Annotated in this window: 158 protein-coding genes and 3 tRNA genes (1 of these 161 only partly in view); 91 read left to right on the forward strand and 70 right to left on the reverse strand. The window is 65.2% G+C overall.

Features of this window, described 5'->3' with window-relative positions:
• Both N3C64_RS09220 and N3C64_RS09225 read left to right on the forward strand, forming a co-directional pair.
• Positions 1-1,006, forward strand: the 3' end of a protein-coding gene (locus N3C64_RS09220; protein ID WP_218631026.1) for an ATP-binding protein. Its footprint begins 1,700 nt before the window's first position; 1,006 of the gene's 2,706 nt are visible here — the last part of the coding sequence; its start codon lies off the left edge, out of view; it ends in the stop codon at positions 1,004-1,006.
• A gap of 70 nt (positions 1,007-1,076) precedes the next feature.
• A complete protein-coding gene (locus N3C64_RS09225; protein ID WP_260014049.1) occupies positions 1,077-2,111 on the forward strand; it encodes a FliM/FliN family flagellar motor switch protein in 1,035 nt (344 codons plus the stop codon).
• Here N3C64_RS09225 and N3C64_RS09230 read toward each other — a convergent pair.
• Both N3C64_RS09230 and N3C64_RS09235 read right to left on the reverse strand, forming a co-directional pair.
• Complete coding sequence (locus tag N3C64_RS09230; protein WP_218631028.1) at positions 2,108-2,548, reverse strand: DUF6691 family protein; 441 nt, start codon at positions 2,546-2,548, stop codon at positions 2,108-2,110. The two genes, N3C64_RS09225 and N3C64_RS09230, sit on opposite strands and share 4 nt — an antisense overlap.
• Complete coding sequence (locus N3C64_RS09235) at positions 2,548-2,973, reverse strand: YeeE/YedE family protein (protein ID WP_260014050.1); 426 nt, start codon at positions 2,971-2,973, stop codon at positions 2,548-2,550. Before N3C64_RS09235 ends, N3C64_RS09230 begins: the two co-directional genes overlap by 1 nt.
• Positions 2,974-3,094: 121 nt before the next feature.
• Between N3C64_RS09235 and N3C64_RS09240 the strand changes: the two genes are divergently transcribed.
• Positions 3,095-3,418 (forward strand): TraR/DksA family transcriptional regulator, encoded by a 324-nt coding sequence (locus tag N3C64_RS09240; protein WP_218631030.1) that lies wholly within the window; start codon positions 3,095-3,097, stop codon positions 3,416-3,418.
• 89 nt (positions 3,419-3,507) lie between these two features.
• Positions 3,508-5,487 carry an enoyl-CoA hydratase-related protein gene (locus tag N3C64_RS09245; protein ID WP_260014051.1) on the forward strand — a complete coding sequence of 660 codons (1,980 nt, stop codon included), beginning with the start codon at positions 3,508-3,510 and terminating at the stop codon, positions 5,485-5,487.
• 8 nt (positions 5,488-5,495) lie between these two features.
• Here the strand turns inward: N3C64_RS09245 and N3C64_RS09250 are convergent, their stop codons facing one another.
• Entirely contained in the window at positions 5,496-5,708 is a 213-nt protein-coding gene (locus N3C64_RS09250) for a hypothetical protein (protein ID WP_218631032.1), read from the reverse strand.
• A 149-nt stretch (positions 5,709-5,857) separates the two neighbouring features.
• On the opposite strand from N3C64_RS09250, the gene N3C64_RS09255 reads away from it, so the two are divergent.
• Positions 5,858-6,109, forward strand: a complete 252-nt coding sequence (locus N3C64_RS09255) for a DUF2312 domain-containing protein (RefSeq protein ID WP_218631033.1) — start codon at positions 5,858-5,860, stop codon at positions 6,107-6,109.
• A gap of 3 nt (positions 6,110-6,112) precedes the next feature.
• Here N3C64_RS09255 and N3C64_RS09260 read toward each other — a convergent pair whose 3' ends face one another.
• Positions 6,113-6,988, reverse strand: a complete 876-nt coding sequence (locus N3C64_RS09260) for a hypothetical protein (RefSeq protein ID WP_260014052.1) — start codon at positions 6,986-6,988, stop codon at positions 6,113-6,115.
• Positions 6,989-7,095: 107 nt separating this feature from the next.
• Here N3C64_RS09260 and N3C64_RS09265 point away from each other — a divergent pair, with 107 nt between their 5' ends.
• A complete protein-coding gene (locus tag N3C64_RS09265) occupies positions 7,096-8,754 on the forward strand; it encodes an ABC transporter permease (protein ID WP_260014204.1) in 1,659 nt (552 codons plus the stop codon).
• 50 nt (positions 8,755-8,804) lie between these two features.
• Positions 8,805-8,880 (forward strand) — tRNA-Thr (locus tag N3C64_RS09270).
• Between the two features lie 21 nt (positions 8,881-8,901).
• Here the strand turns inward: N3C64_RS09270 and N3C64_RS09275 are convergent.
• From N3C64_RS09275 to N3C64_RS09310, 8 genes are all read right to left on the reverse strand, one after another.
• The gene (locus tag N3C64_RS09275) at positions 8,902-10,119 is read right to left on the reverse strand and encodes an efflux RND transporter periplasmic adaptor subunit (protein ID WP_260014053.1); all 1,218 of its coding nucleotides are present in this window, start codon (positions 10,117-10,119) and stop codon (positions 8,902-8,904) included.
• An 11-nt stretch (positions 10,120-10,130) separates the two neighbouring features.
• On the reverse strand, positions 10,131-12,500 hold the full coding sequence (locus tag N3C64_RS09280) for an ABC transporter permease (protein ID WP_260014054.1): 2,370 nt from the start codon (positions 12,498-12,500) through the stop codon (positions 10,131-10,133).
• Entirely contained in the window at positions 12,494-13,201 is a 708-nt protein-coding gene (locus N3C64_RS09285; protein WP_260014056.1) for an ABC transporter ATP-binding protein, read from the reverse strand. The genes N3C64_RS09280 and N3C64_RS09285 overlap by 7 nt, the downstream gene beginning before the upstream one ends.
• Before the next feature lie 94 nt (positions 13,202-13,295).
• A complete protein-coding gene (locus tag N3C64_RS09290; RefSeq protein WP_260014058.1) occupies positions 13,296-14,237 on the reverse strand; it encodes an ABC transporter permease in 942 nt (313 codons plus the stop codon).
• Positions 14,230-15,237, reverse strand: coding sequence for an ABC transporter permease (locus N3C64_RS09295; protein ID WP_218631518.1), 1,008 nt, complete (start codon positions 15,235-15,237; stop codon positions 14,230-14,232). The genes N3C64_RS09290 and N3C64_RS09295 overlap by 8 nt, the downstream gene beginning before the upstream one ends.
• Before the next feature lie 117 nt (positions 15,238-15,354).
• Entirely contained in the window at positions 15,355-17,058 is a 1,704-nt protein-coding gene (locus N3C64_RS09300) for a peptide ABC transporter substrate-binding protein (protein WP_218631517.1), read from the reverse strand.
• Positions 17,059-17,098: 40 nt separating this feature from the next.
• A complete protein-coding gene (locus N3C64_RS09305) occupies positions 17,099-18,097 on the reverse strand; it encodes an ABC transporter ATP-binding protein (protein ID WP_260014060.1) in 999 nt (332 codons plus the stop codon).
• The gene (locus N3C64_RS09310) at positions 18,090-19,109 is read right to left on the reverse strand and encodes an ABC transporter ATP-binding protein (RefSeq protein ID WP_260014062.1); all 1,020 of its coding nucleotides are present in this window, start codon (positions 19,107-19,109) and stop codon (positions 18,090-18,092) included. The genes N3C64_RS09305 and N3C64_RS09310 overlap by 8 nt, the downstream gene beginning before the upstream one ends.
• 224 nt (positions 19,110-19,333) lie before the next feature.
• Between N3C64_RS09310 and argE the strand changes: the two genes are divergently transcribed.
• Positions 19,334-20,488, forward strand: coding sequence for an acetylornithine deacetylase (argE, locus tag N3C64_RS09315; protein ID WP_260014064.1), 1,155 nt, complete (start codon positions 19,334-19,336; stop codon positions 20,486-20,488).
• 293 nt (positions 20,489-20,781) lie between these two features.
• Positions 20,782-21,948, forward strand: coding sequence for a M20 aminoacylase family protein (locus N3C64_RS09320; RefSeq protein WP_260014065.1), 1,167 nt, complete (start codon positions 20,782-20,784; stop codon positions 21,946-21,948).
• Between the two features lie 87 nt (positions 21,949-22,035).
• On the opposite strand, the gene N3C64_RS09325 is transcribed toward N3C64_RS09320, so the two are convergent.
• Complete coding sequence (locus N3C64_RS09325; protein WP_218631512.1) at positions 22,036-22,443, reverse strand: universal stress protein; 408 nt, start codon at positions 22,441-22,443, stop codon at positions 22,036-22,038.
• A 63-nt stretch (positions 22,444-22,506) separates the two neighbouring features.
• Entirely contained in the window at positions 22,507-23,514 is a 1,008-nt protein-coding gene (gene moaA, locus N3C64_RS09330; RefSeq protein WP_260014066.1) for a GTP 3',8-cyclase MoaA, read from the reverse strand.
• A 101-nt stretch (positions 23,515-23,615) separates the two neighbouring features.
• Here moaA and N3C64_RS09335 point away from each other — a divergent pair, with 101 nt between their 5' ends.
• The 6 genes from N3C64_RS09335 to N3C64_RS09360 all read left to right on the forward strand — a co-directional run bounded on the left by N3C64_RS09335 (position 23,616) and on the right by N3C64_RS09360 (position 29,954).
• Complete coding sequence (locus tag N3C64_RS09335; protein ID WP_260014067.1) at positions 23,616-24,083, forward strand: D-galactarate dehydratase; 468 nt, start codon at positions 23,616-23,618, stop codon at positions 24,081-24,083.
• 3 nt (positions 24,084-24,086) lie between these two features.
• Entirely contained in the window at positions 24,087-24,527 is a 441-nt protein-coding gene (locus tag N3C64_RS09340; protein ID WP_236021295.1) for a methyltransferase family protein, read from the forward strand.
• 295 nt (positions 24,528-24,822) lie between these two features.
• Positions 24,823-26,397, forward strand: coding sequence for a Re/Si-specific NAD(P)(+) transhydrogenase subunit alpha (locus N3C64_RS09345; RefSeq protein ID WP_218631509.1), 1,575 nt, complete (start codon positions 24,823-24,825; stop codon positions 26,395-26,397).
• A gap of 15 nt (positions 26,398-26,412) precedes the next feature.
• Positions 26,413-27,876, forward strand: coding sequence for an NAD(P)(+) transhydrogenase (Re/Si-specific) subunit beta (locus N3C64_RS09350; protein ID WP_218631508.1), 1,464 nt, complete (start codon positions 26,413-26,415; stop codon positions 27,874-27,876).
• A 188-nt stretch (positions 27,877-28,064) separates the two neighbouring features.
• The gene (locus N3C64_RS09355; RefSeq protein WP_260014068.1) at positions 28,065-29,354 is read left to right on the forward strand and encodes a DUF3422 family protein; all 1,290 of its coding nucleotides are present in this window, start codon (positions 28,065-28,067) and stop codon (positions 29,352-29,354) included.
• A gap of 54 nt (positions 29,355-29,408) precedes the next feature.
• A complete protein-coding gene (locus tag N3C64_RS09360; protein WP_260014070.1) occupies positions 29,409-29,954 on the forward strand; it encodes a DUF924 family protein in 546 nt (181 codons plus the stop codon).
• A gap of 46 nt (positions 29,955-30,000) precedes the next feature.
• On the opposite strand, the gene N3C64_RS09365 is transcribed toward N3C64_RS09360, so the two are convergent.
• On the reverse strand, positions 30,001-30,597 hold the full coding sequence (locus N3C64_RS09365) for a DJ-1/PfpI family protein (protein WP_260014071.1): 597 nt from the start codon (positions 30,595-30,597) through the stop codon (positions 30,001-30,003).
• Positions 30,598-30,940: 343 nt separating this feature from the next.
• Positions 30,941-31,017, reverse strand: a tRNA-Ile gene (locus N3C64_RS09370).
• 136 nt (positions 31,018-31,153) lie between these two features.
• Between N3C64_RS09370 and purM the strand changes: the two genes are divergently transcribed.
• From purM to rnd, 3 genes are all read left to right on the forward strand, one after another.
• Complete coding sequence (gene purM, locus N3C64_RS09375) at positions 31,154-32,200, forward strand: phosphoribosylformylglycinamidine cyclo-ligase (protein ID WP_260014072.1); 1,047 nt, start codon at positions 31,154-31,156, stop codon at positions 32,198-32,200.
• Positions 32,197-32,784: a phosphoribosylglycinamide formyltransferase gene (purN, locus tag N3C64_RS09380; RefSeq protein ID WP_260014073.1), complete on the forward strand. Its 588-nt coding sequence runs from the start codon at positions 32,197-32,199 to the stop codon at positions 32,782-32,784. Before purM ends, purN begins: the two co-directional genes overlap by 4 nt.
• Positions 32,785-32,898: 114 nt before the next feature.
• On the forward strand, positions 32,899-34,056 hold the full coding sequence (gene rnd, locus N3C64_RS09385; RefSeq protein ID WP_260014074.1) for a ribonuclease D: 1,158 nt from the start codon (positions 32,899-32,901) through the stop codon (positions 34,054-34,056).
• Positions 34,057-34,058: 2 nt separating this feature from the next.
• Here rnd and N3C64_RS09390 read toward each other — a convergent pair whose 3' ends face one another.
• The gene (locus N3C64_RS09390) at positions 34,059-34,541 is read right to left on the reverse strand and encodes a hypothetical protein (protein ID WP_260014075.1); all 483 of its coding nucleotides are present in this window, start codon (positions 34,539-34,541) and stop codon (positions 34,059-34,061) included.
• A gap of 116 nt (positions 34,542-34,657) precedes the next feature.
• On the opposite strand from N3C64_RS09390, the gene N3C64_RS09395 reads away from it, so the two are divergent.
• The gene (locus N3C64_RS09395; RefSeq protein ID WP_260014076.1) at positions 34,658-35,086 is read left to right on the forward strand and encodes a SufE family protein; all 429 of its coding nucleotides are present in this window, start codon (positions 34,658-34,660) and stop codon (positions 35,084-35,086) included.
• An 18-nt stretch (positions 35,087-35,104) separates the two neighbouring features.
• On the opposite strand, the gene N3C64_RS09400 is transcribed toward N3C64_RS09395, so the two are convergent.
• Positions 35,105-35,455: a RidA family protein gene (locus N3C64_RS09400; protein WP_260014077.1), complete on the reverse strand. Its 351-nt coding sequence runs from the start codon at positions 35,453-35,455 to the stop codon at positions 35,105-35,107.
• A 129-nt stretch (positions 35,456-35,584) separates the two neighbouring features.
• Here N3C64_RS09400 and N3C64_RS09405 point away from each other — a divergent pair, with 129 nt between their 5' ends.
• Complete coding sequence (locus N3C64_RS09405) at positions 35,585-36,634, forward strand: PQQ-dependent sugar dehydrogenase (RefSeq protein WP_260014078.1); 1,050 nt, start codon at positions 35,585-35,587, stop codon at positions 36,632-36,634.
• A 13-nt stretch (positions 36,635-36,647) separates the two neighbouring features.
• On the opposite strand, the gene N3C64_RS09410 is transcribed toward N3C64_RS09405, so the two are convergent.
• The 3 genes from N3C64_RS09410 to N3C64_RS09420 all read right to left on the reverse strand — a co-directional run bounded on the left by N3C64_RS09410 (position 36,648) and on the right by N3C64_RS09420 (position 39,918).
• Positions 36,648-36,721: transfer RNA gene (locus N3C64_RS09410), tRNA-Gly, on the reverse strand.
• 57 nt (positions 36,722-36,778) lie between these two features.
• Positions 36,779-38,806, reverse strand: coding sequence for an ASKHA domain-containing protein (locus N3C64_RS09415; RefSeq protein WP_260014079.1), 2,028 nt, complete (start codon positions 38,804-38,806; stop codon positions 36,779-36,781).
• A gap of 269 nt (positions 38,807-39,075) precedes the next feature.
• The gene (locus N3C64_RS09420; protein WP_218630763.1) at positions 39,076-39,918 is read right to left on the reverse strand and encodes an AAA family ATPase; all 843 of its coding nucleotides are present in this window, start codon (positions 39,916-39,918) and stop codon (positions 39,076-39,078) included.
• A 208-nt stretch (positions 39,919-40,126) separates the two neighbouring features.
• Between N3C64_RS09420 and dksA the strand changes: the two genes are divergently transcribed.
• Together dksA and N3C64_RS09430 are read left to right on the forward strand one after the other, a co-directional pair.
• The gene (gene dksA / locus N3C64_RS09425; protein ID WP_218630762.1) at positions 40,127-40,549 is read left to right on the forward strand and encodes an RNA polymerase-binding protein DksA; all 423 of its coding nucleotides are present in this window, start codon (positions 40,127-40,129) and stop codon (positions 40,547-40,549) included.
• 81 nt (positions 40,550-40,630) lie between these two features.
• Positions 40,631-41,806 carry an FAD-dependent monooxygenase gene (locus N3C64_RS09430; protein ID WP_260014083.1) on the forward strand — a complete coding sequence of 392 codons (1,176 nt, stop codon included), beginning with the start codon at positions 40,631-40,633 and terminating at the stop codon, positions 41,804-41,806.
• A 3-nt stretch (positions 41,807-41,809) separates the two neighbouring features.
• On the opposite strand, the gene xth is transcribed toward N3C64_RS09430, so the two are convergent.
• Both xth and N3C64_RS09440 read right to left on the reverse strand, forming a co-directional pair.
• The gene (gene xth / locus N3C64_RS09435) at positions 41,810-42,589 is read right to left on the reverse strand and encodes an exodeoxyribonuclease III (RefSeq protein ID WP_218630760.1); all 780 of its coding nucleotides are present in this window, start codon (positions 42,587-42,589) and stop codon (positions 41,810-41,812) included.
• Positions 42,590-42,640: 51 nt separating this feature from the next.
• Positions 42,641-42,970, reverse strand: a complete 330-nt coding sequence (locus tag N3C64_RS09440) for a HesB/IscA family protein (protein ID WP_260014086.1) — start codon at positions 42,968-42,970, stop codon at positions 42,641-42,643.
• A gap of 71 nt (positions 42,971-43,041) precedes the next feature.
• Here N3C64_RS09440 and N3C64_RS09445 point away from each other — a divergent pair, with 71 nt between their 5' ends.
• Complete coding sequence (locus N3C64_RS09445; protein ID WP_260014205.1) at positions 43,042-44,202, forward strand: deoxyguanosinetriphosphate triphosphohydrolase; 1,161 nt, start codon at positions 43,042-43,044, stop codon at positions 44,200-44,202.
• Positions 44,203-44,215: 13 nt separating this feature from the next.
• Here N3C64_RS09445 and N3C64_RS09450 read toward each other — a convergent pair whose 3' ends face one another.
• Together N3C64_RS09450 and N3C64_RS09455 are read right to left on the reverse strand one after the other, a co-directional pair.
• Positions 44,216-44,839: a DUF6778 family protein gene (locus N3C64_RS09450; protein ID WP_218630758.1), complete on the reverse strand. Its 624-nt coding sequence runs from the start codon at positions 44,837-44,839 to the stop codon at positions 44,216-44,218.
• 110 nt (positions 44,840-44,949) lie between these two features.
• The gene (locus N3C64_RS09455) at positions 44,950-46,545 is read right to left on the reverse strand and encodes a peptide chain release factor 3 (RefSeq protein WP_260014088.1); all 1,596 of its coding nucleotides are present in this window, start codon (positions 46,543-46,545) and stop codon (positions 44,950-44,952) included.
• Positions 46,546-46,685: 140 nt separating this feature from the next.
• Between N3C64_RS09455 and N3C64_RS09460 the strand changes: the two genes are divergently transcribed.
• Positions 46,686-47,465: an SDR family oxidoreductase gene (locus N3C64_RS09460; RefSeq protein ID WP_260014089.1), complete on the forward strand. Its 780-nt coding sequence runs from the start codon at positions 46,686-46,688 to the stop codon at positions 47,463-47,465.
• A 165-nt stretch (positions 47,466-47,630) separates the two neighbouring features.
• Positions 47,631-48,656, forward strand: coding sequence for an ABC transporter ATP-binding protein (locus N3C64_RS09465; RefSeq protein WP_260014206.1), 1,026 nt, complete (start codon positions 47,631-47,633; stop codon positions 48,654-48,656).
• 45 nt (positions 48,657-48,701) lie between these two features.
• Here N3C64_RS09465 and phaZ read toward each other — a convergent pair whose 3' ends face one another.
• Entirely contained in the window at positions 48,702-49,976 is a 1,275-nt protein-coding gene (gene phaZ / locus N3C64_RS09470; protein WP_260014090.1) for a polyhydroxyalkanoate depolymerase, read from the reverse strand.
• A gap of 102 nt (positions 49,977-50,078) precedes the next feature.
• Here phaZ and phaC point away from each other — a divergent pair, with 102 nt between their 5' ends.
• The 3 genes from phaC to phaR all read left to right on the forward strand — a co-directional run bounded on the left by phaC (position 50,079) and on the right by phaR (position 53,172).
• Complete coding sequence (gene phaC / locus N3C64_RS09475; RefSeq protein ID WP_260014091.1) at positions 50,079-51,872, forward strand: class I poly(R)-hydroxyalkanoic acid synthase; 1,794 nt, start codon at positions 50,079-50,081, stop codon at positions 51,870-51,872.
• A 148-nt stretch (positions 51,873-52,020) separates the two neighbouring features.
• Positions 52,021-52,470, forward strand: a complete 450-nt coding sequence (locus N3C64_RS09480) for a phasin family protein (RefSeq protein WP_218630753.1) — start codon at positions 52,021-52,023, stop codon at positions 52,468-52,470.
• A 138-nt stretch (positions 52,471-52,608) separates the two neighbouring features.
• Entirely contained in the window at positions 52,609-53,172 is a 564-nt protein-coding gene (gene phaR, locus N3C64_RS09485; RefSeq protein WP_218630752.1) for a polyhydroxyalkanoate synthesis repressor PhaR, read from the forward strand.
• Between the two features lie 90 nt (positions 53,173-53,262).
• Here phaR and pyrG read toward each other — a convergent pair whose 3' ends face one another.
• Together pyrG and secG are read right to left on the reverse strand one after the other, a co-directional pair.
• Complete coding sequence (pyrG, locus tag N3C64_RS09490; protein WP_260014092.1) at positions 53,263-54,906, reverse strand: CTP synthase; 1,644 nt, start codon at positions 54,904-54,906, stop codon at positions 53,263-53,265.
• 150 nt (positions 54,907-55,056) lie between these two features.
• The gene (secG, locus tag N3C64_RS09495) at positions 55,057-55,407 is read right to left on the reverse strand and encodes a preprotein translocase subunit SecG (protein WP_260014093.1); all 351 of its coding nucleotides are present in this window, start codon (positions 55,405-55,407) and stop codon (positions 55,057-55,059) included.
• Between the two features lie 208 nt (positions 55,408-55,615).
• Here secG and N3C64_RS09500 point away from each other — a divergent pair, with 208 nt between their 5' ends.
• Both N3C64_RS09500 and N3C64_RS09505 read left to right on the forward strand, forming a co-directional pair.
• The gene (locus N3C64_RS09500) at positions 55,616-56,908 is read left to right on the forward strand and encodes an adenylosuccinate synthase (RefSeq protein ID WP_260014094.1); all 1,293 of its coding nucleotides are present in this window, start codon (positions 55,616-55,618) and stop codon (positions 56,906-56,908) included.
• A gap of 4 nt (positions 56,909-56,912) precedes the next feature.
• The gene (locus N3C64_RS09505) at positions 56,913-57,146 is read left to right on the forward strand and encodes a DUF2842 domain-containing protein (RefSeq protein ID WP_260014095.1); all 234 of its coding nucleotides are present in this window, start codon (positions 56,913-56,915) and stop codon (positions 57,144-57,146) included.
• A 44-nt stretch (positions 57,147-57,190) separates the two neighbouring features.
• Here the strand turns inward: N3C64_RS09505 and N3C64_RS09510 are convergent, their stop codons facing one another.
• Positions 57,191-59,191, reverse strand: coding sequence for a hypothetical protein (locus N3C64_RS09510; RefSeq protein WP_260014096.1), 2,001 nt, complete (start codon positions 59,189-59,191; stop codon positions 57,191-57,193).
• Positions 59,192-59,332: 141 nt separating this feature from the next.
• Between N3C64_RS09510 and N3C64_RS09515 the strand changes: the two genes are divergently transcribed.
• The gene (locus tag N3C64_RS09515) at positions 59,333-59,989 is read left to right on the forward strand and encodes a thiamine diphosphokinase (RefSeq protein WP_260014097.1); all 657 of its coding nucleotides are present in this window, start codon (positions 59,333-59,335) and stop codon (positions 59,987-59,989) included.
• Here the strand turns inward: N3C64_RS09515 and N3C64_RS09520 are convergent.
• The 9 genes from N3C64_RS09520 to rpiA all read right to left on the reverse strand — a co-directional run bounded on the left by N3C64_RS09520 (position 59,916) and on the right by rpiA (position 68,676).
• Positions 59,916-60,869 carry a DMT family transporter gene (locus tag N3C64_RS09520; RefSeq protein ID WP_260014098.1) on the reverse strand — a complete coding sequence of 318 codons (954 nt, stop codon included), beginning with the start codon at positions 60,867-60,869 and terminating at the stop codon, positions 59,916-59,918. The genes N3C64_RS09515 and N3C64_RS09520 overlap by 74 nt on opposite strands.
• 130 nt (positions 60,870-60,999) lie before the next feature.
• Complete coding sequence (gene purU / locus N3C64_RS09525) at positions 61,000-61,884, reverse strand: formyltetrahydrofolate deformylase (protein ID WP_218630744.1); 885 nt, start codon at positions 61,882-61,884, stop codon at positions 61,000-61,002.
• 206 nt (positions 61,885-62,090) lie between these two features.
• The gene (locus N3C64_RS09530; protein ID WP_218630743.1) at positions 62,091-62,414 is read right to left on the reverse strand and encodes a 2Fe-2S iron-sulfur cluster-binding protein; all 324 of its coding nucleotides are present in this window, start codon (positions 62,412-62,414) and stop codon (positions 62,091-62,093) included.
• A gap of 176 nt (positions 62,415-62,590) precedes the next feature.
• Positions 62,591-64,066, reverse strand: a complete 1,476-nt coding sequence (locus tag N3C64_RS09535) for a DegQ family serine endoprotease (RefSeq protein ID WP_218630742.1) — start codon at positions 64,064-64,066, stop codon at positions 62,591-62,593.
• 134 nt (positions 64,067-64,200) lie between these two features.
• A complete protein-coding gene (locus N3C64_RS09540; RefSeq protein ID WP_218630741.1) occupies positions 64,201-64,395 on the reverse strand; it encodes a DUF2065 domain-containing protein in 195 nt (64 codons plus the stop codon).
• The gene (gene hflC, locus N3C64_RS09545) at positions 64,392-65,285 is read right to left on the reverse strand and encodes a protease modulator HflC (protein WP_218630740.1); all 894 of its coding nucleotides are present in this window, start codon (positions 65,283-65,285) and stop codon (positions 64,392-64,394) included. Before hflC ends, N3C64_RS09540 begins: the two co-directional genes overlap by 4 nt.
• Positions 65,285-66,415, reverse strand: a complete 1,131-nt coding sequence (hflK, locus tag N3C64_RS09550; protein WP_260014099.1) for an FtsH protease activity modulator HflK — start codon at positions 66,413-66,415, stop codon at positions 65,285-65,287. Before hflK ends, hflC begins: the two co-directional genes overlap by 1 nt.
• A 56-nt stretch (positions 66,416-66,471) precedes the next feature.
• Positions 66,472-67,827: a glutathione-disulfide reductase gene (gor, locus tag N3C64_RS09555; RefSeq protein WP_260014100.1), complete on the reverse strand. Its 1,356-nt coding sequence runs from the start codon at positions 67,825-67,827 to the stop codon at positions 66,472-66,474.
• 63 nt (positions 67,828-67,890) lie between these two features.
• Positions 67,891-68,676, reverse strand: a complete 786-nt coding sequence (rpiA, locus tag N3C64_RS09560; RefSeq protein ID WP_260014101.1) for a ribose-5-phosphate isomerase RpiA — start codon at positions 68,674-68,676, stop codon at positions 67,891-67,893.
• A 174-nt stretch (positions 68,677-68,850) separates the two neighbouring features.
• On the opposite strand from rpiA, the gene N3C64_RS09565 reads away from it, so the two are divergent.
• On the forward strand, positions 68,851-70,230 hold the full coding sequence (locus N3C64_RS09565; RefSeq protein WP_260014102.1) for an L-serine ammonia-lyase: 1,380 nt from the start codon (positions 68,851-68,853) through the stop codon (positions 70,228-70,230).
• 208 nt (positions 70,231-70,438) lie between these two features.
• On the opposite strand, the gene purD is transcribed toward N3C64_RS09565, so the two are convergent.
• Positions 70,439-71,701, reverse strand: a complete 1,263-nt coding sequence (gene purD / locus N3C64_RS09570) for a phosphoribosylamine--glycine ligase (RefSeq protein WP_260014103.1) — start codon at positions 71,699-71,701, stop codon at positions 70,439-70,441.
• A gap of 68 nt (positions 71,702-71,769) precedes the next feature.
• Between purD and xseA the strand changes: the two genes are divergently transcribed.
• Positions 71,770-73,293, forward strand: coding sequence for an exodeoxyribonuclease VII large subunit (gene xseA / locus N3C64_RS09575; RefSeq protein ID WP_260014104.1), 1,524 nt, complete (start codon positions 71,770-71,772; stop codon positions 73,291-73,293).
• Here the strand turns inward: xseA and N3C64_RS09580 are convergent, their stop codons facing one another.
• The gene (locus tag N3C64_RS09580) at positions 73,294-73,704 is read right to left on the reverse strand and encodes a hypothetical protein (RefSeq protein WP_260014105.1); all 411 of its coding nucleotides are present in this window, start codon (positions 73,702-73,704) and stop codon (positions 73,294-73,296) included.
• A 58-nt stretch (positions 73,705-73,762) separates the two neighbouring features.
• Positions 73,763-74,914, reverse strand: coding sequence for an alkane 1-monooxygenase (locus N3C64_RS09585; RefSeq protein WP_260014106.1), 1,152 nt, complete (start codon positions 74,912-74,914; stop codon positions 73,763-73,765).
• 94 nt (positions 74,915-75,008) lie between these two features.
• Here N3C64_RS09585 and N3C64_RS09590 point away from each other — a divergent pair, with 94 nt between their 5' ends.
• The 7 genes from N3C64_RS09590 (at position 75,009) to N3C64_RS09620 (ending at position 83,363) form a co-directional block, all read left to right on the forward strand.
• Positions 75,009-75,626 (forward strand): lysoplasmalogenase family protein, encoded by a 618-nt coding sequence (locus tag N3C64_RS09590; protein WP_260014107.1) that lies wholly within the window; start codon positions 75,009-75,011, stop codon positions 75,624-75,626.
• A gap of 65 nt (positions 75,627-75,691) precedes the next feature.
• Positions 75,692-76,753 carry a signal recognition particle-docking protein FtsY gene (gene ftsY / locus N3C64_RS09595; protein WP_260014108.1) on the forward strand — a complete coding sequence of 354 codons (1,062 nt, stop codon included), beginning with the start codon at positions 75,692-75,694 and terminating at the stop codon, positions 76,751-76,753.
• Between the two features lie 30 nt (positions 76,754-76,783).
• The gene (locus tag N3C64_RS09600) at positions 76,784-77,683 is read left to right on the forward strand and encodes an EamA family transporter (protein ID WP_218630730.1); all 900 of its coding nucleotides are present in this window, start codon (positions 76,784-76,786) and stop codon (positions 77,681-77,683) included.
• A gap of 2 nt (positions 77,684-77,685) precedes the next feature.
• Positions 77,686-78,303, forward strand: coding sequence for an inner membrane-spanning protein YciB (locus N3C64_RS09605; RefSeq protein ID WP_218630729.1), 618 nt, complete (start codon positions 77,686-77,688; stop codon positions 78,301-78,303).
• A 124-nt stretch (positions 78,304-78,427) separates the two neighbouring features.
• Positions 78,428-79,606 carry an aminotransferase class V-fold PLP-dependent enzyme gene (locus N3C64_RS09610; protein ID WP_260014109.1) on the forward strand — a complete coding sequence of 393 codons (1,179 nt, stop codon included), beginning with the start codon at positions 78,428-78,430 and terminating at the stop codon, positions 79,604-79,606.
• Positions 79,607-79,711: 105 nt separating this feature from the next.
• Entirely contained in the window at positions 79,712-80,806 is a 1,095-nt protein-coding gene (folE2, locus tag N3C64_RS09615; protein WP_260014110.1) for a GTP cyclohydrolase FolE2, read from the forward strand.
• Between the two features lie 124 nt (positions 80,807-80,930).
• Complete coding sequence (locus tag N3C64_RS09620) at positions 80,931-83,363, forward strand: ATP-dependent helicase (protein ID WP_260014111.1); 2,433 nt, start codon at positions 80,931-80,933, stop codon at positions 83,361-83,363.
• A 16-nt stretch (positions 83,364-83,379) separates the two neighbouring features.
• Here N3C64_RS09620 and N3C64_RS09625 read toward each other — a convergent pair whose 3' ends face one another.
• Both N3C64_RS09625 and N3C64_RS09630 read right to left on the reverse strand, forming a co-directional pair.
• Positions 83,380-84,177, reverse strand: a complete 798-nt coding sequence (locus N3C64_RS09625; RefSeq protein WP_260014113.1) for a 23S rRNA (adenine(2030)-N(6))-methyltransferase RlmJ — start codon at positions 84,175-84,177, stop codon at positions 83,380-83,382.
• Positions 84,178-84,696: 519 nt separating this feature from the next.
• Positions 84,697-84,900 carry a DUF1127 domain-containing protein gene (locus N3C64_RS09630; protein ID WP_218630724.1) on the reverse strand — a complete coding sequence of 68 codons (204 nt, stop codon included), beginning with the start codon at positions 84,898-84,900 and terminating at the stop codon, positions 84,697-84,699.
• A 260-nt stretch (positions 84,901-85,160) separates the two neighbouring features.
• Here N3C64_RS09630 and N3C64_RS09635 point away from each other — a divergent pair, with 260 nt between their 5' ends.
• From N3C64_RS09635 to murD, 9 genes are all read left to right on the forward strand, one after another.
• Positions 85,161-86,225 carry an Mrp/NBP35 family ATP-binding protein gene (locus N3C64_RS09635; protein ID WP_218630723.1) on the forward strand — a complete coding sequence of 355 codons (1,065 nt, stop codon included), beginning with the start codon at positions 85,161-85,163 and terminating at the stop codon, positions 86,223-86,225.
• Between the two features lie 636 nt (positions 86,226-86,861).
• Positions 86,862-87,365: a division/cell wall cluster transcriptional repressor MraZ gene (gene mraZ / locus N3C64_RS09640; protein ID WP_375546107.1), complete on the forward strand. Its 504-nt coding sequence runs from the start codon at positions 86,862-86,864 to the stop codon at positions 87,363-87,365.
• A complete protein-coding gene (rsmH, locus tag N3C64_RS09645) occupies positions 87,365-88,384 on the forward strand; it encodes a 16S rRNA (cytosine(1402)-N(4))-methyltransferase RsmH (protein ID WP_260014117.1) in 1,020 nt (339 codons plus the stop codon). Before mraZ ends, rsmH begins: the two co-directional genes overlap by 1 nt.
• Positions 88,381-88,737 (forward strand): cell division protein FtsL, encoded by a 357-nt coding sequence (gene ftsL, locus N3C64_RS09650; protein WP_218630720.1) that lies wholly within the window; start codon positions 88,381-88,383, stop codon positions 88,735-88,737. The genes rsmH and ftsL overlap by 4 nt, the downstream gene beginning before the upstream one ends.
• On the forward strand, positions 88,734-90,518 hold the full coding sequence (locus tag N3C64_RS09655) for a peptidoglycan D,D-transpeptidase FtsI family protein (RefSeq protein WP_260014118.1): 1,785 nt from the start codon (positions 88,734-88,736) through the stop codon (positions 90,516-90,518). Before ftsL ends, N3C64_RS09655 begins: the two co-directional genes overlap by 4 nt.
• A 101-nt stretch (positions 90,519-90,619) precedes the next feature.
• Complete coding sequence (locus N3C64_RS09660) at positions 90,620-92,104, forward strand: UDP-N-acetylmuramoyl-L-alanyl-D-glutamate--2,6-diaminopimelate ligase (protein ID WP_260014119.1); 1,485 nt, start codon at positions 90,620-90,622, stop codon at positions 92,102-92,104.
• Position 92,105: 1 nt separating this feature from the next.
• Positions 92,106-93,557, forward strand: coding sequence for a UDP-N-acetylmuramoyl-tripeptide--D-alanyl-D-alanine ligase (locus N3C64_RS09665; protein WP_260014120.1), 1,452 nt, complete (start codon positions 92,106-92,108; stop codon positions 93,555-93,557).
• On the forward strand, positions 93,557-94,639 hold the full coding sequence (gene mraY / locus N3C64_RS09670; RefSeq protein WP_260014121.1) for a phospho-N-acetylmuramoyl-pentapeptide-transferase: 1,083 nt from the start codon (positions 93,557-93,559) through the stop codon (positions 94,637-94,639). The genes N3C64_RS09665 and mraY overlap by 1 nt, the downstream gene beginning before the upstream one ends.
• Positions 94,640-94,718: 79 nt before the next feature.
• The gene (gene murD, locus N3C64_RS09675) at positions 94,719-96,119 is read left to right on the forward strand and encodes a UDP-N-acetylmuramoyl-L-alanine--D-glutamate ligase (RefSeq protein WP_260014122.1); all 1,401 of its coding nucleotides are present in this window, start codon (positions 94,719-94,721) and stop codon (positions 96,117-96,119) included.
• 2 nt (positions 96,120-96,121) lie between these two features.
• Here murD and chrA read toward each other — a convergent pair whose 3' ends face one another.
• Positions 96,122-97,240, reverse strand: coding sequence for a chromate efflux transporter (chrA, locus tag N3C64_RS09680; RefSeq protein WP_260014123.1), 1,119 nt, complete (start codon positions 97,238-97,240; stop codon positions 96,122-96,124).
• Entirely contained in the window at positions 97,237-98,166 is a 930-nt protein-coding gene (locus N3C64_RS09685) for an L-lactate dehydrogenase (protein WP_260014124.1), read from the reverse strand. Before N3C64_RS09685 ends, chrA begins: the two co-directional genes overlap by 4 nt.
• A gap of 224 nt (positions 98,167-98,390) precedes the next feature.
• Between N3C64_RS09685 and N3C64_RS09690 the strand changes: the two genes are divergently transcribed.
• The 13 genes from N3C64_RS09690 (at position 98,391) to recN (ending at position 113,370) form a co-directional block, all read left to right on the forward strand.
• Positions 98,391-99,557, forward strand: a complete 1,167-nt coding sequence (locus tag N3C64_RS09690; RefSeq protein WP_260014126.1) for a peptidoglycan glycosyltransferase FtsW — start codon at positions 98,391-98,393, stop codon at positions 99,555-99,557.
• Between the two features lie 9 nt (positions 99,558-99,566).
• Entirely contained in the window at positions 99,567-100,670 is a 1,104-nt protein-coding gene (locus N3C64_RS09695; RefSeq protein WP_260014128.1) for a UDP-N-acetylglucosamine--N-acetylmuramyl-(pentapeptide) pyrophosphoryl-undecaprenol N-acetylglucosamine transferase, read from the forward strand.
• Positions 100,667-102,091 carry a UDP-N-acetylmuramate--L-alanine ligase gene (murC, locus tag N3C64_RS09700; protein WP_260014129.1) on the forward strand — a complete coding sequence of 475 codons (1,425 nt, stop codon included), beginning with the start codon at positions 100,667-100,669 and terminating at the stop codon, positions 102,089-102,091. Before N3C64_RS09695 ends, murC begins: the two co-directional genes overlap by 4 nt.
• 1 nt (position 102,092) lies before the next feature.
• Positions 102,093-103,280 carry an APC family permease gene (locus N3C64_RS09705; protein WP_260014130.1) on the forward strand — a complete coding sequence of 396 codons (1,188 nt, stop codon included), beginning with the start codon at positions 102,093-102,095 and terminating at the stop codon, positions 103,278-103,280.
• Positions 103,277-103,531, forward strand: a complete 255-nt coding sequence (locus N3C64_RS09710) for a DUF2484 family protein (protein ID WP_218630709.1) — start codon at positions 103,277-103,279, stop codon at positions 103,529-103,531. The genes N3C64_RS09705 and N3C64_RS09710 overlap by 4 nt, the downstream gene beginning before the upstream one ends.
• Positions 103,532-103,578: 47 nt before the next feature.
• Positions 103,579-104,499 carry a UDP-N-acetylmuramate dehydrogenase gene (gene murB / locus N3C64_RS09715; RefSeq protein ID WP_375546108.1) on the forward strand — a complete coding sequence of 307 codons (921 nt, stop codon included), beginning with the start codon at positions 103,579-103,581 and terminating at the stop codon, positions 104,497-104,499.
• A 63-nt stretch (positions 104,500-104,562) separates the two neighbouring features.
• A complete protein-coding gene (locus tag N3C64_RS09720) occupies positions 104,563-105,486 on the forward strand; it encodes a D-alanine--D-alanine ligase (protein WP_218630708.1) in 924 nt (307 codons plus the stop codon).
• Positions 105,474-106,406 carry a cell division protein FtsQ/DivIB gene (locus tag N3C64_RS09725; protein ID WP_260014131.1) on the forward strand — a complete coding sequence of 311 codons (933 nt, stop codon included), beginning with the start codon at positions 105,474-105,476 and terminating at the stop codon, positions 106,404-106,406. The genes N3C64_RS09720 and N3C64_RS09725 overlap by 13 nt, the downstream gene beginning before the upstream one ends.
• Positions 106,403-107,737 (forward strand): cell division protein FtsA, encoded by a 1,335-nt coding sequence (gene ftsA, locus N3C64_RS09730; protein ID WP_260014132.1) that lies wholly within the window; start codon positions 106,403-106,405, stop codon positions 107,735-107,737. The genes N3C64_RS09725 and ftsA overlap by 4 nt, the downstream gene beginning before the upstream one ends.
• A gap of 211 nt (positions 107,738-107,948) precedes the next feature.
• On the forward strand, positions 107,949-109,541 hold the full coding sequence (gene ftsZ / locus N3C64_RS09735; protein WP_260014133.1) for a cell division protein FtsZ: 1,593 nt from the start codon (positions 107,949-107,951) through the stop codon (positions 109,539-109,541).
• 236 nt (positions 109,542-109,777) lie between these two features.
• Complete coding sequence (gene lpxC, locus N3C64_RS09740) at positions 109,778-110,695, forward strand: UDP-3-O-acyl-N-acetylglucosamine deacetylase (protein ID WP_260014134.1); 918 nt, start codon at positions 109,778-109,780, stop codon at positions 110,693-110,695.
• 153 nt (positions 110,696-110,848) lie between these two features.
• Positions 110,849-111,694 carry an outer membrane protein assembly factor BamD gene (locus tag N3C64_RS09745; protein WP_218630703.1) on the forward strand — a complete coding sequence of 282 codons (846 nt, stop codon included), beginning with the start codon at positions 110,849-110,851 and terminating at the stop codon, positions 111,692-111,694.
• Between the two features lie 26 nt (positions 111,695-111,720).
• Positions 111,721-113,370, forward strand: coding sequence for a DNA repair protein RecN (recN, locus tag N3C64_RS09750; RefSeq protein ID WP_260014135.1), 1,650 nt, complete (start codon positions 111,721-111,723; stop codon positions 113,368-113,370).
• Here recN and N3C64_RS09755 read toward each other — a convergent pair whose 3' ends face one another.
• Both N3C64_RS09755 and N3C64_RS09760 read right to left on the reverse strand, forming a co-directional pair.
• On the reverse strand, positions 113,371-113,760 hold the full coding sequence (locus tag N3C64_RS09755; protein ID WP_218630701.1) for an SgcJ/EcaC family oxidoreductase: 390 nt from the start codon (positions 113,758-113,760) through the stop codon (positions 113,371-113,373). It lies immediately after the preceding gene.
• Positions 113,757-115,151, reverse strand: coding sequence for an FAD-binding oxidoreductase (locus N3C64_RS09760; protein ID WP_260014137.1), 1,395 nt, complete (start codon positions 115,149-115,151; stop codon positions 113,757-113,759). Before N3C64_RS09760 ends, N3C64_RS09755 begins: the two co-directional genes overlap by 4 nt.
• A 204-nt stretch (positions 115,152-115,355) precedes the next feature.
• On the opposite strand from N3C64_RS09760, the gene N3C64_RS09765 reads away from it, so the two are divergent.
• Positions 115,356-116,744, forward strand: coding sequence for a bifunctional enoyl-CoA hydratase/phosphate acetyltransferase (locus N3C64_RS09765; protein WP_260014139.1), 1,389 nt, complete (start codon positions 115,356-115,358; stop codon positions 116,742-116,744).
• Positions 116,741-117,910, forward strand: coding sequence for an acetate/propionate family kinase (locus N3C64_RS09770; RefSeq protein WP_260014140.1), 1,170 nt, complete (start codon positions 116,741-116,743; stop codon positions 117,908-117,910). Before N3C64_RS09765 ends, N3C64_RS09770 begins: the two co-directional genes overlap by 4 nt.
• Here the strand turns inward: N3C64_RS09770 and N3C64_RS09775 are convergent, their stop codons facing one another.
• The 4 genes from N3C64_RS09775 to N3C64_RS09790 form a co-directional block, all read right to left on the reverse strand.
• Positions 117,911-119,716 carry an aminopeptidase P family protein gene (locus tag N3C64_RS09775; RefSeq protein ID WP_260014141.1) on the reverse strand — a complete coding sequence of 602 codons (1,806 nt, stop codon included), beginning with the start codon at positions 119,714-119,716 and terminating at the stop codon, positions 117,911-117,913. It lies immediately after the preceding gene.
• The gene (gene cobT, locus N3C64_RS09780) at positions 119,716-121,590 is read right to left on the reverse strand and encodes a cobaltochelatase subunit CobT (RefSeq protein WP_260014142.1); all 1,875 of its coding nucleotides are present in this window, start codon (positions 121,588-121,590) and stop codon (positions 119,716-119,718) included. The genes N3C64_RS09775 and cobT overlap by 1 nt, the downstream gene beginning before the upstream one ends.
• A gap of 192 nt (positions 121,591-121,782) precedes the next feature.
• Positions 121,783-122,757, reverse strand: coding sequence for a cobaltochelatase subunit CobS (gene cobS, locus N3C64_RS09785; protein WP_218630695.1), 975 nt, complete (start codon positions 122,755-122,757; stop codon positions 121,783-121,785).
• Positions 122,758-122,897: 140 nt separating this feature from the next.
• Positions 122,898-123,542, reverse strand: a complete 645-nt coding sequence (locus N3C64_RS09790; RefSeq protein ID WP_260014143.1) for an outer membrane protein — start codon at positions 123,540-123,542, stop codon at positions 122,898-122,900.
• A 197-nt stretch (positions 123,543-123,739) separates the two neighbouring features.
• Between N3C64_RS09790 and N3C64_RS09795 the strand changes: the two genes are divergently transcribed.
• Positions 123,740-124,717, forward strand: a complete 978-nt coding sequence (locus tag N3C64_RS09795) for a DUF808 domain-containing protein (protein ID WP_260014144.1) — start codon at positions 123,740-123,742, stop codon at positions 124,715-124,717.
• 24 nt (positions 124,718-124,741) lie between these two features.
• On the opposite strand, the gene N3C64_RS09800 is transcribed toward N3C64_RS09795, so the two are convergent.
• Positions 124,742-125,365 (reverse strand): DnaJ domain-containing protein, encoded by a 624-nt coding sequence (locus N3C64_RS09800; RefSeq protein ID WP_218630692.1) that lies wholly within the window; start codon positions 125,363-125,365, stop codon positions 124,742-124,744.
• Between the two features lie 111 nt (positions 125,366-125,476).
• On the opposite strand from N3C64_RS09800, the gene N3C64_RS09805 reads away from it, so the two are divergent.
• On the forward strand, positions 125,477-125,746 hold the full coding sequence (locus tag N3C64_RS09805) for a BolA family protein (protein WP_218630691.1): 270 nt from the start codon (positions 125,477-125,479) through the stop codon (positions 125,744-125,746).
• Here N3C64_RS09805 and N3C64_RS09810 read toward each other — a convergent pair.
• The 8 genes from N3C64_RS09810 to N3C64_RS09845 all read right to left on the reverse strand — a co-directional run bounded on the left by N3C64_RS09810 (position 125,743) and on the right by N3C64_RS09845 (position 135,410).
• Positions 125,743-126,105 (reverse strand): DUF4177 domain-containing protein, encoded by a 363-nt coding sequence (locus tag N3C64_RS09810; RefSeq protein WP_218630690.1) that lies wholly within the window; start codon positions 126,103-126,105, stop codon positions 125,743-125,745. The two genes, N3C64_RS09805 and N3C64_RS09810, sit on opposite strands and share 4 nt — an antisense overlap.
• Positions 126,106-126,185: 80 nt before the next feature.
• The gene (locus tag N3C64_RS09815) at positions 126,186-129,302 is read right to left on the reverse strand and encodes an efflux RND transporter permease subunit (protein WP_260014145.1); all 3,117 of its coding nucleotides are present in this window, start codon (positions 129,300-129,302) and stop codon (positions 126,186-126,188) included.
• Positions 129,299-130,612 (reverse strand): efflux RND transporter periplasmic adaptor subunit, encoded by a 1,314-nt coding sequence (locus N3C64_RS09820; protein WP_260014147.1) that lies wholly within the window; start codon positions 130,610-130,612, stop codon positions 129,299-129,301. Before N3C64_RS09820 ends, N3C64_RS09815 begins: the two co-directional genes overlap by 4 nt.
• Positions 130,613-130,747: 135 nt before the next feature.
• The gene (locus N3C64_RS09825) at positions 130,748-131,851 is read right to left on the reverse strand and encodes a TRAP transporter substrate-binding protein (RefSeq protein WP_218630687.1); all 1,104 of its coding nucleotides are present in this window, start codon (positions 131,849-131,851) and stop codon (positions 130,748-130,750) included.
• 234 nt (positions 131,852-132,085) lie between these two features.
• Entirely contained in the window at positions 132,086-133,180 is a 1,095-nt protein-coding gene (locus N3C64_RS09830) for a TRAP transporter substrate-binding protein (protein WP_218630686.1), read from the reverse strand.
• Between the two features lie 217 nt (positions 133,181-133,397).
• A complete protein-coding gene (locus tag N3C64_RS09835) occupies positions 133,398-134,225 on the reverse strand; it encodes an arginyltransferase (protein WP_218630685.1) in 828 nt (275 codons plus the stop codon).
• 154 nt (positions 134,226-134,379) lie between these two features.
• Positions 134,380-134,832 (reverse strand): DUF2852 domain-containing protein, encoded by a 453-nt coding sequence (locus tag N3C64_RS09840; protein ID WP_260014150.1) that lies wholly within the window; start codon positions 134,830-134,832, stop codon positions 134,380-134,382.
• Positions 134,833-134,921: 89 nt separating this feature from the next.
• The gene (locus N3C64_RS09845; RefSeq protein WP_260014152.1) at positions 134,922-135,410 is read right to left on the reverse strand and encodes a YbaK/EbsC family protein; all 489 of its coding nucleotides are present in this window, start codon (positions 135,408-135,410) and stop codon (positions 134,922-134,924) included.
• A gap of 94 nt (positions 135,411-135,504) precedes the next feature.
• Between N3C64_RS09845 and N3C64_RS09850 the strand changes: the two genes are divergently transcribed.
• Both N3C64_RS09850 and N3C64_RS09855 read left to right on the forward strand, forming a co-directional pair.
• Positions 135,505-138,276: a [protein-PII] uridylyltransferase family protein gene (locus N3C64_RS09850; RefSeq protein ID WP_260014154.1), complete on the forward strand. Its 2,772-nt coding sequence runs from the start codon at positions 135,505-135,507 to the stop codon at positions 138,274-138,276.
• A 19-nt stretch (positions 138,277-138,295) separates the two neighbouring features.
• Complete coding sequence (locus tag N3C64_RS09855) at positions 138,296-138,565, forward strand: hypothetical protein (RefSeq protein WP_218630681.1); 270 nt, start codon at positions 138,296-138,298, stop codon at positions 138,563-138,565.
• Here N3C64_RS09855 and eda read toward each other — a convergent pair.
• The gene (gene eda, locus N3C64_RS09860) at positions 138,562-139,203 is read right to left on the reverse strand and encodes a bifunctional 4-hydroxy-2-oxoglutarate aldolase/2-dehydro-3-deoxy-phosphogluconate aldolase (protein ID WP_260014156.1); all 642 of its coding nucleotides are present in this window, start codon (positions 139,201-139,203) and stop codon (positions 138,562-138,564) included. The genes N3C64_RS09855 and eda overlap by 4 nt on opposite strands.
• A gap of 24 nt (positions 139,204-139,227) precedes the next feature.
• Positions 139,228-141,048, reverse strand: coding sequence for a phosphogluconate dehydratase (gene edd, locus N3C64_RS09865; RefSeq protein ID WP_260014158.1), 1,821 nt, complete (start codon positions 141,046-141,048; stop codon positions 139,228-139,230).
• Positions 141,049-141,298: 250 nt separating this feature from the next.
• Here edd and N3C64_RS09870 point away from each other — a divergent pair, with 250 nt between their 5' ends.
• The 7 genes from N3C64_RS09870 (at position 141,299) to pgi (ending at position 148,055) form a co-directional block, all read left to right on the forward strand.
• Entirely contained in the window at positions 141,299-141,877 is a 579-nt protein-coding gene (locus N3C64_RS09870) for a DUF6778 family protein (RefSeq protein WP_260014160.1), read from the forward strand.
• A 71-nt stretch (positions 141,878-141,948) separates the two neighbouring features.
• Positions 141,949-143,154 carry an RSP_2647 family RNA methyltransferase gene (locus tag N3C64_RS09875; protein WP_260014162.1) on the forward strand — a complete coding sequence of 402 codons (1,206 nt, stop codon included), beginning with the start codon at positions 141,949-141,951 and terminating at the stop codon, positions 143,152-143,154.
• Entirely contained in the window at positions 143,154-143,693 is a 540-nt protein-coding gene (locus tag N3C64_RS09880; RefSeq protein WP_260014163.1) for an RSP_2648 family PIN domain-containing protein, read from the forward strand. Before N3C64_RS09875 ends, N3C64_RS09880 begins: the two co-directional genes overlap by 1 nt.
• A gap of 2 nt (positions 143,694-143,695) precedes the next feature.
• The gene (locus N3C64_RS09885) at positions 143,696-144,193 is read left to right on the forward strand and encodes a DUF2478 domain-containing protein (RefSeq protein ID WP_218630675.1); all 498 of its coding nucleotides are present in this window, start codon (positions 143,696-143,698) and stop codon (positions 144,191-144,193) included.
• Positions 144,194-144,302: 109 nt separating this feature from the next.
• The gene (zwf, locus tag N3C64_RS09890) at positions 144,303-145,778 is read left to right on the forward strand and encodes a glucose-6-phosphate dehydrogenase (protein ID WP_218630674.1); all 1,476 of its coding nucleotides are present in this window, start codon (positions 144,303-144,305) and stop codon (positions 145,776-145,778) included.
• Entirely contained in the window at positions 145,775-146,446 is a 672-nt protein-coding gene (gene pgl, locus N3C64_RS09895; RefSeq protein ID WP_260014166.1) for a 6-phosphogluconolactonase, read from the forward strand. The genes zwf and pgl overlap by 4 nt, the downstream gene beginning before the upstream one ends.
• A 1-nt stretch (position 146,447) precedes the next feature.
• Positions 146,448-148,055 (forward strand): glucose-6-phosphate isomerase, encoded by a 1,608-nt coding sequence (pgi, locus tag N3C64_RS09900; RefSeq protein WP_260014169.1) that lies wholly within the window; start codon positions 146,448-146,450, stop codon positions 148,053-148,055.
• 2 nt (positions 148,056-148,057) lie between these two features.
• Here pgi and N3C64_RS09905 read toward each other — a convergent pair whose 3' ends face one another.
• On the reverse strand, positions 148,058-149,290 hold the full coding sequence (locus tag N3C64_RS09905; RefSeq protein ID WP_260014171.1) for an MFS transporter: 1,233 nt from the start codon (positions 149,288-149,290) through the stop codon (positions 148,058-148,060).
• A 65-nt stretch (positions 149,291-149,355) separates the two neighbouring features.
• Between N3C64_RS09905 and N3C64_RS09910 the strand changes: the two genes are divergently transcribed.
• From N3C64_RS09910 to N3C64_RS09920, 3 genes are all read left to right on the forward strand, one after another.
• The gene (locus tag N3C64_RS09910) at positions 149,356-149,988 is read left to right on the forward strand and encodes a DNA-3-methyladenine glycosylase family protein (RefSeq protein ID WP_260014172.1); all 633 of its coding nucleotides are present in this window, start codon (positions 149,356-149,358) and stop codon (positions 149,986-149,988) included.
• On the forward strand, positions 149,985-150,647 hold the full coding sequence (locus N3C64_RS09915; protein ID WP_260014173.1) for an alpha/beta hydrolase: 663 nt from the start codon (positions 149,985-149,987) through the stop codon (positions 150,645-150,647). The genes N3C64_RS09910 and N3C64_RS09915 overlap by 4 nt, the downstream gene beginning before the upstream one ends.
• Positions 150,648-150,865: 218 nt before the next feature.
• Complete coding sequence (locus N3C64_RS09920; protein ID WP_375546109.1) at positions 150,866-151,465, forward strand: HNH endonuclease; 600 nt, start codon at positions 150,866-150,868, stop codon at positions 151,463-151,465.
• A 12-nt stretch (positions 151,466-151,477) separates the two neighbouring features.
• Here the strand turns inward: N3C64_RS09920 and N3C64_RS09925 are convergent, their stop codons facing one another.
• The 3 genes from N3C64_RS09925 to N3C64_RS09935 all read right to left on the reverse strand — a co-directional run bounded on the left by N3C64_RS09925 (position 151,478) and on the right by N3C64_RS09935 (position 153,054).
• Positions 151,478-152,107, reverse strand: coding sequence for a DUF1638 domain-containing protein (locus tag N3C64_RS09925; protein ID WP_260014174.1), 630 nt, complete (start codon positions 152,105-152,107; stop codon positions 151,478-151,480).
• Positions 152,104-152,268: a hypothetical protein gene (locus N3C64_RS09930; protein ID WP_218630667.1), complete on the reverse strand. Its 165-nt coding sequence runs from the start codon at positions 152,266-152,268 to the stop codon at positions 152,104-152,106. Before N3C64_RS09930 ends, N3C64_RS09925 begins: the two co-directional genes overlap by 4 nt.
• Before the next feature lie 90 nt (positions 152,269-152,358).
• On the reverse strand, positions 152,359-153,054 hold the full coding sequence (locus N3C64_RS09935; protein ID WP_218630666.1) for a cobalamin B12-binding domain-containing protein: 696 nt from the start codon (positions 153,052-153,054) through the stop codon (positions 152,359-152,361).
• 169 nt (positions 153,055-153,223) lie between these two features.
• On the opposite strand from N3C64_RS09935, the gene N3C64_RS09940 reads away from it, so the two are divergent.
• On the forward strand, positions 153,224-154,321 hold the full coding sequence (locus N3C64_RS09940; RefSeq protein WP_260014175.1) for a PA0069 family radical SAM protein: 1,098 nt from the start codon (positions 153,224-153,226) through the stop codon (positions 154,319-154,321).
• Positions 154,322-154,413: 92 nt separating this feature from the next.
• On the opposite strand, the gene bmt is transcribed toward N3C64_RS09940, so the two are convergent.
• The gene (bmt, locus tag N3C64_RS09945) at positions 154,414-155,427 is read right to left on the reverse strand and encodes a betaine--homocysteine S-methyltransferase (RefSeq protein WP_260014176.1); all 1,014 of its coding nucleotides are present in this window, start codon (positions 155,425-155,427) and stop codon (positions 154,414-154,416) included.
• A 191-nt stretch (positions 155,428-155,618) separates the two neighbouring features.
• Complete coding sequence (locus N3C64_RS09950; RefSeq protein ID WP_218630663.1) at positions 155,619-155,921, reverse strand: DUF1476 domain-containing protein; 303 nt, start codon at positions 155,919-155,921, stop codon at positions 155,619-155,621.
• A gap of 225 nt (positions 155,922-156,146) precedes the next feature.
• Here N3C64_RS09950 and purC point away from each other — a divergent pair, with 225 nt between their 5' ends.
• The 6 genes from purC to N3C64_RS09980 all read left to right on the forward strand — a co-directional run bounded on the left by purC (position 156,147) and on the right by N3C64_RS09980 (position 164,397).
• Complete coding sequence (gene purC, locus N3C64_RS09955; RefSeq protein ID WP_218630662.1) at positions 156,147-156,908, forward strand: phosphoribosylaminoimidazolesuccinocarboxamide synthase; 762 nt, start codon at positions 156,147-156,149, stop codon at positions 156,906-156,908.
• A 13-nt stretch (positions 156,909-156,921) separates the two neighbouring features.
• Positions 156,922-157,161, forward strand: coding sequence for a phosphoribosylformylglycinamidine synthase subunit PurS (gene purS / locus N3C64_RS09960; RefSeq protein ID WP_260014178.1), 240 nt, complete (start codon positions 156,922-156,924; stop codon positions 157,159-157,161).
• Positions 157,162-157,232: 71 nt separating this feature from the next.
• Positions 157,233-157,901, forward strand: a complete 669-nt coding sequence (gene purQ, locus N3C64_RS09965) for a phosphoribosylformylglycinamidine synthase subunit PurQ (RefSeq protein ID WP_260014179.1) — start codon at positions 157,233-157,235, stop codon at positions 157,899-157,901.
• 45 nt (positions 157,902-157,946) lie between these two features.
• Complete coding sequence (locus tag N3C64_RS09970; RefSeq protein WP_375546110.1) at positions 157,947-159,749, forward strand: sensor histidine kinase; 1,803 nt, start codon at positions 157,947-157,949, stop codon at positions 159,747-159,749.
• A gap of 3 nt (positions 159,750-159,752) precedes the next feature.
• Complete coding sequence (locus tag N3C64_RS09975) at positions 159,753-161,078, forward strand: sigma-54-dependent transcriptional regulator (protein WP_218630658.1); 1,326 nt, start codon at positions 159,753-159,755, stop codon at positions 161,076-161,078.
• A gap of 568 nt (positions 161,079-161,646) precedes the next feature.
• Positions 161,647-164,397, forward strand: coding sequence for a ribonuclease E/G (locus N3C64_RS09980; protein ID WP_260014182.1), 2,751 nt, complete (start codon positions 161,647-161,649; stop codon positions 164,395-164,397).
• Between the two features lie 52 nt (positions 164,398-164,449).
• Here N3C64_RS09980 and N3C64_RS09985 read toward each other — a convergent pair whose 3' ends face one another.
• Positions 164,450-164,674, reverse strand: a complete 225-nt coding sequence (locus N3C64_RS09985) for a sulfurtransferase TusA family protein (RefSeq protein ID WP_260014185.1) — start codon at positions 164,672-164,674, stop codon at positions 164,450-164,452.
• Between the two features lie 91 nt (positions 164,675-164,765).
• Between N3C64_RS09985 and N3C64_RS09990 the strand changes: the two genes are divergently transcribed.
• The gene (locus tag N3C64_RS09990; protein ID WP_260014187.1) at positions 164,766-165,509 is read left to right on the forward strand and encodes a cytochrome c biogenesis CcdA family protein; all 744 of its coding nucleotides are present in this window, start codon (positions 164,766-164,768) and stop codon (positions 165,507-165,509) included.
• Positions 165,510-165,645: 136 nt separating this feature from the next.
• Here the strand turns inward: N3C64_RS09990 and N3C64_RS09995 are convergent, their stop codons facing one another.
• Positions 165,646-166,434, reverse strand: a complete 789-nt coding sequence (locus N3C64_RS09995) for an enoyl-CoA hydratase (RefSeq protein WP_260014189.1) — start codon at positions 166,432-166,434, stop codon at positions 165,646-165,648.
• A 54-nt stretch (positions 166,435-166,488) separates the two neighbouring features.
• On the opposite strand from N3C64_RS09995, the gene N3C64_RS10000 reads away from it, so the two are divergent.
• The 5 genes from N3C64_RS10000 to pssA all read left to right on the forward strand — a co-directional run bounded on the left by N3C64_RS10000 (position 166,489) and on the right by pssA (position 169,618).
• Entirely contained in the window at positions 166,489-166,941 is a 453-nt protein-coding gene (locus tag N3C64_RS10000) for a PaaI family thioesterase (RefSeq protein ID WP_260014191.1), read from the forward strand.
• A gap of 140 nt (positions 166,942-167,081) precedes the next feature.
• On the forward strand, positions 167,082-167,543 hold the full coding sequence (gene rplM, locus N3C64_RS10005) for a 50S ribosomal protein L13 (RefSeq protein ID WP_233677493.1): 462 nt from the start codon (positions 167,082-167,084) through the stop codon (positions 167,541-167,543).
• Positions 167,544-167,545: 2 nt separating this feature from the next.
• Positions 167,546-168,034 carry a 30S ribosomal protein S9 gene (gene rpsI / locus N3C64_RS10010; RefSeq protein ID WP_218630652.1) on the forward strand — a complete coding sequence of 163 codons (489 nt, stop codon included), beginning with the start codon at positions 167,546-167,548 and terminating at the stop codon, positions 168,032-168,034.
• A gap of 62 nt (positions 168,035-168,096) precedes the next feature.
• Positions 168,097-168,876 carry a phosphatidylserine decarboxylase gene (locus N3C64_RS10015; protein ID WP_260014209.1) on the forward strand — a complete coding sequence of 260 codons (780 nt, stop codon included), beginning with the start codon at positions 168,097-168,099 and terminating at the stop codon, positions 168,874-168,876.
• Between the two features lie 10 nt (positions 168,877-168,886).
• Positions 168,887-169,618 (forward strand): CDP-diacylglycerol--serine O-phosphatidyltransferase, encoded by a 732-nt coding sequence (gene pssA / locus N3C64_RS10020; RefSeq protein WP_218631595.1) that lies wholly within the window; start codon positions 168,887-168,889, stop codon positions 169,616-169,618.
• Positions 169,619-170,108: the final 490 nt, after the last annotated feature.

Consider the following 170,108-nt stretch of genomic DNA (forward strand, 5'->3'; position numbering starts at 1 on the left):
GTTCTTCCAGGCGCAGGCGGCGGGGCAGGGCAAAGAGGGCTTCCTGCCCGACCCGACGCCCGATTTCCTCGCGCGGCTTGAGCGGCAACTGGCCGGTTCGGTCGGCGCGGCCACGGCCCATGCGATGATCTCGCAGTTGACCGGGGGCAGTTCGGTCTCGGTGCAGGATCTGATCGCGGTGGCTGGCGAGGCGGCCGAGATCAAGGAATACTCGGCCCAGCTTGAGGCGAAATCCGAGGAGCTGGCCCGCACCGCCCGCGCGCTGCGAGATGCCAACGAAAAGCTGACCTCTCTGTCGGTGCAGAAGGATGCCTTCCTGGGCCAGATCAGCCACGAGCTACGCACGCCGATGACCTCGATCCGGGCGTTCTCCGAGATTCTGATGGAGCCCGATCTGCCCGACGCCATGCGCTCACAATATGCCGAGATCATCCATGAAGAGGCCCGCCGCCTGACGCGCCTGCTCGACGATCTGCTGGATCTGAGCGTGCTGGAAAACCGCAAGGTGCAGTTGAATGTGGGCGTGGCCAACCTGCATGACCTGCTCAACCGCGCGGTGCAGTCGGCCTCGAACACCCGGCCCGAGCGTTCGTTCCGGGTCGAGCGCGATTTCCCGTCCGAGCATATGCCGGTCTTCACCGATACCGACCGTCTGGTGCAGGTCTTCATCAACCTGATCTCGAACTCGCGCAAGTATTGCGACAATGAGCGCGCCGTGCTGCGCATCGAGGTGAAGAAGCGCGGCCAGAAGGTTCAGATCGACTTTATCGACAATGGCTCGGGCATCCCCAAGGCGAGCCAGGCGCTGATCTTCGAGAAATTCTCGCGGCTGACGGATACGAGCCGCGCGGGCGGGGCGGGTCTTGGCCTCGCGATCTGCCGCGAGATCATGGCCAATCTGGGCGGCAAGATCGACTACGTGCCGGGTCAGGGGGGGGCTGCCTTCCGCGTGACCTTGCCGTTGCGACGCCGCGAGATGGAAGAGGCGGCGAAGGCCTCGGCCTGAGATTTCAACGCTTTGTAAAGACTGATCTGCGAATCCTTGCGGCTAGCGCCATGGGGATTGGGCGGTTCGAATGACCGAAGATCAGCAGCACTCAGTCATGCGCCGGAAGGCGTCCTCGGGGCAGCCTTCGGTTGTCACGGCGCCCGCAACGGCAGCGCGGGCGATCCCGCTGGCGCTTGCGCGCACGGCCGAGGGGATGGGACTGCCGCTGCGCGTGGCGCAGTTGCGTGAAAGCCGGATGGTGCTGGCCGAACTGCCCGAGGCGCTTGAGGAATTCTCGCTTCTGGCGGTGATCGAGGGGCCGAAGGAGGGGTTGGGGCTGGTGGCCCTGCCGCCCGCCACGCTTTCCGCGCTGATAGAGTTCCAGACATTGGGCGTTCTGGCGCGCAGCGCGCCCGCCCCGCGCAAACCCACGCGGATCGACGCGGCGATGGCGGCGGAGTTTATTGATGGTGCCCTGACGCGGATCGAGGCCGAGCTGAGCGCGACCGATGAGGCGATCTGGGCGGGTGGGTTTCGCTATGCCTCCTGCCTCGACGGGCCGCGCCCGCTGGGGTTGTTGCTGGAAGACACCTCCTATCGCGTCTGGCAGGCCGATCTGGTCTTCGGGGCCGAGGGTGAGCGGGCGGGAGGCTTCCTCTGGGCCGTTCCCGCCGAGGGGCGCGGGCAGCGCCCCGCCGCGATGGCACAAGCCGTGCCGAACCCTGCGCGGACCGATGAGGATACCGACTGGATGCGCCGGATGGAGGCCACGCTGATGGGCACAAGCGCCGTGCTCGACGCGGTGCTTGATCGGGTGACGGTGCCGCTTGCAGCGGTGTTGCACTTCGCGCCGGGTACGCTGCTCCCGATCGCAGCGGACAGTCTTGAGCGGTTGCAACTTGAGGGGCACGGGCGGCGCGCCCTGGGCCGTGCGCGGCTGGGTCAGCTGCGCGGCTTTCGCGCGGTGCGTCTGGTTGATGAGGGCGCGCAGCCCGGACCGGCCCGCGCCGCACCGAGTGAATTCGATGCGGGCACTAGCCCCGTCACCGCGCGGGCCGAACCGCCAGCAGCGGTTCGGCTTGATGTGGCCGAACCTCTGCCGCGCCGCGTGGCGGGGGCTTAGACGTCGTTCTCGGCATCCAGCTGGTCAAGGCCCCGGCGCGCCAGCGGCGCCACGGCCATGCCTGCGCACATTGCCAGGACGAAAAGCGCGACCTGCCAGCCGCCAAACCCAAGCGCGCCGATCGCCGGGCCAGGGCAAAGCCCCACCAGCCCCCAGCCCGCACCGAACATCAGCGACCCCAGCACGAGGTTGCGATCGACCAACTTCGGGAAATCCTGCGGCATCGGCAGATCGAGCAGCGAGCGTTCGCGCCGCGCGGCGATGCGCCAGACCACGATCATCGGCAGCACCGCGCCGCCCATCACGAAGGCCAGCGTCGGGTCCCAGTTGCCGAACACATCAAGCCAGCCCTGAACCTTGGTCGTATCGACCATACCCGCGACCAGCAGGCCCGCGCCGAAGAGGCCCCCGGCAAGAAAGGCGAAAAGGTTGCGCATCAGATCACCTCCAGCACATGGCGGGCCAGAACCAGCATCAGCCCGCCGCCGAGCAGGTAGAACACCGTCGCCACGAAGCCGCGCAGCGAAAAGCGCGACATGCCGCACACCCCATGCCCCGAGGTGCAGCCATTCGCGAGCCGCGTGCCTATGCCCACCAGCAACCCCGCCACGATCAGCAGCACCGGGTTTGAGGTGACATGGGTATCGACGACCGCGTAAAGCGGCACCAGCAACGGCGGGATCGCGATCAGGCCGGCCAGAAAACTCAGCCGCTCGGCCGTACTGTTGCGCCCCGAGCGGTCGATCAACCCGCCCAGGATGCCGCTGGCCCCCAGAACCCGTCCGTTTGCCAGAAGATACAGCGCCGCCGCCGCGCCGATCATGAGGCCGCCCACGGCGCCCCAGAACCAGTCCTGATGCATATCGTCCCCCGTTCGCCGGTGCCACACGCACCGCCCGGCGCGCCCTGCCACAAGGGTTTGACCTGCGTCAATGCCCATGTGCTGCGTCGGGCGTTAGATGGGGCAAGAACAGGAGGACGCCATGAAATCCGTGGAAACCCGCAAGGCCGAACTTGAGGCGCGCAAGGCGCAACTGACCGAACGGATGGGGCAGATCGCCTCGGAGTTCGAGACGCACGAGTCCAAGGACTGGGAAGAGATGGCGACCGAGCGCGAGGGCGATGAGGTTCTGGAGGATCTCGGGCAGGCAGCGCGCACCGAACTGCGCATGATCGAGGCGGCGCTGGAGCGCATCGAAGAGGGCGAGTACGGCTATTGCACGGTCTGCGGCGAGCAGATCTCGGAAGAGCGGCTGGACGTCCTGCCCGCCACGCCCTTCTGCCGCAATCACGCCGCCGGGCGCTGATCCGTCCAAACCCCTGAAATCGGGCAGTTTGCAATTGCCACGGGCCGGATAGGCCGTAAACTTGCGCTGTCTTGAGCAGGCGGGGGAACATGACACGGCGGGTCAAGCTGCAACGGCGCGAGCGGAGCGTTCTGCTGACGCTTCCGGGTGAGGATGGGCGCGGGCAGGGCTTTGACGCCGATCTGCGGCAAAGCCTTGGTGGCGCGCTCGATCTGATCCTGTCGGAAACCGGCGATACGCCCGTGCTGATCCGCGCCGAGGCGGGCGGCTGGCCGGTGGCGGCCGATCCGGCCACCGATTACGCCGAGGATGAAGCGCCCGCGCTGTCGCATCTGGCGGGGCTGATCGCCGATGCGGGCCGCCCGGTTGTGGTGGCCCTGTCGGGGCGCATCAGCGGTGGAGCGTTGGCGCTGGCGCAGGCCGCCAGCCTGCGCATCGCGCATGATCAGGCCGTCTTCGCGTCGCCGGAATATACCCTGGGGCTGTTTCCCTCCGGAGGTGGGCTTGTGCGGCTTGCGCAGCGCGCTGGCGCGGCCTCGGCGCTGGCCTTCGTGACATCGCGGCGAGACTGGAGCGCGCAGGAGGCGATGCAGATCGGCCTGTGCGAGGCGTTGGTCTCGGATGAGGCGGTCGAGGAGGTCGCGCTCGATTTCGCGCAGGCGGTCGGCGGGCGCGGCCCCGGAGCGATTCAGCCCAAGTCTGCGGCGTCTGAGCCTGAAAAATATCTCGAAGATCTGGCCACGGCGCGGCGTGGGTTGACGGGTGGTGCACTGGCCCCCGCCGCGCAACGCGCCGCAGAGGTGGCCGAGGCCGCGCTGCTCTTGCCGATGGATGAGGCGCTGGATTACGAGGCCGTGGCCTATACCGATCTGGCAGAGGGCGAGGTTTCAACTGCCCTGCGCCATGTCGCCCGGATCACCCATCGCGCGGCGCGCCTCGCGGCGCTGCCCGAGGGGCAGCAGGATCTGACCATTGCCAGGGTCGCCCTCTGGAACCAGCCGTCCGAACGTGCCGCCGGGTTGATCGCGGCGGGCTACGAGGTGGTTCTGGGCGAAAGCGACCCGACCGGGTTGGAGCCCGCCTTCACCGCCATCGCCGAGGCGCAGGAGCGCGCTGTTCAAGCCGGGCGTCTCGATCCCGCGCAACGCGAGGCCGACTGGGACCGGCTGAGCGCGGCGCTGGAATGCGCGGCGCTGGCGGGGGCCGATCTGGTCGTGGCCACCCCGCGCGATGGCGAGTTGCCGCAGATCCGCGCTGGTCTGAAGCCGGGGGCGGTTCTGGTGCTCGATGGCGCCTCCGGGCCGCGAGATCTGGCGCTGAGCGACAGCGGTACGGTGCTGGAACTGACCGCAGGCGCACAGGCCGGGCAATGGCTTGGCGCGGCGGGGCGCGTTTTGCAAGATGCGGGGGCGCTGGTGATCCATGCCGGCCCGGGGCTAGGTGTCTGGCTGGAGGCCGCGCTCTTCGCCGCGGCCGAGCGTTGCGTGATGGCCGGGGCCGCGCCCGAGGCGGTTGACCGTGCGATGGCCGACTTCGGTTTCGCGGATGGACCCTTCGTGCTGGCCGATCGCATCGGTATTCCGGCGGTTATGGAATGGATGGGGCATGCGGGCCACCCGCCGGGGGTGTTCTTCACTTTCCTCGATCTTGAGGGGCAGACCGGCCGCGCCGCCGGGCGCGGCGTCTATCGCTACGAAGATGGGGCTACGCCTGCCGTGCCCTCTGACCAACCTGCGATCCTTGCGGCTTTGCGCGCCGAGGCGGGCGTAGGGGCTACAACACTGCCCGAGCGCGAGATCGTCGCGCGGATCTGTGCCGAATTGGCGGGGGAGGGCGCGATGGCGCTGCAATGGGGCCGTGCCCATCGCGCGGGGGATATCGACCTTGCGGCGATTGCGCTTGGCTTTCCCGCGCATCGCGGCGGGCCGATGTTCCAGGCGGACCGCGCGGGCCTTCTGGCGACCCGCAAGCGGTTGCGCGCGCTGGCGCAAGAGGGTGCGCCCGCGCCGGTCACGCTATGGGATGTGCTGATCCGCAACGGGCGTTGGTTCAGCGAACTCGATGCCTGAGTGTCGCCTCAGAGCATGATCCCCAGAACGACCATCATCAGGCCGATCACCGAGACGAACAGCGCGCCGAGATTGAGGCCGACGATGCGTTGCAGGCTTTTGCGCAGCGCCTCATCGCCAAGGCCGGCACGTTTGGCGCGCGAAACCGAGACGATGCACCAGACGATGCCCGCCAGCCCCACCAGCGATACAGCCGCCCCTGCCCAGATCAGATAGTCCATCGCGTCCTCCGTATTTTGCGCGGGCCTAGCGCGGCGCGGCCCGCGAGGCAAGGGATTTGCGCCGGGAACCGCCTTGGCCGCTCCGGGGTGCTTGAAGCGCGGGGCGCGGCGGGCTAGTCAGGGCCAACCCTTTCGAGCAGGAGCCCAACATGCCCAACGATGCCGCCTACAACGTCGCCGCAGACGAGCTGCGCCAGTTCATCGAACAGTTCGAAAGCCTAGAGGCCGAGAAGAAAGACATCGCCGAGCAGCAAAAGGACATCATGTCCGAGGCCAAGGCCCGCGGTTACGATACCAAGGTGATGAAAAAGATCATCGCCATGCGCAAGCGTGACAAGAACGACCTGGCCGAGGAAGAGGCGATCCTTGACATCTACAAGGCCGCGCTCGGCATGGGCTGAGCCTCAGGACGCGATGAAGCGCACGCCGGGCATGGCCGCGATTTCGGCGATATCGGCGTCGTAATCGGCGGTCATCGCGGCAATCAGGCCCGCGTCCCAGCCGGGGAGGGAGATGTCGATCTCCAGCGTCTCGGGTCGCGCAAACTTTTCCAGGAAGGCCGTGACGACCTTGCGGCGTTGCGTCGCCGAGCGGGGCGGGTGGCTGCGCAGATAGACATGCAAGCGTTCCAACCCCTCGGGCTCGATGATCTGCTCCAGAAGCGCTTCGTCGCCGGAAAGCCGCGCGCCTTCGTTCAGGCCGGTCAGGCTGCGCAGGATCTCGGGCCAGATCAGCGGCATGTCCTCATTGCACCACAATACGAGCGGGCGCCCCTCGGCGGCCTCGACCATGCGGCGCACCACCGGAGCCCACCGCAATGATCGGGGATCCTGCCCGGCGATCAGCTCCTCATAGCTGCTCTTGCGTTGCCGCGCCACGAGCGCGGGCATCAGCACGGCTGGGTTGATCAGCGCCAAGTGGAATTCGGTTTGCGCCTCTGGGAAGAGGTTCGCCAGTGGGCCAAGCTTGTCCGGCACCATCTGGTAAAAGCCGCGCTTTGTCACAACGCGGTCGGGCAGGCAGGTGAAGAACTCATGGCTGAAGACCAGCCGTTTGGGGGGGCTGTCATGGCCCGCTGCCGTCAGGATCTCCTGCTGCAGGGCGCTGTCGGCGGGCGCGCCCTTGAGCGTGTAGAGCGCATCGCGCAGCTTCATGCGGTAGCGCGCCGGCTCGGGAACCGATACCCCGGCCTCTTTCAGCCGCCCGCGATCTGGGCCAAGCGCCCGGATCAGGCCGTCTTCATCCGTGCAATGGGCTCCGAGGTGAAAGACGACTTGCATACTGTTTTCCCAACGTAATCGGGGAAAGATTACCGGTGCTTTTCTGGACAGGCAAACCGGTTTCGGTATAAGCCGGGAGCATGGTAACCGATCAGAAAACTCAGGTAATGACGGCAGGTTCGGGCACGGGGTTGCGCACCTCCGGCTCGGGTATCTGGTCGGTGGGGGCGGCGCTGATTGCAGCGGTGGTGCTGGCGCCGCTTGTGGCGGTGGTCTGGCTGGCGCTGAACCCGACCGAAAACATCTGGCCGCACCTGATTTCCACCACATTGCCGCGCTATTTCGGCAATACCGCCTATTTGGCGGCGGGCGTTGCCGTACTGACTGCGGCGATCGGTGCGGGATCGGCCTGGCTGATCTCGATGTATCGCTTTCCGTTTTCCGGGTGGCTGGAATGGCTGCTGCTGCTGCCGCTGGCGATTCCGGCCTATGTGACGGCCTATGCGCTGGTCGATTTCCTCGACTATTCGGGGCCGGTGCAAGGCGCGCTGCGAGAGGCCTTCGGCTGGACCTCGGCGCGAGACTATTGGTTCCCCGAGGTGCGCGCGCGTTGGGCGGCAGTGCTGGTGCTGGCGGCCTCGCTTTACCCCTACGTCTATCTGCTGGCGCGCTCAGCCTTCCGCGAGCAGTCGGGCGGCAGTTACGAGGTCGCGCGTGCCCTGGGCGCCGGGCCGGTGGGGCTTTTCCTGCGCGTGGGGCTGCCACTGGCGCGGCCTGCCATCGCGGCGGGCGCGGCGATTGCGATGATGGAGACGGTCGCCGATTTCGGCGTGGTGGATTATTTCGGCGTGCAGACCCTGACGACCGGGATCTTCACGACTTGGCTAGAAGCGGGCAACGCGGGCGGTGCGGCACAGATCGCGGGCGTGGTGCTGACGGTGATCATGGTGCTTCTGGCGTTGGAAAAGCGCAGCCGGCGCCATTCGCGTTATTACCAGTCGGCGCGCCAGCCTAGGCCGATCAATCGCACAGAGCTGCACGGGGCGACGGGCTGGGTGGCAACCGGGCTCTGCCTTGCGCCTTTCACCATGGGGTTCGTGCTGCCGGTCTCGGTGATTTCGGCCTATGCCTGGTCCAACCCCGAGGCCTGGTTCGGCCCGGGCCTGAGCCGCGCGCTGGTGCATACGCTGGTCACCGGTGGGGCGGCGGCGGTGCTGACCGTGCTGGCCGCGCTCTTCATGGTCTATGGCGTTCGCATGACCGGGCGGCGGCTGCCGCGCACCCTGCTGCCGCTGACGGCGGTCGGCTATGCGGCGCCGGGCGCGGTGCTGGCTGTGGGCATCCTGATCCCGCTGGCTGCGATCGACCACCGGCTGGCCGATGCGATTCTCGCACTGACCGGCACCGACCCGGGGCTTTTGCTGACCGGTTCGGCTTTCGCGATCATCCTGGCTTATGTGGTGCGCTTTTTCGCGCTGGCGCAGTCGGCGGCCGATAGCGCGTTTGGGCGCATCTCGCCCTCGCTGCCGATGGCGGCGCGCTCGCTCGGGCGCACGGCGGGCGGTGCGCTGCGCGAGGTCTATATGCCGCTGATCCGCGGCTCGGTCGCCTCGGCTGTGCTGATGGTCTTCGTCGAAAGCGTCAAGGAACTGCCCGCGACGATGCTCTTGCGGCCCTTCAACTATGAGACGCTGGCAACCCGCGTGCATGAAAAAGCCAGCCTTGAGAATCTGGGCGATGCCGCCCCGGCGGCGCTTCTGGTGATGCTGGTCGGGCTGATCGCAACGATGGTTCTCGCGCGCGCCAACCTTACCCGGCGACGTTAGGCGCAAGCGATCTTGCACGGGCCGCGCGTGGACTGTATGGCAGGAGCGAGGCCGGCGTAGCTCAGTTGGTAGAGCGGCGATCTTGTAAGTCGAGGGTCGGGGGTTCGAGTCCCTTCGCCGGCACCATTCCCCAATTATTCATGAAAATCAGGTATCCGGCGTCGCGCGCGGCGTGATCCTTGTGCCGTCGGCGATGCGGCTGCCCGGATAGGCAACGACGCTTTGCCCCGCCTGAAGGCCCGAGAGCACCTCGACCGCGTCGGCGTTCGCCTGGCCGACCTCGACCGGGGTCAACACCGCCCGATCATTCTCGATGGCAAACACCGCCCAGCCACCGCCCTGCCTGAACAGCGCCGACTGCGGCACGCGCAGCAGATCCTCTGCCGACCACACAACGATGCGGATATAAGTGCGGAAACCGTCGCCCAGACCCAAGCGCTGCTCGGGCGGGGTCAGGATGTCGAGCTTGAGCCGCACGCGTTGCTCTTCGATGCCAAGGGCCGAAACCTCGGTGAAGGCGGCCGGGTCGATGCGGCGCACGACGGCCTCAAGCACCTCGGAGCCGCCCCAACGTTCGACATGCGCGAGCGCGCCTTCCGCGACGCGCACGGCGTCGGAGGACAGCAGGTCCACCTCGATCTCCAGATCCCCCAGATCGCCGATGGTCAGCAGCGTCTCGCCTGCCTGCACAAGGCGTGCCGAGCGGTCTTCGATCGTCAGGATCGTGCCGCTGGTGGGCGCTGTGATCTGCACGCAGCAGGTCAGGGCGGCGGTGCCGATGCCAGGATCTGAGGGGGCGAGCAACTGGGCCTGTGCCTTGGCCAGCGTCGCACGGTTCAGATCGAGCGCCGAGCGCGCCGCATTCAGCGCCGCATCGGCGCTGCGCCGGACCTGCTCGGCGGCTTCAAGCGAACGTGGCGGGACGATCCCGCGCGCGGCCAGCTCGCTGTTGCGGGCGTATTCGGTCTGGGCATAGGCAAGGTCGGCCTCGGCGCGGGCGATATTGGCCTCGGCCAGACGGACCGATGCCTGCGCCTCGGTCACGGCGGCCTCGGCCTGCGCGCGGGCGCGGGCGTCAAGGAAAGCGGGCTCGCCCGGACGGATTTCGGCGACGACCGTCTCGCCACGTTCGACCCTGTCGCCGACCTCGACCGGGCTGCGGGTGGTGGTGCCGGTGATTGGCGCGGTGACCAGATAGGGGTTGCGCACCTGCGTTTTGCCCTCGGCCTCGACGGTGACCTCTAGGGGGCCGCGCGTGACCTGTACGATATCCACCGGCTCCGGAGAGGGGCTGAGCGCCCAGACCGTCACGGCGGCGAGCGCCGCGAGCGAGAGGCCGGTGAGGATCCATTTGGTACGAGTCATGGCATGTCCTTTCAGTCGCGCGCCTTGAGCGCCTGAACGATGTCGATCCGGTCGAGCCTGCGCCGCACGACCAGCGCCGCGGCAAGGGCGGTGGCCAGCACGATCAGACTGGCATAAGCGAATGTCTGGCGGTTGACCACCAGCGGCAGGGCGACGACATCGGTTGAGAAGCCCTGCACCACAAGGGCGGCAAAGCCGTAGCCGCCCGCCCAACCGACCGGCAGGCCGATCAGCGTTAGCAGCATCAATTCGCCCACCAGAACCCAGGCAACCTCACCCCGGCTGAAACCCAGAACCCGCAGCGAGGCAAGCTCATGCACGCGTTCCGACAGACGAATGCGCGCAGCGTTATAGACAACGCCAAGCGTGATCAGCATCCCAAGCGCCGAGTAGATGACGGTCGAGATGCTCAGGTTTTCCTCGATAGTGGCGGTGAACTGGCTGCGGGTGCGGGTCCAGTCTGCGATGCCGGCGATGGCGGGGGTCGATTTCACAGCGGCGTTCAGCGCGTCCATCTGCGTGGCGTCCACTTGCAGGTTGATCTGGTTGACCTGCGGCGTCTGGCGCATCAGGCGAAACAGCGCGGGCGCCGCGATATGTGCATCCTGCCCAAGTGTCTGGCGAATGGTGGCGGTGAGCGGCACGGCCCATGTCTCGCGCGGCGGGGCCAATGCCTCGACCGTCACCATATCGCCGGGGGCAACGCCGAGCTTGCCCGCAAGCCCCTCGGGCAGCACAAGACCGTGGTCGGGCAGTTGCACCTGGCGGCCCTTGTCATCGATCAGCCGCGAAAGCTCCGAATGTTCGGGGTGCGCAGTCAGCGAGCTCAGCTCTTCGCGGTTGGCGTTGCGCAGGCGGACGGGCAGCACGAAGGCCCCCTCGGCGCGGATCACACCGGGCAGGGCGCGGGCGTCATCCAGCGCGCTCTCGTTGCGTGCCGAGGCGAGGATCAGCGTTACGTTCTGGCGGTTCGCGCGGGTGAAGATCTCGTCCACCATCAGGTCAATCGCGTCATAGGTGAAGAAGGAGGCGATCAGCACCGAGACCGAGGCGGCCACGCCAAAGACGGTAACAGCGGCGCGTCCCGGCCAGCGGGTGATCGCGCGCAGGATCATCATCGTGGTCTGTTGCAGATGCGCCCAAGCGCCAAGCCCGTCGATCAGGCCGCGCCGGTAGACCGGCGGGGCAGGGGGGCTCATGGCCACAGCGGGCGGCAGGCGGACCGAGGCCCAGACCGCGCGCCCGGCCCCGCTGAGCGTGGTCAAAAGCGCCAGCAGCGCCGAAAGCACGAAAGGCCAGGCGGAGGGCGCGTAGATCAGCCAGGGCAGGCGGAAGAAATCGGCATACATCCGCGTCATGGCCGCGCCCAGATACCAGCCAGCGCCCCAGCCGACCACCGTGCCGATCAGCGCGATCCCGGCGGCGAGCTTGAGATAATGCGTCGCGATCGCGCCGGTCGTGTAGCCCACGGCCTTCAGTAGGCCGATTTGCGCGCGCTCCAGCGCGATCAGGCGGCTGAGCACCATGTTCACAAGGAAGGCCGAGACGGTCAGGAAGATCGGCGGCAGGATCAGCGCCATCGCGCCCAGTTGCTCCAACTCGGATTGCAGGAAGGCGTGGCTGATCTGGTCCGAGCGGTCATGCGCCCCGGTCCCGCCATAGGGCGCGAGCAGCCGGTCGAGCGCGCTGATCACCGCAGGCGCCACCGCGTCGCGCGCCAGTTGCAGCGCCAGCGAGTTGAAGGCGCCGTTCATGTCGGTGGCCGCCGCCGCCGCATCCTGCCCGATCCAGAGCACGCCGAAGCGCGCATCGTCGGGCATCATCGAACCCGGGCCGATGGTGTAGATATATTCGGGAGAGAGTACATGGCCGGTCACGGTCAGGCTGCGGCGCTGCCCCTCGATCACCGCCGAGAGCCTGTCGCCCGGCATCAAGCCGCGCGCCTCGGCGAAAGGTGCGTAAAGCGCGACCTCGTCGGGGTGTAAGGGATCGGGCATACGCCCTGCGCGCAGAAGCGGCGCGTTCAGCACCGGGTCGCGCCCCGAGACCGGCAGCGAGCGCACATCGGCCGAGACCGGCTCGGATACGCCCGGTAGGTCGATCACGGCAGAGGTGCGGATGCTCGGCGACAACCGCGCGACGCCGGGAATGGCGGCGATCTCGGGCAAAAGCGTTTCGGGCACGCGCGTCGCGTCGGCGAAGATCTCGGCAAAACGCTGGCGCTCGTAATAGGCTGCGCGCGAGGCCTCGAGCGAGGCGCGCGTGCCCGAGCCGAGCACCAGCACCATCACACCGCAGGCCAGCACCCCACCAATGGCCAGCACCTGCGCCCAGAGGCGCAGAAGGTCGCGCAGCGCCTTGCGGTCGAGCGCGCTTACCATGTGATGTCCTTCGGATCGAGGCGGGTGGCGTTGATCTCCTCGCGTGCGATCTGGCCGTCGGCGATGTGGATGACGCGATGTGCGATGGCCTGAATTCCGGCGTTATGGGTGATCAGCGCAGTCGCGGTGCCAAGATCGCGGTTCACCTCGCACAGGGCCTCAAGCACGCTGACGCCGGTGGCGCTGTCGAGCGCGCCGGTCGGCTCGTCGCAGAGCAGAAGTTCGGGGCGCTTGGCGATGGCGCGGGCAATGGCGACGCGCTGCTGCTCGCCCCCCGACAACTCGGCCGGGAAGTGATCGAGCCGGTGGCCAAGGCCCACGCGCTCCAGCGCCTCTTCGGGGCGCATCGGGTCTTCGGAGATCTCGGTCACCAGCCCCACGTTCTCGCGCGCGGTCAGGGCGGGCATCAAGTTGTAGAACTGGAAGACAAAGCCCACATGCTCGCGCCGGAAGCGGGTCAGCTCGCGGTCGGTTGCGCGGGTCAGTTCCGTGTCGCGGAAGAAGACGCGCCCCGAGGTGGGCAGGTCAAGTGCGCCGAGGATATTCAGCAGGGTCGATTTTCCCGACCCCGAGGCGCCGAGCAGCACGACCATCTCGCCCTCCGAGAGCTCCATGGTGACGCCACGCAGCGCCTGAACCTCGACCGCGCCAGTGCGGTAGATGCGGGTGATGTCTTCGGTACGCAGGACGGGTGTGCTCATGGCCGAAGGCTACCGCGCCGTGAATGACGTTTCCATGATTTCGCGCAAAGAAAAAGGCCCGGAACCTGCGCTCCGGGCCAAGGGGCAGGGCCGCTTAGCGCCCCCGGATGCGCGGGTCGAGCGCATCGCGCAACCCGTCGCCGATATAGTTGACCGACAGCACCGTCAGCGAGATCGCAACGCCGGGCAGGATCACGCGCGAGGGGTAAAGCTGCATCTGATCGACAGCGTCGAACAGCAGGCGTCCCCAGGTCGGGAAGTCCGGCGGGAAGCCGAGGCCCAGGAACGAGAGCGCGGATTCGGTGATGATCGCGCTGGCGATACCAAGCGTGGCCGAGACCATGATCGGCGAAAGCACGTTCGGCAGCACGTGCCGCGTGATCATGCGCCGCGAGGGCGTACCGATCGAACGCGCGGCCAGAACGAACTCGCGCTCTTTCAACCCCAGCACCTCGCCGCGCACGATCCGCGCGGTCTGCATCCACGAGGTCGCACCGATAGCAGATACGATCAGCAGGAAGATCCCGCTCTCGGGGCCGAAGCTTTTCGACAGCGGATCGCGGAACAGCGTCACCATCAGCAGGAGCAGCGGCAAGAGCGGCAGGGCAAGGAACAGGTCGGTCAGCCGCATCAGCGGCCCTTCGAGGCGCCGGAAATAACCCGCGAGAACGCCGATCGTGGTTCCCAGAAGGATCGAGAGCGCCATGGCCGTCATGCCGACCGAGATCGACACTTTCCCGCCCGCCATCATCCGCGAAAGGATATCGCGGCCCAATTGGTCGGTGCCGAAGGGATGCTCCATCGAGAAGCCCTGGTTGCGCGCGCGCAGGTCCACATAGGTCGGCTCGATCGTCCAGAGGATCGGGCCGATCAGGATCGTCGCCAGGATCAGCACGAAGATCGTCAGCCCGATGAGTGCGCCCTTGTGGGTCTTGAACTGATCCCAGACGTCCCACCACTGGCTGCGCGGCGGGCGGTAGGACAGGCTCGCTCCCGTTGTCTGGGCGGCCGCAGGTGCCTTGTCGGTCTCAGTCATAGCGAATTCTCGGGTCGAGGATGCCGTAAAGCAGGTCGGCAACCAGGTTGAAGAGCACGATCAGGATCGCGAAGATGAAGGTCAGCGTCATGACCATCGGCATGTCATTGGCGTGGATCGACAGGATCAACTGCTGGCCAAGGCCGTTAACCTTGAAGACCTGCTCGGTGATGATCGCGCCGCCGAAGATCGTGGGCACGCCAAGCGCGATCACGGTGACGACGGGGATGAGCGAATTGCGCAGGACGTGGATCAGTACGACGACCTTCTCGGTCAGGCCCTTGGCGCGCGCGGTGCGGACATAGTCCTGCCCGAGGTTGTCGAGCATCGAGGCCCGCATGAAGCGCGAGATCTGGGCCGCGTTATAAAGCGCAAGCACCGTCACCGGCATCACCATCTGACGGATCTGCGCCTTGAAGCTGGCCCAGTCGGTCACCTGCAAGGTCGTGTCATAGACCGAGGGGAACCACTGCAGCTTGACGGCGAAGACGATGATCAGCACGACGCCGGTGAAGAAGGTGGGCACCGAAAAACCGATCATCGAGATGAACGTGCCGATATTGTCGAACCAGGAATACTGCCGGTAGGCCGAGATGATGCCGATCGGCAGGGCGATCAGCACGCCCACGACATAGGCAAGGCCCACGACGATCAGGGTTTGGGGCAGGCGCTCGGCGATGATCTGCATGACCGGCTGGCGCGACTGGAACGAGATGACGCGCTGCATCCCCTCGCCATAGGACGTGCCAAAGAGCGCGTCCCACAGGTGCACCGGCTCGACCCAGAAGAACTGCTTGAGCCAGAGCAGGTAGCGCACATACCAAGGCGAGTTGAGGCCAAGCGCCTCGCGCATCCGGGCCTTGACCTCGGGGGGAACCGTCAGCGGCACTTCGCCGAGAGGGTCGCCGGGGGCGGCCTCAAGCAAAAGGAAGATCACCAGAGAGATGATCAGAAGCGTCGGGATGGCTATCAAAAGCCGTCTCAGGGTGAATGTGAACATCGGCGCCTCGGGGCATGTCTCTTGTTCGGAGGGTGTGGGCGGGGGCGCGACCGCCGTAAGCGGTCGCGCCCCCGCCCCGGGTCCGACCGCCAGCGGCGGTCGGACCCTAGGTTCAGATCATTTCATCCGGTACCAGTCGGAGGCGTTCCACAGTTCCGAGTCCCAGGTATTCAGGACCACGCCGCCAAGGGTGTTCGAATGGGCCGAGACGCGGCCGCGGTCGACCAGCGGCACGACGACCATGCTGTCTTTGGTCAGCATGTCGTTGAGCTTCTTGGCCAGTTCGGCGCGCTTCTCGATGTCGCCGGTCTTGCCAAGTTCGACGATGAGCGCGTCATACTCTTCCGAGCAGAAGCGGTTGATGTTCTCACCCTGCCACTGGTTCTCGGGCTTGGGCGCCTTCTCGCAGGTGTACTGCGCGAGGTAGGGTTCCGGATCGGTGCCGTCGAAGTTGTTGGCGTACATCTCGACGTCGGCGTAGAACTTCTGGAAGGTGTCGGGCGAGCCCGCGTCACCGCCGAAATAGACCGAGCCGTCGATGTTCTTCAGCTCGACTTCGACACCGATGTCGTTCCACCACTGCTTGATGATCGACTGGAAGTCCTGACGCACGGCGTTGGTCGAGGTCTGGTAGAGAACGCTCAGCTTCTTGCCGTCCTTGTCGCGGATGCCGTCGCCGTCGCTGTCGGTCCAGCCGGCTTCATCCAGCAGCGCCTTGGCGCCATCGACGTCCTGCGTGAGGCAGCCGGTGTTGTCCGAAGCGAACATCGCCGGGGCGGGCACCAGGTTACAGGTCGGGCGGCCAGCCTGGCCGTAGCCGATCTCGACCAGGATCTCGCGGTCGATGGCTTTCGACAGGGCGGTGCGCACACGGATATCCGACAGGAACGGATGCGGATGCTTGGCCGTCGAACGCTCACCCTCGGCCAGTTCCGGCGACGGGTCGGTCATGTTCATCTCGATCCGCTCGACGAGCGTGCCGAAGCCGACGACCAGCTTGCCCTTGCCCGCGGCCTCCATGCCGGCCAGCACGTCGGGCGCAAGTTGCAGGTTCCAGGCGTAGTCGAATTCGCCGGTTTCCAGAACCGAACGGCCCGCTGCGGCCGCGTCGCCGCCGCCCTTGAGGGTCAGGTTCGAGAACGCGGGCTTGGCCGGGTCGCGATAGTTCGGGTTGGCCACCATCTGGATCACGTCGTTCGTCTTGAACTCGGTGACCTGGAACGGGCCGGTGCCGATCGGCATGAAGTTCTGATCGGTGCAGGACGATGCCGCCGCGCCGAGGCAGTTGGCGAACTGCGCCTTTTGCAAGATCGGCGAGGTTGCGCCGGTGAAGGCGGTGAACGGGTTGGGGCGCGGTTCCTTGTAGGTGATCTTCACCGTCAGGTCGTCAACCGCCTCGACCATCTCGATGCCCTCGTAGCGGGCTTCCTGGGCGCAGCCGCCCTCGGGATGGGTGCAGTATTCGTAGGTGAAGACCGCATCAGCGGCGGTCAGGGGCGTGCCGTCCGACCACAGGATGCCCGGCGTGATGTGCCAGGTGATCGTCTTGAGGTCTTCCGAGATGCCGCCGTTCTCAAGGCTCGGGACTTCGGTCACCAGGCGCGGGATCACCACGCCCGTTTCGTTGAAGCCCGCGAAGGGCTCGAGCACGAGCGACGATGCCTCGACGTCCTTGGTGCCCGACGACAGATAGGGGTTCAGCGTCGAGGGCGCCTGCCAGTAGATCACATTGACCTGGCCGTCGCTGCCGCGCTCGGCGAAGGCAGCCGGCGCGAGGGCCAGCGTTGCCGCCGCGCCCATCAGGATTGTCTTGAGTTTCATACAAACCTCTCCTTGTTGGATCGAATTTCAATGCCGCCGTTCAGTCGGCGGTCTCTTGGTAAAGGTGGCAGGCCACATAGCGGCCGGGCTGGACCTCGTGGAAGGTCGGCTCGATCTGGCGGCAGATATCCATCACCTTCGGGCAACGCGTGCAGAAGTTGCAGCCCTTGGGCGGGTTGGCGGGCGAGGGGACATCGCCCTTCAGGATGATGCGGCGGCGGCTCTTCTCGGCCTCGGGGTCGGGTTCGGGAACCGCGGACAAAAGCGCCTGGGTATAGGGGTGCAGCGGCTCAAGGTAGAGCGGGTCGCGCGGCGCAAGCTCGATGATCTGGCCCAGATACATAACCGCCACGCGGTCGGCGATGTGGCGCACCATCGACAGGTCGTGGCTGATGAACAGGTAGGTCAGGCCAAGCCGGTCCTGCAATTCCTCAAGCAGGTTTACCACCTGCGCCTGGATCGACACGTCGAGCGCGGCAATCGGCTCGTCGCAGACGATGAACTTGGGGTTCAGCGCGAGCGCGCGGGCAATCCCGATGCGCTGGCGCTGGCCGCCCGAGAATTCATGCGGATAGCGGTTGGCAAAGTCGCGGTTCAGCCCGACCTGGTCCATCAGCTCATAGATCCGGGCCAGCTTGTCCTTCTTCGACAGGCTCGTGTGCTCGTCCAGCGGCTCGCCGATAATGGCAGCGACGGTCATGCGCGGGTTGAGGCTCGCCTGCGGGTCCTGAAAGACCATCTGCATCTTGGGGCGCATCTCGCGCAGGGTGTTCGCGTCGGCGGCCAGCACGTCCTTGCTGTCGATGCGCACGGCCCCGGCGGTGGGTTCGTAAAGCCGCAAGATGGCGCGGCCGCAGGTGGACTTGCCGCAGCCCGACTCGCCCACAAGGCCAAGGGTCTCGCCCTCGTAGATCGTGAACGAGACGTTATCGACCGCCTTCACATCGCCCACATGCTTGCGAAAGACGCCTGCGGTGATGGGGAAATACATCTTGAGGCCCGAGACCTCGATTAATGCTTTGCCGGTTGCATCAAGCATGGGCGGCCTCTTGCGTGCGGGGGGTGTCGGCGTCGAAATCCCAGAAGCAGGCCGCGTCATGGCCTGGGCCGACGGGGTGGCGCGCGGGGTTCTCGGACGCGCAGCGATCGAAGGCCTGGGCGCAGCGGTCGCGGAAGGGGCAGGCAGAGGGGGCACCGCGCAGGATCGGCGGCTGCCCCTCGATCACCGAAAGCTTCGCGGTGCGCTCGCCGCGCACGCTCGGCACGGTCTTGAGCAGCGCGCGGGTATAGGGGTGGCGCGGATTGTGGAAGACCTCGGACACCGGACCCTGCTCGACCACCTGGCCGCCATACATCACCATGATTCGGTCGGCGATACCCGCGATCACGCCAAGGTCATGGGTGATCCAGACAATGGCCATGCCCAGCTTCTGGCGCAGCTCTTTGACCAGTTCGAGGATCTGCGCCTGAATGGTCACGTCGAGCGCGGTCGTGGGTTCGTCCGCGATCAGAACCTTCGGGTCGCAGGCCAGCGCGATGGCGATCATCACCCGCTGGCGCATCCCGCCCGAGAACTGGTGCGGGAAGTCGCGCAGCCGCCGCTCGGCGTCGGGGATGCCCACGAGTTCGAGCAGTTCTTTCGCGCGAACCTGCGCCTGCGCCTTGGTCATGCCCATGTGCTTTATCAACGGCTCGCGCAGCTGGTAGCCCACGGTGAAGACCGGGTTAAGCGAGGTCATCGGGTCCTGGAAGATGAAGCCGATGCCGGGTCCACGCACTTCGCGCAACTCGGCCACCGAACAATTCAGCAGATCCTTGCCGTCGAAAATCACCGTGCCGTCGCGCACCTCGGCGGGCGGGGATGGCAGCAGGCCGATCAGCGACATCATCGTCACGGACTTGCCCGAACCGGACTCGCCCACAACGCCCAGAAGCTCTCCGGGACGCAGATCGAAAGAAACGGAATTAACGGCGTGGACTTCGCCACCACGGGTCCTGAAAATCGTTTTCAGGCCCGAAACCTCGAGCACAGGCAGCGCCCCATCGGGCATATGTGACCCCCAAGTCAGTTGTATTCGCAGTATTTTTACTGTCGCGTTCTGTCCCGCAGGCTTCGCCCGAGCGAGATTATTTGACCGAGTGTTAGAGATTTTGATCATATGCGCAAGCACGATTCTGGATGCCGTGACTGGAGCGTCTTTCAGGGGGGCGTTTCGTGGGGTGGGGTTGACGCCTCACCGGATGCGGGCGCAGCCTGCGCACAAAGGAGAAACCTATGACTGATATGGTCACTGCCCGCAGCCTTCTTGACCGCCTCGTAGCCTTCCGATCGGTCAGCCGCGACAGCAATCTTGAGTTGATCGACTGGGTCGCCGAATGGCTGGAAGGGCAGGGAATCACCGTCACCAAGGTCCCTGACCCCGCACAGCCCGCCAAGGCGAGTCTGTTCGCTCAGGTCGGGCCGGATGTGGCCGGGGGCGTGGTGCTGTCGGGCCATACCGATGTGGTCCCGGTCGAGGGGCAGGACTGGGCCTCGGACCCCTGGGCGGTATTCGAGCGCGACGGGCGGCTTTACGGGCGCGGCGTGTGCGACATGAAGGGGTTCGACGCGCTGGCTTTGGCCGCAATGGCGGCAGCAGCGCGGCGGCCGCTCAAACGACCTTTGCAGATCGCACTCAGCCATGACGAGGAACTGGGCTGCATCGGCTGCATCCCGATGATCGAGGCCATGGCGGGCCTGCCGCGCGCCTCGGCGGTGGTGGTGGGCGAACCCACGATGATGAAGGCGGTGACCGGGCACAAGGGCGGGCTGGCCTTCTGGGTCGAGGTCCATGGGCACGAGGTTCACAGCTCGCTCATGCACACCGGCGTCAGCGCGATTCTTGAAGGTGCCAAGATCCTGATGTGGGTGAACGAGATGAACGCGAAGGGGCAGGCCGCCGCAAAGGCTTCGCCCTTCGTGCCGCCCTGGACTACGGTCCATACTGGCGAGATCCGCGGCGGAACGGCGCATAATATCACCGCGGGCCTGTGCGAATTTGGCGTCGATTTCCGCGTCTTGCCCGGCGAAGACCCCGAGGACTGGCGTCGCGCCTTCCTTGCCAAGGTGGCCGAGGTTGAGGCGGGCATGAAGGCCGTTCACCCCAATGCCCGGATCGAGGTCAATGAGCGTTTCGCGCTGCCCGGCCTTGCCCCCGAGGTGGACGGCGTGGCCGAGGGCCTCGTGCGCGCGCTCACCGGCGACAATGGCAGCCAGGTGGTCAGCTATGGCACCGAGGCCGGGCAGTTCCAGGTTCGCGGCTGGTCCGCGGTGGTCTGCGGCCCTGGTGACATCGAGCAGGCCCACAAAGCCGACGAATGGCTCGCACTGTCGCAATTCGAGGCCGGCTGGGCCTTCATGGAAGACCTGATCGAAAGGCTCTGCGCGTAAGCGTTGTGATCCAGGGGGCGGCCCGTCGCCTCTCGAACAAGGAGGGATGGATCGCCCGTTTGATAACGCGCTCGGATGCGCGCGCAGAGCTCAGGGCTGCGGTGACGATGGGCAACGAAAGCCCGATCCCCGGCTTCCGGGCAGCCTCCGGCCTCTCAAGCCACGGCTGGCGCGGCGTCGGTGGCGACAAATTTACCGGCGGGTCAAAAAGTGATCTCGAACCCGCCTTCTGACCCTTGCGGCCCGCAGGGCTTTGTAACAGGCTGTCGGCGCCAACAACCAGGGAGCCCCTCATGCCCGTCAAGAACCGTTTCGCCGAGCTTCTGCCCGAGATCACCGCCTGGCGACGAGATTTCCACGAGAACCCCGAGATCCTGTTCGAGGTGCACCGCACCGCAGGCAAGGTGGCCGAACTGCTGCGCGGCTTTGGCTGTGATGAGGTTGTCGAAGGCATCGGCCGCACCGGCGTTGTGGGCGTGATCAAGGGTAAGACCGACACCAAGGGCCGCGTCATCGGCCTGCGCGCCGATATGGACGCGCTGCCCATTCACGAGGCGACCGGCCTCGACTACGCCTCGAAGACGCCCGGCAAGATGCATGCCTGCGGTCATGACGGGCATACCGCGATGCTGCTCGGCGCCGCGAAATACCTTGCCGAGACGCGCAATTTCGACGGCTCCGCAGTGGTGATCTTCCAGCCTGCCGAAGAGGGCGGCGGCGGCGGGCGCGAGATGGTCGATGACGGTATGATGGACCGCTTCGGCATTCAGGAAGTCTACGGCATGCACAACTGGCCCGGCCTGCCGGTCGGCAGCTTCGCCATCCGCGAAGGCGCGCTTATGGCCGCCGCCGATCAGTTCGAGATCGTCGTCACCGGTAAGGGCGGCCACGCTGCCAAACCGCACGACTCGATCGACACCACGCTGGTTGCTTCGCATATCGTTGTGGCACTGCAATCCATCGCCTCGCGCAACGTCGATCCGCTCAAGCAGGTAGTGGTGTCGGTCTGCACCTTCCGCACCGAATCCGAGGCGCATAACGTCATCCCGCAGACCGTGCTCCTCAAGGGCACCGTGCGCACGATGGATCCCGCTGTCCAAGATTACGTCGAACGCCGCATCAGCGAGATCGCCGAGGGCACGGCGACAGCCTTCGGCGCGAGCGCCGCAGTGAAATACATGCGCGGCTATCCGGTCACGATCAACGCCCCCGAAAACACCGGCTACGCGATCGAGGTCGCGCAGAAGGTCTCGGGCAAGGTCGATGCCAATGTCGCGCCGCAAATGGGGGCCGAGGATTTCAGCTTCATGCTCAACGCCCGCCCCGGCGCCTATATCTTCCTGGGCAATGGCGACACGGCGATGGTGCACCACCCCGCCTACAACTTCGATGACAACGCGATTCCTTTCGGCTCCAGCTGGTATGCCGGCATGGTCGAGGAGCGGATGCCCGCCGCCTGACATCCCCTTCAATGTGGGTGAAATATCCTCGGGGGGTGAATTCGACGCAGTCGAAGAGGGGGGCAGACAGCCCCCCTTTCTTATTCTTTACCGCAGCACCATGACCGAGCAGGGCGCGTGGCGTACAACGCGCGCGGCGGTCGAGCCGATCAGGTAATCGCCCAGTCCCGGACGATGCGAGGCGATGATGATGCAATCCGCCCCGATCTCCTCGGCCAGATCGAGGATCTCGTTCGCCGCATGGCCATCGCGGATCACGCCCGCGCCATTCTCGAACTCGTTCGCCAGTTGATCGAGCGAGCCCTGCAGCGTGCGCTTGAGATCTGCTGCATAGCCCTCGGGCATGTAGGAAATCGCAAAGCCCGGAACGTCGGCCATGATATGGACCAGCGTCACACGCGCACCCGGCGCTGCAAGCGCCCGGGCGATGTTGAGCGCGGCATCTGGGTTGTGGTCGTCGTCGAAGGCGACAGGGACGATGATATTGGAATACATCGAAGGCTCCTTTTCCGTTTGTCTCTTTGTGCCCCGGATCGGTTGCCTGCGCCTTGACCCAGATCAGCCTCCGGTATGGCTCATGTGGCGGCTCATCTGGCCTGCGACACCGGTGCGCGAATAGTCGAAGTCATGCCCGCGCGGCTTGCGCGCGATGGCGGCGCGGATCGCCTCGATCAGGGCCGTATCATCGGCACTGGCGCGCAGCGGCGCGCGCAGATCGGCGACATCCTCCTGCCCGAGGCACATGAACAGCTCGCCCGTGCAGGTCACCCGCACCCGGTTGCAGCTTTCGCAGAAATTATGCGTGAGCGGCGTGATGAAGCCGATGCGCTGCCCGGTCTCTTGCAGGCGCACGTAGCGTGCCGGGCCGCCGGTGGTCTCTTCGGTTTCCAGCAGGGTGAACCGCTCGGCCATCGCCTTGCGCATATCCGACAGCGGCCAGTACTGATCGAGGCGCAATTCCTCGCCCATATCGCCCATCGGCATGACCTCGATGAAGGTGAGGTCATGGCCCTCGTCCTCGCACCAGGCGATCAGGTCAAAGAGTTCATCCTCGTTGAAGCCCTTGAGCGCGACGGTGTTGATCTTGACGCGCAGCCCCGCGCGCTTGGCGGCGGCGATGCCCTCCAGCACCTGGTCAAGCCGCCCCCATCGGGTGATGGCCGCGAATTTCTTGGGCTTGAGCGTGTCGAGCGAGACATTGATGCGCCGCATCCCAAGCGCTGCCAGATCGTCGGCAAAGCGCGCGAGCTGCGAGCCGTTGGTGGTCAGCGTCAACTCGTCCAGTGCGCCGCTGTCGAGATGGCGCGAGATGCGGCGGAAGAAGGTCAGGATATCGCGGCGCACCAGAGGCTCGCCCCCGGTTATGCGCAGCTTCTTCACCCCCAACCCGACAAAGGCCGAGCAGAGCCGGTCAAGCTCCTCAAGGCTCAGAAGCTCCTTCTTGGGCAGGAACTGCATGTGTTCGGCCATGCAATAGGTGCAGCGAAAATCGCAGCGGTCGGTCACAGACACCCGGAGGTAGGTGATCGGGCGGGCAAAGGGGTCGATGAGCGGTGCATGTTCCATAGCCGGAACCTAGGCCGGGCGATGTGCGGCGGCAAGGGGGCTGGGCGTTGCCATGGCGCGGGGTAGCGCTTAGGCTGAGCGCGACATCCGAAGGAGGCATCATGGTTCGCAACGGGTTATTCGTGCTGATGATCGCGCTCGCGGGCTGCGGTCGCCTCGGCTTTGGCAACGACACGCCCGAAGCAATGCCGCCGACGATCGCGCCTACCGACGATATTGCGGTATCGGCCCTGCCGGTGCCGGCGGGCGCGACTGCAGAGGTGCTCGACACCACCAGCGCAGCCGAGCGCGCACAGGCTGCGCAGGTGACAGGGCAGGGGGTGCGGCTTGGCGTCACGGTGGCGAGCCTTGGCGATCCGACACAGCCGGGGTTCTGGCTGAAAACCCCACTGGTCAGTGCCCCCGCAAAGGGACGTGTCGAGATGACGGCCACCGGGGCCTCGGCGCAGGTCGATCTGATCCCGACTGGCGGGGCCGAGGGCTCGGGCTCGCAGATGTCGCTGCCGACGCTGCGGCTGCTGGGGGTGGACCTGACCGGCCTGCCCGAAGTCGTTGTCTATCGCTACTGAACCATGCTGCGCGAAATCGACATTCCGCCCCTTTGGCTAGCCATCTTCGCCGCGCTTGGCTGGCTTGTGGCCCGCGCGGTGCCGCTGGCGCTGCCCTATGGCGCGGCGGCAGGCTGGGGCTTGATTGCGCTTGGTGGCGCGCTGGTGCTGACCGCCGCAGGGCAGATGGTACTGCGCCACACGACCTTCATTCCCAGGCGCGATCCCTCGGCGCTGGTGACGGGTGGCGTCTTTGCCCTGTCGCGCAATCCGATCTACCTGGGCGATGCGCTGGTGCTGGCGGGCTTCTTGCTGATTAACGACGGTTTTCTGGCGCTGCCGTTGGTGGCGGCCTTCATGCTTTTGATCACCCGGCGCTACATTCTGGGCGAAGAAGCCCGGATTCTGGCCACTTTTGGCGATGAATACGCCGCCTATTGCCGCCATACTCGTCGCTGGATCTGATCGCGAGACGCTGCAAAGCGGCACATTTTCTGCATCTGCGAAAAAGTGCTGTAGTGTTGCTGTTTTTCACACCCCGCAATGGGGTGGGTAACGACTTGAAATATTTCGATAAAGTTCAGTATACCACGGCACTCCGTGGTATACAATAAAGCCTGCCCCAACATGCGACGTTTTTACAAGGATTTCGGCAATCAAGCCGCTTGTGAAACTTTATTGCGCGATGTTAAGCAGTTCTTCGCCACATGAATTACCCTCGGACGGATCCGTCCGGGCGGCGTAAGAAGGGGGAGACAAGGTGAAGATCGGCGCTCCGAAGGAGATATTTGAGGGCGAGTCGCGCGTCGCGATGACACCCGATTCCGCGCTGCAGCTGCAAAAGCTCGGCCATGAGTGTTTTGTCGAGGCTGGCGCAGGCCATGCCGCGGGCTTCGAGGACTCGGCCTATACCAAGGCCGGCGTCACCGTTGTTCCGACGGTCGAGGAGCTGTTCAAGGCGGTCGATTTCGTCGTCAAGGTGCGCCCGCCGGAAATGGAAGAGCTTGGCCGCCTGAGCAAGGGCCAGACGCTGATCTCGTTCTTCTACCCGGCCCAGAACAAAGAGCTTCTGGAAGCCGCCGAGAAGACCGGCGCGAATGTCATCGCGATGGACATGGTGCCGCGGATCTCGCGCGCGCAGAAGATGGACGCGCTGTCGTCGATGGCCAATATCGCGGGCTACCGCGCTGTGATCGAGGCCGGTAACAACTTCGGCCGCTTCTTCACCGGTCAGGTCACCGCCGCAGGCAAGGTTCCGCCGGCCAAGGTGCTGATCGTCGGTGCGGGCGTCGCGGGTCTTGCCGCCATCGGCACCTCGACCGCGCTTGGCGCCATCACCTACGCGTTCGACGTGCGCCCCGAAGTGGCCGAGCAGATCGAATCGATGGGCGCCGAGTTCGTCTATCTCGATTTCGAAGAGCAGACCCAGGACGGTGCCGCGACCGGCGGTTATGCCGCGCCCTCGAGCCCCGAGTTCCGTGAAGCTCAGCTCAAGAAGTTCCGCGAACTCGCGCCCGACATGGACATCGTCGTCACCACGGCGCTGATCCCGGGCCGTGACGCGCCGATCCTCTGGACCAAGGACATGGTCGAGCTGATGAAGCGCGGCTCGGTCGTTGTGGACCTTGCCGCCGAGCGTGGCGGCAACTGCGAACTGACCGTCAAGGACGAGAAGGTCGTGTCGGAGAACGGCGTGACCATCGTCGGCTACACCGACTTCCCGTCGCGCATGGCCTCGCAGGCCTCGCAGCTTTACTCGACCAACATTCGTCACATGATGACCGACCTGACGCCCGGCAAGGACGGCGTGGTCAACCACAACATGGAAGACGATGTGATCCGCGGCGCGACCGTGGCATATGAGGGCGCCATCACCTTCCCGCCGCCGCCGCCCAAGATCGCGGCCATCGCGGCGCAAAAGCCCAAGGAAAAGGCCAAGGAACTGACGCCCGCCGAGATCAAGGCGCGCGACCACGCCGCCTTCAAGAAGCAGACGCGCGACCAGATCCTGATGCTGGGCATCGGCGGCGCGCTCCTGCTGGGCGTCGGTCTTGTTGCCCCGGCCTCGTTCATGTCGCACTTCGTCGTCTTCGTGCTGTCGTGCTTCGTGGGCTTCCAGGTGATCTGGAACGTGTCCCACTCGCTGCACACGCCGCTGATGGCGGTCACCAACGCGATCTCGTCGATCATCATCCTGGGCGCGCTGATGCAGATCGGCTCGGGCAACTTCCTGGTGATCGTGCTGGCCGCGCTGTCGGTCTTCATGGCGGGCATCAACATCTTCGGCGGCTTCATGGTCACGCGGCGCATGCTGGCCATGTTCCAGAAGTCGTAAAGGGGAGAGGGTAATATGGAATTCGGTTTCACCACTGCCGCATATGTCGTCGCGGCTGTGCTTTTCATCCTCTCGCTCGGTGGTCTGTCCGGTCAGGAAAGCGCCAAGCGCGCGGTCTGGTATGGCATCGTGGGCATGGCGCTGGCCGTGGCCGCGACGCTGGTCGGACCCGGTCAGGGACTATGGATCATTTCGCTGCTGATGATCATCGGCGGCGGCATCATCGGCTGGATCGTCGCCAAGAAGGTCCAGATGACCGAGATGCCGCAGCTTGTCGCCGCGATGCACTCGCTCGTCGGTCTGGCGGCGGTGTTCGTGGGCTACAACACGCACATCACGCTGGGTCAGGTCTGGGACATCATCGCTGAGCATCATGCGACCGGCATCATGCCCGCTGCCTATGAGGAGCTGTCGGGCTTTGCCAAGATCGTGGCGCACAAGTCGGCGGCCGAGGTGGCTATCCTCAAGGTCGAGACGTTCCTGGGCGTGTTCATCGGTGCTGTGACCTTCACCGGCTCGGTCATCGCGTTCGGCAAGCTTGCCGGCAAGATCACCTCGCAGGCGGTCAAGCTGCCCGGGGGGCATCTGCTGAACGCGCTGGCTGCGGCGGGTTCGCTTGCGCTGCTGGTGATCTATGTCAACGGCGCTGGCGCCTGGGCGTTGATCGCCATGACGCTGCTGGCGTTCTTTATCGGCTATCACCTGATCATGGGCATCGGCGGCGCCGATATGCCGGTCGTGGTGTCGATGCTGAACTCCTACTCGGGCTGGGCCGCAGCGGCCATCGGCTTCTCGCTCGGCAATGACCTGCTGATCGTGACCGGTGCGCTGGTGGGTTCGTCGGGTGCGATCCTGTCCTACATCATGTGTAAGGCGATGAACCGCTCGTTCGTGTCGGTGATCCTGGGCGGCTTCGGCGGCACCTCGGGTCCGGCGATGGAAGTCGAGGGCGAGCAGATCGCGATCGATGCAACTGGCGTGGCCGATGCGCTGAACGAGGCCGACAGCATCGTGATCGTTCCGGGCTACGGTATGGCTGTGGCGCAGGCGCAGATCGCCGTGTCGGAACTGACCTCGATGCTGCGCGGGCGCGGCAAGAACGTGCGCTTCGCAATCCACCCGGTTGCGGGCCGTCTGCCGGGCCACATGAACGTGCTGCTGGCCGAGGCCAAGGTGCCCTACGACATCGTTCTGGAGATGGACGAGATCAACGACGACTTCCCGGAAACGGATGTGGTTATCGTGATCGGCTCGAACGACATCGTGAACCCCGCCGCGCAGGACGATCCGAACTCGCCCATCGCCGGGATGCCGGTGCTGGAGGTTTGGAAAGCCAAGCAGGTCTTCGTGTCGAAGCGTGGCCAGGGCACGGGCTACTCGGGCATCGAGAACCCGCTGTTCTACAAGGAGAACACGCGCATGTTCTACGGCGACGCCAAGAAGTCCCTCGAAGAGCTGCTGCACCTGATCCGCGTCTGATCAACCTGATCAAGACCTTGAAAGCCCCGCCTCTCCGGCGGGGCTTTTCGTTTTGGACGGATCGGCTGCGCTGTGCATAGCGTTGATTGTGCACCGTGGTATGCAGATAAATATCTGTTATCGCAGCATATTTTTTGTTTACTCAACCTGAATTCCGGCTAGAGAGAAATCTCGAAGGAGATGCGCCCATGGTTTCAGTCGAAGATCACCCGCTGCGCTATGCGCTTGTGAACGAGTTGCACGCCCGCCCGTTTCCGCGGATCCCGGTGCCTTCGCAGGTTGTCTATCTGGCGATCAAGGAGCCGATGGACGCTGCCAATCGCGACCGGGCGGACGACCTGACGCATCTCAACGAGCTGCTGCGCCGCTCGGGGGCCGCGCCCGCGCCAGCGGGGGTGACACATCACAGCGCCAGCGTTGGACGCCATCAGGTGCGGTGGGAAAGCCATACTGAATTCACGACCTTCCTGGCCCATGCGCCCGGCCTCTCGGCGCGCCCGTTCGACCCGGCCGAGGCCGAGATATTTCCCGCCGACTGGCTGAATGCCGCCCCCGGCAAGCGCATCGCGGCAGTGTCGATCCGTATCCTGCCGCTGCCCGAGGACCCGGCGCAGATCAACATCGATCTCGATGACTGGTTCGTACCCGAAAGCCTCGCCTGCGCCTGGGTGCTGGAAGGGGCGGCGATTGTTGCGGGGGATTTCCGGATCGACCCGGCGGGTCAGATGCGCTTTGCGATCTTCGTTGCTCCGGGCACCGGGGCGGGGCGGGTTGGCCGTATCGTGCAGCGCCTGTGCGAGATCGAGACTTACCGCGCCATGTCGATGCTTGGCCTGCGCCGGGCACGGGCCCTGTCGGCGCGGCTCAACGCGCTCGACCCCGAGCTGACCGAACTGGTCGCCGGCATGTCCAGAGAGGATTGCCCGGCTGAGGAAACGCTGAACACGCTGATCTCGGTCTCGTCCGAGCTTGAGGCGCTGGCGGTCACCCACAGCTTCCGCTTCAGCGCGACGGGCGCCTATGAGGCGCTCGTGAAGGAGCGCGTCGATGTGCTGCGCGAGACGCGCTACGAGGGGCGGCAGAAGTTCTCGGAATTCATGATGCGCCGCTACGACCCGGCGATGCGGACCACGAAATCGGCCGAGGTGCGCCTGCGCGCCATGGTCGAGCGCGCCGCGCGCGCGGGCGAGTTGCTGCGTACTCGGGTGGATGTGGAGCGGCAGGCGCAGAACCAGAAGCTTCTGGAAAGCATGGATCGCCGCGCCGATCTGCAACTGCGCCTCCAGCACACGGTCGAGGGGCTCTCGGTCGTGGCGATCAGCTACTATGCGATCAGCATCGCGGGCTATCTGGTCTACCCGATCGCGAAGCAGGTCAGCGTCTCGAAAGAGGTCTTGCTGGGCGTGCTGACCCCGATCGTGATCCTTGGGGTCTGGCTGATGGTGCGCCGCATCCGCAATAGTTTTGGCGGGCACTGAGGGCTTGCCCGCCGGGCCGCATGGGCTAGTTCAGAGCGGATAGGGGGGGGCGACATGACACCTGAAAAACCCGAGAGCGTGCTGGAATTCTGGTTCGCCGAGGACGTCCGGCCGAAGTGGTATGCCAAGGACGCAGCCTTTGATCGACGCATCGTCGAACGTTTCGGCGCGACCTATGAGGCCGCGCATCGCGGCGAGTTGGACGACTGGATCGAGGAGGAGTGCGGTGCGCTTGCGCTGATAATCGTGCTCGATCAGTTCCCGCGCAACATGTTCCGCGGCTCCTCCCGCTCTTTCGAGAGCAACGAGATTGCGCTGGAGCATGCCCGCACGGCCCTCGCGCGGGGATACGGCCAAGGGATGACCGCGGCCGAGCGGCAGTTCTTCTACCTGCCCTTCATGCACAGTGAGGCTCTGGCCGATCAGGAACTGTCCGTGGCGCTGTACCGCGCGATGGGCGAGGCCGAGTCACTGAAATACGCCATCCTGCACCGCGATATTGTCGCGCGTTTTTGCCGCTTTCCGCATCGCAATGCGGTGCTAGGGCGTTCAACCACGGATGAGGAAGCGGAGTTTCTCAAGACTCACTCAGGGTTCTGAAAAGCATCCAACATCAGCGGTTGATCGGGGTTTCGGGCCCCGATGATCACGGCTGTTGGACGCGGTGTGTTCGTGCGAACGGATCATGGGTGGGATCGCGTTGCCAAATATACTCGCAGCCCTGAGCGACTTCCTCGGCTTTGTCCTGCCCGATCAGTTCTGCGATCACCCCCAACGCCATGTCCATGCCCGCCGAGACACCGGAGGAGGTGTTGTACTTGCCGTCGCAGACCCATCGCGCTTCCGCCTGCCAATCAACCTCGGGACGTTTCTCGACAACCCAATCGAACAGCGCCTTGTTCGTTGTTGCCCTGCGGCCGTCCAGAAGCCCGGTAAGGGCCAACAAAGCGCTGCCGGTACAGACCGTAAGCACACGCTCCGCGTTGTGTGCCGCTTCCTTCAGCCAAGGCAGCAGCGGGTCGGTATCCACCGGAATGGTCCTGCCCCAGCCTCCGGGCACCAACAGGATGTCGAAGGCCGTGCCCTCGTCCATTGCCCTGTCCGCCACGGTAGCGACACCCATATTGCTTCTGACCGGGCCTGCGGTTGGGCCGACCAAGGTCAGTTCGAACTCATTGGCGAGCCAGCCGAACATTTCGACGGGGCCAAAGAGATCCAGAAGTTCAAAGTTCGGATAGACCATTACCCCAAGACTGCGCATCGAAGGCCTCTGGTTTGAGGAGTCCGCTCTAGTTCGCTCGATGATCCTACGCACTGCCTGATTCCGGCAAGTGCGACTGTGCTGGAACGAACGCTGAGCCATGCTTGCGAGGATGCCGGATGCAATTCAACCGTCAGGACGCGGAAGCATCGGGAGGCGCGCGCAAGCTGACGGGCTTTGCCGGAGCTGAAAGCAATGCTCGGCCGTTGGCCTAAGGCGGTGGCCATCGGGCCGCAGTCTGCGAAGATCTGCCGTGGCGTATCGCCGACGGATCGTGACACGCGGATTGGTGCTGGCCGATGCTCGATGATCGGACGCGATCCAGTGGTAGGCCCGGCAGGACTTGAACCCGCAACCAAGGCGTTATGAGCGCCCTGCTCTAACCAATTGAGCTACAGGCCCCCAATGGTCGCCCTCCGCTTATCCGGGGGCGCAGGGCGCGTCAAGAATATCGGCCGCCAACGCGCCTTTCCGTTGCCCCCGCGCGGCCTTTGCGCTAAGGCGCGGGCCAAAGGTTCCACTGGCGGAGATGCGGGCGATGACCACGGGGAAAAACGGGCTGACCTATGCCGATGCGGGCGTCGATATCGATGCGGGCAATGCTCTGGTCGAGCGGATCAAACCGGCGGCGAAGCGCACCACGCGCCCCGGCACCATGTCGGGTCTGGGTGGCTTCGGCGCGCTGTTCGATCTGAAGGGCGCGGGCTATAACGATCCGATCCTTGTCGCCGCCACCGACGGCGTGGGCACCAAGCTGCGCATCGCCATCGACACCGGCAACGTGGACACCATCGGCATCGACCTTGTGGCGATGTGCGTCAATGACCTTGTGTGCCAGGGCGCCGAGCCGCTCTTTTTCCTCGACTACTTCGCCACCGGCAAGCTGGAGCTTGACCAGGCCACCCGCATCATCGAGGGCATCGCCGAGGGCTGCGCCCAGTCGGGTTGCGCGCTGATCGGCGGCGAGACCGCCGAGATGCCGGGCATGTATGCCAAGGATGATTTCGACCTCGCGGGCTTTGCCGTAGGCGCGATGGAGCGCGGCGCCGACCTTCCGGCCGGTGTCGAGAAGGGCGATGTGCTGCTCGGCCTCGGCTCGAACGGTGTGCATTCGAACGGCTACAGCTTCGTGCGCAAGGTGGTCGAACTCTCGGGCCTTGGCTGGGAGGCGGACTGCCCCTTCGCGGAAGGCTCGCTTGGCGCGGCGCTGCTGGCGCCGACCCGGCTTTACGTCAAGCAGGCGCTTGCCGCGGTGCGTGCGGGTGGCGTTCATGCGCTGGCCCATATCACCGGCGGCGGCCTGACCGAGAACCTGCCGCGCGTCCTGCCCGAAGGGCTTGGCGCGACGATCGACCTTTCCTCGTGGGAACTGCCGCCCGTCTTCCGCTGGCTGGCCGAGACCGCCGGCATGGCCGAGGGTGAACTGCTCAAGACCTTCAACTGCGGCATCGGCATGATCGTCGTGGTCGCCGCCGACCGCGCCGAGGCGCTGGCTGAACTGCTGCGCGCGCAGGGCGAGACCGTGACCCGCATCGGCACCGTCACCGAGGGCGCCGGCGTCGCCTATGAGGGCAAGCTTCTGTGAAGCGTGTCGCGATCCTGATTTCCGGGGGCGGGTCCAACATGGTCCGCCTCGTCGAGGATATGCAGGCCCAGGGCTATGCGAGCCCGGTTCTGGTGGCCTCGAACGATGCGGCGGCTGCGGGGCTGGAGAAGGCCGCGCGGATGGGCGTGCCCACGGCCGCCATCGACCACCGTCCCTTCGGCAAGGATCGCGCGGCCTTCGAGGCCGAACTGCTCAAACCCATCATGGCCGCTGAACCGGATGTGCTCTGCCTTGCGGGCTTCATGCGCGTGCTCACGCCGGGCTTTGTCGCGCAGTTCGCGGGTCGGATGCTGAACATCCACCCCTCGCTTCTGCCCAAGTATCCCGGCCTGCACACGCATCAGCGCGCGCTGGATGCTGGTGATGCCGAGGCGGGTTGCACCGTGCATGAGGTCACGCCCGTGCTGGACGATGGCCCGATCCTCGGGCAGGCCCGCGTGCCGGTCAAACCGGGCGACACAGCCGACACGCTGGCCGCGCGGGTACTGGTGATGGAGCACCGTCTTTACCCCGCCGTCCTGCGCCGCTACGTCGCCGGAGATCGCGCGCCGGTTCTGCTCTAGGCTGCGCATCGGGCGTTTTCCGGCGAAATCGCGCCGCGCGCACTTTTCTTTCGCGTCTCAACCTCCTAAAGGGGAAGTGACGGCGGGATGACCCCGCGACCAGAGAAGCGCGCGATGCCCACAATTACCACGACCGAAGCCCTTGCCGCATTCTGCGCGAAGGCGAAGACCCAGCCCTACGTTACCGTCGACACCGAGTTCCTGCGGGAGCGGACCTACTGGTCCAAGCTCTGCCTCGTGCAGATGGCGCTGCCCGGCAAGGAGGGCGAAGCGGTCCTCGTCGATCCGCTGGCCGACGGTATCTCGCTTGAGCCGCTCTATGACCTGTTCCGGCATCAGGGCACGGTCAAGGTGTTCCACGCCGCGCGGCAGGATCTGGAGATATTCTTCACCGAGGCCCAGGTCTTCCCGCTGCCGCTGTTCGACACGCAGGTCGCGGCCATGGTCTGCGGCTTTGGCGAGCAGGTCGGCTATGAGACGCTGGTCAAGAAGATCGCGCGCCAGCAGCTCGACAAGACCTCGCGCTTTACCGACTGGTCGCGCCGCCCGCTGACCGAGGCGCAGCTGAAATACGCGCTGGCCGATGTGACCCATCTGCGGGTGATCTACGAGTTCCTCTCGAAAGAGCTGAAGAAATCAGGCCGCGAGCAATGGGTCGAAGAAGAGGAAGCCATCCTTCTTAACCCCGAGACTTATATCACACGCCCGGAAGAGGCCTGGCAGCGGGTCAAGACCCGCACCACCTCGGGCCGGTTCCTCGCCATCGTGCGCGAGTTGGCGCGCTTCCGCGAGGGCTATGCGCAGAACAAGAACATCCCGCGCTCGCGTATCTTCAAGGATGACGCGCTGCTGGAGTTGGCCTCGACCAAGCCCACCTCGATGGATGAACTGGCCAAGTCGCGCCTGCTCCTGCGCGAGGCACGCCGGGGCGACATTGCCGAGGGCATCCTTCAGGCGGTGAAAGAGGGGCTAGAGGTTCGCCCCGAGGACATGCCCTGCGTGCCCGAGGAAAGCAGCCAGTTGCAGGTGAACACCGCGCTGGCCGACCTGTTGCGCGTGCTGCTCAAGGCGAAGTCCGAGGAAACCGGCGTTGCTGCCAAGCTGATCGCGAGCGCCTCGGATCTGGACCGGATCGCTGCGGGCAAACGCGACGTGCCCGCGCTGAACGGCTGGCGCAATGAGGTCTTCGGTCAGGATGCCCTGCGTCTCGCGCATGGCGAGATCGCGCTGACGGCCTCGGGCGGGGCCGTGCGGATCGTTCTCGCGGACTGAGCTTAGCGGCTGACCGAGCGCGCGTTGTTCGCGCCGGTCACCACGATCTTCGAGACATCGCGCAGGCGGGCGTTCGAGATGAAGGCCGCCACGGTCACTTCGCGCGACTCGGGCGTCAGGACACGTCTGGAGGCGTCGGAATAGGGGTCCGGTTCGGCCACGACGAAGGAGTAGCTCATCACCCCATCGACAGCGTAGCCATCGTTATCCGCAATCAGTTCAGCGTCCCACCAGCCCTGCGTCGGCGTCAGGCCCGCCGCTGAAACGATGGCGCCGCCCTGCGTGGGCTTCACCTCAAGCCGGGTCACCTGGTCGATCATCTTGCGGTAGTCGCCAAGGCTGACGGCGTAGCCGCCCTCGGGTTCCAGCGTCGCGACTTCCTCATCGCCGCCGAACCAGTTGAACGGGTTGTAGCGGCTTTCGCCAAAGCCGCAGCCGGCAACGACAGTAACGATGGCAAGCGAGGCAAGAAGGGGCTGTCGCATGGGAACTCCGGACTGGTTTGCTCTTGGGTAGCCCATTGCGTGGCTTTTGAAAAGCCGCCACTGGACCCATGCGCGCACTCGCGCTAGGCAGGGGCGACGCTAAAGAGGAGAGGCACATGGCCACCGAAAGCTTCGAGGAAATCGCCGAGACCTTTGAGTTTCTCGATGACTGGGAAGACCGCTACCGGCATGTGATCGAACTGGGCAAGGCGATGGCGCCGATGGACGATGCCGTGAAGGTGCCTGCCACCAAGGTCGAGGGCTGCGCAAGTCAGGTCTGGCTGCTGCCGCGGATCGAAGGCACCGGCCCCGCCGCGCGCTTCGATTTCCAGGGCGAGTCGGATGCGCTGATCGTGCGCGGCCTGATCGCGGTGCTGCACGCGCTTTATTCCGGGCTGAGCGTGGTCGAGGTCTCCAACGTCGATGCCAAGGCTGAACTGGGCCGTCTGGGCCTCAATGAGCATCTCAGCCAGCAGCGCTCGAATGGCGTTGCCGCGATGGTCGAGCGTATCCGGCGCCTTGCGGCCGAGGCGGCGGCAGCCTAGGCCCCGCCGCCCCGCAGATCACGCCTGAGCGGCGGTGATGATGATCTCGACGCGGTAGTCGGGCGTCGCAAGGCGGGCCTCGCCGGTTGCGCGGGCGGGGCAATGGCCCGCCGGAACCCAGGCATCCCAGACGGCGTTCATCTCGGCGAAATCGGCGATATCGGTCAGCCAGATCTGTGCGCTCAGGATGCGGGTCTTGTCCGAACCCGCTTCGGCCAGCAGCTGGTCGATGCTGGCGAGAATCGCCTTGGTCTGGGCAGTCACGCTTTCACCCGGTGCGCCGACCTGACCGGCGAGCCAGATAAGCCCGTTGTAGACGACGGCCTCGCTCATGCGCGCGCCACATTCGATACGTTTGATCTCGGCCATTGGCCCCTCCGTGATTGATTGCCAAGGTGATAGCGGCAGGGTCTCGCCGGGGCCAGTGGCTTTCCGCGTGAGCGCACTACCTTTGACCGGAAAAGGGGTTTCGAAGTGTTTGGACGATTTCTTGCGGCATTGATTTTTCTGACCGTCCCGGCTTGGGCAGAGAACATGGGAGAGCGATCGGCAAGTCGCGATCTGCCCTTCCGGCTGGAGCGCGTGGCCACGCTCGATCTGCCGTGGGCCATCGCGCCGCTGCCCGATGGCCGCCTGCTGGTGACCACCAAACCGGGGGAGATCTGGCTGTTCGATGGTGAAGATGGCGTTTCGCTGGAAAATGTCCCAGAAGTGCAGTTTTCTGGCCAGAATGGGCTGTTGGACATCGCCGTTGCGCCTGATTTTGCGCAGTCTGGCGCAGTCAATTTCACCTATGTCTCGCCACAGAACGCGCTTGTTCTGGCCCGTGCGCGACTTGGAGATGGCGCGTTGGAGGGGATCGAGACCCTTTGGCATCAGACGCCGGGCGGGCGTGGACAGCCCGGCGGGATCATCGCCTTCGGCCCCGACGGGATGCTTTATCTGAGCGTAGGCGACCGGATGCAGCCCGATACGGCGCAAGAACCCGACAACCCGCGCGGCAAGATCCTGCGCCTGACGCCCGGCGGGGAACCCGCGCCCGGCAATCCGTTTTCGGGCAGTCCGACCCGCGCGGCGACCTGGACCGACGGGCATCGCAACCCCTACGGCCTAGCCTTCGCGCTGGACGGTCGGCTCTGGTCGCATGAGATGGGGCCGCGCGGCGGCGATGAGCTGAACCTGATTGCGCCCGGTTTGAATTACGGCTGGCCGGAGGTCTCGAACGGCGATAATTACACGGGCTGGCCGATCCCCGACCACGATACCCGCCCCGAATTCGCCGCGCCGTCTCTGTGGTGGACGCCCGTGATCGCGCCTGCGGGGCTGGCCTTCTACGTGGGCGACGATTTCCCCGATTGGCGCGGCCATATGCTGATTGGCGCGCTACGCGGGCAGGGGCTTGTGCTAGTGGCGGGCGATGGCTCGGACCAATTGGCGCGGTGGGATCTGCGGATGCGCGTGCGCGATGTCGCCGTGGATCGCGCGGGGCACGTCTGGCTCATCGAAGACTCGGGCTCTGGTGGGCTGTATCGCCTGGTGCCGAGATGATCTGTAGGGAAGTTGGAGCGGGTAGCGGGAATCGAACCCGCGCGTTCAGCTTGGGAAGCTGACAGGCTACCATTACATCATACCCGCCTGTGCGGCGCAGAGGTAAGCGAAGCGCGCCCGGTCGTCAAGCGGGCGCGCGCAGATTCAGCCGCGTCTGCGGCGGCGCCCGCCACCGCCATCGCCACTGCCGCCGCTGTTGAAACTGACCTCGGGCAGGGTCAACACCTTGGCGAGTTCAGGGAAGGGGTCGCTGGCATGGGGCATGGCGTTGGCGGCCACGAAATGCTCTTGGAAGCGCGGCTCGATCGCGGTTTCGATCTTGTCGATACGCTTGACCTGCGCCTCAATCGCGCGGCGTGCGCTGCGGGCGCAAAGCGCCATGCGCGCGCCGGTGCCTGCGGCATTGCCCGCCGAGATGACGTGATCCAGCACGACATCGGGGATCATCCCCAGCACCATCGCGTGCTTAGGCGAGATATGGGCCCCGAAGGCGCCTGCCAGCACGACGCGGTCGACCTTGTCTACTCCCATCTCGTCCATCAGCAGCCGTGCGCCCGCGTAAAGCGCTGATTTCGCTAGCTGAATCGCGCGTATATCACCCTGCGTGACGGTGATGCGCGGGCCGTCCGGGCTGCCGTCATGGATTACATACTCATGCGTCCTGCCGGTCGAGACGCAGCGCGCCGTGCCGGTCTGATCGGCCGAGCCGATCAACCCCGAGGGATCGACGATCCCTGCCATGCGCATCTCGGCCACGGCCTCGATGATGCCCGATCCGCAGATCCCCGTAATGGTCGGCGTGCCAAACTCGGGCGCATCCGACCAATGATCATTGCCGATGATGCGGAAGCGCGGCTCTTTCGTCACCGGGTCGATCTCGATCCGCTCGATCGCGCCGGGCGCCGCGCGCTGCCCCGAGGAGATCTGCGCCCCCTCGAAGGCGGGGCCGGTGGGCGACGAGCAGGCAAGCACGCGGGTGCGGTTGCCCAGAAGGATCTCGGCATTGGTGCCGACATCGACGATCAGGGACAGGTCGTCGCGCGTCTCGGGCGCCTCGGAAAGCGCAACGGCCGCGGCATCCGCGCCGACATGGCCCGCGATCAGCGGCAGGATATAGGCGCGCGCGGCGGGCGCCAGATCACCCAGCCCGATCTCGGCTGCGGCCAGGTTCTGCGCCTCGCCGGTGGCCAGCGCGAAGGGTGCCTGGCCCAACTCGACCGGGTCGATGCCGAGCAGAAGGTGATGCATGACCGGGTTGCACACGACGCTCACCTCGACCACGGCGCCCGCGTCAACGCCGGCCTCAGCGACCAGCGCGGCGGCCAACTGGCCAAGCGCATCGCGCACGGCGCGCGTCATTTCGACGTCGCCGCCCGGGTTCATCATGGCATAGGAAACCCGGCTCATCAGGTCTTCGCCAAAGCGGATTTGCGGGTTCATCAGGCCCGAAGACGCAAGTACCCGCCCATCGGCAAGGCTGACCAGATGCCCCGCGATGGTGGTCGATCCAAGGTCGATCGCCAGTCCGTAAAGCGGTGCGTCGCGCAAGCCCGGCCAAAGGGCGACGATCCGCGGAAGGGCTCCGGTGCCGTCGTCATTCACCGCGACGGTCACCTTCCACTCGCCCCTGCGCAGCACAGGCTGCAGAACGCGCATCACCTGAAGATCGGCCGTCAAACCCTTGATCCCCCATTGCGTCTCCAGCGCATCGGCGAGGCGCTGGAAGTCGCCCGAGGGCTCGTGCATGTTCGGTTCAGCCACCTCGACGTAATAGGCATGTGTCGCCGGATCCATGTCCATCGCGCGCTCTGAGGCAGACTTGCGGATGACCTGGCGGTGAACTTGCGACTCCGGCGGAACGTCCAGAACGACATCGCCCTGAATGCAGGCCTGACACCCGAGCCGTCGCCCGGGCTTGAGGCCGCGGACGCGGTCGTAACGCTCTTCGACGGCGTTGATCTGTGTCAGCGCATCGGGGCCGACATGAACGCCATGCTTGGGAAACTCGCCGTAGCCGGGGGAAACCTGGCATTTCGAGCAGATCCCGCGCCCGCCGCAAACGGAATCGAGATCGACGCCAAGCTGTCGCGCGGCCTGCAGGACGCTTGTGCCCTTGGCCACGCGCCCGCGCTTACCCGAGGGCGTGAAGATTACCAATGCGTCGTCGGTCATGCGCGTCTCCTGTTCCTGTGGCTGTTCTAGGCCGAAGCGAGCGCGGGGCAAAGCCCATGTGCGACGGGGCGCAATGCGAAATCGTCACCTTCGGTGGGATGGCGCGGCAGGGGGCGCCGCCCCCTCGGCCCGGATGGGCCTCACCCCCGGGATATTTCGACCACATTGAAAAGCGGCCCCGCAGTTCCTTCAATGTGGCTGAAGTATCCTCGGGGGGTGAATTGGGCGTAGCCCAAGAGGGGGGCAGACAGCCCCCCCTGCTTCGCGTCTCAGCGGCCCTGGCGCCGCGCCATGAACGCGAGGCGCTCAAAGAGGTGAACGTCTTGTTCGTTCTTGAGCAGCGCGCCATGCAGTTTGGGCAGCAGGCTCGCACCTTCGCGCTTGAGATCTTCGGGGGCGAGGTCTTCGGCGAGCAGGAGTTTGAGCCAGTCGAGCACCTCGGAGGTCGAGGGTTTCTTCTTCAGTCCCGGCGTTTCACGGATCTCGTAGAACTGGGTCAGCGCCTCGGCCAGAAGCGATTCCTTGATGCGCGGGAAATGCACCTCGACGATCTGCTTCATGACCGCAGGGTCGGGGAAGCGGATGTAGTGGAAGAAGCAGCGCCGCAGGAAGGCGTCGGGCAGTTCTTTTTCGTTGTTCGAGGTGATTATGACCACGGGGCGGTGCACGGCGCGCACCGTTTCGCCGGTTTCGTAGACGTGGAACTCCATCTTGTCGAGTTCTTGCAGCAGGTCGTTCGGGAACTCGATATCGGCCTTGTCGATCTCGTCGATCAGCAGCACGACCTTGGCATCGGCCTCGAAGGCCTGCCAGAGCTTGCCCTTGCGGATGTAGTTCTTCACGTCATTGACGCGCGCGTCGCCCAATTGGCTGTCGCGCAGGCGCGAAACGGCATCGTATTCGTAAAGCCCCTGCTGGGCCTTGGTGGTGGATTTGATGTTCCACTCGACCATCGGCAGTCCGAGGCTTTGCGCCACCTGGCGGGCGAGTTCCGTCTTGCCGGTGCCCGGCTCACCCTTGACCAGCAGCGGGCGCTCGAGCGCGACGGCGGCGTTGACCGCGACGGTCAGATCGGGCGGGGCGACGTAGGTCTCGGTAGACTGGAAACGCAAGGATTCTCTCCGGAATTGTGGCGCGCCAGAGGTTAGCCGCGCCCCAATATGGCCGCAACCCAATGCTAGGAAAGATAGGGTCACCTTGACGCGGTGCGAAAAGGAGGGCGTGACATCCCTTTCCGCTTGGGGTAAGTGAGCGCCCGAGGAGGCCCGCATGGCAGGATACGCAAATTCTACTTCGACGGGTACGACAGAGAGGGCAGAGATGAAGGCCGAAAACTTTCTTCCCGACGACTATCGCCCCGCCGAGGACGAGCCGTTCATGAACGACCGTCAGCTCGAGTATTTCCGGCGCAAGCTGGTCGCCTGGAGAACCGAGCTGCTGGAGCAATCGGCGGAAACGCTTGAAGGTCTCGCCGAATCGGCACGCAGCGTTCCCGATATCGCTGACCGCGCCTCGGAAGAGACCGACCGCGCGCTGGAGCTGCGTACCCGCGATCGTCAGCGCAAGCTGGTGTCCAAGATCGAGGCCGCGCTGCGCCGCATCGACAATGGCGAATATGGTTACTGCGAAGTGACCGGCGAGCCGATCTCGCTGCGTCGACTGGATGCGCGCCCGATCGCCACGATGACGCTGGAAGCGCAGGAGCGCCATGAGCGCCGCGAGCGGGTTCACCGCGACGACTGATCTGCGCGGCTGTTGATTTCGCTCAAAGACCATTCCCACCGGCGCCTCCAAGGTGCCGGTGATTTCGTTTCGGGAGGGACCATGCTGATCGGACGCAAGATCACCGTTTTGGGGGCCGGGGTCGCGGGGCTGACGGTCGCGCGGGCGCTGGCGCTGCGTGGCGCCGAGGTGACGGTACTGGAGCAGGCCGATGCGATCCGCGAAGTGGGCGCGGGGCTCCAGATCTCGCCCAATGGCGCGCGGGTGTTACGGGCGCTTGGGCTGGGCGAGGCGCTCACCGAGGCAGGGCCACGGGCGCAGGCGGTCGAACTGATCGACGGAGAGACCTCGTCGCGCGTGGCGCGGCTCGATCTGGCGCGGCTGCGCGGCGGGGACGAATATCGTTTCCTGCACCGCGCCCGGCTGATCGAGCTTTTGGCCGAGGGCGCGCGCGAGGCGGGCGTCCATATCCGGCTGCTGCAAAGGATCGAGAGCGTCGAGTTGGGCGATCATCCGCCCCGTTTGTTCACCGCGCAGGGCGGCGAGATGGAGGCCGACCTGCTGATTGGCGCAGATGGTCTGCATTCCAAGGTGCGTCAGGCGCTTAACGGTCAGGTGGCGCCCTTCTTCACCCATCAGGTGGCGTGGCGCGGGGTGATCCCCTGCGCGGACAGCGAGCCCAAGATCGCCCAGGTCTTCATGGGGGCGGGCAAGCATGTCGTCAGCTATCCGCTTGGAAACGGGCTGCGCAATGTCGTCGCGATCGAAGAGCGTGACCGCTGGGTCGAGGAAAGCTGGAACCTGCGCGACGATGCGATGACGTTGCGCGCCGCCTTCGAGGATTTCTGCCCCCCCGTCCAGAAATGGCTGACCCAGATGGAGGAGCCTTGGCTCTGGGGTCTGTTCCGCCACCCGGTGGCCGAGCGTTGGCATGGGCACGGTGCGGCGATCCTGGGCGATGCGGCGCATCCCACCTTGCCATTCCTCGCGCAGGGGGCGGTCATGGCGATCGAGGACGCCTGGGTGCTGGCGGAAAGCCTCGCCTCGCACGAAACGCCTGACGCGGCGCTGGCGGCCTATCAGGCGCAACGTCGGCCGCGTTGCACGGCGATTGTCGAGGCGGCCAACAGGAACTCGCGCAACTATCACCTCTCGGGTGTGACGCGGGCGGTGGCGCATCTGGGGCTGCGTGCAGCCTCCGCGATTGCGCCGGCGCGGCTGATCGGGCGGTTCGACTGGGTCTATGGCCACGATGTGACGGCGGGCGCCGGGGGCTGAGCCTCAGGCGTCGAGATCAATCCAGACCGGCACATGATCCGAGGGCTTGTCGCGGCCGCGAATGTCCTTGTCGATCCCGGTTTCGCGCAGCAGGTCTGCGGCCTGCGGGCTGAGCAGCAGATGGTCGATGCGGATGCCGTTGTTTCGCTGCCAGGCGCCCGCCTGATAATCCCAGAACGAATAATGCCCCGGCCCCTGCACCTCGGCGCGGAAGGCGTCGGTGAAGCCGAGGTTCAGGATGCGCCGGAAGGCCGCGCGGCTTTCGGGCAGGGCGAGGGCGTCCTCGCGCCAGGCTTCGGGCTTGGCGGCGTCGTCGTCCTGCGGGATGATATTGTAATCGCCCGCCATCACGACGGCCTCTTCGGTGACTAGCAGATCGCGGGCGCGGGCGCGCATCCGCTCCATCCAGCCCAGCTTGTAGTCATACTTCGGCCCCGGCGCGGGGTTGCCGTTGGGCAGGTAAAGCCCGCAGATCCGCACGGCGCGCTTGCCTACGACGGTGGCCTCGATCCAGCGCGCCTGCTCGTCGCTGTTGTCGCCTGGCAGGCCGCGCGTCACGTCTTCAAGCGGCAGGCGCGACAGGATCGCCACGCCGTTGAAGCTTTTCTGCCCATGCGTCTCAATCTGGTAGCCGAGTCCGTCGAACAGTTCATGCGGGAAGGTCTCGTCGGTCGATTTGATTTCTTGCAGCACGACGACATCGGGCTCGGCCTCGCGCAGCCAAGCGGGCAGGGCCTCGGCGCGGGCCTTGATGCCATTGATGTTATATGTCGCGATCTTCATGCGGCCCCCTCGGTTTCCACCTTGATAGGGGGAGGGGGCGCGGATGCCAAGTTACATCGAGAAGGAAATCCCGCAGCCGCAGGAGGCGGAGGCATTCGGGTTTTGCACCACAAAGCGTGCGCCGATCAGCTCATCGGTGAAATCGACCGTCGCGTTTTCCAGAAACGGCAGCGAAACCGGGTCGATCAGTACCCGCTGGCCCGCGCCCTCGATGACGATGTCATCCGCCGCGGCGTTCTCTTCCAGCTTCAGCTCATATTGGAAACCAGAACAGCCGCCGCCTTCGACGGCCACGCGCAGCGCGCGCGGTGCGGAGGCACTGGCGTTGATCTCGGCAAGGCGCGCGAAGGCGCGATCGGTGACTTTCGGCGGCAGAAGCATCGTGAGGCCTGTATTTATGGGTCACTCTCGATATAGGGTGGGGCAAATGCGCCGACAAGACGAGGATGCCCTTGCTGCAACCCTATGCCTGCCTGCCCGACGCCAGTCGCGGTCGACTTTTCCCCGAAAGTATTTCCACTTTTCGCACGCCTTTTCAACGAGATCGCGACCGGATCATCCATTCCTCGGCCTTCCGGCGGCTCAAGCACAAGACGCAGGTTTTTGTCGAGCATGAGGGCGATTACTACCGCACCCGCCTGACCCACACGATCGAGGTGGCGCAGGTGGCGCGCACCATCGCCTCGGCGCTTGGGCTGAATACCGACCTGGCCGAGGCCGTGGCGCTGGCGCATGACCTGGGCCACCCGCCCTTCGGCCATACCGGCGAAGACGCACTGGCCCTGCTGATGGAGCCCTATGGCGGGTTCGACCACAACGCTCAGGCGCTGCGCATCGTCACCAAGCTGGAACGTCACTATGCGGGCTTCGACGGGCTGAACCTGACCTGGGAGACGCTCGAAGGCATCGCCAAGCACAATGGCCCGGTCGAGCCGCCTTGGAACTACGCGCTGGCCGAGGTCAATGCGCTGTGGGATCTGGAACTGGGCACCAATGCCTCAGCCGAGGCGCAGGTGGCCGCCGTGGCCGACGATTGCGCCTATAATCACCACGACCTGCATGACGGTCTGCGCGCGGGGCTGTTCACCGAGGATGACCTGTGCGAGTTGCCGATCATCGGTGAGTGTTTCGAGCAGGTGGACCGGATGCATCCCGGCATCGACCCGATGCGCAGGCGGCACGAGGCGCTGCGCCGCGTCTTTGGGGTGATGGTCGAGGATGTGATCGCCGTGGCGCAGAACCGCCTGACCGGCCTCTGCCCGCAGACGGTCGATGATATCCGCGCGATGGAGGGGCCGATCATCCGCTTCTCAAAGCCGGTCTATCAGAACCTCAAGGCGATCAAGCTGTTTCTGTTCCAGCGCATGTATCGCGCGCCTTCGGTGGTGGTCGAGCGTCAGCGGGTGACCAAGATGGTCAATGCGCTGTTCCCGCTGTTCCTTGAGCAGCCCGATCTGCTGCCGCAGGACTGGCAGGCCGACGTCGCGACGGCCAAGGCCAAGGGGAACGAAGGCAAGACCGAGCTTGCCCGCGTGGTTCTGGATTATGTGGCCGGTATGACCGACCGCTTCGCCATCCAGGAATACCACCGTCTGGTGGACCCCGAGGCCTGAGGCAGCGGCGGCGTCAGCCGCCAAGCCGCCGGAAGGTCGTGCGGTTGTCGGGCCCGACACCAAGCCAGCCGGCGACGGTCGCCGCGATCTGCGCGACATTGGTCGAGCGTTGCGTGATGCCCGCGGCCTCCTCGGCCAGCGCGGCATCACCCGTGCGGGCGGGGGCGTTTGCGAGGATCTGTTGGGTGGGCACAAGTTCGGCACCGCTTGCCGCATCCAGAATGCGCGCGGTGAAAACGATGTCATAGACACCGGTTCCCTGCGGGGCGTTGTAGCGCGATTTCATGTTGAGCGCGTGGAACTTCTGCACGGTCACCTCAATGGTGACGGGCGTCGAGCCGCGCAGACCCGAGGCCCCCGCGCGGACGCCCTCCTCATAAATCCGGGCAACCTGTGCACGGCGATCGCCCGCGGGCTCCTCGACCCAAACGATATCCGCCTTGGGGACATAGCTCGTCTCGCTCTCGCTGACCGTCAGCGACTGCGGCACGATCACCGAAACGCCTGCCAGCTTATAGCTGTCGGCGGCGCCTTCGAGCGGCGTATACGCGGTTTCCCACGATCTGCTGCAACCCGCAGCCATCAAAAGGCTGCCGCAAAGGATGAAAAGCGAGGCGCGTCGGGTCGTAAAGGGCATGTCACTGGTCCGCTGGTTACATCAAGCCGCGGAGGTTCTACCCAATTTTTAACCAAAAAGTAACCCAAGTCGCGGGAATTGGTTAACCCTTACGTGGGGGCACGCAAGCCTCAGATCATCATCTCCTTCGTCGCGCTCAGCGTGACGCCGGGATAGTCGCGCACCACGCGGTCGATGTCCCATTGCAGGCGCGTCAGGAAGACGATGTCGCCGTCATGGTCGGTCGAGATGTGTTGCTTGTTGGCGTTGGCGAGCTTTTCAACCGTGTCCTTGGGGCCAAGCACCCACCGGGCCGAGGTGAATTGCGAGGATTCGAACCGCACAGGGATGCCGTATTCGATCTCGATCCGGCTGGCCAGAACGTCGAATTGCAGTGCACCCACGACGCCGACGATGAAGCCCGAACCGATCGAGGGCTTGAAGACTTTGGCCGCGCCTTCCTCGGCAAATTGCATCAGCGCCTTTTCAAGGTGCTTGCCCTTCATCGGGTCGGTCGCGCGCACCGATTGCAGCAATTCGGGCGCGAAGCTCGGGATGCCGGTAAAGCGCAGCTTCTCGCCCTCGGTCAGCGCGTCGCCGATGCGCAGCTGGCCGTGGTTCGGAATGCCGATGATGTCGCCCGCCCAGGCCTCCTCGGCCAGCTCGCGGTCGGCGGCCAGGAACAGCACCGGGTTCGACACCGCCATCGGCTTGCCCGAGCGGACATGCAGCAGTTTCATCCCGCGCTCGAAATGCCCCGAGGCGAGGCGCACGAAGGCCACGCGGTCGCGGTGCTTGGGGTCCATGTTGGCCTGCACCTTGAAGACGAAGCCGGTGACCTTGGTTTCCTCCGGGGCCACGCCGCGCTCGGCGCTCTTCTGGATCTGCGGTTCGGGGCCGTATTCGCCGATCCCGTCCATCAGTTCCTTCACGCCGAACGAGTTGATGGCCGAGCCGAACCAGATCGGCGTCATGTGGCCCTCAAGGAAACTCTGGCGGTCAAAGGCGGGCAGCAACTCGCGCGCCATTTCCAGCTCCTCGCGCAGCTTCTCTAGCTGCGTGGGGGGAACGTATTCGGCCAGCTTGGGATCGTCGAGGCCACTGATCTTGATCGACTCCGCCACCCGGTTGCGGTCGGCGCGGTCCATCAGTTCCAGCCGGTCGTGCAGAATATCGTAGCAGCCCAGGAAGTCGCGCCCCATGCCGATCGGCCAGCTGGCCGGCGCCACGTCGATGGCCAGGTTCTCCTGAATCTCGTCGATGATCTCGAAAGTGTCGCGGCTTTCGCGGTCCATCTTGTTACAGAAGGTCAGGATCGGCAGGTCGCGCAGGCGGCAAACCTCGAACAGCTTGCGGGTCTGGCTTTCGACGCCCTTGGCGCCGTCGATCACCATGATCGCCGCGTCTACCGCCGTCAGCGTGCGGTAGGTATCTTCCGAGAAGTCCGAGTGGCCGGGTGTGTCAACCAGGTTGAAGCGATACTGGCGGAAATCGAAGCTCATGGCCGACGCCGAGACCGAGATCCCGCGATCCTGTTCAAGCTTCATGAAGTCCGAGCGGGTCCGCCGTGCCTCGCCCTTGGCGCGCACCTGACCGGCCATCTGAATGGCGCCTCCGAAAAGCAGGAACTTTTCGGTCAGCGTGGTCTTGCCGGCGTCGGGGTGCGAGATGATCGCAAAGGTCCGGCGGCGGGCGATTTCGGGCGGGAGATCGGGTCGGTTGCTCATGGCGCGCTCATACCGCGCGCGGCGGCTTGGGGCAATGGGAGGAAGCGCGCCCGCGCCCCACTTTTGCGGGGGATCGGGGCAAAGGGCGCTTGCCACGGCGCGCCACTCCGCTAGGTCTGGGAAAAACGCAGGAGGAAATGATGGATCTGGGGATCAGGGGCAAGAAGGCAATCGTCTGCGCGGGCTCGAAGGGGCTCGGGCGCGGCTGTGCCGAGGCGCTGGCCGAGGCGGGCGTCGATCTGGTGTTGAACGCGCGCGGCGCCGAGGCACTGGCCGAAACCGCCAATGAGATCGAGGCGCGCTATGGCGTGACGGTCATCCCCGTGGCGGCGGACATCACCACGCCCGAGGGGCGTGCGGCGGTGCTGGATGCGGCGGGTGAGGTGGACATTCTGGTCAATAACGCGGGCGGTCCGCCGCCCGGCCTCTGGAGCGACTGGTCGCGTGACGATTTCATCAAGGCGCTCGATGGCAACATGCTCAGCCCCATCGCCATGATGCAGGCGGTAATGCCGGGGATGATGGCGCGCGGTTGGGGCAGGGTGGTCAACATCACCTCGGCGGCGGTGCGTGCGCCGATCCCGCAGCTTGGCCTGTCGAACGCGGCCCGCGCCGGGTTGACCGGCTTTGTTGCCGGAACCGCGCGGCAGGTGGCCCATGCGGGGGTGACCATCAACAACATGCTGCCGGGCATCCATGCCACCGACCGGGCCGACGCGCTTGATGGTGCGGTGGTGCGCGCTGAGGGGATCTCGCTTGACGAGGCGCGGACGCGCCGCGCGGCGGGTATCCCTGCGCGCCGCTACGGCACGGCGTCCGAGTTCGGGGCGACGTGCGCCTTCCTGTGCTCGCAGCACGCGGGGTTCATCGTGGGGCAGAATATCCTTGTCGATGGCGGTGCGGCAAATCAGACCATGTGACGGTCGGGCCGGGCGCTTGCGCCACCCGGCCCGCCCTGCTATCCCGCATATGCCTGAGAGAATTGATCGGAAAGCCCGGTGAACCTGACCACCAAGATCGACAAACCCGTTGCCGAGGCCCCGCGGCTTGAGGTGCAAAACCTCGTGCGGCGCTTCGATGGGCAGATGGTGGTGGACGATGTGTCCTTTTCGATCCCGGCGGGGCAGGTGACCTGCCTGCTCGGCCCCTCGGGCTGCGGCAAGTCCACGACGCTGCGCATCATCGCGGGCGTCGATATGCAGGACGCGGGCCGGATCTACGTGGATGGCAACCTCGTCTGCGACACGGTCTTCCGCGTCCCGCCCGAGCGCCGCGCCATCGGGTTGATGTTTCAGGACTTCGCGCTGTTTCCGCATCTGTCGGTGGCCGATAATGTGGCCTTCGGTCTGAAGGGCAGCAAGGACGAGAAGCGCGCGCGGGTGAGCGAATTACTCGACCGGGTGCGGTTGCTCAGGCATATCGACAGCTTTCCGCATTCGCTGTCCGGGGGCGAGCAGCAGCGTGTCGCGCTGGCGCGTGCTCTTGCGCCGCGCCCGCGCATTCTGCTGATGGACGAGCCCTTCTCGGGGCTCGATGAGCGTCTGCGCGACGGCATCCGCGACGAGACGCTGGCGCTTCTGAAGGAAGAGGGCACCGCTGTTCTGTTGGTCACCCATGAGCCGCATGAGGCGATGCGCATGGCCGACCAGATCTTGCTGATGCGCGGCGGCAAGATCGTGCAGCGCGGCGCGCCCTATAACCTTTACAACGCGCCCGTGGATCGCGCGGCGGCGGCGTTCTTTTCAGACATCAACGTGCTCAAGGGCCGGGTGCAGGGTGCGCTGACCGCGACGCCCTTCGGTGATTTCCTGACGCCGGGCCACCCGGACGGGACCGAGATCGACATCGTGATCCGCCCGCAGCACCTCAAGATCGACTTCGACCGGGCGGGGCGCGGCCCGAACCCGACCGTGCAGGATGGCACGCCCGCGCGCGGCGTGGTTGAGCGGGCACGCTTCATGGGCCGCGAGAGCCTGGTGGAGTTTCGCATGGATTTCGACGGCTCGATCCTGCGCGCCACCGTGCCCAACGTGTTCCTGCCCAAGGCGGGCACTCCGATGTGGCTGATGATCCGCCGCGACCGATGTTTCGTCTTCGGTGCGAAGGCATGAAAAAAGGCGCCCCGCGGGGCGCCTTTCGCATTCTTTGGTCCGGGATCACACAGCGCGGATCGGCGTGACCTTCTTGCCCTTCGGGCCGTTGTCGGCGTTCTGGTCGATGAACTCCAGCACCAGCGGGCGGATGTTGTTGCGCCAGCTCGAACCGGCGAAGATGCCGTAGTGACCGGCGCCGGGCTCAAGGTGCTGGGCCTTCTTGCTCTCGGGCAGGCCGGTGCACAGGCGCAGCGCGGCGACGCACTGGCCGGGCGCCGAGATGTCGTCATTCGAGCCTTCGACGGTCTTCACGGCCACATCGGTGATCTTGCCGATATCGACGCGCTTGCCGTTCACGGTGAACTTGTTCTGGGCGATCTCGAGGCCCTTGAAGATGCGCTCGACCGTCGAGAGGTAGAATTCGGCGGTCATGTCCATCACGGCGAGGTATTCATCGTAGAACACGTTGTGGTGGTCGCGCTCCGAGCCTTCACCCTTGGCTTCGGCAACGATCTTCTCTTTGAAGGCACCGACGTGCTTGTCCATGTTCATCGAGATGAACGAGGCAAGCTGCATCAGGCCCGGATAGACCATGCGGCCGGCGCCCTTGTATTTGAAGCCCACGCGCTGGATCACCATATGCTCAAGCTGGCCCATGGTCACGCGTGCGCCGAAGTCGGTGACTTCGGTGGCAGCGGCGTCGGGGTCGATCGGACCGCCGATCAGGGTCAGCGTGCGCGGCTGCGCGGCCGGATCTTCCTCGGCCAGGTACGCGGTCGCGGCAAGGGTCAGCGGGGCGGGCTGGCACACGGCAATGATGTTGATGTCAGGGCCGAGGTATTTCATGAAATCGACAAGATAGAGCGTGTAGTCTTCGATATCGAACTTGCCTTCGGATACCGGGATATCACGCGCGTTATGCCAGTCGGTCACATAGACATCTGCATCGGGGAGCAGAGACGCGACGGTCGAGCGCAGAAGGGTCGCGTAGTGACCCGACATCGGCGCCACCATCAGGATGCGGCGCTTCATCGGTGCGCGGCCCTGAACGGCGAAGTGAATCAGCGAACCGAAGGGCTTGTCGATAAGCGTTTCAACCGAAACGACATGGTCGCGGCCATCGGCGCCCGCGATCGAGCGGATGCCCCAGTCGGGCTTGATCACCATGCGCGCGAAGCTGCGTTCGGTGACGCGGCCCCAGGCAGAGAGCAGTTTGAACATCGGGTGCGGGGCGAGACCCCAAACCGGGTAGGACGCCATCGCGCGGGCAGATGCGCCCATCCATTCGTTGGTATTCCTGATGGTCTCCATCAGGTCGTAACGCATCATGCCTTTCATTCACTCTCCTCGGCCCGCAGGCTCTCCCCGAAAACGCTGCTTTACCCTCCCGTAATAGCAACGCTATGCTGTTACCAAAAAGGATAGGGAGGGAATAGCATTATGGCAACAAAAGAGGAAACTCAAAATGCTGCATCGCAGCAATTTCAGGAGAACCTCGTCAAGATCGAGGCTTTGACGCAACGCCTCATCGAAGCCTTGTCGCGCAAGCGCACACCTAATCCCGCCCTTGAAGGGCCCGGAATGGACTTCTACCTCACCACCGGGGCCGCTTTTATCAAAGAATTGTCCGATAATCCGGCAAAAATGCTGGAAGCCCAGGTTTCCTACTGGGGTCAGGCGATGAAACATTATGTCGAAGCCTCCCATGCGCTGACGCAGGGCGGCCTCAAGGCGCCTGCCGATCCGGGCCCCTCCGACCGTCGTTTTGCCAACCCGCTGTGGGACACCCACCCCTATTTCAACTTCATCAAGAAGCAATATCTGATCTCGTCGCAGGCAATGGAGGATGCGGTCAGCCGAATCGAAGGGCTCGACCCGGTCGATCGCAGGCGGCTTGACTACTTCACGCGGCAGATCATCGACATGATGTCGCCGACGAACTTCCTGGCCACCAACCCCGATGCGCTGGAACGTGCCGTTGCCACCGAAGGGGCCAGCCTCGTCAAAGGGCTGGAGAACCTCGTGCGCGACATCGAGGACAATCAGGGCGAGCTTGTCGTTACCCTCTCGGACAAGAATGCCTTCACGGTTGGGCAGAACATCGGGACCGCCGAAGGTTCGGTCGTCTATCGCAACCGGATGATGGAGCTGATCCAGTACAAGCCCACCACCGAGACGGTGCACAAGACGCCTCTGATCATCTTCCCGCCGTGGATCAACAAGTTCTACATCCTCGATCTCAAGCCGGTGAATTCGCTCATCCGCTGGGTGATCGATCAGGGCTTTACGTTGTTCGTGGTCAGTTGGAAGAACCCCGACCCGAGCTATGCAGACGTCGGCATGGATACCTATATCGAGGAAGGCTATCTGACGGCGATCGACCATGTGAAGCAGATCACGGGCGAGAAGAAGGTCAACACTGTTGGCTACTGCATCGCGGGCACGACGCTGAGCCTGACGCTCGCGCTGATGGAAAAGCGCAAGGACAAGTCGATCAACTCGGCCACCTTCTTCACCACTCTGACCGACTTCTCGGACCAGGGCGAATTTGCCGTATACCTGCAAGACGATTTCGTGGACGGGATCGAGTCGCAATGCGTGGCCGACGGGATTCTGTCGAGCCATTTCATGACGCGCACCTTCAGCTTCCTGCGCGCGAACGACCTGATCTACCAACCCGCGATCCGCAGCTACATGATGGGCGAGTCGCCGCCCGCCTTCGACCTGCTGTTCTGGAACGGGGACTCGACCAACCTGCCGGGCAGAATGGCGGTCGAATACCTGCGCGGCCTGTGCCAGGGCGACAATTTCACCAGGGACGGCTTCCCGGTGCTGGGCGAGACGCTGCATGTCTCGGACGTCAAGGTGCCCCTTTGCGCCGTGGCTTGCGAGACGGACCATATCGCGCCCTGGATCGCCTCGTTCAACGGGGTGGCGCAGATGGGTTCGTCGGACAAGACCTTCATCCTGTCCGAGTCGGGGCACATCGCGGGGATCGTGAATCCGCCGTCGAAAAAGAAATACGGCCACTATACTTCTGAAGCGCCGGTGCATAATCCGAACGAGTGGAAAGGGCAGGCTGCCTACCATGAAGGCAGCTGGTGGCCGCGATGGGGCGAGTGGCTTGCCTCGCGCTCGGGGCGGATGATCGCGGCGCGTGAGCCGGGCGATGAAAATCACCCCGTTCTCGGACCCGCGCCGGGTACCTATGTATCCGAGGCCGTGACGGGCTGAACGGCCCGATTTTCTTCATCCAGAAAAATTTCTGCACCGCAGCATTTTCACTTGAATTGCTGCGGTGCAGCATTTATATATGCTCCGTAAGCGAATGGGCCCTCGCCTGCGTACCCCTCTCCCGGGCCCCTGAAAATGGAGCACACCAATGGCCAAGACCCAAGACTTCACCAAGATCGTTCAAGACATGATGTCGTCGATCCCGGTTGACACCTCGAAGTACCAGGAAGCCCTGAAATCGCAGGCTGCCCTGGGCGAAAAAATGACCAAGGTTGCCCTGGACGCTGCCGAGAAATCGACCGAGATCTCGTCGAAGTGGGCCAAGGACACCATCGCCAAGGTCGGCACCCTCGCCAAGACCAAAGAAGAGCCGGCCGAATACGCCAAAGCCGTGAGCGACTTCGCTTCGGCCGCTGCTGAAATGGCTGCTGAAAACCTCGCCGCCTTCGCCGAAGTCGCGAAGAAGGTTCAGATGGAAACCGTCGAGCTGATGCTGGCCGCTGGCAAGGATCTGCAGGAAGACGCGACCGCCGCGGTGAAGAAAGCCACCGAGGAAGTGACCGCTGCCGCCAAGAAAGCGACCTCGACCGCTAAGTAATTCTGCCGCGAACCGGCTCCTTCCTCCCAGCCGGACACGGTATCCTAAGGGCGGGCTTCGGCCTGCCCTTTTCTTTTGTTGCTTTTGGCGGTGCAGCGCTTAATCATTGCTGCGCTGCCAATAACAAGGGAGGACCCGATGTCTGACGAAGCGAAGCCGTTGCTGATCAAGCGCTATGCCAGCCGTCGCCTGTATAATACCGAGACCAGCGACTACGTAACGCTTGAAGATATCGCGAGCTTCATCCGAGAAGGCCGCGAGGTTCAGATCATCGATCTCAAGAGCGGCGATGACCTGACCCGCCAATATCTGCTTCAAATCATTGCCGAGCATGAAAGCCGTGGCGAGAATGTGCTGCCGGTGGACGTGCTGACCGATTTGGTGCGCAGCTACACCACTTCGGCGCAGTCGGTGGTGCCGCAGTTCCTGGCCGCATCCTTCGAGATGCTGCGCGAGGGGCAGTCGCAACTGATGGAGCAGTTCTCCTCTTTCCCGAACCCGATGGCGAACATGCCGGGCTTCGACGCGCTGCAGCGTCAGCAGCAGGCCTTCCTGAAATCGATGATGGCGGGCTGGGGAAGTGCGGGCTCGTCGGGGCCGGAAATGGAATCGGGGGAGGGAACTCCCGCCAAGGATCGCGACGAGTTGAACGCGATCAAGAAGCAGCTTGCGGATCTGCAGTCGAAACTCTCGAAGCTCTGAGTTCCCGGGCGGGCAGGGGCAACCCTGCCACGCGCCCCAAGGGGCAAATGAAAAGGGCGGCCTTGCGGGCCGCCCTTTTGGTATTCTGCCTCACACGAGGCGGCTTTGCTCTTTCGCCGCTTTCACGAAGCCCGCGAACAGCGGGTGGGGCGCGAAGGGTTTCGACTTCAGCTCAGGGTGGAACTGGACGCCGATGAACCACGGATGGCCCTTGTGCTCGACAATCTCGGGCAGGCGGCCATCGGGCGACATGCCCGAGAAGACCAGCCCGCAGGTCTCAAGCTTGTCGCGGTATTTCACGTCCACCTCGTAGCGGTGGCGGTGACGCTCCTCGATATTGGCAGCGCCGTAAACCTCGGCCACTTTCGAGCCGTCCTTGAGCACCGCGTCATAGGCACCAAGGCGCATCGTGCCGCCCTTGTCGTCGGAGACCTTGCGCTCGACCCGGTGGTTGCCCTGCACCCATTCCTTGAGGTGATAGACGACCGGGGTAAAGCGCTTCTTGCCAGCCTCGTGGTCGAATTCCTCGGAGCCTGCATCGCTTACGCCCGCAAGGTTGCGCGCGGCTTCGATCACGGCCATCTGCATGCCCAGACAGATGCCCAGGTAGGGGATGCCCTTTTCGCGCGCATATTGCGCGGCGCGGATCTTGCCCTCGGTGCCGCGCTCGCCAAAGCCGCCGGGCACGAGGATGGCGTTGAACCGCTCCAGATGCGGGGCAGGGTCTTCGCGCTCAAAGATCTCGGCGTCGATCCACTCGGCTTTCACGCGGACACGGTTGGCCATGCCGCCATGGGTCAACGCCTCGGCGATCGACTTGTAGGCGTCTTCAAGCTGCACGTACTTGCCGACGATGGCCACGCGGACCTCGCCCTCGGCGTTGCTCAGGCGGTCCATCACGTCTTCCCAACGGGTCATGTCGGGCTTGGGCGCGGGCGAGATGCCGAAAGCATCCAGCACGGCCTGGTCGAGGCCCACGCGGTGATAGGCCAGCGGGGCCTCGTAGATCGACTTGAGGTCATAGGCCGGGATCACGGCGTCCGGGCGCACGTTACAGAACAGCGCGATCTTGGCGCGTTCCTTGTCCGGGATCGGGTGCTCCGAGCGGCAGACCAGAACGTCGGGCTGAAGGCCGATCGAACGCAGCTCCTTGACCGAGTGCTGGGTGGGCTTGGTCTTCAACTCGCCCGAGGCCGCGAGGTAGGGCAGCAGGGTCAGGTGCATGAAGATGCACTGGCCGCGCGGGCGGTCTTGTGCGAACTGTCGGATGGCTTCGAAGAAGGGCAGGCCCTCGATGTCGCCGACCGTGCCGCCGATCTCGCAGAGCATGAAATCGACCTCGTCATCTCCGACCGCGATGAAATCCTTGATCTCGTTGGTGACGTGCGGGATGACCTGGATGGTCTTGCCGAGGTATTCGCCGCGGCGCTCCTTCTCCAGAACGTTCGAGTAGATCCGGCCCGACGAGACCGAGTCGGTCTTGCGGCAGGCCACGCCCGTGAAGCGCTCGTAATGGCCAAGGTCGAGGTCGGTTTCCGCGCCGTCGTCGGTCACGAAGACCTCGCCATGCTCGAAGGGCGACATCGTGCCCGGATCGACGTTCAGATAGGGGTCGAGTTTGCGCAGGCGGACCGAGAAGCCGCGTGCCTGCAAAAGTGCGCCAAGTGCTGCCGAGGCAAGCCCTTTGCCAAGCGACGACACCACACCGCCGGTGATGAAGACATATCTTGCCATGGAAACCCCCGTGAGCAGCAAAAATCTGGAATCTTCCCGATCCCAAAAGGATCAAGATCACGGGATTTAATGCTTACACGATTCGCGGCACGCCCGCAACCGGACCGCAAGCAGTTGAGTAGGCTGGGGCAAAATGCCCTATTTCTGGGGTCAGTTCGCCGGAGGCGGCGTGACCGGCGCATCCGTTGCCGCAGGCGGCAGATCCACGTTCGGCAGCGCGGGTGCAGGCGCCTCGATCGGGGCCACGGAGCGATCGACGACCGAGCCCTCATCGGCCTTGCGCGCGGCGATGATGGTCAGCGTCACCGAGGTGATCAGGAAGCCCGTTGCCAGAATCCAGGTCAGTTTCGACAGCGCGTTAGCCGCCTGACGGCCCGACATGACGCCGCCACCGCCACCGCCGCCCATGCCAAGGCCGCCCCCTTCGGAGCGCTGCAGGAGCACCACACCGATCATCAGAAGCGCGAGGATCAGGTGAACGGAGAGGATGACGTTTTCCATGCGGTCACGGACCTTCTTTCTGCCGACGCGCTTACTTAGGCGTATACGTCAGCGCTGGCAAGGCCCTTTGGCCGGTGCCGTGGCGATCGGCGCGCGCCCTGCGCGGGATAAGCTGCAAAAGATGTGGTGCAGGCCCGAAAAACAGGTTCCATGCGACCGCCCGCCCCGCTATATGGTGCACGGTTTTGCAACCCTCGAGGAGAGAGACATGGCCAATGTCGTGGTGGTCGGCGCCCAATGGGGCGACGAAGGCAAGGGCAAGATCGTTGACTGGCTCAGCGAACGCGCCGATGTGATCGCGCGCTTTCAGGGCGGGCACAATGCGGGCCACACGCTGGTCATCGACGGGCAGGTGTACAAGCTGAATGCGCTGCCCTCGGGCGTGGTGCGCGGCGGCAAGCTCAGCGTCATCGGCAACGGCGTCGTGCTGGACCCTTGGCACCTGATCAAGGAGATCGCCTCGATCCGCGAGCAGGGCGTGGACATCAGCCCCGAGACGCTGATGATCGCCGAGAACACCCCCCTCATCATGCCGTTCCACGGTGAACTGGACCGCGCCCGCGAGGCGCAGGCCTCGGTTGCCAAGATCGGCACCACCGGTCGCGGTATCGGCCCGTGCTATGAAGACAAGGTTGGCCGCCGTGTGATCCGCGTCGCCGACCTCGCCGATCCGGCCACGCTGGAACTGCGCGTCGATCGTGCTCTGGTGCACCACAACGCGCTGCGCCTTGGTCTGGGGCTGGAGCCGGTGGACAAGGTCGCGCTGCTTGAAAAGCTTAACGAAATCGCCCCCGAGATCCTGCAATACGCAGCCCCCGTCTGGAAGGTGCTCAACGAGAAGCGCCGCGCCGGCAAGCGCATCCTCTTCGAGGGCGCGCAGGGCTCGCTGCTGGACATCGACTTTGGCACCTATCCCTTCGTGACCTCGTCGAACGTCATCGCCGGTCAGGCGGCGACGGGCGTAGGCCTTGGCCCGAACGCCATCGACTTCGTTCTGGGCATCGTGAAGGCCTATACCACTCGCGTGGGCGAAGGCCCGTTCCCCTCTGAACTGCATGACGAGAACGGCGAGCGCCTTGGCACCCGTGGCCGTGAATTCGGCACCGTCACCGGGCGCAAGCGCCGCTGCGGCTGGTTCGACGCGGCGCTGGTGCGGCAGACCTGCGCCATCTCGGGGATAAACGGCATCGCGCTGACCAAGCTCGACGTGCTCGACGGGTTCGAGACGATCAGGATCTGCACCGGCTACGAGCTGGATGGCGAGGTTCTCGACTACCTGCCGACCGCCTCGGACCAGCAGGCGCGCTGCAAGCCGATCTACGAAGAGGTCGAGGGCTGGAGCCAGTCGACCGAGGGTGCGCGCTCGTGGAACGACCTGCCGGGCGCTGCGGTGAAATACGTCCGCCGCATCGAAGAGCTGATCCAGTGCCCTGTTGCGCTGCTCTCGACCAGCCCCGAGCGCGACGACACGATCCTCGTTACCGACCCCTTCGAGGACTGAGCCGGTGGCCCTGTCCTACAAGGCGCGTCGGCGCCTCTCGATCCTGGTCCTCGTGGTGGGGCTGCCGCTGTATATCGTGGTGGCGGTCACGCTGACGGGCTGGCTGAACGAGAGGTTCGGGCGCCTGCCGATCTGGGCCGAGTTGCTCGTTTATATCGGGCTGGGGTTTTTGTGGATGCTGCCGCTCAAACCGGTCTTCTCCGGGGTAGGGCGCGAAGATCCCGACGCCAAAAAGTAAAAGGAGGGGCCCTTGCCCCTCCTTTTCATTTCGTTACCCGGTGATCAGGCGCTCTTGCTCTCGTCGTAATAGCGCGAGGCCTTGGCGATGGCATATTGCCCGCGGCGGACTTTCTCGATCTTACCCTGACGCAGCAGCGCGCCAAAGCCACGCAGGCGTTCCTCGCGCGAGGTTTCCGCGCCTTCGCTGACCGAGGCAACCTTGCGCATCACCTGCGGCGGCGAGAAATGCGGGCGGCCTTCGACCTGTGCGGTATAGGCGGCGGCGGCTTCGAGCAGTTCGGTCAGCCCCTGGGCACCGCGCGCCTCGGCGAATTCGGCAAAGCTCGCCGCTTCGCTCGGAGCCATCGGCGGCAGGTCTGCCTCGGCGAACTCGACCAGTTCATCCTCGGGCGAGATCGTGGCGACGAGGCGGCTGGGGATGCGGCGCGGGCGCACCACAGGGGCGGTGGGCGGCACGGTCTCGCTGTCGCGGTCGATGCGCTGCGCCGAGACGAGCACCAGCGGCGCGGGGCGCGGTTCGCTCACTGCCGGGCGCGGCGTCGAGGGTTCCGCCTGCGAGGGGCGGCGCGGGCGCACGGCTTCGCTCAGATCGGCGCGATAGGGGCCGGTCTGGTCGTCGGCCTTCGGTGCACTTTTGGCACGACGGTCGGCGACGGTCGCGGCGACGGCGGCCTTGAGATGGGCGATCGCCGAGAAACGGCGGCGATTCTCGCGGCCGGCCAGTTGCTCGTCGGCCTTCTCCATCAGGCGCGAGACATCCGCATCATGTTCGGCCGAGATCGCGGCATGGTCGAGGCCGCGCGGCGCCTCGGCGACGGGCAGTTCGGGCTCATGGGCCTGCTCTGCCGGTGCTTCGACTTCGGCGATCTCTTCGGCGGGCGCGACCTCGATGATTTCTTCGACGGGTTCTGCTGCGGCGAGGTCTTCACCGGGTTCGATCTCGGCAACCGCTTCGGCGACGTGATCAACCGCAACCTCATCCTCGATGAGTTCGAAGGGCACCGGCTCGATCTCCGGTTCGGGAAGCGGTTCGATCATCTCGGCCTCAGCCTCGACCGCCTCGCTCTGGCTGCGCAGCGCGCGCAACTCGGCCAGCAGATCCTGCTCATCCTCGGCGTCAGCCTCAACTGCCGGTGCCTCTTCGGCCAGAACGCTGTGCATCGGCTCGACCGGTGCTTCCAGCACGAGCGGAACTTCCGCTTCCGCCACATCCAGTGCAACCGGGGTCGGTTCGACTTCTACAACAGCCGATTCGGCTTGCAGCATCGCGGTGAGTTCCGAGACCGGCGTGATCTCCTCAAGTTCTTCCTCGATCTGGGCCGTCGGTTCGGGCGCGACGGGCGCGGTCAATTCAGCCGCCGTTTGGGCCAGAACCGCTGCACGCGCGGCACGGCGCGCGGCGCGACGCCGGGCGGCGGCGTCGGGGTCTGCGGCGAAGACGGGCGCCGGGGCAGGCTCTTCCTCGGCCTCAACCTCCGTCGCGGCATTGATCTCTTCGGCCTCGATCGGGCCTGAAATATCAAGCTGGTAGCCGAAGTCCTCGCTCTCCGCGAAGCTGGTTTCCGCTGCGGGTTCGGGCACGACATCGGCCTCTTCCGCGAAGGCGTCCGGCTGAACGGCTGCCGTGCGCGCAGACGCCACGGCGGCGCGGATACGCTGGAGTTTCGCGGCCACCGAATCCTCGGCCACGGCGGGCTGCGGGGGCGGGGTAGGCTGGGCGACAGGCTGGGGTGCCGGAGCTGCTGCGGCAGGCGCGGGTTGTGCCACGGGCTCGGGCGCGGCCTCTTCGATTTGCGGGCGCAGCACGACGCCATTGGCCTGAACCTTGGCTTCCACGCGGCGCTGAATCTCGCGCTCGGCGATGCGGTGAAGCATCTCGGCATCGGGCTGTGGCGGTTCCGCGCCAAAATAGCGGTCATCCGCAGCCAGATCGCGGAAATACTCGGCGATGGCCTTCATGGTGCTGAAAGGCTCGTCAAAGCCCTCCAGCGTGCAGGAGAAGGTCCCGTAGGACACGGTGAGGATCTTACTCGCACCAACCATGGAACTCTCGCTTTCTTCTAAACCGACGTTCGGCCACGATCAGGGTGAACTGGTTCTTTAGCGTGAACGAAAAAAGGCAAACTCGGGGAATTTTTCCGGTCTCGATTGTAATTCCGTGCCTTAATCGGCATCAATCATGCCATGACGGTCAAATTTGTCCACATTTCTGGCGGAGTTACGTTGCTCGGCGGAGGCGCCGTCGCAGCCGAGGATCTGCAATCCGCGCTCACAATTGCGCCCAGATTGATCGCGGCCGACGGCGGCGGGGATCGCGCGCTGGAACTGGGCACGGTGCCCGAGGCAGTGATTGGCGATATGGACAGCCTGAGCGCGGCGGCGCGTGCGCGCCTCGCGGGTCGTATTCATGAGATCGCCGAGCAGGACAGCACCGATTTCGGCAAATGCCTGACCCATGTGCGCGCCGAGTTCTACCTGGCGCTTGGCTTTACCGGGCTGCGGCTGGACCACACCCTTGCCACGCTGAACGAGGTCGCGCAGCGCGCGGGTCAGCGCATTCTGTTGATCGGCGAGGAAGACGTGATCTTTCGCGCGCCCGAGGCGCTGGCGATCGATCTGCCGATCGGCGCGCGATTCTCGATCTTTCCCTTTGGCCGGGTCGAAGGACGCTCGGAAGGGCTGCGCTGGCCGATTGACGGGCTGGAACTGACCCCCGATGGTCGTGTCGGCACCTCGAATGAGGTCGCAGGCGCGGTGCGGCTGTGGCTTAGGGGCCCGGCACTGATCCTGCTGCCGAAGCCGCATTTGCCAGCCGCACTTTCCGCGCTTGGGCTGCGGTGACGCGCTCGCGGTGGATGATGTAGAGGCCCGAGCCGGTGATGATCGCGACGCCGATCCAGGTCAGCAGGTTCGGGAAATCGTCAAAGAAGACATATCCGAACAGCGTGGCCGTCAGCATCTCGAAGTAATGCAGCGGGGCCAGCGTCGAGGAGGGGGCCAGTTTCAGCGCATAGGTCATCGACATGTGGCTGATCGTGGCGGCAAGGCCGACGCAGAAAACCCAAAGCCAGAAGATACCCTGGGGCAGGGCGAAGGCGACCTCTTTGAGGTCCGCCGCGGTGCCAAGCGCCAGCAGCGGCAGGCACAGGACGGCCGCAACCAGTGCGGTGTGCAACTGCATGGTCACCGGGTGCATGTGCCGCGACAGCGCGCGGGTCAGAAGCATGTAGAGCGCAAAGCTGACCGCTGTCCCAAGCGGGAACAGTGCCACCGGGCCGAAGGTGATGAACGAGGGCTGGATGACGAAGAGCGCGCCGATGAAGCCCACGACTGAGGCCCCCAGTCGGCGCGGTCCGACCTCTTCGCCCATGACGAAGCGCCCGATCAGCAGGATAACGAAGGGCTCGACAAAGGCGATGGCCAGCGCATCGGCGATCGGCATGACCTGCACCGCGGCAACAAAGCAATAGGTCGCGAGGATCGAAACCGCCGCCCGCGCAACCAGCAACCGCGCTGCTGCGGCAGTGACGCGCCAGCGCAGCCCCATCGCCAGAACGATGGGCGCCATCAGCGCGGCTTGCACCACGAAACGCCCAAGCGTGACCGTGCCCACCGGGACCGATTGCGCAGCCAGTTTCGAGGCCACGTCGATCAGGGGCGCTATCACGCAAAAACCCAGCATCAGGGCGATGCCGGGAAAGATTCGGTCATGTTCGCTCATATGCCCGAGCTATCTTGCGTCCGTGATGCCGTCCATCCTGAAAACGACGGCTTCGCGCGTCGTTTTGCCAAGGCCCGAAGAAAGCCGCGCAAAATGAAAAGGCCCGCGCCGGGCGCGGGCCTGTGATGGCTTAGCCCATCCGTTCCGACGCGTAGGAGCCCGGAGAGGCCGGGAAGACCACCGTCTTGTTGCCGTTGATGAACGAGCGGTGATGGATATGGGCGTGGATCGCGCGGCTGAGCACCTGCGCCTCGACATCGCGCCCAAGCGAGACATAGTCGTCAGGCGATTGCGCATGGGTGATACGCACCGTGTCCTGCTCGATGATCGGGCCTTCGTCGAGGTCGGCGGTCACGTAATGGGCCGTCGCGCCGATCAGCTTCACGCCGCGCTCATAGGCCTGCTTGTAGGGGTTCGCGCCCTTGAAGGACGGCAGGAACGAATGGTGGATGTTGATGATCCGGCCCGACATCTTCTCGCACAGCTGGTCCGACAGGATCTGCATGTAGCGCGCGAGCACGACCAGCTCGGCGCCGGTGTCCTCGACCACCGACATCAGCTGCGCCTCGGCCACCGGCTTGTTTTCCTTGGTCACCTTGATGTGGTGGAAGGGGATGTCATGGTTCACCACCACCTTCTGATAGGTCAGGTGGTTCGAGATCACGCCGACGATGTCGATCGGCAGCGCGCCGATGCGCCAGCGGTAGAGCAGGTCATTCAGGCAGTGGCCGAAGTTCGATACCATCAAGAGCACCTTCATCTTGGTGCCGGCGTCATGGATCGCCCATTCCATCGCGAACGCGTCGGCGACGGCGGCAAAGCCCTCGCGTAGGGTATCGATCCCGGCACCCTTCTCTGAGGCGAAGTGCACGCGCATGAAGAACCGGCCCGTCAGCGCGTCGTCAAACTGGTGCGAGTCGGTCAGGTTGCAGCCGCTGTCCGCGAGGTAATTCGCGATTGCCGCGACGATGCCGCGCGTCGAGGGGCATTGCACCGTAAGAACGTAAGAGCTCATTTGCGTTTCCTTCATCTCGCCGGATTGGCGGGGGTGTGAGGCGCACAATCGGGCCGAAGGCCGCGGCACGCCAGCCGGGAAGCGACGCGGCAATCGCGAAAATCGACCTGAGGCGCGTCGCAAATGCGTCTCCGGTTTCCGATAGTGGAGGGCAGGCAGCAATAAGGGCCGGGAATGATCCCGGCCCTTGAAGACTGAGCGCAGTCTCAGATCTGCTTTTCGGGGATATGGACGACCAGGCCGTCAAGCTCAGGCGTGACCTTGATCTGGCAGGTCAGGCGTGAGCGCGCGGGATCGGGATTCCAAGCGAAGTCGAGCATGTCCTCTTCCATCGAGTCCTTCGCGGGCAGGCGGTCGGCCCAGGCCGCATCGACATAGACATGGCAGGTCGAGCAGGCGCAGGCGCCGCCGCAATCGGCGTCGATGCCGGGCACGCCGTTGTCGCGTGCGCCTTCCATGACGGTTGCGCCGGGTTTGACCTCGACCTCGTGGCGGGTGCCGTTGTGTTCAAGATAGATAATCTTCGCCATGTCTCGTTCCGTCTCTTGGCCCAAGGGCCGCCCTGATCTGTTGGCCCCGATTTAGGGCATCAACCGCGCAATGACCAGAGTAACGCGGCCAAACGGGCAATCCGTCGCAAGGATTTCCCTGCGGGTAAAAGAAAAGGCGCCCGGTGGGGCGCCTTTCATGTCTGTGTTCTGCGTGATCACTCGATCGGCAGCGCCATGAAGCGCGGCTCGCCAGCGCGACGGATCAACAGCAGGACGGACTTGCGCCCGGCGTCCTTCGCTTCTTCGATCCGGGCCTCCAACTCGGCGATATCCGTAACCGGCTGCTGGCCTGCTTCGATGATCAGATCGCCCGTGCGCAGGCCCTTCTCGAAGGCCGCGCTGTCTTCGGCGATCTCCTTGATCACAAGGCCGGTGGTGCCCGAGGGCAGGCCCATCTCGGTGGTCAACTCGGCGGTGAGGGGGGTGACCGTCATGCCAAGCAGGCTTTTCTCGGCCTCTTGCGGCTTGGTGACGGCAGCCGGGACGGCCTCGCCCTCGGCCAGTTCACGACGGCCAAGCGTGACCAGCAGCGTTTCGCTCTTGCCGCCGCGCAGGACGGTCACGCGCACGGCCTGACCCACCGGCGCATCGGCGACGCGACGCACCAGATCGCGGGTCGACTTGACCTCGCCGCCATCGAAGGAGGTGATGATGTCACCCGCCAGAATGCCCGCCTCTTGCGCGGGGCCCTCGGGCACTTCCGAGACCAGCGCGCCTTCGGCCTTGGCAAGGCCCATCGCCTCGGCCATGTCGGCGGTCACGTCCTGGATCTTGACGCCGAGCCAGCCGCGACGGGTCTCGCCGAACTCCCGCAACTGGCCGACAACCTTGTTGACCACATTCGCCGCCATCGAGAAGCCGATCCCGATCGAGCCACCGTTGGGCGACAGGATGGCGGTGTTCACGCCGATCACCTGACCGTCCATGTTGAACAGCGGACCGCCCGAGTTGCCGCGGTTGATCGCCGCGTCGGTCTGGATGTAGTCGTCGTAGGTGCCCGACAACTCGCGGTTGCGCGCCGAGACGATACCTGCCGACACCGAGAAGCCTTGGCCGAGCGGGTTGCCCACGGCCATCACCCAATCGCCCACGCGCATCCGGTCCGAGTCGCCAAAGGTGACGAAGGGGAGCGGCTTTTCGCTCTCGACCTTGAGCAGCGCGATGTCGGTCTTGGGATCGGTGCCGATCAGCTTGGCATCCATCGTCTCGCCCGAGAAGAACTCGACCTGGATCTCGTCGGCGTTTTCGATGACGTGGTTGTTGGTGACGATATAGCCGTCTTCCGAAATCACGAAGCCCGAGCCGAGTGCGTTCGAGCGCCGCGGGCCCTGCTGGCGGTTCTGCGGCATGTTCGGGAAGCCGAACTCACGAAACAACTCGTCGAAGGGCGAGCCTTCGGGGAACTGGGGGCCATCGACAGGCGCGGAGACCACGGTCGAGGTGGTGATGTTGACGACCGAGGGGCTGACCTTTTCCGCGAGATCCGCAAAGCTTTCGGGTGCGGCGCGCGCATGGGCCGGTGCGATCGGCGCGAGCGCCAGCGCAATGGCCAGCATCGCCGCGCCGAGGGCGCCGGTAAGGCCGCCACGCGTCGGAACGGGGAAGGTCAGGGAAAGGGCTTGTGTCGTCATGCTTGGCTCCCGCTTGAATTATTGGCCGGGCAGAGGGGACCCAGCGATACCATTGATAAATACCTTAGCCCGGAAGGGCGCAAATGAAACACCGTCGCAAAGCCTCAATTCAATGTGAGGCGCAGTTGAACACATCACCCGAAGACGCGCACCCCCCATAGCACGGTCACCCCCACCGCCAGCGCGGCAAGGCCAAGTGCGCGGCGCCTTTCGGGGCCGATGGCGGCGAGGAAGGCCAGCGCCTCCTCGATACGCGAAGGGGCCAGCGCAAGCGCCAGCCCCTCGATCACCAGAACAAGGCCGAGGCCCATGATCAGCGTTTCGATCATTGCGTGGCGGCCTTGCCCTCGCCAATCGACTGCAGGAACCTGTCATAGTCGAAATAGACGCTGTCAGGTTGCGTCACGAGCGAAGATGAACCCGGCTTCATGCTGACAGTGTAGAACTGCAGCGCTCGGGTGAAGGCGAAGAAATGCGGGTCCTTGCTGTAGGCGTCAGCATAGATGCCGTTCGCCTCGGCGTCGGCTTCACCGCGAATGATCTCGGCCTGCTTGCGGGCTTCCGAGGTCACTTCGACCACGGTGCGGTCGGCGGTTGCGCGGACACGCTGCGCAGCTTCGCCGCCGCGGGCACGCTCGTCCGCGGCCTCGCGTTCACGCTCGGCGCGCATCCGGTCATAGGTCGCGGAGAGGTTCTGCTCGGGCAGGTCGGTGCGGGTCAGACGCACGTCGATCACGTCGATGCCCAGCGCCGCCGCCTCGCGCCGTGCCAGATCGCGGATCCGATTCATCAGCGGCGTACGGTCATCCGACAGAACGGCAGTCGAAGGCACCGAACCCAGAACCTCGCGGATGGCGTTGTTCAGAATGCCGTCGAGGCGGCTTTTCGCGACGGTCTGACCACCCACGCCCACGGCTTCGCGGAACTTGACCAGATCGACGATACGCCAGCGCGCGAAAGCATCGACCACCAGGCGGCGATCGTCGAGCGGCGTAACCTCAAGCGGGCGGGTCGGCAGGCTCAGGATGCGGTCGTCATAGGTCACGACCTCCTGGATCAGCGGCACCTTGAAGCCGAGACCCGGAGTGGTCTTGATCTGCTTTACCTGACCGAATTGCAGCACCAGCGCCCGTTCGCGTTCGTCCACGACGAACATCGACGAAAGCGCGATTGCGGCGATAACGGCCACGGCGGGGATCAGCAGCGGAGCTTTAGCCATCAGTTCGTCCCTCCCGTAGCAGGTTTGCGCAGCTGGTCGAGCGGCAGATAGGGCACCACACCAGACCCACCGGCGGGTTGGTCGATGACTACCTTGTCAACCGATCCCAGCAGCTTTTCCATGGCTTCCATGAACATCCGGCGTTGAGTCACGTCAGGGGCCTTCACATATTCATTATAGACCGAGATGAAGCGCGCGGCCTCACCTTGGGCGGTGTTGACCACATTGGCGCGATAGGCCTCGGCCTCTTCCTTGAGCTGCGCGGCCGCACCGCGGGCGCCCGCGGTCACCTTGTTGGCGTAGGCGTCGGCCTCTTTCTCAAGACGGTCGCGCTCCTGCTGGGCGGCCTGCACTTCGCGGAAGCTGTCGATCACCTCGCGCGGCGGGTCGGCGCGGTTGAAGTTGACACGCACGATGTTGATGCCCGCGTCGTAGGTTTCCAGCGTCGCCTGCACGGCCTGGCGCAGGTCGGCCGCAATCGCACCGCGATCGCGGTTGAGGATCGGCGCCAGTTCCGAGCGCGCGATGATGTCGCGCAACGCGGATTCAGACACCGCGCGGATCGTGTCTTCGGGATCGGCGAGGTTGAAGAGATACTTGGCCGGGTCCGAGATGTTCCAGACCACCTGGAACTCGATATCCACGATGTTCTGATCGCCCGTCAGCATCAGCCCTGTGTCCAGTTCGCTGCCGCGCCCGGTGCCGATATCGACCGTCTGTTCGCGCGTCACGGGAACGATCTCTGCCGTCACGACCGGCCAGGGCGCAAAGTTCAGGCCGGGGCTGCCGGTGGACTTGTACTGGCCGAACATCAGCTCGACCGAGCGTTCTTCGGGCTTGACGGTATAGAACGAGGCATAGGCCCATACGCCCGCCGCGGCCAGGATCGCGATGCCGAGCGTCGAGCCGGTGAAGGCCGGACCAGAAGACCTGCCGCCTCCGGTGGGACGACCGCCCCCCGAGCCACCACGACCGCCCATGAGCACCTTGAGTTGCTCCGAGCCCTTCTTCATGAACTCTTCGATCTCGGGGATCGGGTTGCCCTCATTCGGTCGGCGCTGACCGGGGCGCTGGTCTTCACGACCGTCGTCGTCTCCGCCACCTGTTCCCCAGGGACCTCCGTTACTCATGCCATCCTCACCTTCTTGTCAGTTCCTAAGCCACTTGGGCATGTTCGTGCGCGGGTTCAAGCCGTGCGCACGGGTTTTCGCATCGTCACCAGTTCTTCGGCCATTGTCGGGTGCACCGCACAGGTCGCATCGAACTGTGCCTTGGTTGCCCCCATCTTCATGGCAATGCCCGCCATCTGGATCATCTCTCCCGCCTCGGGGGCGACGATATGGCACCCCAGAACGCGTTGCGATTGCTTGCAGACCACCAGCTTCATCAGCACCCGCGCGTCCGATCCGGCGAACATCGAGCGCATCGGCCGGAAGGCCGAGACATAGACCTCAACCGGGCCTTGCTTGCGGGCGTCTTCTTCGCTCAGGCCACAGGTGCCGAATTCGGGCCGGGTAAAGACCGCCGAGGCGATCAGCTCATGGTCGGCCTTGCGGGGATTGGCGCCAAAGACGGTATCGGCAAAGGCGTGGCCCTCGCGGATCGCGACCGGGGTCAGTTGGATGCGGTCAGTCACATCGCCCACGGCGTAGATCGAGGGCACATTCGTCTGCGACCAGGCGTCAACGGCTACGGCGCCATTCTCGGCCAGTTTCACGCCTGCCTCCTCAAGGCCCAGCCCGTCGGTGTTCGGCACTCGTCCCGTGGCGTAAAGCACCGCGTCAAAGGTGTCGTCGCGCAGGTCCGAGCCGTGGATATGCAGACCCTGATCGGTTTTCTCGATCTTCGAGATGACGATGCCGGTGTGAATCTCGATCCCCTGCGCCTGCATCTGCGCCACGATCAGATCGCGGCATTCGGTGTCGAAGCCGCGCAGCAGCGGCGAGCGGTTGAACTGCGTGACCTGCACGCCAAGCCCCGCCATGATGCAGGCGAACTCGCAGGCGATATAGCCGCCGCCGACGATCAGAAGGCGCTTGGGCAGCGCGTCAAGTTTGAAGATCTCATTCGAGGTGATCACATGCTCGCGACCCTCGAACTCGGGCACGAAGGGGCGCCCGCCCGTCGCCACCAGGATATGCTTGGTGGTGACGGTGCTGCCATCCGCGAGGCGGACCTCATGCGGCCCCGCGACGGTGGCGCGCTGGTCATAGACCGTCACGCCCGCACCCTGCTGGCCTGCGCGGTAGATCCGCTCCAACCGGTCAAGCTCCGCGTCGAGCTTGCCTCGGAACGCCGTCCAGTCGAAGCTGCCGATCTGCGAGTCCCAGCCGTAAGCGCGTGCCTCCTTGATCATGGCAGGTCCCTGCGAGGCGAAGACCATCAGCTTTTTGGGCACGCAGCCGCGGATCACGCAGGTGCCGCCCATGCGGTATTCCTCGGCCAGCGCGACCTTGGCGCCATGCTCGTTTGCGGCGATGCGCGCGGCGCGCACACCCCCCGAACCGCCGCCGATCACGAAGAGGTCGTAGTCGAAAGTCATGTCTCTTCCCGTTCCGGTTTGCTCGGGGCTGATCTAGGTCGCGCCGGCCGCGCGACCAGCGCCTCAGTCCAGATCGCTGAAGATGTTCGATTCTTCGGCGAAGTCGATGCGGTCATGCGACACGCTGCCATCATTGATGTCGCGCAACTCCACCGTGCCATCCGCGCCGCCGATGATGACCTTGTCGCAGATGTCGATGAACAGGCCATTCTCGACCACGCCGGGGATCTGGTTCAGCACAAGGCTAAGCTGGCGCGGGTTGCCGATGCGCTTGAGGTGGCAGTCGACGATGTAATTGCCCTCATCGGTCAGGAAGGGCTGGGTGCCGTTCAGGCGCAGCGCGGTCTGGCGGCCCATGACGTCCATGCTCGAAAGCATTTCCTCGACCAACCCGCGGGTGGTCTGCCAGCCGAAGGGCACGACCTCGACGGGCAGCGGGAAGGCGCCAAGCTGCGCCACTTCCTTCGCGGCGTCGGTGATCACGATCATCTGGTCCGAGGCGGTGGCGACGATCTTTTCTTGCAAGAGCGCCCCGCCGCCGCCCTTGATCAGGTTCAGTTCCGGATCGAACTCATCCGCGCCGTCGATGGTCAGGTCGAGCCACTTTGCCTCGTCGAGGGTGACGACCTTAATGCCCATCTGGCGGGCCAGTTCGGCAGTGCGGGTCGAAGTGGGCACGCCCACGATGCTCAGCCCCTCTTCGCGCACCATCTCGCCCAAGCAGCGCACCATCCAGGCAGCGGTCGAGCCAGTGCCAAGGCCCACCTTCATCCCGTCCTCGACGAAGTCGACGGCACGGCGGGCGGCGGCGAATTTCGCCTTGTCGATGGGGGAGAGTTCGGCGGGCATGGGCGTCTCCTGCAATTGGTCCGTCTCGCTTATAGGCAATCGCGCCCGCGCGTGCGAGGGTGAATCTCGTGTACAGGCGGTGGGCAGGGTTGTGCGCGTTTTCAGTGCGGAAGGTCGTTTTTGCACCCGCACCCGCGCCGTTTCATGCCAAGCTGTGCGCGACAGGGAGCCAACATGTTTCTGAGCGTTTTCGACATATTCAAGGTGGGCGTCGGCCCGTCTTCCTCGCATACCATGGGCCCAATGGTGGCCGGCGGGCGGTTTCTCGATCGCCTGCGCGCCTCGCCGTTCCATGCGCATGGATTGCGCGCGCGGCTTTACGGCTCACTTGCGTTTACCGGCAAGGGGCATGCAACGGATCGCGCCACGATCCTGGGGCTGGCGGGTTTTCTGCCCGAAAGCTACGATCACACGGCCGCCGAGGCCGCGCTTGCGGCAAACCGTGCGACGGGAACGATCCATCCGCCGGGACTAGCTGTGCTGGCGTTCAACCCCGAGCGGGATCTGATCTTCGATTTCGGCCCGGCCCTGCCGGGACATGCCAATGGCATGGTCATCGAAGCGCTCGACGCACAGGGCGACGTGCTCATGCAAGAGACCTACTACTCAATCGGTGGTGGCTTCGTGCTGACCGCGGCCGAGCACGGGGCCGTCGACGACAAGGCACTGTCCGAGCCGTCCCCCGTGCCCTTCCCCTTCCGCACCGCCGTTGAGATGCTACAGATGGCCCATGCCTCGGGTCTGACCATCGCCCAGATGAAGTGCCGAAACGAGCGCCGCTATCGCTCGGACGGTGAGATCGACGCAGGGCTGGCGCGGATCTGGCAGGTGATGAACGATTGTATCTCGCGCGGGCTGGCGGGCGAGGGGGTTTTGCCCGGAGGGTTGCACGTGCGCCGCCGCGCCAAGGGGATTCTGGAGAGCCTTCAGGCCGAGCGTGGCATGAACCTCGCGCCGCCGCACACAATCAACGACTGGATCTCGACCTATGCGATGGCGGTGAACGAGGAAAACGCCGCCGGAGGGCAGGTCGTGACCGCGCCGACGAATGGCGCGGCCGGTGTGGTTCCTGCCGTAATCCGGTATTGGCTTGACCATGTGCCGGGGGCATCCGGTGCGCGGGTGGGGGAGTTCCTGCTGACCGCCGCCGCGATCGGCGGGATCATCAAGACGAACGCCTCGATCTCGGGGGCGGAATGCGGCTGCCAGGCCGAGGTCGGCTCGGCGGCGGCGATGGCGGCAGCGGGGCTCGCAGCGGTGCTCGGGGGCACGCCCGAGCAGATCGAGAACGCTGCCGAGATCGCGCTGGAGCACCATCTCGGGATGACCTGCGATCCGGTGAAGGGGCTTGTGCAGGTGCCCTGCATCGAGCGCAACGGGTTGGGCGCGATCAAGGCGATCTCGGCCGCATCCCTGGCGTTGCGCGGGGATGGGTCGCATTTTGTACCGCTTGACGCGGCGATCGAGACCATGCGCCAGACCGGCCGCGACATGCATGAGCATTACAAGGAAACGAGCCTTGGCGGACTGGCGGTCAACGTGCCGAACTGCTGAGGAGAGTGCGCCCTCCTCGGGCGGGAAAGCCCGCCGCTCGTCAGGCGCCTCAGGGGCGCGGCCCCTCTGGCCTACGGCCATTCACCCCGGGATATTTGGGCCACATTGAAGGGAAACGCACATGCGCTTCAATGTGGTTGCAATATCCTCGGGGGGGTGAATTTGCTGTAAGCAAAGAGGGGGGCAGACAGCCCCACTTTCTTGATCGTCAGAGGGCGCGCCAGCCGATGTCCTTGCGGCAGAAGCCTTCGGGCCAGTCGATCTGCTCGACCATCGCATAGGCCTTTTGTTGGGCTTCGCGCACGGTTGTACCGCGTGCGGTGACGTTGAGCACACGCCCGCCCGTGGCGACCAGTTGGCCGTTTTGTAGAGCGGTGCCGGCGTGGAAGACCATGTTGGAGCTGTCTTCGGGCAGGGCATCAAGCCCGTTGATCGGCGTGCCTTTTTGGTAACCGCCGGGATAGCCCTTGGCGGCCATCACTACCGTCAGCGCGTGATCATCGGCCCATTGGGCCTGAACGTCCGGCAGTCGCCCTTCGGCGCAGGCCAAAAGCAGGTCGAGCGCCTGCGCGCCGAGGCGGAGCATCAGCACCTGGCACTCGGGGTCGCCGAAGCGCACGTTGTATTCGACAAGGCGCGCGTGGCCATTCTTGATCATCAGGCCCGCGTAGAGCACGCCCTGGAACGGAGTGCCGCGACGGGCCATCTCCGCCACCGTAGGCTTGACGATCTGATCCAGCACCTGCGCCTGAATCGCGTCGGTCAGAACCGGCGCGGGCGAGTAGGCGCCCATCCCGCCCGTGTTCGGCCCGGTGTCGCCATCGCCCACGCGCTTGTGGTCTTGCGCGGTGCCGACGGGCAGCACGTTCTCGCCATCCGAGAGGATGAAGAACGAGGCTTCCTCGCCCTCCATGAATTCCTCGATCACCACCTCGGCGCCAGCCGCGCCGAAGGCACCGCCGAAGATCTCCTCAAGACCGGTCAGCGCCTCTTCGAGGGTCATCGCGACGATGACGCCCTTACCGGCGGCGAGGCCATCGGCCTTGACCACGATCGGCGCGCCCTGCGCGAGAACATAGGCCTTGGCTTCTTCGAGATCGTCGAAGCGCGCGTAGCCTGCGGTCGGTGCCTTGCAGGCGTCGCAGATCTCTTTGGTGAAGGCCTTAGAGGACTCGAGTTTCGCCGCCGCAGCCGAGGGGCCGAAGGTCAGGATACCCGCGCCACGCAGCGCGTCGGCCACACCGGCGGCCAGCGGGGCCTCGGGGCCGACGACGACGAAGTCGATGGCGTTTTCCTCGACGCAGGCCAGCACGGAGGCGCTGTCGCAGGGGTCGATCGAGGCCAGTTCGGCGATCGCGCCGATCCCGGCATTGCCCGGAGCCACGATCAGCCGGTCGCATTTCGGGTTCTGCTTGATCGCCCAGGCCAGCGCATGTTCACGCCCACCGCTACCCAGCAACAGAATATTCATCGCTCAACCCCCTTGGCCATCCTTGCTGCGCCTTCTAAGGTCTGGACCCAAATCAGGCAAGGCGCGCAATGGATCTGTTGGACGAAACCCCCGGCTCGAACGCCCATGACTATTCCGTCTCGGAAATCTCGGGGGCGGTGAAGCGCGTGATTGAGGGCGAGTTCGGCCGCGTTCGCGTGCGCGGCGAGGTGGGGCGGGTCTCGCGCCCGTCCTCGGGGCATCTCTATTTCGACCTCAAGGACGACCGCGCGGTGATCGCGGCGGTCAGCTGGAAGGGGCAGGTCGCGCGGATGCAGGTGCGCCCCGAAGAGGGGATGGAGGTCATCGCCACCGGCAAGCTGACCACCTTTCCGGGCCAGTCGAAATACCAGTTGATCGTCGATGATGTCGAACCCGCCGGGGCGGGCGCGCTGATGGCCATGCTAGAGGCGCGGCGCAAGGCGCTGGCGGCCGAGGGGCTGTTTGACGCAGCGCGCAAGCGCTCGCTGCCCTATCTGCCCGAGGTAATCGGCGTGGTGACCTCGCCCTCGGGCGCGGTGATCCGCGATATTCTACACCGGTTGCGTGACCGCTTCCCGCGGCGGGTCCTGATCTGGCCGGTGGCGGTGCAGGGGCAGGCCTGCGCGCCCGAGGTGACGGCGGCGATCCGGGGCTTCAACGCCCTGCCCGAGGGCGGGCCAATCCCGCGCCCCGATCTGCTCATTGTCGCGCGTGGCGGCGGCTCGATCGAGGACCTCTGGGGGTTCAACGAAGAATCCGTCGTGCGCGCCGCCGCAGAAAGCCGCATTCCGCTGATCTCGGCCGTCGGGCATGAGACGGACACGACGCTGATCGACTTTGCCTCGGATCGCCGGGCGCCGACGCCCACGGCGGCGGCCGAGATGGCCGTGCCGGTGCGCTCCGAACTCGCCGCGCGTCTGGCCGAGGCCGAGGCTCGTATGGCGCGGGCAACGCGCGGGCGGCTTGATCAGCGCGGCCAGCGGCTGTCCGATCTGTCGCGCGCCCTTGGCCGCCCGGATACGCTGCTGCAACCGGCGCGGCAGCGGTTCGATTTGATGAGCGACCGCCTAAGCCCTGCGCTGCGCATGGTCACCACGCGCAAGCGCGCGCTTTTCGCGCCGCTTGAGGCGCGCATCGCCCCGCATGTGCTGCGCCGCTTCATGGCCGAGGAGGCGCGGCGGCTTGCCGGTCTGGCCGGACGTCTTGCCCCGGCGCTGGCGCGCACCCGCGCCGATGCCGAGCGCCAGAACCGCCTGGGCCGTGCGCAGCTCGACAGTTTGGGTGAGCGCCTGCAGCGCGCGCCGCATGTCCGCTTCGAGGCGTTGGCCGAGCGGCTTGAACGGCTTGACCGGATGCGCCAGACGCTTGGCTACCGCGAAACGTTGCGGCGCGGCTATGCGGTCGTGCGTGCGGGCGAGGATGTGGTGACCAGCAAGGCTGCCGCAGCCGGGCACGCGGTGCTTGAGATCGAGTTCCATGATGGCCGTCTGCCGGTTGTCACGGGAACAGATGCGCCGCCGACCCCGCAGCCCGCGCCCAAACCCACGCGCGCCAAAAAGCCCGAGCCGCCCAAGCAGGGCAGTCTGTTCTGATCAGACCCCGACGTTCAGGCCGGGGCAGGACAGGGGTTTGTCGCTTTCTTGCAGCGAAATCAGCGGCTCGCTTTCTGGGCTACCCTGAAAACGGGCCATCAGCCCCTCGGGGCGGTCGTAGAACGTCCAGCACTGAAGGCCGTTCCGGTCGCGGTAATCGAAGCAGATGAACTCACCCGCCTGAAACCAGCGGCCTTCCTTGCACTCGCTCTCGGTGAAGGCCCAGATCACGCGCTGGCCGGGCAGGTATTGCTCGACCCCATAGGGCTCGCCGCCCGAGAAATAGGTGATCGTCTTGCCCACGGTGCGCGCGTCGAACCCCGCCGCGTCAAGCGGTTTGCCGTCTGCCGCGAAGGCCAATCCCGGTGCAAGCGCAATCGCGAGGGCGGTCATCAGGTGGGGCAGGGCCATGAAACACTCCGGTCAGAATGGCCGCAGAGTGGCACGAACGGCCCAGTAGTGAAAGCCACTATGAAGTGAGCGGCGTGCGAGCGGCCTCGTGGTGCTTGCGCAGGGTGCGGACCTTGCGATCCATCGTGCGCCGCCACAGCGTCGGGATCAGCGCCAGAGTCGCCATCACCGGCAGCGAGTAGGGCAGCATGGGGCGCGCCTTGTCGCGGGTATCGCCAAGGCGCAGCGCGGGATAGGCGCGCGCCGGGTGGGCGTGGTGGTCCGAGTGGCGCGGCGCATTCAGCATCCAGAGCGCGGAGACCGGCTGGCGGGCATCCCAGCTGTGGCGGATGTCGACGGGCTCATAATGCACCTCGTCGATGCGGGCGCGTTCCAGCCCATAGTGCTGAACATAGTCCGACAGCAGCAGTTGAAGCTGCGCGTAGAGGCAGAGCGCCAGATAGGCCAGCACTCCGGCCAGCCCGAAGGTCAGCCCCGCGATCAGCACGAACCACAACCCTCCAAGCACGTAGCCGACGTAGGGGTTGATCATCCGCCGTGCCCCGTCCTGTTGCGTGGCAGAGGCGATGCGGGTGCGCTCCATCTCATACCCGGCGATGAACGAGCCGCCCCAGGCGCGCGTGAAGAAGGACCAGAACCCCTCGCCCAATGCAGCGGTGTTGGGGTCGTCGGGCGTAGCGACGAAGCGGTGATGCACCAGCCGATGCGCCGAGGTGTGATGCCCGAAGAGCAGCGAGATATAGACCCATTTGCCCAGTTGGAACAGGCGTGCGTTGGCGCGGTGGATCAGCTCATGCGCGTTTGAGTTCGACACCTGCCCGAAGAAGAGCCCGAAAGCCCAGAAGAGGCCCGCACGCGCCCCCCAGCCAAGGCCGGTTGCTCCCGACACTGCCGCCACCGCGACCCCAAGCAGCACGAAATGCGCGCAGCCAAGCGCGATCGAAAGCTTGTCTGCGGCGGGGAACTCGGTCCCTTCCGGCGCATCAGGGGAGGCGCGGACGATGATCTCGTCGAGCGCGAAGATCAGCACGGTCATGTAGATCAGCGCGGCCCAAACGAAGGCGCCGCCCAGAAACGCGCCCAGAAGAAGCAGGGGGATTGGTGCGAGGGTAACCAGTGCGAACAGGTCCACGCCCGGCGTCGCGCGCCCCAGACGGGCAAGGGAGGACAGCGGGCCGGGGGATCGGGTCGGGTCGGTTTGGGTCGTCATTACTCATACTCGCTTGCGTCGGAGCCTTGCCGGTTGTCTGGACTGCCGATGGGTCAGCCTTGATCGCGCGGCGATTTTCTGGCGCTGTGGCGCCATGATGGAGCAGCTTCTTGTCAGTTTTGCGGCGCTTCTGGCGGTTTGGCAGTTCTTGGCATTTGCCACGGCACCATCCTCCCTGCGCAAGAGTGTGGTCAAGACCGGATCGGTCGCGGCGCTGGCTTTGGCCGCGCCGTTGCTGGGCGCGCCATGGACCGTCGCGCTTGGGCTGGCACTTGGTGCGGTCGGCGACTGGTTCCTTTCGCGCGACGGTGAGCGGGCGTTCTTGCTGGGCATGGCGGCTTTCGCGGCGGGACACGCCAGCTATGTCGCGGCCTTCATCGCGATGGGCGCGGGGGTGCCCGGCTGGCCTGTGATCGTGGCGCTGGTTCTGCTTGGCGCATCGACCGAGCTTTGGCTTGCGCCCCGCACCGGCGCGCTGCGCTGGCCCGTGCGGGGCTATGTCCTGGTCATCCTGGCGATGAGCCTTGCGGCCCTCGGGATGGAGGGGCGCGGGATGCTGCGCGCGGGTGCGGTGCTCTTTGTCGCCTCGGACCTCGTGCTGGCCGTTCAGATCTTCGTGCTGGCGGATGGGCCGCTGCGCCGCGCCTGCCAGCGGCTGCTTTGGGTGCTTTACTGGTGCGGGCAGGCCCTGATCCTGTGGGGCGCTGTCTGAGCTTCGCCCTTCCATCGGGCGCCCGGATTGATTAGGTGAGAAGAAACCACCCGAAGGGCTGCCTGATGTCGTTTTTCCAAAAACTGAAGTCGCGCCTGACGCGCTCCTCCTCGAAGCTCGAAGAGGGGCTTGAGGCCATCGTCGCCGAGGCGCCCGAGCCCGCAGCCCCCGAGGCGCCAGCGCCCGCGGCTCCTGCTCCTGCGGCGCCGCAGCCCGCGCCGGTGCCTGCCGAGACGCGCAAACCCGGCTTCTTCGGGCGGCTTCTTGGCAAGGGCGAGGATGCCGCCGCCCCGCGTCGGGTGCTGGACGACGAGATGCTCGAAAGCCTTGAAGAGCTGCTGATCGCCTCGGACATGGGGGTCGAGACGGCGCTGCGGGTCAGCGCGAATATCGCCGAAGGGCGCATGGGCAAGAAACTGTCGGTTCCCGAAATCAAGGCCCTTCTGGCCGACGAAATCGCCCGGATCATGGAGCCGGTGGCCCGCCCGCTGCCGATCTACCCCAAGCGCCCGCAGGTTGTGCTGGTGGTGGGCGTGAACGGCTCGGGCAAGACCACGACGATCGGCAAGCTCGCCTCGCAGTTTCGCGCGGCGGGCAAGCAGGTGGTGATCGCTGCGGGCGACACCTTCCGCGCCGCAGCGGTCGAGCAGCTCAAGGTCTGGGGCGATCGCGCGGGGGTGCCGGTGCTGACCGCTCCCGAGGGCTCGGACCCGGCATCGCTGGCCTTCGATGCGCTGACCAAGGCGCAGGAAGACGGCGCCGATCTGCTGATGATCGACACCGCCGGGCGGCTGCAAAACCGCGCCGATCTGATGGAAGAGTTGGCCAAGATCATCCGTGTTATCCGCAAGATAGATGAGACCGCGCCGCATAACACGCTTCTGGTGCTGGATGCGACGACTGGTCAGAACGCCCTGAGCCAAGTCGAGATCTTCTCGAAGATTGCCGATGTCTCGGGGCTGGTGATGACCAAGCTCGACGGCACCGCGAAGGGCGGCGTGCTGGTTGCGCTGGCCGACAAGTTCGGGCTACCGATCCATGCCATCGGGGTGGGCGAGCAGATCGACGATCTGGCTCCGTTCGACCCCGAAGACTTCGCCCGCGCGCTTGTTGGTGCGAATGAATAAAGAGCGGGTGCCGAAAGGGGCCGCTTGGCGATGAGTGAATGGCTTACTTCACTTGAAGGCACACCAGCCGGGCATCAGGCCGCGCTGGTGCTGGCGCTTATGGCCGCGCTGCTACATGCGCTGTTCGGCGCGCTGCAAAAGGGTCGGCATGACCCATGGCTCAGCCGCGCGGTGATCGACGCCTGCTATGGTCTGATCGCCGCACCCTTCGCGTTATTCGTTGTGCCCTGGCCCGAGCCGCATATGTGGCCGATCTTCGCGGGCGTCTTCGTGATCCATGCGGGCTACAAGCTGGCGCAGGCGATGACCTATAGCCGCGGCGCCTATACGGTCGTCTATCCGGTCGTGCGCGGCACCGGCCCGCTCTTCGCCGTCATCGGGGCCGGGTTCCTGTTCGATGAGCATTTCAACGCAGGCCAGTGGGTCGGCGTCGGCGTGCTGGTCGCCGGCATCTACGGCCTTGCGCTCTACAACCTGCGCACCATCACCCTGAACCGCGAGACGATGATCCCCGCGCTTGGCTTTGCGGTGCTGACCGGCGGGTTCGTGGCGCTTTATACCACATACGACGCGTACGGCATCCGCGCGACGGCCGATCCGTTCACCTTCCTTGCGTGGTTTTTCTTCATCGACGGCTGGTTCATGCCGCTCCTGACGCTGCGGCGCTGGCGCAACGTGCCCTCTTCGGAATTCGTGCCGCTTCTGAAAAGGGGTGTCATCGGGGCCTTCGTGGCCTATTTCTCCTTTGGCGCGATCATGATGGCCACGCGGCTCGACAATGTCGGGCAGGCCGCCGTGCTGCGCGAGACCTCGACCGTGTTCGCCGCGCTGATCGGCTGGCTGGTGTTGGGGGAAAAGGTGGGGCCGCGCCGCACTGCGCTGATGGCGCTGATCGCGGTGGGCGCCGTAATCGTTGAAGTGGCGGGGTAAGAATGGCCGGACGCAAGATCAATCCCTGGGTGAAGGCCGGGCTCGAGTTCGGGCCGCTGGTCGTGTTCTTCGTGGCCTTCTCGCGCCTCAAGGATACCGATGTCACCATCGGGGGCACGGCCTATTCGGGCTTTGTGGTGGCCACGGCGCTGTTCGTTCCGCTGCTGGTGGCGACCACGCTCGCGCTGTGGCGGCTTACGGGGCGGCTGGCGCCGATGCAGATCGCGACGCTGGTGCTGGTCGTGGTCTTCGGCGGGCTGTCGGTCTGGCTCAATGACCCCAAGTTCTTCAAGATGAAGCCCACGCTGATCTATCTGTTGTTCGCGGTGCTGCTGAGTGTGGGGCTGATGCGCGGCAAGCCCTGGCTGCAACTGGTGATGGATGACGCACTACCCATGCAGCACGAAGGCTGGATCATCCTGACCAAGCGCCTGATCGCGCTGTTCTTTGGCCTTGCTGTGGCCAATGAGGCGATCTGGCGCACGATGTCGGACCAGACCTGGGTCAATTTCAAGACCTTCGGCCTGACGATCATCATGTTCGCCTTCTTCATGGGCCAAAGCCGCCTGTTCGCGCGCTACGGCTATGAAAAGCCGGGCGAGGATGGCGGCGACGCCTGAGACGCGCCCCTGCATTCAGCCCCTTGAATACAAGGCCGAAACCCGTGTGAGGCATGGCGTGGCAGGTTGACGCAGGCGCGGCGCGGCGTTAGGGCAGGGAACCTTGCAACGAAAGGCCCGTTCCATGTCGAAGGATTGGAAAACCCGCACGAAACTCGTCCATGAAGGCATCCGCCGCAGCCAGTATGGCGAGATGGCCGAGGCGCTGTTTCTGACGCAGGGGTTCGTCTATCCGTCGGCCGAGGCCGCCGAGGCGCGCTTCCTGTCCTCGGGCGATGACGAATTCATCTACGCCCGCTACGGCAACCCGACCACCCGCATGTTCGAAGACCGCATCGCCGCGATCGAGGGCACCGAGGACGCCTTCGCCTGCGCCAGCGGCATGGCCGCGATCAACGGCGCGCTGACCTGTCTGGTCAAGGCGGGCGATCACATCGTGGCCGCGCGGCAGATGTTCGGCTCGTGCCTGCATGTGCTCAAGGTGCTGCAAGGCTTTGGTGTGGGCGTGACGCTGGTTGACGGCACCAAGCTGGACGAGTGGCGCGCTGCGATGACCCCGGCGACCAAGGTCTGCTTCTTCGAGAGCGTCTCGAACCCCGGACTTGAGGTCATCGACATCAAGGGCGTGTCCGAGATTGCCCATGCCAATGGCGCGGTCGTGGTGGTGGATAACGTCTTTTCCTCGCCGATCTTCTCGAATGCGGTCGAACTCGGCGCCGATATCATCGCCTATTCGACGACCAAGCATATCGACGGCGGCGGGCGCGCGCTTGGCGGCGTTGTCTGCGGCACGAAGGAGTATATCCGCGGCCCGCTGGAGACCTATGTCAAGCACACCGGCGGCGCGATGAGCCCGTTCCACGCCTGGATCATGCTCTCGGGGATGCAGACGCTCGATTTGCGCGTGCGCGCGCAGGCGACGAATGCGGCGATGGTGGCCTCGGCAGCGGCGGGGCATGAAAAGCTTGCCCGCGCGATCTATCCGGGGCTGGTCGACCACCCGCAGCATACGCTTGCGATGGAGCAGATGGGTTCGGGCGGGACGATGGTCTGCGTCGATCTCAAGGGCGGCAAGGCGGCGGCGTTCCGCTTCCTCAATGCGCTGAAGGTCATTTCGATCTCGAACAACCTCGGCGATGCCAAGTCGATCGCGACCCATCCGGCCACGACGACGCACAAAAACCTGTCCGAGGAAGAGCGCGCGCTGATCAACATCACGCCGGGAATGGTTCGGATCTCGATGGGAATCGAGGATGGGTCGGACCTGGTGGCCGATGTATTGCAGGCATTGGACGCAGCCTGATCTTTTTGTGTCGCCCGGGCGCAACTTGTTTTGGACTTTTTTCGTATCACCCCCATATGCAAAAGTGCCCGGGGGTCGTCCGGGACAAGTCCGCAAGGTGACCCAATGAACATTCAGGACCGCATCGCGATGCCGGATACGGAAGAGGCCAAGGCCGCTCTGGAGGTTCTGCGCGCTTGGGCAGGGCAGGCGAGCGAGACCGAGATCGCACAGCTCGACCCGGCCATTGCCCGGCTGCTGCCCGAACGTGCCGTGGGCAATTACCCGGATCTGAGCCGGACATACGATCCTGATTTCAAGGTCGATGCCGCCTACAAGGCGGGCCTGCCCGATCTGCAAAACGGCCCGGCCTCGCTGATCGTCGGCGCCAAGACGCGGATCGAGCATGTCGGCATTTCGAACTTCCGCCTGCCGATCCGCTACCGGCTGCGCGAGGGCGGCGAGATCACGCTGGAGACCTCGGTCACCGGCACGGTGAGTCTTGAGGCCGAGAAGAAGGGCATCAATATGAGCCGCATTATGCGCTCATTCTATGCCCATTCGGAAACCGCGTTTTCGAGCGGGGTGATGTCGCAGGCGGTCGATGACTACAAAGATCACCTGGAGAGCTTCGACGCGCGGCTGCAGATGCGCTTTTCCTACCCGACGCGGGTGGAAAGCCTGCGCTCGGGCCTCTCGGGCTGGCAGTATTACGACTTTGCGCTGGAGCAGATCGACCGCGCGGGAACGCGCAAGCGGATCATCCATCTCGACTACGTCTATTCCTCGACCTGCCCCTGTTCGCTGGAACTGGCCGAGCACGCCCGGCGGGTGCGCGCTCAGCTGGCGACACCGCATTCGCAGCGATCGGTCGCGCGGATCTCAGTGGTGGCAGAGCCCGGGCAGCGGCTGTGGTTCGAGGATCTGATCGATATCGCCCGTGTCGCAGTGCCGACCGAGACCCAGGTCATGGTTAAGCGCGAGGATGAACAGGCCTTTGCCGAGCTGAACGCCGCCAACCCGATCTTTGTCGAGGATGCGGTGCGCGCCTTTGCGGCCGGTCTTCTGGCCGATCCGCGCGTGGGCGATTTCCGCGTGGTCGCCAGCCATCAGGAAAGCCTGCATAGCCATGACGCCGTGGCGCTACTGACCGAAGGCGAGACCTTCGCGGCAGAAAGCCTCGATCCGCGGTTGTTTGCCTCGCTTGTGCATGGCGGCTGAGGGAGGGGGCGCTGCCCCCTCGGGCCTGCGGCCCTCACCCCCGAGGTATTTTTGCCAAGAAGAAGATGCGAACATTGCATGAACTTCTCTTGGCCTTCGGCGCAGAGGCGGCTAGATTGGCGCCATGAGCGGATTTGACGAAGATGATGCATTCGAGGGGGCGTTGAGCCTGTCGCAACGTGCCATGGGCGCGATGCGGGGGGCTGCGGGCTATATTTACGAGTTGAACCCCGCACAACGCGCGGCGGTCGAGACGCTGGATGGGCCTGTTCTGATGCTCGCGGGGGCGGGCACGGGCAAGACCAAGGCACTGACCGCGCGGATCGCGCATCTGATCGATACGGGGCGAGCGAGGCCGAACGAGATCTTGGCCGTGACCTTCACCAACAAGGCTGCGCGCGAGATGAAGGAGCGTGTGAGCCGTCTGTTGGGGGGCGGAATCGATGGCGTGCCGTGGCTTGGCACCTTCCACTCGGTTTGCGTCAAGCTCTTGCGGCGCCATGCCGAGTTGGTGGGGCTGAAGCCGAACTTTACCATTCTCGATACGGACGATCAGATCCGGCTGCTCAAGCAGTTGATCGTCGCCGCGAATATGGATGAGAAGCGCTGGCCGGCGCGGCAATTGGCCGGGATCATCGACGGTTGGAAGAACCGCGCGCTGACGCCTGACCGGGTGAAGGGTGCCGAGACGGCGGCGTTCAACAATCGCGGGTCCGAGCTTTACGCGGCCTATCAGGAGCGGTTACGCACGCTCAACGCCGTCGATTTCGGCGATCTGCTGCTGCACATGGTCTCGATCTTCCAGACGCATGACGATGTGCTCAAACAGTATCAGCGCTGGTTCAGATATATCCTGGTGGACGAGTATCAGGACACGAACGTCGCGCAGTATCTGTGGTTGCGGCTCTTGGCGCAGGGGCATCGCAACATCTGCTGCGTGGGCGATGACGACCAGTCGATCTATGGCTGGCGTGGCGCCGAGGTGGGCAACATCCTGCGGTTCGAAAAGGACTTTCCTGGCGCGGCGGTGATCCGGCTTGAGCAGAATTATCGCTCGACCGAGCATATCCTGGCGGCGGCCTCGCGGCTGATCGCGACCAATGAGGGGCGGCTTGGCAAGGAGCTTTGGACCGAGGCGAAGGGCGGCGAGAAGGTGCGCCTGATCGGTCTTTGGGACGGCGAGGAAGAGGCGCGCTGGATCGGCGAGGAGATTGAGGCGTTGCGGCGCGGCACACGCGCAATGGGGCCGGTTTCCTATGACAAGCAGGCCATCCTTGTGCGTGCCTCGCATCAGATGCGGGCTTTCGAGGATCGCTTTCTAACGATCGGTCTGCCGTATCGGGTCATCGGCGGGCCGCGCTTTTACGAGCGGCTCGAGATTCGCGATGCGATGGCCTATTTCCGGCTGGCGGTCAGCCCCGATGACGATCTGGCGTTTGAGCGCGTCGTGAACACGCCTAAGCGCGGACTTGGCGACAAGGCGCAGAACACGATCCAGCGGGCCGCACGCGAAAACGGGCTAAGCCTGTTCGACGGGGCGCGGCTGGTGCTGCAATCTGGCGGTCTGAGCGGCAAGGCCGCCGGGCAGTTGCGGCTGTTTGTCGAGAATATCGCGCGCTGGCATGAGGCGGTGCGCGGGGCTTCCCCCGCTACGGCCACGAGCCCCGCAGAGGACGACGATGCGCTGATCGAGCTGGAGGCAGACGCGGTGCCGCCCGCCAACGATCACTCGCATATCCGGCTGGTCGAGCAGATCCTCGAAGACAGCGGCTATGTCGAGATGTGGGTGAACGACAAGACACCCGAGGCGCCGGGGCGGCTTGAGAACCTCAAGGAACTCGTCAAGGCCTTGGAGCAGTTCGAAAATCTCCAAGGGTTCCTGGAGCATGTCGCGCTGATCATGGACAATGACCGCGACGAGGGGGACCAGAAGGTCACCATCATGACGCTGCACGCGGCGAAGGGGCTGGAGTTTCCGATCGTCTTCCTGCCGGGGTGGGAGGACGGGTTGTTTCCCAGTCAGCGCTCGATGGATGAAGCGCCGCAGAAGGGGCTCGAGGAGGAGCGCCGACTGGCCTATGTCGGCATCACCCGCGCCGAGGAGTTGTGCACGATTTCCTTCGCCGGAAACCGCCGTGTCTATGGCCAGTGGCAAAGCCAGTTGCCGTCGCGCTTCATCGATGAATTGCCAGCCGCGCATGTCGAGGTGCTTCCCTCGGGCATGGTAGGGGGCGGCTTCGGCGCGGCCAGCGCCTATGGTCGCGGCGGGATCGAGGAGCGGGCGAGCCGCGCCGATGTCTATGCCTCGCCGGGTTGGCAGCGGATGCAGTCGCGTGGGGTCAGTTCACAGCCGCAGCGGCGCGGCGCGATGATCATCGACGCCGAGACGGTCGCCTTTGAAATCGGCGAGCGCGTGTTCCACAAGAAGTTCGGCTATGGCGAGGTTCTCGGCTCCGAGGGCGACAAGATCGCCGTGGCCTTCGACAAGGCCGACACCAAGAAGCTGCTGGCCTCCTTTGTCGTGCCCGCCGACGAGGCCGACGACGTGCCGTTCTGAGCTTGCCGGAGCGCGCTCAGAGCTTCACGAAGAGGCGGCCGAGCCTTTGCGCTTCGTCCTCCAGCCCCCAGGGCGGGTTCAGCACGAACATGCCCGAACCGATCATGCCATGGCCTTCACGCGCGGGCGGAAAGCGGACCTCGGAGATGAGCGCCTCGGGGTGGCTGGCGCGCAGGCCGCGCACCATGGCGCGCTGCGCGTCACTGGCGGTAACGGTTGGGGCGAGGATCGGATACCAGAGCGCGATGACGCCGACGTTCCATTTGCGCGCGACCTGGCCGATCAGCTTGGGGATCGCCTCGTAGTCGGATTTCACCTCCCACGAGGGGTCGATCAGCATGACGCCGCGGCGCGGGGTAGGCGGGGCCAGCGCCAGTGCCATTTGCAGCCCGTCCTTCTGATGAAAGACGCCGCCATGGGGCTCCATCGCCGCGCGCAGGGCCGCGAATTCCTGCGGGTGTAGCTCGCATAGCTGGATCGAATCGATCGGGCGCAGCAGGGTTGCCGCAAGCAGGGGCGAGCCCGGATAGGAGCGCGCACCATGCGCGGCGCGTACCGCCGCGAGGGCGCGGGCATAGGGATGATCGGGGGCAAACCAGCTCAGACGCGCGATCCGCTCGATGCCCTGCGCGGCTTCGCCGGTCTTGACGGCCTCGGCCGCGTCCAGCGCGTAGAGCCCGCGGCCCGAATGGGTCTCGAGGTAGCTCAGCGGTTTGTCCTTGCGCGTCATGTAATCAAGTATCGCCGCCATCAGCGCGTGCTTGTGGACGTCGGCCAGATTTCCGGCGTGGTAGCTGTGTTGGTAGGAAAGCATGGCACCCCCTTTGCCCCCCTGATGCCCCGCGCGCCCCCGACAGGCAAGCCGCAAAAGAAAACGGCGGGCCCAGGGAGGAGGAGGGGCCCGCCGTCTACCTTCCGATCGGCCCAGGGAGGAGGAGGGGCCGTCGGTATCCTGGCGCATCCCTCAGGGAGGAGGAAGAGGGCGGCGCCGCAGCCGGATCCAGGGAGGAGGAAGGACCCGGTATTCTTGTGGCAGCGCCCCAGGGAGGAGGAGGGGCGCCGCCCAAGCGATCGGCCCAGGGAGGAGGAAGGGCCTTTCGCGTCTCTGCCCCGAAGGGCGTGTTTCTTGCCGCTGAGTAAGTGCGGCGGCCCCAGGGAGGAGGAGGGGGCCGCCGCCTTCTCTACAAAGGCCCAGGGAGGAGGAGGGGCCTTCGCATCGGCGTCCGGCATGACCATCTGGTCTGAGGCCGGTATTTCAGGCGACACCCGAGGGAGGAGGTGGGTGCCGCCAAGTTCCGAGGCCCAGGGAGGAGGAGGGGCCTCTGGAAACGTGTTACTTGCCGTAGGCCGCTTCCATGGCGATGCGGGTGATCATCGAGCGATGAATGCCCAGATCGTCGAGTTCGCGGCTCGAAAGCCCTTTCAACTCACGCAGGGTCTGACGATAGACCTTGCGGCGGGCCAGAGCCTCCGAGAACCCAGAGAACAGGCGTGCCACGCCCGTTTCCATGATCCGAATGTCCTGTGCCAGTGCCATTTTCTGCTAACCTTCTTGATGTCGTGTCGCGGTCCAGTGCCGCTGTTGGGATGAAGATGGCGCTAATGCTGCACCTGCACAATGGTTGGCGAGAGCATTTCTGCCATGCAGAAAATGCATGACCTTTATTGCTCAATTTTCCGGCCGATCTTCACTTCACCCTGCGTCATATTGCGCATTTTGTTTGCATTAATTGCCGTCCCCTCTTGCGGCGCGCGGCAAAAGCGCCACAGTCGCCGCGAAATCGACAGGAGAAAACTATGTCCCTGAGCAAGGAATCGGTCCTCAAAGCGCTTCGAGGCGTGGAAATGCCCTCTGGTAGCGATCCGGTGTCGCGTGATCTTGTGCGCGCGCTTGCGGTGCAGGGGGGAATCGTCCGCTTCGTCCTTGAGGGTGCCTCGGAGGCCGAGTTGTCGGCGGCGAAGCCCGCGATCGAGGCCGCCGTACGCGCGCTCGACGGGGTCGAGAGCCTGACAGTCGTGGTTCCCTCTGGCCCCGCGAAGGGGATGGGGGCAGGCCCCAAGATTGGCCAGCACCCGACGCCGCAGGCCGGTCCTCAGGCGGTTGAGGGGGTGCGCCATATCATCGCCGTCGGGTCCGGCAAGGGCGGCGTCGGCAAATCGACTGTCTCGTCGAACCTCGCGGTGGCGCTTGCGCGCGCGGGCAAGCGCGTGGGGCTTCTGGATGCGGACATCTATGGGCCAAGCCAGCCGCGGATGATGGGGGTGAACAAGCGCCCGGCCTCGCCCGATGGCAAGACGATCCTGCCGCTTTTGGCGCACGGCGTTGTGGTGATGTCGATTGGCCTGATGCTGAAAGAGGATGAGGCGGTGATCTGGCGCGGCCCGATGCTGATGGGCGCGTTGCAGCAGATGCTGGGGCAGGTGGCCTGGGATCACTACGGCCCGCTCGACGTGCTGATCATCGACCTGCCGCCGGGGACGGGCGACATCCAGCTGACGCTGTGCCAGAAGACGCGGCTTGACGGGGCTCTTGTCGTTTCTACCCCGCAGGACGTGGCGCTGCTGGATGCCAAGAAGGCGCTCGACATGTTCCGCCGCCTCGGCACGCCGGTCATTGGGCTGATCGAGAACATGTCGACCTATGTCTGCCCCAATTGCGGCCACGAGGCGCATCTGTTCGGCCATGGCGGCGTTGGCGCCGAAGCCGAGCGTCTTGGCCTGCCCTACCTGGGCGAGTTGCCGCTTGACCTCGATGTGCGCCTCGCGGGGGATGCCGGGCAGCCGGTTGCGACGGGCGAGGGTGCGGCATCTGATGCCTATGCCGGGATCGCGCGCAAGCTGATCGAGGCCGGCGCGGTCTGAGCCGCTCGCGCTAGTAATGACGAGGGGCGCCTTTCCGGCGCCCTTTTTCATTCTGGTCGCCCTATGGCATGGGAATTCATGGAATCTGGGCGCCAAGGGCGCGCGATCACGCCGAATCACTCCCCCGTGATCGTGGTTGAAGGCCCGCTTCGGGCCTTATTTTGCTGAGCGGAGTGGCGTTGCAGAGATATTTCTGGGATTTCGTGGGCGACAAAGTGCCTTTCGACCCCTTGTCTAGATGTAGCGGAGGCGGTGTTGATCTTCTCCTATATGAAGGAAAACCTTGCTGGCTGTGGGCTACAAGCTGTTGATCTTCTGTTATCTGTAATGGCAGATATTCTGTCCGGTGGCGAAAATTCCTGTTGCTTCCCATGATTTCCCATGGCATCCCTTATTCATCGGAGGCGAGGTTAAGAGGCAACAAGACCTCACGGCGAAAAGACCGGGTTTCATACAGGCACCCGCTTCACGAACCAAGGATCCGGCGCGCGAGCGAGCAGACATCCCCCCAGGTGGCGCGCGCAGTCGGACATACCCAGAGATGGGACGAGGGCGGCGGATCGGGCAGTGGCAGCAGCCCGATCCGCCGTTTTCTTATTCGGCACCAAGGGGGAACGGGACAGGAGAGCGCCAGCTTTGGCACGGCGGTTCAGAGGTTCGGAAACTTTCAAGGTGGACGCGAAGGGTCGCGTTTCCATCCCGGCCTCATTCCGTCGCGTGATCGAGGCGGGCGACCCCGACTGGCAGCCCGGCGCACGCCCCCAGATCGTCATTGTTTACGGCGGGGCCGAGCGCAAGTTCCTCGAAGTCTTCACCATGGAAGCGATCTATGAGATCGACGAGCAGATCGACGCGATGCAGCGCGGCTCGGTCGCGCGCGCCGAGATCGAAGAGTTGATGTACGCCCAGTCCCACCAGACCGATATCGACGGCGATGGTCGCCTCGTGCTGCCGCAGAAGCTGCGCGAGAAGATCGGCCTGAAGGCAGAGGCGTTCTTTGCCTCGGCGGGTACCTCGTTCAAGATCTGGGATCCCGAGGCCTATGAGGCAGAGCAGAACGCATTGGCCTCCGAGCGCGCAACGGAGCGGCCCGAAAGATATGACCCGCTGGTCAACCTGCCAAAGATCGGGGGCGCCTGATGTCCGACGCCGACCGACCCCATATTCCAGTTCTTCTGCGGCCGCTCCTCAAAGCGGTCGCGCCTGTCTCTGGGCTATGGCTTGACGGCACCTTCGGCGCGGGCGGCTATACGCGCGGCCTGCTGGAGGCCGGGGCGGAGCGCGTCATCGGCGTGGACCGCGATCCTTCGGTCTTCGACATGGTGGAAAGCTGGCGCGCGCCATATGGCGAGCGGCTGATCCTTGTGGAGGGAACGTTCTCGGAGCTTGACGAATATGCCGAGGATATCTCGGAAGGGCAGGGGCTTGATGGCGTTGTGCTCGATCTGGGCGTGTCCTCGATGCAGCTTGATCAGGCCGAGCGCGGCTTTTCCTTCATGCAGGACGGCCCCCTCGACATGCGCATGTCGGCCGAAGGTACCACGGCCGCGGATCTGGTGAACACCGCCTCGGAAGAGGAACTGGCCGATATTCTCTATCACTACGGCGAAGAACGGGCCTCGCGGCGGATCGCGCGGGCGATTGGCGAGGCGCGCAAGGTCAAGCCGTTCGAAACCACGCGTGAACTGGTCGCGGTGATTGAGCGGTGCCTGCCGCGTCCCAAGCCCGGCCAGAGCCATCCCGCGACGCGCTCGTTCCAGGCGATCCGCATCGCGGTGAACGATGAATTCGGCCAGCTGATTGAGGGGCTGGAGGCCGCCGAACGCGCGCTCAAGCCCGGCGGGATGCTCGCGGTGGTAACCTTCCATTCGCTCGAAGACCGGGTGGTGAAGCGCTTCTTCCTCGCGCGCTCGGGCCGCGCGGCGCAGGGGTCGCGCTATGCGCCGATCCAGGCCGCCGAGAGCCCCGCCTTCGAACTGGTCACCCGCAAATCCGTCGGCCCCGATGATGAGGAACTGGCCGACAACCCGCGCGCCCGCTCGGCCAAGCTGCGGGTTGGGCGGCGCACCGATGCTCCGGCAGGGCAGGCTGATCGTGCCTCGCTCGGGCTGCCCGCTCCCGTCCTTCGCCCCCAAGGTTCCAAAGGAAGATCCAGATGAGGAACTTTATTTACCTTGCCACCGCGCTGAGCGTCATGGGCCTGGCCTTCTGGGCCTACCGGGTGAATTACGAAACTCAGGATCTGCAAGGCGAGTTGCGCGCCCTGAACCGCGAGATTGCCTCGCTGCACGAGGGGCTGAGCGTTCTGCGCGCCGAATGGGCCTATCTGAACCGCCCCGATCGGCTGCGTGAGCTGGTCGATCTGAACTTCGAGCGTCTGCAACTGCTGCCGCTCTCGCCCGAGCAATTCGGGTCCGTCGCGCAGGTCGCCTATCCGCTGCCGCCCGAAGAGCCGGTCTCCGAGCCGATTGACGTCATCGCAAGCACCCAGGCGCTGGAGGCTGCCGAATGATCCGCACGCCCCTGCGTCCCCTGGCCCGTATCCTCGACGCCCGCGCGAAGGGCGAGAACCCCGACGCGATCGAGCGTGAGAATATCCGCCTGCGCGGTGAGGCCACGCGCGACAAGGCGCGGCTGCGCGCCGAGGGCCGCCTGCTGATGATGGGCGTGATGTTCCTGTGCGCCTTCCTGACGGTTGGCGTGCGCATGGGCGTGCTGGCCAACACCAAGCCGCAGGAACCGCAACTGTCGGACAGCGGCGCGCCGATTCTGGCGCAGCGCGCGGATATTACCGACCGGGCCGGGCGCCTGTTGGCCACCAACCTCGTCACCCACGCGCTTTACGCGCAGCCGCCGCTGCTGGTCGATCCGGAGCGTTCGGCCGAGAAGCTGGTAGAGATTTTCCCCGATCTCGACCGCGAGCGACTGGTGCGCGACTTTACCGGCGCGCGCAAGTTCGTCTGGATCAAAAAGAAAATCTCGCCCGAGCAGATGCAGGCGGTACATGATATCGGCGACCCGGGGTTGCTGTTCGGCCCGCGCGAGATGCGCCTTTTCCCCAACGGTGCGGTAGCCTCGCATATTCTGGGCGGCGCACGCTTCGGCGCGGAGGGCGTGAACTCCGCCGAGATCGTCGGTGTCGCGGGGGTCGAGAAGGCATTCGATCTCTGGCTGCGCAACCCGGAGAACAACGGCGCGCCGCTTCAGTTGACCATCGATCTTACGCTCCAGTCCGCGGTTGAGGAAATCCTCGATGGCGGTATGAAGCTGATGAATGCCAAGGGCGCGACCGCGATTTTGATGGAGGTCAAGACCGGCGAGATTCTGGCGATGGCCAGCCTGCCCGACTTCGACCCCAACGACCGTCCCGCACCGTTGGCCAAGGGCGATGCCTCGGACAGTCCGCTGTTCAACCGCGCGGTTCAGGGCGTCTATGAGCTTGGCTCGACCTTCAAGATCTTTGCTGTCGCGCAGGCGATGGAACTGGGCCTTGTGAGCCCGGAAACCAAGGTTCCGACCAAGACCCCGCTGGTCTATGGTCGCCACCGCATTCGCGACTTCCACAACTACGGGGCCGAGAACTCGGTGACCGACGTGATCGTGAAATCCTCGAACGTCGGCACGGCGCGGATCGTGCAGATGATCGGCGGCGAGCGTCAGCGCGAATTCCTTGAGCGTTTGGGCTTCCTCGAACCGACCTCGGTCGAGTTGATCGAGGCGCCGACGGGCCGCCCCATCGTGCCGCAGAAATGGCCCGAGATCACGGCGATGACCATCGGCTATGGGCACGGGCTCTCGGCTTCTCCGCTGCATCTGGCCGCAGCCTATGCCACGATTGCGAATGGCGGCCTGCGGGTGAGGCCGACGCTGATCCGCGGCGCGGCACGCACGCCGGGCGAGCGGGTGATGAGCGCCGATGTCGCGCAGAAATCGCTGGCGATGATGCGGGCGGTGGTGACGCGCGGGACGGCCTCGTTCGGCGATGTGAAGGGTTATCAGGTCGCGGGCAAGACCGGCACCGCGGACAAGGCCAAACCCACTGGCGGCTATTACAAGGATAAGGTGATTGCCACTTTCGCCTCAGTCTTCCCCGTTACCGATCCGAAATATGTGCTGGTGCTGACGCTTGATGAGCCTTCGGAAAACGCAGGCTCCGAGCCGCGCCGCACCGCGGGTTGGACCGCCGTTCCGGTCGCCGCCGAGGTCATCCGGCGCGTGGCGCCCCTGCTGGGACTGCGCCCGCAGGAAGGCCCGACCGAGCTTGCCGGCATCCAGCTTGTGAAAAAGGACTGAGCGCGCAGCCGGCGGCCGTTTCCCGCTGCTGCGGTCGGGTTGCGTTGACGTGCGAGGCCGCGCCACGATAAATGGCGGGAGCGATAACGGGGGCACAAGATATGGGTAACGGGGCAAAGCCGCTTAGCGAACTGGGGCTGACCGTGCTGCATGGCGCGGATGTCGCCGTGACGGGGCTGTCGGTCGATAGCCGCCTGACCAGGGAAGGCCATCTGTTCGCCGCGCTGCCTGGCACCAAAGTCCACGGCGCAAGCTTCGTGCCAGTCGCGCTTGAGCGGGGCGCTATTGCCATTCTGTCCGACCGCGAAGGCGCCGAGATCGCGCGCGAGGCTGTCAGCGGCCGCGATGTCGCGCTGGTGGTCGTCGAGGATCCGCGTCAGGCGCTGGCCTTCGCCTCGGCGCTCTTCTTTGGGGCGCAACCCGCGACGGTCGTTGGGGTGACCGGCACCAATGGCAAGACCAGCGTCGCGACCTTCACGCGCCAGATCTGGGCGCTTCTGGATTTCGAGGCCGCCAATATCGGCACGACCGGCGTCGAGGGCGCCTTCACCGCGCCAAGCGCCCATACCACGCCCGAGCCGATCACCCTGCACCGGCTGCTTTCGCAGATGGAGGCCGCCGGTGTGACCCATGCCGCGATGGAGGCCAGCTCGCACGGGTTGGCGCAAAAGCGGCTGGACGGGGTGCGGCTCTCGGCGGCGGCGTTCACGAATTTCACGCAGGACCACCTCGATTACCACGCCACGTTTGACGAGTATTTCGCCGCCAAGGCGGGGCTGTTCACCCGCGTGCTGCCCGAGGATGGCGTCGCGGTGATCAACACCGACGATCCCAAGGGCGAGGAATTGGTGAAGTATGCGCGCGTACGCGGCCAGCGCGTGATCCGCATTGGTCATGATGAACGCTGCGAGATGCGCCTGCTCGGCCAGCGCTACGACGCGACCGGGCAGGATTTGCGTTTTTCGTGGGAGGGGACGGTGCATCTGGCGCGTCTGCCGCTGATCGGCGGTTTCCAGGCGATGAACGTCCTGACCGCCGCGGCGCTCGCCATCGGCTGCGGGGCCGAGGCCAGCGCGGTCTTCGGCACCCTGCCCAGGTTGCAGACCGTGCGCGGGCGGATGCAGCTTGCCGCGACGCGCGACAATGGCGCTGCAGTCTTTGTCGACTACGCCCACACGCCGGATGCCGTCGAGACCGCGATCAAGGCGCTTCGCCCGCATGTGATGGGTAATCTGGTGGCCATCGTCGGTGCGGGGGGCGACCGGGATCGCACCAAGCGCCCGCTGATGGGGCGCGCCGCCGCGCTGAACGCCGATAAGGTTCTGGTGACAGACGACAATCCGCGCACCGAAGACCCAGCCCTGATCCGCGCTGCAGTGATGGAGGGCGCAGGTGCCGAGGCGGTTGAGGTCGGCGACCGCGCCGAGGCGATCCTGCGTGGGGTGGATATGCTCGGGCCGGGCGATGCGCTGCTGATTTGCGGCAAGGGCCATGAAACCGGGCAGATCATCGGCACCGATATCTACCCCTTTGACGATGCCGAGCAGGCAAGCGTGGCCGTGGCCGCGTTGGATGGAAAGATCTGAGATGGCTGTATTGTGGACCTCTGCCGACGCCGCGCTTGCCACCGGAGGGCGCGCCACGCGGGCCTTTGCCGCCACGGGTATCTCAATCGACACGCGCTCGATCCGCCCGGGCGATCTGTTCGTGGCGCTCAAGGATGTGCGCGACGGGCATGATTTCGTTGCCGATGCGCTTGCGAAAGGCGCGGCCGCCGCGCTGGTTTCGCGCATCCCCGAGGGCTGCTCAGAGGCCGATCCGCTGCTGATCGTTCCCGATGTTCTGGGCGCGCTGGAAGATCTGGGCCGCGCAGCGCGCGCCAGAACCCGCGCGCGCGTGCTGGCGGTGACCGGCTCGGTCGGCAAGACCTCGACCAAAGAGATGCTGCGCGCGGTTCTGACCTCGCAGGGCAAGGTCCATGCGGCCGAGGCCAGTTTCAACAACCACTGGGGTGTTCCGATCACGCTCGCGCGCATGCCGCAGGATGCCGATTTCGCGGTGATCGAGATCGGTATGAACCATCCGGGCGAGATCGCGCCGCTGGCGCGTCTGGCCCGACCCCACGCGGCCCTGATCACGACAGTCGCCCCCGCGCATCTCGAGGCCTTCGACAGCGTCGAGGGCATTGCGCGCGAAAAGGCCGCGATCTTTGAAGGGTTGGAGCCGGACGGAGTGGCGGTCATCCCGACCGGCCTTGGCGTGACACCGATCCTGCGCGTCGCCGCCGAGACGCGTGCCGCGCGCACCATCACCTTCGGCCCCGAGGAAGGCTCGGACTACCGCCTGATCTCCGCGCAGATCGCCGGTGACGCGACGATCGTGCGCGCCGAGGCGGCGGGTCAGCAGATGCTGTTCAAGGTGATGACGCCGGGCAAGCATTTCGCGGCGAATGCCTTGGGTGTAATCGCGCTGGCCGAGGCGGTCGGCGCCGATCAGGCCGTCCTGACCTGCGATATCGGCCTGTGGGAGCCTCCCGCCGGGCGCGGCGCACGCGAGCGCGTTTATATGGATATCGTGGACGAGACGCAGAGCTTCGATCTCTTCGATGACGCGTTCAACGCGAACCCCGCCTCGATGGCGGCGGGGCTTGAGGTGCTCGCCGGTGCGCAGCCGCGCGATGGGGTGGGGCGCGTCGCCCGTGGTCGCCGTGTGGCGGTTCTGGGCGATATGCTCGAACTTGGTCCGGACGAGGCCGCCCTGCATGCCGAGATTGCGGCTCTGGCTGCGATGAACTCGGTCGATATGGTGCATCTGGCCGGTCCGCGTATGCGCGCACTCTACGAGGCGCTGCCCCGCGCCAAGCGTGGCGAATGGCACGAGAGCGCCAAAGACCTGGCCGCGCGGGCCGCGCATCTGGTCGATGCGGGCGACGTCATACTTGTGAAGGGCTCCAAGGGCTCGAAGGTCAGTCTGGTGGTTGACGCGCTCAGGAAACTGGGTCAACCCGGCGCCGCCGAAGCACATAAAGGGAAAGAGTAATGCTGTATTGGTTGGCCAACCTGTCGGACGGGGGCGATGTGTTCAACCTGTTCCGCTACATTACCTTCCGCGCGGGGGCAGCGTTTTTCACCGCGCTGATTTTCGGTTTTCTCTTTGGCAGGCCGCTGATCGACATCCTGCGCCGCAAGCAGGGCAAGGGCCAGCCGATCCGCTCGGACGGGCCGCAGACCCATTTCGCCAAGGCCGGAACGCCGACCATGGGGGGGCTCCTGATCCTGTCGGCGATGCTGTTCTCGACGCTCCTCTGGGCACGGCTCGACAATGGCTACATCTGGATCACGCTCGGGGTGACCTATGGCTATGCGCTGATCGGCTTTGCCGACGATTACGCCAAGGTGACCAAGCAAAACGTCAAGGGCGTGAGTTCGCGCACCCGGATGCTGCTTGGCCTCGCGCTGGCGGCGGTGGCGGCGGTCGCGGCCGCCTGGCTGCATCCGGCGGATCTGTCGAACCGCCTCGCGCTGCCGATCTTCAAGGATGTGCTGATCAACCTAAGCTATTTCTTCATCCCCTTCGGCATGCTGGTCATCGTGGGCGCGGCCAACGCGGTCAACCTGACCGATGGGCTCGACGGCCTCGCGATCATGCCCGCGATGATCGCGGCAGGCACGCTTGGCGCCATCGCCTATGTCGTTGGCCGGGTCGATTTCACCAATTACCTCGGCGTTCACTTCGTCCCCGGTACGGGTGAGCTTCTGGTCTTCACCGCCGCGCTCATCGGCGGGGGCTTGGGCTTTTTGTGGTATAACGCCCCGCCGGCCGCGGTCTTCATGGGCGACACGGGCTCACTCGCGCTTGGCGGCGCGCTTGGCGCTATCGCCGTCTGCACCAAGCACGAACTTGTCCTCGCCATCGTCGGCGGCCTCTTCGTGGTCGAGGCGCTCAGCGTCATCATTCAGGTCGCCTATTTCAAACGCACAGGTAAACGCGTCTTCCTGATGGCGCCGATCCACCACCACTTTGAGAAGAAAGGCTGGGCCGAGCCGCAAATCGTGATCCGCTTCTGGATCATCTCGCTCATCCTCGCGCTGATCGGCCTCGCGACGCTCAAGATCCGCTGAGGGGCCTTCCCCTTTCGGCTTTGCTCAAATATCCCGGGGGTGCGGGGGCAGCGCCCCCGCGCGCAGTTCAGGGGGCATCATGATACCGGTTCAGGGCTACGAGGGTCACAAGGTCGCCGTTTTGGGGCTGGGTCGATCCGGTCTTGCCACGGCTGCTGCGCTGCAAGCCGGTGGGGCAACCCCGCTTCTGTGGGATGACAGCCCGGAATCGCGCGCCCGCGCCGAGGCCGCTGGCTGGACCTGCCACGATCTGAATCGCGCCGACGCCTGGGAAGGCGTTTCTGCGCTGATCGTCTCGCCCGGCATTCCGCATCTTTACCCCGCGCCCAACAAGCTGATCGCCCGCGCCATGGCCGAGGGCATCCCGGTCGATAACGACATCGGCCTTTTCTTCCGCTCTTGGTCCACGCGCGACTGGGACAATTTCGACACTGCCCCGCGCACGGTCTGCGTGACCGGCTCGAACGGGAAATCGACGACGACGGCGCTGATCCATCACATTCTCGACCATGCCGGACGCCCGACGCAGATGGCGGGCAATATCGGGCGCGGCGTGCTCGACATCGACCCGGCTGAGGATGGCGAGGTCGTGGTGCTCGAGCTTTCCAGCTACCAGACCGATCTGGCCCGCGCGCTCACGCCCGACATTGCGGTCTTCACCAATCTCTCGCCCGATCACCTCGACCGCCACGGCGGCATGGGGGGCTATTTCGCGGCCAAGCGGCGGCTCTTCGCCGAGGGCGGGCCGGACCGCGCCATCATCGGCGTGGATGAACCCGAAGGCGTCTATCTTGCCAACCAGATCGCCGTCGCGCGTGAGGATGACCGGGTGATCCGCATTTCGGCCGCGCGCAAGCTGGGCGATCTCGGCTGGTCGGTCTTTGCCCGCAAGGGGTTCCTCAGCGAATGGCGCAAGGGGCGGCAGGTGGCCTCGATCGACCTGCGCGAGGTGCGCGGCCTGCCTGGCGCGCATAATCACCAGAACGCCTGTGCGGCCTATGCCGCTTGCCGCGCGCTCGGCCTTGCGCCGCGCCAGATCGAGGAGGCATTCCACAGCTTCGGCGGTCTGCCGCACCGCTCGCAGACCATCGCCGAGAAGGCCGGTGTGCGTTTTGTGAACGACTCCAAGGCCACCAATGTCGATAGCGCCGCCAAGGCGTTGCAGGCCTTCCGGAACATCCGCTGGATTGCGGGCGGGCTTGGGAAAGAGGGCGGGGTGGCCAGCCTGCGCCCATATCTCGGCGCCGTGAAGAAAGCCTATTTCATCGGCCATTCCGGCCGCGATTTCGCGCTGGAACTGGGCGAGATCCCGCATGAGATCTGCGAGACGATGGAGCGCGCCATTGCCCGCGCCGCCGAAGAGGCCGAGGGTGGCGATACCGTGCTTCTGGCACCCGCTGCGGCCAGTTTTGACCAGTATCCGAATTTCGAGAAACGCGGCGAGCATTTCACCCAGCTTGTGCAGGCGCTGCCGGGCTAAGGCTACAGCAGCGCCGCGCCCAATCCCGTGCCCAGGATGACCAGCCCCACTGGCGGCACGCGCGGCGCGAAGGCCAGCGCCAGAAGGCCTGCGGAAATGGCGATATGTCTGCCGCTGACCAGCCCGGCGGGCAGCAATTGCGCAAACCAGGTCGCGGCCAGGATGCCCACGACGGCGGCGTTGGCGGCGCTGACGGCGCCGCGCGCGGCACTGCGCGCGCAGATGCGTGACCACAGGGGCAGCGCCAGAGCGTAAAGGGCAAAGCCCGGGGCGAAAATGGCCGCCGTTGCTATCAGGGCGCCAAGCGCACCCTTCTCGAGCGCGCCAAGATAGCTTGCGAAGGTAAAGAGCGGTCCGGGCATCGCCTGGGCAAGGCCGTATCCGGCAAGGAAGCTCTCTGCGTCGATCCGGGCGCCTAGCGCCTCACGCAAGAGTGGCAAGACCACATGGCCGCCTCCGAAGACCAGCGCGCCTGAACTCAGATAGGCATGGGCTAGCGGCGCGAGGGCGAGGCAGGCACACATCACCAGCAAGATCATGGCAAGCGGGCGGGCCTGTGTCTCATACATCGGCGGCACGGGGGAGGCGATAGGTCGTGCGAACCAGGGCGACAGGGCGCCGAACAGGGACGCAAGCGCGATGACCCCGATCTGGAGCGCTGCAACGGGCCAGATCAGCAGCGCCACGCAGGCCAACCCGGCCAGAGCTCGCCTCGGGAGATCCGGGCAAAGCGCGCGGGACATCGCCCAGATGGCCTGTGCCACCACTGCCAGAGCGACCAGCTTGAGGCCCGCAAGCGCCCCGGCCATAGCACCTTCGGGCGCCAGTTGTACCGCCCAAAGCCCGGCTGCCGCCATCAGCATTGCCGAGGGCAGGGTAAAGCCCAGAAAGGCAGCCAGCGCCCCGCCCGGCCCGGCGCGATGCCAGCCGATCGCGAAACCTAGCTGCGAGGATGCGGGGCCGGGCAGGAATTGGGCCAGCGCCAGCCGCTCGGCAAAGGCTGCATCGTCAAGCCAGCGGCGGCGCGTTACGAACTCGGTGCGGAAATAGCCGATATGGGCGGTAGGGCCGCCGAAGCTGCTCAGGCCAAGCTTCAGGAAGGCCCAGAAAACCTCGATCACCGCAAACCTGCGCCCGTTTCCTTGAGCAATTCGGCCGAGGCACGCAGTGCTGCCGCCTCACCCTCGGCCAGTTCCGGCATCAAGGTGGTCAGAATACCCGCGCGCCCCACGATGCGCGGCAGGCTGAGGGCGACGTCCTGCACGCCTTCAACCTCTGGCGTGACGATTGAGACCGACAGGACGGTGCGCTGATCATCGCGGATCGCCTGCACGATGCGCGCAAGGCCGGCGCCGATACCATACCAGGTCGCGCCCTTGCCCTTGATGATGCGATAGGCCGCGCGGCGCACGCCCGCGTCGATGCGCTCGCGGATCTCGCCGGTGATCGGCGCGCCGACCTGCACCGCGAAGCGCGCGATGGGCTCCGAGCCCGCACGGGCGGCGGACCAGGCCAGAACCTCGGAATCGCCATGTTCACCAAGTACATAGGCGTGGACGGATTGCGGCGCGATGCCCAGATGAGTGCCCAGAAGGCTGCGAAAGCGCGCCGTGTCGAGGATGGTGCCCGAGCCTATGACTCGCTCGCGCGGCAGGCCCGAGGCGCGCAGGGCGACCTCGGTCATGATATCGACCGGGTTCGAGGCGATCAGCAGGATCGCGTCGGGGGCATTGCGACGGACCTGCGCGATGACTTCGGAGAACACCTCTGCATTGCGTGACAACAGGCTGAGGCGGCTTTCCCCGGGTTTTTGTGCGACACCTGCGGCGAGGATCACCACGCCCGCGCCCTCAAGCTCCTCGTAGCCGCCTGCGCGCACGACACAGGCATGGGCAAAGGGCACCGCATGGGCAATATCCTCGGCCTGCGCGATGGCCAGCTTCTCGTTGTGATCGATCAGCACGATCTCGCTCGCGCCGCCGCGCAGCGCCAGCGCATAGCCCGCGGCCGATCCGACCATGCCCGCTCCGACGATCCCGACCTTCATCGCACCCCTCCGGTTTGCGCCACCATGCCATGCGCCTACCGGGCCGAAAACCCTCAATTCATGTAGTCAGGCCAGTCACTTCACCTTTGCGCGAGTGCCGCGTGGAGGCGGGCGAAACCCTGCCGTTCGGCCCATGTTCCCCTATGCAGCGCTAGCACTTTGGGCTAAGCTTTCAGGCAGACCCGGAAAACGGGCAGTTCAGAGGCAGCGACGGCGGTTTAGCCATGACAGAGATGGTGTTTGGCACCGTGCCCGTAAGGGCAGGTGAGCCTGTTCTCCCCCGATGGTGGCGGACGATCGACAAGTGGTCGCTCTCGGCCATTCTGGTGCTTTTCGGCATCGGAATGCTCTTGGGGTTGGCGGCCTCTGTGCCGCTGGCGGACAAGAACGGGCTGGAGCCCTTCTACTACGTCAAGCGACAGGCCTTCTTCGGCATCGTCGCGCTTGGTGTCGCGGGCCTGATCTCGATGATGAGCCCGACACAGGTGCGCCGGTTGGGTGTTCTGGGCTTCGCCGGCGCCTTCGTGGCGATCTTGCTGCTGCCGGTTTTCGGGACGGATTTCGGCAAGGGTGCCGTGCGCTGGTTCTCGTTCGGATTCGCCTCGGTGCAGCCGTCCGAGTTCCTCAAGCCCGCCTTTGTCATCATCGCCGCCTGGTTCATGGCGGCGGCGCATGAGGTGGGCGGCCCCCCGGGGCGGTTCTATTCGTTCATCCTGACTGCGATTATCGTTGTCGCGCTGGCGCTGCAACCCGACTTCGGACAGGCCTCGCTGATCCTGTTTTCCTGGATGGTGATGTATTTCGTGGGCGGCGCGCCGATCACGTTGCTGACCGCCATCGGCGGGCTGACGGCAGCGGGTGGCGTTCTGGCCTATAACACCTCCGAGCATTTCGCCCGCCGGATCAACGGCTTCCTCTCGACCGAGATCGACCCGCGCACCCAGATCGGCTACGCGACCAACGCGATCCAGGAGGGAGGCTTTTTCGGCGTGGGCGTGGGCGAGGGCACGGTGAAATGGTCGCTGCCAGATGCGCATACGGATTTCATCATCGCGGTCGCCGCCGAGGAATACGGCCTTGTTCTGGTGCTGTGCATCATCGCGCTTTACGCAACGGTGGTGGCGCGCTCGCTCATGCGCCTGATGAAAGAGCGCGACCCCTTTACCCGGCTCGCCGGGGCCGGGCTGGCCTGCGCCTTCGGTGTGCAGGCGCTGATCAACATGGGTGTCGCGGTGCGCCTGCTGCCCGCAAAAGGCATGACGCTGCCCTTCGTCAGCTACGGCGGCTCGTCCGTGATCGCCTCGGGGATCGCGGTGGGGATGCTGCTCGCGCTGACCCGGACCCGGCCGCAGGGCGAGATTTCCGACATCCTGGCCCGCCGCAAACACTGAGAGGTCGTCATGACCAGCCGCAACTCCAAGCTTCTTCTGATCGCCGCCGGCGGCACGGGGGGGCATATGTTCCCCGCGCAGGCCTTGGCCGAGGCGATGGTGCGCAAGGGCTGGCGGGTCAAGCTGTCCACCGATGCGCGGGGCGCGCGCTATGCCGGGGGCTTCCCGCATGTGGTGCAGATCGAGCAGGTCGCCTCGGCGACCTTCGCGCGTGGCGGGGCGCTGGCCAAACTCGGCGTGCCGTTTCGCATCGCGGGCGGGGTTGCCGCTGCCGTGAAGGCGGGGCTGCGCGACCGGCCGAGCGTTGTGATCGGTTTCGGTGGATACCCGACGATCCCGGCGCTGTCGTCGGCGCAATTGCTGCGCATCCCCTCGGCCATTCATGAACAAAACGGCGTCATGGGGCGCGTGAACAAGGTCTTTGCCAAGAAGGTGCGTGCCTTTGCCTGCGGCACCTGGCCCACCGATCTGCCCGCCGGGGTCGAGGGCATTCACACCGGCAACCCGGTGCGCGCTTCGGTGCTGGAGCGCGCAGGCGCGCCCTATATTCCGCCGGGCGATTATCCGATGTCGGTGCTGGTGATCGGTGGCTCTCAGGGCGCGCGCATCCTGTCGGATGTGGTTCCCGTCGCGCTGGCAAACCTGCCCGAGGCGCTACGCACCCGGTTGCGGATCGCCCACCAGGCCCGCGAAGAGGATATGGAGCGCGTCATCGCCGCCTATGCCGAGGCCGGTATCGACGCCGAGGTGCAGCCCTTCTTCAACGACGTGCCGCGTCGCCTGTCGGAATGTCAGCTGGTGATCTCGCGCTCGGGGGCCTCGTCGGTCGCCGATATCTCGGTCATCGGGCGGCCCTCGATCCTGATCCCATTCGCTGCTGCAACCGGCGATCACCAGACCGCCAATGCCCGCGGGCTGGTCGAGGCGGGTGCCGCGATCATGATCCCCGAGAGCAAGCTGGAAGCCGCCGCGCTGGCCGAACAGGTCGCCCTTGTTCTGGACAATCCCGGGGGGGCGGTGCAAATGGCCCACGCTGCCTTGCGCTACGGTATTCCCGATGCCACCGGGCGGCTGGTTGAAATTGTCGAACATCTTGCAGGAAATCCGTCATGAGCGCTGCCGCCACCAAGCTTCCCGGAGACATTGGGCCGATCCACTTCGTCGGCATCGGCGGCATCGGTATGTCTGGCATCGCTGAGGTGCTGATGACGCAGGGCTTTCGGGTTCAGGGCTCGGACGCCAAGGCCTCGAAGATCACCGATCGGCTGGTCGAGCTTGGCGCGACATTCTTTGAGGGTCAGCGCGCCGAGAATATTGGTGAGGCGGCTGTTGTCGTGATCTCCTCGGCGATCAAGCCGGGCAACCCCGAGCTGGAAGAGGCCCGCCGCCGTGGGCTGCCGGTGGTGCGCCGCGCCGAGATGCTGGCCGAACTGATGCGCCTGCGCTCGAACATCGCGGTGGCTGGCACGCATGGCAAGACGACCACCACGACGATGGTGGCGACGTTGCTCGACAAGGGCGGCTTTGACCCGACTGTGATCAATGGCGGCATCATCCATGCCTATGGCTCGAACGCGCGCGCCGGTGCGGGCGAATGGATGGTGGTTGAGGCCGATGAAAGCGACGGCTCGTTCAATCGTCTGCCCGCGACCGTCGCTATCGTGACCAATATCGACCCCGAGCACATGGAGCACTGGGGCACGATCGAGAACCTGCGCAAGGGGTTCTACGATTTCGTCTCGAACATCCCGTTCTACGGTCTGGCCGTGTGTTGCACTGACCACCCCGAGGTGCAGGCGCTGGTCGGCAAGGTCAATGACCGCCGCGTGGTGACCTTCGGCTTCAACGCGCAGGCGGATGTCCGTGCGGTGAACCTGACCTTCCAGAAGGGCATCGCGCATTTCGACATCCTGCTTCAGGGCGAGGGCGAAGGCTCGAAAATCGAGGGCTGCACCCTGCCCATGCCGGGGGACCACAACGTCTCGAACGCGCTGGCCGCCGTGGCCGTGGCGCGTCACCTCGGCATGAAGAAGGAAGAGGTCCGCGAGGCGCTGGCCAACTTTGGTGGCGTCAATCGGCGCTTCACCAAGGTGGGTGAGGTTCTGGGCGGCGTGAGCATCATCGACGATTACGGCCATCACCCGGTCGAGATCGCGGCCGTGTTGCGTGCCGCGCGTCAGGCCGTGTCGGGCACGCCCGATGCGCGCGTGATCGCCGTGCACCAGCCGCATCGCTACTCGCGTCTGCACAACCTCTTTGACGACTTCTGCGCCTGTTTTAACGAGGCCGACGTCGTCGCCATCGCCGAGGTCTATGCCGCGGGCGAAGAACCCATCCCGGGCGCCTCGCGCGACGATCTGGTGGCGGGCTTGATCCGCCACGGCCACCGCCATGCCCGCGCAATCCTGTCCGAGGAAGACCTGTCGCGGCTGGTGAAGGAACAGGCCCGGCCGGGCGATATCGTCGTGTGCCTTGGCGCAGGGACCATTTCTACCTGGGCGAATGGTTTGCCCGCGCGGCTAGGAACCAGTTGACATGGCCACGCCTGCCCTCAAGCGGCGTCTCGGCCCCGGCCTGATGACCGCCTATGGGGTGGGCGTCATGGTCGGAGCGGGCGTCTACGTTCTGGTCGGCGCCGTCGCGGCGCAGGCCGGGATCTGGGCGCCGCTGGCCTTCCTGATCGCGGGCGTAGTGGCCGCACCCTCGGCGCTGTCCTATGCCGAGCTCTCGGTGCGTCTGCCCGAAGCTGCCGGTGAGGTCGCCTATGTGGCAGAAGGCCTGAGCAGCCATGCGCTGGCCGTTCTGGTGGGACTGGCCATCGTGCTCGCAGGTGTCATTTCCGCGGCTGCCGTCCTGCGGGGCGGGGCGGGCTATCTGGCGCTGCTTGTGCCGTTGGAGCCCGCGCCGATCATCCTCGGGCTTGGCATTGCGCTGACTGCGCTGGCGGTTGTCGGGGTGCTTGAGTCCATTGCCTTTGCCGCCATCCTGACGCTGATCGAGGTCGTGGGCCTTGCGCTGGTGATCTGGGCGGGGTTTTCTGCGCCCGCCGTCCCCGAGATGGCCGCGCTGCCGCCGGTGAACTGGTCGGGTGTGGCGGGGGCCGCTGCACTGGCCTTCTTCGCCTTCATCGGCTTTGAGGACATGGTCAACATGGCTGAGGAAGTGCGCGACCCGAACCGCACCCTGCCGCGCTCGATCCTTGCCGCGCTGGCGATCACGACGGCGCTTTATCTGCTGGTCAGTTATGCCGCCGTGCGCGCCGTGCCGGTTGAAACCCTTGCGGGGTCCGAGCGTCCGCTGGCGCTGGTCTGGGAAAGCGCGGGCAATTCGGCGCAGCTGCTTGCGGCGATCGCGGTAGCGGCGGCGCTGAACGGCGTGCTGGCGCAGATCGTCATGGCGGCGCGAGTTCTCTTCGGGCTGGGGCGGCGCGAGCCGGGGCTTGCCATCTTCAACAAGGCGCATCCGCGCTTTGGCACGCCGGTTCTGGGGACGGTGCTTGCGGGCGCGCTGATGCTGACCGCCGCGCTGATGCTGCCGGTATCGGCGCTGGCGCAGGCAACCTCGATGGTGCTGCTGGGGGTCTTCATCCTTGTGAACCTGTCGCTTGTCTTCCTCAAACGCCGCAGCGCCGAGGCGTCGTTCCGCGTTCCGATGATCGTGCCGCTGTTCGGCGCGGCGGCCTCGGCGGCCGCGTTGTTCGCCGCACTTGGGGGTGTCGCATGACCCATTCGCTGACTGCCGCCTGTGTCTGGGCGCTGATTGCTACCCTGATCGCGGTCGGCCCGAACCGCTGGCACTGGCCGGCGGCCTGGGTGCTGATCGCCACTGGGGTGCCGTTGCTGGGCTGGGTGACCTATGAGAATGGGCCGGTCTGGGGCATCCTTGTGCTGGCAGGCGGCCTGTCGGTCCTGCGCTGGCCGGTGAAATACCTGCTGCGCTCGCTACGCTCGGATCGCGGGGCGCATTCGGAATAGCGCCGCGCCTCTTGTCGAGCGCCCCCGTCGCGGGGTAGAGCGTGGCCATGGAAAACATGGCCTATACCCCGCGCGGCACCCTGACGCCGAACCGCTCGCTTGCCGATCTGACCTGGCTTCGGGTCGGTGGCCCGGCGGACTGGTTCTTCCAGCCTGCGGATGCCGAGGATCTGGCGGCCTTTCTGGCGGCCCTTCCGGCAGAGGTTCCGGTGTTTCCGATGGGGGTTGGTTCCAACCTGATCGTGCGCGACGGGGGTATTCGGGCGGTCGTTATCCGGCTTGGGCGCGGCTTCAATGCGATTGAGATCTCGGGCGATACCGTCACCGCCGGGGCCGCCGCGCTGGATGCCCATGTCGCGCGCAAAGCCGCCGAGGCGGGGCTTGATCTGACCTTCCTGCGCACCATTCCCGGCTCGATCGGCGGTGCGGTACGGATGAATGCAGGCTGCTATGGCTCCTATGTCGCCGATTGTCTGGTCAGCGCAGAGGTTGTTCTGCGCACCGGCCAGCGCCTCACGCTGACGGCCACGGATCTGCGCTTTGCCTATCGCTCAAGCGTTCTGCCCGAGGGGGCTGTTCTGGTCTCGGCGACCTTCCGGGCCGCGCAAGGTGCCCCCGATGCGCTTGCCGCGCGGATGAAGGATCAGCTTGCCAAGCGCGACGCCAGCCAGCCGACCAAGGAACGTTCGGCCGGTTCGACCTTCCGCAATCCCTCGGGCGCGTCCTCGACCGGGCGGGCGGACGATGTGCATGATCTCAAGGCCTGGAAGGTGATCGACATCGCTGGCATGCGTGGCGCCCGGATCGGCGGTGCGCAGATGAGCGAGATGCACTCGAATTTCATGATCAACGCAGGCGGCGCCACGGCACAAGATCTTGAGTCCCTTGGCGAAGAGGTCCGCAAAAAGGTTTTGCAGACCCAGGGAATTTCGCTAGAGTGGGAAATCATGCGCGTGGGCGAATATTGATCAGCCCGGCGCGCGACTGACAACGAACAACATTCCACGGGGACAACCCCGGGAGAGGCGAAATTGGCGGGTGTGTCGAGCAGGGCAACCCACCGTGTAGCGGTTTTGAAGGGTGGTCTTTCCGCAGAGCGGGAAGTGTCGCTCTCCTCGGGGCGTGAATGTGCCGAGGCGCTGCGGGTGGCGGGTTTCGATGTGATCGAGATCGACGCGGGGGCGGATCTGCCCGCGCGCCTGAGTGATGCGAAACCCGATTGTGTTTTCAATGCGTTGCATGGCCGTTGGGGCGAGGATGGCTGCGTTCAGGGCCTGCTTGAATGGCTGCGGATCCCCTATACTCATTCTGGCGTCATGGCCTCGGCCATCGCGATGGACAAGAGCCGCTCGAAAGACGTTTACCGCGCTGCAGGCCTGCCGGTCGTCGAAAGCGTTCTGGCGACCAAATCCGAGGTGATGGCGCGTCACGTTCTGCCGGTGCCTTATGTGGTCAAGCCGAACAACGAAGGCTCGTCGGTCGGCGTCTATCTGGTCACCGATGGCGCAAACAGCCCGCCGCAGTTGGCCGACACCATGCCAGATGTTGTGATGGTCGAAACCTATGCGCCGGGGCGCGAGATGACCTGTTCGGTCTTGGGCGACCGCGCGCTTTGTGTGACCGAGATCATCACAACGGGCTGGTATGACTACGCCGCCAAATACAATGTCGGCGGATCGCGCCACGTCTGCCCCGCAAACATCCCCGCCGAAATCACCGAGGCCTGCCGCGACTATGCGCTACGCGCACACAAGGCGCTTGGCTGCCGGGGCCTTAGCCGCACTGATTTCCGTTGGGACGACACGCGCGGCCTTGCGGGGCTGGTTCTGCTGGAAACCAACACCCAGCCCGGCATGACGCCGACCTCGCTTTCGCCCGAACAGGCGGCCGCTGAAGGGCTGTCTTTCGCCGATCTCTGCGCCTGGCTGGTGGAGGATGCCTCATGCGACCGCTGAGCGCCGAACCCCGCTATCTGCACCGCGATCAGCCGCGCGCGGCGGCCCCGCGCGCCATGCGCCGCGATCCCGCGCCCTCGCGTCTGGCCTATCGGCTGGAGCGTCTGTGGCTGACCCCCTTGGTGCGTGCGTTCACCCGGGTCGGCGTGCCGGTCTTCGCGGTGACGCTCGGGCTTGGCATCTGGCTTGGCGATGAGGGCCGACGCGCCGATCTGATGCAGGATTATCAGGACATCAAGACGGCGGTGCAGAACCGCCCGGAATTCATGGTCTCGCTGATGAAGATCGAGGGCGCATCGCCCGAGGTCGACACCGCGATCCGCGCGATGCTGCCCGTGCCGCTTCCCGCCTCGTCCTTCGCAATCGATCTGGATAATTACCGCGATACGATCGCCAAGCTTGATGCGGTGCGCGACGTGTCGATCGTCGTGCGCTCCGGCGGGTTGCTTGCGGTGCGCGTGACCGAGCGTGAACCCGCGATCCTGTGGCGCACCGTCACCGGCATCGAGATGCTTGACGAGACCGGCCACCGCGTTGCGACCCTTCTGGACCGCGCCGCGCGCTCTGACCTGCCCTTGGTCGCGGGGCTGGGTGCCGATGCCGCCGTGCCCGAGGCGCTTGAGATCCTTGAGGCCGCGCAGCCGATCCTGCCGCGCACCCGCGGCCTTGTGCGGATGGGCGAGCGCCGTTGGGATCTGGTGCTTGACCATGATCAGCGCATCCTTCTGCCCGAGACAGAACCCGCCCGCGCGGTCGAGCGCCTGCTCGCGCTCGACGCCGCCGAGGATCTGCTGGCCCGCGATTTCTCCCAGCTCGACCTGCGCAACCGCGAACGCCCGACCCTGCGCCTGAGCGCAAGCGCGATGGACACGTTCAAGACGCTGGCCGGGCAGACGATCCAAGTGAAGGCAACGCCATGACCGATCTTTACCAGTCCCAACGTGCGATGCGGAACATGCGCAAGGCTGCGATGCAGCGCGGCGTTGTGGCGCTTTTGGATATTGGGACGTCGAAGATCGCGTGCCTCGTGTTGCGCTTCGACGGGGCGGATACGCTGCGCGACGCCGAGGGGATCGGCTCGCTTGCCGGTCAGTCCGGGTTCCGGGTGATCGGTGCGGCCACGACCCGCTCTCGCGGGGTGCGCTTTGGCGAAATCGACGCCATGGCCGAGACCGAGCGGGCGATCCGCACCGCGGTTCAGGCCGCGCAAAAGATGGCCAATACGCGGGTCGATCACGTCATTGCCTGCTTTGCCGGTGCGGAGCCGCGCTCTTACGGGCTGGCGGGCGATGTCGAGGTTCTGGGCGGTCAGGTGGATGAGCAGGATGTGGCGCGCGTGCTGGCGTCCTGCGATTTGCCGCCGATCGGGCAGGGGCGCGAAGTGCTGCACGCCCATCCGGTGAACTTCGCGCTGGATCATCGCTCGGGCCTGGGCGATCCGCGCGGCCATGTCGGGCAGCGCCTGGCGGTGGACATGCATCTGCTGACGGTCGATGAATCGGTCATTCAGAACCTGATCTACTGCATCCGCCGCTGCGATCTGGAACTCGCCGGGGTGGCAAGCTCGGCCTATGTGTCGGGGCTGTCCTCGCTGGTCGAGGATGAGCTGGAACTGGGCTCGGCCTGTATCGACATGGGCGGCGGAGCGACCGGCGTGTCGATCTTCATGAAAAAGCACATGATCTTTGCCGATGCCGTGCGCCTTGGCGGCGATCACGTGACGCGCGACATCGCGGCAGGGCTGCAAGTTCCGATGGCCGTGGCCGAGCGGATCAAGACCTTCCACGGCGGCGTTGTCGCGACCGGCATGGATGACCGCGAGATGATCGAGCTGTCGGGCAGCTCGGGCGATTGGGAGAAGGATCGCCGCCAGGTCAGCCGCGCCGAGCTGATCGGGATCATGCGCCCGCGGGTCGAGGAGATCCTAGAAGACGTGCGCGCCCTGCTGGATGCGGCGGGCTTTGACCATCTGCCCTCGCAGCAGATCGTGCTGACGGGCGGCGCAAGCCAGATCCCGGGTCTTGACGGGCTGGCGGCGCGGATCCTTGGCCATAACGTGCGCCTCGGGCGACCGCTGCGTGTGCAGGGTCTGCCGCAGGCGGCGACGGGGTCGAGCTTTTCCTCGGTAGTCGGGCTGGCGTTGTTTGCGGCCCATCCGCAGGACGAATGGTGGGATTTCGAAACCCCCGCCGAGAGGCTTGGCGCTCGCTCGCTGCGCCGGGCATTCCGTTGGTTCCGCGAGAACTGGTGAGAGCTAGGGCAGGGGTCTGTCCGATTCGCTTCCACCAGATTCTGACGCATGCGCGAAATACCGCTGAAAGCGGCAAGGTGCTCTCCATATTTTGTGGGGAGAGCGTGTTTTTTAAGTGACGTTCCCCGGATTCGAAGCTAAAATCGGTCTAATTTTGGGGGCAATTGGCCGCGGCGGCGCGGCTCATCACATAAAAACAGGCGGAAATCCCATGACCTTGAATTTGATGATGGCGGATCACGAAGAGCTGAAGCCGCGGATCACCGTTTTCGGCGTCGGCGGCGCCGGGGGCAACGCAGTCAACAACATGATCGAAAAGGCCCTCGAAGGGGTCGAGTTCGTCGTGGCCAATACCGATGCGCAGGCACTGCAGCAGTCGCGTTCCTCGGCCCGCGTCCAGATGGGCGTGAAGGTTACCGAGGGTCTGGGAGCCGGTGCGCGCCCGAGCGTCGGCGCGGCCGCCGCCGAGGAATCCATCGAGCAGATCGTCGATCATCTGGCCGGCGCGCATATGTGCTTCATCACCGCTGGCATGGGCGGCGGCACCGGCACCGGGGCTGCCCCGATCATTGCGCAGGCTGCGCGTGAGCTGGGCGTGCTGACCGTCGGCGTCGTGACCAAGCCCTTCCAGTTCGAAGGCACCAAGCGGATGCGTCAGGCTGAGGCCGGTATCGAGGCGCTGCAAAAGGTCGTCGATACGCTGATCATCATCCCGAACCAGAACCTGTTCCGTTTGGCGAATGAGCGCACGACCTTCACCGAGGCCTTCGCCATGGCCGACGACGTTCTCTACCAAGGCGTCAAGGGCGTGACCGACCTGATGGTCCGTCCGGGCCTGATCAACCTCGACTTCGCTGACGTGCGCGCGGTGATGGACGAGATGGGCAAGGCCATGATGGGCACCGGCGAAGCCGCAGGCGACGACCGCGCCGTGCAGGCCGCCGAGAAGGCAATCGCCAACCCGCTGCTCGACGAGATCTCGCTCAAGGGCGCCAAGGGTGTGCTGATCAACATCACCGGCGGCTACGACCTGACCCTGTTCGAACTGGACGAGGCTGCGAACCGGATCCGCGAAGAGGTGGACCCGGAGGCCAACATCATCGTCGGCTCGACGCTGGACCCCGAGATGGAAGGCGCGATGCGCGTTTCGGTCGTGGCGACGGGTATCGACGCCGCGCCTGCGACGATCGAAATTCCGGTGCCGCGCCGTTCGCTGGCCGAGCCGCTGAAGCCCGCCGAACCCGAGGTTGCTCCGGTTGCCGCCGCTCCGGCGCCGCAGCCCGCTCCGCAGCCCGTTGCCGCCAGCCAACCCGTTGCTCCGTCGCCGCAGCCGGTCGAGCGCAACCTGTTCGACGCGGCCCCCGCGCCGCAGCAGCCGGAAGCCGCCGACCATCTGCCGCCCCCGGCCTATCAGCCGCGCCCGGCCGCGCCGCGCGATCTGCATGTCGAGGAAGATGCGGCTGCGTTCGTGGCGCCCCGTCCGCGCGCGCCCGGAACGCCCTCGCCCGAAGCGATGGCGCGCCTCCAGGCTGCCGTGAGCAAGGTGCCTCAGCAGCAAGCCGCGCAGCGCCCGTCGATGTCGGCCAGCCGTCCGGCAGCGCCGCAGCCCCAGCCCCAGGCCGAGAAGCCGCGCTTCGGCATCAACTCGCTGATCAACCGCATGACCGGCCATGCCGCGCAGCCGGGGCAGGAAATGCCGCAGCGTCAAGCGGTGCAGCCGCAGCAGGCCGCCTATGAGGATGAGGGCGACGGTGAGCAGGATCGGATCGAGATTCCGGCCTTCCTGCGTCGTCAGGCGAATTAATCGCTTCACAAACTTTCCTGAGAAGGCCGGGGAGACCCGGCCTTTTTCATTGTGAATTCATTAACTTACGCCGCATTCGGCGGGGTTTTGCCGCAGCTGCATTCATTTGTTTCAGTTTGTTGCAAAGAGTGAGTTGTGATGCGCGTCAGGGTTTCTTAACTGATGCTGCGGACCCGGGTCTGGCGGAAACAAATGCATTCCGTCCCGGGAACAACGTGTAACGAAAGGGCAAGATCGTGCAGACGACACTCGGTTCCTCGGTGACCTTCGACGGCGTGGGCCTGCACTCCGGTGCCCCCGTGCGGATGGTCCTGCGGCCTGCGCCCGCCGGGCACGGGATTGTCTTCCGCCGCACCGATATTGCCGATGCCGACCCGCGCGTTGCGGCGCTCTGGGATCGCGTGACGCCCTCCAAGCTTTGCACCCTGATCGAGAATGACGATGGTGTTTCGATCTCGACGATCGAGCACGTCATGGCCGCGCTGACCGGCGTCGGTGTGCATAACGCTCTGATCGAGATCGACGGCCCCGAGGTTCCGATTCTTGATGGCTCCTCTGCCCCCTTCGTCGAGGCGATCCGTAAGGTCGGCCTGCGCAATCTTGGCGGCAATCTGCGCGCGATCCGCGTGCTGAAGCCGGTCGAAGTGCGCGAGGGCGAGGCCGTCGCGCGGCTGGAGCCCGCCTCAGCACTGGAGATCGACTTCGCCATCGACTTCGCCGATGCCGCGATTGGCAAGCAGGCCAAGCGCCTGAACATGGCCAATGGCGCCTTCGTGCGCGAACTGATGGACAGCCGCACCTTCTGCCGTCAGGCGGATGTGGATTACATGCGCGCCAACGGGCTGGCCCTGGGCGGCACTTATGAGAACGCCGTCGTCGTCGATGGCGACAAGGTGCTCAGCCCCGGCGGTCTGCGCCACTCGGATGAGGCCGTGCGCCACAAGATGCTCGATGCGCTCGGCGATCTGTCGCTGGCGGGGGCACCGATTCTGGGCCGCTACACCGGCGTGCGCGCGGGTCATGCGATGACCAACCGCCTGCTGCGTGCGCTTTTCGCCGATCCGCAGGCGTGGTGCTGGGAAGATTGCAGCCAGCAGCAAGCCTATGGTCTGCCCGGCGCTGGCGTGTGCCGCCCGGCGCTTGCTGCCTGCTGAAACGGATCGCCGCAGTTCGCCCAAGGGTGCGAAAGGCGTTTTGCGCCCGGAATTTTTCTGTGCTAGGACGGGCGAAGCAGTCGCCTCTCTGAGGGGGCGGATCGGACGATGCACCGGGCGGGACGGCTTCGGGCGAAACGGATAGGGCAGGGCATGACGCGCGGCGGAACTGCGGCACTTCGGGTCGGAAGTCTAATGCTGGTGATGGCTCTCGCAGCCTGTTCGGGCGATGGCGGCAAGCCTCCGCTCGAGAGCTTCACGGCCGAGGAAATCTACAAGCGCGGCGAGTATGAGCTGGAAGTGGGCAATCCGCGTCGGCCCGATCTGCCGCTGTACTACTTCTCCGAGGTCGAGCGGCTTTACCCCTATTCCGAATGGGCCAAGCGCGCGCTGATCATGGAAGCCTATACCCAGCACCGCGCCAAGGATTACGAAGCTGCGCGCGGTTCCGCGCAGCGGTTCATTGACACCTATCCGGGCGACGAAGACGCGGCGTATGCGAAATACCTGCTGGCACTGTCCTATTACGACCAGATTGACGAGGTTGGCCGCGATCAGGGCCTGACCTTCCAGGCGCTGCAAGCGTTGCGCGACGTGATCGAGCAATACCCCGAGAGCGACTATGCGCGCTCGGCCATGCTCAAGTTCGACCTCGCCTTCGACCATCTCGCCGCGAAAGAGATGGAGATCGGGCGCTATTACCTCAAGCAGCGGCACTACACCGCCGCGATCAACCGCTTCCGCGTGGTGGTCGAGGAATTCCAGACCACGACTCACACGCCCGAGGCGCTGATGCGTCTGACCGAAGCCTATCTCGGGCTTGGTCTGACGGACGAGGCGCAGACGGCGGCGGCGATCCTTGGGCACAACTTCCAGTCGTCGCCGTTCTACGGCGATGCCTATGTGCTGCTTCAGAACCGTGGGCTTTCGCCCAAGGCCAAGGGCGACAGCTGGTTGGCGTCGATCTATCGGCAGGTGATCAAGGGCGAATGGCTCTGACGCCGCTGGTGGCCTGAGGGGTTGCTATGCTGCGCACGCTCGACATTCGGGACATGCTCATCATCGAGCGGCTTGAGCTGGACTTCCGCTCCGGCCTCAATGTGCTCACGGGTGAAACCGGGGCGGGCAAGTCGATCCTGCTCGATGCTCTTGGATTCGTTCTGGGATGGCGCGGGCGGGCCGAGCTGGTGCGCAAGGGCGCCGAACAGGGCGAGGTGACGGCGGTGTTCGACCTGCCGCAGGCGCATCCCGCGCGGCAGGTTCTGCAAGAGGCCGGGATCCCTGCGGGCGACGAGTTGATCTTGCGGCGCGTCAATGCCGCCGACGGGCGCAAGACCGCCTGGATCAATGACCGGCGTGCCTCGGGCGAGGTCTTGCGGGCGGTCTCGGCGACCTTGGTCGAGTTGCATGGTCAGCAGGATGATGGCGGGCTTTTGAATGCGCGCGGTCACCGGGCACTGCTGGATGCGTTCGCAGGCCACGATGAACTTCTGGCCGCCGTGCGGGCTGCATGGGCGGCACGCGGGGCCACTGCACGCAAGCTGGCCGCTGCGCAGGCAGTCTTGGCCGCGATCAAGGGTGAAGAAGAGTTCCTGCGCCATGCCGTGAGTGAGTTGGACACGCTTGATCCGCAACCGGGCGAAGAGGCCGCACTGGATGCGCAACGCCGCCTGATGCAGGGAGCCGAAAAGATCCGTCAGGATGTGGCGCGGGCCTTGCAGGCGCTTGGCCCCGAGGGGGCCGAGGGCGCGATGCGCGATGCCGATCGCTGGTTGCAGGGCGCGGCGGACCGGGCAGAGGGGCGGCTCGATGCGCCGCTCGGCGCGCTTGATCGGGCCCTGATCGAATTGGGAGAGGCCGCACAGGGCGTCGAGACTGCGCTGGATGCGCTATCCTTTGACCCGCGCGCACTGGAAGCCTGCGAGGAGCGCCTGTTCGCGATCCGGGCATTGGCGCGCAAGCATGGTGTGCTGCCCGACGATCTGGGCGGTTTCGCCGAGGAATTGCGCGCCCGCCTTGCCGCGTTGGATGCAGGCGAGGGCGATATCGCGCGGCTTGAGGCCGATATGGCCGCAGCCGAGAAAGCCTATGCGCAGGCTGCCGCGCGGCTGTCCGAGGCGCGTCAGGCTTCGGCCGGGCGTCTCGACGCCGCGATGGCGGCGGAGCTTGCGCCGCTCAAGCTCGAACGCGCCGTGTTCGAAACCCAGATCACACCGGGCGAGGCGGGCCCCGAGGGCAGCGATACGGTGGCCTTTACCGTCGCGACCAACCCCGGCGCGCCCGCCGGGCCGCTGAACAAGATCGCCTCGGGCGGCGAGTTGTCGCGCTTCCTGCTGGCGCTCAAGGTCGTGCTGGCGCGGGGCGCCGATGCGGTGACGCTGATCTTCGATGAGATCGACCGGGGCGTGGGCGGGGCGACCGCCGATGCCGTCGGGCGGCGTCTTGCACGGCTGTCGGAAACCGCGCAGGTGCTGGTCGTGACCCACTCGCCGCAGGTCGCGGCCCGGGGCAATCACCATTTCCGGGTGCAGAAATCGGTCTCGGATGGCATGACCACTTCGGAAGTGGTGGCGCTGGCGGCCGATCAGCGCCGCGACGAGATCGCGCGTATGATCGCGGGCGCCGAAGTGACCGACGCCGCCCGCGCCGCAGCCGAGGCCCTGCTGGCGGGCTGATCAGCCCTCGGGTACGAACTGGGCGGCGACGACCTGCCAGCCCTCGGATCCGATACCCAGTGTTGCGCAGAGGATCGCGCCGATCCGGCCCGCGTCCGATCCGTCCTCGTGCACGATCCCGGTCAGAACGAAGCGCTGAATCAGCACGACCGCCTCCGAGCCAATGGTGCGCATCTTGGTCTTGCCGGTGACAAGGCGCGCGCGCGAAAAGGCCCCGGCAAGTTCGCTGGCCAAAAGTTCGGCGATCTGGCGGCGGCCCTCGGCGGTTCCGCCCGTCAGGCTGAGAAAATCGGCATCCTCGGAAAACAGCGCGGCAATGGCGCGGGCGTCACGCGCGCCCCATGCGGCGGCGAAAAAGCGCGGAAGATCGGCGGGGGTGGCTAGGCTCATTTCGCGCTCTCCGGCAGCGGCAGATCGGGCACGACCTTGCCCGGATTGAGAATGTTCAGCGGATCGAGCGCGGCCTTGATGGCGCCCATCACCTGCCAGCCCTCGCCATGTTCGGCGGTCATCAGGCCGCGCTTGCCAAGGCCTACGCCATGTTCGCCGGTGATCGTGCCACCCATGGCCAGCGAGCGCTCGGCAAGCTTCTGCGCGACGCGCTTGGCGCGGGCCAGCTCGTCCGCGTTCTCACGGTCGAGCAGCAAGATTGCATGGAAATTGCCGTCACCGACATGACCGAGGATCGGGCCGATCAGGCTCTCGGCCTCGATATCGGCGCGCGCGGCCGCCACAGCTTCGGCCAGGCGCGAGATCGGCACGCAGACGTCGGTCACCAACCCCATGCAGCCGGGGCGCGAGGCGAGGCAGGCGGTATAGGCGCCGTGGCGCATCTTCCACAGGCGGTTGCGATCCTCGGTCGAGGTCGCCCATTGGAAATCTGCGCCGCCCATTTCGGCCACAACCTCGCCGAAGCGCTTGCTGTCTTCGGCCACGCCATCGTGCGAGCCGTGGAACTCGATCAGCAGATGCGGCTTTTCGGGCATCGCGGTGCCGTTCATCTTGTTGAAGACGCGGGCGATTTCCTCGTCCACGAACTCGATCCGGGCCATCGGAATACCCATCTGGATCGTCATCTGCACGGTTTCCACTGCGGTCTCAAGCGTGTCGAAGGCGCAAACCGCCGAGGAGATCGCCTCGGGTTGGCCATGCAGGCGCAGGGTCAGTTCGGTGATGATGCCAAGCGTACCTTCCGACCCTAGCATCAGCGCGGTCAGATCGTAGCCCGCCGCCGATTTCGCCGCGCGCGAGCCGGTGCGGATGATCCGCCCGTCGGCCAGCACGACCTCAAGCGCCGCGACATTGTCGCGCATCGAGCCATAGCGCACTGTCGTTGTGCCAGAGGCTCGCGTTCCCGCCATGCCGCCAAGCGAGGCATTCGCCCCCGGGTCGACCGAGAAGAACAGGCCCGTCGCGCGCAGCTCGGTGTTCAACTCTTCGCGGGTCAGGCCCGGCTGCACGACCGCGAGCATGTCCTCGGGGCTGACCTCAAGCACCCGGTTCATCCGGCTCATGTTGAGGCAGATCCCGCCATGGGTGGTCAGCGCGTGCCCCTCAAGCGAGGTGCCCGCACCCCAGGCCACGATCGGCACGCCGAATGTCGCGCAGATGCTGACGATGGCGCTGATTTCCTCGGTGGTTTCCGGCCAGGCCACGGCATCGGGCAGCGTCGGGCCGAAGTAGGTCTCGGACCGGCTGTGCAGATCGCGCTCGGCCTGGGTGCGGCTGAGACGGGTTCCGAGCAGGGTTTCGATTTCGGCAATCGCGGCTTCGAGCGGCATCGGCTTCTCCTGTGTTGCCCGACTCTTAGGCAGTTGCACCTCCGGGGGGAAGGGGGCACGATCTTCTATGCCGCGATGCGGAAAAATTTCGCCGACGCAGAAAACTTGTCCATGATCAATGTGGAATTGAACTCGGTCGTTTATTTAAGTTTCACGGAGCGGGGCTAGAAAACCCCGAGCCGGAAGGAACGCATGGAGAATGGAATGATCTTCGAAAGCCGGATGTGGGATGAGCTGGAACCGGGCATGAGCGCAGAATTGCGCCGCCTTCTTACGGCCGATGACTTCTACGTCTTCGCCGCCGCATCGGGGAATCATAACCCGGTTCACCTTGCCGCGCAGGATGGCGATGGTGACGGGGTGAAAGAAGCCGTGGCGCCGGGGATTTTCGTCGCCTCGCTGATTACCAGCGTCCTGGGAAACCTGCTGCCGGGGCCCGGCACGCTGTACCGCTCGCAAAACCTGACCTTCCACGCGCGCGCACATGCGGGCGAGGAACTGGTGGCGCGCGTTACCGTTGTCAGCAAGTCCGCCGATGGCTGTGTGACGCTGGCCACTGAGGCGCGCCGCGTTGGCGACGATGCGCTGATCGTCGATGGCGAGGCCTGCGTGCAAGCCCCCGCGCGGCGGGTACGCTATGAAGAGCTGGACGTGCCCGGGCTGATCGTGCAGCGCCACCGCCATTTCGAGGCTCTTCTGGAGAAGGCCGAGGCGCTGCCCGCGCTGCAAACCGCCGTTGTCTGCCCCGAGGCCGACCACGCGCTGGAAGGTGCGCTGATCGCGGCCGAACATGCGATCATCACGCCGCTTCTGATCGGCGACCCCGACAAGATCGCAAAGGCTGCGAAAGAGGTGGGCAAGTCGCTTGATGCCTATCAGATCCTGCCCGCGCTGACGCATCGCGAAGCGGCGCGCATGGCCGTCGATCTGGTCAATGAGGGCCGGGCCGAGGCGATCATGAAGGGGCATCTTCATACCGACGATCTGCTCAAGCCGATGCTTGACAAGGTGAGGGGGTTGCGGATCGGGCGGCGCTTCACCCATATCTTCGTGATGGACGTGCCCGGTGTGCCGCATCCGCTGCTGGTGACCGATGCCGCGATCAACATCGCGCCTGATCTGGCGACCAAGGTGGACATCGTGCAAAACGCGATCGACCTCGCCATTTCGATCGGGATCGAAGTGCCGAAGGTCGGTGTTCTGAGCGCGGTCGAGACGGTGAACCCCGCGATCCCCTCGTCCATCGACGCGGCGCTGCTGTCGAAGATGGCTGAGCGCGGGCAGATCAAGGGTGGCATCGTCGATGGGCCGCTAGCGATGGACAACGCCGTGGATATCGGCGCCGCGCGCACCAAGGGGCTGCGCGGCGAGGTGCCCGGCCATGCCGAGGTGCTGGTGGTTCCGGGCATCGACGCGGGCAACATGCTGGCCAAGCAACTGGCCTATATCAGCCATGCCGAAGGTGCTGGTCTGGTTTTGGGCGCCAAGGTTCCGGTGATCCTGAACTCGCGTTCTGATAGCTCGATGGCGCGTCTGGCCTCGGCCGCGGTCGCGGCGATCAACTACCACTACCTGAAGGGCACGATGCGATGAGCCGCGCGATCCTGACGCTGAACTCGGGCAGTTCTTCGCTCAAGCTGGGGCTGTTCACCGAGGATTTGCAGACCCTTGCTATAGGTCATGTAGACCGGATCGGGCGGCGCGAGGCGGCTATGAAGATCGCCGATGCCGAGGGCCGAGCGCTTCCGGTGCCCGAACATGCGCCGAACGATTTCGCTACCAATGCGCAGGCGCTGAAAACCGCGCTTGAGGTGTTCGAGGCGGATTTTCCGGGCCTTGAGGTGATCGCCGTGGGCCACCGCATCGTGCATGGCGGGATCGAGCACGCCGCGCCGGAGCTGGTGACCGAGGCGCTTATGCAAGACCTTGCGCGCCTTGCGCCTTTCGCGCCGCTGCACCAGCCGCACAACCTTGCGGGCGTGCGCGCTGCGATTGAGGCCTTCCCCGGCACGCCGCAGATCGTGTGCTACGACACTGCTTTCCATCGTGGGCACCCGTTTGTAGCCGATACCTACGCCCTGCCGCGCGCTTATTACGAGGAAGGCGTGCGCCGCTACGGCTTCCATGGGCTTAGCTACGACTACATCCATGGCGAGCTTGCGCGCACCGAGCCCGAGTTGCACGCAGGTCGGGTGGTCGTCGCGCATCTCGGCTCGGGTGCGTCGATGTGCGCGCTGATGGATGGCAGGTCGGTGGCCTCAACGCTTGGCTTCTCGGCGCTCGACGGTCTGCCGATGGGCACCCGCTCGGGCGAGTTGGACCCCGGCGTGGTGCTCTACCTGATGGACCAAAAGGGCATGGGCGCGCAGGAAATCTCGGATCTGCTGTACAAGCAGTCCGGCCTTCTGGGCATGTCGGGTGTGTCGAATGACATGCGCACGCTTGAGGGTTCGGACGACCCGCATGCGAAGGAGGCGATCGATTATTTCTGCTTCCGCATCAAGCGCGAGCTTGGCGCGATGGCCGCAGCGCTTGGTGGGCTTGATGGGGTCGTCTTCTGCGGCGGGATCGGCGAGAATTCGTCGGCGACCCGTGCGCGGGTCTGCGCGGGGATGGAGTGGCTGGGGATCGAGATCGACCCCGAGGCCAACGCCGCCCATGCGCGCACGATCTCGACCGGCAAGGTGCGGGTCATGGTCATCCCGACGAATGAGGAGATCGTGATCGCCCGCGCCGCCAAGGCGGTTTTGGCCCAGTAACTAGAGCGGCGCGCAGGCGGCCCGGAGCCAATCGCGCGCCGCCTCTGACACATGCGGGCCGACACGGCGCCAGACCTCGGCATGATAGGCGTCGAGCCAGTCGCGCTCGGCGCCGCTGAGCAGGCCAAGGTCAATCAGCCGCCGGTCAATCGGCACCCAAGTCAGGGTGCGCATGGCCAGCATGGCGCGCGCGTCGCCGCCGGGCAGGGCGGGGGCATCCTCGACCAGCACGAGGTTCTCGATGCGGATGCCGAAGGCGCCCTCGCGGTAGTAGCCCGGTTCGTTCGACAGGATCATGCCGGGGGCCAGCGGCACATCGGAGATGCGCGAGATCCGCGCCGGGCCTTCATGCACACAAAGCGCCGCACCGACGCCATGGCCGGTGCCATGGTCGTAATCCTGCCCAGCCATCCACAAAGGGGCGCGCGCGAGGGGATCGAGGTCGCGCCCCGCCAGCCCCTTGGGCCAGCGCGCGCGGGAAATCGCGATCATCCCTTGCAATACGCGGGTGAAGGGCGCGCGGGCATCCTCGGGCACGGGGCCGACAGCGACGGTTCGGGTGATATCGGTGGTGCCGTCGGCATATTGTCCACCCGAATCGACCAGCAGAATTTCACCCGGTATCACCGGGCGGTTGGTCGCCTCGGTCACGCGGTAATGGTTGATCACGCCATTCGGACCCGCGCCGCAGATCGTGTCAAAGCTGATGTCGATCAGCTGGTTCGTGGCGCGCCGGAAGCCCTCAAGGGCGGTGACGACGTCAATCTCGGTCAACCCGCCCTGCGGCGCGGTTTCGTCAAGCCAGCACAGGAACTCGACCATGGCGCAGGCATCGCGGTGATGGGCTGCCTCCATCCCGGCGATCTCGGCGGGGTTCTTGTAGGCCTTGGGCAGCAGGCAGGGGTCTTCGGCCCAGACGATCTGATGCCCGGCTGCCTCCAACTCGCGCCCGATCTGGACAGGGGCCGAGGCGGGATCGACCTGCACCGGGCCGATCAGGCTGCGCAGGCCGGGAGCAAAGGCCTCGACCGGGCGCAGGGTTACCTCGGCGCCCAGATGGGCGCGCAGCTCGGGCGAGAATTTGGCGAGGTCGGCGAACAGCGTCAGGTGGGCATTGTCGTGCAGGACGGCAAAGCACTGCACCAACGGATTGCGCGGAAGATCCGCACCGCGAATGTTGAGAAGCCAGCAGATCGAATCCGGCAACGTCAGCACGGCCGCCGCGACACCGCGTTGGCGCAGCCCACGCGCGATGCGCGCGCGCTTGGCGGCACTGTCTTCGCCCGCTAGGGACATCGGATGGATGCGCGCCGGGGCCGAGGGCGGCGCGGGCCGGTCCGCCCAGATCGCGTCGATCAGGTTCTCGCAGTCCGTCAGCTCGATGCCGGAACCCTCTAAGGCCTTCTCAACCTCGGCAATCTCACGCCGGGTGTGCAGCCAGGGGTCGAAGCCCACGCGCCCGCCCTGCGGCAGGGCCTCGCGCAGCCAGGGGCCGGGTTTGGTCTCGGGCCAGTTCACGGGTGTAAAGGCGGACAGATCCACCTCGGCGCGCACCTGAACGCGGTAGCGGCCATCGACAAACACGCCGGCGCGGTCATTCAGGGCGATGCAAAAGCCCGCCGAGCCGGTAAAGCCCGTCAGCCAGGCCAGGCGCGCATCACGCTCGGCAACATACTCGCCCTGATGGGCATCGGCGCGCGGCACGAAAAAGCCATCCAGCCCCGCGCGCTGCATCTGGACGCGCAAGGCAGCCAGTCGGGGCGGGCCGTTCTCGGGGGCGGATTTCGAGGTGAAATCCTGAAACATCACATGGCCTTCCGCATGCCCAGAACGCGCGCCCGCGCCCGCGGGTCGCTGTCGAAGAGGCTTGCAAGCTGCTCGGTCATGGCGCCTGCCAGTTGCTCGACATCGGTAATTGTGACAGCGCGCTGGTAGTAGCGCGTCACGTCATGGCCGATGCCGATGGCGATCAGTTCGACTGCGCGGCGCTTTTCGACCATGGCGATCACGTCACGCAGGTGCTTCTCAAGGTAGATCGCCGGGTTGACCGATAGGGTCGAGTCGTCCACCGGCGCGCCGTCCGAGATCACCATGAGGATCTTGCGCGCCTCGGGGCGGGCCAGCATCCGCTTGTGCGCCCATTCCAGTGCCTCGCCGTCGATGTTTTCCTTCAGCAGGCCCTCTTTCATCATCAGGCCCAGGTTCGAGCGCACCCGCCGCCACGGTGCGTCGGCGCCCTTGTAGATAATGTGGCGCAGGTCGTTCAGGCGTCCGGGTTGCTGCGGGCGCCCTTCGGCCAGCCATTTCTCGCGCGATTGGCCGCCTTTCCAGGCGCGGGTGGTGAAGCCCAGGATCTCGACCTTGACCGAGCAGCGTTCGAGCGTGCGCGCCAGAACATCCGCGCAGATCGCGGCGATGGAGATCGGTCGGCCCCGCATCGAGCCCGAGTTATCAAGCAACAGCGTCACAACCGTGTCGCGGAACTCGGTGTCCTTCTCGATCTTGAACGAAAGCGGTGTCGTCGGGTTGGCCACCACGCGGGCCAGCCGCCCGGCGTCCAGCATTCCCTCTTCGCGGTCGAATTCCCAGCTGCGGTTCTGCTGCGCCTGAAGGCGACGCTGAAGCTTGTTGGCCAGACGCGAAACGGCGCCCTTCAGCGGCTCAAGCTGCTGGTCAAGATAGGCGCGCAGGCGCTCCAGTTCGACCGGCTCGGCCAGATCCTCGGCGCGGATTTCCTCGTCGAATTCGGGGGAGAAGACCTTGTAGTTCGGATCGGCCAGCGAGGCGGGCGGGGGCGAGGGCGGCTCGGGCGGGGCATCCGCCTGCGGCATGTCCACCTCTTCGCCCATCTCCTGATCGGCCGTGTCGTCCATGCTGACCGAGGTCTGCGACTGGTCTTGCTGTTCTTCCTGGCTACGCTCGGGCGAGGCTTCGCTGTCGTCGCTCTCGTCCTGATCGCGGCTTTCCTGATCGCCGGAATCGGGATCGTTCTCGGCCTCTTCGGACTCCGACTCGTCGTCCATCTCCTCGTCGGGGTCGTCGCCAAGCTGATCGGCAAAGCCCAGATCGGCAATCACCTTGCGCGCCATACGCGCGAAGGCCGCCTGATCGGACAGAACATGGTTCACCGCCTCAAGATCGTCGCCCGCCGATTGCTCGATGAACGGGCGCCACAGATCAAGCACATTCGCCGCGCCCGGTGGCAGCTTGCGGCCCGTCGCCAACTCGCGCACGAAATAGCCTGCCGCGACGGCGAGCGGTGCATCGGACTGGCTGCGGATCTGAGCATAGCCCTTGCGCTCGGCCTCCCAGGCGATCTTGGCGTCGATATTCGAGAGCGTGCCGGGCATCTCGCGTGCGCCAAGCGCCTCGCAGCGCGCGCCCTCCATCGCCTCGTAGAGCGCGCGGGCCATTTCGCCCGAGGGCTGGTAGCGCGCACCGACGCCCGCATCGTGATGGCGTTTGCGCAGTGCGAGCGCATCCCCCGTTCCGCGCGCCAGCAGGATCTCGTCGCGGGTCATGCGGCGGCTGACCTGCGGCAGACGCATCGTGTCCCCCGCCACGCCGGAGGGATCCACGGTATAGGTGACCGTCAGGTCGGGTGCGTCGGCGAGCGTCTTGGTCGCCTCGGCGAGCGCCTTCTTGAACGGATCGGCGGGGTTGTCGATGGGTTTGCTCATGTCTCTTTATGCGAAGTTTGCCGGCGGCGGGAAAGGGGCAAGACGGCTGGGCGAAGCGAGGGTAGGCGATCGGGGCGGTGGGGCGAAACTACCCCCGCCCCGAAATGCCGCTTTATCCTTTACGCCGTGGCATGAGCTGAGATCGAAGCTGACTGCGTGCCGAGCGGCTTTCGGCACGCGATCATCGGGCGCTTAGCGGGCGGTCAGGTTCGCGGCGCTTTCCGGCAGTTCCTCGTCGAACAGGCGCTGATAGAACTCGGCCACGGTGGCGCGCTCCAACTCGTCGCACTTGTTGAGGAAGGTCAGGCGGAAGGCGTAGCCCACGTTGCGGAAGATCTCGGCGTTTTGCGCCCAGGCGATCACCGTGCGGGGCGACATGACGGTGGAAAGATCGCCGTTCATGAAGGCCGTGCGCGTCAGGTCGGCCACATGCACCATCTGGTTGATCTGCTTGCGGCCCTTCTCGGTGTTGTAATGCGGGCATTTCGACAGAACGATCGCGGCCTCGGCGTCATGGCTGAGGTAGTTCAGCGTCGCGACCAGCGACCAGCGGTCCATCTGGCCCTGGTTGATCTGCTGGGTGCCGTGGTAAAGGCCCGTGGTGTCGCCAAGGCCGACCGTGTTGGCGGTGGCAAAGAGGCGGAAATAGGGGTTCGGCGTGATGACCTCGTTCTGGTCGAGCAGCGTCAGCTTGCCGTCGGCCTCCAGCACGCGCTGGATCACGAACATCACGTCGGCGCGGCCTGCGTCATATTCGTCGAAGACGATGGCGGTCGGGTTGCGTAGCGCCCAGGGCAGGATGCCTTCGTGGAACACGGTGACCTGCTTGCCATCCACCAGTTTGATCGCATCCTTGCCGATCAGGTCGATCCGGCTGACGTGGCTGTCGAGGTTGACGCGCACGCAGGGCCAGTTGAGGCGGGAAGCGACCTGCTCGATATGGGTCGATTTGCCGGTGCCGTGATAGCCCTGGATCATGACGCGACGGTTGTAGGCAAAGCCCGCGAGGATCGCCATCGTGGTGTCGGGATCGAACTTGTAGGTCGGGTCGAGGTCCGGCACGCGGGCGGTCCGCTCGGCGAATCCACGCACCTTCATGTCGCTGTCGATGCCGAAAACCTCGCGAACGTCGATGTCTTCGGTGGGTTTGGCGTTCTGGTCGAGCATGTGGAGCGTCCTTTCTGCGGTCGACTGGATTTGTGGACCATCGGACAGGGGCGCGCAAGGGGGCGGATTGTGTCGGGAACAAGGGAAAAGTGATCAAGGGCGGCCCGCCGGGCCGCCCTCGTGTGTCCCGAGGCGTGGGGTCAGAACTTCATCAGATAGCCGACCGTCAAAGTGGTCAGCTTGGGCTTAGACTGGATGTCGTAGCCTTCGTAGCTGGTGTTCTTTTCGTTGTAGCTGACATGCGCCACTTCGGCGCGCAGCATGCCTGCACCGATCGAATAATCCACGCCGATCGCGAGCCGCGGACCGGTATGGGTGACCTTGTTGCGATCGGTCACGGGTCCGTCGGGCACTTGAACTTCGGTCAGTTCAGTGCGTGCTGCCGACACCCCGAGCGAGCCATAGAACAGGCCCATTCCGGAGACCACGCCGACGCGCCCCGAGAGGTAGGCGGTGGTGCCGATCTTGGTTCCGTTCTTGTAGCCGCTGTAGAACCCGTCGTCGCCTTCGGCATTGGCATAGCCCAGCCCGCCCTCGACGCCGTAGACGGTGCTTCCGTTTTGCCAGTTATAGCCGACGAGGCCCGCGATCCCCATTCCGTCAAGGTCGTGGCTGTCATCGCCCCACTCGTAAGTCGGTGCGATGCCGAAGTGTGCGTCGGTCTTGCCGTCGGAATAGGTCAGCCCCATCCCCGCATACGAACCAGAAAAATCCTGCGCCGATGCTCCTGCCGCTGCCAGTGCGCTCAAAACCGCGGCACCTGCCAGTATCTTGAAGGTGCTCATATTGAAATCTCCCTGACGTTCCTCTTTCTTGGTGACGCAGGGTCAACACCATAGTCGCCGCGTCAAAACAGCCGAGGTTGACAACGCGGTGGGCGATCACGATTTGGTGCGGAAGGGAATGGGCACGGCGCGTTGGGGCGCGTTGCGTCTCTCAAGGCTACTGGCTAGGATCCGCGCCAACAACAAGGGGCAGGAATATGAGCGGACTTCTCGCGCTACTCGACGACGTGGCGGGGATCGCCAAGATAGCGGCGGCCTCGGTCGATGACGTGGCGGGGCAGGCGGCCAAGGCGGGTGCCAAGGCTGCGGGCGCGGTGATCGACGACGCCGCCGTCACGCCGAAATATGTCCACGGCTTTGCTCCCGCGCGCGAATTGCCGATCGTGGGCAAGATTGCGCTTGGCTCGATCCGCAACAAGCTGCTGATCCTGCTGCCTGCGGCGCTGCTGTTGTCGGCCTTCGCGCCCTGGCTGATCACGCCGCTTCTGATGCTTGGCGGGGCCTATCTGTGCTTTGAGGGCGCGGAGAAGGTCTGGCACCTGTTTTTCCCGCACGATCCCTATGCCGATGGCCATGTCGAGGGCGGCGGCGATCCGCAGCATCTTGAGGCCGAGAAGATCGCGGGCGCGGTCAAGACCGACTTCATCCTCTCGGCCGAGATCATGACGATCGCGCTGGCCGCCCTGCCGCCCGAACAGCCGGTGTGGATGGAGGCCATGGCGCTTGCGCTTGTCGGCATCGGCATCACGGTTGTGGTCTACGGCGGTGTCGCGCTGATCGTGAAGGCGGACGACGTCGGCCTGTGGCTGGCGCGGGTGGGGCGGCTGTCGGTTACGCGGGCGCTCGGGCGCGGGATCGTCTCGTTCATGCCGCTGTTCATGAAGGCGCTGATGGTCGTCGGCACGGCGGCGATGATCTGGGTTGGCGGCTCGATCGTGCTGCATGGTCTGGCCGAGACGCTCTGGCACGCGCCCTACGACTGGATTCACCACCAGGCCGAGGTCGTGGCCCATGCGTTGCCGCAAAGCCTGTCGGGCTTCATGGGCTGGGCAACCACGGCGTTCCTTGACGGTATCTTCGGGCTGGCGTTCGGGCTGCTTCTGATCCCGCTGGTCGCCAAGGTCATCGACCCGGTGATCATGTCGTTCAGCGGAAAGGGCAAGGCGGGGCACTGACGCCCCGCTCAACACCCAAGCGCGTCACTTGAAGTTGCGCGAGTCCTTGATCTGATCCCAAGCCCAGACCACCTCTTGCAGCATCTCTTCATGCGAGCGGTCGCCGCCGTTCATGTCGGGGTGCAGAACCTTGATCAGCGCCTTGTAGCTCTTGCGAATGTCGGCCTTGGTCATGCTGTCCTTGGCCTCGAGAATATCGAGCGCGCGGCGCTCGGTCGGGGGCAGCTTGCGGCTAAGGGTGCGGCCGGGGTTCTGCGTCGCATTGGCGCCCAGAAGCTCGTGCGGGTCGGCAATCCCGTGGCGCGACCAGCCGAGCTTTTCGTCATTGGCGCGATTGAAGGGCTTGGTCGGGCGCTCCCACACGGTCGCGTTGTCGAGGAAAGCCTGAAACTCCTCTTCCGACTGTCCCTGGAAGTAGTTCCAGTTCAGGTTGTACTCGCGCACGTGATCCTTGCAGAACCAGAAGTAGTCATCGAGCACCTTCGGGCTCTTGGGGGCGCGATACTGGCCGGCCTCGGTGCAGCCCTCCTTGTCGCAGACCCGCGTCGAGGTCTCGAAGGCGCCGGACATGCCACGCTTGCCCTTCGTGCGGCGTTTCTTGTCCGCAGCCGCCGAAATGTTGAAGCCGAAGGGGTCGCTCTTGCTCATGCGGGCCTCTTGTGAATCAGTCTTGGTTGGGTCGGTGCGCCACTTGACGCCCTGAACGACTCGGGCCACGCAGGATAGAGCAATTGGCGCAAGAAGAAAGGGGGCCGGAAGATGGCTGGCGGAAAAACTCTGGTTGCGGACGAGATCCGCGCGCGATTGGCTGTTCTGACGCCCGAACGGCTGGAAGTGATCGATGAAAGCGCGCTGCATGCCGATCATTCCGAGGACGCGCGGCGGGGCGAAAGCCATTTCCGCATCCGTCTGCGGGCCTCGGCGCTGGAAGGTCTGTCGCGCGTGGCGCGCCATCGCGCGGTGCATGACGCGCTTGGCGCTGAACTGATCGGGCGTATTCACGCCCTGGCGATCGAATTCGAGGCTTAGGCCTCGTCTTCGGCCGGACCGACGCGGGGCGCGCGCCCCTCGGGCGACAGCGCCGAGAGCATCTTCTTGAAAGGCGTCTGCGCGGTCTCGTTGGTCAGCTTGAGCGGCTCGGGGCGGGCCCCCGCCGCGAAGGGGCGACGAAACACCAGAAGGTTGTGAAACACCGTGTGCTTCGAGGTCAGCCCGCTGCGTTCTTCGGCGGGCAGGGTCTCGGCGCGCCAGTATTCCCATCCCTCGCGTGCGAGATCGTTCATCATATGCGTCAGCGTATGGGCAAAGCGATCGATGCCGGTTTTCACGCCACGCTCTTTTTCGCCGCGGATCGGAGCCGGGACGACCTTGTATTCATAGCTCTGCATCGAAACACCTCACTTTGCGGGCTTCATACCCGAAGACCCGCCCCGGTCAACTAACGAGAGGGTGAGGGGCGGGCTTTCGCTCAGGCCTGTTGCAGCACGGGGTCTTCCTCGGGTTCGTGTCTGAACAGGCCCATGTCATGCAGGATTGCTACCATCGCCGGGGTGACCAGCAGCGCGAGCAGCGTCGCCGATGTCAGACCGAAGGCGAGGCTGGCCACGATCGGACGCAACAGTTGCGCCTGCGTGCTCGTTTCAAAGAGCAGCGGACCAAGGCCGACCACCGTGGTCAGCGAGGTCAGGAAGATCGCCCGGAAACGGTCGCGCACCGCGCTGACGGCGCTGTCCTCCAGCGTGTCGCCCTTGGCCAGACGCTCCTTGATGAAGGCGATCAGCAGGATCGAGTTGTTCACCACGACCCCGGCCAGCGTCGCCATGCCCACAAGGCTGGGCAGCGAAAGCGGCAGGCCAAGCAGGAGATGGCCCCACATGACGCCGATCACCGACAACGGAATGGCCGCGAGCACCACGACGGGTTGCAAGAAGCTGCGGAACTGGAAAGCGAGGATCAGGAAGACCCCGATCACGCCGATCCCGAGATTGCGCCCGAGCGACGAGCCGGTCGTCGCGGCATCCTCGGCCTCGCCCAGAAAGCTGACGTGGACATCGGGGCGCTTTTCGGCCAGCGTCGGCAGGTAGTCGGACTTGAGCGCGCTGATCAGCTCGCGAGAATTGGCGACGGCGGTGTTGATTGAGCCCTGCACGGCGACCGACCGCTGGCCGTCGACCCGGTTGATCGAGGCATAGCCGCGATCCATGCGTACATCCGCCACCGCCGAAAGCGGCACGGCCGTGCCGTCCGACGCACGCACCCGCAGATCGAGGATATCGGCCAGGCTACGGCGCGCCTCTTCATTCAGGCGCACGACGACTTCGAGCCCGCCAAGCCGGTCCTGAAACTCAAAGGCCGTGTCGCCGCGAAACGCCGCGCGCAGCTCGCTCGCGATCGATTGTGCCGAAACGCCAAGCGCACTGGCAGCGGCCGGGCGGGGGGTGACGATGAACTCGCGCTTGCCCGGTTGCAGATCGAAGGTCACATCGCGCACACCTTCAAAACCGCGGAAAAACTGGCGCATCTCCTTGGCCGTGGCGGCGAGGGCATCGAGGTCTTCGCCCTGCAGACGGATGTCGATGGGCTTGCCGCCCGCGCCGCGTTCCTTATCGGTAAAGCGGAGTGCTGCCATGTCTGGCAGCGGGCCGGTGGCCTTTTTCCACTGGTCAAGGATCGCGCCCACCTCGGTCACCCGAACACCCGCAGGCAGTAGCCGCGCGCTGACGATCGCCATATGCGGCCCGGTCTCGGGGGTGTCGGCGTTGGCGCTGTAGGTGACGGTGAAGCTTTGCACCAGCGCCTGACCCTCGGGCTGTTCGGGGGAGAGTTCGGCGTTGAGCTCCTCGAGCCCCGCGACAACCTTGGCCACGCGCGCCTCGGTCCGCTCGAAGGGAGAGCCCTGCGCCAGCAGCAGCCGCGCCTCGACCGTGTCGCTTTCCAGCGACGGGAAACTTTGGAACTTGATCAACCCGCCCGCTAATGGCGCGATCGAGAACAGCACCAGAAAGATCGCAAGCCCAAGCGTCAGGTAGCGATTGCGCAGGCTGAGCGCGGCAAGCGGCACCACGACCCCATCGCGCAACCTTGCAAAGGCGTTGTTCACAGCGGTGCTGACGCGCCCGGCCTTAAGATCGTGGCGCAGCGCGTGGTGCATGTGATGCGGCAGGACAAGGAAAGCCTCGACCAGACTGACGATCAGGGTCAGCAAGAGAACGATCGGGATGTATTTCAAGACGCCCCCGATGGAGCCCTGCAGGAAGCCAAGTGGCCCCACGATCATTGCCGTGGTCAGGAACGAGGCCGCAACCCCCGGCGCAACCTGAAGCGCGCCGTTCACTGCAGCGGTCAGCCCGGCCTCGCCGCTCTGCCTGCGCCGCACGATGTTCTCCGAGATGACGATGCTGTCATCCATCAGCAGGCCGATGGCGACCAAAAGCGCCACCATGGTCATCATGTTGATCGAATAGCCCAGATACTGCATCGCGAAGATCGTGCCCAGGAACGACACCGGCAGGCCCATCGCCACCCAGAACGACATCCGGAAGCCGAAGAACAGCCACATCGAGGCCAGCACGAGAAGCAGGCCCTGCACCCCGTTGACGGCGATGATGCGCAGACGGTCGGTGATGTTCGACGTCGAGTCCTGCGAGATCGCAAGCGTGATATTGCCCGGCGCTTCGGCCTGTGCCGCAGCCACCTGCCGGTCAAGCGCCGCCTTCACGCGCAGCGCGTCCTGCGCATCGGTCTTGCTGACGCTGACGATGGCGGCGGGGCGGTTGTTGTAAAGCGCGGCCTGCGCCGGGTCGGCGAAGCCCTCGCTGATCGTGGCGATATCGCCCAGCAACAGCTGCGCGCCGCTTGCGGTTCCCGCGACCGGGATGCGCGCCAGTTCCAGCACCGTGCGTTTCTCGCCCAGAAAGCGCAGGCTGGCATCGCCGTTCGAACCCTCAACCGTGCCCGCCGGCATGTCGAGGCTGTCGCGTCCGATCAGCGTGACGATATCAGAGGCCGAAAGCCCGAAACGCTCGACCGCCGAGGGATCCAGCTCGACGCTGATCTCGCGTTCGGAAAAGCCCGAGACGCTAACCTGGGTGATCGCAGGATCGGTGCGCAGACGTTCGGCCAGCGCGTCAGCGTAGCTGAGCAGGACCATGCGGTCCTCGGGGCCGGTGACCGCGACCGAGGCGACCGAGGCGATGCGCTCGATGATCTGGGTCACGGGGGCTTCGGCCTTGTCGGGGAAGCTGGTGATCGCGTCCACCGCCGCCTTCAGGTCGTTGTGAAAGCGCGTCATGTCGGCGCCTTCGATGATCTCGGCGGTGATGATGGCGGTATTGTCGCGCGCAAGGCAGCTCAGCTCGGCCAGGTTGGTCACCGAACGCAGCGGGTCTTCGGCAACGACGCAGATCCCGCGCTCGACCTCGGCGGGGGAGGCGCCGGGGTAGGCGATGCGGATCTGGACCTCGGAGGGCGGCGTTTCGGGGAAGGTGTCGCGTTGCAACTGCGGCAGGGCCACGAGCCCCAGCACCATCAGCGCGATCATCAGGATGTTCGCAGCGGTCGGGTGACCGGCAAAGAGGCGGATCATTGCGAGGCTCCCTTGCCCTTGCCAGCGGTGCCGCCTGTTGCGGCGGCGGCCAAGGCGGCAAGCGTGGCCTTGTCCTCAAGCGGTTTCACCGCCATTCCGGGCACGGCGATGCTGGGGTCGGCCACCACGAGCTTGTCGCCCTCGGCCAGCCCTTCGGTCACCACGGCGATCTCATCGAGTGTGAAGCCAAGCGTGACCGGGCGCTTTTCCAGTTTGCCCTCTTCGGACACCACCAGCGCCGAGCCGCCAACGACCGCGTCGAGCGGGGCGACCAGCGCCGAGGTTTTCGGCGCGCTCAGCACTACTTCCACCAGCATGTTGCGGCGCAGGGGCGGACGGGCGCCTGCCTCAGCCTGCGACAGCGGGTCTTCCGCGCGCACGACGATGGCGCTCGATTGGGTGCGCGGGTCAATGGATTCGCCCATGCGCACGACCTGCGCCTTCCATGTGACGCTGTGATCGGCGGCGGGCAGGCGGATACGTGCCGTCAGATCGGTGACAGAGCTTCCCTCGGCCATCGCCCGCATCAGCGGACCGATGCGCCCGATGGGGAACTGCGCGGCGATCTCAACGGCCTCGGTGCCCTCGGCGGCCAGAAGCGTCTGCCCGCGCGCGACATACTGGCCGATCTCTGCGCTTACATCGGTCAGACGCAGATCGTAGGGGGTTCGGATATCGGCAAAGGTGAGGTCGCGCTCAAGCGTCGCGCGTTGGGCGCGCAGCACGTCGCGCTCGGCGGCGTTCAGGGCGATCTGGTTTTGGGTCTCGACCAGTTTCGAGCGCGCGGCCAGTTCCTGCCTGCGCACCGATTCAAGGCTTGCTGCGGTCACAACCCCTTGCTGCGCAAGCTTTTCCTGCCGCGTCAGATCCGCCTGGGCCAGTTCAAGATCGGATTGCACCAGCGCCATCGAGGCGGCGATCGTCTGGTCCTTGACCTCAAGCGCGGCCAGTTGCGCATCGGTTTGCGCCAGCGAGAGGCGCAGGCCGCTGTCGTCGATCCGCGCAAGCGAGGTGCCCGCACCGACGATCAGGCCGGGGGCGAGGCCGTCGATGGTCCAGTCGATCTCGCCCTCGATCCGGGCCACCGCGCGCCATTCACGTGCCGGCTCGACCGTGCCATAGCCCGAGACGCGGGGGATAATATCCATCGGCGCCATCGTGATGACGCGGACCTGCGGCGGTGTGCGCAGGGTGTCTTTCGCCGCGGGCTGCTGCGCGAGGCTGCCGGACCACATGATGCTGAGCACCCCGAGCGCCGTCGGAGCCGCCACAGCGAGCCCACGCCGCGCCACCATCTGCCAAGTCCACATCGCAATCCCTCGCGCAAATAAATTCATACTTGTGCATATGATCATGTTGATGCGCCGAAGGGTAGTCAGAAGATGTGACGCCAAGAAAAAAGCCCCGGGGTTCCCGGGGCTTTCTTCGTGTCGAGCAGGTAGGGCTCAGAGCGTGCCGCTGCGCTGCTGGATCATCATGAAGGTGTCGAAGTTGTATTCGGACAGCTGCGCCCAGACATAGGCATCGCGCTTATAGGCCAGCTGGCTTTCGTAGATCTTCTTGAAGGCCGCGTTCGATGCCGTGATCTCGGCATAGACTTCCTGGGACGCGTTGTAGCAGGCCTGCAGAACTTCGGGGCTGAAGGGACGCAGCTGTGCGCCGTTGGCCATCAGCGTCTTGAGCGCACCGGGGTTCTTGTAGTCGTAGGCTGCGAGCATGTCCGAGTTGGCGGCCTGGCAGGCGGCCGCCAGCGCGACCTGGTAGGCCTCGGGCAGGGCGGCGAACTTGTCCTTGTTGAAGAATGCATGCAGCGTCGCGCCACCTTCCCACCAGCCGGGGTAGTAGTAGTAGGGTGCAACCTTGTAGAAGCCGAGCTTCTCATCGTCATAGGGGCCGACCCATTCGGTCGCGTCGATGGTGCCTTTCTCCAGCGACGGATAGATGTCGCCGCCGGCGATCTGCTGCGGCACGACGCCGAGCTTCTCCATGACCTTGCCGCCGAAGCCGCCGATGCGCATTTTCACGCCCTTGAGGTCCTCGACGGTGTTGATCTCCTTGCGGAACCAACCGCCCATCTGGGCACCGGTGTTGCCGCAGGGAAGACCGTGCAGGCCCTGGGTGTTGTAGAACTCGTTCAGCAGGTCGTTGCCGCCGCCGTAGTAATACCAGCCGTTCTGCTGGCGCGCGTTGAGGCCGAAGGGCACCGCGGTGCCGAGCGCGTAGGTCGCATCCTTGCCCCAGTAGTAATACGAGGCGGTGTGGCAGGCCTCGACCGTGCCGTTGGCCACGGCGTCAGCCGCCTGCAGGCCGGGGACGATCTCGCCCGCGGCGAAGACCTGAATCTTGAACTTGCCGCCGGTCATGGCGCTGACGTAGCTCGCCATGGTTTCGGCCGCACCGTAAATCGTATCCAGCGATTTCGGGAACGACGAGGTCAACCGCCAGGTGATCTCGGGCAGGTCCTCGGCCAGTGCCGGGCTGGCAACCGAGGCGGCCGCTGCGGCCGCGCCGCCAAGCGCACCTTTGCGGATGAAAGAACGACGATCCATATAAATTCCTCCCGTGTTGTATGTCCGACTATCGGCCCGCTTTGTGCGGTTCCTCCCCGTAGCCGGCTCCGGTGGTCACTTTACTTTACCGAAAAGACCTGTCTAGCCCTCACGCTACGAAATCCTGCGTCAAATCGCGCATGAAAAAGCCCCGGCGCGGTGAAATGCGCCGGGGCTGGCCGGTTTGAGCGGGATCTTGCCGTAAGTTGCGGCAGTTGCCCGAATTGGCGGCGATCAGAGCGCGCCGTTGCGCTGCTGGATCATCATGAAGGTGTCGTAGTTGTACTCGGCAACCTGGGTCCAGAGGTAGTTTTCGGCGCGGAAGGTCTTGATCGACTGCCACAGCTTGGCGAAGTCTGCGTTCGAGGCTTCCAACTCGGCATAGACCTCGTTGGCGGCGGTGAAGCAGGCCTGAAGGATCTCGGGCGAGAACGGACGCAGCTGCGCGCCATTGGCCACGAGCGACTTGAGCGCCTTCGGGTTCAGGTAGTCATACATCTGCAGCATGTTCGCATCGACCGACTGGCAGGCGGTGCGCAGCAGCGACTGGTAGCCCGCCGGCAGCGCCTCGTAGGCGGCCTTGTTGAACATGAAGTGGACCGTCGGGCCACCTTCCCACCAGCCGGGGTAGTAGTAGTAGGGTGCGACCTTGTAGAAGCCGAGCTTCTCGTCATCGTAGGGGCCGACCCACTCGGTCGCGTCGATGGTGCCTTTTTCCAGCGCCGGGTAGATGTCGCCGCCGGCGATCTGCTGCGGCACCAGGCCGAGTTTCTCCATCACCTTGCCCGCGAAGCCGCCGACACGCATCTTGAGGCCCTTGAGGTCTTCGACGGTGTTGATCTCCTTGCGGAACCAGCCGCCCATCTGCACGCCGGTGTTGCCGCCCGGGAAGGCGACGAGGCCCTGCTTGGCGAGGAACTCGTTGTAGAGGTCGATACCGCCGCCATGGTAGTGCCAGGCGTTGATCCCGCGCGCCGAGAGCGAGAACGGCACGGCGGCCGCAACGGCCCAGGCCGGGTCCTTGCCCCAGTAGTAGTAGCCGACGGTGTGGCAGGCCTCGACCGTGCCGGCGGCGGCAGCGTCAGCCGCCTGCAGGCCGGGAACGATCTCGCCGCCCGCGAAGACCTGGATCTGGAAGTTGCCGTCGGTCGCCTCGCTGATGCGCTTGGCCAGCACGTCGGCCGCGCCGTAGATGGTGTCGAGCGACTTCGGGAAGGACGAGGTCAGGCGCCAGGTCACTTTCGGCGCCGATTGCGCGATGGCGGGCGCGGCGAGGCTGGCAGCAGCGCCGCCAACAGCGGCTTTGGTCAGGAATGAACGACGATCCATGGGGTCCTCCCGTATAATGATCGGATAAAGACACACCCCGGGAGCCCGCGGCGGTCGCGTGGAAAGTGGCAGGCGAAGCCCGGCGTGTCCAGAGCGGGGCTGGCCGAAATGTGCAATTTTGGTAAGAAAAGTGATCCGATTTCGGCTGTTTCTCGCCAATTCGCGCCACTCTGCGTTCAACTGCCGCATCTGGCGGCGGTTGCGCATTAGCTAAGCATCAGCTGCGCGTGTCGGGTAGCGCGATGCGCGCCACCTGCTCGGCGATGGGGTCGACCGAAAGCGGATGGGTCTCACCCGTGTGGTCCTCGGGGTCGCCCAGATCCTGCCAGGCTCCGTTCTTGAAGATCTCCAGCCCGCTGAAATTCGCCTTGTAGCCCATCTTGCGCGACCCCGGCACCCAGTAGCCCAGGTAGACATAGGGCAGGCCCGCACGCCGTGCGATCTCGACATGGTCGAGGATCAGGTAGGTGCCCAGGCTGTCGTCGATCCGATCGGGATCATAGAAGCTGTAGACCATGCTCAGCCCGTCATCGAGCACGTCGGTCAGGCAGACGGCGACCAGCGAATGAGCGGTATCGGGCGTGGCCGCGGTTTCGCGATACTCGATGACGCGCGACTTGATCGGCGTTTCCTCGATCATCGCGGCAAACTCGAAAATATCCATGTCGGCCATGCCGCCATCGGCGTGGCGATCATCAAGGTAGCGGCGGAACAGCGCGAACTGTTCTTCGGTGGCCCAGGGGCTGGTCGCTGTGCGCTTGAGATCAGAGTTGCGCTTGAGCACCCGGCGCTGGGTCCGGCTGGGCGAGAAATCCGCCACGCGGATGCGCGCCGACAGGCACGCCATGCAATCCGAGCAGGACGGTCGATACAGCACGTTCTGCGAGCGCCGGAAGCCCTGGCGCGACAGCGCATTGTTCAGCTTCTCTGCGCCTTCGCCTTGCAGCGCGGTAAACAGCTTCCGTTCCGAGCGCCCGTCGAGATAGGGGCACGGTTGCGGCGCCGTTACGTAGAACTGCGGTGCAAGCGGAAGTGAATGGCGCATGTGTTGGCGTTCGGCGTTAATACGAGGGAAGGCTAGCAAGTTCGGCGTTGTGCGCCAAGCATTTCCTCTGGGCCGAACTGTGCCGAAACCCGGCTTTTTCAAGCCGGGTCGGGGGAGGGGGGAGGTGCGGCGGCAAAATGCCGCCGTTCAGGGCTTAGTAGGCGCCGGGCGCCTTGGGCTGCTCCGTGGGCTCGGTTTCGGGCTGCTCGGCAGCGGCATGGGCGCGCTCGTCCATGTACTGGTCGAACTCTGCCTTGTCGCGGGCCTCGCGCAGGCGGCCAAGGAAGGCCTCGAATTCATCCTGCTCGCGCTCAAGCCGGGCCAGCGTTTCCGCCTTGTAGGCGTCGAAGGCGCTGTTGCCGGTCACACGGCTGGCGTGGATGTCGAAGCCGCAGGCGCGGCGGGCGTGGGTGCGGCGGCAGCCCTTGCCGAAGCGGCCGGTGATCAGGATGAACCCGAGCACAACAAGGCCGAGCGGGCCAGCGAAGATGAACGAGCCGACCATGACCGCGATCCAGGAAATCGGGCCACGTTCGTCGAGCCAGTTCAGCGCACGTGCAAACCAGCCGGGTCGGGCGGGAGCGGGGGAATAGGCGTAGGCGGACATGAGAACCTCCGGGTTGGCATGTGAATTGCTTTCACATTACATGAAATGGGCAGCCCCGCCCCCCGTTCAAGAGGTCATGTAAACCTTTTTTACATTTCATCGCGCGGCGGGCTATCGACGAAATCGGCAAGCTTGGCGCCGGTAATGCGCAGCAGTTCGCGCGGGTCGACCGCGAAGATATGCCGGGGTGTGCCCGCGGCGGCCCAGACCCGCTCGAACTCCAGCAGGCGCGTGTCGTAATAGCTGGCCACCGGGCTCAGATGCCCCACAGGGGCGACGCCCCCGATGGCAAAACCGGTCTCGGCGCGGATGAGCGCGGCATCGGCCTTGCCAAGGGGCTGGTGCGCCACCGAACTGGCCTTGTCAGCGCAGACCCGGTTGCCGCCTGCCGTGAGGAACAGCGCGACATGGCCGCTTGCCTCGCCGCGGAAGATGATCGACTTGACGATCTGATCTACCGCGCAGCCTGCCGCGTCGGCGGCCTCCTGTGCGGTGCGCGCCTGTCCCACCTCGAGAATCTCGAAGGTTACGCCCGTTTCCAGCAGGGCGCTCTGAACCCGTTTCAACGATTTGCTCATAGCTTTGCCCCCCCCTCGCGCTCAAGCTTTAGGGTGCGCGCAGGGCTGAGGGAAGCCCATTGACCAACCTGAGCCGCGCAGTAGTCTGGCGGGCATGAATTTCGTATCGCGTCTGACCCGCTGTCCCGTCCCCTTCGAGCCCGAGCGTGGCGCCGATGTGGCGGGGCAATTCACCGACCTTCCTCCCGAAATGCGTGCTCTGGTCGCTGGAACCGCGGGCTGCTCGCCCTTCCTTGCGGGACTTCTGACGCGTGAGGCGACCTGGCTGCGCGCTGCGCTGGCCGAGACACCCGAGGCCGCACTGGCGGCCGAGCTGGCCCGAATCGGCGAGGTGCCGCTGGATGCCCTGGCGGATGAGTTGCGCCGGGCCAAGCGGCGCATAGCCCTTTTGACCGGCCTTGCCGATCTGGGTGGGGTCTGGACGCTTGAGCTGGTGACCGGCGCGCTGACCGATCTGGCCGATCATGCGGTGAACCTGGCGATCACACGGCTGGTCGCCGATGAGATTCGCCGCAACAAGATCCCCGGCGCCGAGCCGCAGGATGCCGAGACCGGGGCGGGGATGGTGGCGCTTGCCATGGGCAAGATGGGCGCGGGGGAGCTGAATTACTCCTCGGATATCGACCTGATCTGCCTCTTCGATCAGACCCGCTATGACCCGTCGGATGTGATGGAAGCCCGCGCGGCTTTCATCCGCGTTACCCGCAAGATGGCGGCGATGCTCTCGGATATCACCGGCGAGGGCTATGTCTTCCGCACCGATCTGCGTCTGCGCCCTGACGCAAGCGTGACGCCCGTCTGCATCTCGATGGCTTCGGCCGAGCTGTATTACGAAGCCGAGGGTCGGACATGGGAGCGCGCAGCCTATATCAAGGCGCGCGCCTGCGCGGGCGATATCGGCGCGGGAGAGCGGTTCTTGCAGTCGCTCACCCCCTTCGTCTGGCGCAAGCATCTCGATTTCGCGGCCATCCAAGATGCGCATGACATGCGCCTGCGCATCCGCGAGCATAAGGGCCTGCACGGGCCGATCACCTTGCCCGGCCACAATATGAAGTTGGGTCAGGGGGGGATCCGAGAGATCGAGTTCTTCACCCAGACCCGGCAGTTGATCGCGGGCGGGCGAGACCCGGAACTGCGCGACCGCACCACCGTGGGCGGGTTGCGCCGCTTGGCCGCGAAGGATTGGGTGCCCTCGGCCGTCGCCGAGGAACTGATCGCGCATTACCGCGAGCATCGCGACATCGAGCACCGCATCCAGATGGTCAACGATGCACAAACCCAGCTTCTGCCCAACAACCCCGAAGGGCTGGCGCGGATCGCCGCGATGATGGGCGAGGGCGATGCCGCTAAATGGTCGACGCGGCTCATTGACCGCTTGCAGCGCGTCGAGGAGCTGACGGGTGCCTTCTTCGCCCCCGGCGAGACCGCCACGCGGCCCGAGTTGTCGCCCGCTGCCGCCGCGATCGTCGAGGGCTGGCGCGGGTATGCCTGCCTGCGCTCAGAGCGCGCGCGGGGGATCTTCCGTCGAGTCGAACCGGAACTGCTGCGCCGCCTTCAGCGCGCCGCGAACTCCGACGAGGCGCTGCGTCAGTTCGACGGCTTCCTGCGGGGCTTGCCGGCGGGTGTTCAGCTGTTCTCGCTGTTCGACGCCAACCCGCAACTGATCGAACTGATTGTCGATATCTGCACCACGGCCCCGGCGCTTGCCGCCCATCTGTCGCGCAACGCGGGCGTGCTGGACGCGGTGTTGGGGGGCTCGTTCTTCGAACCATGGCCCGGCCCCGACGGGGTGCTACAAGATCTGCGCGAGGCCCTTTCTGCGGCGCAGGACTATGAGAAAAAACTGGATACCGCACGGCGTTGGGCCAAGGAGTTCAAGTTCCGCGTCGGTGTTCATCACCTGCGCGGTCTGGTCGATGCGGCCGAGGCGGCCAGGCAGTATGCCGATATAGCCGGTGCCGCCGTGGCCGCGCTCTGGCCCGAGGTTCTGGCCGAGTTCGCAGCCAAGCATGGCCCACCGCCCGGACGCGGAGCCGTGGTTCTGGGGATGGGGTCGCTTGGGGCCGAGCGGCTGAACGCTTCCTCGGATCTCGATCTGATCGTGATCTACGACCCCGAGGGGGTCGAGATGTCGGAAGGGCGCAAGCCCCTGGCGACGCGCCCCTATTACGCGCGCCTGACGCAGGCGCTGATCACCGCGCTGACCGCGCAGATGCCCGAGGGGCGGCTTTACGAGGTGGATATGCGTCTGCGCCCTTCGGGTCGGCAGGGACCGGTCGCAACCTCGATCGAAAGCTTCCGGTCGTATCAGATGGATGAGGCCTGGACTTGGGAGCATCTGGCGCTGACCCGAGCGCGCCCGGTAGCGGGCGATCCGGGGCTTGCGGCTGATGTCGAGGCGGTGCGCGTGGCCGTTCTTGGCGCGAAGGGCGGTGATCCAAAGGTGATGCCCGACCTGGCCGAGATGCGCGGGCGTATCTTTGCCGCCAAGGCCCCCGATGGCGCCTGGGAGGCCAAGATCGGTCCGGGCCGGTTACAGGACATCGAACTGCTGGCGCAAAGCTTTGCCTTGCGCGGCGGCGAACCCGCGCGCCGGGTCGAGCCGCAGTTGCGCATCGGCCCGCGTCTTGGTCTGTGCAGTAAGGAGGAGGGCGAGCGTCTGGCCTCGGCCTATCGCTTCCTGTGGCGGCTTCAGGCGGGGGGGCGGTTGCTCACCGACAAGCCGCTCGACATGGAGGCCATCGGCGAGGGCGGGCAGTCGTTCCTGCTGCGCGAGGTCGGCGTCGATAGTCTTGAGGCCCTTGCCGAACGGCTCGAACGCACCACCTCAGAGGTAGCTGTCATCGTCGAGGCGGCGCTAGGGTGAGAGAATGGCGAGGAAAGTCATGGATTTGAACCTTGCGGACCCGAAAGGGCTGATCCGTGAAAGCTACCGGATCGAGGGGATCACCCTGTCCGAATGCCGTTCGATCTTCATGGATTGGGCGCTGAGCCTTGCGCCGGGGCTGGAACCGTTCGACGCCATGCGGACGGTTCTGGCGGCCTATGGCGCCGATGCCGAACACCCCATGAGCAAGGTTCTGACCGAGGGGCTGACGCGCCCGCCGGGTGGCGCGGGGCGGCGCGGCGGGCGTGCCGCGCGCTTTGGCGCCTAGCGCGGCAGGGCGGCGGCTTCGCGGGCAAGCACCTCGATCCCGGCCCAATCGCCGCTTTCGACCTTGTCGTTTGGCGCAACCCACGACCCGCCCGCGCAAAGCACGTTCGGCAGGCTCAGGTAATCATTGGCGTTTTGCAGGCTGATGCCGCCCGTCGGGCAGAAGCTGACCTGCGGCAGCGGCCCGCCAAGTGCCTTGATCGCGGGCGCGCCGCCCGAGGTGGCGGCGGGGAAGAACTTGAGCATGTCAAAGCCCCACTCCATCGCGCGCATCACTTCGGAGGCGGTGATGGCGCCAGGCAACAGCGGCAGGCCCTCATCCTCGCAGGCTTTCACGAGGCGCTCGGTCGCGCCGGGTGAGACGCCGAATTTCGCGCCTGCGGCCTTGGCGGCTTTGACGTCGGCCGGGGTGATCAGGGTTCCCGCGCCAACCACGCCGCCTTCGACCTCGGACATGGCGCGGATCGCATCGAGCGCGCAGGGCGTGCGCAGCGTCACCTCAAGCGCGGGCAGGCCGCCTGCAACCAGCGCGCGGGCGAGGGGGGCGGCGTGCCCCAACTCCTTGACGACGATCACCGGAACGATCGGGGCGAGGGCGCAGATCTTACGGGCGGCGGCGGATTGTTCGGCGGGGGTCATGGTGTCCCTCTCGGAGGTTTGAGATCAGACGATTACGGCCGCGCCATCGGTGGCGGGGCCGACGTTGCGACGGAAGGCGGCAAAGAGTTCGCGCCCAATGCCATGGGCATTATGCGACAGATCGGCGGCAACCGGGGTGCGGCTGTCGAAATCGGCGGCAAGGCAGGTCAACACGCCATTTTCCGCGTCGAGGCGCACGATATCACCGTCGCGCAGCTTGGCCAGCGGGCCGCCGCAGGCCGCCTCGGGGCTGACGTGAATGGCGGCCGGGACCTTGCCAGAGGCACCCGACATGCGCCCGTCGGTCACCAGCGCAACCTTGAGCCCGCGCGCCTGCAAGACCGACAGCGTCGGGGTGAGGGAGTGCAACTCGGGCATGCCGTTCGCCTGCGGGCCCTGGAAGCGCACGACGACGACGGTATCCGAGGTGAATTCGTCGCGCTTGAAGGCGGCGCGAACGTCATCCTGGTCGTGGAAGATGCGAACCGGGGCTTCGATCAGGTGGTGTTCGGGGGCCACGGCCGAGATCTTGATGACCCCACGCCCGAGGTTGCCCGAAAGCTGGCGCAGGCCGCCCTGAGGCTGGAACGGGGTGGCTGCGGGGCGCAGGATTTTGTCGTTAAGCGTCTCGCTCGGGCCCTCGGCCCAGTCGAGCTTGCCATCTATCAGCTTGGGCTCTCGGGTATAGGCCTCAAGCCCGTCGCCCGCGACGGTCTTGGCATCGCCATGCAGCAGGCCCGCGCCAAGCAGCTCGCGGATCAGGAATTGCAGCCCGCCTGCCGCGTGGAAGTGGTTCACATCGGCCAGACCGTTCGGATAGACCTTGGCCATCAGCGGCACCACGGCCGAGATGTCGTCGAAATCGGCAAGATCCAGCACGATCCCGGCGGCGCGCGCCATGGCGGGCAGGTGCAGTACGAGATTGGTCGATCCACCCGTCGCCATCAGCCCGACAAGGCCGTTCACGAAGGCGCGCTCATCAAGGATCTCGCCTGCGGGACGGTAGTCATTGCCAAGCGCGGTGATTTCGGCAGCGCGGCGAGCGGCCTGAACCGTCAGCGCTTCGCGCAGCGGCGTGTTGGGGTTCACGAAGCTTGCGCCGGGCAGGTGCAGGCCCATGAATTCCATCAGCATCTGGTTCGTGTTCGCCGTGCCGTAAAAGGTGCAGGTGCCCGGCCCGTGATAAGAGGCCATCTCGGCCTCCATCAGCTTGTCGCGCCCGACCTCGCCGGTGGCGAATTGCTGACGCACCTTGGCCTTTTCGTCATTCGGCAGGCCCGAGGTCATCGGCCCGGCGGGCACGAAGATCGCAGGGATGTGCCCGAACGTGGCAGCAGCCATGATCAGCCCCGGCACGATTTTGTCGCACACACCCAGATAGAGGGCCGCGTCGAAGGTGTTGTGGCTCAGCGAGATCCCCGCTGCCAGCGCGATCACATCGCGCGAGAAGAGGCTCAGCTCCATCCCCGGCTGGCCCTGCGTGACGCCGTCGCACATGGCCGGAACGCCGCCCGCGACCTGCGCGGTCACGCCAAGCTTGCGCAGGCTGTCCTTGATCAGGCGCGGGTAGCTTTCATAGGGCTGATGCGCCGAGAGCATGTCATTGTAAGCCGTCACGATCCCGATATTGGCCGCGCGCCCCTCGGCGAGCGCGGGCTTGTCGCGCTCCATCGCCGCATAGGCGTGAGCCTGGTTGCCGCAACTCAGATGTGCCCGCACGGGACCCGCGCTTGCAGCCTCGCGGATGCGCGCAAGGTAGTCGCCGCGCTGCCCCGCCGAACGCTCCCGAATGCGATCGGTCACACGGGCGAGGGTATCATTGAGCGGTGCGGGGCGCTTGGTCATGGCTGTAGATGAGTCCTTGCTGGTCGCCGGTCTCGGCGCGTTTTGTCGGCTCTCTACACAGTTAGCGCTAACAATGCAACTCTCAAACCCGATAACCGGCGGCAAGAGCGTGCCGTATGCGTCACCGCTGCGGCAAATTGCACGAATTTGAATATTCTTTTTGGCCAGCTGCGCAAGGGAATGTTAACAGAACGCCGAAATTCAAAGGGACTGTTCGATGAAAGGTATCAAGAGTTTAGCATTCAGCGCCATGCTTGTGCTGATATCCGCATGTTCGGACGCCCCCTTTGGTTTTGTGCATCTGCCGGCAGCCGAGAACCAGATCCGCGTCGACAAGGGCGCGGAAACGCAGCCTGCCTACGACATCCGCGGCGCAGAGGTGAGCGTGCCGCGCGCGCTGTCCGTGTCCGAAGAAAACCAGATCTACCCCTGGGCCGATATCGTCTGGCGTGGCGATCCGCCGGGGGATCGCTACGACCAGGTCGCCGCGATCTTTCAGGAAGCAGCCACCGAGCTTTCCGCCCGGACGACGGCGGGCGCACCGGTTGTCATGGAAATCGAGGTGCGCGGCTTCCATGCACTGACTGAGAAGGCCCGCTACGGCTATGGCGGCAATTACAGCATCTCGTTCGACATCGCTCTGCGCGACGCGGCCAGCGGCGCCGAGGTGCGCCCGGTGGAGCGCGTCAATATCGTTGAACCTGCGGCCTGGGGTCAGCAGGCCGCCGACAATGAGGCCCGCGGCCTGACCCAGAAGGTCATGGTCACCCGACTGATCGTGCAAGCGATCAAGCGCCATCTGAGTCGCCCGCTGCGACCCGGCGCCTAGGGCTCGGGCTTTTCGCGGGGCCGCGAACCGGGTAGAGGAGGCGGGAACGCCCCTCTAGCCGGAGCCAACCGATGACCGAAACCACCGCCCGCCCGCGCCCCGTTGTCCGTCTGCGCCCCAAGGCCGAGGCGCGCGCGATCCGTCACGGCTTCCCTTGGGTTTATGGCGATGAGCTGGTGACCGACCGGCGCACGCAGTCCATGGCGCCCGGCACCATTGCGACGCTGGAAGATGCCGAGCGGCGCCCGCTGGCGACGGTGACGGTCAATCCGAACTCGAAGATCATCGCGCGGGTTCTTGACCGCAACCCCGAGGCAGAGATTGATCGCGACTGGCTGATTGCCCGTCTGACCCATGCGCAGGCGATGCGCGAGCGGCTGTTCGACGCGCCCTTCTACCGGCTGATCCACGCCGAGGCAGACGGTCTGCCCGGCGTCATCATCGACCGCTTCGGCGATGTCGCGGTGGTTCAGCCCAATGCCGCCTGGGCCGAGGCCATGATCGACGAGCTTGCATCGGCGCTGACCGAGGTGGCGGGCGTGACAACGATCATCAAGAACGGCTCGGGCCGCGCACGGGGCCTCGAAGGCTTGCCCGAGGAAACGCTTGTGCTGAGCGGCGAGGTGTCCGGCCCGATCCCGGTTCCGATGAATGGCGCGATCTACATGGCCGATGTGATCGGCGGGCAGAAGACGGGGCTGTTCTTCGACCAGCGCCCGAACCACGCTTTCGCGGCGCAGCTGGCAAAGGGCGCGCGGGTGCTTGATGTGTTCAGCCATGTCGGCGGTTTCGCGCTGGCCTGCCTTGCCGGTGGGGCGCAATCGGCGCTGTCCGTCGATGCCTCGGCGGCGGCGCTGGATCTGGCGCGTCAGGGGGCCGAGGCCATGGGCGGCGGTGCTCGTTTTTCGACCCGTCAGGGCGATGCCTTCGCCGCGCTTGAAGCCCTTGCGGCCGAGGGCGAGAGCTTCGACGTGGTGATCTGCGATCCGCCCGCCTTCGCACCCGCGAAACCGGCGCTACAGGCCGGGTTGCGCGCCTATGAGCGTGTCGCGCGGCTTGCCGCGCAGCTGGTCGCGCCGGGGGGCTATCTGGTGCTGTGCTCCTGCTCACATGCTGCCGATCTGGTGCAGTTCCGCGCAGCCTCGGCACGCGGGATCGGCAAGGCCGGGCGGCGCTCGCAGCTGATCCACACGGGTTACGCGGGCCCCGATCACCCGATGCTGCCGCAATTGGCCGAATCGGGTTATCTCAAGTCGCTGTTCTTCCGGCTCGATTGATGAAGGTGCTGCTCGACGCCTGTGTGCTGTTCCCGACCGTCCTGCGCGAGATCCTGATCGGCGTGGCTCGGGCGGGGTATTACACGCCGCTCTGGTCGGATCGCATCCTAGAGGAATGGGCCCGCGCCGCGGCGCGCTTTGGCCCTGCCGATGAGGCCATCGCGCGCGGGCAGATCGCACTGCTGCGCGTCGAGTTTCCCAAGGCCGGCGTGGCACCGCGCCCCGGCGTTGAGGCGCGCCTGCATCTACCCGATGAGAATGACATCCATGTGCTCGCGGCGGCGATCTCGGGCCACGCCGATGCGATCTGCACCTTCAACGCGGTGGATTTCCCGCGCAATGTGCTGGCCGCCGAGGGCCTGACGCGCCGAGACCCCGACGGCCTCCTGTGGGAACTGTGGTCCGAGCGCCCCGAGGGGATCGAAACCGTGGTCGAGGCCGTGCGCGCCGAGGCCGAGCGTCTTTCGGGCGTGCCGCAGCCGTTGCGGCCGCTGCTCAAACGCGCGAAGCTGCCGCGTCTGGGGAAGGCATTGGGTTGAACATGCTGGGCTTCATCTCGGTTACGGAGAAGGGCGGGGCGGATCGGTTGCTGGCCGAACTGGCCGAACGGCTTCGCGCCGAGGGGGCGCCGCTGGTGGCCATGGTGCGCGCAGAGACGCCTGCCGCCCGCCCCTGCGAGATGCACCTGCGCCTGCTGCCGGCCGAGGAGGTTCGGGCCATCTCGCAAGAGCTCGGGTCGGGTGCGGATGCTTGCACGCTTGATGCAGGCGCGTTGGAAGAGGCTGTGGCCGCGACGGCCCGCGCGATCGAGGCGGCCCCGGCGAGTGCCGCGCTGATCCTGAACAAATTCGGCAAGCAAGAGGCCGCCGGGCGCGGCTGCCGTGACCTGATCGGCCTTGGTTTGGCCCGCGGCATGCGCGTACTGATTTCCGTGCCGCCCGAAACCCGCGCCGAGTTCGAGGCGTTTTCCGACGGGTTGGCGGAAGAACTTCGGCCAGAAATTCAGCAGCTTGCAGATTTCGTCAAAGTATCCTCTTGATCGCACCGGGCAAGAACTTGGCCCAAGGCGGATCGCGGACTAGACTTCTGGATCTTAAGCGGCTAGAAGGCGCGCGTTAGCGCTAACAGTTCCTGCAATGGAGAGCCCAATGGTTTCGCGTGTCATTCCGGTGGACCCTTTCGATCTGGTGGTCTTCGGCGCCACCGGCGATCTGGCCAACCGCAAGATCCTGCCCGGCCTCTATCGGCGGTTCTTTTCCGGTCAGATCCCCGAGGGTGCACGCATCATCGGCGCGGCGCGCACCGAGATGGACACAGCCGCGTTTCGCGCCCATGCGCGCGCGGCGATCGATGAGCATGTGGGCGCGGGCAAGCGCGACGCGGCCCAGATCGAGGCATTTCTGAGTATCCTTGAATATGTCCCGATCGACGCGATGGGAGAGGGCGGCTGGAATGAGCTCAAGGCGCTCGTCCGTCCCCATCTGATCAATGCCTTCTACTTCTCGGTCGCGCCGGCACTGTTTGGGCCGCTGGCCGAGCGGTTGCACGCCTTCGGCATCGCCACCTCCCAAGCGCGTATCGTCGTCGAAAAGCCCTTCGGTCGTGATCTGGCCTCGGCAAAGGTGCTCAACACCACGCTGGCCGAGCATTTCGACGAAACGCAGATTTACCGCATCGACCACTATCTGGGCAAAGAGACGGTGCAGAACCTGATGGCGGTGCGCTTTGCCAATATCCTGTTCGAGCCGCTCTGGAACGCGCAATTCGTCGATCACGTCCAGATCACCGTTGCCGAGACGGTCGGCGTTGGCGGGCGGGGCTCGTATTACGACAAGTCCGGCGCGATGCGGGACATGGTGCAAAACCACCTCATGCAGCTTCTGTGCCTGATCGCGATGGAGCCGCCCTATCATTTCGACCCGGACGCGGTGCGGGATGAAAAGCTCAAGGTCATCCGCGCGCTGCAGCCGGTCTCTGCTGCGGATATCGTGCGCGGGCAATACCTTGCGCATCGTTCCGACGATGGAAAGGGGCATCAGCCGGGGTATCTGGAGGATGCCGAGAACCCCGACAGCCGGACCGAAAGCTACATCGCGCTGCGGGTGCATGTGGCGAACTGGCGCTGGAAGGGCACGCCTTTCTACCTGCGCACCGGCAAGCGTCTGCGGGCGCGCACCTCGGAGATCGCGATCACCTTCAAGGAGCCGCCGCATTCGATCTTCGACGAGGCGGACGAAACCTGGCGCGAGAATGTCCTGGTGATCCGCCTTCAGCCGAACGAGGGCATGAACCTCAAGATGATGATCAAGGAGCCGGGGCCGGGCGGGATGCGTCTGGTTCAGGTGCCGCTCGATATGTCCTTCGCCGAGGCGTTGGGCGAGGACGGGGCGGATATCCCCGACGCCTATGAGCGGCTGATCATGGATGTGATCCGCGGCAACCAGACGCTGTTCATGCGCGGCGACGAGGTCGAGGCCGCCTGGGCCTGGACCGATCCGATCATCGAGGGTTGGACGGCGCGCGGCGACCGTCCGCAGGGTTACGATGCGGGTTCGTCGGGGCCCGAGGATGCGCTGATGCTGATGCACCGCGACGGGCGCCGCTGGCGGGAGATCCGCGAATGAACTTCAAGGCCTACCCCGACCGCGACCTGCTCATGCTCGATCTGGCCGACCAGATCGCGGCTGAGTTGCGGCGCGCGCTGGAGGTGCACGGCCGTGCCACCCTGTCGGTTCCGGGTGGGACGACGCCGGGGCCGGTCTTCGACATCCTCTCGGGGCTGGATCTGGATTGGGGGCGTGTCTCGGTGCTGCTCAATGACGAGCGGTGGGTCGATGAAAGCAGCCCGCGCTCGAACACCCGGCTGCTGCGCGAGCGCCTGCTGACCGGGCGGGCGGCTGCCGCGCAGCTGGTGCCGCTTTATGCGCCCGCTCCGCAGCCCGAAGACAAGCTTGCGGAACTCGCCGAGGGGATCGCCCCGGCGCTGCCGATCACGGTTTTGCTTCTGGGGATGGGGGCGGATATGCATACCGCGAGTCTCTTCCCCGGCGCCGACCGACTGGTCGAGGCGCTTTCCGATACCGCCCCTGCGGTCATGGCGCTGCGCGCCGAAGCTGCGGGCGAGCCGCGCATTACCCTGACCGCTTCGGTCCTGCGCGACGCGATGCATATCCACATTCTGATCACAGGCGCCGAGAAGCGCGCCGCAATCGAGCGCGCGGCCACCCTTCCCGAGGAAGAGGCCCCCGTGCGCTGTGTCCTCAAAAACGCTACCGTTCACTGGGCTGAGTAACATGACAATCTGGACCGAGCTGCTGACCCATGCCGAGGCCGTGAAAACGCGCCGTATCGCGGAATTGTTCGAAAATGGAAATCGCGCGGCCGAGTTTACCTGTGAATCCGGCCCGTTCCTGTTCGATTACTCCAAGACGAATATCGACGCGGCGGCGCTGGATCTGCTGGTCCGCCTGGCTGAAGACGCCGATCTGGCTGCGAGACGCGAGGCGATGTTCACCGGTGCCAAGATCAATGAAACCGAGGGGCGCGCGGTGCTGCATACCGCGCTGCGCAATCTCAGCCACCCGGTCTGCGTCGATGGCGAGGACGTCATGCCCAAGGTGCGCAAGACCCATGCGCGCATGGTTGGCTTTGCCCGCGACGTGCGCGAAGGGCGCTTTGCCGGGCAGGGCGGCGCGATCACCGATGTGGTGAATATCGGGATTGGCGGCTCGGACCTGGGGCCCGCGATGGCGGTGCTGGCGCTGGCGCCCTATCACAATGGGCCGCGCTGCCACTTTGTCTCGAACGTCGATGGCGCGCATATCCACGACACGCTCAAGGGGCTGAACCCGGAAACGACGCTGGTCATCGTGGCCTCGAAGACCTTCACGACGATCGAAACGATGACCAATGCCGAGACCGCTCGGCGCTGGATGGCGCAGACCGTCAAAGACCCGGCGGCGCAATTCGCGGCGCTCAGCACCGCCAGCGACAAGACCGCCGCCTTCGGCATCCACCCCGCGCGAGTCTTCGGGTTCGAGGACTGGGTCGGCGGGCGCTACTCAATGTGGGGGCCGATTGGGCTTTCGCTGGTGCTGGCCATCGGCCCCGAGCAGTTCGACGCGATGCTGCGTGGCGCGGCGGCGATGGATGCGCATTTCCACGCGGCGTCGCTTGCGCAGAACCTGCCGGTTCTGCTCGCGCTGGTCGGGATCTGGCACAACCAGTTCTGCGGCTATGCGACCCGCGCGGTGCTTCCCTACGACCAGCGGCTCTCGCGCCTGCCTGCCTATCTGCAACAGCTTGAGATGGAATCGAATGGCAAGCGCGTCAGCATGGATGGTGCGGACTTGCCCTATCACTCGGGGCCGGTGGTTTGGGGCGAACCCGGCACCAACGGGCAACACGCTTTCTATCAGCTCATCCACCAGGGCACGCGCGTCATTCCCTGCGAATTCATGCTGGCGGCCGAGGGGCATGAGCCTGATCTGGCGCATCAGCACCTGCTGCTTGCCGCCAACTGCCTTGCCCAATCCGAGGCACTGATGCGCGGCCGCAGCCTGGCCGAGGCCACCGAGATCATGCGCAAGAAGGGGCTAACCGGCGCCGAGTTGGAGCGTCAGGCGCGCCACCGGGTCTTCCCCGGCTCGCGCCCCTCGACCACGCTTCTCTATCCCAAACTGACGCCCGAGGTCTTCGGCGGGATTGTCGCACTCTACGAGCACCGCGTGTTCGTTGAGGGTGTGATCCTCGGAATCAACAGCTTTGACCAATGGGGCGTGGAACTCGGCAAGGAACTGGCGCTTGCGCTTGCCCCGGTGCTTGAGGGCACCTCGGATGGCGCGGGCAAGGATGGCTCGACGCGCGCGCTGGCCGCACGGGTGCGCGCACTGCGGGGCTGATCTCAGCGCGTTTCCTTTGGGCGCATCATCAGCCAGATCAGGGCGCCGCCCGCGAGGGTCAGGAAGGGCAGCATGGCAAGGTTCACCGCTTGCCAGCCTGCCTGCGGATCGCCCGCCTCGGCGCAGTTCATCAGGCTGCCCGAGCTGAGCGAGGCCACGAACACACCGCCGAAAACCACGAAATCGTTGATGCCCTGGATATGGCCGCGCTCTTCGGGCGAATGCGCGCTGGCCAGCATCGCGGTGGAGCCGATGAAGCCAAAGTTCCAACCCACGCCCAACAAGACGAGGGCGATGAAGAAGTTATCAAGCTCGACGCCTGTCATCGCCACCGCACCCGAAGCCGCGAGGATCAGCAGGCCGACGCCGACGATCACCTCGCGCCCGAAGCGGGCAATGAGTGCGCCGGTGAAAAACGAGGGCACATACATCGCCAGCACATGCGCCGAGACGATATCGGCGGCATCCCCGGCGTCGAACCCGCAGCCGACGACTGCAAGCGGCGTCGAGGTCATCACAAGGTTCATCAGTGCGTAGGACACCATCCCGCAGATCATCGCGACGGCGATGACCGGGTCGCGCAGCAACTCGCGCCGGGTGCGGCCGGGGTGAGCGGCGCCCTTGGCCCGGCGGCCCGGTGCCGGGATGCGCAGGAAGGCAAACAGCAATGGCCCGAGCAGGTTGATGCCGACGATGGCGATATAGGTCGCCATGAAGGGCACGGCCATCGCTTGCGCGGTCGCCTTGACCATCTGCGGGCCGATGATCGCTGCCGCAAGCCCGCCCGCCATGACATAGGAAATGGCCTTGGGCTGGAACTCGGGGCTTGCGCCGTCGGTTGCGGCGAAGCGATAGAACCCCTGTGCAGACATGTAGATGCCCGTCAGGAAAGACCCCGCCATGAAGAGCGAAAACGACCCGATATAGAGCGCGTACGCGGCGATGGCAGCGCCAATGCCCCCGGCGACGGTGGACAGAATGAAGCCGGACCGGCGTCCGTAGGCCGACATGAACTCGGACATCGGCTGCGCCGACAGCACCGAGCCAAGCACGATCAGCGACAGCGGCAGGGTGGACCAGCAGGGGTTGGGCGCCAGCGACTGGCCCGCAAGCCCGCCCACGGTGAAGATCATCGACATCTGCGCGCCAAGCAATGCCTGTGCGAGCACAAGCACGATCACGTTGCGCCATTTACCCGGAGCGGGTGCGTCGATGAGGTCGGTCGAAGCATTCATGGACAAAGCCCTAACGGGGCGCGAAGGGGCTGGCAAGAGTGCCCGCGATGGGGCAGGCTCGCGCCATGGTGGGACGTATCATCACATGCGACGCGGATATTGCGGAGGGCGCGGCCTGGCTGGCGCGCGCCGAGCCGCGATTCGCCCATGCGCTTGATCTGACGGGCCCGTGGCCGCTACGGCGTCGCGAGGACGGGTTCGAGGCCTTGCGCGACGCGATTTTGGGGCAGCAGGTTTCAGTCGCGGCGGCAAACTCGATCCGCAACAAGCTGCTGACAGCGGGTCTGGGTGCGCCCGACGCGATTGCTTGCGCGAGTGAGGATGATCTGCGCGGATGCGGATTGTCGCGCCAGAAAGTGCGCTATGTTCAGGCGCTTGCCTCGGCTGGGATTGATTTTGACGCGCTGCGCCTTCTGCCGGATGAGGAGGTGGTGGCGACGCTCTTGCCGCTGCCGGGGATCGGGCGCTGGACGGTCGAGATGTATCTGATCTTTGCGCTCGGGCGGGCGGATGTGTTCGCGGTGGACGATCTGGCGCTGGCCGAGGGGGCGCGGATGCTCTTTGATCTGCCAGAGCGCCCGAAGCGCAAGGAATTCAATGCGCTGTCTGCGACATGGGCGCCCTGGAGGGCCGTTGCGGCGCGTGGGCTTTGGGCCTATTACGCTTGGGCGAAACAGAGGGAAGGGGTGGCGCCATGACGCGGGAACTCAAGGTCGGGCGCAAGGCGCCGAAATCGGGGCGGGTGAAGTCGGCTGTGGTCTTCTTGCATGGCTACGGGGCCGATGGGGCCGACCTTCTTGGGCTGGCCGATCCGCTGGCGCCGCATCTGTCCGACACGCTGTTTCTGGCCCCCGACGCGCCCGAGCCGTGCTCGGGCAATCCGTTCGGGCGGCAGTGGTTCCCGATCCCGTGGCTTGACGGATCGAGCGAGGAGGCCGCGGCGCAGGGTATGCAGGCGGCAGCGCGCGACCTGAATGCCTTTCTTGACGGGCTGCTTGAAGATGAAGGCCTAACGCCTTCAGAATTGGCGATTATCGGCTTTTCGCAAGGCACGATGATGGCGCTTGACGTCACCCCGCGCAGGCCCGCGCCGGTCGCGGCGGTGGTGGCCTTTTCGGGCCGGCTGCTGCGTCCGGATGCATTGGCACAAGAGGCGATCTCGAAGCCGCCGGTGCTGTTGATCCATGGCGATGCCGATCCGGTCGTCCCCTTCGCGGACATGGGGCTGGCGGGCGATGCGCTGGTCTCGGCGGGTTTCGAAACCTATGCGCATGTGATGGAGGGCACCGGCCACGGCATCGCGCCGGACGGGCTTTCGGTGGCGCTTTCGTTCCTCAAGCAGAAACTGCCGGGCTGAGGGCCACTTCCTGCGCCAAGACTGAGACCGCCCAGATCATCCGCGTCGCGTGGTGTCACCCCCGCGTCATATCCACGTGCTAGCCATGCTGCACGGCAGAAAGATCGCATATGGCGAGGCTTGCCAGATGCGAAACGCCATATATAGTTATTTTATAGGCAGGGGCGATCTCCGCCCCCAGCTACCCGACGGGCGACAGGGCGAGGACGGAGTCACGCATGCTGGACCACGGCGACAGGACCGAGTTTCGAACGCAATTCGTGCGAGAGCCATCCGCGCTCCGGCACTATCCGGCGCTGGTGCTGAACGCGGATTTCAGGCCACTTTCGTATTACCCGCTATCGCTTTGGCCCTGGCAGGAGGCGATCAAGGCGGTCTGCCTCGACAGGGTGATCATCCTCGCGGAATATGACGAGGTGGTCCGATCGCAGAGAGAGGCGATACGCATCCCCTCGGTCGTCGTACTCAAGGAATTCGTTCGTCCTCAGAAGCGCGTGGCATTCACGCGCTTCAATCTTTTTCTGAGGGATGAATTCTGCTGCCAGTATTGCGGATCAAAAGGGGATCTGACTTTCGACCACGTGGTGCCGCGCTCGCGCGGGGGAATCACCAGCTGGGAAAACGTCGTGGCAGCCTGCGCGCCGTGCAATCTGCGCAAGGCAAACAAACCCTTGAAGGACTCGGGGCTGCACCTGCGCAAGCCCGCGCGCCAGCCGACCGCCGAGGAAATGCACGCGGTCGGCCGCCGCTTCCCGCCGGGGCATCTGCACGAAAGCTGGATGGATTTCCTTTACTGGGACGCCGAACTGGAAGCCTGAGACCTAGCGCAGTCAGATACGGGCGAGGGTCGTTTCCAGATCACCATAGCCGGTAAAGCGCCGCTCGTAGCGCAGGCCAAGCCGTTCAGCCGCCTCGCGCGCCTTTTCATCCAGTGCCGGATCGTCGGTCTGCGCCTGATAGATCAGCCGGTCGTAATGCGCGAAATAGCTGTTGCGCAGTTCGGGGTAGCGGTCGAGGCCCATCGGCTTCCACACGAAGGCATCGAACTGGCGCACCAGGAAATCGGTCAGGTAGAAGGCGGTGAACTCATCCTCGGCCTTGGCGGCGAAGGCCTCATTGCCTTCAAAAAACGAATAGCAATGCGGGCCTTCGACCATCTCGATGCCCAACTCCTTGCACTTTTCGAACAATTGCCCGCCGGTGCCGCAATCGGCATAGACGACGAAGACATCGTCGTAGCGATCGCGGTGCTTGCGCACGGCGTCCTCGACTGCGGCAGTGATCTTCTCGGGCCAGAGGTGCAGGTTGGCGGGCAGGCAGGTCAGGTCGAGGTGATCCCAGCCATTGGCCGCTTTCAGCGCCAATATCTCGCGCGCCAGCGCTCCGCAGGCAATCAGCAGCACCCGGCCACGACCCGAGGGGCGCATCCCCTCGGCGCTCAGCGTTTCATCGGAAATCATTCCACGCGGGCCATCAGCCGCGCGATCGCCGCGCCGATCAGCGCCGCGCTACCCACGATGGCCAGCGACAGCCCGACCGAATGCGCAAGCCAGACCGTCAGGCCGGCCGCAAGGATCGCAACAAGAATCAGCGCCAGAAAATGGGGCAGGGACATCTTCATCCTCCATCTCCTTAATTATGGGCTTTGTACGCGCCAAAAAAAAGTCCCCGGAAGTGAATTCCGGGGCCAATTTCGATCACTATCGCGGGCTTAGCCCATCTGGTTATGACGGCGCGCGATCATGTGCTTGGCGGTTTCCACGGCCACGGCAGCATCGCGGCAATAGGCGTCGGCACCGATGGCCTTGCCGAATTCCTCGTTCAGCGGCGCGCCGCCAACCAGGACCAGATACTTGTCGCGCAGGCCCTTTTCCTTCAGAGCGTCGATCACGACCTTCATGTAGGGCATGGTCGTGGTCAGCAGGGCGGACATGCCGATGATGTCGGCACCCTCTTTCTCGGCGGTGTCGATGTAGTTCTCGACCGGGTTGTTGATGCCCAGATCGACCACTTCGAAGCCCGCGCCCTCCATCATCATCGACACGAGGTTCTTGCCGATGTCGTGGATGTCGCCCTTCACGGTGCCGATCACCATCTTGCCCATGCGCGGCGCACCGGTCTCGACCAAGAGCGGCTTGAGGATGGCCATGCCGCCCTTCATCGCGTTGGCGGCCAGCAGCACTTCAGGCACGAAAAGGATCCCGTCGCGGAAATCGGCGCCGACGATGGTCATGCCGGCAACAAGCGCCTTGGTCAGGATGTCATAGGGCGTCCAGCCGCGCTCGAGCAGGATCTCGACCGCCTCTTCGATTTCCTCTTTGAGGCCATCGTAGAGGTCGTCCATCATCTGGAGCACCAGCTCCTCGTCATCCAGTTCCGAGAGGATGATATCGTCTTCATCGGCCATAGCGCGGTCTCCTGATCGCTGTCTTGTTCTTGTGATGTGGGCAAAGGGCCCGGAATACTTTGCGAATTGCGACATGCTCGGCATCGGCTCCGACAGATGGGGGCGCAGATGGGTTCTTGTTGCCGCGAATCCTCTGGTGAATGTTCTCGTTGTGTTCTAATTTGGGCGCATGAGTCTGCTGCCCTTCGATCTGCCGCCTACCGACCCACGCCAGCGCCTGAAGGCGCGCGGCGCCGCCAGTGCTCCCGTGGGGCGGTTCGAGCCCTACCTGCGCGAATGGGTGCATGACGGCTGGGAGATCATCGAGGAAGAGCGGCTGGTGCGCACCGAGGTCAGCATCGAGCGACCGCGCAGCGTGATCACCCGCAACACCAGCCCCGACGTGCCCTTCGACCGCTCGATCAACCCCTATCGGGGCTGCGAGCATGGCTGCATCTACTGCTTCGCACGGCCCTCGCATGGCTATCTGGGCCTGTCGGCGGGGCTCGATTTCGAGACCAAGCTGGTCGCCCGCCCCGAGGCGCCCGAGGTGCTGGCGCGCGAGTTGCGCAAGCCCGGCTATCAGGTAGCGCCGATCGCCATTGGCACCAGCACCGACCCCTATCAGCCGCTTGAGGCCAAGCTGGGCGTCATGCGCGGACTGCTTGAGGTGCTGAGCGCCCATAACCACCCGGTCACGATTGTGACGCGTGGGGCAGGCGTGTTGCGCGATCTCGACATACTGTCCGACATGGCGGCCCGCAGGCTCGTGCATGTGGGTGTCAGCGTCACCACGCTTGACGCCGATCTGGCCCGCAAGATGGAGCCGCGCGCGCCTGCGCCCGCGACCCGCATCCGCATGATCCGTGAACTCAGCCGCGCGGGTATTCCGGTGCGCGTCATGGCGGCACCGATGATCCCCGGTCTGACCGATCACGAGTTGGAGGCGATCCTGACCGAGGCGCGCCGCGCGGGTGCCCGGGCTGCCGGGATGCTTTTGATCCGCCTGCCGCATGAGGTTGCGCCGCTGTTCGCCGACTGGCTCGAACGCCATGTGCCGCTGCGCGCCGAGCGGGTGCTGGGCGCGATCGCCGACATGCGCGGCGGGCAGTTGAACGATCCGCGCTTCACCAGCCGGATGACGGGCGAGGGGGTCGAAGCCGATCTGCTGGCGCAACGCTTTGCCGTCTCGTGCCGACGGCTTGGTTTCGTGCGGGATCTGGGTGCCCTCGATTGCACGCGCTTTGCCCCGCCACCCATGGCCGGGGATCAGCTGTCGCTGTTCTGAGGCGGTCTGCATCGGTCGTCCTTGGGCAAAGCGGGGCCGTTCCCAGAAGAGGCCGAGGCCCCGTCTGGGTCAAGCATTTGATGTCAGTGCGATTATCCGCGGCGACGCGAGCGGCGTTCGCGGCCTGCACCGGGATCGTCACCGGTGCCGTCCGAGGCCGAGGAGAAGGCGCCGAGCTTGGCCGAGATTTCCTCGAGCGTGGGGCGCGGCCCGCGCGGGCGGGTTTCCAGCGCGGCGCGCATCGCCCTGAGGTGCTCGGGCATGGTGCCGCAGCAGCCGCCGATGATGGTGGCGCCCGCGTCGCGCGCGAGGCAGGCGTAATCGCCCATCAGCTCGGGCGTTCCGTCATAGTGGATGTGGCCGTCGTGATACTTCGGGATGCCCGCGTTGCCCTTGGCGATGACCGGACGTTCGGTCCCGGCGGCGACGAAGCCGAGGATCGTGCGCATCAGGTCTGCCGCGCCCACGCCGCAGTTGGCGCCGAAGGCGAGCGGCGGGTTGGGCAGCTTTTCGACCAGCGCCGCGAGATCGGCCGAGGTCACGCCCATCATGGTGCGGCCTGCGGTGTCGAAGCTCATGGTGCCGCACCAATCCATGCCAGCGAGGCGCGCGGCCTCGGCGGCGGCCTTGAATTCCTCGGGGGCCGAGATCGTCTCGACCCAGAGAACGTCGGCGCCGCCTTCCTTCAAGCCTTCGGCCTGCTCGTGGAACATCTCGACGGCGAGTTCATGGGTCAGCGTGCCCATCGGAGCGAAGATGTCGCCCGTCGGCCCGACCGAGCCCGCGACAATAACGGGGCGACCCGCCTTGTCGGCCACTTCGCGGCCGATTTCCGCCGCAAGGCGGTTGAGCTCGCGCACGCGGCTTTGGGCGTTATGCAGCTTGAGGCGCGAGGCGTTGCCGCCAAAGGTGTTGGTCAGGAACAGGTCCGAACCCGCCTCGACCGCGCCCGAATAAAGCTTGGCGATCCGGTCGGGGTGATCAGCGTTCCACAGTTCCGGCGGCTCGCCCGAGCTGAGGCCCATGTTGAACAGGTTGGTGCCGGTCGCGCCATCGGCCAGAAGCCAGTCGCGGGTCTCAAGAAGGCGGCTCAGGGCGTTGGTCATCGGGTGGCCTTTCGGAATCCATCTGCGCCGCGGGGGGCGGCGGTTGGCGCCCCTCCTGCCATCTTTGGCCGCTTTTGGCAAATTCGTTCTCTTCAAGAAGATGATGAGGCGCGCGCAACTCTTTCGGGAAGGGCAAAGAAAAACCCCCGCTGCGCGCAGCGGGGGTTCTGGAAATCCTGATCTGAAGGCAATCAGCCAGCGTCGATCTGCGCCTTGGCCTCGGCCATGCACTCCGCCATCTTGGCGCGGATGGTCGCCTCGTCGGCCTGTCCGGCCAGATCGGCGACGAGCTTGCGGAAGACATCGTCCTGACCGGCTTCTTCGAAATCGGCTGCGATCAGCTCGCTGGTATAGGCCTCAACGTCCTTGCCAAGAAGGGCTGCGGCCCAGTTCGCAAGCAGTTTGGTGCAGCGGGCCTCGGCTTTGAACTGCTTCTCCGCGTCATAGGCGAATTTGCTTTCAAAGGCGTGTTCGCGATCGTCGAAAGTCGTCATCGGTCTTCCTCCCCCTTTTTACAAGGCTCCTCTTATCTTTCATATGCCCGCCAGACGGGGCCACTGCAAGGGTCATTCGCAGAAGTTTAACCGCTTTGCGCACGCCCCTTTGTCTTGCGGGGCGCATCGCCTTGTCCTATAGGGGCCGAAAGGGCCCAAGCGCCCGCCCCTTGCCCCGATCCACCGGCTGCCGCCGATTGGGGCCCGATCCGAAACGGAGAGCACATGGCACCCCGGCGCAAGAAGATTTACGAAGGCAAAGCGAAGGTTCTCTATGAAGGCCCGGAGCCGGGAACCCTGGTTCAGTACTTCAAGGACGATGCGACCGCTTTCAATGCGCAAAAGAAGGCCACCATCGAAGGCAAGGGCGTGCTGAACAACCGCCTGTCCGAATACTTCATGACCGGGCTGACCAATATCGGCGTGCCGAACCATTTCATCCGCCGTCTGAACATGCGCGAGCAGCTGATCCGCCAGGTCGAGATCGTGCCGCTCGAGGTGATCGTGCGCAACTTCGCGGCCGGGTCGATCTCGAAGCGTCTGGGTCTGGAAGAGGGCACGCCGCTGCCGCGTCCGATCGTGGAATACAGCTACAAGAACGATGCGCTTGGCGATCCGCTCGTGCCCGAGGAATACATCATCGCCTTCGGTTGGGCCAACCAGCAGGATCTCGATGATATCGTCAGCCTTGCGCTGCGCGTGAACGACTTCCTGTCGGGCGTGTTCTATGGTGTCGGCATCAAGCTGATCGACTTCAAGATCGAAATCGGCCGGGTGTGGGATGGTGATTTCATGCGCCTGATCGTCGCCGACGAAATCAGCCCCGACAGCTGCCGCCTGTGGGACATCAAGACGAACCAGAAGCTCGACAAGGACGTGTTCCGCCGGGATCTGGGTTCGCTGACGGATGCCTATTCCGAGGTCGCGCGCCGTCTGGGCGTTCTGCCGACCAACGCCACCAATATCAAGCCGACCCTGATCAACTGAGGAGCCGCCCGCGATGAAAGCCCGCGTTCATGTGATGCTGAAGGATGGGGTTCTGGACCCGCAAGGCGAGGCCGTGCGCCACGCGCTCGGGCACCTCGGGTTCTCGGGGGTTGAGGCCGTCCGTCAGGGCAAGGTGATCGAACTGGACCTGGCCGCGACCGACAAGGCCGCCGCCGAGGTCGAGGTCAAGGCGATGTGCGAGAAGCTGCTCGCCAATACCGTGATCGAGAAATACACGATCGAGATCGCCTGAGGATAAGGCCGGGGGCGCTGCCCCCGGACCCCCGGGATATTTCGACCACGTTGAATGCAGGAGCCCTTGCGATGAAAGCCGCCATCATCACCTTCCCCGGGTCGAACTGCGACCGCGATCTGGCCGATGCCTTTGCCAAGGCCGGCGCGGAGGTCGTACGGGTCTGGCATAAGGACACCGTGTTGCCCTCGGGCGTCGATGTGATCGGGGTGCCGGGCGGGTTTTCCTATGGCGACTACCTGCGCTGCGGCGCGATTGCCTCGCGCTCGCCCATCGGGCAGGCGGTCGTGGATTTCGCGGCCCGGGGCGGTTACGTCATCGGGATCTGCAACGGCTTCCAGGTGCTGACCGAGATGGGGTTGCTGCCGGGTGCGCTGATGCGCAATGCCTCGCTCAAGTTCGTGTGCAAGCCGGTGACGCTGAAAGTTGCGACAACGGACAGTGCCTTTACCGCGCCCTATGCGAGGGGTGCCGAGGTGGTTTTCCCGGTTGCGCATCATGACGGCAATTACACGATCGACGCCGAGGGGCTGAAGGCGCTGCAGGGCGAGGACCGCGTGGCCTTCCGCTATGCGCAGAACCCCAATGGCTCGGTCGATGATATCGCGGGTGTGCTGAGCGCGAACCGCCGGGTGCTGGGCATGATGCCGCATCCCGAGCGCGCGGTGGACCCGACGCAGGGTGGCACCGACGGGGCGGCGCTTTTCCGCGCGTTGAGCGGGATGCTGGCGCAGGCTTGAGGTCTTAGCCTTGCCGGGGGGGCGGGGCTAACCTAAATTCGCGGCATGGCCGTAACCCCGCGCGTTCCAGATCAAAATCAATCGACCGACCCCGCCGCACAGCGCGGCGGGCGTGTGGTGACCCGTATCGTCGGGGTGCTGATTGTCGCGCTCTGTGTGGGCGCGATGTGGGCGACCAATCTGTGGCTGACCGATCGTTTCTCTGAGACAACGCGGGTGCGCACGGAGCTGCGTCTGGCGCTGTACACGGGTAATATCATCTCGGAGTTGCAGCGCACCTCGGTCGTGCCGCTGCTTTTGGCGCGCGATCCGGGGCTGACGAATGCGCTTGAGTCCCTGGATTACTCGAAGACATCGGCGACGCTGATTTCCGCCAAGCAGGATGTTGCGGCGGCCTCGATCCGGTTGCTGGATGCGAGCGGACGCACCGTTGCCTCGACCAACCGGCATCTGATCGGAACGAGTTATTCCACCGCGCCGTTCTTCGTTGAGGGGTTGCGCTCGCGCGAGACGATCTTTACCGCGACCGCCCGCGAAACCGGGGGGACCGAGTTCAACTATTCCCGCGCGCTGGTGGCCGACGGGCGCGTGGTGGGGGTGATCGTCGTCGAGGCGGAGCTGTCCAAGTTCGAGCGTGCCTGGGCCGGAATCTCGGACGCGGTTGCAGTGACCGACAGCGAGGGGCGCATCATCCTGACGACCGAGCCGAAGTGGCGCGGGCTGACCATGAGCGAGGCGCTGGCGCGCCGCGACGCGCCGACCGCGATCCAGCGCGCGCTGCAGGCGACGGCGGACTGGGCGAACGAAGCCCCCGATGCCTATCTGCGCGGTCAGGCGGTGATGCGCACCGAGACGCGCATTCCGTTCCGCGGCTGGCGCATGACTGCCTTCACCAGCTACGAGTCGGTGCGCGAGCGCGTGAATGCGGTGCTGGCGCTGGAGATCATGGGCTTTGCGATCTTTCTGGCGCTCGCTTTCTACTGGCTATCGCGGCGCGCGCGCGTTCAATCTGCGCGCTACCGGCGCGAGTCGGCCGAGTTGCGCGCGCTGAACGCGCGGCTCTCGCGCGAGATTGCAGAACGCGAGCGGGTGCAGAAGGATCTGGCGGTGGCCGAGCAGACGCTGGCGCAATCCTCGAAGCTGGCGGCCTTGGGCGAGATGTCGGCGGCGGTCAGCCACGAATTGAACCAGCCGTTGGCGGCGATGAAGACCTATCTTGCAGGCGCGCGCCTGCTGCTGCAGCGCAATCGCAGCGAAGAGGCGCTAAGCTCGTTCCAGCGCATCGACGATCTGATCGATCGGATGGGTGCGATTACACGGCAGCTCAAGTCCTACGCGCGCAAGGGCGGCGAGGCCTTCGAACCGGTCGATCTGCGCGCGGCGATCAGCTCGGCGCTGGCGATGATGGAGCCGCAGTTGAAGGCGCGTACGGTGCGCATCACTCGCACCATGACGCGCGAGCCGGTGATGGTGCTGGCAGACCGTATTCGGCTGGAGCAGGTTATCATCAACCTGCTGCGCAATGCGCTCGATGCAACGAAAACCGTCGCCGATCCGCAGATCGAGCTGATCCTGGCTGCGGGTGAGACCGCCGTGTTGAGCGTGCGTGACAATGGTCCTGGGCTGAGCGATCTGGAAAAGTTGTTCGAGCCGTTCTGGACCACCAAGAAACCGGGGGAGGGGACGGGCCTTGGCCTTGCGATCTCTTCCTCGATCGTAAGCGATTTTGGCGGTCGTCTGACCGCTCATAATGCCGAGGGCGGCGGAGCTGTATTCGAGATGCAGCTGCCGCTCCTGTCGGAAGCGAAACTGAAGACTGCGCCGGATGGCGCGGAGGCTGCGGAGTAAAGCATGGCACGGATGATGAAAGTGGCGATCGTCGATGACGAAGAGGACATGCGCCAGTCGGTCAGCCAGTGGCTTGCGTTGTCGGGGTTCGATACCGAAACCTACGCCTGTGCGGAAGATGCGCTGAAGGTGATCGGTGCGGATTGGCCGGGCGTCGTGATCTCGGATATCCGTATGCCGGGGATGGATGGGATGGCGTTTCTCAAGCGCCTCATGGGCATCGATTCAGGCCTGCCGGTGATCATGATCACCGGGCATGGCGATGTGCCCATGGCGGTCGAGGCGATGCGTCTGGGCGCGATGGACTTTATGGAAAAGCCGTTCAACCCGGACCGGATGACGGAACTGGCCAAGCGCGCCACGCAGATGCGGCGCATGACGCTCGACAGCCGCGCGTTGCGGCGCGATCTGGCCGAGGGCAGCCAGGTGATGGGCAAGCTGATCGGCACCTCGGCTCCGATGGAGCGGCTGCGCGAGGATATCCTCGACCTGAGCCAGGCGGACGGGCACGTTCTGATCGACGGCGAGACGGGAACGGGCAAGACGCTGGTCGCCCATGCGCTCCATGCCACCGGGCCGCGCGCGGGCAAGAAATTCGTGGTCGTGAGCTGCGCGGCCTATACCGAGGACGTTCTGGCCGCACGCCTCTTCGGCCCGGTCGAAGATGGCCTTCCGCTGGTCGAAGAAGCGCGCGGCGGCACCCTGGTGCTAGAGGATGTCGAGGCGCTGTCCTCGGCCCTTCAGGCGCGTCTGCTGCAATTCATCAGCGATCAGGGGACGCCTGCGGAAACCCGTATCATCGCTATTTGCAATGCGCATGGCGAAGGGCGCACGCTTGAGGATGCGCTGCGGCCCGACCTGTTCTTCCGCCTTGCCGCACTCAAGATCACTCTGCCGCCGCTGCGCGCGCGCGGCGAGGATATCCTGACCCTGTTCAACCGGCTCTCGGAACAATTCGCCGAGGAATACGGCTGCGATGCGCCCGAAGTCACGGCGCAGGAGGCCGCGCAGCTCTTGCAAGCGCCTTGGCCGGGGAACGTGCGGCAGTTGATCAACGTGGCCGAGCGCGCCGTGCTGCAATCGCGCCGGGGAACGGGCTCGATCGCCTCGCTCTTGATGGCCGAGAACGAAGACGCAGGTCCCGCCATGACGACCGAGGGCAAGCCGCTGAAGGAATATGTCGAGAGCTTCGAGAAAATGCTGATCGACAATACGATGCGGCGCCACAAGGGTTCGATTTCTGCGGTGATGGAGGAACTGTGCCTGCCGCGCCGGACCCTGAACGAGAAGATGGCGAAATACGGCCTGCAGCGCCAGGATTACATCTGACGCAGGAGGGGGCGCTGCCCCCCCCGGCCCTGCGGGCCTCACCCCCGGGATATTTCCGCCGCGTTGAGGGGGCTCGATCACCTTCAATGTGGTGAAAATATCCCGGGGGAGCGCGCGAGCGCGGGGGCGGAGCCCCCTTCACCGGGCGGGAATGGGCATGCAGGTCTGACGAAAAAGCGATTGTCTTTGGTCGCGCGCCGAGGCTATTGTCCGAAATATGTCGGTGAGACGCACGTTTTGCGACGTTCTCGCCCACGGAATTCGCTGATCTCCGGTTTCGAAGGTATCGCACAGCCGAGCCTGTTTCCGGGTCAACCGATTGGCCGCAAGGTCGTAGTCATGCCCAAAGGCCTTGAAAAGCCTGGGGTTTCAGTTGGGTGACGGGCCTGAGGTCCGCGCTTGGGAAGAACCGCGATGACGCGTGCAGGCACAGAGCAGGTGAGGACGGGCAGCCCCTTGGGCGCCCGCCCCTGCATGGTCTCGGACGCACTCGCCTCAAACAAAAACCACGTTGAACGCGTCTTGCCCGCAAGGACAAGGCGCCGATCAGCGTGCGGAAACAGGATTAATGGCAAAGAAGATGCTTATCGATGCCACACATGCGGAAGAAACCCGCGTGGTGGTGGTGGACGGCAACAAGGTCGAGGAGTTCGACTTTGAAACCATCAACAAACGGCAGCTGGCCGGGAACATTTATCTGGCAAAAGTAACGCGGGTGGAGCCTTCGCTCCAGGCCGCTTTTGTCGATTATGGCGGGAACCGCCACGGCTTCCTCGCCTTCGCGGAAATTCACCCCGATTACTACCAGATCCCGGTGGCCGACCGTCAGGCATTGCTTGAGGAAGAGCGGCTTGCCGCGGAGGCCGAAGAGGCCGAGGAGCGTAGCCGCAGTCCGCGCCGTTCGCGCCGTCCGCGCAGCGGTGCGGCGAAAGCCGAGAAGGCAGCTGAAACCGATGCGGTCGTGCGCTCGGAAGATATTCCGGGCATGGCCGTGGTCGATCTGGAGGGCGATGCAGCCCCCGAAGGCGCTGTCGAGGAACCGGTGATCGAAGCGGTCGAGGCCGATGTCGCCGAGGCGCAAGAGCCGATCGTGGCAGATGACGCAGTGGAGCCTGTTACCGAGCCTGAGGCCGTCGAGCCGCAGGAAGCCGCCGACGAGGCGGACGACGCCTCTGACGAGGAGGTGCACGATCACGACCATCACGTCCATCCGACCGACGATGAGATCGAATCCGTCGCCGAAGAGGATGTGCAGGAAGAGATCCGCGCCCCGCGCAAGCCGCGTGCGCGCCGCTACAAGATCCAGGAAGTTATCAAGGTGCGCCAGATCATGCTGGTGCAGGTGGTCAAGGAAGAGCGTGGCAACAAGGGCGCGGCCCTGACCACCTACCTCAGCCTTGCCGGCCGCTACTGCGTGCTGATGCCCAACACCGCGCGCGGTGGTGGCATCTCGCGCAAGATCACCAATGCCGCTGACCGCAAGAAGCTCAAGGAAATCGCGGGCGAGATGGAGGTGCCGCAGGGTGCCGGGCTGATCATCCGCACCGCGGGCGCGCAGCGCACCAAGACCGAGATCCGCCGCGACTATGAATACCTTATGCGTCTGTGGGAGCAGATCCGGGATCTGACCATGAAGTCGGTCGCGCCCGCGCCGATCTATGAGGAAGGCGACCTGATCAAGCGCTCGATCCGCGATCTCTACTCGAAAGAGATCGATGAGGTGCTGGTCGAGGGCGAGCGCGGCTATCGCGTGGCCAAGGACTTCATGAAGATGATCATGCCGTCCCACGCCAAGAACGTGAAGCATTACAACGAACAGCTGACCCTGTTCGCGCGCTACCAAGTCGAAAGCTACCTCAGCTCGATGTTCAACCCGGTCGTGCAGCTCAAGTCGGGCGGCTATATCGTGATCGGCGTGACCGAGGCGCTGGTGGCGATTGACGTCAACTCGGGCCGCGCCACGAAAGAGGGCTCGATCGAGGAGACCGCGCTCAAGACCAACCTGGAGGCCGCCGACGAGGTAGCGCGCCAGCTGCGTCTGCGCGACCTTGCCGGTCTGATCGTCATCGACTTCATCGACATGGAAGAGCGCAAGAATAACGCGGCCGTCGAGAAGCGCCTGAAAGAGCGCCTCAAGACCGATCGCGCGCGCATTCAGGTGGGCCGCATCTCGGGCTTTGGCCTGCTGGAGATGAGCCGTCAGCGCCTGCGCCCGGGGATGCTGGAATCGACCACGCAGCCCTGTCCGCATTGCCATGGCACGGGCCTCATCCGTTCGGATGACAGCCTTGCGCTTCAGGTTCTGCGCGCCATCGAGGAAGAAGGCACCCGCAAGCGCTCGCGCGAAGTCCTGGTGCGCTGCCCCGTGGCCGTTGCCAACTACCTGATGAACGCCAAGCGCGAGCATATCGCCGGGATCGAGGCGCGCTACGGCATGGCCGTGCGGATCGAGGCCGATCCGTCGCTGGTCAGCCCCGATTTCTCGATCGAGAAGTTCAAGACTGCGACCCGTATCGTTCCCGAGCTGCAAAGCCCGGTGGTCTCGGCCTCGGCTGAACTGATGGCCGAGATCGACGAGGCAGATCTGGTCGAGGAGGTCGAAGAGGAAGAGGCCGAGGTTGCATCGGAGCAGCCCGAAGCCAACACCGAAGAGCAGCCGCGGAAGAAAAAGCGCCGCCGTCGTCGCAAAAAGAGGAACGGCAACGGCGCAAGCGCGGAGGCAGGCGAGGAATCGGACGTCGGTGAAGAAGGCGACGAGGACGACGCATCGGACGACGACAGCGATGCCGAGGACGTTGCGCGCGCCGCCGCTGCGGCGGAGTTGGAGGACGTGAAGCCGCCGGCTGTCGATCCGGTGGTCGAGGCCCCCGTTGCAGAAACCGCGACCGTCGCAGATGCTGAGCCCAAGAAGCGCGCTTCGCGTTCGCGTAAGAAGGTCGAGGATGGCGAGGCGCCTGCCAAGACCAGCCGCTCGCGCAGCAAGGCGACCACGCCAGATGGCGAGGCCGCTCCGAAGAAGCCTACGCGCTCACGCAAGAAAGCCGTGGCCCCGGTCGAGGCCGGTACGCCTGAGGAGCCCGCGGCGGCGCAAGAGGCACCGGTAGAGCAGCCGCCGGAGGCCCCGGTCGCTCCGCCTGCCGAAGCTCCTGTTGAGGCGCCTGTCGAGTTGCCCGAAGCGCCGCAGGAGGCCCCGGCCGAGGCGCCGGTGGAACTGCCGGAGGCCCCGATGGCTGAGCTTGAAGCCGCCTCGGCGGAGCCGGTTGCCGAAGACGGTCCGCCCAAGCCCAAGCGCCGTGGCTGGTGGTCAGCGGGTAGCTAAGAAAGAAATGGATCGCCGGGCCTCAGCGCCCGGCGACTTCCGTCTTGGAGGGTCACTTGCGGATGCGATAGCGCTTGATGCGTCCCAGATCCTCTGCCTCGAGCAGGGTATGCCCCGCTTGTGCGCAGAAATGCGGAACATCGATCCAGCTCGCACCATCGGTCGCCTCGAGCACGACACAGGCGCCCGCAGGCAGGGCTTCAAGCACCTTGCGCAGGCGCAATACCGGAAGCGGGCACAGAAGGCCCTTGGCGTCGATGTGGGTCTCGGTCTCCATGCTTTCGCGCTAGCCTGCCCGCGATCATTTGTCCACGCGCTTGTGACCGGCGGGCAGGTGACGCGTGGCGACGTCGGTGCTATGGGGGGGCATGTTCGGAATTGATCTCATCGACGCTGCTTTTCTGCCCGCCGCGCTGGTCGCGCTGGTGGCGGGATTGCTTTCATTTCTCAGCCCCTGCGTTCTGCCCATCGTGCCGCCATATCTGGCCTATATGGGTGGGGTCAGCATGGGCGATCTGCGCGAGGGAAAGCGCTCAGCAGCGGTGCCAGCGCTTTTCTTCGTGCTGGGGCTTTCGACAGTGTTCCTGTTCATGGGATTCGCCGCCTCAGCCTTCGGACGGTTCTTTCTGCAGAATCAGGAACTGTTTGGCCGTATTTCAGGCGTCGTGATCATTGCACTCGGATTTCACTTCCTGGGCCTCTACCGCATTCCGCTGCTGGACCGAGAGGCACGCATCGACGCCGGGGATCATGGTGGGTCTAGTCTCGGCGCCTATGTTCTGGGCCTTGCCTTCGCCTTCGGCTGGACGCCTTGTATCGGGCCGCAGCTAGGTGCGATCCTGTCAATCGCCGCCTCAAGCGGCGACCTGGCGCGCGGAACCGGGCTGCTTGCGGTATATGCGCTCGGCCTTGGCATTCCCTTCTTGCTGGCTGCTCTCTTTATCCAGCGGGCCATGGGCGTCATGAATCGCATCAAACGCCACATGGGGCTGATCGAAAAAACGATGGGCGGCTTGCTGGTCGTCGTGGGACTTCTGCTTCTGACCAACGCCTTCTCTGCCATTAGTTTCTGGCTGCTGGAGACCTTCCCGGCGCTGGCAAGCCTGGGCTGAGCGGGCAAGAGGGGGCGCTGCCCCCTCGCGCTTTGCGCTCACCCCCGGGATATTTCATCCACATTGAAGGGGACTGCGCTTTCTCCTTGTCTAAATACCTCGGGGGAGAGGCCGCAGGCCGAGGGGGCAGCGCCCCCTATTCCGCCCAATCCGGTTTGCGCTTTTCGATGAAGGCCTGCAGCCCCTCGGCCGTATCGCGCCAGAGCATGTTTTCCACCATCACATCGGCTGCGTGGTCATAGGCGGCGGCGAGCTCGAGAGTGATCTGATCGTAGAACGCCCGTTTGCCGATCTTGACGGCCGCCGAGAGCTTGCCCGCGACAGTTTCCGCAAGGCGCGAGGTTTCCGCGTCGAGCGCGTCATGCGGGACGATGCGGTTGATCAGACCAACCTCGCGCGCTCGGGCGGCATCGATGAACTCGCCGGTGGTCAGCATCTCGAAGGCCACTTTGCGCGGCACATTGCGCGAAAGCGCGACCATCGGGGTTGAGCAGAAGAGGCCGATATTCACCCCGTTCACCCCAAAGCGCGTGCCTTCGGCCGCAACGGCCATGTCGCACGAAGCGACAAGTTGGCAGCCCGCTGCGGTGGCGATACCGTGAACCTCGGCGATCACAGGTTGGGGCAGGGCAGGGATCATCTGCATCACTTCGGCGCAGCGCGCGAAGAGATCGGCGAAATAGGCGCGGCCTTTGTCTTCCGCCTGCCGCCCGGCTTGCATCTCCTTGAGGTCATGGCCGGCGCAGAAGGCCTTCCCGGCACCTTTCAGCACCACCACGCGAATCGTCTGATCAGCCGCGAGTTCGGTGAAACGCGCTTTCAGCGCGGCCAGCATCGCGTCAGACAGCGCGTTCAGGCTGCCCGGAGCATTCATCGTCAGATGCGCGATGACGCCACGTCGTTCGAGTTCGACAAGATCCGTCATTGAAAACCTCCCTGTTGGGCGGAAGTCTAGGGGCAGGGAGTGCGGGGAGGGAAGATGCAACTGAAAATGGACGCTACGTCACTTGAGGCCTTCATCGCGCGGGAGTTTCCGCAGGTCGCGCAGGATTTCTCGGTCGATGAGGTGGGGGAGGAGCTTGTCGTGCGCATGCATGTGCACGAGCGTCACCTGCGCCCGGGTGGCACTGTTTCGGGGCCGAACATGTTCGCGCTGGCCGATGTGGGGATTTACCTTGCGATCCTCAGCCGCCTTGGCCCGGTTGCGCTGGCGGTGACGACGGGGGCGAGCGTCGACTTCATGCGCAAGCCCGAGGCGGGGCGGGATCTGGTGGCGAAGGTGCGCTTGCTCAAGCTGGGGCGTGTTCTGGCGGTGGGGGATGTGCTGATTTATTCGGATGGGCAGACCGAGCCCGTCGCGCGCGCCTCGATGACCTATTCCATCCCTCCACAGGCGGGGCAGGGGCCGGAATCGACCACCAGGCGGAGATAGATGATTGGGGTATTTTGATACCTATTTTTTAAGCCTTTGAAATGATGTATTAAATTTGACATTTACGCGCTTGCTTTTCGTGCGCGAATGCACGAAAAGCCCACATCCGAATTCCACAACCCGTTCAAGGGCGATCTGAAATGAAAACCTATACCGCGAAACCGGCGGAGATCGAAAAGAAGTGGATCCTGATCGACGCTGAGGGCGTCGTTCTGGGCCGCCTCGCCACGATCGTTGCCATGCGCCTGCGTGGCAAGCACAAGCCGACCTTCACCCCCCACATGGACATGGGTGACAACGTCATCATCATCAACGCCGACAAGGTGCAGATGACTGGCAACAAGCGCGAAGACAAGCGCTACTACTGGCACACCGGCCACCCGGGCGGCATCAAGCACCGCACCGCGCGCCAGGTTCTCGAAGGCGCCCACCCGGAGCGCGTCGTGATCAAGGCCGTCGAGCGCATGATCTCGCGCAACCGTCTTGGCCGTCAGCAGATGTCGAACCTGCGCGTCTATGCCGGTACCGAGCATCCGCATGAAGCCCAACAGCCCGAAGTTCTCGACGTCAAAGTCCTGAACAAGAAGAACACCCGGAGCTAATCATGTCCGATATCAAATCCCTCGACGATCTGAAGTCGGCCGTTTCGGGCACCGCCACCGCGGCTGTTGCCGAAGCCGGTCCGCGTGAGCCCGTCCGTGACGAGCTGGGCCGTTCCTACGCCACCGGCAAGCGCAAAGACGCTGTCGCCCGCGTTTGGGTCAAGCCCGGTTCGGGCAAGGTCATCGTGAACGGCAAAGAGATGAACGTCTACTTCGCCCGTCCGGTGCTCCAGCTGATCGTGAACCAGCCGTTCCAGGTTGCCGGTGTCGAAGGCGAATTCGACGTCTATGCGACCGTTGCTGGCGGTGGTCTCTCGGGCCAGGCCGGTGCGGTGAAGCACGGCATCTCGAAAGCGCTCCAGCTGTTCGAACCCTCGCTGCGTGCGCCGCTGAAGGCCGCTGGCTTCCTGACCCGCGACTCGCGCGTTGTGGAACGTAAGAAATACGGTAAGGCCAAGGCCCGCCGGTCGTTCCAGTTCTCGAAGCGCTGATCTTCGCGAATACGATTTTGGAGAACGCGGTCCTTCGGGGCCGCGTTTTTCTTTTGGAGACGTTGGGGGCGCGAGGCGAAGCGAACCGTTTCCATCCGGGCCATGTTAGGCTAAGGACTGGAAAACAACATAAAGGACCGAACATGTCCGTCTCCATGCTTTCCACCTTCGTCAAGCCGATGCACCGCGAGGGCCGCAAGTTCGTCGCGATTGCTGCCGGCATCACGCTGGTGCTGTTTCTGATCTGCGAATTCCTCGGCTGGATCGGTGTCGGCCTGACCGTCTGGGTCTATTACTTCTTCCGCGATCCGGTGCGGGTGACGCCCACGCGCGAGGGGTTGATGATCTCCCCGGCGGACGGGGTCGTCTCGCTTCTGGAGCCGGCGGTGCCGCCGGCGGAACTGGGGCTGGGCGATCAGCCGATGACGCGGATCTCGGTCTTCATGTCGGTGTTCAACTGCCATGTGAACCGCCTGCCGATGGCGGGGCGGATCACCAAGGTCGCCTACCGGCCCGGCAAGTTCCTCAATGCCTCGCTCGACAAGGCAAGCTCGGACAATGAGCGCAACGGCCTCGCGGTGCAGATCGCGGACGGGCGCAGCTACGGCGTGGTGCAGATCGCGGGCCTCGTGGCGCGGCGCATCCTGTGCGAGGTCAATGAGGGTCAAGAGATGCTGACCGGCGAGCGGTTCGGCCTGATCCGCTTTGGCTCGCGCCTCGATATCTATCTACCCGATGGGGTCGAGCCCCAGGTCTGCATCGGTCAGACCATGGTCGCAGGCGAAACCGTTCTGGCCGATCTGCAATCGAGCGAGGCCGCGCGCAGCGGCGGTATTCGCTGAGGAGGTCGTGATGGAGCCGCGCGAACGCGAGCAGATGCCGTTCCTGCTGTTGTTGCCAAACCTGGTGACGATTGCGGGCATGTGCCTCGGGCTGACCTCGATCCGCTTCACGATGGTGGGCAAGTTCGAGACAGCGGTCGTACTGCTGATTCTGGCGGCGCTCATCGACGGGCTCGATGGCTTGATCGCGCGACGTCTGCGGGCCACCTCGGATTTTGGCGCGGAGCTGGACAGCCTGTCCGACTTCCTGTGCTTTGGCGTGGCGCCCGGCCTGCTGGTCTATCGCTTCGCTCTCGGCGAGGCGAATGCGCTTGGCTGGGTTTTCGTGCTGATCTTCGCCGCGGCCGGGTGCCTGCGTTTGGCGCGCTTCAACGTGACGCGTGGCGAGGCCGGGGCGGGCAAGAGCCATTTCACCGGCGTACCGGCTCCTGCCGGGGCGATGCTGGCGCTGCTGCCGGTGTTCCTGAGCCTGGCTGGAATGGTTGAGACGCGCGAGGCGCCCTTCGCTGCGGCGCTCTGGCTGGGGCTGGTCGGTTTCTTGATGATCTCGCGGGTGCCCACCTTCTCACCAAAGTCGCTGAGGGTTCCCCGCTGGGGTGTCGGCGTGCTGCTGATGGGTACAGCGATCGCCATGGGGCTGATGTTTACCCGCATCTGGTTGTTGATGGCCTTGCTGGATCTCATCTACGTGGCGATGCTTGTACCAGGGGTATGGAGAATGCGCGGACGTATCCTGCGCTGAGTGATGAAAGGGCCGGGTCGGAGACGATCCGGCCCTTGCGATTCCCGGGCACCAGACCGAGTCGCTTCGCAGCATGCAGGTGCGGGACATGCTGCGTGGCAGGATTTCTTCTCGGGCCGAGCGAATGCTGCTGCACCCAGGCTTTTCACAGCAATTTTCAGGCTATCGAAAAAAAATGACGGTTTTGCGAAAATTCCTCTTGCGGTCCCCCGTCAGTACCCGTAAAACGCCCTTCACCGACGCGGCAGACGCCGCAGCGGGACGCCGGACGGTCCGAGCCAAGCGCGACGATCCGAAAGCAACAACACTCAGGTTGAGCGGCCATCCAGCGCCCAGTATGGGATGCGATGGTTCGTTTTGGCCTGACGCTCTTTGACATTGATGGATATCTGAAGAGATATGCGGGCGGTTTGGTCGGTTTCGACGTTTAACCGTAGCATATCGGGTCACTAGGCTTTCGGGTCGATGATGTGATTGTCAGCTTCACTGT

This window comes from Sedimentimonas flavescens (assembly GCF_025154035.1).
Classification (GTDB): domain Bacteria; phylum Pseudomonadota; class Alphaproteobacteria; order Rhodobacterales; family Rhodobacteraceae; genus Rhodobacter; species Rhodobacter flavescens.

Bases quoted from the DNA above. Each gene is read 5' to 3' on its own strand.
- N3C64_RS09225 (WP_260014049.1), top strand. From the start codon at position 1,077: ATGACCGAAGATCAGCAGCACTCAGTCATGCGCCGGAAGGCGTCCTCG.
- N3C64_RS09230 (WP_218631028.1), bottom strand. From the start codon at position 2,548: ATGCGCAACCTTTTCGCCTTTCTTGCCGGGGGCCTCTTCGGCGCGGGC.
- N3C64_RS09235 (WP_260014050.1), bottom strand. From the start codon at position 2,973: ATGCATCAGGACTGGTTCTGGGGCGCCGTGGGCGGCCTCATGATCGGC.
- N3C64_RS09240 (WP_218631030.1), top strand. From the start codon at position 3,095: ATGAAATCCGTGGAAACCCGCAAGGCCGAACTTGAGGCGCGCAAGGCG.
- N3C64_RS09245 (WP_260014051.1), top strand. From the start codon at position 3,508: ATGACACGGCGGGTCAAGCTGCAACGGCGCGAGCGGAGCGTTCTGCTG.
- N3C64_RS09250 (WP_218631032.1), bottom strand. From the start codon at position 5,708: ATGGACTATCTGATCTGGGCAGGGGCGGCTGTATCGCTGGTGGGGCTG.
- N3C64_RS09255 (WP_218631033.1), top strand. From the start codon at position 5,858: ATGCCCAACGATGCCGCCTACAACGTCGCCGCAGACGAGCTGCGCCAG.
- N3C64_RS09260 (WP_260014052.1), bottom strand. From the start codon at position 6,988: ATGCAAGTCGTCTTTCACCTCGGAGCCCATTGCACGGATGAAGACGGC.
- N3C64_RS09265 (WP_260014204.1), top strand. From the start codon at position 7,096: ATGACGGCAGGTTCGGGCACGGGGTTGCGCACCTCCGGCTCGGGTATC.
- N3C64_RS09275 (WP_260014053.1), bottom strand. From the start codon at position 10,119: ATGACTCGTACCAAATGGATCCTCACCGGCCTCTCGCTCGCGGCGCTC.
- N3C64_RS09280 (WP_260014054.1), bottom strand. From the start codon at position 12,500: ATGGTAAGCGCGCTCGACCGCAAGGCGCTGCGCGACCTTCTGCGCCTC.
- N3C64_RS09285 (WP_260014056.1), bottom strand. From the start codon at position 13,201: ATGAGCACACCCGTCCTGCGTACCGAAGACATCACCCGCATCTACCGC.
- N3C64_RS09290 (WP_260014058.1), bottom strand. From the start codon at position 14,237: ATGACTGAGACCGACAAGGCACCTGCGGCCGCCCAGACAACGGGAGCG.
- N3C64_RS09295 (WP_218631518.1), bottom strand. From the start codon at position 15,237: ATGTTCACATTCACCCTGAGACGGCTTTTGATAGCCATCCCGACGCTT.
- N3C64_RS09300 (WP_218631517.1), bottom strand. From the start codon at position 17,058: ATGAAACTCAAGACAATCCTGATGGGCGCGGCGGCAACGCTGGCCCTC.
- N3C64_RS09305 (WP_260014060.1), bottom strand. From the start codon at position 18,097: ATGCTTGATGCAACCGGCAAAGCATTAATCGAGGTCTCGGGCCTCAAG.
- N3C64_RS09310 (WP_260014062.1), bottom strand. From the start codon at position 19,109: ATGCCCGATGGGGCGCTGCCTGTGCTCGAGGTTTCGGGCCTGAAAACG.
- argE (WP_260014064.1), top strand. From the start codon at position 19,334: ATGACTGATATGGTCACTGCCCGCAGCCTTCTTGACCGCCTCGTAGCC.
- N3C64_RS09320 (WP_260014065.1), top strand. From the start codon at position 20,782: ATGCCCGTCAAGAACCGTTTCGCCGAGCTTCTGCCCGAGATCACCGCC.
- N3C64_RS09325 (WP_218631512.1), bottom strand. From the start codon at position 22,443: ATGTATTCCAATATCATCGTCCCTGTCGCCTTCGACGACGACCACAAC.
- moaA (WP_260014066.1), bottom strand. From the start codon at position 23,514: ATGGAACATGCACCGCTCATCGACCCCTTTGCCCGCCCGATCACCTAC.
- N3C64_RS09335 (WP_260014067.1), top strand. From the start codon at position 23,616: ATGGTTCGCAACGGGTTATTCGTGCTGATGATCGCGCTCGCGGGCTGC.
- N3C64_RS09340 (WP_236021295.1), top strand. From the start codon at position 24,087: ATGCTGCGCGAAATCGACATTCCGCCCCTTTGGCTAGCCATCTTCGCC.
- N3C64_RS09350 (WP_218631508.1), top strand. From the start codon at position 26,413: ATGGAATTCGGTTTCACCACTGCCGCATATGTCGTCGCGGCTGTGCTT.
- N3C64_RS09355 (WP_260014068.1), top strand. From the start codon at position 28,065: ATGGTTTCAGTCGAAGATCACCCGCTGCGCTATGCGCTTGTGAACGAG.
- N3C64_RS09360 (WP_260014070.1), top strand. From the start codon at position 29,409: ATGACACCTGAAAAACCCGAGAGCGTGCTGGAATTCTGGTTCGCCGAG.
- N3C64_RS09365 (WP_260014071.1), bottom strand. From the start codon at position 30,597: ATGGTCTATCCGAACTTTGAACTTCTGGATCTCTTTGGCCCCGTCGAA.
- purM (WP_260014072.1), top strand. From the start codon at position 31,154: ATGACCACGGGGAAAAACGGGCTGACCTATGCCGATGCGGGCGTCGAT.
- rnd (WP_260014074.1), top strand. From the start codon at position 32,899: ATGCCCACAATTACCACGACCGAAGCCCTTGCCGCATTCTGCGCGAAG.
- N3C64_RS09390 (WP_260014075.1), bottom strand. From the start codon at position 34,541: ATGCGACAGCCCCTTCTTGCCTCGCTTGCCATCGTTACTGTCGTTGCC.
- N3C64_RS09395 (WP_260014076.1), top strand. From the start codon at position 34,658: ATGGCCACCGAAAGCTTCGAGGAAATCGCCGAGACCTTTGAGTTTCTC.
- N3C64_RS09400 (WP_260014077.1), bottom strand. From the start codon at position 35,455: ATGGCCGAGATCAAACGTATCGAATGTGGCGCGCGCATGAGCGAGGCC.
- N3C64_RS09415 (WP_260014079.1), bottom strand. From the start codon at position 38,806: ATGACCGACGACGCATTGGTAATCTTCACGCCCTCGGGTAAGCGCGGG.
- dksA (WP_218630762.1), top strand. From the start codon at position 40,127: ATGAAGGCCGAAAACTTTCTTCCCGACGACTATCGCCCCGCCGAGGAC.
- N3C64_RS09430 (WP_260014083.1), top strand. From the start codon at position 40,631: ATGCTGATCGGACGCAAGATCACCGTTTTGGGGGCCGGGGTCGCGGGG.
- xth (WP_218630760.1), bottom strand. From the start codon at position 42,589: ATGAAGATCGCGACATATAACATCAATGGCATCAAGGCCCGCGCCGAG.
- N3C64_RS09440 (WP_260014086.1), bottom strand. From the start codon at position 42,970: ATGCTTCTGCCGCCGAAAGTCACCGATCGCGCCTTCGCGCGCCTTGCC.
- N3C64_RS09450 (WP_218630758.1), bottom strand. From the start codon at position 44,839: ATGCCCTTTACGACCCGACGCGCCTCGCTTTTCATCCTTTGCGGCAGC.
- N3C64_RS09455 (WP_260014088.1), bottom strand. From the start codon at position 46,545: ATGAGCAACCGACCCGATCTCCCGCCCGAAATCGCCCGCCGCCGGACC.
- N3C64_RS09460 (WP_260014089.1), top strand. From the start codon at position 46,686: ATGGATCTGGGGATCAGGGGCAAGAAGGCAATCGTCTGCGCGGGCTCG.
- N3C64_RS09465 (WP_260014206.1), top strand. From the start codon at position 47,631: ATGGTGGTGGACGATGTGTCCTTTTCGATCCCGGCGGGGCAGGTGACC.
- phaZ (WP_260014090.1), bottom strand. From the start codon at position 49,976: ATGAAAGGCATGATGCGTTACGACCTGATGGAGACCATCAGGAATACC.
- phaC (WP_260014091.1), top strand. From the start codon at position 50,079: ATGGCAACAAAAGAGGAAACTCAAAATGCTGCATCGCAGCAATTTCAG.
- N3C64_RS09480 (WP_218630753.1), top strand. From the start codon at position 52,021: ATGGCCAAGACCCAAGACTTCACCAAGATCGTTCAAGACATGATGTCG.
- phaR (WP_218630752.1), top strand. From the start codon at position 52,609: ATGTCTGACGAAGCGAAGCCGTTGCTGATCAAGCGCTATGCCAGCCGT.
- pyrG (WP_260014092.1), bottom strand. From the start codon at position 54,906: ATGGCAAGATATGTCTTCATCACCGGCGGTGTGGTGTCGTCGCTTGGC.
- secG (WP_260014093.1), bottom strand. From the start codon at position 55,407: ATGGAAAACGTCATCCTCTCCGTTCACCTGATCCTCGCGCTTCTGATG.
- N3C64_RS09500 (WP_260014094.1), top strand. From the start codon at position 55,616: ATGGCCAATGTCGTGGTGGTCGGCGCCCAATGGGGCGACGAAGGCAAG.
- N3C64_RS09510 (WP_260014096.1), bottom strand. From the start codon at position 59,191: ATGGTTGGTGCGAGTAAGATCCTCACCGTGTCCTACGGGACCTTCTCC.
- N3C64_RS09515 (WP_260014097.1), top strand. From the start codon at position 59,333: ATGACGGTCAAATTTGTCCACATTTCTGGCGGAGTTACGTTGCTCGGC.
- N3C64_RS09520 (WP_260014098.1), bottom strand. From the start codon at position 60,869: ATGAGCGAACATGACCGAATCTTTCCCGGCATCGCCCTGATGCTGGGT.
- purU (WP_218630744.1), bottom strand. From the start codon at position 61,884: ATGAGCTCTTACGTTCTTACGGTGCAATGCCCCTCGACGCGCGGCATC.
- N3C64_RS09530 (WP_218630743.1), bottom strand. From the start codon at position 62,414: ATGGCGAAGATTATCTATCTTGAACACAACGGCACCCGCCACGAGGTC.
- N3C64_RS09535 (WP_218630742.1), bottom strand. From the start codon at position 64,066: ATGACGACACAAGCCCTTTCCCTGACCTTCCCCGTTCCGACGCGTGGC.
- N3C64_RS09540 (WP_218630741.1), bottom strand. From the start codon at position 64,395: ATGATCGAAACGCTGATCATGGGCCTCGGCCTTGTTCTGGTGATCGAG.
- hflC (WP_218630740.1), bottom strand. From the start codon at position 65,285: ATGGCTAAAGCTCCGCTGCTGATCCCCGCCGTGGCCGTTATCGCCGCA.
- hflK (WP_260014099.1), bottom strand. From the start codon at position 66,415: ATGAGTAACGGAGGTCCCTGGGGAACAGGTGGCGGAGACGACGACGGT.
- gor (WP_260014100.1), bottom strand. From the start codon at position 67,827: ATGACTTTCGACTACGACCTCTTCGTGATCGGCGGCGGTTCGGGGGGT.
- rpiA (WP_260014101.1), bottom strand. From the start codon at position 68,676: ATGCCCGCCGAACTCTCCCCCATCGACAAGGCGAAATTCGCCGCCGCC.
- N3C64_RS09565 (WP_260014102.1), top strand. From the start codon at position 68,851: ATGTTTCTGAGCGTTTTCGACATATTCAAGGTGGGCGTCGGCCCGTCT.
- purD (WP_260014103.1), bottom strand. From the start codon at position 71,701: ATGAATATTCTGTTGCTGGGTAGCGGTGGGCGTGAACATGCGCTGGCC.
- xseA (WP_260014104.1), top strand. From the start codon at position 71,770: ATGGATCTGTTGGACGAAACCCCCGGCTCGAACGCCCATGACTATTCC.
- N3C64_RS09580 (WP_260014105.1), bottom strand. From the start codon at position 73,704: ATGGCCCTGCCCCACCTGATGACCGCCCTCGCGATTGCGCTTGCACCG.
- N3C64_RS09585 (WP_260014106.1), bottom strand. From the start codon at position 74,914: ATGACGACCCAAACCGACCCGACCCGATCCCCCGGCCCGCTGTCCTCC.
- N3C64_RS09590 (WP_260014107.1), top strand. From the start codon at position 75,009: ATGATGGAGCAGCTTCTTGTCAGTTTTGCGGCGCTTCTGGCGGTTTGG.
- ftsY (WP_260014108.1), top strand. From the start codon at position 75,692: ATGTCGTTTTTCCAAAAACTGAAGTCGCGCCTGACGCGCTCCTCCTCG.
- N3C64_RS09600 (WP_218630730.1), top strand. From the start codon at position 76,784: ATGAGTGAATGGCTTACTTCACTTGAAGGCACACCAGCCGGGCATCAG.
- N3C64_RS09605 (WP_218630729.1), top strand. From the start codon at position 77,686: ATGGCCGGACGCAAGATCAATCCCTGGGTGAAGGCCGGGCTCGAGTTC.
- N3C64_RS09610 (WP_260014109.1), top strand. From the start codon at position 78,428: ATGTCGAAGGATTGGAAAACCCGCACGAAACTCGTCCATGAAGGCATC.
- folE2 (WP_260014110.1), top strand. From the start codon at position 79,712: ATGAACATTCAGGACCGCATCGCGATGCCGGATACGGAAGAGGCCAAG.
- N3C64_RS09620 (WP_260014111.1), top strand. From the start codon at position 80,931: ATGAGCGGATTTGACGAAGATGATGCATTCGAGGGGGCGTTGAGCCTG.
- N3C64_RS09625 (WP_260014113.1), bottom strand. From the start codon at position 84,177: ATGCTTTCCTACCAACACAGCTACCACGCCGGAAATCTGGCCGACGTC.
- N3C64_RS09630 (WP_218630724.1), bottom strand. From the start codon at position 84,900: ATGGCACTGGCACAGGACATTCGGATCATGGAAACGGGCGTGGCACGC.
- N3C64_RS09635 (WP_218630723.1), top strand. From the start codon at position 85,161: ATGTCCCTGAGCAAGGAATCGGTCCTCAAAGCGCTTCGAGGCGTGGAA.
- rsmH (WP_260014117.1), top strand. From the start codon at position 87,365: ATGTCCGACGCCGACCGACCCCATATTCCAGTTCTTCTGCGGCCGCTC.
- ftsL (WP_218630720.1), top strand. From the start codon at position 88,381: ATGAGGAACTTTATTTACCTTGCCACCGCGCTGAGCGTCATGGGCCTG.
- N3C64_RS09655 (WP_260014118.1), top strand. From the start codon at position 88,734: ATGATCCGCACGCCCCTGCGTCCCCTGGCCCGTATCCTCGACGCCCGC.
- N3C64_RS09660 (WP_260014119.1), top strand. From the start codon at position 90,620: ATGGGTAACGGGGCAAAGCCGCTTAGCGAACTGGGGCTGACCGTGCTG.
- N3C64_RS09665 (WP_260014120.1), top strand. From the start codon at position 92,106: ATGGCTGTATTGTGGACCTCTGCCGACGCCGCGCTTGCCACCGGAGGG.
- mraY (WP_260014121.1), top strand. From the start codon at position 93,557: ATGCTGTATTGGTTGGCCAACCTGTCGGACGGGGGCGATGTGTTCAAC.
- murD (WP_260014122.1), top strand. From the start codon at position 94,719: ATGATACCGGTTCAGGGCTACGAGGGTCACAAGGTCGCCGTTTTGGGG.
- N3C64_RS09685 (WP_260014124.1), bottom strand. From the start codon at position 98,166: ATGAAGGTCGGGATCGTCGGAGCGGGCATGGTCGGATCGGCCGCGGGC.
- N3C64_RS09690 (WP_260014126.1), top strand. From the start codon at position 98,391: ATGACAGAGATGGTGTTTGGCACCGTGCCCGTAAGGGCAGGTGAGCCT.
- N3C64_RS09695 (WP_260014128.1), top strand. From the start codon at position 99,567: ATGACCAGCCGCAACTCCAAGCTTCTTCTGATCGCCGCCGGCGGCACG.
- murC (WP_260014129.1), top strand. From the start codon at position 100,667: ATGAGCGCTGCCGCCACCAAGCTTCCCGGAGACATTGGGCCGATCCAC.
- N3C64_RS09705 (WP_260014130.1), top strand. From the start codon at position 102,093: ATGGCCACGCCTGCCCTCAAGCGGCGTCTCGGCCCCGGCCTGATGACC.
- N3C64_RS09710 (WP_218630709.1), top strand. From the start codon at position 103,277: ATGACCCATTCGCTGACTGCCGCCTGTGTCTGGGCGCTGATTGCTACC.
- murB (WP_375546108.1), top strand. From the start codon at position 103,579: ATGGAAAACATGGCCTATACCCCGCGCGGCACCCTGACGCCGAACCGC.
- N3C64_RS09725 (WP_260014131.1), top strand. From the start codon at position 105,474: ATGCGACCGCTGAGCGCCGAACCCCGCTATCTGCACCGCGATCAGCCG.
- ftsA (WP_260014132.1), top strand. From the start codon at position 106,403: ATGACCGATCTTTACCAGTCCCAACGTGCGATGCGGAACATGCGCAAG.
- ftsZ (WP_260014133.1), top strand. From the start codon at position 107,949: ATGACCTTGAATTTGATGATGGCGGATCACGAAGAGCTGAAGCCGCGG.
- N3C64_RS09745 (WP_218630703.1), top strand. From the start codon at position 110,849: ATGACGCGCGGCGGAACTGCGGCACTTCGGGTCGGAAGTCTAATGCTG.
- recN (WP_260014135.1), top strand. From the start codon at position 111,721: ATGCTGCGCACGCTCGACATTCGGGACATGCTCATCATCGAGCGGCTT.
- N3C64_RS09755 (WP_218630701.1), bottom strand. From the start codon at position 113,760: ATGAGCCTAGCCACCCCCGCCGATCTTCCGCGCTTTTTCGCCGCCGCA.
- N3C64_RS09760 (WP_260014137.1), bottom strand. From the start codon at position 115,151: ATGCCGCTCGAAGCCGCGATTGCCGAAATCGAAACCCTGCTCGGAACC.
- N3C64_RS09765 (WP_260014139.1), top strand. From the start codon at position 115,356: ATGATCTTCGAAAGCCGGATGTGGGATGAGCTGGAACCGGGCATGAGC.
- N3C64_RS09770 (WP_260014140.1), top strand. From the start codon at position 116,741: ATGAGCCGCGCGATCCTGACGCTGAACTCGGGCAGTTCTTCGCTCAAG.
- N3C64_RS09775 (WP_260014141.1), bottom strand. From the start codon at position 119,716: ATGTTTCAGGATTTCACCTCGAAATCCGCCCCCGAGAACGGCCCGCCC.
- cobT (WP_260014142.1), bottom strand. From the start codon at position 121,590: ATGAGCAAACCCATCGACAACCCCGCCGATCCGTTCAAGAAGGCGCTC.
- cobS (WP_218630695.1), bottom strand. From the start codon at position 122,757: ATGCTCGACCAGAACGCCAAACCCACCGAAGACATCGACGTTCGCGAG.
- N3C64_RS09790 (WP_260014143.1), bottom strand. From the start codon at position 123,542: ATGAGCACCTTCAAGATACTGGCAGGTGCCGCGGTTTTGAGCGCACTG.
- N3C64_RS09795 (WP_260014144.1), top strand. From the start codon at position 123,740: ATGAGCGGACTTCTCGCGCTACTCGACGACGTGGCGGGGATCGCCAAG.
- N3C64_RS09800 (WP_218630692.1), bottom strand. From the start codon at position 125,365: ATGAGCAAGAGCGACCCCTTCGGCTTCAACATTTCGGCGGCTGCGGAC.
- N3C64_RS09805 (WP_218630691.1), top strand. From the start codon at position 125,477: ATGGCTGGCGGAAAAACTCTGGTTGCGGACGAGATCCGCGCGCGATTG.
- N3C64_RS09810 (WP_218630690.1), bottom strand. From the start codon at position 126,105: ATGCAGAGCTATGAATACAAGGTCGTCCCGGCTCCGATCCGCGGCGAA.
- N3C64_RS09815 (WP_260014145.1), bottom strand. From the start codon at position 129,302: ATGATCCGCCTCTTTGCCGGTCACCCGACCGCTGCGAACATCCTGATG.
- N3C64_RS09820 (WP_260014147.1), bottom strand. From the start codon at position 130,612: ATGTGGACTTGGCAGATGGTGGCGCGGCGTGGGCTCGCTGTGGCGGCT.
- N3C64_RS09825 (WP_218630687.1), bottom strand. From the start codon at position 131,851: ATGGATCGTCGTTCTTTCATCCGCAAAGGTGCGCTTGGCGGCGCGGCC.
- N3C64_RS09830 (WP_218630686.1), bottom strand. From the start codon at position 133,180: ATGGATCGTCGTTCATTCCTGACCAAAGCCGCTGTTGGCGGCGCTGCT.
- N3C64_RS09835 (WP_218630685.1), bottom strand. From the start codon at position 134,225: ATGCGCCATTCACTTCCGCTTGCACCGCAGTTCTACGTAACGGCGCCG.
- N3C64_RS09840 (WP_260014150.1), bottom strand. From the start codon at position 134,832: ATGTCCGCCTACGCCTATTCCCCCGCTCCCGCCCGACCCGGCTGGTTT.
- N3C64_RS09845 (WP_260014152.1), bottom strand. From the start codon at position 135,410: ATGAGCAAATCGTTGAAACGGGTTCAGAGCGCCCTGCTGGAAACGGGC.
- N3C64_RS09850 (WP_260014154.1), top strand. From the start codon at position 135,505: ATGAATTTCGTATCGCGTCTGACCCGCTGTCCCGTCCCCTTCGAGCCC.
- N3C64_RS09855 (WP_218630681.1), top strand. From the start codon at position 138,296: ATGGATTTGAACCTTGCGGACCCGAAAGGGCTGATCCGTGAAAGCTAC.
- eda (WP_260014156.1), bottom strand. From the start codon at position 139,203: ATGACCCCCGCCGAACAATCCGCCGCCGCCCGTAAGATCTGCGCCCTC.
- edd (WP_260014158.1), bottom strand. From the start codon at position 141,048: ATGACCAAGCGCCCCGCACCGCTCAATGATACCCTCGCCCGTGTGACC.
- N3C64_RS09870 (WP_260014160.1), top strand. From the start codon at position 141,299: ATGCTTGTGCTGATATCCGCATGTTCGGACGCCCCCTTTGGTTTTGTG.
- N3C64_RS09875 (WP_260014162.1), top strand. From the start codon at position 141,949: ATGACCGAAACCACCGCCCGCCCGCGCCCCGTTGTCCGTCTGCGCCCC.
- N3C64_RS09880 (WP_260014163.1), top strand. From the start codon at position 143,154: ATGAAGGTGCTGCTCGACGCCTGTGTGCTGTTCCCGACCGTCCTGCGC.
- N3C64_RS09885 (WP_218630675.1), top strand. From the start codon at position 143,696: ATGCTGGGCTTCATCTCGGTTACGGAGAAGGGCGGGGCGGATCGGTTG.
- zwf (WP_218630674.1), top strand. From the start codon at position 144,303: ATGGTTTCGCGTGTCATTCCGGTGGACCCTTTCGATCTGGTGGTCTTC.
- pgl (WP_260014166.1), top strand. From the start codon at position 145,775: ATGAACTTCAAGGCCTACCCCGACCGCGACCTGCTCATGCTCGATCTG.
- pgi (WP_260014169.1), top strand. From the start codon at position 146,448: ATGACAATCTGGACCGAGCTGCTGACCCATGCCGAGGCCGTGAAAACG.
- N3C64_RS09905 (WP_260014171.1), bottom strand. From the start codon at position 149,290: ATGAATGCTTCGACCGACCTCATCGACGCACCCGCTCCGGGTAAATGG.
- N3C64_RS09910 (WP_260014172.1), top strand. From the start codon at position 149,356: ATGGTGGGACGTATCATCACATGCGACGCGGATATTGCGGAGGGCGCG.
- N3C64_RS09915 (WP_260014173.1), top strand. From the start codon at position 149,985: ATGACGCGGGAACTCAAGGTCGGGCGCAAGGCGCCGAAATCGGGGCGG.
- N3C64_RS09920 (WP_375546109.1), top strand. From the start codon at position 150,866: ATGCTGGACCACGGCGACAGGACCGAGTTTCGAACGCAATTCGTGCGA.
- N3C64_RS09925 (WP_260014174.1), bottom strand. From the start codon at position 152,107: ATGATTTCCGATGAAACGCTGAGCGCCGAGGGGATGCGCCCCTCGGGT.
- N3C64_RS09930 (WP_218630667.1), bottom strand. From the start codon at position 152,268: ATGAAGATGTCCCTGCCCCATTTTCTGGCGCTGATTCTTGTTGCGATC.
- N3C64_RS09935 (WP_218630666.1), bottom strand. From the start codon at position 153,054: ATGGCCGATGAAGACGATATCATCCTCTCGGAACTGGATGACGAGGAG.
- N3C64_RS09940 (WP_260014175.1), top strand. From the start codon at position 153,224: ATGAGTCTGCTGCCCTTCGATCTGCCGCCTACCGACCCACGCCAGCGC.
- bmt (WP_260014176.1), bottom strand. From the start codon at position 155,427: ATGACCAACGCCCTGAGCCGCCTTCTTGAGACCCGCGACTGGCTTCTG.
- N3C64_RS09950 (WP_218630663.1), bottom strand. From the start codon at position 155,921: ATGACGACTTTCGACGATCGCGAACACGCCTTTGAAAGCAAATTCGCC.
- purC (WP_218630662.1), top strand. From the start codon at position 156,147: ATGGCACCCCGGCGCAAGAAGATTTACGAAGGCAAAGCGAAGGTTCTC.
- purS (WP_260014178.1), top strand. From the start codon at position 156,922: ATGAAAGCCCGCGTTCATGTGATGCTGAAGGATGGGGTTCTGGACCCG.
- purQ (WP_260014179.1), top strand. From the start codon at position 157,233: ATGAAAGCCGCCATCATCACCTTCCCCGGGTCGAACTGCGACCGCGAT.
- N3C64_RS09970 (WP_375546110.1), top strand. From the start codon at position 157,947: ATGGCCGTAACCCCGCGCGTTCCAGATCAAAATCAATCGACCGACCCC.
- N3C64_RS09975 (WP_218630658.1), top strand. From the start codon at position 159,753: ATGGCACGGATGATGAAAGTGGCGATCGTCGATGACGAAGAGGACATG.
- N3C64_RS09980 (WP_260014182.1), top strand. From the start codon at position 161,647: ATGGCAAAGAAGATGCTTATCGATGCCACACATGCGGAAGAAACCCGC.
- N3C64_RS09985 (WP_260014185.1), bottom strand. From the start codon at position 164,674: ATGGAGACCGAGACCCACATCGACGCCAAGGGCCTTCTGTGCCCGCTT.
- N3C64_RS09990 (WP_260014187.1), top strand. From the start codon at position 164,766: ATGTTCGGAATTGATCTCATCGACGCTGCTTTTCTGCCCGCCGCGCTG.
- N3C64_RS09995 (WP_260014189.1), bottom strand. From the start codon at position 166,434: ATGACGGATCTTGTCGAACTCGAACGACGTGGCGTCATCGCGCATCTG.
- N3C64_RS10000 (WP_260014191.1), top strand. From the start codon at position 166,489: ATGCAACTGAAAATGGACGCTACGTCACTTGAGGCCTTCATCGCGCGG.
- rplM (WP_233677493.1), top strand. From the start codon at position 167,082: ATGAAAACCTATACCGCGAAACCGGCGGAGATCGAAAAGAAGTGGATC.
- rpsI (WP_218630652.1), top strand. From the start codon at position 167,546: ATGTCCGATATCAAATCCCTCGACGATCTGAAGTCGGCCGTTTCGGGC.
- pssA (WP_218631595.1), top strand. From the start codon at position 168,887: ATGGAGCCGCGCGAACGCGAGCAGATGCCGTTCCTGCTGTTGTTGCCA.